Here is a 230,686-nt window from a genome sequence, read left to right as displayed (position 1 = left end):
CGGGAAGCTCAACCTTTAAACCAAAAATTTTTGCAAAGAACCTCGCGGATGCTTCTTTGTCATGTGCAGGCACTATGGTGTGATTTAGAGTAATTGTCATGTCACACCTTCCCTCCTAATTTTGGTAATAATCCATATCAACTCTGGATTTCAGAGTCGATAACAACAATGTTCCTTTCTATTTTATCTTTTGGGCGTTAACACCAGAGTAAATATATCTAAATTCTGCGTTCGCTGTATTTGGAACACCCACAAACACTAGAAACGAGCTTAAATAAGCAAACCTGATATGAGTTATCAGGTTTCCTGAAGTAATAAAACTTGATTAATTTTTGTAAAGCAGTGTAAAGTAGTTTCACAGGCAAAGACAAAGTTGCCTGATTCATAAATAACTAACCGCACTTATAAAACAATGACAACAACCTTACAACAGCGCTCAAGCGCCAATGTATGGGATCGATTCTGCGAATGGATCACCAGCACCAACAATCGGATCTACATCGGTTGGTTCGGCGTATTGATGATACCGACCTTGCTAGCCGCCACCGCGTGCTTCATCATCGCCTTCATCGCCGCTCCTCCAGTAGACATCGATGGAATCCGCGAACCAGTAGCAGGTTCCTTGATTTACGGAAACAACATCATCTCTGGTGCAGTAGTACCTTCCTCCAACGCCATCGGTTTGCACTTCTACCCAATTTGGGAAGCAGCATCCCTTGATGAGTGGTTGTACAACGGCGGTCCCTACCAGTTGGTAATCTTCCACTTCCTGATTGGCGTATTCTGCTACATGGGTCGTGAATGGGAACTATCCTACCGCTTAGGAATGCGTCCTTGGATTGCGATCGCCTACTCAGCACCAGTAGCAGCAGCAAGTGCAGTATTCTTGGTATACCCGATCGGACAAGGTTCATTCAGTGATGGTATGCCCTTGGGTATAAGTGGAACCTTCAACTTCATGATCGTCTTCCAAGCAGAACACAACATCTTGATGCACCCCTTCCACCAGTTAGGTGTAGCAGGTGTATTCGGCGGCAGCTTGTTCTCTGCGATGCACGGTTCTCTTGTAACTTCCTCCTTGGTTCGTGAAACAACCGAAACCGAATCTCAAAACTACGGTTACAAGTTCGGTCAAGAAGAAGAAACTTACAACATCGTTGCGGCTCACGGCTACTTCGGTCGGTTAATCTTCCAATACGCTTCCTTCAACAACAGCCGTTCACTGCACTTCTTCTTAGCAGCATGGCCTGTAATCGGCATCTGGTTCACCGCCTTGGGTGTAAGCACAATGGCGTTCAACTTGAACGGTTTCAACTTCAACCAGTCAATCATTGATTCTGAAGGTCGTGTTATTTCAACTTGGGCTGATGTAATCAACCGCGCTAACCTGGGTATGGAAGTTATGCACGAGCGTAATGCTCACAACTTCCCTCTGGATTTGGCTGCTGGCGATTCCGCTCCTGTTGCTCTGACTGCTCCTGCGATCAACGGTTAATTATAATCTGAGATACGCTCTTCACGATTCTCTATAAATAAAAGACGCTCTCCCGAAAGGGGGGGCGTTTTTGCATTGGGTTCATTGCTGCGTTACAGCTATTTTCAGGTAAATAGACGTGAGTTCGACGGCTCTAAAAACCCCTCTCCAAACCTCTCCCCCACAGGGAGAGAGGCTTTGAAACCCTAATTTTTTCGTTGTCAACTAAGAATTTCTGCCCCTCTCCGCGTCGGAGAGGGGTTGGGGAGAGGTTCATCGAACTCACGTTAAATAGACAACGCGATAAGGGCGCAAGGCGTTGCGCCCCTACAACATATATGGTTCAAATACATGAAAACTTTTTTGAAGTGCAAAAATGACTTTTATCGGTGAGAACTTTGGAAATAATTATCAAAAAGTAAATTTTACAGTCAATAACGGTTCAGAACGGGTAATAATTGCTAGCAGCGCAAATAATTGCCTTAAAGCTCAAATATCAAGGAGAAGCCAAGAATGATTTTACACCGTGGGCGTAGGGTAGTAGCCGCTTTGTTGCTGTCGGTGGTACTACTGACAACAGCCTGTAGCCCAAAAACACCTGGACGTTTTGACCAGGCACAAAAAGAAAGCACTCAACAAAAAAGCGGTCAATCGGTAGCTAAAACCGCAACTCAGGGTAGCGAATTTAATAAACTTTTCCCAAAAGCTGGTGATGGCTACCAACGCGTCTATACCCAAGAGAAAAAAGGCTTTGCGGAAGCTAAGTTGAAAAAAGGCGGTAAAGATATAGCGTTGCTGTCTATTTCTGATACCACCAGCACACCCAGTGCAGCAGCAAAGTTCTCGAAAAGCACTAAAAAAATTGGCGGTTATCCCGCAATAGAAGTTGGTAAAACGCAAACTGCAATTTTGGTAGGCAAATACCAAGTAAAAGCACTTTCTCGCGATCCGTCATTTACAGCTAGCGATCGCGAAGATTGGCTAGAAAAGTTTAATCTTAATGGTCTAGCTAGACTGAAATGATTTGCACTACTAACATTCAGATCGTAAAACCTAAAAAAGGAGATTTTTGTGAGCAAATCGATTGTTGAGTTAGTCGATCAATTGCCAACTGGCGGCTTGACTGTTTCTATGTTGAAGTCCCTCGATTTTGTTGCTCCTGGAGAGTGGCAAAATACCGTTGGCTTTGTCAACACTATTAAGAAAGTCACTGGCGAAGACGACGAAGATTTAATTCAGCAAATTGGCGAAAGAGCGATTTATCTATTTAATGATAAATCCCAAGGATACCAAACAGCCTTGTGGTTATATCAAACTGTTGATAATACAGATAAAGCCCTTGGTGCAGCAGCTTTAGCTAACAAAGTCGGCGAAAAAATTCCTTTGTTGGGTTTTTTAAACTCTGTCACTCCCAAACCTGATAAAGCCCAAACCATTGATTTGACGTTAAAATTAGTGGCTGAGTTAGTAGCCTTCTGTCAAATTAACGGCATTCCCGGAGACAGTATTGGGGATTTTGTCGCCTCTTTAGGAGAGTACAGTGGTGAGTCGCTGATCCGCATGGTGGCATTAGTTTGCGTTGATGGTTTGATACCTTTAGGCCCAGATTTTATCAGCAAAGCGATATCTGGGCTGAATCAAACAAATCCACAGGAGTTAGAACAAAACTCGACTTTCCAAAATATCAAAGATGTGATTCCAGGGAACAATGCCGGCAGTAAACTCAACTTTATCGGCGAAAGCTTTGACTCAGTTAAAGGTTGGATGAGTGGGTTAGTTAGCGCCAATAATTTAACGCCGCAAAAGGTTGTCCACAACTTGCAAAGTTTTACCGATATTGCTGATGACAAGTTGGACTACCTTGCAGCATTCCTGGATGTAGCAACAAATTATTATGAGCATACTGGCACGCAAACTTTAGCACATCGCTTGATTGAACGCGCGGTGGCTGAGATTTAGGTTGATGGGAAGTGGGGACTGGGAAGATTTCCCAATCTCCAATTCCTATTGGGGTAAATGCAAATCTGCGGCGATCGCATACAAGTAAGGTTGAAAAATAGCCAAGTTTTCTAGTTTATCAAACTTACCTGTTTGCGTACCTGTGTCAAATGCAGTAGTAATTACGTAAAGTTTAGTGCCATCAAAGGCAACATGACCGATATGTTGCTCTTGTACTTCACCTTGCTGCTTAAGTCCGACGAACCCATAGCGAATTCCCTGAAGCTTACCAATGGTTACTGGTTGCGGTGGGTAGGCTGAGAAAGTAATCTGTTTTCCATACTTACCCTGTCGATCTTTGGCAAACGCAGCATAATGCTCTACAACCCAAGTCTTAAGTACTGGTAATAACTGGGTTTGGTACTTGGGACTTTGGTAGTCTACTAGAGAAGCAGTTGGAATACCAGCTGCTAAGAGTTTCTTTCGGAAATCCTCATTGTTTGCTAGTGGGTAAATGTTAATCTCAACTGTACCCAAACGTTTTCCTTTGGAGGAGACACACAACAAAGGTGCATTTCCTTCACAGGGAGCAACTTGCCAGTTAGTTGGAGCAGCAGCACTTCCCAGAATTTTCTGCCAAATATTTCCTTGATTAGAGTTGGGAAGTTTGGCAACGGTAGGAGGTTTTACTACTTTGGGTGAAGAAAATTGCGGTAAAAAAAATTTGGCTCCCACCGGTATTGACACCAGCAAAATAGAACCTAGTAATAAATGATAAAGTCGTAACATTTTTTTAAAATCCAGAGCCAGGGATTGCAGACTAACGATATCTACAATACTTTATGGATCGATACGGTTTACCTGTTGGCTTAGGTGATGTTAGACAGTCTATGACTGCAATTGCTGTTTGAAGCTAGAATCCCCCGAATTCAATTCGGGGGAGTATGTCAATTAAGGCTAACAAGCTGATGAGCGATATAAAATTTTGGAACTATACACCAATGGCACTAAGAAAAGATGAAGCCTTTGCCAAGACAGGGTGTTGGGTGTAGTAGAAAATTAATAAAAGTAGAAATAAGTACTGACTGAACCCCGTTGGGGTGGGTTGTAGGGTGTGGGGTGTAGTACAAGTCTCTACCAATGCCGTCTTCCCTACCCCTACCCCCTACACCCTGTTTTTGACAATGATGTATCTCTAAGAACATCAATCAAGTTGTTCTTAAATTACATCTTATGGTTTATTGCCTAAATTGACATATTAAGCAATGCTGTTACTCCTAGAAATAATTTGTATTGCTTTCAATGATTCAGGCGTTTAATCTTCGTCAAGGGCTGGGAAAGCTTCTTCAAGCTGCCACAACCGATCTTTATTTTCAACGAACCAAATACGAGTTTCTGGAGTTAATTTACTCCAAATGTCTTCAATCGGGATGTGAGGAGATGCATACTGATAATGCTGACCAAGTGATTTGAGATTGTCCGCTACATCACGGGGAATTCCAAATTGTTCCCAGTCAACTATTATATGTTTTCCCGAAACTCCGGCTGTGGGGTCAAAAACCAATTGTGCCGATCTGATTAAATCAGCAAAGTGTTTCGGTTTGAGTTTGGTGATCTCCTGAATTTGGAGTGATTCGTTATGCTCTTGAGACATGATCGCCGCAGTAGTAAAGATTAGTGATTCAGTTGAATTTACTGCCAGAGATTTTTATCCCAATATTTTTACTTTAGCGCAGAGCCACTAACTCGATCGCGACTTAACCACACAAAGGGTTTAAGCAAATCGTTTCGGGTGAGCAAATTTACCACACATCTATCAGTACAATATCTCAGCTAGTAATGAAAAGTTTGTAGTAAGCACTTTAGGGACTTCCAAAGAAAAAAACATTCAATTTTTCTTGTGGGGTGGGCGTCTCGCCATTGGTGTCAACTTAACGTGAAACCGAACGTCCGCCAGCCAGGGATTAAAATCCCTGTCTCATAGCAAAAGTCCTCACTCAGAGGACTGAAGATTACAGTCCATTTTAATGGACTTGGGTTATTAGACCGCCGTTTTAACGGTGGGCGGACGCATAACACCCAATGAGTACGCTAGGGCTTGCTGAAGTTGACACCACTGGCGTCTCGCCCGCCCAATGGTTAGGGCGGACAAGATGTCCACCCCACAAGATTGAATAATTTATTTCTTGGTAATCCTTTAGTGCTTAGAAAATAAGGACTAAAGTCCTTACTACGAACTGTTCCTAGTACCTATTTTAGTGACGAGTGTAGGAATGCTCAAAGTCAGTTTTGAGTGTATGAGCCATAAGAGCAATTTCTGCTTGTTGTCTTGCAATCAGAGGCAAATCCTGCTCCAATATTTTATTCGTATTCGAGTGAGCGAGCCAGCGCGGCCTCAACTTGACTCCCCAAGTCATGAAACAAACAGGGGTTTGAGTAAGTCAAAGGTGATTTTGCTTGCGGAAAACACCCAAATGAGAAAGCATTCAAGCATTTTGAGTAAGTCAAAGGTGATTTTGCTTGCTGAAAATACCGAAATGAGAAAGCATTTAAGCATTTTGAGTAAGTCAAAGGTGATTTTGCTTGCTGAAAATACCGAAATGAGAAAGCATTTAAGCATTTTGAGTAAGTCAAAGGTGATTTTGCTTGCTGAAAATACCGAAATGAGAAAGCATTCAAGCATTTTGAGTAAGTCAAATGCCATTTTGAGAAAGCATTTAAGTATTTTGAGCAAGTAAACAGGTCTTTTTATAAAGAAATAAGGCTTTTTGAGCGAGTAATCAGCAAATATACTTAACGATTAAAAATCGCGTTTGCACAAATCAAGTCGGCAATCAAATAACTTAATAACTTTTCTATAAATTTATCTTTCTAGAAGGATTGCCTCAGCTACTCATCTTCGATTAGAACTGTAACAGCAGCGATCGCAATCAACATTTCGTCATTTTTATCGTTGAGTTCGGGAATCGCCCGCCCTTGAACGATCATCCCTCCAGATTCTACGGTGAGGGTTTTTCGCCCAAATGGTAATACAGCGAGTACTTCTTCTTCTCTAACTTGTTCGGGGTATGGCACTGCCACCTGAACCTCTATAATCATTTGATTGGGGTGACTTAAACCTGCGACTTCCCAAACACCAGGTAAGGCATTGTGAGCGATCGCATTCCGTACTGCCCTAGATGCTGCTACTGTTGGTTCTTGTCCGTGTTGATCGATTCCCATCCCCATTTCGATAATCAAGCGTTTACGCGCCATTGCTAACTCCGATAAATCTTGCATCTTGACAATAAAAAAGGCAGAAGTTAGAGAAGCTACTTGGCAAAAGACCTTGCTACTTACTGCATCCTCCTGCCTCTGCCTCACACCATACGTTGTAAGCGACTCAGACGCTCTGAGTAACTTTTCATTACCTGTAGAGCAAACACAGGTGTTTCTTGAACGGCAAAGAGAAACCCTTGCTCATCAAGGAAACCCAGCTTGGTATCCACCTTGGCAATAGCTGCGTAAGTTCTACTTTTTACTCCTACAAGTACCCCTGCACCAAAAACTTCGCCTGTTTCAATGGTTTCTACAATTTTGCCATTGACTAATATATCTACCTCTCCTTCGATAATTCCATACATTTCATCACCAGATTGTCCTTCTTCAAAGATGACTTGACCTGCTGAAAATACTTTAGGGTCGGGTTGTTTTTGAAATATACTGACTGTAACTACAGGATTTAGCATTAGAGCAACCCCAAAATTCTTAGTTTTTAGACGAAATCTTTAGATAGCTTTGGGCGAACCCAGAAAAGTATACTACTTTCTGTTGGTTAACTCTTAATCTCCCCAAAATTCCTGATTAGTTGCCTGGTTGACTTTTATTAGAGCTGATTCGTAAAGAAAATCTAAAGAAAGCTGAATCCGGCTTTGTTAAGGTTATAGGCTAAATCGAGTGTAATTTATGTTGTTGTCGATGAGCCGTATACCTACGATTGAGAATCCACACCGCAAACCCTACCCAAGTGATTTAAGCGATGCTGAATGGTTGATTCTCAAGCCTCTTCTCCCTACGCCAAAGGGATTTGGGCATCCTGTAGAAGTAGATTTACGAGAAATATTGAATGCAATTTTCTACGTGCAACGTACTGGGTGTCAATGGGAAATGCTACCTCATGACCTTCCTCCATATACAACAGTGTATGGCTACTTTCAAAAATGGCAGCGTAAAGGCATCTGGCAGCAGATTCACGACCAAGTGCGCTATCAACTGCGACAAGATTTAGGGCGAGATGAAAATTCTACCGTGGCGATCGCAGATTCTCAGTCAGTGAAGACCACGGAAAAAAAGGGGAGGTCTACGGTTTCGATGGTGGTAAGAAGGTTAAAGGGCGTAAGCGACATATAGTTGTAGATTCTCAAGGGTTGTTGATTGGTGTTTTAGTAACTGAAGCCAATGCGTCAGAACGTTTAGGTGCTGTGGTTGTACTGCATGAGGCGGTTAAAGAATTGTCCAAATTGGAAGTTGTTTGGGTAGATCAAGGCTATTCAGGAGAAAACTTTGCTCAAGCAGTCAAGAAAGTTTGCGGAGAAAAGGTTCGTGTTGAGGTGATTGAAAGGATATCGAAAACATTTGAGCGATTGCCGAAACGATGGATTGTGGAACGGACATTTGGCTGGCTTAATAGATTTCGGCGTTTGAGTAAGGATTATGAGTTGTACACAGAGTTAAGTGAAGCTATGATTTATGGCTCATTGATTCGTCTGATGATCAAGCGGATGGCTTCTTAAGCTTTTGTTTACGAATCAGCTCTTAGGATCGGACAAGGGAACATGAAAACCAACCTTGGTAGAGAATGGCGTAAATCAACATACCATTTCAAATACTGCTTCCTAACTCCTGCCTTTTTGGTAAATAAAATAGCGAATTTTGGATTTCAGGCTATCTTCTATAATTAGTAAAACCTGCACACCTAATTTTAGGCATGAGACTGTGACCGAATCAGGAAGTTACAAAGATACTGTAAACCTACCCAAGACTAATTTTGATATGCGGGCAAACGCCATCAAGCGTGAGCCTGAAATCCAAAAATTTTGGGAAGAAAATAAGATTTACGATCGCCTCTTTGAAAATAACCCCGGCGAATTATTTATACTGCACGATGGGCCTCCCTACGCTAATGGCTCACTCCATATTGGTCATGCCTTAAATAAAATTCTCAAAGATATTATTAACCGCTACCAAATGTTACGAGGGCGTAAAGTTCGCTACGTTCCTGGTTGGGATTGTCACGGATTGCCGATTGAGTTAAAAGTTTTGCAGAATATGAAGTCAGCAGAACGGCAAAACTTAACATCTTTACAACTGCGGCAAAAAGCGAAAGAATTTGCTCTAACTACGGTAAACGACCAGCGCCAAAATTTTCAACGCTACGGTATTTGGGGTGATTGGAACCACCCTTATCTAACTCTCAAGCCGGCTTATGAAGCGGCTCAAATTGGCGTGTTTGGTCAGATGTTCTTAAAAGGCTATATCTATCGCGGTTTAAAGCCGGTTCACTGGAGTCCCAGTTCTCATACTGCTTTGGCTGAAGCTGAGTTGGAATATCCTGAAGGTCACGTTTCTCGTAGTATCTATGCAGCTTTTCCAGTTATAAGTTTGGCGGAAACTGTAAAACCACTGTTGGCGCAATATCAGTCAGATTTAGGTGTGGCTATCTGGACGACTACACCTTGGACAATTCCGGGGAATTTGGCTGTGGCGGTGAATGCAGATTTAAATTATGCAGTGGTGGAAGTTTCCCACCCAGAGAAAGAAGCGCAGAGTAATTTCAAATACCTCATCGTTGCTGCTGATTTAGTCGAACGTTTATCTTCAACCTTGGGAGTTGAGTTAACTGTAAAAGCCACCTTCAAGGGGAATGATTTAGAACATACTACTTATCGTCATCCTCTATATGACCGCGAAAGTCCGATTATCGTCGGCGGTGATTACATCACTACTGAATCGGGTACTGGGTTGGTACATACTGCTCCCGGTCATGGTCAAGAAGACTACATTGTTGGTCAACGCTACGGTTTGCCCATCCTTGCACCAGTAGATGACAATGGCAATTTTACCGAAGAAGCGGGAGAATTTGCGGGATTGAATGTGCTGGGTGATGGGAATCAAGCGGTAATTGATGCAATGGCTGCGGCTGGTTCTTTGTTGAAAGAAGAACCATATCCCCACAAATATCCTTATGATTGGCGGACGAAGAAGCCGACAATTTTCCGCGCCACTGAACAATGGTTTGCTTCTGTGGAAGGATTTCGAGAAGAAGCGCTAGAGGCGATCGCCACGGTAGAATGGATTCCAGCCCAAGGTAAAAATCGCATCACACCAATGGTAGCGGAACGTTCTGATTGGTGTATCTCTCGTCAACGCGTTTGGGGTGTACCCATTCCCGTTTTCTACGATGAAGCCACGGGAGAACCACTGCTGAATGAGGAAATTATCAACCACGTCCAAGGAATCATCGCAGAAAAAGGTTCCGATGCTTGGTGGGAACTTTCAGTTGAGGAGTTATTACCCGAATCCTATCGCCAAAATGGCAAGTCTTACCGCCGGGGTACAGACACAATGGATGTATGGTTTGATTCTGGCTCATCTTGGGCGGCTGTCGTCCAACAGCGTCCAGAGTTACACTATCCTGCTGATATATATTTAGAAGGTTCTGACCAACATCGCGGTTGGTTTCAATCCAGCTTGCTTACCAGCGTAGCGGTAAATGACATTGCGCCTTACAAAACTGTACTAACTCACGGCTTCACTTTGGACGAACAAGGCCGAAAGATGAGTAAGTCAGAAGGAAATACGATCGATCCAAATACAATCATTGAAGGCGGGAAAAATCAAAAAGTAGAACCGCCTTACGGTGCAGATGTATTGCGATTGTGGGTATCGTCGGTTGACTACTCCGGCGATGTTCGCATTGGCAAAAACATCATTAAGCAGATGAATGATGTCAGGGGGAAAATTCGCAATACGGCGCGGTTTTTGTTGGGTAGTTTGGATGATTTTGACCCAGAAAAACATGCAGTTCCCTTCGAGGAATTGCCAGAACTTGACCGTTATATGCTGCACCGCATCACCGAAGTATTTGAGGAAGTCACTCAAGCCTTTGAGAGTTTCCAATTCTTCCGCTTTTTCCAAACAGTGCAGAATTTCTGCGTGGTGGATTTATCCAACTTTTATTTAGATGTGGCCAAAGATAGATTGTACATCAGTGCAAAAGATGCTTTCCGCCGTCGCAGTTGTCAAACGGTGCTGAAAATAGCTTTAGATAATTTAGCACGAGCGATCGCACCAGTGTTATCTCACACTGCCGAAGATATCTGGCAATATCTCCCATACAAAACACCTTACAAATCGGTGTTTGAAGCCGGTTGGGTACAGATAGAGGAAAAATGGCGTAATCCAGAGTTAGCACAATTTTGGGAAACACTGCGACAACTCCGCACCGATGTAAATAAAGTGTTGGAACAAGCCAGGATAGAAAAACTCATTGGTTCTTCTCTGGAGGCGAAAGCTTTGATTCACATACCTGACAAACAATTAGGTGATGCTATCAAAGCCTTTAACCCAGTTAAGGGTAACGGGATTGACGAACTGCGATATTTATTACTGACTTCCCAAGTGGAATTATTAGATTCTGCTCAAGGGTTGCAAGGATTGAAATATACAGCGCAGACGGAAGATTGGGGAATTGGGGTAACGAATGCAGACGGGCAAAAATGCGATCGCTGTTGGAACTACTCTATTCATGTGGGAGAATCAGCAGAACACCCTTTAATTTGCGAACGGTGTGTTGCAGCCTTAGCTGGAGAGTTTTAAAAGCAAAAATTCTACGGCACTAGCAAACTACAAATGGCTAAATGCACTGACAGCAATTTTCTTTAAGATGAAGTACAAAACTACAAGATTTGAGGCAAAAGACAGAAACAAGGAAGTAGAAACTCTTGATGTTTGATGCATTAGTCCTGCATTTTGTACCTCATTTACTGGAAGCTGCAAGAATATAGAGACGAGCAGTGCTAAGTCTCTATTAGGGTTGTGTATAACCTATATTTAATTTCTGGAAAGCTCTTTTTAGCATGATAAAGTCCGCATAAGCGGACTTTGTTGTATAGCCTAGTCATTCCCAGAAATTACGCAATTGGCACTAAGTTAAATATGTGATTAAATCAGGTTGCAGTCAGCGACTAAAAAAATATTTTATGTAATACGCATTCTGGTTATTTCGTATTATGCAGAAGTCTAAGTATAATGTACTTTGGCAAAAACCAATTGAGTATTATTACTGAATATTTATACGTATTTTCACTGTATTATCTTCTATTAAAGAGCTAAATGGAGTCATTCTTAAAAAAACATAAAGGTATGGATTAATACGTGTAATTTCGTTTAAAACATCCAATAACTCAATCAAAATTTAAGAGATAGAGAGATATGTCAAATAAAGTTGCTAAGGAATTGGCTGATTTTCTGGTGCAAATAGAACAGCGATCGCAGCTTCATGCAGGCTATCCATATAATTTAAGTTGTGATTACAGTGCGATCGGCAAATTTTTCAATTTTCTATTAAATAATGCTGGAGATCCATATATTGAACCAGATTTTGGTCTCCATTCTCGTAAGTTTGAGCAAGAAGTATTATCTTTTTTTGCCCAACTTTATAAAATTCCAGAAAATCAGTTTTGGGGTTATGTTACTGCTGGCGGAACTGAAGGTAATTTCTATGGAATGTTCTTAGCAAGAGAAATCTATCCTAATGGCATTCTTTACTCATCACAAGACTCTCATTACTCCATACCAAAAGCGGCAAAATTATTCCGCATTCAACACAATGTTGTTAACTCACAAATTAATGGAGAGATGAATTATGAGCATTTTGAACAACTTATTAAAGAAAATCGCAATTATCCAGCGCTCATAAATTTGAATATTGGGACTACTGTCAAAGGCGCAATTGATAACTTAGACAAAGTTCTCGAAATTTTAGAGCGCAATCAAATTAAAGATTACTACATTCATTGTGATGCTGCCCTTTCAGGATTAATATTACCCTTTTTAGATGGCGCTCCCCAAGTTAACTTTCAAAAACCCATAGATAGTATAGCTATTTCTGCTAAATTCATTGGTTCGCCCTTGCCTTGCGGTGTAGTTTTAACCAAGAAAAAATGGGTAGAAAAAGTTGAAACAGCAATTGAATATATTGGTTCATCAGATACAACAATTCTGGGTTCTAGGAACGGTCATACACCTCTGATTCTCTGGTATGCAACGAAAACAAGAGGTTATGATGGATTAGCCAAAGAAGCAAAAACTTGTATAGATAATGCTCAATATCTTTTCCAACAACTTAAAATCAGAGAATATCCATGTATGCTCAATAAATTTTCCAACACCGTAGTGTTTCAAAAACCTTCTCAAAAATTAATTAAAAAGTGGCAGCTAGCGATTTATGAAAATTGGGTACACATTATAGTCATGCAAAATATCGATCGGCACAAAATAGATACTTTTGTTAACGAACTTTTGTTAGAAGAAGGATTGCTTGATAACGTAGATAATTTTCAGCTACAGTCAGCACTACACTAAGAATAGATTCCCAAGTGAAATTAATCACCCAGTTTAACAAAGTGTTTCTTTAAACATAATTTGCTCCCAAGATTTTATCTTTTTAAAAAGTTTTTTCCGCACAAGTTAGCAGCAAGGAGTATTTCTACTTCTGCCCGTTCCATAGGTGGTAAGAAAAAATACCCTTGCCCATAATCACATTCTAAAGCCTTCAATTGTGCTAATTGGTCTACAGTTTCTATGCCTTCTGCTGTTACAGACATATTTAAATTATGGGCTAATGTCACAATCGCTCGAATAATTTCTAAATTTTCTCCTCGACTACCTATACTGCTGACAAAAGAACGGTCAATCTTAATGGTTTTGATTGGTAGGCGATGTAAATAACTCAAGGATGAATAGCCAGTCCCAAAATCATCCATGTGCATTTCAACATTCAGTGCTGTTAATTGGGAAAGCACAGTGGTAGCTAATTCAAAATTATCCATCAACAAGCTTTCGGTAATTTCTAATTTCAAATAGCATGGCTCCAGTCCAGTTTGCTGCAAAATATGTTTAACTTGTTTAAACACATCAGGTTGTGTGATTTGTTTACCAGAAAAATTTACGCTCATCGTCAAAGGTTGTGAAGTAGGAAATTGTTTATGCCATTTGTGCATTTGGTGACAGGCTTCATAAAGTACCCATTGCCCGATACTCACAATCATTCCAGTTTCCTCAGCCAAGGGAATAAAATCTTGAGGGGAAATAAGTCCTCGTTCTGGATGATACCAACGTATCAGTGCCTCAAATCCAATAATTTTGCCAGTTGTCAGTGAAACAATTGGCTGGTAATTAAGGCGAAATTCTTCTTGCTTGAGCAGCGCATTTCGCAGAGCAGTTTCTAACTCTAAAAGCAAAGCTGCACCCTCGTGCATCTTTGGATCGAAAACCTCATAACGTGCCTTACCAAGCGATTTGGCACAATACATTGCCACATCGGCATCGCGTAAAATCTGCGCTGCTTGCTCATAATCTGCTCTACTCAAAGCGATGCCAATACTAACATTAGTAAACACGCGATGCTCATTTAATTGAAATGGCAAAGCTAGCACCTTTTTAATTCGCTCGGCCACCTGTATCGCTGTGTTGATATCCTCAATTTCCTCAATTAAGATTGTGAACTCATCTCCGCCAAAACGAGCTACTATGTCTTCGCCTCGCAGCACTGACTTAAGCCGATGAGAAATTGCAATCAAAAGTTGATTGCCTAGTAGATGTCCAAGGCTGTCATTAACAACTTTAAAGCGATCTAGGTCTAAGAAGAGTACGGCAAATAAATAATTATTTTGCTGTTTAGACTGTTCTATTGCTTGCTGCACCCGCTCCATAAATAACCGTTGATTAGGTAATCCAGTTAGCCCATCATGAAGACTATTATGCAGTAATTGTTCTTGTGCTTCTTGACGCTTGATAATGTCTTGTTGAAGTTGTTGATTAACCCTAATAAGTTCAATGGTGCGTTCTAGCACCAACTGCTCAAGTTGATAACGATACTGGACTAATTCTTCTTCTGCTAGCTTCCGCTTAGTGATGTCACGGACAATAACAATATACTCACGTAGCAGAGAATTAAATGGCTGGGAAATCGTTGATTCAACAATTCGCAAACCTTGGTTAATTTTCAAGCTTTGCTCACTTCTAGTAGACCATTGCTCCGGTTTGCCGCGATAGCATATTAGAAGTTGATTCAAGTTTTGCCCAAGCAACTGCTGAATACTTGTTTGAAATAATTCTTCAGCAGCGGCATTTGTCTGAGAAATTGTCCCGTCTTCATCTAATACTAAAACAGTATCTGGAACGGTATCGAGAGTAGTGATAAATAGGTTTCTTGCTTGTTTGCGTGCTTCATCAATAGCAATGATTTGTGGTAAGGTTGTCCAACAAGCGATCGCAACCCCTGTAAAAGAAAGCGTCACTAATAAAATCGCTAGAAATGAATTTTGAGGATGATTAGAAAATCTATCTAAAAAATCGCGAATAATCCAACTGATTGTGGCAGTAATACAAATCAATGATACTAAAACAATCACTTGTAATACTACAAAATCTGGATTATTTCTACTAGGCTTAGTATCGTAACGCTGTGTCCACCAATTTGGGTGTAATGGCGCAAATCTTAACCGCCTTAGAACTAAATCTCCAATTGTCAAAATAATGGGTAATAATAATCCCACTAAGAAATCTCTCCAGTTCCAAGCTAAACCTCCCACTATTAGAACTATCGCTTCGACCAAGAAAAAACCAAGTGACCACCAAGGCCATAACACGTGTGGTTTGCCACGACACATCCATAACCCCAGATGTAGACCCATAATAGACATGAGATAACAAGTGCCTGCTACTGTGACAAGTTGAGATATATTTCCCAAATTTAGACACAGCAAACTGAGTAGAAAGGTAACTAAAATAGCAGGAACAAGGACACCTTGACGGGAAACTAATGCAAATATAGGAGAAAGCTGTCTGTCTAAGGCAAGCTGGTATAATATCCGAGGAGAGTTAGAAACTGCTGTAGCAGAACTTAGAAGGCAAGATATAGTAATTAGAAGTGTTACTAGAAAGGGCGCAGATTCACCCCAAAAAGGCTTAGAAGCCGCTACCAGATTTAAGAATGCATCCTCACCTATTGTTGAATTTGGAGCAGTACACATTAATACCCAAGAACCACCTAGAAACACCGGAGGAATTAACCAAGCAGCTACAGTTAAAAACTTTAAAGTTTTATATGGGTGGCGGCTATCAGCAACAAAAGAAGAAGTGGTTTCACAAGCATAAATTGAATAGCTAGCTAGAAAAAACCATTTTGCCCATTCTTGAAAGCTCAGGCTATGCGTGCTAGTTGAGAGAAAATTAAAATTAGCAGATGAGAAGGCTAACCATAATACGCCTTGAACACAAAACAATAACAGTAATAAAATCGCTGGGAATACAAAAAATAAATGTAGAAGCGCCAAAGCACGGGTGCCACTGAACGCTAAAATAAATGGAATCGCTGTAAATAAAACTTTTAACAAAGTTTCTGGACAAGAAATACCTAATGTTTCAAAATTGACTTTAATTAGGTTGGTGAGAATAATTGCATACAGTGCAGGTGCTGCTGCCCAGCTAAAAAAGTATCCTAATGCTACGTAACGGCCTAAGCCAGGAAACTTCTTTAATAGTCTTGTGGTATAGTTTGGTGTTCCTCCGGCAATATCTGACCAATGCCTACCTAGACTTTGTACCTGCAAGTTAAGCAAAAAGGAGATAATCGTGCCAAAAAACCAAACTAAGATAGCTTTCGGCCCTAACGCTGCATGAATAATAGGGGCAGTACCAATCCATCCAACATGACCAGTTAACCCAAAGCCCCAGGTTTCGAGATAACTTAGAGTCCGTGGTAGGCGCATTAGCAAGTGCTGATTGTTCCCCGCCTGTGCAGAATCGTTACTAACCATTGTTTCTTAGTGAGATTTACTGACCTTTTCACTCAATAGCTGAATCTCACCAATTATAGCTTCCGTATAACTGCTGAACTTTCAGAAAGGATAACTTATTTGTTACTCAATTGGGGATTTTGGATTTTAGATTAACCTCATGCCTAAAGAGTTTTCTTGAATAGAGAATTTTAAATTGGTTATTTGAGATTTATTCCATATAGCTTGTTTCTCACTGAGTAAGTATAAATTCTCTTTCTTTAGATTGTTATAAAAATTGAAAGGTTCAGATTTGTGACCTACTTAATAGACATAGACATCTCCAAAAATAAATTATTCATTGCCTGAAACCCTTGTAAAGACGTAGTAATGCTACGTCTTTACATTGATATCTCTAATTTAATCAATCGGAAATCGTGTTGTTCATCAATAATTAACTAGAGCTATAGCTTTTGCAACAACTCCTGGGTTAATTGCAAGAAAGCTTTTGAACCTGCTGATTGGGGAGCAATTAAAACAGCTGGCATAAAACTATCAACAGCCTTGGCAACATTGACATCAACAGGTATTTGTACCTTACAAATTTTTTCGACACCAAAATCTTCGACAACGCGATGCATTACTTGTTTATAGTATCTGCCAGTGAGCAGGTTAGCACTGGACATACTAAATACAATTCCCAACATTTTTATATCTATCTTGGTTTCATGTCCGTGACTATCTTTTAATTGGGCAATCCGTCTTTCTAAGAGTTGAATACCCACTACAGATAATGGTTCTGGTTTTGCAGGAAGTATGTAGAAATCACTGGCAGCTAAAGCACTACGAGTCAAGAGATTATAGCCAGGGGCACAATCGAGAAGAATAAAATCATATTCTTGATGTACTGGTTTTAAGATATTATTAATTAAGACCCTTTCAAAGCGATTCCAAATCGTTTCAAAGTCCTGTTCGCCCAAAGCAGTTGCTTGCTGATGCAGCATTTCTGAAACAACAAATTCATCATATAAATCAATGTCTCCCGGCAATAAATCTAGTCCGGGAAGATTACAAACCTGGGATTGAATTATATCCTGAATTTTAAATTTTGCTTGGGGGTCTGGATTGATAACTTCGTCTATCAGATACCTAAATGTCTTACTTTGTTTACGAAGCTTGGCAAAATCTAAAGGCGACATCAAACTGAGTGTGGCACTAATTTGGCTGTCTAAATCAAGAACCAGCACCCGCTTGCCATGATTTTTAGCTAAACAGGTAGCTAAGTTGACGGTGAGGGTGGTTTTACCAACACCACCTTTCATATTGGCAGTAGCAATTACATATCCCATTGATTGAATCCTCTATTGACGCATTCCCACAGTGGTCTGTCCCATTAAATATTATGGGTTTGTAGTAAGCACAAAGCGTGCTTAAAAATCTAGGACTAAAGTCCTTACTACGAACTTATTCACCCCTCGTAACTAATGGGACAGACTACTAGGTAGCGTACACCTCTGCTGATATTTTAAATCCTCCATTAAACTTAATATTTTCGGAAATTCAAAAGAGTGATTTCAGCGATTTTTACTCATTAAGGCAGTAACATATAGTTGGCTCTTTACCTGGAATCGAGCTACCAGCCTACTTTACTCCATAATGACAATAGTTTGGCTTAATCCCGTAACAGCTTGCTTTCACAAAGCAATTATAGAGGTATTGACAAATACAGTAGCCCTAAATCAATTGTGAGAAAATAATAGTGTTGTGAATATCACTAAGTATTGGGTGCAAAATGTGGATGCATTTGCTAATTGAATTGAACGAAGCCAATCGATAATTTCGTGAAATCAAAGGCGCATTTACACACAAACTTATAAGGTAATTAAAATGACTTACGATTCCAAAGATGTAGAACAAATCCTGCAAAAAGCACTCACTCGTAAACAGGAAGGTGAATTTTCACGAGAACAGCTTTTAGAAATGGCATCTGAGTTAGGTATTTCTTCTAATATTTTGGCAGCAACAGAACAAAAGTGGTTGGCTCAACAAGAAGAGGAACGTTCGCGACACACATTTAATACTTTCCGACGCAGAGCCTTTTGGACACACTTTGTTTCTTTCCTAGCGGTGAATTTATTCCTCATTCTTTTAAATTTAATCACTAGTCCTAGTTATTTTTGGGCTATTTTCCCAGTATTAGGATGGGGGTTAGGATTATTTTTTCATTGGTGGAGTGTTTATCAGAGTAAATCAGAGGATGACGAGATCGCTTTTCAGAAATGGCGTACACAAGTTTAACTTTCAATCTCAGATATTCAGCATTGTCTAAATAAAATTTTCCCATGAAATACTCACACTCACTCTTTGTGATGAGTGTGAGTATTGTAATGTATAGGTAAATCTCCTCTAATATCGCAAAAATAGGTAAATTTGAGCAATCTTAAACTTGAGGAGTTATATAATCACCTCCTTTGATCTTTGTGCTTGCCAATTTGCCAAAATAGAGCTGTAGGCTAGAATAACTACGCTTTAAGAAGCTTGATTGCCTACACTCAGCAGCAAAGGTCGGTTGGTTAATAAGTAAGAGGAAGGGAGTATGGACAACAACAACTGGTTGCAACAGCTAATGATGGGTCGGTCTTGGCACAACGTCTATAGTCGCAGAAAAATTGCGGCAAGTCAGCGATGATTTAGTCAAAGACGGTAAGCTCAATCCCGAACAAGCCAAGGCGGTAATAGATGATATTGCCCAGCAGTTAAAGTCGGAGCAGGGAAACTTCGATGTCCAAATGCAACGGCAAATGCGAAATATGATGCAGGATTTGGGGGTGGCTCGCCAGTCAGAAGTGGACGAGCTGAGGGGTAGAATTGACCGTTTAGAGCGTCAATTACGCGATTTAGAAAATAAGCTTTGGCGTTAGAATGTCCTTTGTGATTTAAACTAATTGTGTCCTATTGGTAATCTTTTAGCCAGGATACCTAAGTAAGGAGAACTGATTTTGAAACCAATTTTCCTCAGCGTGGCGTTCATGCTGGTGTGTGTTGTGCTTTTGGTTGTGGGGCAAATAAGCAGTAAACAAAATACTGCCATTGCTGCCGAGTTAACCCAAACGCCGCCAGCTGCCACAACTGTAACTGAAAACAATATCTTAATTGCGAGTAATACTATGTCTGATGCTAATGCCGTAACCACTCCCTCTGGATTAAAGTATGTGGAGTTAAAAGAGGGGACTGGGGCGACTCCTAAACCTGGACAAACGGTTGAAGTTCACTATGTCGGCACTCTAGAAGATGGTACTCAGTTTGATAGTTCGCGCGATCGCGGCCAACCCTTCAGCTTTAAAATTGGTGCTGGACAGGTAATCAAAGGTTGGGATGAAGGACTTAGCACTATGAAAGTAGGTGGTAAGCGTAAGTTAATCATTCCATCTGAATTAGGCTATGGCGCTCGTGGTGCTGGTGGCGTGATTCCACCCAACGCCACTCTCATTTTTGAAGTGGAATTGCTGGGAGTTAAATAGGGATTGGGTACTGGGGACAAGGGAGAATTATTAAAAGAAGTTTTTATTCTCTCTGTTCTCAATGCCCAGTGCCCTATCAAATAAATTAAGTATTTTAGATTACGGATAGGGCAGAAGTACAGCTAGAAAACATGAGAAAAGTATCTGTAACTTTGAGCGGATTGCCGCGACTATACCAACAATCTAAAGGTCAAACTGATACGTCCGAATGTTTCTGGTTGCTTGAGAATTCCATGCTTCCAGTATTGCTGCGTCTTTTGAGGCATAAAAAGTAGAGAACCACTTTTGAGTAAGTAATTATGTTCAATGGTTTTGTCTTGTTTATTCTGAAATGTAATTATTCTTTCAGCCCCTAACGAAATAATAGAGATACCAGTATCCTCCATGAGTTCATCAATTGAATCGGAGTGAAATCCCATTGTTGAGTTACCATTTGTGTAATAATTGACTAAACAGTTGTTTGGTCGAAACCCAAAGTGTTTTTCAAGCCTATCAATAATAGGAATTAACTCATTCAGCATCGGGCATGAGTCGTAAGAAATGTTTGAGTAGTTATATGGTGAACCAAAGCTAGCTGTTTTTCGTGCCCGTATACGCTCATCCCAGTTAATTATGGATATAAGACTATCAAATAGAGAATGACTATTTGGCAAAAATACATCATTAATGAGTAAATCAGGCTCATTCATTGCTCAAATAATTATTTGGTCTGGCTAAATTTTTAAATTTTGAAACTTTGTAAACTGTGGATTGAATAAAAGTTTCGCTGTACCCGTAGGCCCGTTGCGGTGTTTAGCTATAATAACTTCTGCAATGCCGCGATCGGGAGTATCAGGAGAGTAATATTCGTCGCGATACAACATTATTACTAAATCCGCGTCTTGTTCAATGGAATTGTGAACAATAATATTATTTGCAACAAAATTATGCAAACCAGGAACAGTGAGGTCAAACACTTCTTCCTCGCCACTATATTCAATTGAAACTATTTCATCCCAATAAACATTACTTTTGGCAAGAGTAACCAGTTTAGATGATTGAACAACGTTGCCGACTTTTAAAGCTCTTTCTCGACTTAAATTTACTTTATAAAGGGTAGAGCCACAATAGGATGTTCCAATGGAGGAATGTAATAGCCGTGTGGTCAAGCCAACAGATTGCATTGCAGGTACAACCTGTGTTTTCCAAACATCTTTGGGAATTATATCTCTATTAGTGTTATGAATACACTTTTCAAGGTGTTCAGCAATTTTTTTTAATGAACTTAGCTTATATTCTCCTACTGCTCCAACGTTTTGAATGAATAACTCAAGGTCAGGCTTGCCAGTGATTGTTACATGATACTGGTTTCTACCTTTGCCAACTTGAGGAACTGTCCTTAGTGTTGCATTAATACCAAGCCTTAATAAAAGTGTCTGTACATCAAAAGCTAGTCTCTGGCTACTGCTTGCATAAAATGCAATAGGTCTTGGTTTTTTTCCTGCAATTAAGTTGATACAACCATCTGTACTCCAAAGGTGTCTTAGAAAGCACGCTATTAACTCTTGGGGTTGTGAGAACAATTCTTGAGGTACAAATTTTTCATAAGACCTTAAACCAAAAACACCGAAAGAGTCTAGCCATTTGGCTATTGGATTTCTCACACGATGAGTTAGATTTTGTGCTGCGGATAAGTAAACTTGATACCATCCACGTTCAGGTGAAATTCTAGGAACAATTGAATCTCCAAAAACTTCTCTTGCCAAGAAAGCAACATTCTGAGCTAAATCTATCTCTCTGGTAGTGTACTGTATGGCATGACGTGGCAATGTACAACCGTCACCAATTAAATGCCCTAATAATGCAACTTCCGCATAAGTCATGGTCTTTTTACCAGAACTAGGGAGATGTCTTGGTAAACATAGATGTTGTTTAGGAGTTAATTCATCAAGTCTTTTCCAGCCATTAATTGTTAAAAACTTGTGATTACCTGTAGCACGGATTTTTCGCCCCAATCGAGTTGTTAAAGTAAACAGAGGCTTTACACCAGTGGAAAAAGCATTGCTAACAATTGCTTTTTCTAGCTGCATTGTAGCTTCGTTCAACGCCCAAACTGCAAAACCAGATTTACCTGCTAATTCCTTAATTGGTACTTGCAGTCCGTCTGGAGCTAATGTTACCAAAGTATCACCTGCCAAACAACCGGATTCTCTCAAATCTGACAACATCGGACGTTTGTTAGTACGCGCTTCTACCCCGCGGCTCAACTGAGATAAAGCAATTACTGGTACAGATAATTCCCGCGCTAAACCTTTGAGTTGTCGCGTAATTTTTGATAATTCTTGTACGCGATTATCACCTGCTCCTTCCATCAATTGCAGGTAATCTATTACAATTAATCCTAATTCAGTTCCAATTTCAGCTTGCAGTCTTCTTGATTGACTACGCATTTGTGTAACTGTAATATTCGGCGTGTCATCAATATAAATTGGCATCTCGGAGAGGATACCAATAGCGCGGCTTAAAGGTTCCCACTGCGTTTGACTCAGACGCCCAGTTCGCAAATAACTACTTTCAATTTGCGCTTCACTAGCTAATAGACGTTGCGTCAGTTGCTCTTTTGACATTTCTAAGCTGAAAAAAGCAACTGGTAATTTATAAGAAGCAGCGATATTATGAGCAAGGTTTAAGCAAAAGGCCGTTTTTCCCATTGATGGACGGCCCGCGATAATGATTAAATCAGAACGCTGAAAGCCGCTAGTCATGGCATCTAAATCGTAAAATCCGCAGGGAATTCCAGGTAAAGCGATGCCTTGATTTCGATCTTCAATATCCTGGAAATTATTAATTAGAGTATCAGAAATGTGAACTAAACCCGATTGGGGACGCTCTTGAGTAACGCCAAATACTTTCTGTTCTGCCCGATCTAAAACTTGTGGTAACTCGGTTTCTGTTTCGTAACCAAGATGTACAATTTCATTGCCAGCTTTAATTAATTGTCGCCGCAGGTATTTGTCCATGACTAACCCTGCTAAGGCGTCGATATTCACAGCTGACACTGTACGGTCTACCAGAGTTGCTAATTTATTTCTACCACCTATCCGGGCTAGCATTTCATGGTCAGTCAGCCAACTTGTTACAGAGAGTAAGTCTGTGGGTTTACCTTGGGCGTGGAGCCTCACAGCTGCTTGATAAATATCTTTATGAGCGCTAATGTAAAAAGCTTCGGGAAGAAGGCGATCGCTAACTCGACTAATCGCTTCTGGATCTAGCAAAATACCCCCTAAAATCGCTTCTTCCGCCTCAATATTTTGTGGTGGGATGCGATCGCTACCTAGCCCTTGAAAACTTAATTCTTCAGCCATAAACGATTTTAGTTTTGAGATAAAAGCTAGTCGAGAGTATGGGAGTTGGGAGTTAGGAGTTGGGAGTTAGGAGTTAGGAGTTATTATTCACTTTTACTTCCCTTGCTCCCTCATCTTCATCCTCCTCATCTTTGCGTCCCTTTATCCCTCTCCTGAGTTAGCTAGCGACTACTTGAATATCGACTTGCGCCGCTACTTCCGAATGCAGCTTGATTTCGGCTTGATAAGTACCAAGGTGGTTAATATCGGGAATAGTAATGCCACGCCGATCGATTTCTTGACCGGTGGCTGCCTTAATTGCATCTACAACATCTTGGGTGGTGATAGTACCGAAAATTGCTTCGTTTTCACCAACTTGTTTAGCAATTGTCAAGCTGCCAATTTTTTCTAAAGATTCTTTTTGTTCAAGAGCTTGTTGTCTGAGTTCTAATTGCCGTTGACGCTCTTGCTCGCGACGGCGTTCTACTTGCTTGAGAATACCAGGAGTGGCATTGGTTGCCAATTTCTGGGGAATCAGATAGTTACGAGCGTAGCCAGGAGCTACTTCCACTAAGTCGCCAGATTTTCCCAGCTTGCTGATATCCTGATTTAAAACTAACTGCACGCGTTTCGCCATCGTTTTTCGTTTTTCCGGTAAAATATGATTAATTTGGGTGGGTTTGAGCAGCATAGCTCACTAAAACAGTGCTGTTAGCTGTAGCAGGGCCTTGAGCCAGTGCTGAGTAAACAGTCCTAAATAACGAGTGTTTTTTCAGAACTTAGAACTCCTGAAATGAGTATATTGTCCCAAGTAGCTTTGCCCATACCCTAAAGCTTACAGATCCTAGCGAAAGGAAGGGTGCGATCGCAACTATTAGCGCTAGAAAGTTGGAGGAATGGGGGTTGGGGAGCAGGGGAGCAGAAGGCAGGGAGCAGGGGGCAGGGAGCAGGGGGCAGGGGAAGAAAAACTATTGATTATTAGCCCATTCCCAATGCCCAATGCCCAATGCCCAATGCCCAATGCCCAATGCCCAATGCCCAATATCTAAAAGTTATTTTTCATTTCCCTTATCCGCGCAAAGGTTTGCACTCCATCACTACCTTTAACGGTTGATTGTAATGATGGTTGATCCCAACGTAAAAAGGGATTGGTTCGCTTCTCCATTCCCAGCAGCGAGGGTATGGTAGCTTCTCCTCGACTACGGTAAGTTTTCACTTCATTGAAGCGTTTTTGCAAGTCGGCATTGTCGCCATCCACAGTTAGGGCAAATTGCAAATTTCCTAAAGTGTATTCGTGGGCACACCAGATACGCGTATCATCTGGTAAAGAGCGCAGTTTGCTTAAAGAGTCTACCATTTGGGTTGGTGTTCCTTCAAACAAGCGACCGCAACCGCCAGAAAATAAGGTATCGCCGCAAAATAAATCGCCTGTCTCACCAGCTTTTTCGGGGGGAAAGTAGTAAGCGATGTGAGCGCGGGTATGTCCGGGAACAAAAATAACTTCAGCTGTGCGATCTGCAAACTGAACGCGATCGCCTTGTTGCAAAAATACCTGCTGTCCCGGAATTCGCCCGCGATCTTCGACGCCACCGTAGACTGTTACTTGCGGGAAGTGTTGTATTAATTGCTGATTGCCACCTACATGGTCATTGTGGTGGTGTGTGTTGAAAATCGCTACCAACTCAGCTTTTAACTGTGCAAGTTGCTTTAGCACTGGTTCAGCCTCTGCTGGATCGACAACCGCAGCAATTTGTTTCTGGCGATCCACCAGCAAAAATATGTAGTTATCCGAGAGTGCCTCAAGCCTGATTACTTGCATTACTTAATATCTCCCTTTGAAGTAAATACTTTGGAATTTATCAGCAATCTTAAATATCTCAGTGAGAAAAGGTTGAGAAAGCTCATGAATACTATGATAGTATACACCCGTAATAATACTTAAAATACACTAAGTAACTATAAATTACGATCTGACCATATCAGTAAAATTTCTCTGGGAGGAAGTGTAAAAGCTAAGTTAGATTTATTCTGTTCTTTTTGTCCTAAATTGTCTTTTTTACTCAAAAACACAAAATCAGCTATCAATTTTTTTTATTTGTACATACTAATTATTAATACGGAATCTTATAGATTCACTTTGGATTCTTTATAAAAGATAGATGTTAATAACGACAAATATAGCAATCAATCATGGTAAAAAAAGATGAGCTTTCCAATTTTTTCTTTGCAGGTTCATAAATGAAGCTAATCCATACAACTAGCTGGTATTTTCCTGATACATCAGCCGGTGCTGAAGTATACTTAGATTCACTACTGCATGGCTTACAAGTACATGGACTAGAAAGTATTGTTGCTGCTCCTAAACAAGGTACAGAAGAAGATACCTACGAATACAATGGCATCTTAGTTTATCGTTATCCTGTTTTTCCCAACCCCAGCAAGATAGAGGTACACAAGCAGCTACCCCACGGCGGCTTTAAAAATTTTGCTAATTGGTTAGAAAACAATCGAGCCGATGTCTACCATCAACATTCATGGCGATTTGACTGTGGTTTACATCATCTTGCTCTCGCCCGCCAGTTAGGGATGGCTACTGTAGTTACTGTCCACATACCTGAGCCTATATGTCTGCGTGGTACGATGATGCGCTGGGGTGAAGAACCTTGCAATGGGGTGATTGACTCTGTTAATTGTAGTCAATGTTTGGGAGTAGCAAAGCAAGCACCACCTTGGATGCTTAAGGCTTTTAGTCAAGTTCCCTTGGATGTTGGCATAGCGGCAGAAACAAAATTACTTACCTCTAAAAATTTCAAGCTACGCCTGCTTGGTAAAACTCTTGGTATTCCTACTCTTGTGTCTCAACATAGACGCAATTTGATGCAACTAGCAAAACTAGCCGATCGCATTGTTGTAACGAGTAATTGGCAATACAATGCTTTTGTTGCAAACAACGTTCCTCCCGAAAAACTTACTGTCTCTCGGCAAGGTGTTGCTAGCACTTTTAAACGTGAAGTAACACCAAACAAACCACAAAACTCCACATTAAAAATCGGCTTTTTGGGTCGCTGGCAAGAAACTAAAGGGGTACAAGTTTTAGTAGAAGCAGTACATAGTCTACCGAATGATGTACCTGTAGAGTTAATTCTTCATGCTACTCATCCGGGAAAATACGGTGCTGCCAATCGTGAAAAAGTTATGGCGATCGCGAGATGCGATCGCCGAATTCGGATTGCGGAACCACTTTCACGCGAAGCAGTACCAGAGGCATTAGCAGGTTTCGATATACTAGCAATACCGTCGCAATGGTTAGAAACTGGCCCCATAGTTGCTTTAGAAGCCCAAGCTATGGGCGTTCCCGTACTAGGCTCAAATTTAGGAGGGATTGCTGAGTTAGTCCGTCACGGCATCGATGGTTGGTTAGTTCCAGCCAAAGATGTCCAAGCATGGGCAGAAGCGATCGCAACTTTAGCCAAAGACGGCGATTTACTAGCTAAATTACGTCAAGGTATTCAGCCAGTACGTACAATGGATACTGTTGCCTTAGAGATGTTAGAACTTTACCATGAAATATTAAAAATTCCTCAGAAAAATTTTGTATCTTGATGGATTGACAACTAATTTCTTTAGTTGCTCCGATTCCTACAAAACAAATTAAATTAATATTTGCAGATTTAGCAACATCTGACAAATACTGGAAAAATTAAATAAAAAAAGTATAAAAATAGTGAGAAAATTTTCTAAAATATCCTTGTTGGTTTCAGATTTATCAAGTGCAGCGATTCTGCGTGCATACTTGATAGGAAAAGCTCTCAATCAGTTAGGATACGAAGTTGAAATTATGGGGTTTTTATTTGGAAATAACTTCTATTTAAAATTACCATCAGAATTCAACGTTTATAACTTACCAGGCAAAGACTTTCCAGAGTTTTTTGGAGAAATCCAAAAATTTTTACCAAAAATCAATGGCGATATAATTTATGCTATCAAACCCCAAATAGCAAGTTTTGGAGTTGGACTATTAAGGAAAATATTCACTAGAAAGCCATTAATTTTAGACATAGATGATTGGGAACTCAGTTGGCATGGCGGTGATAACTGGCATTATCATCCTACACCCAAAGAATTAGCTAGGGACTTATTGAAACCACAAGGCGCACTCAAAAATCCTCATCATACTTTATATGTGAAATGGATGGAAGGTTTGGTAAGTCACGCTGACGCTGTGACAGTGCATACTAAATTTTTGCAGCAGCGTTTTGGTGGTACATTTGTTCCGAATGGTAAAGATATTTCCTTATTCGATCCCACTCAATACGATCCTGAATCCAGTAGGGATCGTTATGGTTTATCTGAATATCGGATTTTAATGTTTCCGGGTGCGCCAAGACCTTATAAAGGTTTAGAAGATGTTCTCATCGCGCTCGATAAACTTAATCAACCAGACTTGAGACTAGTAATTGTAGGTGGTAGTCCTTATGATGATTATGATAAACAACTTCAACAAAAGTGGGGACGTTGGATTATCAAATTACCCAAGTATCCAGCCGACGTTATGCCTGACTTGGTAGCAGCTGCTCACATTGTAGTTGTTCCCCAGCGAGATACTCCAGAAACTCGCGCTCAATTTCCCTTGAAGTTGACAGATGGGATGGCAATGGCTAAACCTGTATTATCAACGCGTGTTGGAGATATTCCCCAACTTTTAGGTGATACTGGTTATTTAGTCGAGCCTGGTTGTCCCTGAGCAAATTGCTGAACAAATTCAATTGATTTTTCAGGATTTAGAGTCAGCAAACCAGAAAGGGATCGAGGCAAGAAAAAGATGTGTGGAACACTATAGCATAGAGGCTATGGCTTCTACGCTCAAGTCAGTAATTGCTCAGTTGTGAATAATATTAATAATTAAGTTAAATTGGCATAAAAATACCCAATGTCTACCAGAAAACTAATACTAAGATTCGCCAAACCCTATCCAGGTTTAATTATCCTAACAATGCTGTTGGGATTTTCTGGTGCTTTATTTAATGGTGTCGGTGTAACTTTGATTGTGCCAGTAATTTTGAGAATTGTCGGACAACCAGTAGATTTAACTGGTTTTCCTCCGATTCTGAAAGCTGTGATGTTTCCATTTGATAATCTTCCCGAAAATTATCGGAATTTGGGAATGGCTGGAACAATTATATTTATAATTTTATTAAAAAACTTATCTAGTTATTTTAGTATTTTAACATCGAGTGTTTTCACTCGGAGATTAAATGCCGATATTCGTGAAGCTAGCTTAGAGTTATTGCTAGATATTGATATAGACTATTATTCAAAAACGAAAGTAGGCGATATTATTAATCGCCTTGGTTCGGAAACTGCCCGTACTTCTAGCGCTATCGGGAGTATTATCAATTTAATTATTTTAATAATTACGATTTTAGTTTTTGTTGGTTTATTATTAGCAATTTCTTGGCAGCTAACAATTGCAGCCACAGTTTTGTTGGGTTTTATAACATTAATCAATCAATACACAATTAGTAGAGCGAAAAAATTTGGTCAACAACTATCAGAAATGTCTACATCTTATTCCATCAGTGTTTTAGAAACATTGAATGGAATTCGTTTGGTAAAGTCAACCGCTAATGAAGACAGAGAATATCAAAAGATTACCAAATTAATCCGCGATCGCGAAAAAGCAGATTTTCAATCTCAGGTAAACTCACAAGCGATCGGGCCGATAAGTGAGGTAATGGGAGTAGTAGCTTTACTTCTAATTGTATTCTTAAGTAAAACTTTTTTTGCCAACCAGGTTTCTTTCATTTCAACGGTACTACTGACATATTTATTAGTATTACTGCGACTGCTACCTTTAGTCTCTCAGTTAAATAGTCTTCGTAGTAGCTTTGCCAATAGTGCTAGTAGCGTAGAAATAGTGAGTGAGTTTTTAAGTCGCGATCGCAAGCCGTTTATGAAAAACGGTAATGTAATCTACACAGAATTAAAAAAAGGAATAGGTTTTAATTCACTTTCCTTTGCCTACCCTAGTCATGAAAAGTTAGTACTCAAAGATGTAAATTTATTTTTACCCCGTGCGACAACTCTCGCTTTGGTAGGTGGTTCTGGTGCAGGTAAGTCAACCTTGGCTGACCTCTTACCCAGATTTTACGATCCGACATCTGGCAGTATCTCTATCGATGGCACAGACCCTGCGTGATTTTGATATCAAATCTCTCAGAACACACATGGGAATTGTCAGTCAAGATACATTTCTCTTTAATGACTCGGTGCGAAATAACATTGCTTATGGAAGACCGGAAGCTACAGAAGATGAAATTATCTCAGCAGCCAAACGAGCAAATGCTTATGAATTTATTAATAAATTACCTCAAGGATTCGACAGTCAAATTGGCGATCGCGGTGTGATGTTGTCTGGTGGACAAAGGCAAAGATTAGCGATCGCTCGCGCTCTCCTCCAAAATCCAGAAATTTTGATTTTAGATGAAGCCACCAGCGCTTTAGATACCGTTTCCGAACGTTTAGTACAAGCTGCACTCGACGACTTAAGTCGCGATCGGACAACCCTGGTAATTGCTCACCGCCTTTCCACAGTCCAAAAAGCCGATCAAATTGCCGTATTAGATCGAGGACAGGTGGTAGAAGTGGGAACCCATGAAGCACTTTTACAAAAAGGGGGTTACTACTCACGCTTATATTCAATGCAATTTGCCGATCGGGCTGAAATTTCCACCAAAACTAATCCCAGCTTTAATCGCATTTCTCACGAACTGCGTACAAGGCTTAACTCAATGATTGGTTTCCTCGGACTATTAGTTGACGATCTAGTAGACAATTCTCAAGAACGCCAGGAATTAATTGACCATTCATACAACTCAGCCTTAAGAGTTCTCAACGCCATCGATCTCTTCAGCGATGTAGTTAACCTGAAAATTAACTGGCAGTCATCGTCAGATATAGACCAAAATCAAGATGAACATAACCAGTATCAAAATTTTAGTCATATCTCGGATGAGTTTCGCAAGTGTCTCTATCCTATCATTAGCTCTCTGCGCTTGCTAGCCGATAAATTAGAATCCGAACCCCAAAAACAAAATCTATTAATTACAGAATCTTATCAATCTGCTATTTACCTATTAGATGTATTAAAAGTTTTTGAAAATCAAATTTAATTTTAGTTAATGTCAGGAACAAAACTACTTATACCCCAATCTTAAAAAACCTATAATACCCAAAAATATGATAAATTCTTCCAAGAAAAATCAATATATTTTTTACACAGGAGAGCTATCCTTAAAGCCGGACACAGCACATGAAATTCATGATGTTCTTTGTGCCAACGCCGCAGCTAACTTAGGCTACTCTTCAGTTTTAATTTATCCAGATAAAAAATCTTCTGTTAATCTACTATCGTTAATTTATCCTTATCAACCCAAAAGTCCCGACAGAGAATTTATCGAATTTTACGATGTGCAAGAAAAGCTAAAAATTGCAGCATTGCCAATGCCTTGGCCTATCGATAAAATAGGTGGTAAATTTACTAACTCTAGTACAGTAGTAACTAAATATTATTTACCAGTTCATATTCTACCTTATACAAAAGTTGTCCATACGCGAGATTGGAATTTTGTTAAAGCCGCAGTCAAAAATCAAGTTCCTACAATCTATGAACGTCACTACTTTCAAGATCGAAAATTTGAGCAAGAAATTGTCCATAGTCCCTATTTTAAAATAGCCATAACTCAGTCAGAACCCATCCGGCAAAGTCTAATAGAAAATGGAATGCCACCCGAAAAAGTAGTTTGGCTACATAACGGATTCAATCAATCATTTTCAATCAGACAGCCCGAATCAGCCGAAAGGTGGCGGCAAGAATTGCTTAGAAATGGACGGAAGCATTTAGTTGTCTATTCAGGTGCTTTGTATCCTTTCAAAGGAGTCGATCTCTTAATTGATTCTGCTAAAGAGTTGCCAGAAATTCAGTTTATCATCACAGGAGGAACAGAAGCACAAGTACAAGCATATCAACAAATAGCTAGAGATAAAAATGTCGAAAATGTTAAATTCTTAGGCTGGATACTTCCACGAGAACGATTAGTCAGCTTGTTTCAAGCAGCTGATATTTTGGTTCATCCTCACTGTGCTGGAAAATCAGCAGATTTCACGAATCCAGTTAAGTTTTTTCAGTACATGGCTGCTGGCACTCCTATCGTTGCAACTGAGATTCCACCTTTAATGGAATTCAAAACATCACCTTTAATTGCCAGTTGGTGTACACCAGATAACCCGCATAAACTTGCCCAATCTATTCAACATACTTTAGAAACTTATCCCAGAAAATTAGAGGGTTATGCAGCTAGTATAGATTTTGCCCAGCAATTTTCTTGGGAGAATAGAATTACCAAAATATTAAGCTACGTAGAAGAAGATCAACGTCCATCAATTTTAAGGTAACGGTACAAAAATTAACTGAAAAATAACCGAATAAATACGATTTATGACTATAAAAACTGTTGGCATGATTAGCAGCTATTCAGGCCTTGCTAAAAATAAAGATTGGTTATGGCAACAAACTCCGCACTACTTTGGTGTTTGGAAGAATATCCAAATGTTGAAAATGGCAGAAAAGCCAGACTTTATGTTGCTATATCAATTTGATTTTCCCCAAGCACCGCCACAAAAATCTTGGTTAGATAGTTTTCGTAAACAGCAGCAAAAACCAGTAGTAAATATTGAATCTCTACTGCGTGGCGTTAACAAAGAGCGAATTATTTATTTGCTCAGAGAACCGCCTTTAGATGAGGTTCTAAAAATAACTAATTATAATTATCAAGAAGCCCAGAAGTATTGTGGCTACGTTTCTGGGCCCGATGATTTTGCTCCCATTCCTGACTATATGCCTGCTATTTGGTATCACTCAAATTCATTTCAAGATTTAAATGAAATGCCACCGCCCCCAAAAGTTGCCCCATGTAGTTGGATTACTTCGGGAATTAGCCGCACAGCCAATCATCGCCAGCGTTTAGATTTTTTACAATCTTTGCAATCTAGTGGCATGAAATTTGATTTGTATGGGCGTAACTTACCAGAATGGGCGAATAGTTCGGGAGAACTAGGTAACAAATGGTATGGCATGGCACCATACTATTACAATCTGGCAATTGAAAATTATGCTGATAATAATTGGTATGTGAGTGAGAAACTTTGGGATAGTTTACTTGCTTGGTGTTTACCAATTTACTATGGTGGCCCGGCTGCTGATAAGTTATTGCCGCCGGGTAGTTTTTTGCGGTTGCCCAGTTTAGATGAAAAAGGCATTGCCTACATCCAAGAAGTGACAGCTACACCTGATGCTTGGTATGCTGCCAAAGATGCGATCGCAGAAGCACGTCAAATCATTTTACACAAATTAAACCTGCTTAACTGGTTATCAAACTTTGTCGATCAACACTCATAAATTATGAATGGTATTTGTACCCTTGGCAATGATTATGTTTTCGATCAACTGGTGGCTTTGCTCAACAGTATTGATGTTATCTTAGGCCCAGAAACTCCTGTTTGTATCTATCCTTTTGACGACCGGACACAACGAATTGCTGATGAAATAGCGAAACGCCCAAATGTATTTCTTTACGATGACCAAGAATCGATCGAGCGCTGGGATCAATTTATGCTCGCAGCAGCCCCAGAACGATTGAATCGGAGTAAATCCCGTCTTTATGGCGCTCATCGTCGTTTCTGCGCTTTTGATGGCCCATTTGAGAAGTTTATCTATTTAGATGCAGACACCTTGGTAATGAAGTCACTTGCAGCAGTGTTTGAAAAGCTAGATAGTTATGATTTTGTAGTCTACGATTTTCAATTTACAGATGTTAGTAAAATATATAATGTTAATTCTCCCAAATTACTAAAAGTTTTTGAGCAAAAACGCATTGATTCCGAAATATTTTGCTCAGGCTTTTATGGCGCAAAACAAGGGCTATTTGACTCAGAAAAAAGAGATTGGCTAATATCACATTTACAAAATGGCGAGTCAGAAATTTTGTATGGTGGTGCTGGCGAACAACCATTAATCAACTACATGGTAATGAGGTCTAATTTTTCTATTTATAACTTTGCTCGCCAATTACCAGATAATGAAAAAACAGGATGCTCTGCTAGCTCCAAACACTTCGAGGAACGAGAACATATTCTTTACGATCGCGGTAATCAACTAACTTATCTCCATTACATTGGGATTCCTCCTAATATCAATCAAGCAGTCTGTGCGGGAGAAAATATTGAGTTTCCCTATCGAGAGTTATTTCTCTATTATCGTTACTTACACGAACCAGAAAAGCGTCCAGTATTTACCAGTCCTCCTAAAAATTATAATGACACTCAAGCACCAAATTTACTTACCAGAGCTTTGCAAAAATTTAAGTTAATTAAACAAGGATAATTTATGAGTAGGGGTATTTATATAGTTGCCAATGACCGCGTTATCGATAATGCTATTGCTCTACTCAATAGCATTCGTTACTATGACCCAGAAGTTACCATTTATCTCATACCTTTTAATGAAAATTATCACAAGGTAGCAGAACAGCTTGCTACCTTACACAACGTCCAAATTTTCCCAGATTTAGAACTTATTGATAGCTTTACCAAACGCATCGGCGAAATTTTTGACCGAGATTTCCTTGCCTTACCCAACAAAATGCGTAAATTGGTGGCGTGGTTTGGGCCTTTAGATGAATTTATTTATATTGATACGGATATTGTCGTTTTTGAAAAAATTGCCGACAATTTAGACAAACTTTCAGAAGTCGATTTCTTCTGCTGTGATTACCATCATGCTAATGAAAAGCTGCGAAATATTTTTTCCCCATTTGTGAAAGAACAGCAAATTTTTTCCGATGCCCAACTTCAAGATGTTTTCAACAGCGGTTTTTGGGCTTCGAGAAAAGGAGCTATTACCGAACAACAAATGGATGAAGCTTTGCGCGAGTGTGCAGCGCATCGTGAATATTTCGATTTTTCTCAAGGAGTTACAGACCAACCAATTCTAAATTATCTTGTTCTCAAACTAATTTCTAAACGTGGAAATCTCGTTAAAATTCCTGGGGGAGGACCCTGGTAGTTGGGCCGGTTCGCGAAATTTCCAACAGCAAGATTACGCCTTGTATGACCGAGGACAACGACTCAAATATCTCCACTGGGCTGGTACGCGGATGAAAACTGGTAGTCCCTATTGGCAATTGTGGGAACACTATCGTTATCTGCATGAGGGTAAATTTGCCTTTATTCCCAAACTGACTCGCCGTTTATTTCCCTTTGTTTCTGCGCGTACTTAATATTAGGAGTATCCAATGATTGATGGTATTTATATCCTAGCCAATGATGTTGTCTATGATCAATTAGTGGCGTTGCTCAACAGTATAGAAGCTAATGCTGGTAGGAAAATTCCTATTTGTATAATTCCATATAATGAGCAGTTAGACAAAGTAAAGGCAGAGATTGCATCTAGAGATAATGTTACTTTATTTGATAATTCTGATTCTATAGCCTACTGGGATAACTTTGCAACCCAGGTCTGGCAAAATCACTCAAGGGCACAAAAAACTTGGCGAAAATGGGGGCTTCCAGAACTTTATCGTCTACCGATGCATCGTAAGCTTTGTGGTTTAGATGGTTCCTTTGATAAATTTATTTATTTTGATGCAGATACGCTCCTTATGGGGCCTATAGACTATATATATGAAAAATTAGATAAATATGATTGGGTAACCAATGATTTTCAATATAAATCTGAATTGAAATATATTTTTGATGGTCCACCAGAACTTATACAGCAAGTTTTTGATCGAGAAAAATTGCATTCTCATATATTTTGTGCCGGTTGGTTTGCAACTAAAAAAGATATTTTTTCTAAAGCTACGTTAGCAAACCTACTCGACAAATTACAGATTAGTGAAGCTGATGTCATGGCTCTTGGAGGTCCCGATCAATCTTTATTTAACTACATGGTATTGAAAAGTGGAATTTCCTATTATAACTTTGCTTTTCATGACTGCGAACAGGCAACTGGCAACCATTGGCGTTCTCAATTTGATGTAGTAGATAACATCCTTTACGACCAAGGACGGCGGCTGACATATCTACACTATATGAGTATAACTTCACCACACTTTACTCAACTTTGCGCTGGTGAAGATGTCGATATTCCATATCGAGATATATTTTTGCATTATAGATATTTAAACTCACCAGAACAAAGACCCAAAAGCTTTAGGCGTCAGAGTCCGCTAATGCGTTTGCAAAAGACTACTACAAGTTTTTTCAATCGAAAAGTCAACAATATTAAGCTTAACTATCGTAATTTCAAGGATAAAATGACTAAGTAATTAAGTAAAAGTGGACTAAAATGTTGTTTAATTTCTAGCTTATCTATTGCCCGTTTATCAGTAATAAAGGTAATTTGAACGCGATTAAATATTGGAATGATTAAATTTCAGCAAAAAATAATTATTCACCACTAAATAACGATCTCATTTTTAATAGAGCATCATTGTTGGCGGTGAGTATTTACGGTAATTTAGATATTTGTGAGGCTTCCTACTATTTAACCCTCTTCTAAGAAAAAGAATCTAAATCTAAAGATTGCATACCTTCACGTTGTATGAAGGTCATCATACTTCCCAACTGCAACCAAACTAGCAAACAAGTAAATAGACTAATTGGTAGACCGACTCCTAAAGCCAAGGATGAGGGAAAGCCAAATATCTCTAAGCCTGAGGACATAAATAAACAAGTACCGCCTGTTATGCCAATAAATGGTACAAGTAATTGTTTCAATGAGGAACGTGGCTGAGTATTTTCTGCTCGTTCGCTTGACCAGTTCTGCACAATTACTTTCAAAGTGCCAGATAATGCCAAACCAGATGTTAATGCTATCAAAAAGCCAACAAGTAAGAGAAAGTAAGGCGGTTGCTCAGGAAAATAATACATGAAAACTCCTAATTTCTATTAAAAATTTTTTACTTTTTATTATTTGTTGACTGGTTCTCAGCAAAAGACCCAAGTAATGTCGCTTTTGGCAGAATAGCGGCTGCCCCTTCTCTGGATAATTCTGTTAAAATCCCGATCGCTACATTTAATAAACGATCCGGTTTTAAGTCATCTTTAACCAGATTCCACAGGCGTTGGACATCTTCGGTGTGCAAGCGGTCATCTTCGGTGAGAGCAAGCACCAACTGTCGCCTTAGAAACTTGCCTTCTGCCGACATTAAGTATTGGAACCCCATTTGCGCTGTGGGCAATACATCAAAGTTGTTATCGGTACGAGCGATCGCAATCAAATTCTCTAACCGCTGCCACTGAAATTTACCATCTTTGAATAACACATTCAATAATCGTCGTCTTAATTCCGGCGATTCCCCTGTCAGCAACCGCCGCGCTATATAGGGATAACCCACTTCCACAATTTTGAAATTGGGGTTAAGGCTAAGGGCAATACCTTCTTGAGTAACTAGAGAACGAATAATCAAGGCAAACTTTGCCGGAACTCGGAAAGGATATTCATACATCAGTTCCGAAAATTCATCGGTAATAGTTTTGAAGTTAAAATCCTTGACATTTTTACCAATAGCGTTTCCTAGCACCGCTTCTAATGCTGGCACTATCGGGCAAATATTCGTGTCTGGAGTCAGAAACCCTAATTTTACAAAGTCTTCGGCTAAGTCGGTATAGTCTTTATTCACCAAATGCACTAGTGCATCGACCAGCGTTTCTTTGGTGCTTTCTTCCAACTGATCCATCATGCCGAAGTCAATATAAGCCATACGACCATCGGGTACAGCAAATAAATTGCCAGGATGAGGGTCAGCATGGAAGAAGCCATATTCTAAAAGCTGTTGCAATCCTGATGTCACGCCAATTTGGATGATCGCTTCTGGGTCTAAACCTGCTTCGCGGATGTGTTGAGTATCCGTTAGCTTGAAGCCGTTAATCCATTCCAAGGTTAAAACGTGGGTATTGGTATAACGCCAATAAATTCCTGGAACTTTTACTTGTGGGTCATTGTGGAAGTTGCTAGCAAATTTTTCGGCGTTGCGGCCTTCATTAATATAGTCAATTTCCTCAAATAATTTCGTGCCAAACTCATCCACAATTAAAGTTAGGTCATGACCGAGATTTAAAGGCAACCAAGGAGCTAGCCAACCTGCTGCCCAACGCATTAGATATAAGTCGCGTGTAATTACCGGGTGTAAGTTGGGGCGTTGCACCTTCACGGCGACTTCTTCGCCGCTAACCAGACGACCTCGGTATACTTGACCCAAGCTAGCAGCAGCTATTGGGTTAGGTGACAGTTCGCTAAAACTTTCGTGAATTGGACGACCTAGTTCTGTTTCGATAATCTGGTAAGCGATCGCATTATCGAAAGGTGGTAACTGGTCTTGTAACTTGATCAGTTCTTCTAAGAAATCTTTGCGTATCAGGTCAGGTCTAGTGGAGAGGGCTTGACCAACTTTAATAAAAGTCGGACCGAGGCGGGTGAGCAGTTGTCGCAACTGGATAGCTCGTTTACCCTTGTTCTGCTCAACTTTATCTTGCCACTCGTCCCACTTCAGACCGAATATAAATCCTGCAAAAGAGGAGATAATTCTCAGCAGTCGCCCCCAAGCTAACCAGGGACGGTAACTATAGTAGCGAGCGATCGCATCTGGATTATAGAGTTTTAGTTGAGCAGGTTGATACTGACCCACGCCTTTTTTTGCCTCTTCAACTGAAAAATTTACAATTATTGTTTTTCTCCTGACTTACAAGTTAGTTGTAAGTTGCAGGATAGCGGTAGTCTTCTGTCTAAAATAACTAGAACTCTACCCTTTGGGGTAGCGATCGAGGCGATTTTAGCGTCTGTTACTGCCTAGATTTGTTTATCTTTTTCTTAATTATACTTTATATAACTACAACTACTTATCCAACTTTTAGATGATTTTATCTTTTCTTAACTTTAATTTATATAAATATAAATATAAATATAAATATGTATCTATATATGCAAATTGAAACTCAGTAACCGTTTACAACATAAAGATCCCCGACTTCTAACATAAGTCGGGGATCTTGGTAGTATGTTTATTTATCCCTGTGATTGAAGTGGAAAATAAAATTACAGCATCAAATAAAACCTTGGTAATTGGTAATAGTTTTGCCACGATTACCAATTACCGACTTTTAATTATTATGTAATGCTATTTAGATTTGGCCTCCAAGTTTTCTAAACGGCTTCTCAATTCCTGATTTTGTTGTTTGAGTTGGTCGAAATCTTCACGCAGTTGACGCAGGGTTTTTTCTGAACCAATGTTCTTTTGCACCTTGGAAATTTCTTCCTCAGCAGAGCGACGTACACGCCCGTCAGCTGTTTGTTCGGCTAGCGATCGCAAAATCCCCACGGCTTTAGGTGTTTCCATTTGTCCTAATGCTGCTGCTACCGACACTTGTGTTAAAAAGAAGCTTTCTTTAGCGAGTTCTGTTAATTTGTCTAAAATCCGTTCCAAATTAGCCGGACTTTGACCTACAGAAATCTTTCCTAAAGCGCGAATTGTAGCTAAACGTAAGGGTTGTGGCACACCGAGTTTGGTGTATTCTAGCAGCAGATTTAAAGCTGCTTCCGAAGTTTTGAATTCAGCTAAACCGGCGATCGCACCACTTCGCACGACTTCATTCCAACCTGCCTTTTCTTCTAAAACGGATTTCAGCAGCTTTAATACCTTGTCTTCCTTGGGTTTTTCTTCCAAGTTTGATGAGCCGATCGCCCCGATTACGCGAGAAGCTGCTGCTTCCACGTAGTAGCTGGGATCGCCTTTTTGCAACAGCCCTCTGACAACTTTATAGCTTTCAGCAGTTTTGAATTGAGTAAGTGCTTCCACTACAGCCCGTCGCACATAAGCATTTTTATCTTTTAACCCAGGAATTAAGCCATCAAAGGCTTGATCTAAATTGATTTGGGCTAGTTGTTTTGCCACTTCCACACGCACACCCCACAATGGGTCATTTTTTAGCGATGCAGACAGTGCAACGATCGCTTCTAACCCACCTTTTTTCGCCAAAGCTGCTGCTGCATAACTACGCGAAATCGGGTCGGGATCGAATTCTAACTGTGCTTTTAACTCTGTGATTGGATATTCTAAAGCTACTGTTTTTAGGTAATTATTTCCAACATCAAAGCTAATAAATTGAGGCTTATTTTCTAGGGGAAAGTAGAAGCTTTGTTCGCGTTCATTCACCCGGACAGTAAAAATTTTGAGTTGTGAGTTAGGAGTTATGAGTTTGGAATTATTTTTAACTCCTAACTCTTTACTCATCACTTCTTCTTGTTGCGTATAGCCAAAACCAATAGGTATTTTTAAATCAAACAAATCCTTACTACCATTTTTACCTTCATCAGCTTGGGTTTGAGTGACTGTAATTTTTGCTAAATGAGCATCTCCATCCCAAGAGTAAGCTACTTTAAAATCGGGATGACCACCACGATAAACGTATTGGTCAAACAGAAACAAAAGATTACGTCCGGTTGCCTTTTCAATCGCCCTGAGTAAGTCTACTGTTTCTACGGTTTTGTGGGCATTATCTTGGACAAATGTTTGAATTGCCTGCCAAAACAACTCATCTCCCAATTGGGCCCGAATCATGTGATAGACACAAGATCCTTTTTCGTAGATGTGGCGATCGTAAAGTTCAATAGCTTCTCGGTAAACGTGCGTTACCATTGGACGGCGATAACGACTGCTATCTTCGCTTAGGTAACGACGAGCTTCCAATAAACGATAGTAAGCTGCTTCTTCTAAACTATATTCTTGTTCTGTCCACATCACCTCAGAGTAAGAAGCCATCCCTTCTTTAATCCAAGCATGAGACCAATGCTTAATCACTACCAAATCACCAAACCACTGGTGTGCGAGTTCGTGGACGACTAAACTTTCAGTGTTGCGGTTATCTAAGGCGGCGCGTTCATCCAGCAAACATCTGTCTGTTAACAGTGTTGTGGAAGTGTTTTCCATGCCGCCAAAGATAAAATCATCAACGCAAACTTGGGCGTATTTTGGAAAAGGATATGGATAACCATACTTTTGGCTCAAAAATTCGATCATTCGGGGAGTTTTTTCCATGCTGCGTTTAGCATCTTCCTCCCGTCCCTTTTCTACATAGTAGGTGACAGCTTTACCGTTCCACTCATCTCGAATTTCAGCAAAATCACCTACTGCTAAAGTCATCAAGTAGGTAGGATGAACTTGTTGCTGTAACCAATGATAGACTTTGTAATCACCATCTTCTATGGTGTCAATTAATTCGCCATTGGAAATCGCCACGAGAGGGTTGGGAACGCGAACGCGAATTTCCGAAGTAGACAGTTGTCCTGGATAGTCAAAGCAGGGGAACCAAAAGCGAGAGTCTTCGTCTTCACCTTGAGTCCAGACTTGAGTAGGCTTGTTTGGGTAGTGCTTATCTGGTTGAATAAAATAAATACCGCGTTGCGGTTTTGCCACTGAGTAAGCGATCGCAATCAGCAAGCGTTTACCAATCTGGGTTACCTGAGAAAGTTGAATAGAAAGCTGTTCCCCGTCATAGTCAAAATTTTGTGGCACTTCGTCCACCTGCACAGACTCGATATTTAGATTGACAGCATCCAAAGTCAAACGATCGATCCCATTACGGATTGGCAAGAGGCGAATGCTACAACTGCCCTGATAGCAAAGCTTTGGAATATCCAAGCTGAGATCGAGAAAAATATGCTCTACCTGTCCGGGGCGATCGGGGTTGTAGTGTGGTCTTGCTCCCGGTAACTCAAAAGGTTTGTGTCCGTTATTATCTGTATCAAAATAAGACTGCGACATTGATGCTTACTGACCTTGTAATCCTGAAAAGTCTGGCTTGGTTGGATGTAGTTAAGTAAAATAGCGGTATCTGATGTATTTCCCTCAACAGAGCATTATGAAGGTGACTTCTCACCTTGGGATTGGGAGATTGAAATTAATCTCACCCGAACTTCCAAAGATCGGCTACCGATCCTGGGATTTTTTCTATATCCCTGCTGTATTTACTTTTGCTGATGTTCTGCACTTTTTGGGTATTGAGTCAAGAGTCTTTTGTGCCTCTATAGATTTTCATTAAGTACAAATACTCCTAATTATTTTTATAACTTAGGATAGCTTGCTGCTGAACACGCTACTTTGTTTAAAATGAACAGCATATCATTTGCAAATTCGCTCCTCATCTGATTGAAGTATTTTTGAGAGTAATTTTAGACCGCTAATTTATAGGATTACTAATTTTATCAGTAAATACCAACTGGAGTTGAAACTAAATGCAGGGTACTAGTTGTGTAAGAGTAAAATAATCGATTTCTGTCTCCGTAAAAACTCCCATACTGGCGAGTACCTGTAAAAGTCGCTCAGAGGGAACGCTTGTAGATTGATTTTGCGCTTCCCAAATCTTCTTAACCTCTTTAGCAAATCGGCGTAGGCGTAGCCCATCGTAAACATCGCTAGCTTGTTTGCTGCATAGAAGATGGACTATGAGATCCAAGTGCTATCGCAATCTGAAATCATTCGTAAACAATTGAGATTCTCAACTTCATAAGAGTTGTCGGGAATCTAACCCTGGCAATTTTTACAAATCAGATAGGATTGCTATGTATTTAATTTGCAAAAACCCATTTGTAGTGAAAAATCACTTTGAAGTTGGATGTTTGCTGATTGAGACGTCACGTTTAACTGAGAATCTTTATAATTAATATCCGATTAATAATGGATGTCAAAAGCAATAATTGTCTGCAAGTAGAAGGTAGATGTGCAGCTTGTCAATCAGCGTGCTGCTGAATCCTTTTGTCATGGGTTAGTCTAGCGATGGATTAGCGGAAATTATTATAAATCCGAAAACTCTACAGTGACACTTGTATAAATCTCGGTGACAATCTGAGCAAAAGAGGATAACAAAATGCCTGAAAGTAAATCAAAATTTCTCATTCCTGCTGTTGGTGCTGCCGTCGTTGTCGTAGGAAGTATAGCGGCTTACACGTACTTTAAAGGCTCACCAGTAGGTACATCAGACGCTCTAGGCAGTGCAAAAGTAGTACCTTCAACAGCACTGATGGCAACTTATATTACTACTGACTCTGGAGCCTGGGCAAAATTACAGCAGTTTGGCACTCCAGAAGCACAAAAGTTAGTGGCAAAAAGTCTGGAAGATTTCAATCAGCAAATATTCCGTGACAGTAACGTTTCTTATGAACAAGACATAAAGCCTTGGGCTGGTGGTGTGATGATTGCTGTATTGCCACCAAATCCCGTCAAACCAGCACAGTTAAAGGTACCCTCTGGGGCACCTAATGTACCAACAAATTTACAGCAGGAATCAAATATCCTGATAGTGGTGGGAATCAAGGACAAACTCAGCGCCTTGAATTTTGCTAACAAATTGAAGTCACAAAAAGGAGTGAAATTACAGGAATCTGACTATCAAGGTCAAAAAATTGTCGAAACTACACAAAATGGCAAACCGACGTATAGCGTAGTTTTAAATGATAGTCAGTTGGTATTAGCCCCTGAAAAGCAAGCTGTAGAAAAAGCAATTGATACGTTTAAGGGGCAGTCTTCTTTTGCCAGTAAAGAAGGTGCTAGCAGCATTCTTAAAGGAGTGGATGTTAAAAACAGCCTCGCCCAAATTTATGTCCCAGACTATGCCGAGATGATACAGCAATTAACTGCTGGAAATCCGCAGACAAAGCAGTTACCGCCACAAACCCTGACGCAATTGAAGCAGATAAAATCTGTGGTAGCGGGTGTTGGTGTTGATGATGCGGGAGTGCGGTTAAAAGCGATTGCTAATTTAGATCCGCAATTAAATAAATTTCAGTATCAATCAAGTCCTGGGAATATAGTCGGGCAATTTCCTGCCGATACCTTTGCTTTGATTAGCGGAAATGGTATCAGCCGTGGTTGGGAAGCGCTAGTAGAGCAATCAAAAGATTATCCAGAAATGAAGCAAGCTTTAGAACAAGCACGAGGACAACTGAAAATTGCCAATCTAGACCTAGATAAGGATATTTTTGGCTGGATGAATGGAGAATTTGCCTTTGGTGCGATTCCATCAAATCAAGGAGTATTGGCGAGTGTTGGTTTTGGAGGTGCTTTAGTATTTGATACTAGCGATCGCAAAACTGCCGAAGCCACCTTAACAAAATTGGATACCCTTGCCAAAACTCAACAAATCAACGTCGCCAACAGAAACATCGGTGGTAAAGACGTAACTGAATGGCAAATTCCCCGACAAGGAGCTTTATTGGCACATGGTTGGCTAGACCAAGATACTGTATTTGTAGCTCTTGGTGGCCCAATTGCTGACGCAGTTAGCGATCGCAAAAATCCATCTCTCGACACTAGCGACGCTTTCAAAGCCGTGACTGGTTCTTTGCAAAAGCCCAACGGTGGCTATTTCTACCTAGATATGGATAAAACGAAAACTGTGCCGCTGATCAATAGTTTTGTATCATCTAACGCCGATACCCTCACCATTTTGAATTCCATTCGTGGTGTTGGTTTTACCGCTATTAGCCCTGATAAATCGACCAGTGAATTAGAGATGTTGTTAGCTCTCAAGCCTACTGCAAAGTAGGGTATTGGGCATTGGGAAAGAGGAGGCAGGAGGCTCAGTTGGCAGAAGGCAGAAGTTCTAAAATGTTTGAATTTTGAATACTTCGGCTCCCTTCGACTTCGCTCAGGGCAAGACGCTCAGTACAAGTTTTGAATTTTGAATTGATTTCTCCTCTGCTCCCCTGCTCCTTCATCCCCTTACTCTCCATTTACAAAACTTGATTATTCCGAGTTTCCAAGGTTTGGTTGAGTCTATCCAACGCGCTAGTCAATCTTTCTTGGACTACAAGGTTAGGATCTGGCAAGGGTTCATCGGTTACTTCTTCTTGTCTCTTAAATTTTTGTAAGGCTCGAATTGCCACAAATAAAACTAAGGCAATGATTACAAAGTCAACTATTGCGCCAAGAAAGTGACCAATCTTGATTCCCGGGCCAATGGCGATTGTTCTCCAGTCTTTGCCAGCAAAACTAACCAAGGGATTAATCAATGGCATGATCGCATCTTCAACAAGAGAAGTGACAATCTTACCAAAAGCACCACCAATGATGACAGCGATCGCCAAGTCAACTACATTGCCTTTAAGGGCAAACTCTTGAAAATCTTTTAAAAAGCCACTTGCTCTTCTTCTTGCTCTGGCCATACTTGACTCTCAATAAGCTTAACTTACTGTAATTTTCTTTAGAAAAGGCACTCAGCTTTTTGCCATCCCTGTTGAGATAGATATTGCTAAGTATCAAAATTTTACCAGTCTTGAATAAAATTCTCTGATAAAGAAATATAAATTGGAAACCAGCATAATTCACATTTTCTCAGAACTTTGCTGTTCTCCAAATATCAACCTTCTATAATATTTGTTGCTTAGAGCAAGCCAAAGGAGGCAGACTGCCGTTATACAATTCGATTCATTTCATTTCTATAGCAGTCCTAAATGAGTTGCTTTCCACATCTATTCCCTATTCCTTGTCTCCACGAGTAGTTTGTAAATCAAATAGGATTGCTATAGACTGCCGTCCAGCAAGTATGTCATAAGTAGAAAAGGCTGTTAAATGCAAACTGATTTATGACCGCTGCTGTAAACAATAATCCTGGTTTAGCTTCCCGTTTGGTAAATGGCATACTGGCAATCCAGCCTTTAGCTAACCTAGCCAAGCATCAAGCTAGACAAATGATGATTAAACGTGCCCAGAGAATTGGTGTGCCTTGGACGCAAGAAGTCGAAACACTACAGGCGCGTGATTGGAAGGCTGATCTAGCTCAAGTAGAAAATCCTCAGCTTTCCTACCCAGAATACTATTTGCGGCCATTCCATGCCTACGAAGGTGGAGACCTCAGTTGGAAAGCGGCTTGGGAGCTAGAAGTTGCTGCTCATACTGTCCATGCCGGAATTTGGCCAGATGCTGGAGCAGAAGGAGATGCTAAACTGCGCCAAAGTTACCACGATATCCTCAAAGTGCAAATCCCCAATCAACCCCAAGACATCCTAGATTTGGCCTGTGGTGTCGGTTTGAGTACATTTACCATACAAGAAATTTATCCCTATGCCAAAATTACAGGCTTGGACTTATCTCCCTACTTCTTAGCCGTAGCTAATTACCGTGCCCAACAACGCCAAGCTAAAATTAACTGGCTTCATGCCCAAGCTGAATCTACCGGGCTACCTGATGCCTCTTTTGATTTAGTTTCTATTTTCCTGATGTGCCACGAATTACCCCAATCAGCAACCCGACAAATTTTAGCTGAAATGCGGCGAGTGTTGCGTCCGGGTGGCTACTTGGCAATCATGGATATGAATCCCAAATCTGAAGTTTACAAGAAAATGCCAGCCTACATTTTGACTTTGCTCAAAAGTACTGAACCATATTTAGATGAATATTTTGCTTTAGACATTGAGCAAGCTATTGTTGAGGCGGGTTTCCAAACTCCCACTATTACCAACAATACCCACCGTCACCGTACAGTAATTGCTCAGGTGAGTGGTTGATTTATCTCTACTGTTGTGGGCAGTAATACCACCCTTGCTGCTGCTTGGCTACTACTACTGTCGAGTGCCATTTGCCCCACCTTTGTTAAAGTTACTGATGTTCTTTATCATTGGGGCAATATCTGGTATCCTAGCCCTTAGCCTGGAATGGGTTTTTGAAACTGTAGCGAACTATTTTGTAGACTGGCAACAGCTCAAACGTTGGCTTCCTGGTATAGCCTTGCGGCAGCTTGTGGAAGTAGGCACAATTGAAGAAGGCTGCAAGTTAGCTGCGGTTTTTATCCCAACCTACTATCTGCAACGCAAATATCGATTACTTCACTCGACGGTTTTCCTCTTCACCATCGCCGTTGCCCTTGGATTTACTGCCGAAGAAAACTGGATTTACCTTTTCCACGATACCGCATCAATTCTTGACCGGACTATTGGCACACCAGTCCACGCTATGTTTTCTGCTCCTTGGGGATATGCTTTAGGAATTTATATTTCCTCCAATACTCGGTTAAATCGAGACAAGAAGTTTATTTTTAGGGCTTGGCTAAATTCTGTAATCTGCCATGCTCTAATTAATGTCCTATCTAGTGCTTGGCGTTACTCACTACCCCTACGTTTCCTGAGTTATGGTTTATTTCCGTTTCTGTTGTGGATGTTTTGGCGACTAGAACAATTACTGCGAAAAGTGCAAGGTAAACCTGTAATTACCCTAATTTCAGACCGTATACGCCAGCGTCGTTACTGGCAGAGGAGTTTAGTGCTGTTTGCCCTCGTACTGGGTGGAAATGCTATTTTTGGGCTGTTTCTCTTAGTCAGGAAAATTAGTCCTTTGAGTCCGTCGAAGCTTTTTGACATTTATATTTTGTGGTTTATATTTAGTCGCTTTTTACTAAATCTCTTTTTTGGAGTTTTAGCGTGGGGCATTTATCGCTATTTGCGACATTCTGCCCGCCGTCGGTATTTTTAAAATATGATTTAGGAAAAGGCTAGGGGGTTTCTCATGCAAACAACTCCAGTGCGTTGGACGACTGCTGACCCTAGAGCTATTTGCTAGCGATCGCAGAAATCGCTATGAGATTATTGATGGAGAACTATTTGTGACTAAAGCGCCTAATTGGGATCATCAGACAAGCTGCGTCAATATTGCTACAGCTCTTAAGATTTGGTCAGATGAAACTGGTCTGGGTAAAGCTGCGATCGCACCTGGAATTATTTTCTCAGATTCTGACAATGTGATCCCTGATGTGGTATGGGCAAGTCATGAACGTTTAAAAAATTTACTAGATGAAGCTGGACATCTCACGGGCGCACCGGAGTTAGTTGTAGAGGTTTTATCACCCGGCGAAAAAAACGAGAAACGCGACAAAGAAACAAAGCTAAAACTGTACTCGGTGCAAGGAGTTCAAGAATATTGGATTTGCGATTCTATACAGAAGAAAGTTGAGGTTTATCGACGCGAACAGGCTGTATTAAAGTTAGCAGCTACTTTATTTAGTCAAGATGAATTGACAAGTCCTTTGCTACCTGGTTTTAACTGCTTAGTAAGTAAACTTTTTTAGCTGGGCATGGGCATGGGGACGATCTAAATTCCCTATGTCCTATGCCTAATTTGCAATTAGCTAAACTTGTGCTAATACTGGTTGATTCACGGATGCGTTGACTGAATTTGATTCAGACTCAGTGCAGTAGATTTCACAGGAGTTATTCGGACTTTCAATCAGTTTTACTTTGTAAAGTTTAGCTCCCAATTCTTGAATAGGCGATCGCAGTAAATTACTAATGTAAAGCGCGATATTTTCAGCAGTCGGCACAACTTCGGCAAAGTAGGGAATATCTTTGTTTAAAAAGGTGTGATCGAATGGCTCCACCACATAATCTTCTACCACTTTATTCAGGGCACCTAAATCAACAATCATGCCAGTGCGTGGGTCAATTTCCCCTTTCACGGTAACTTCTAGATGATAATTGTGTCCGTGGCCGTTCGGACGAGCGCATTTCCCATAAATTTCAGTGTTTTCTTCATTACTGAGTTTAGGATGAGCTAGCCGATGGGCGGCGCTAAAGTGAGTACTGATGGTGAGGTAGGCTTCCATTGCGTTTCCCATATAATCTGCCCAAAGTTCAGGATGTTCAAATAACTGCACGCGGACTAGAGGTAAGTGCGGTGCTAGCCGTTGCCAGATAATCCGTGCAATATTCTCAGTGGTAGGCAGAGTTTGTTGAAATTCTGCCCACACATCATTGAGATAAGAGAAGTCCAATTGACTGGTAACTTCCCGTTTAATTACGTGTTTTACATCAGACAAGTTCAGCACCATACCATATTCATCCAATTCTCCCGCTAGAGAGATGAATAAGACATAGTTATGTCCGTGTCCCGGAAATCTAGTACCAACACCAAATTTCTCAATATTCTCGGCTTCACTCAGTTCTGGCAACCAATAACGATGACTTGCAGAAAACTGGGCGCGGCGATTAACAATGCATTGCATGAGTACACTATAAGCAGAATTTAAAATTTCTTAATCTTTTTCTGCTTCCAGCATAAACTAATTCCTAAGTTATGTGTCATTTGTCATTTGTCACTTGTACTGAGCGAAGTCGTTGGCGTGGTCACTGAGCGTAGTCGAAGTGCAGCCTCTCTAAGAGTTGTATTTGTCATTTGTCCAAGAGAAGCCACGCCCACTCTTTAAAGTGGTTTGAATTAATTCGATGAAAGATAAAGTTTTTCCGCCCACCATAAAAGTAAGCTTAGGTTATCACAAGAGACGGGGTATGTACCAATGACCAATGACCAATGATTATGTAACAGAAGCTTGTGCTTCACAGTGCAATCTCGAAGCTATGCGGAATAGTTCATGACCTGTGTGTAAATAACGCTCATCGTAGTTCAAAGGAAAATAACCTAATTCATCGAGTCCATCTGCTACTTGATCGAGGCTGTAGTAAAGGTGAGCCGCCGTTCTTGCGAGACTAGGGGGATTTGGCAGGGAGCGAAAAGTAGTTTGTGCCTGCTTGAGGTCATCTCGACAGGTTTTTAAGTATTCCTGAAATTCATCTAACAACTCATCATCAAAGGGATCGGCAGCTAATTGATCCATTTGTTCTTCTAAGGAATAAAGAATGGTACAAAGCAAGCGATTTACTGGTTGGTAAACTTGGCGTAGCCATTCTTCAACTTGCTCGTCAACATCACGTCCGGTTTTTCGTGTGGTCTGGTAATGCTGTTGGGCTGATGCTGTACGCTGTTGGCGATCGCTATTTAATTTTTGGGAGTCATCTTGCAGTTCTTGGTCATAATTGCGGCGATTTTGGTTGTCGCCTAAGACCTCATAAGCTGCATTGATGCGGATAATTTGCTCGCGATCGGCTGTTTCCTGATTACTGTCAGGATGAAACAACTTAACCAAGCGGCGATAAGCTTGCTTAATCTCCGCAAGGCTAGCACTTGGACTAACTTTGAGAGTTTCGTAATGGTTAGAAACGTGCTTAGAATTGACCATTAATTCAATGTATCGTTAACTGACGCTAGTGGCTAACCTTGCCTCCAGGTCTTGGAACAACGGTGTACTCAAATACCTCTCACCAAAGCTAGGCTGAATCATCACAATTAAACGTCCCTGATTTTCTTGACGTTGGGCAACGCGAATTGCTGCACATAAAGCTGCCCCACTGGAAATACCAGATAGTAGCCCTTCTTCTTTTGCCAAACGCCGACTATAAGCGATCGCATCTTCATCGGTGACGGTAATAACTTCATCAATTAATTTTATCTTGAGTACTTGGGGAATAAACCCAGCACCTATTCCCTGAATTTTGTGAGGGCCTGGTCGTCCTCCAGATAAAACTGGGCTATTGGCTGGTTCAACTGCGATCGCCTTGGAATTAGGCTTGCGTGCTTTAATCACTTCTGCTACACCAGTGATCGTACCACCTGTACCCACTCCCGCCACAATGATATCAACTTGTCCATCGGTATCTTCCCAGATTTCAAGCGCCGTAGTTTCCCGATGCACTTTTGCATTGGCTGGATTGCGGAACTGCTGCAACATATAGGTATTTGGTGTAGTATTAACTATTTGCTGCGCTCGTTGAATTGCCCCACTCATGCCTTCCATTCCTGGTGTTAGTTCGAGTTCTGCTCCATAAGCTCGCAACATTGCCCGACGCTCTCCACTCATCGTCTCTGGCATTGTCAAAATTAATCGATAACCCTTTGCTGCTGCTGCCATTGCTAGGGCAATACCAGTGTTTCCAGAAGTAGGTTCTACCAATACTGTCTTCCCAGGAGTAATTAGCCCCTCCTCTTGGGCAGCGTTAATCATGCTTACCCCAATCCGGTCTTTAACTGATGCCGATGGGTTCATACTTTCCAGTTTCACCACAATTTCTGCAACACATCCTTCTGTTTGAGGAATGTGGTTCAACTGGACTAGGGGTGTACGACCGACAAGTTCTGTAATGTTACGAGCTATTCGCATAAATTAATCCTTAATTATTAATTATTTGTTATTGGTCATTAATCATCAACAAATGACAAATACTTCTCTACGAGAGGCTGCACTTCGACTACGCTCAGTGACCACGCCAACGACTTCGCTCAGTACAAGTGACTAATGACAAATGACTCTTGACTAAATGTAGTACATGATATCTAATTGCCGCCGCGAATCTCGTTTTTCACAAAGATCCTGGAGCGTGTATTTTTGGAAGACGGAATTTGCCGCGCGACTTGCTTCTTGCCAAATTTCTTCTATAACTGAACTGTCTATGCTTTTGGAATTAACGTTTTCTTCACCAGCCCGCGCCTCTAAGCCTTCTAAACATTCCAAAATTTCAAAAAGGATGATTTTTCGGGGTTCTCGCGTTAACAGATAGCCTCCTTTTGACCCACGTTGACTTTTAACTATACCGCCACGCCTCAAGGTTGCTAGTAGCTGTTCCAAATAGCGATCGGGTATGTTTTGTTGTGCTGCAATTTGTCGAATTTGCAGCGGTTCGCCGCTTTCGTAATGAGCGGCCATCTCTAATAAGGCGAGAATTGCGTATTCTGATTTACAGGATAGTTCCACAAGCAGCAATAAGTTAGGGGTAAAAATTAGAAGTTAGAAGTTAGGAGTTAGGAGTCATTCAATTTGGACTTTAGATTTTTCCTTAAATCTAAAATCCAAAATTCAAAATCTAAAATTGCCAGTGTTGAGATATTATGCATTCTCAATTGTATGGAATACAGACTACTCGTAAGGGCACAGCATGTATTACATCTAAACGATAACTGTCAAATTCATATAAAACCCGCCATAACTTTTAACTCACAACTCCTAACTTTTCTAGTATACTCCGGTTAACTACTGGGGTTTATCCATTATTATTACCGAAAACAAAAAACCCCGCCTAATGGCGGGGATAAATAGAGTTCAAATTTGTCAGCAGATAATCAACACTCTAGAAGGTGAAAGTAGTTCTGAGCGTACCGATAATAGCATCATCGTTAGCGCTGTTTTGACCAGGAGAGGTCAACCAGATTACACCAGGGGTTACAGAGATGTTATCCGATACACGATACTTGTAGAAGCCTTCAAAGTGGTAGGGTACATCATTGTTGCCACCAAAACCTGGGCGGTTAAAGGAATAGGGTTCTGCACCAGCAAAAATACCTAAAACGTTACCTTTTTTACCGAAATCAGGTAAGGCTACCCCTAAACCGTAGCTCCAAGCTTGATAATCATCACCTGCACCTGCACCTGTAACATCATGGTAAGAGACGAATCCACTAACGGACAGTTTGTCGCTAGGTCTAAACGCAGCCGACACACCGTAGGAGTTGCTGCTAGATCGGGTTATACCCGCTGCATTACCTAAAAAGTTAGCTTGTCCAGTACCTACATCAAAAGCTCCAGTTACTCCGTCTGTACCAGAGTCGAATAAAGCACCACTGGCACTATATCCGTGGACGTAGGTAGCAGCTAAAGCCAAGCGATCGCCAACACTAAAGTTCAACTGTCCAAGAGCTGCATAATCACCGTTGGTCAGACCTGTACTAAGACCAGGATTATTAGCTTGGGATGCCAAGTAACCCGCAGTGATTGAGCTATTTCCTAGGATACCGCCACCTTTACCAAGGGGTACATTGAGTGCTATACCAGCACCGCCACCAATTCGATAGATGGGACTTTCAGAAGCAAAGGTAGATAAAGCGCCGTTACCACCATCGTCAGTGTTGTCAAAAAAGTAAGGATTGTTGACAGCAGCATACTGGCTATGCCGTCCGCCACTAGCTGCGAGGTAAACTTGGGCTGGGCCTATGGGAGCTTCATAAGTCAAGCGGTCTATTCTAACACTGTTGTTACCATTGCCTATACCAACTTGATATGTTTGTGTACCTTCAGCAGTATTGATAACACCACCAGCGTTATCCACTATTGAAAAGGGATTTGAATTACCCGCTGCTAGGCGTGTGTGTAAAACGTCTCTACCAGTGAAGCTAGTTTGTAAGTCTAAACGTACTCTATCTTGAAAGACGGTATTGTTAGCGTCACCAGTGTTACCACCAAATGCATCACTGACGGCAAAAACAGCTTCACCAACCAGTTTTGTGGTTGTGGAGAACTGATTAGCTTCTAATTCAGCAGTCCGCGCTTCTAAGGAATCTACGCGACCGCGTAGGGTTGCCAATTCTGCGGAAAATTCTTCTTGTAACCGTTGTAAGGTAGCTAAATCTTGTTTAGTTACCAAGTCCGCTGTTGCTGTGGCAATCAATTCGTTAACCCGATCCAAACAGGCATTCAAACCAGCGGCAAATTCATAACGGGTCAAAGCACGATTACCGCGATATGTCGAATTCGGATAACCTGCAATACAACCATAGCGCTCAACCAAGGACTGCAATGCTTGGAATGCCCAGTCAGTAGGTTGTACATCGGAAAATTGAGAAACCGATGTTACTTGAGACTGAGAATTACCTTGGTTGCCTTCGTTGCTGTAGCGATTAACTTGATCTATGGTTGTTTGAGCCAGTATTTCTGGCTGTTGGGCAACTTGAGTTACACCTAGTTGTTTGGCTGGTGATACTTCAGTGGTTGTGCTTGGGGCCGCCATTGCTGTTGCCGAAACTAACAATGTTGCTCCCAAAACTGCTGGGCTAACCACTAAGGATTTCCATAAGAGATTAGACATTTTTCCTTTACTCCTCACACCTTGTTTAGATATTGGTTTCCTTACACCTAAGTCTCGAAAATGCGACATCTCATTGAAACCTATGGATGAGGCATAGTTGTCTCTACTACAATTCTAGTTTTTGCAAAGCTAATAAACGATTAACTTTGGGTTAAAAACTGATGTGATTAACTTATGCAAAAACATATCTTTATATCATAACATTATAAAACATCCGATCTAGATGGCAATATTGGAGCGATCGCCTTAATAACTGTCACACATACTTATCTATATATCTAAGCTGGGAGTAGAGTTTGGGTCATTCGCTCTCTACACAGGCTAAATTACTGAGGCTTTAGACACTTAGGTTTGCCATCAAAAATCGCTTCTTTCACTTAACCCTAGTATAAATCTCACGCCAGTTAGAAGACATTGGCTCGGGGATATAAACCCTATATCGTAGTGAGTTCCTATAATTTGGTGCAAGAGATTTTCAAAGAAATCACTTACTCAATCTGGGAAATCACCCGTGCTACATCAAAATCTGGCTGCGTCAATCCGCCTGCATCATATGTTGTAAGTGTAATCTTCACTTTATTATAGGAAATCTCTATATCTGGATGATGTCCGGCTGACTCAGCCGGTTCAACCAGCTTATTGACAAACTCAATTGCTTCAATAAAATCTTTGAATGTGCGGGTAATTTGCAACTTGGAATCTTGAATAGTCCAATCTGACAGAACCTTTGCCTGTTCTTGAATTTCCGCTTCGGTGAGTAGTTGTGCCATATCAAGAAACTGCTACTTCTATAGTTAATATATTTATTTATTACATTTTGCATCTGACAAAGGCAAACCCCTTTTATTCTCCACACAGAAAGCATGGGAGGATAAATTCAGCCACAATGTATATGTCTAGATTTAAATCAGACTTGGCAGATAGACGCTATTTCTCATATTTGGTCAAACTCCAAGGTTTAACGCAAGATAATTATGCTTTTTAAGATAACTTAGATAGGTTGGCTTTGTTCGTGGCAGCCATCGCTATCTCTCTTTTAAAAGTAAGCATTGATAAAACAAAAATCATTTATAAAAAACTATCCGCCCTGATTTAGATCGGATGATCTAAGTCAGAGCGGTCTAGCGGGGTCTTCAGGTTGCAACCAGACTGCCGGAAGGAACTCCGAGCTTGCCTAGCTAATTGAGCTAACTTAGTATCTCAAAGATAACTAAGGCTAACTTTTAGAGAACAGCCCCGGCGCGCAGCCGGCTAACTGCAACCTGATGACCCATGCATTTACTACTTTCTATCATGGGCATCACCTCCTTGTTGCCTAAGCGGTCTTAGTTTCAAAAGGGCAGAGGATTTACTCTGGGTTCTTAACCTTCATCTAACATAACACATAAATTTAGAGATATTAACCAATATATAAAAAATCTCCCACCTTTTAGATGGGAGATTACTTCAGATAGTGAAAAATGACACTTTATTGGCTGATTACAGGGAGATTATTTTATGTGGGTGTGTCAATTTTCGCCAACCACAACCCTAATTCAAGTCATGGTCAAATTTGAATTCTTAGAGAGCGTTACCGCGAGGTAGAACTTCTTCAGGGAATACAAATTGTTCGTGGGGTTGATCTTGAGGAGCCATCCAAGCGCGGATACCCTCGTTGAGCAAAATGTTTTTGGTATAGAAGGTTTCAAACTCCGGGTCTTCCGCCGCCCGCAATTCTTGGGAGACGAAATCATAAGCCCGCAGGTTGAGTGCTAAACCGACAATGCCGACGGCACTCATCCACAAGCCTGTGACTGGCACGAACAACATAAAGAAGTGCAACCAGCGTTTGTTGGAGAAAGCAATCCCGAAAATCTGTGACCAGAAACGGTTTGCCGTCACCATTGAGTAGGTTTCTTCCGACTGGGTGGGATTGAAGGCGCGGAAGGTGTTAGCACCATCACCATCTTCAAACAAGGTATTTTCGACTGTGGCACCGTGAATCGCGCACAGTAGCGCACCACCCAATACACCCGCAACACCCATCATGTGGAAGGGGTTGAGTGTCCAGTTGTGGAACCCTTGCAGGAATAACAGGAACCGGAAGATAGCCGCGACGCCAAAGCTGGGTGCAAAGAACCAGCTTGATTGTCCCAAGGGGTACATCAGGAATACGCTGACGAATACCGCAATCGGAGCAGAGAATGCCAGAGCGTTGTAAGGGCGGATACCTACTAGACGAGCAATTTCAAATTGCCGTAACATGAAGCCAATCAAACCGAAGGCTCCGTGTAGGGCAACGAACGGCCACAACCCACCCAATTGGAACCAACGGGTGAGGTCGCCTTGAGCTTCTGGTCCCCACAACAGCAATAGGGAATGTCCCATGCTGTCGGCGGGGGTGGATACTGCCACTGTTAGGAAGTTACAGCCTTCTAAGTAGGAGGAGGCTAATCCGTGGGTGTACCAAGAGGTGACGAAGGTGGTGCCGGTCAGCCAACCGCCTAGTGCTAGGAAGGCGCAGGGGAATAATAGTATCCCTGACCAACCTACGAATACGAAGCGATCGCGCTTGAGCCAGTCGTCGAGAACGTCAAACCACCCTCTACTGGGGGCGCGTCCAACTGCGATGGTCATTAGAGCAAATCTCCAAATTTTATAAGTACAGGTTGTATCTGTATTATAGACGGCTATAAATAAAGCCTTCTACAAGCAGAAAATTTACCGGGTTGTTAACCTAGTTTACAATTTTTTACACACCTTTAATTATATTAGGTGTAAATTGCTAATTTTTCTAGGGGTTTTCTCATAAAATTTATTTTTTGATTTAGATGAGGTGATAAATAAGGAGTAGGGAATAGGGAATCAGGAGCAGAGGAGCAGGGGAGCAGGGGAGCAGGGGAGGCAGGGGAGCAGAAGAACTGAGAGATGAGGGAGATAAGGGGACAAGGGGACAAGGGGTTAAACAAAACTCCTAACTCCTAACTCAGCACTCAGCACTCTTAACGCCCAATGCCCCATGCCCAATCCTCATTTCCCTAGAATCACTCAGCTGACGCTAAAATGAGTCCACAGTTAAATTTGATTATTGCTAAATGTTTACCATCGATTTAAGCATCAGAAATACTGCTTTCCCAATCTCAGTACAACGTAAGTCAGCAGAGGATGCTGAGGCTGTCTATCAGCTAATTTTGGCAGCAATCCGTTCTGGGAACCCTGACATTGTAGAACTCAAGTGCGAGGGCAAGACAGAGAAAAAAATTGCTGTCCGCGCTAGTGAAATTTCTGGGGTGCAGATTGTTCAGAAAGATGGTACAACCCCTGGTGGCGGCAGACCACCTGGCTTTTTCGCTGTAGCTGCTGAGTAACCAAGGTTGACAAATGGCTCAAGTGGGCATTGAGGTCAAAGATTTAAATTTCAGTTGGCCAAATGGAGAGAAAGTTATCAAATCTTGCTCTTTAGAAGTACCCAAGGGTGAGTTTTGGATGCTCTTGGGTACAAATGGCAGCGGAAAATCTACTTTACTGAGACTGCTAGCGGGGTTGTTAGCTCCTGAATCTGGCGAAATTCGGGTTTTGCAACCCGTTGGCTTTGTCTTCCAAAATCCAGATCATCAACTGGTGATGCCAACTGTTGGTGCTGATGTGGCTTTTGGATTGGTGGAAGAAAAGTTGCCACCTGCTGCTACCAGAGCAAGAGTTGAGGAGGCGCTTGGGGCAGTGAATTTGCTTACGTTGCAACGACGCCCTATTTATGCACTTTCTGGGGGACAAAAACAGCGAGTCGCGATCGCAGGTGCGATCGCCCGTCGCTGTGAAGTCTTATTATTAGATGAACCCACTGCTTTACTAGATCCAGATAGCCAATTGGATTTAGTTGCTGGTGTCCGCCGCCTTGTCAAAAGTCGAGGTATTACAGCCCTTTGGGTGACACATCGATTAGATGAGCTAAATTACTGTGATGGCGCTTTCTTGTTAGAAAAAGGTTCTCTGGTTGATAGTGGTGAAGCCCAACGCCTCAAACAACGTCTGATGGAGGTACACAGCGAAGCCTCTTAATTAAGTACTGAGTACTGAGTACTGAGTGCTGAGTACTGAGTGCTGAGTGCTGAGTGCTGAGTGCTGAGTGCTGAGTGCTGAGTGCTGAGTGCTGAGTCAAATTCATTGCATTCAGTACTCCTAAATACTACTAACAAGAACTGTAACGCGCCTTTTAAATAAAGGCGCGTTTTAAGTTGGTGCGTCTATCTGAAGTTTGAGTTTTGTGAGGCTGCCGTATTTTTTATTCTGTGTAACATAGTGTTACAGACTATGCATCAATTATTATAAAACTTATGAATGAATTTTGTTAACTCTAGAAAATTGTGATTAAAAACCATGCCCCGTTCCTTACTCCAAGCCGTTTTGTTAGTGGACGGCTACAATATAATAGGCGCTTGGCCTTGCCTTAAAAAAACGCGTGATAGCGTTGGATTAGAGGCAGCACGGGGCGAACTTGTGGAAGCAATGACTGGTTATAGTGCGTTTCAAGGTTACACAACTCAGATAGTTTTTGATGCCCAATATCAAAACACCTCTAGTAATAAAGAAATTATTACTGAGCTTTTATCTGTTTATTACACTGATTTTGGGCAAACCGCAGATACTTATATTGAGAAATCCTGCGCTTCTTTTCGCCACCAAATAGCGCAATCTTTGATTTCTCGCGTGATTGTTGCTACATCAGATCGGGCACAGCAGTTGATGATACAAGGATATGGGGCTGAATGGTTGTCAGCACAACAACTCTGTGGGGAAGTGGAAGCCACTGTCTGCCGGATGCGACAAAAGTATCATACGCGCAAACAATCTAAGAGTCGGTTTTTAGCTAATGCCATTGATGCTAAAGCGCGGCAGCGTCTGGCTGAATTACGAATGGGATTGTAATAGATATTTAGTATCTAAGAGTCTCTGCTTAAGTTCCTGAATAGATTTTGGCTGCAAAGTTTCTATAAATTAACTATCTAAAAAAAATATTGGCGAAAGTACTTGCCAAATCTTATTTTTAGCCCTAATATTATAAATCGTGAGCGATCCTCAGTAGCTCAGTGGTAGAGCGATCGACTGTTAATCGATTGGTCGCTGGTTCGAATCCAGCCTGGGGAGTTTATCAATTTTAGATTTTAAATTTTGGATTCTAGATTATCCATCAGAGACTTGTGGTCGCTTGACTAGGCTGTGACGTTTCTGAATCATGGGTCTTTTGGTGCTTGTCCTAAACAAGTGCTGGAGTTTCAACAAAGACTGCGATCGCATCAAGGGTTTGTTCTGCACTTGTAGCAGTAAACATTGGCCCATTTGCCAAAATATTTTTCTCAAATACCATGTTTAAGGCAGGAGACGCGATGAATCGCCGTCTCTACAAATCGGTCTTTGGTAGAGATGGTGATTTATCGCGTCTTTGCGATTTGCAAAGAGATTATGGGGCTAGTGTTATTCTTTTAAGTGATTGCACTTAAATTGCTGAAACTAGGATAACGCTTTACATGACTTCTGGAGCGCTGCCTTCTAATCCTTTTGTGGCTGCGGGGATAATTGAAGATCCCAGAGTGTTTGTCGGTCGTAAAGATGAATTACACGCGATCGCATCTCGGATGAAGGGCGATCAGCCTACAAGTATAAATATAGTTGGTGAGAAGCACATTGGTAAATCTTCGTTGCTGTATTATTTCGTTCGGACTTGGGAGCAGCGAGTATTACACAAGACCAATCGTTATGTGGTTATTTACTTACCGTTACGGGGTGTAGATTGCCAAACTGAAACGGGTTTTTATGAGGCTGTAGCTGAAGGTTTACTGAGTCACGTTCAGAGATGGCAACAACGCAGTCTGCAAAATTGTTGGAAGACTAAACCGCTTAATCGTCAAGCATTTTCAGATGCGGTTAAGCAATGAAAACAGCAAGGAAAGCTACCCGTCCTCTGTCTGGATGATTTTGAAAGCCTTTTGAAACATCCCGATAAATTCGATAATGGATTTTATGACAATTTGCGATCGCTCATGGATAGCAATGCCTTGATGCTAGTGGTAACTTCCCGTAAACTACTGGATGTTTATGCTAACGAGCATCGGCTTGTCTCTAGGTTTTTCAATATTGGTCACACGATTTCTTTGAATGAACTAACTACAGATGAGGCTATTGAACTGTCGCGCTTACCAACTCGCTCTACAAATGGTGCTGCTTTGAGTGTAGATGAACAGAATCATGCCCAGCAATGGGGCGATCATCATCCTTACAAGTTGCAATTGGCTGGTTACTATTTGTGGGAAGCACGTCAACAAGGCAAGGCAATCAAGTGGGCGAAACAGCAGTTTGACCAACAGCTTGCAGATCCTAAATCTAAAGCAAAGGGACAGGGATGGCAATTATGGCTGCATTGGTTAGTTTGGGATTTACCAGTGCGCCTGGGTAGAATAGCCAAGTTCATTGGTGGGGCTGTTGATGATGTGAGCAACTGGATTATCGGGATGGTAATCTTGCTTTTGCTCGTTTTGGTTTTGGTGGGTGTGCTGCACTGGAATGAAGTTTGGGATTTTGTGCGTGACAAGCTGGGGATAAAGTAGCAATGAGTAATAAGTCCCCAACATCAGGCTTTTGGACTTATGTGGCTGAATGTGTGCGCCTCTTGTATTGGATTTACTTCAAACCTTTTACTTTTGAACGCTGGCTGCGCGATATTCATCCACAACTGAAGCCGACAGATAACCCCTTTGATAAACGAGATGAGTTTGGCACTAACCCCCGCCTGCGTCACTATGCTGGGCAAGTTTCGTGGCTAACTGCCATAGCTCCAATAATCTTTGCCGTGTTACTGTTGGCACTATTTTTCACTTTAGTTAGTGGTAAGTCATTTGAGTTTTTAAGCTGTATTTTTTTGATGGGCTGGTTTATAGGAAGGTTTATAGACTTTGGTGGTAATAAAAATGGGCTAGTTATTTTTCTTGTTGCTATCGTTACTATTTTTCTTACCATTCTTGCAGCTCTATTTTTATCAGACCAGGCATCCGGGGTGGGAATCAGCGTGGTGTTCGGTGTGGGGGTAGGCGTGGGAATCAGCGTGGTGTTCGGTATGGCGGGAGGCGTGGCGGTAGGCATGGCGTTTGGTGTGGTATTTAGTGTGGGGGTAGGCGTGGTAGGCGTGTTCGGCGTGGCGATAGGTGTGGTATTCAGTGTGGTATTCGTCGTGGTAAGCGTGTTCGGCATGGCGGTAGGTGTGGTGGTAGGCGTGGAAGCAGGCGTAGTGGGAGGCCTAGCGTTTGGCATGTCGCTAGGCGCAGCGTTGGGCATGACGTTCGGCCTGGCGTTCAGCGCAGCATTGGGCATATTCGGCGGAGCGTGGATTTTGGGGGTGTTGCGGGTTTACTTCTGGTTGCCAGAATTACTATGGATACTCACCCTGTTCTTGTTGTCTCCCAATGGAAAGCAGGTAAATTGTTTGCGATATCTGCCCCCTCGCTTTGATGAATTGATTATTTTGCCTCTACCTTTCATGGATGTGATGATTGTAGAGGCTTATAGAAATAACTCCGTTGCTGCCCGTGAGACTATTAATTATCTAATTACATCCACCAATCAGCAAAAAGTTGCAGCACAGGCAATTTCTGGTATTGCTGGAGATATTCTCAATCGTTGTCAGACGTTGAGCGATATTGAGGAGATTGCCAACCAACTAGCGTGGATTCCTTCACCACCACCAAAGGAACTTGGCATTGTACTGCCCCAATTTTTGGAAATCAGCCAGGATGTACGAGCATCAAAGGAAGCAACTTCACTTTATCGTAAATATGAGTTACTAAATATTCCCATCAACGCATTACGCCAACTGGGGCAAAGTCTAGCTTTGACAAAAGATGCTCGCGTTGCTATCTCTTTTGGAAATACTGCACAAAGCTGGCTAACTATACTAGAAACGGCGCAGCGCACTTTAGAGGAACAGGCACAGCGATCGCAAGAAATTCGACAAGTTTATATTGCTGGTAACTCCCTAGACCCGGAAACAGCAAAGAATCGTTTCAAAGGGCGAATTGATATATTTCGAGAAATTGAAACTTTGGCACTTTCTGAGCAACCGCCAGTGTTGTTACTTTATGGTGGGCGGAGGACAGGGAAAACTTCAGCGCTGAAATATCTACCTTATAGAATTGGCTCAGATATTGTACCTTTGCTGGTAGATTTACAGGGTGCAGCATCAGCCATAACGTTAAAAGGATTGGCTGAAAATTTAGCTCAACAAATTATCGAAGCTGCACGGCGATTACCCCGCAAAGTATTCTTGCCTAATCCAGATGCCAATAAACTAGCTGAAGATCCATTTCCCGCGCTGCAAACTTGGTTAGCAGAAATAGAACGAAACAACCGTGGTCAGCGATTTCTCCTCTGTTTGGATGAATATGAACGCCTGGATGAAGTAGTGAAAGCAACAAGCAGCCGTGCGCCACTCAACTTTATTCGTAACCTGCTGCAACACCACCAGAACTGGATTTTACTTTTTAGTGGTTCACACGAGTTATCTGAACTTGACGATTACTGGAGTGACTATTTAATTAACACCCGTGCTTTGCGAATGACCTACCTGCAAGAGTCAGAAGCCCGCGATTTGATTTTACATCCAGTGGAGAACTTCACCAATATATATGAACCAACTGCTGTAGATGCAATTATTTAACTGACTCGCTGTCAGCCTTTTCTTGTTCAGTTGGTATGTTACGAGTTGGTGGAGTCGCTAAACGGCAATATTAGAAAAAACCAGGGAAATGCAGATACAGTAAAAGCCACTGCCCAAAATGTCGAACAGATTATTCCTCAAGTGCTTGCCAGAGGCGTTCAGTATTTTCGGGAATTATGGAAGAGTTTAGCAGAGAGCGATCGCTCTCTCCTGCGCCGGATAATCTACGGGGAAACTCCCACGCAGCAAGATAAAGGCGTTATCCGCAAACTAACGCGAAAAGAGATTTTGACTCCAGAAGGCAATGCCTTTCAAGTGCCTTTGGTGCAAAAGTATATAGAACAGTTGCTAGAAGAAGAGTAATATAACAACCCTATAGTGGTTCTCGCTTGGGTGCAGTAAAGTTTTGACCTCACTTCCATTCCTCTCTCCTTTTAGGAGAGAGGCTTTGAATCTTACTCCCCTTCCCTTGAAGGGAAGGGGCTGGGGGTTAGGTCTGTATTCCATGCAATTGGGAACCGCTATATTCAAAATTTTCATCGTGATGTGGCAACCGACATCGCTACAGACATGACGTAAGTTGCTACAGCCTGCACAAAACACGGGAACGTTAAAGCGGAAGTTGCTACAGCTTGCACAAAACACGGGAACGTTAAAGCGGAAGTTGCTACAGCTTGCGCAAAACACGGAAACGTCAAAGCGGAAGTTGCTACAGCTTGAGCAAAACACGGAAACGTCAAAGCAGAATTTGCTACAGCTTGAGCAAAACACGGAAACGTCAAAGCGGAAGTTGCTACAGACACGACAGATGTCGCTACCGTTGCAGCTTTAGGCTGTAGTAGCTTTTTATAGCAGTTGAAATCTAGTTTAGAACATAAACTGATCGTCAAACGCCGATATCAAGAGACTTGCAAGCCTGTTGCCTGTTCCCTGCTATAAATTCAACTTAACTATGAAATATCACAGAAAGTAGAGGTAAAAACGCCAACAAAAAGCCATGCCAGGATTGCAATTGAGCTTCTGGGGTTGGTTCTGGTGGTGCTAATAGAGCTTCTACTCTTTGTTCTAAGCGATCTGCACCAGAAGAACCTAATGCAGCACAGCAAATTTCCGATAAGACGGGACTGCTACTAACTACCAATAAAAGTGATTCTGCTAACACTAGAGGGTCTACCTGCAATGCTGCATAACCGTCAGCACGGAGTTCGCGCAAAGCTAACAATTCTTCCCACAAAGGCTCTGTATTTGGCAGCCATGCTGTGCAGGAACGCACCCAACCCAGCCAGAAAAACCAGAACGTATCCCTGTAATAGTGATGCCCTTGCTCATGGGCTAAGACGCTTTCTAAATGAGCCGGTGAGAGAGTTTGCACTAATCCTTGGCTAACCACTAGTTCTGGTTGCCAAAAACCAATTTGACCTGCAAACAACGCGCCTGTTTGCAACAGTCTGGCTTGTCTATCGCCAACATTCACTAAGGGGCAGTTACGGGCAGATTCTACAGACTGCCAACCTTGGAAAGCAAGTTTAATGCATGAAATGGCAAAAAATGCCAAATAAATTAATGCTAGTAAATAACTAATTGAGCCTGTATACATTCCGCCCATTTGTCCTTGAGGCCCCATGAACAGCACAGCGATCGCAGTCATGAAAATTAGCAAAGGCGGGAAGAGAAACAAAAATAGCGATCGCTGCCACCGCAGACTCCAATTACCTTGGCGTTGATTCCAAGCGGATCTTAACCACCAGGCAACTGCCAAAGCATTCAAAATCATTATCAGATGCATCATTGTTCCTCCCTGGCTTGGCGTGCAGATTGAATACGTTTAGCGATCGCTGCTATTTGTTCGCTAGCTGCTTCATCTAAGCTATCAGCAAAGGCAGCAACAACATCGGGATTCCCCACTGCTAGAAATCGCTGTAACTGCTCGTGAGCTTTGATGACTTCTGATTGTTGCTTACTCAGCATTGGCCGCCAATAGAATGCTCGCTCCTTTTTATCGCAGGCTAGCCAACCTTTATCAGTGAGGCGGCGTAAAACTGTGGTGACAGAAGTATACGCTAATTCGCGGTTGGGATCGGCGAGGATGCGATCGTGTACATCTTTGACTGTGGCTGAACCAAGCTCCCAGATAATATTTAAAATTTCCGCTTCCAACGGGCCTAAAGATAGTTGTTTAGGGCGGTAGTCGGGTAAAGGTGCCATAGCGATTTTTGATTTGGGATGAGCAAAGTGGAGGGAAAAATTTTAGTTTCTATTTGGCAAGTTTAGTCAGGATGCGTAGTGGTGCTAACTTGGAATGCCAAATACAGCTTTAGAAATCTGTTCTTGTTTTAGATTACAGGATAGTGCCGCAAATATGAAAGTCTAAAAGCATAAAAATAGACTTTTTGAGTATTTTTGTATTGAATAGGTTACATCGTGCATATTTGATGCTAAAAAATTATTTGCGAATAATTGTGACTATAGTTAGTGACACCAACTAGGTAGAATGTTATTTTCGGCAGTAGTATTAAAACAGGTGTATCCAGCCCGTGAAGTTATTCGTATACCACACTCCTGAATTGACTCCAACGGATAAAGCGCCAGAATGTGCGATCGCAGTCGATGTCTTGCGAGCTACTAGCACAATAGCGACTGTCTTGGCATCTGGAGGCGAAGCTGTACAAGTATTCAGCGATTTAGATCGGTTAATTGAAGTTAGCGAAAAATGGCCCTCTGAAAAACGTCTGCGGGCTGGAGAACGCGGCGGTGCGAAAGTAGCTGGTTTTGAGTTGGGTAACTCTCCCCTCGACTGCACACCAGAATTAGTACAAGGGCGGCGTTTGTTTATCAGCACTACAAATGGCACTCGTGCTTTACAACGGGTACAAGACTCCCCAAATGTATTAGCAGCAGCCTTGATTAACCGGGCGGCGGTGGTGCAATTTCTTTTAGATAAACAACCAGAGACAGTGTGGATTGTCGGTTCCGGTTGGGAAGGTAGTTTTTCCTTAGAGGATACAGTTTGTGCGGGTGCGATCGCTCATAGTATTTTGCAACAAACCCAGTTGTCACCAGAAGAACTAGCTGGTAACGATGAAGTAATTAGTGCGATCGCTCTTTACTCTCAATGGCAAGATAACTTATTAGGATTACTTCACCAAGCTAGTCACGGCCAACGATTGTTGCGTCTTGACTGTCACGAAGATTTAAAATATTGTTCCCAAACTGATATTTTAGATGTCTTGCCCATACAAAATGAAACGGGAGTATTAAAAAGTCAAAAAGGATAGGCAATAGGCAATAGGCAATAGGCAATAGGCAATAGGCAATAGGGAAGAAATTTACTTAACAATGCTTTATTCCCTATTGCCCAATTTTCAAACTCTGAAGCATTTGTCGGAGTCTTTGTCGCCAATGGGGAGGATAAGTTTCTAGAATTGCGGAAATTTTTCCACAAGCAAGGACGGAATAAGCAGGGCGACGGGCTGGTGTGGGATATTCGGCGGTTGTAATGGGGACAACACGTTCAACTTTCAAAGGGAAGCCTAGTTGTTGTGCTTCTTCAAAAATAGCAACGGCAAAATCATACCAGCTAGCAACGCCGCTATTAGTGTAGTGATAAATGCCACTAATTTCTGGGGTTAATTGAGGAATTGTCTGGGCTATAACAGTGGCTATATCTTGCGCCCAAGTTGGGCTACCAATTTGATCGGCGACAACACGGAGTTCTTGGCGTTCTGCACCTAGTCGCAGCATGGTTTTAACAAAGTTACTTTTGCCAAAGGTTCCATAAACCCAAGCTGTGCGGAGAATGAGGTGATGGGCGCAAGTTTCTTGAATAGCTTCTTCTCCGGCGAGTTTGGTTTTACCATAGACACTCAAGGGATTAGTCGCATCAGTTTCCTGGTAAGGGCTACAGCCATTGCCATCAAAAACGTAATCAGTTGAAATATGAATTAGAAAAGCTCCTAATTTTTGGCTTTCTTGGGCAAGAATTAGGGGTGCAATCGCATTAATAGCAATAGCAAGTTCGGGTTCACTTTCAGCTTTGTCTACAGCAGTATAAGCAGCAGCGTTAATGATAATTTGCGGCTGCTTAGATGTGATAACGTTGCGGAGGGTATCAGGTTGGGTAAAGTCTACTGTTGGGCGTGCTACTGAGATAACATTGCTGTTAGATGAGAGTATTTGTTGTAGTTCCTTACCCACTTGACCATTGCTACCAATCAGCAAAATTGATTTTGTCATTTGTCATTTGTCCAAGAGAAGCCACGCCACTTTTTAACGTGAGTTCGATAAACCTCTCCCCAACCCCTCTCCGAGGCGGAGAGGGGCAGAAATATTCTTAGTTGACAACGAAAAAATTAGGGTTTCAAAGCCTCTCGAAGAGTGGGGGAGAGGAATGGAAATGGGGTTTTTAGAGCCGTCGAACTCACGTCTTTTTAACTTGGTTTGAATTAGTTCGATGAAAGACAAAGTTTTTCCGCACACTATAAAAGTAAGCTTAGGGTATAGCAAGAGGCTGGGTATCTGACAAAATCCAATGACCAATGACCAATGACCAATGATCAATGACTACGTTAATCAAATACTTCAGCAGTTCTGAAAGATTTACCAGCTTGGTCTTTAGCTGATAAAATCGGTGGCCCACTCAAGGGCCAATCTATGCCTAAATCTGGATCGTTCCATAGAATTGTGCGATCGCTTTGGGGCAAGTAATAATCTGTAGTTTTGTAGAGAACTTCGGCTAGTTCTGAAAGTGCAAGAAAGCCGTGAGCAAAACCTGGTGGTATCCACAGTAAGCGTTTGTTTTTGGCACTGAGTTCATAACCTACCCACTTACCGAAGGTAAGCGAACTTTTTCTAATGTCTACGGCTACATCAAAAATAGTGCCAGAAACAACCCGAATGAGTTTACCTTGGGGTTGTTGGATTTGATAGTGCAATCCCCGGAGAACGTTTTGTTTTGAGCAAGAGTGGTTATCTTGGACGAAGTTCGTAACAATCCCTATCTGTTGAGCAAATCTTTGGTGGTTGTAAGCTTCAAAAAAGAAACCGCGATCGTCTCCAAATACTTGGGGTTCGAGTTGGATAACTTCGGGAATTTTGGTATGTACAATGCTCATTAATATTACAAGTAATGTGCCACAGTCTTAATTTTTAGAGTAATTTAATACTTGTATTTTACAGGTATTAGAATTAAGATTTTGACTGTGGTTTTTTGTTTTGAATAAGTAAATCACGTTAGTTCAATTTGACAATCATCGCCAATCATAAATCGCAAGGCTTTAGGGCGACGGGGTGCAAGATTCAATTGTGCCCTTTGTCCAATCACACTATCAATAATGCGCTGATGAATTCCGGCAATTTTAGCACCTTCTAAAATAACGCTGTGTTCTAAATCAGTATCAATAAGTGTGACATTGTTAGCGATGCTACTATAAGGGCCAATAAAGCAGTTTTCTAAATGACAATTGCTACCAATGACTACTGGCCCCCGAATTGTGCAGTTAATTACTTTAGATTTTACCCCGATTTTGACTCGTCCAATAATCTGACTTTGGGCATCGATTTCGCCCACAACTGATGCTGTCAGATAAGTATCGAGAATTAATCTATTAGCTTCTAATAAATCATCTTTTTTACCAGTATCTAACCACCAGCCTTGGAGATTGTGGGCTACAACCTGCTTTTGCTGATTAATCAGGTATTGAATAGCATCAGTGATTTCCAACTCGCCTCTGGTGGAAGGTTGGATATTGGCGATCGCATCATAAATTAGGTGAGAAAAGAAATAAACTCCTACTAATGCCAGATTTGAAGGAGGAACTTTGGGTTTTTCAATTAATTGTAATACCCGTCCGGTTTCATCTACCTGAGCCACACCAAAGGCGCTAGGGTTAGCAACTGAACGTAAGAGAATCAAAGCATCGGGCTGTTGTTGGCTAAATTGTTGCAGAAAGTAACGTAACTCACCTAGTTGAATCAAGTTATCGCCTAAGTACATGACAAAGGGAGAATCTTCTAAAAAGGGACGAGCGACTTGGACGGCGTGAGCAAGTCCCAGTGGTTGGTTTTGTATGATGTAGGTGATGTTTGCTCCAAAGCATTCTCCATTTCCGGTTTTCCCTTGGACTTCTGCCCCGGTTTCTGGACTGATAATGATGCCAATATCAGTAATACCAGCCGCGACCATTTCTTCAATGCCGTACCATAAAACAGGTTTGTTAGCAACTGGTACAAGTTGTTTTGCCCCGCTGTAGGTGAGGGGACGTAACCGTGTGCCTTTACCGCCAGAAAGAATTAGTGCTTTCATACTGCTTTCATCAGGATTTAGGATTAATTACAAGTCATTAGTCAAGATAATCTGAAAACTTGACAAAATCCCAAATCATTGCATTTAAATTCTGACGTTAGTTTATCTTTTATATGTAACGGGATAACACTTCGACAGTTGCTTTTGCTGTTTTTTCCCAACTGAATTGTTGAGAGTGAGTAATACCTTGTCTAGAAAGGCGCGATCGCAATTCTGAATTAGTAGCGATCGCCTGCATCGCCTCTGTAATTTCTCCGGTGTTGTAGGGATTGACTAGAATCGCCGCATCGCCAGCCACTTCTGGTAAAGAGGAGAGATTGGAGGTAATGACGGGAGTACCACAAGCCATTGCTTCGAGAACAGGTAAACCAAAACCCTCCCAAAGACTAGGAAAAACCAAAGCGATCGCTTGATTAATTATTTTTGGCAATTCGCTGTAAGGAACATAGTCAAGGAACTTTACCTGATTAGTTACACCCAATTCTGCAACTTGCACTTTTAAAGTCGGGGTGTAACGCGAATCAATTGGCCCTACTAACCATAGTTCATAGTCTTTGCAGTTAGGTAACGCCGCAAAAGCACTGATGAGTCGCTGGATGTTTTTGTAAGGGGTCTTGGCGGCCAATATAGAGAAAGTAGTTGCGAGTAGGTAGATTGAGAGGAAGGAAGTGAGTGCGATCGTGCGCTAAAGGAATCACAGTAATTTTGCTGGCGGGAATTTCGTAAAAATCGGTGATGTCTTTAGCCGTAGTCTGAGAGATAGAAATAATGTGTTGCGCTTGCTTAAGAACTTGAGGAGTGTAGTAGCGGTGGTAGGGTGTGAGTGGTGAGAATGGTTTGGCAAAACGCAACGGTATCATGTCAAAAGATGTGACAACAAAACGACAATTGCTATAAAGGGGTGCTTCTGGGAGCGGAGAGAATAAAAGACTCGATTTAAGGTTTTTATATATTTGTGGTAGTTGAAATTGCGTCCAGATAAGGCGGTTTAAATGACCTTTTGTACCGTGGTCTGGGGTTAAATTTGACGGGATTGGATAGCAGTCAAAATCGGGATATTTTTGCGCTACTAATAGAGTGGGTTGCAAAGATTTTAAATAAGGAAAAAGGTTTTGAGCATAGTTGCCTATACCTGTTGGTTGAGATAAGAGAATAGATAAGTTAATAATTAATTGTTTGGCAGAGGTATTATCTACTATTTTCATTAAATAATGGTTCTATAAGCGTTTAATGTTTCTTTTGCCGTTCTTTCCCAGGAAAATAATTTTGCTCTGGCTTTCCCTTTATTAATTAATTCTTGGCGGAACTGAGAATCACTAATTACTTTCAGTATTGCTTCCCCTAGTTCGATAGGGTTATTAGGGTCAACTAATATAGCAGCATCTCCTGTAACTTCTGGAATTGAAGAAGTATTAGAACTAATCACAGGAACACCTAAAGTCATTGCTTCCAATACGGGCAAACCAAACCCTTCGTAATGAGATGGATAAACGAAGACATCAGCTTTAGAGTAAAATAATGCAACTAATTCATTAGATAGGTAATTAAGATGATGAATTTGGTTTGCCCAAGGCGAATTTTCAATAGCTGCAAATATCGGTTCGTAATTCCATCCTTTCCTACCAATCAATATTAATTGATGTTCAAGTTTGTATTTTTCTTTTAAAAAGTTAAAGGCTGTAATTATATTATTAATATTTTTTCTTGGCTCTATTGTGCTGACAAAAAGTAGATATGGCTTGCAAAAATCATAATTAGTTTGTTTTTCTAGAATTTGGGCAACTTCCTCAGATAAGTAATTAGGATAGTAGCGACTAGCTAAAGGTGTAACATAGACTTTTTCTGGGTCTACTTGCAAATATTCAATAATATCTTTTTTAGAGCTTTCTGAAATAGTTAAAACTAAATCTGTCCACTGTAAACATCGCTTTACTCTTTTTGTATATGTTTTTACGACTGAATCTGTATAGTTAGGATATTTAATAAAAGTCAGATCGTATATATTCATTACCTTTAAACTATTTTGACAGGGATAAACTGAGTAATTTGTCCCATGTAATATATCTGGAAAACCAAAATATTTTTCCAAGTAAGATAAACTAGGTTTAAAAGCTAAAGCTAATAATAAATTTGAGATTCTTACAGGTAAAGGCAAGAGATACTGTTGAGAAGAATTTTTAAAGCATTCAGGAAAAATTAAGTTACCCCGAAGCCAATTTTTTAATCCTGGTTGATAGACTACTCCTAACTGAAAATTTTCCTCTTTTTGTAATACATCAAGAGCGCATATTAAATTAGCAATATAAAAACCAACACCACTGGGTTTTGAATCCACTGGAGTGGCATCAACTACAACTTTTAGCATCAGAATATTTAAGCTCCGCCGTTGCTCAATTTTTTTAGATCGTAATCAACCATTAACTCAACCAATTGCTCAAAAGAATGCTGAGGCTGCCAATCTAACTTTGTCTTAATTTTATTAATCGAACCAACTAACTGCACAGGTTCATCAGAGCGATAAAAAGCAGGGTCAACTGAGACATAATCTTGCCAGTTTAGACCAACGCTGTTAAAAGCACACTCAACGAGTTCTCTGACAGAGTGAGTTTCACCATTAGCGATGATATAGTCATCAGGTTGTGCTTGTTGCAACATCAACCACATAGCATAAACAGCATCTTTGGCGTAGCACCAATCACGACGGGCATCTAGGTTGCCTAATTTTAGTTCATTTGCTAAACCTAATTTAATTTGAGCAGCTGCGTGCGTAATTTTGCGAAATACAAATTCTGTCCCACGTCGAGGTGATTCGTGAGTATAAGTAATACCACAACAGTTATAAAGGTTGTATTTCTGCCGATAGTTGACAGTCATCCAGTGAGCGTATGCTTTAGCAACACCATAAGGGTTGCGCGGACGAAAGGCGGTGCGTTCAGTTTGAGGCGATTCATCAGGTTGACCAAAAACTTCACTACTAGATGCTTGATAGAATCTAGCATCTGGTTTGCAGCGACGAATAGATTCTAAAAGGCGGGAGACACCTAGAGCTGTATATTCAGCAGTAAGAGCAGGTTGTGTCCAAGAGAGAGGAACGTAGCTTTGAGAGGCGAGATTATAAATTTCGTCAGGTTGAGCTTCCGTAATCACATCCATTAATGATGACTGATCTAAAAGATCGCCAGAAAGAATTTGGATATCGCCAGAAAGATGATTGACGCGCTCAAGATTACTGGAACTTGAGCGGCGGACTAAGCCGAAGACTTGATAGCCTTTGCTTAGTAATAGTTCAGCAAGATAAGAGCCATCTTGTCCAGTTAAGCCGGTAATGAGAGCTTTTCTAGTCACAGTTATAATCCTATTGTTAAAAAAAATAAAATTTAAAAGGTTATTCAGTATATGTGATGGCAAACTATTTAGTTCAAATCACAAACTTTATTTTACAATTAAGCAGTAAATACTCTATTTATGATATTTTTGTAATTTCAAGTAAGACCACAACAGTTGTCAAAGTTGTATTACTGCCGATAGTGAAAAATCATCTAATGAGAATGAGCTTTTATAAACAATAAATTTAGTTTAAGCGTTTTTACGCTAGAGTCAAATTCCTATTTTTAGCTCATAAAAAATTGTTTTTTAATCTCCTTTTCAGAAGTTTTTTTAGGAAGTTCTAAAACATCTATATATGCTTGAGTTACTTGCTTTGCTGCTTTCGACCAGGAAAAATTATTAGCTTGTCTTGGACTATTAAACCTCAACACCTGACGCAATTTGTCCTCTTGAAGTTTTGCAAATCCTGCCACGATATCAGCTTCATTTGTAGGATCTACATATAAAACTGCATCTTTGCCAACTTCAGGTAAACTCGTAGTATTAGAAGTTATAACAGCTGCGCCAAGATTCATTGCCTCTAAAACTGGCAATCCAAATCCTTCATAAATTGATGGATAAACAAATGCCCAACAATTTTTATATAGCCAGTTTAGTGTATCATCATCCACATACCCTAGTCTACGAATATGCTTAGTCAAGCCTATACTAACAATGAAACTTTCAAGATCGTCTTCTAACCATCCTTGCCCTCCTGCTAAAACCAAAGGTTTAGGATCGTTATAAATATCGATATATTTCTTATACGCCAACAAAGTACGGCGTAAATTTTTCCTTGGTTCTAAAGTACCTACAGAAAGCCAAAAATGATCGGGTTCGAGGTCAGTAACCGATTTTTCTTCATCACCATCCTGAAAACGACTTCCTAAATAGACTACACGAGTTCTTTCTATTGGAAAGTGAGGAAATATTTCCAGAAATCGTTGTCTAGAATATTCAGAAATAGCAATAATTAAGTCGGCTTGCATTGATGCACTAAAAACACCATTAAAACAATTCCATCGGTTTTGTTCAGAAGTATATTCTGGATGATCGAGGAAACTCAGATCGTATAGAGTATAAACAAACCGAGCAGAATTAAAACGAGGACATGAAAAGTTATTCCCGTGAACAATATCTGGATTCCCTAATTTCTCTTCATCAATTGCTGCTGAACTACTCCAAAAAGCTAGAGACTCATGATGTGAAAAATTATCTAGTAAATGAGTACAATTACTTTTATTAAAGCGGCACGTGCTAATTCTATGCTCTGGGTCCCAAAAAGTATTTCCAAATGCTGAGTAAAGCAAATACTCATTATTGTTGTTGCAATTTACTAGATGTTTTATAAGACTATCAGCAAAATATCCACATCCTGCCTTGGATTTTCCAGTTTGACTAATATCAAAACCGATTTTCATAACCTTTTCAATAGTACAACTAAATTTTTAATCAAAAATATATTGGCAGCAATTAACCACCAAATCATTTTGACTGATGCATTGATTGAAATCGATTTTTTCCAATGATAAAATGACCACAGGCTATTAAAAATTACTGCATTCACAAAAATCATGTTTTGAATAGGTTTTGTTCTGTCTAACTTCCAAGTCTCTTCTATCTTTACGTGTGCGTAAGCAAAAATCCATTTATCTGGTACATTTCCAAATTTGGAATGCATCATATTATTTATTTCATAATGCACAGCTATCCGTTGACCCAGTGTTTTATTAGTCTTGTATAAGCGAGAACCAGAAAGCTTGCGTGGTATATAATAAAATGGTGTATTCTTCGCATAACGAAGCCACAACTCATAGTCCATACAGTACTTGAGAGAATCATTCAAGTTGCCATATTTTTTAACTAAATTACGGCGGAAAAATACGGATGGTTGGCAGAGAAAACAAGTTTCGATTAAACGTTGATAATTCCAATCCTCAGTCGGATAAGCTTCAATAACTCGGTCTTGTTCATCAATGTGATCGGCATCACCATATATAGCTTGTACATTGGGATAAGATTCAAAAATTTCTTTAATTGCTTTAAAAGTTCCTGGATAGTAAATATCATCAGAATTAATCCAAGCAATTATGTCACCTGTGGTCATAGCGATACCTTTATTAACGGCATCTGCTTGTCCTTTATCAGGTTCTGAAACCCACTTTATGTACTTATCATAATTTTTTAAGATTTCTACAGTCCCATCGGTACTAGCACCATCACAGATTACATACTCCATTTCTGCATCTGCCAATTGTTGAGATAGCACACTCTGTATAGTTCTTTCTATAAAACAACCCTGACCAAAAGAAGGTGTAATAACGCTAAATTTTAAGTTCACACCACACTCTCTAATGCTAAAATTGAACTAGATTACCCATCAACTAAGTTTACTTGACAATGGCGCACCATTAACCCAAGCCAACGTTGATCCGAGTTCAGATTTAGTTGACTAGGTTGAAAGCTAGGCGATATTTGCACTGTTACCACTTCACCTGTAGGCAAAAGTGGCCAAATAACTTTCTGTGATTCGCCCCGAAGGCAATTGTAAGAAGCTTTTCTCTTTTTAGTGCGTAATTTTATCGTGGCTTTAGAGGTTGGATAAAATTCAGGAGTTTCAAACAAAATCTCTAGAGTTCGCCCTGACAAACCTGGCTCTATGGAAATATGAAACTCAGGTGCTGACCAACCATCATCATAAATGCCAGAAATCATGGTTTGAACTAATGTCTTTTGATTTAAAGCCTCTTTTTCAAATATACTTAAGTATTGGCAAGCCATTTCCTTACCATCAAATAGCTCTAATCTTTGAAACCCTTTTTTGACCAGTTGTTCAACTAATAATTGATTACCGCTAATCTTTGCCAAACATGATGCTATCTCATCTGGTTTTCGAGGATCGAAATAGATAACAGCATCTCCTCCAACTTCTGGTAAGCTAGCAGCATTACTAGATAATACTGGCTTACCAAATTTCATTGCCTCTAAAGTTGGAATCCCAAATCCTTCATATAATGAAGGGAAAATTAAACATTGACAACCTTGCCAAACAGCTGTTAATGTCTCTTGATTTATAAATCCTAAAAATATGATATTTTCGCTCAAACCCATAAGGTCTACTGCTTCCTTTAAGTTATTTTCTTCATGTTCTAATGCACCTGTAAAAACTAAATCTAAAAATGAATTTGGAAACTGTTTTTTATATATTCCATAGGCTGTTAACAGTATACGATGGTTTTTGTGTGGCCAATAGTTAGCAGGATAAAATGCATATTGTCGTCCTGCTAAACCTATACTGCTGAGATGCTCTATAACAGTGCTTTCATTTAATTCAACTAGGCGTTCATGAATAGAAATCGGTACAACAGCAAGTTGATCGGGGGGCGTTTTAAAATGCTTGATAAATGATTGGCGTGTAAAATCTGAAATGCAAATGATTTTTTGAGACTTATTAAGAAGCTCAACTATAAATTTTGTTCGATGTTGCTGTTCTTGAGCAGTAAAAAAAAATTGATAGTCTAAATGCTGTAAATCATAAGCAATAGCTACTAGCGGAATATCTTTTTCGGCATATGTTGGTGCAGAAAAAGGGCAAAATAATAAATCAATATTATTTTTTTTCAGTAGAGAGCTAGAGCCTATAAACTTATTGAATTTCAAGTTAATTTTATTAAATACTTTTTCTCCCAGTCTAGATAAAATCCCCCATTTCTGTTTTTTAGGTGCATTAATTAAATTAGGAACTAATAGTCGCTCCATCCTTTTAGTCTCGTATTGGGCTAGTTCTAAATGATTCCAAGGAGCTGTAAGGAGCAAGAAATAGTGATGAGGAGCTAACTTTTGAAATTGTGTGAGTAGTGTCAATACTAAAACTTTAGCACCTCCATTTTCACCACCAGGTCGTAGAGGAGTTAAATCTATAGCAATTTTTAGAGATGATTGTAATTCGCTCATATGGTCATTAATATATTCAACTTTTGAGCCTATAATTTGTATCCTACAACTGCATAATCTTGTGCTCCATAGAAGTAGTCATTAAATCGTTCAGCTACCTCAGAACCACTGACTTTATAACTTTCTGGATAAGGATGAAGATCCATGACTTTTACTTGGTGTAGACCTTGGGTTTCAAGAATAAATTTAATCATAGAGCTTGGCAAGGGATTATGATGAGTTGGATCAAAATAAAAATTACAGCTACCAACTAAGACATTTTGAGGGTTAGGTGTTTCAAAAATGGCTAATCCACCAGGCTTAAGTACCCTGACTACTTCACTGAAAAATTTCATTAACTTTGTAAAAGTTAGATGCTCAATAATATGAAAACCAGTGATCATTCCTAAGCTACTATCTGGTAAAGATTGCACATAAACCATTAAATCTGCTTCTATCACCTCAAATCCCCTTGAGCGGGATTGTTCTACCATTACTTTGTTGATATCCAGACCTTTGGCTGTATATCCAGACTTTTGTAGTAACTCCAGCCATTCACCACGTCCACAACCTACATCTAAAATTGGAGATTCAGGTGTGCCTATATTTGCTTGCTCAATCAATGGCAAATAAATTTTTAATCTGTCTAAAATTTCTTCTCTACTACCTCGAAATTGCTCTTCAAATGCAACATAAAAAGCATCTAAAAAGTGCATATCTTCATGGAGAAGTGTTTGCAATTGCTTTTGACTAAAAGGTTCTGGTAAACGCTTTCTTGCCTCTTCCAAAAATACCGTTATTAAACGTTTTTGCTGCATTAAGTCATTTTTGAGGTAACTATCGTTTTTGATATAACGCTCATTTATTTCTTGAAGATGAGTATTTGCTGTAATTAAACGGTTATCTGTTGTAATTAAATGCTCACCCATTTTTTCAATACGAGTATCTACAATATTTTTATGTTCATCTATTTCTTGTAGTAGACTATTCAAATTATCCAAACGTTCTTGAATGCCAGTTAGCCAGTTGGTAATTAAAGTATGAATAGCATTTATGCTGTCATCTATTCTTTGGATACTGTTATCCAGAGTAACTAAGCGCTCGTCCACCCCTTGAAAGCGATTCTCTACAGCAATCAAGCGCCTATTTAGTTGTTGGATGCTGTTATCCAGAGTAACTAAACGCTCATCCAATCCTGGAAAACGATTATCCATAGCAATCAGGCGCTCATCTAGCCCTTGGATGCTGTTATCCATAGCAATCAGGCGCTCATCTAGCCCTTGGATGTTTTTATTCATAGCAACTAGGCGTTCATCTAGCCCTTGGATGCTGTTATCCATAGCAATCAGGCGCTCATCTAGCCCTTGGATGTTGTTATCCACTTGGGTTTTTAAAGTCGCAATGTGTTCCACTAGCTGGTGATTAAGTGCTACAGATTCTTTTAGAGAATTAATTATACTAAAATTGATTTCTCGTTGATCTTTAAAGAGAAAGTTCATGATTTTTAGAATAATTTTTTGCAACTTACCACTTAAATTGAAAGGAAAAAGATTAAGTTTATCTGGCCACTTTGTACGGGCAATTGAGCGAGATTCTGCATTTTCAATAAAACTTTCAATATAACTAATACTTAACTTCAGTTTCGATATGTCTAGATTAGATTGTAAACTCGCTAAGTGAGAGTTAACTTGGCTTTTTCCCACCTGCTCAACAATTTTTTGTATTAATTCATCAATCTTGATTTCCGGATCGTTAGATTCAATCATTTTTTATATTTTTAAGTAATATCTAAATTTCCCTTTTACGGGATTATCTGTTTGACGATTTTTGCTGGAATCCCTGCTACAACATGATAACTAGGAACATCGCATTTAACAACAGCACCTGCCGCTACAACAGAATTCTTGCCAATTTTGCAGGGGCCAATTATAGTGGCATTACTTGCGATCCAAGCCCCTTCTTCAACTACAATATCATTTCCTTCTGTTGGAAAATTGTTCATCCTCTCTAGTCCAAACTTTTTATAGTCGTGAGTTCCAGTTATTACACTAACATTGTGCCCAAAAAAAACATATTCTCCGATTACTATATTTCCCGAAGATAAGTTAAATAATGCATTATTTACAACGCATGTATTTGACAATTTTAGTCTTTGAGGTTCGCCAAAAACCAAGTATTCTTTTAAGCTTACATCTTTGATGCGCCGATCAAAATAGCCTTGGGTTAAAGATTGCTTGAGGTAAATATCAAAATATAATTTAATCCAGCTTTCGAGCTTAGATTTAAAATAATTTTTAACTATTGTGTACATAGCGATTCCTCATAGAGTCCGATCTTTCTGCCAGATACTTGAAAGACTCCTTCTACCAAATCATTTACTGCTGCTTGTATAACTATGGCATTCTGAATCCAGTCCAGCATTTCTAAATTTTCGTGTGTTCCATCTCCAAATGCTATATCTAAGGCATAATTACCACCAGCTAAGTGAGGCCAAATAAACTCAAAATCAACTGTTGCTCTTCCTATTTCTGATTTAGATAGCCAGTAGTTAGCAAAATTTTTATCTAAGAGTTCTGTACTCCATCCTGATAAAACAGTTCTCAATCTATCCAGTAGCGCTATGCCAACATTTGGCTTTCTAACTTTATCGTGTCTGAATGTAGTGATTCTAATTTTTAATACATCTCCTGGATAAACCAACTCAATAGGTTTACCCTGACTATCTAACACAGAAATATGCTCAATTTCTGCACGTCCTGTACCAAATCGTTCAAATCCATAAAAAGCCATATATGGCTTTTTAGTAAAAGGATTTGATTCTTTTATAGTGATTTTAGTCAAATCAATTTCTTCTTCATTAGCACGAATATTCTCATTCTTATTTGAATCCAAATTTATGCTAGTTCTTTTATTGACTTCTTCATGCACCCATGCTTGATAGTGTTTACATACTTCAGCAGGTTGTCCAGTATCTACAATAATTCCTTGATTAATCCAGATAGCTTTAGAGCAAAGACGTGATACAGATCCTACATCATGGGAGACAAATAAGATTGTTCCTCCGGAATCTTGAAAATCTATAATTTTTGCCATACAACGATGGACAAAAATACCATCACCTACTGCTAAAGATTCATCTACAATTAAAATTTCTGGGTTAACGTTAATTGCTACTGAAAATGCTAAACGAACAAACATACCGCTAGAGTATGTTTTGACTGGTTGTTCCATGAAATCGCCAATTTCAGCAAAGGAAGCAATTTTGTCAAACTTTGCTTCTATTTCTGCTCGATTTAATCCTAAAATCTGTCCATTAAAAAATACATTTTGTCTGCCTGTAAATTCAGGATTAAATCCGCTACCTAGTTCTAGTAAAGCTGAAACTCTGCCGTGAACGGATACCTCTCCTATGGTTGGTGTCAAGGTTCCAGCAATAATTTGTAGCAATGTACTTTTACCAGAACCATTTTGACCAATAATTCCTAGTGTCTCTCCTTTATTAATTTCCAAGTTAATATTATTTAATGCCCAAAACTCTTGAGCGTGGCTCTTACCAGGTAGTAAAATTTCTTTGAGTCTATCTACCGGACGAGCATAGCGCTTATAGCTCTTTGAGATATTCTTCAGGGAAATTGCAATCTCCTCACCCATAATACCGCATACTTAAACTACTAAAGAATTTTACACGCTACAACTTTATCAATTAAAAAATATTTACGTAATTAAAATTTTGGCTTTTTATTGAATCAGGTTGCTATCTATTCACTATATAGGTAACATTAGCATTTGCGTGTTTTAAAAGCGCTTTAATAATGAAAGCTGCCTATAAAACATCTGCAAAGGCTGGACGCAAATGCTTGTACACTGTAAAACCACAACAAAATATAATTGTTGCGATCGCACCAGCAACTCCCCATTCACCCCAATGCTTCACCTCTCCAATTAAAACAATGTCGCGATAAACTTCTGCGATCGCTGCCATTGGATTTAACCAGAATATCAAACTCCGCCATTCCTCTGGAATTGCTGATACTGGATAGACAAGCGGTGTTATATAAAACCAAATATTTAAAATTACTCCTAAAGTCTGCGGGATATCTCGCAAAAATACAGTTAGTCCCCGGCTGTTAAATAGCCAAACCCTGCTGTTAGCAATAGCTGTGTTAACCAGATCAAGGGTAATAGCGCCAAGCTAGTATGTAAAGTATGAGCATTGATCGCCACAAAAAAAATCAATGCCATTAAACCAAAGGAACTCTCAATGAATGTTGACAAAATTGGCACTAGGGGTAATAAAGCTAAAGGAAATACCACCTTCTTGACCAAATTCGGTTGTCCTAGTACCGAATTTGCGGACTGCATTAAACCACCAGTAAAAGCAATCCAAGGAAGTAACCCTGCAAATAACCACAAACCAAAGGTGAAATCATTTGCTGGTAAACCTTTGAGTGTAGTCAGCTTCACCTTCAGTACGGTAGAAAACACATAAGTATAAATCAGTAATTGTGATAACTGATTTAGTAAAGGCCACAAGTTACCCAAAACAGAACCTTTGTAACGCGCCTCTAAATCCCGGCGTACTAGAGTTCTTAGTAAGTCGAACTTTACCCACAACTGTTCATCTATGGGTAAGATGCGCCTCCATCTCCCTACCTTACGTACAACTCCCCGCATTGTCGGCAACAATTTCTGCTTCCTCGCTTACTATTCACTATCCGCTCACCTAATTACTCTCACTGAAGCCTATTATATTTATGAAAGTTCCTTTTACAGGGACACATAAAAAATATCCAACAACTTCTTGTGAGATGCGTGTCTCACCCACCTTTAGCTAGCCGTGGGCAGGATGCCCACCTCATATTGGATAATTTATTTGTTGGAAATCTCTTCAGTGCTTTTAAAATATATCATCACAAGAAAATTGTATCCAAATTATCTTGGCGATTATACAATAAATAAAATATAGTCAATTGTATTTTTACCACAAATATAACGTCTGTTTGTCAGGCTCATTCTTTGTTAAAGATGCGAGTTTTTGCTTAACTCAAGGTATCTGGATCGATTCCTTGCGATCGCAAATACTCTGCTAATCGCTCAGCCCGTTGATGTTCCTGTTCAGCCCGTTGATGTTCCTGTTCAGCCCGTTGGCGTTCCTGTTCAGCCCGTTGATGTTCCTGTTCAGCCCGTTGGCGTTCCTGTTCAGCCCGTTGATGTTCCTGTTCAGCCCGTTGGCGTTCCTGTTCAGCCCGTTGGCGTTCCTTTTCAGCCCGTTGGCGTTCCTGTTCAGCTTGTTCTTTTCGAGTCGGCATCCAACCCGCAGAATTATACCAACGCAGCCACAAACCTGTTGTCTGCTGATAACTACCTTGCCAAAGACCTAATCCTAGCTCTAACTCTTCTAACCATAAGCGGTTCTCTGGTAAAGATATTGCTTCGTAACGAGTGCCATTGAGCTTAAAGGCACGTAAATTATTTTCATAGCGATCGTAGATAACGTAGTAGGGAACCCGTAAAATCTGTTCATATACTTCCCACTTCGTTGGGGGGGTCGGTTTACTTCCCGAAGTGTTTTTCCTAAGTCTTCTTGTTCTGTACCAGGTGAAAGTAATTCAACTACTAAAAATGGATCGATTCCTTCTTGCCAAATAACGTAACTTAAACGCAGGTCTTGCTGTTGGCTAGCACTAGGTAATCCTAAAACCATGTACCAATCAGGACGCTTGTACCACAAAGGATGGCGAGGATCGTAGTAAAGATTTAAGTCGCTGACAAGTAAAATTTCCTCAGATGGATAAGCAAGAGGCTGACAAGTTTCACTGAGCAAATCTGCCTGAATCCGGTGAAATTCATCTGGCAAACCTGATTCCCCTACTAATTCACTGGGTAAATCATACATCGTAGGCATTGTTTCTTGTGGCGGACGAGGTGGATCTGTTTGATACATAACTACTACCTTGGTTGCTGAACTCAAGTTATCTGGATGAACCTCTAACGATCGCAAATGTTCCACTACCACTAATCCTTGCGATCGCATCTGTTGTTAATTTTAAATTCTTAGGTCAGAAGTTAGGAGTTACGATTCTCTCCCTCACTCCCTCATCTCCCCTGAATTTGTGAGAGCAGAGTCACGGATTCCGCTACACTGAGACTTGGTTTATCTGAATTGTAATCAGGCATGGAAATCGGACAAAAGGTTAAAGTCTTTCGTTTACGCGATCGCGTTTCTGCCCCAGTTGTAAAAAAACTCGGACAAGTGGGTATCATCCAAGGCTACAAAGTCACTGATGGTCGTGGAATCGGTGTAGTGGTGCTGTTTGAAGACAATACTTCCACTTGGTTTTTTGAAGATGAAATCAAACCTGTGTAGTAGTAAAAAACTCAGATCCGGGTTTTTCTTTGACTCTGAAGTTGAAAGCACAGGTTGAGAGTCTATGTTGAGTGCTAAGTTGGAGTTGAAAAGATCGGCGGTGAAAATAGGAATCAACTAATGGCTCTAATATTGACATTTTTGGGCAAAGGCGGCACCGCTCGTACCAAAATTGCGATCGCCGCCGCCAAATTATTGGCAAGTCAAGGCAAGCGCGTACTTCTAGCAGGACAAGCAGAACCAACATTGTCAATCCTGTTGGGTACTCCCATTGCTGCCGAACCTCAAGAAATTTCTCCCAAATTACAGGCGGTACAGTTTCAAGCATCTGTACTGCTTGAGCGTAACTGGGACGAAGTGAAGAAACTTGAGGCGCAATATCTCCGCACGCCCATCTTCAAAGACGTTTTTGGTCAAGAACTGGTAGTCTTGCCGGGGATGGACAACGCCCTAGCACTGAACGCTATTCGCGAATATGATGCTAGTGGCAAATATGATGCGATTGTCTACGATGGCACGGGCGACTCTTTAACGCTGCGAACGTTGGGTTTGCCAGAATCTCTGAGTTGGTATGTCCGGCGATTTCGGCAATTATTTGTCAACTCCGATTTGGGGAAGACGATTACTGAATCGCCCTTAATTCAACCGCTGATTAGCAGTTTTTTCAATATTAACTGGACAGCCGATAACTTTGCAGGGCCCACTAACCAAGTCAATAATTTCTTAGAAAAGGGGAGAGCCGCTCTGGCCGATCCCAAGCGTCTAGCTGCTTTCTTAGTGACTACAGGAGATCCGATTGAGGTAGCAAATGCTCGTTATTTATGGGGTAGCGCTCAACAAATTGGTTTAACTGTCGGTGGTGTTCTGCTTGTGTCTCCTAAGACAAACGTCAATCTGTCAGAGGAATTTATACCCTTACCTGTGAGCGTTGTTCCCGACTCGCCCACGGGTGACTGGCAACCACTGATAGAGGCTCTACCCAACTTTGAAGCACAAGCTTTACAGGCTCCCAAACCTATTGAAATAGACATCCACAATCGTCAAGTACGCTTATTCTTGCCAGGATTTGACAAAAAGCAAGTCAAGCTCACCCAATATGGGCCAGAAGTGACTGTAGAAGCAGGAGATCAACGACGCAATATTCCCTTACCCCCAGCCCTGAGTGGCAGACCGGTTGCTGGAGCAAAGTTTCAGAATCATTATTTGATAATTTCGTTTTAAGTTAGGAACAAAGTTAGGAGTTAAGAATGAGGAGTTAGAAATAAGAGCTGATTCGTAAAGAAAATCTGAAGGATACTCAACTCGTTACTAGGTCTGAGTTTCAGCGAATAAGTATTTTTTTGACTCAAATTCCTGAAATCCTTGCAAGACAAGTACTTTACTTGAGTTTACAAATTAGCTCTAAGAATAATAATTTATAACTTCTAACTCCTAACTAGCAATTCATAACTTCTAACTTCTAACTCATTAATAAACCTTATGTCAGAATCAACTCCCATTCCCCCAGACCCCTAACCCATCTGAAGCAATAGACTCAGTGGCAAATAATTTCAATGAGCAAGCGCTCACATCTGCCGATCGCAGTGCGAAAACTAGGCAGATGTTGGGGATGAAAGGTGCAGCGTCTGGGGAAACTTCGATTTGGAAAATTCGTTTACAGCTCATGAAGCCCATCACCTGGATTCCCCTAATTTGGGGTGTAGTCTGTGGTGCGGCTTCTTCTGGTAACTATACTTGGACGCTGGAAAATGTGTTAAAGGTAGCAGCCTGTATGTTATTGGCTGGGCCATTGATGACAGGTTACACCCAAATCCTTAATGATTACTACGATCGCGAAATCGATGCCATCAATGAACCTTATCGCCCGATTCCCTCTGGAGCAATTCCCTTACCCCAGGTAATTATTCAGATTTGGGTATTACTGATTGCTGGCTATGGTTTGGCATTTGCGCTCGATGTGTGGTCTGGTCATGAATTCCCGACAATTACAGCGATCGCGATTATCGGTTCTTTCATCGCTTATATTTATTCTGCGCCTCCCCTGAAACTCAAGCAAAACGGCTGGTTAGGTAGCTACGCCTTGGGTGCAAGCTACATTACTCTACCTTGGTCTACAGGACACGCTTTATTTGGCGAACTCAATTCCACAATTGTGATCTTGACAATGTTCTACAGCTTGGCTGGATTGGGTATTGCCATTGTCAATGACTTCAAGAGTGTAGAAGGCGATCGCCAGCTAGGATTAAATTCACTACCCGTAATGTTTGGCATCACCACTGCGGCATGGATTTGTGTAGCGACAATTGATATATTTCAAGGATTGATTGCAGCTTATCTCGTTAGCATCCACGAAAATTTGTATGCAGCAATACTAGTACTGTTAATCATTCCGCAAATCACCTTGCAGGATATGTATTTCCTGCGCGACCCTGTAAAGAACGATGTTAAGTACCAAGCCAGCGCTCAACCGTTTCTTGTTTTGGGAATGCTGGTAACAGGTTTAGCGCTGGGTCATGCTGGTATTTAATATACTTCACAGTAGAGTTATGAATTAGGAGTTAGGAGTTAATATACTTCTAGCTGCTAATTTATATCAGGAAATGCTGTGTTAGAACTGATATCTTTTCTCATTCATGGGATTCAACCTTTGTTAGTCCCGATTTGTTTTGTCGTTGCTTGGACTGTAACTGTTCTCGTTGTTTTGAGTCTGTGGACGGCGGCGCGAGATAGCGTGGCTACAGCCAAGCAAATGCATCAAATCCCCTGTACTGGTTGCCAATTCTTTACCGACAATTACCGTCTTAAATGTACTGTACGCCCATCTATTGCCAATACAGAAGAAGCAATCAATTGTTTGGACTATCAACCGAAAACAAATCCTTATCTCTATTAAGGCGATGAGAGAGAATAACTCCTAACTCCTAACCCCTAACTTCTAACTCCTAACTATTGCCCAATTTCTAACAATATCTTTAAAACACCCCGACTCTGAGCGCGTTCAAAAGCTGCAAGCCCTTCAATAAGAGGATAGGTGGCGTGAATCAGGGGTTGTACGTCAACTTGTCCTGTGGCTAGCAGCTGGAGGGCTGGTGTAAAGGGGCCACAACGGGAGCCGATGAGGGTAATTTCATCTACTACTAAGGAAGAAACATCTAGGCTAAGGTTGCCAGCATAAGTACTTTTGAGTACAAGCGTACCACGGGGACGGAGGGCGCGGCGGGCGATCGCAAATCCTTCTGGATTGCCTGTGCATTCTACTGAGATATCGAAATATCCATCTGTAATATCATCAGCTAGACTCGTTTTTATTCCCCGTGCTTCTAAGTTAGCCAGTTTTTCTCGATGACGCCCCACAGCTACGAGTTCACAGCCAGTTAGAGCTAGTGTCTGAGCTACTAATTGCCCTAGTTTGCCATCTCCAACTACTAGCACCCGATGGTTTGGATGCAATGGCACTTGCTGCTGAATTTCCAAAGCTGCTGCTACAGGTTCAGTAAAAGTTGCTACTTCTGTTGGCACATTATCGGGTACTAAATGCAGGTTTTCCACCGGCAAACAAAGATATTCACTAAAGGCACCGTTGCGGTTGACAATACCCAAAACTGTACGATTTTCGCAATGAGTTGGTTGTCCGCTACGACAAAACCGACAATGCCCACATACAGCATTGATTTCTCCAACTACGCGTTGGTTAACTAAGTGTTCTGGCCCTTGTTCGACAATGCCGACAAATTCATGCCCTAAAATCCCAGTGTAGGGATAGTAGCCTCTAAGTAGTTCCAGATCGGTGTTACAAATACCTGCACGCAAGACGCGTACTAAGGCTTCTCCCTGTGGCGGCTCAGGAACCGGAATATCTGTGCGTAATTGCAACTGCTTATTTTCGAGCCAAAGTCCTTTCATTTCTCTTCACGTCCTTTGCCTAATTATGTTGTCAATATCACTTTGAAAAATGTTTGCCAATATAGGGGCATACATCCGTAACCCCATACCCACACCTATGTCTCTGTAGAAGGTATTTCTTTAATTTTGGTTACATCAACTTTGCTTAACCAAGTAACTAAATCGTCTGAGCCAAGTGCAATCTCACTTCCCAAGGTTTTGATATAGAGATGTCCGTCACTGATAATTAAATCTCTAATTGGGTACCATGAATCTCGCGTTCTAATCAGAAGTTCTAACGAAATCCCTAGTCTTGAACTATGCTTGCAATATTTCCACCAGGCTCGCCATAGAATTACACATTTAGTACAATTCATCTGATAGCCTTTGGGAACTTCGCAGTATTGATACTGATAGAAACCCCGACTATCTACTTCTCCTTTCAGGATATAACTATATTCTGCTAATGCCTGATTTATCAATTCCCACTGGGTTGATTTTGGAGAAATCGAGAATTCAGATCGGGTGTTAGATAGTTGAGCAGTGGCAATTACGCCTTCAGATTTTGCTGTCAGTTGGTTGATTTTATATACTGTTTGCGCTGTCAAAACAGGATTTGCCAACAAAACGTCTTTTTTCTGAATAGAGTTTTCTACAAACTCTCGAATTAAATCTAGATTAGACAACATAAAATTTTTATACTAAATTAACCAGTGTGATGAAAGCCACAACACTACTTGAATTAATAACTACACTGGTCTGGCGCTGAAATCGGGATTATTACCAGCTTTATTTATACTCAATTCTTTGTTTAACTAGGGTTTTGTGAAGTTTAATATCGGTTATGCTATTTTCCACTAGGCTGGTTAACAAGATCGCTGTTTCCAGTTTAACGAGCTGCAAATTAATGCAAATTAAATTTTTACGGCTTCGAGAAAAGGTTGAAATACCGGAATTAATTCGGGACGACTAACCACAAGGGTGGGAAAAGAGCGATCGCTATAATCTTCTCCCGGTAACAATGGAAACGGCTCTGACTTCAGCGAAGCCCAAACTCCACCAGCAGCTTGGACAATTACCCAAGCCCCCGCTAAGTCCCAAACTTTTGGTGTCGCCTCAATCCCACCGAGAGTAGCCCCAGTAGCAACTGTCAAAAAGTTATAGCTAGCTACACCCAACATCCGAATTTTGCAGGGAAAGCCGTTTTTGATAACTGCGGTGCTGCGGGAACAAAGGTTAAAAAAGTGATTGTTGCTAGGACTATCTATACTAATGTGGATGGGATGGTGGTTGAGAAATGCTCCTGTTGGAGTTGCTAAACCAGATGAACCTGACCAGAAACCATGAAAAGCTTGATTCAAGGTTGGTGCGTAAATATAACCAAAAATGGGTGTACCTCGATACAGTAAACCCAGAGATATTGTCCAGATAGGAATACCGCGTGTAAAGTTGGTTGTACCGTCTAGAGGGTCAATTACCCAGCACCACTCAGTATCGGGAAATGAGCGATCGCTCTCTTCGCTCAAAATGCCGTAGCCAAAGAAACTAGAAGCGATCGCATCCCGAATTTCCCGATCTGCCCATTTATCGGCTTGCGTCACCAGGCTACCATCAGCTTTTTGGTCAGCCTGTACTTGCCCAAAATCTTGCATTAGCTGTTTGCCCACTCTGGTAGTGGTGGTTTGGGCAAAATCAAGAATTGTTGTCCAAAAATCATTCATTGGTTAATTGTCATTTGTCATTTGTCATTTGTCATTTGTCACTTGTACTGAGCGTATCGCTCTCATGGAAAGCTCCGCTAACGCATAGCGTCTCGTAGAGAAGCCGAAATATTGGTCATTTGTCCCATGCCCAATGCCCCATGCCCCATGCCCCATGCCCCATGCCCCATGCCCCATGCCCTATACAGTTTAGTCTAAATCGCTTTCTAAAACTGAAGCGATCGCTTGCTTGGTACTTGTTTGAAATTCTGTGATGTTCACCCGATTCAGAAACCAAATCGACAGCACCATTCCCACGGCTTCTAGAACGAATACCAGTCCATAAGCTAACTCTGCACTAGGTAACAGCTTGCGTCCAATATCCAAAACTGTACCTCCTATTACCACGGCGATTCCTCTAGAGATGGACTGCGCTAATCCCCATGCCCCAATAAACGTACCTGCGGCTTCTGCTGCTGTCAGATCCAACATCAAGCTAATTGCGGCTGTAGTTAAGAAACCTGTGGCTAAACCGAACAAGATCAAACTTAGTTTAAGAACTGCTGCATTAGCTGTGAATCCTGAGATACCTAGCAATATTGCACAGAATGCTACTAACATACAGCCAAAACGTGCAGTTCTGCGTTTACCCAAACGCGGGATAATATAAAAGCCCGTAACGCCGTAAGCAATCAATAGACCCTGTTCCATAAAAAATATTTAATTTGGTACTTTCCGCTAGGGGCATTTTAAACACTTGACCCGCATAAGGTTCCAAAATCGGGTCTTGCATAAACAAACTGATAGTCATCACCAATAAAAAGGTGAAGAATATACCTGTTTGTGGGCTAGCTGTCAAGATTTTCCAAGCGTTGCCTAGAGTAATGCTATCTTCTCGGTTCACCAGTGTGGAACGGGTTGAGTATTGAGAGTATTTTTTTTCTACGCCGAATGTGGCGGCGATCGCTAAACCAAATACAATTGCTGGGACAATCAAAAACAATCTGTTGATTACTGGCTGCAAGGTTTCTACAGTTGCTTCTGGCGTTAACTGCTTGAGCAAACTAGCACTAATAATTGCGCCAACAATAATCCCCACCATTAGCATCGACCAAACCACACCGACTACTTTAGAACGGTTATCTTCTTCAGATATATCCACCAACAAAGCAGCAAAGGCAGTACCGCTAGCACAAATTCCTAGACCGTATACAGCGAAAACTAAAGCCAAAAGAGCTGTCCAGCCGATTGTTTGGGTTGTCCATACCCAAGCACCTGCACTATTTCCAGCAAGATTCATCTGCCACATTACTTGTACAGCTAAAAATGCTGCGATCGCAAATATTGCCGCGCCCACCCAAACATAAGCTGTGCGGTGGTTTCCCCATAACGGCTTGGCATCGGAAATCTGGCCAAACCACACACGGGAAGGAGCAACAAATAAAGGCAGTGCTAGAACCACTGAGACTAGCGTAGCCGGAATTGCTATTTCTTGAATCATGACTCTGTTGAGTACCCCCAGAGTCAAAATGGACATCATGCTCAACCCCATTTGAAATAAACCCAGCCGGAACATAGTCAGCAGGTTTACCCTTGGCACAGATAGGGATTTTGTTTTGGTATCAAATACTTCACCGCTTGCCATAGCTACTTTTTCGTATACTTTATAGGATTTAATCTCTCTCTTTAAATAAAGATAAACCCTACCCACTCCAAATCAGCGAACGAAAAGTTGAAGTTGCGATTTGGCAAGCGATTATACACCTCGATTAGCGTAGGCTTCAGCCAAGTTAGGATTGATTTTTAGTGCTTGGTCGTAATGTGCGATGTCTAAGACGGGCTACGCCTACGGATAATAAGAGAATTTTAGGATGAAATAGTGAAACGAGACTCCATTTACTATCAAATTTTTAAGCGCTTTCCTGGGTTACTCTTTGAACTGATTGATGTCCCTCCTCCTCAAGCACAAAACTATCGATTTGAATCACTTGAAGTCAAAGAAACGGCTTTCCGCATCGATGGTGTTTTTTTACCTCCAGAGGATGCAACATCCAGAGTTATCTTTTTTGCTGAGGTTCAATTCCAAAGAGATGAAGCTCTTTACCATCGGTTCTTTACCGAGTCGCTGATGTACCTGAACCGGAATCGTTTTCAGTACGATGACTGGTTCTGTGTGGTAATTTTTTCATCACGCTCTTTGGAACCAAGCGATCAAAGAACTCATCGAATATTTCTCAACAGCGACCAAGTGCAGCGAATCTATTTAGATGAGTTAGGCGCGACTAATCAGCAGCCAATAGGTATCAACTTGATGCAGTTGACTCTAGCATCGGATGAAGTGATGGCAGAGCAAGCAAAGCAATTAATTGAGCGGGTAAAATTAGAGGAAACGGACACACTGCCGCAAAACGAAATACTAGACATCATCACTACAATCGCCGTTTATAAGTTTTCGACCTTGAGTAGAGAGGAAGTTGAAGCTATGCTGGGATTGACTTTGGAGCAAACAAGGGTTTATCAGGAAGCGAAAGCCGAGGGTCGAGAAGAGGGTCGAGAAGAAGGTCGAGAAGAAGGTCGAGAAGAACGGGAAGCTGAAATGTTGAAACTTACCGTCCCTCTGTTACTAAAAACAGGGATGAGTGTGGAACAGATTGCTCAACATCTCAATGTTGATATAGAAGCTGTCCAGATCGCTGCACAGTAAACCACATAGAATGAGTAAGTTAAAGCTATGCTGGGATTGACTTTGGAGCAAACAAGAGTTTATCAAGAAGCGAAAGCCGAGGGTCGAGAAGAAGGTCGAAAAGAAGGTCGAGAAGAACGGAAAACTGAAATGTTGAAACTTACCGTCCCTCTGTTACTAAAAACAGGGATGAGTATGGAGCAGATTGCTCAACACCTCAATGTTGATATAGAAGATGTTCAGCTTGCCGCACAGCAAAATACATAGAATGGGCATTCTATGTCTGTTGTCATATTTTGGCAAAATGAGGAGAGTTTAATAAGAATCCTCAATTGTCCTTTTATGGTTTTCAGAGCGATCGCACCAAAATGTGACAGATTAAGATGCTCATGACTTCATCGGAGTTGGGACTTGGTAGCAAGGGACTCTAGCTCCTCTATACTTTCCCTAAAAACGCCCTAAAACCTGAAGCATAATTATAGATAGTACTTTTGGGTTTCGAGTTACAGCAAAGATGACAAAATCGCAATACCCTTATCATCACCAGTTGTTCTTTGCCAAATCTCTTTATTACTCAAAAATTGATTGAGATCAGTTTGGGTAAACTCCCTAGTACGGATACCCTGAAAAAATTTACTCAAAGCTCCTGATATTTTTAACCCATCGTTACTAACAAGCTTTTCCCCAGCACCATCTGTAAAAGCAGCTATCCCTGTAACATTCTGAACATCAATAAAGCCATAGTGAATATCCTTATCGGTCAGATGTTCAGTCAAAAAAGTAGTTTGATTTGCAAAATCACCTTTACCTAAAGACCCAAGCAATTCCAGATTTTCTCCTTTTTCAACGACTATAAAACCATCACCAACTTTCAGCCAGAATAATTTATTTATACCAATTATTGTTATTAACAATGTACATCTAAACAAATCAAATGATTCTTGTCTCTCCTCTGACAACTCCTTAAGGATTTCAATGGCATATTTTATAACACGATAAGCATATTTTTTTTCAATCTCTCTGTCTTCTTGTCGATCTTTATCTAATATTTCTTGGTTAATATCTTCTATAGATGCTGTAAAACGATTTAAGTATCTAACTACAGCACTGGAGCCAAAATGAGACAATCTTGCGCTTCCAGCACCATCTGCGACAAAAATAGCAGGTCTTGGAATCAATACAGATAATGCTGAATCTTGGCAGGGGATAGGAGGATCGACCCGTAAATGCGAACTTCCAACAACAGCATCAAAGACCCTTCGCCATTTCTTCCAAGTTGTCAAATTCTCTTGAATATCTATAAACTCTTCTGAACTAGCTAATGCTTGCGTAATGCTTGCAGGTTCAGATGTTTCTGAAGTAGCTTTTTCAAGCTTAACGTATTCCTGTGTAATAGTTTTCTCTGTTTGCTCACTGACTCCTTGAGGATCTGAATGTTCAGTGCTTAAATCAGGAGAATTTATAAGTTCAGTATCTTCTTGCTCAGGCAAGATAGATGCTTCAGCCGATAAAGATTTAGTTGGAGATGACGTTTTTTTGGTAGATTTTTTTCTACCAGTGCCAGAACCTGTATTTTTTATATCTTTAGCATATTTTATACACTCATCTGGTATGACCTCCTTACCCTCTTTTTTTTGAATTTCCTTCAAACGCTTCATACTTTCTAAGTAGTAGGTAGTAACACCATCTACTGTCGTATTTGTTATTATGTGCTGACGAACTCCGGGAAATCTATTTATAAAGTCATTATATTCTGTTTCTCTAAATAGTATCTTTTGCTCTACTGCCATTAACTCATCTCCATTAACTAAATTCTCCTCATCAACATTCTGAAAACTCTGAGAAAATAACCTAGTCAAGCAAGTCTTTAGATTCTGAAACAATCTGTTGATAAATTCAAATAGCATACTTAAAAGCTTTCCCAGTCATCAGTTGATTGCGTTGCGTGAAAACTCACTCCTGGAGTAGATTTGGTAATTACTTCCCCCACACTTTGAGAAAGCCATTTAAAAAATTCTTCAAACTTTAGACCTGTAAGTTGTTTGGGTGGGTTGTCAGATGAACAAAATTCAGCAAGTTTACTAAGATTGCAACGCTCACCAATACCAACTGCAATTACAAGCATTTTATTCGTCTCAGCTAGCTTACGCAGCTTCGTTGCTGCAACCTGATAGTTATCAGTTGGTTCACCATCAGTCATTAGTACTAACCAAGGCTGATAGTAAGAAACTCCAGACTTTTTATATTCTTGTTTGCGTTTTTCTAGAACCTGAATTGCTTTATTTATAGCTTCACCCATAGGCGTATTTCCAGTAGGAGTTAGGGTAGGCACTTCTACTTTCTGGATAGATTGAATTGGGACAATTTCTTGTGCTGTTCCGCCAAAAGTAATTATACCTACATCAACGGCATAACATGCAAAATCATCTTCAAGAACAGCTTGAATAAACTGATTAACTCCCTGATTTAACTCGTTGATTGGTTCTCCACGCATACTCACACTAATGTCTAGAACTAACATACATGGGCAGCGTGAAGTTGGATTGTCAATTAGATCGTCATAATAATTAGTAGGCATTGAATTATCTCCAATTTTTAATAGTAAAATTTAGGAACTTTGACTCTGTTTTGGCTCTTTAGGCTTCATTTCTTTGGCATTATATCCTCTTTGCATTGCATGAAAGTATTTTTCTAAAGCATCTTTCCAGTCTGCAATAGATGCACGTTCAGATGGCTGATTAACACCATTCTTTAGTGTTTGAATAAATAGACTCTTGACGTTATATGTCAAATGACTCCAAATGTTGTACCAGTTCCCTTTTGGAATCGCTCCTTCATATCCGGGTCTTGCCCCTCCCTCTCCATAGGGAAAACTAGCATTCTTTAAATTTTCTACGGGATTTCCACCACCAATATTGTCATAAGGATGTCGGCCAAGCATCAAACACTGAAACATAAGAATTGCCAGGGAAAAAAGATCGCTTTCAATTGTTCTCGTTATATATTGAAAATCCTTGCCATGATGTTCTACCGGAGTCATTTCAGGTCTTCCAACAGGACAGCGATAAATCTTATTATCTTTTCTAACTTGATAGCTATCAGCATCGATTAAATAAGGCTGAAATGTCTGCGGATCGCAAATAATATTTCCTAAATTTATATCACCAATATAAACCTGATGTTTATGTAATTCCTCTACAATATCTAATAATATCAAAAGCATTTTTACTATATTGATTCGGTCTAAATTCGGAAAGGATTTTTCATATAACATTGGATGTGCTAATTTTGTCAAAGGTATGCCTTCAACCCTCTTCATTGCATATCCAATATAGTGAGCATTTTGATCAAAAACTAAAATTCTAGGCCAAGCAATATTGGAGTGTTCGGCTAATTCTGTCATACTTTTTTGTAATTCTATTTTTTCTCGAAATTCTGTGCCTCTTTCTTTTAACTTGTCTGGATGAAATATCTTGACAACTTTATTTGGTTCAGAACCAACTAAATAAACATTTCCCTGACCTCCTCCACCAACTTTTTCTCCTAACTTACGGCTGTTACCTTTTCCATCATAGACATCCATAAATTAGCTCCCATCTCTAAAAAAGCAAGTGTTCCCCAACCATAAAAAATAACAGCTATTAACAAACGGGTATCCTGACATCAGAATAGTTTCATGAACTGCTGCAACACTCTTATTACATAGCTTTCCCAATTTTTGAGGTTTTATAACATTGAATCATAAATTACGTGCCAAATCCTTGATTATAACCTGTGCCAGTCCTGATAAGCTATATGTTTTATGTTTAATTTCTAGCTAGTTCCGGGAAGTGGTGACGATCGCGCTACGAAGATACTGCATCAACTATTCAGGGTTATTCTACAGGACAGGCTTCAACAACTGGCAATTAATGAAGTTCTGAGACTATGGTATTGCGCTGTAACTTTATCGGACCCAAGCAAGCCACATAAAAATATCAATATTAAAATGTGGTTTTAACTACGCTATTCAATTGAATTAGTAAGATAAACTTGCCGTGTATATGTCCTCAAAATACTTAGCTTCATCTAGTAACCAAAAAGGCATAAGCAATGAGCAAAGAAGTAGTCAAAGTAATATTATGGGAAGAAAATCAAAAAGATTTTCTCAAAAAGTTTTATGATCTCCAATTTACTCCCAGAGTAGGAGAGGAAGTTTACCTAAAAAAGGAAAGATGGAAAGTAACCAGGGTTGAGCATGATGTAGAAATTAGTGAGATTAATGTCTACATGGAATTAATCAAAAAAGCCAAGCAGGATAAATCATCTAATTCATAAATACAAGTAAATACACTCAACTATTATTAAAGGGAGGTTATGAGCCTCCCTTAATTATGAGAATAAATATATTGTCAGGTGTAATTTGTAAATCTTTATGCAAACTGCGATGTCTACGACGGGCTACGTCTACACACCACAAGATTTGCAACCAAGCAGTAGCGATCGCACCTAATCTTGTCTATGACGATACACTATAAAAGTAAAGAAATGTAAATAAACTAAATTTTGCAACCGTGGAAAACATCACATTGGGGCAAAATGGCCCAGTTGTTACACCCTTGTGCATCGGCACTTGGGCTTGGGGTGATAAACTATTTTGGAATTATGGCAGTGCCTACGGCCCAGAACAGTTACAAGAAGCCTTTACCGCAGCCTTAAAAGCTGGTATTACCTTCTTTGATACTGCTGAAGTCTACGGAATGGGACTATCAGAGAAATTTTTGGGACAATTTCTCCAACAGACACAACAACCTGTGCAAATCGCTACAAAATTTGGCCCCTTACCGTGGCGATTTACAGCCCAATCCGTCTCGGATGCTTTAACAGCTAGCCTCAAACGGTTACAACTTGAGCGAATCGCCCTGTATCAAGTGCATTGGCCTTTTGCCTTCTTTTTAAGTCAAGAAACCTTGATGAATGCCTTAGCGGATGAAGTGAAGCGAGGCAGAATTGCTACAGTTGGCGTGAGTAATTACTCAGCAGAGCAAATGCGAGACGCGCATCAAATATTGGCGGCTCGTGGAGTGCCTTTGGCTGTGAACCAAGTACGCTATTCTTTACTCAGTCGCCAAGTTGAAAGCAAAGGTATTATCGCAACTGCGCGTGAGTTGGGTGTAACTATTTTGGCTTATAGTCCTTTAGCTCAGGGATTACTTACAGGCAAGTACAGTATTGATAGTACTGAAACCCCCACTGGTGCAAGAAAAATAGACCCGCGATTTAAGAAAGAAGGTCTGCAAAAAATTGCGCCAGTTATATCTTTGCTACGCAATTTCGGAGAAAAATACGATCGCACTCCTGCCCAAGTTGCTCTCAACTGGTTAATTGCTCAGGGGAATGTTATTCCCATTGCTGGGGTGAAAACAGCCGAACAGGTACGTCAGAATGCTGGTGCTTTAGGCTGGAAATTGAACGACGATGAAATTGGAGAATTAGAACAAGTTAGTCGTCCTTGGCTGTAGAGACGTTGCATTGCAACGTCTCTACTCAAACACAGGAGGCCAAATTTCTGACACTACTAGCTCCCAACCTGGTAATAAGTCTGGTAGTGTTAGTTTGTCGTTGTCTTGCAAAATTATTGGTTCTTGGTTGAGTCGATAAACTGTGAGTGTCAATTTGTCAGGATCGATCAGGATACCAACTGTACATCCAAGTTGTAGGAATAACTGAATTTTTTCTACCAATGGTTTGATTCGGTCTGACTTAGATTTTATCTCTACCATCAAGTCAGGCACTAGTTCCACAAAATCGCGCTTGCTTTTTTTCAGTCTATCAGCACGAACAAAAGATACATCAGGAGCGCGGAGATTTCGTTTTTCGTTATCAGCTTCTTTGCCGTTTTCAGTTTCTAATGTAGGCAAAATAAAACCAGCGCTTGAACCAGTTACCCGTCCTAGCTTCTGTGGGCGTACCCAATTACCCAGTAATCTAACTAACTCAGCACCTATTTCCTCTGACTCATAATCTGATGGCCCCATAAGAAGTATATTTCCGTCTACCAACTCCATCTGCCATTCTGGATGCTCTGCTTGTAGTTGCTCTAAGTCTGGAATAGTGAACATAAGACCGCGAAGAATGCATCTTTAATTTATCTTCCTACAAACTGGTAAAAAAAATTACCCAAAAAGCCAAAAAGTCAAGAGCCAAAGTCAAAATCGTGACTCCTAACTCTCAACTCTCCAATTTTATATTTGGATTTTGGATTGAAGAAAAAACCTCAAATCTAAAATCCAAAATTGATTAACTTTGAACTGTTGACTAAGAAGCTGATTCTCTAGCTGTGGGTGAACTTATCTTTTTACTAGGAGATGCAGAAGAATCCTGTCCACTTGTCCGTAGTTTGGGCTTGGGAGAAGAATGTCTTTCTTCACCATTGCTGCTATCTGATTTCCACGCAGCACGGGGACGATCGCTAGAAGATTCACGACGCTTACTGAGTCTTGGTTTGGGAGTTGAGCTTTCCTCTTGGGGAATTTCCACGTCTGAACTCAACCAAGCGGGACGAGTTTGATCGTAAGCAATTTGCAGTGCAGCTGCGGCGATCGCTTGAGCATCGTATTCTTCAATTAGTTCGCTAACAATTGGCAAGAATGAAGCCAAACGCTCACCCATCAAAGCTTCTCGTACCTGTTCTTGCAATTTCAGAATGTGCCGCGCTTCAATTTGGGCGCGTGTAGGAATCGACAGCAATTGCCAACTTTGGCGATTATGACGTTCAAATGTTTGCTGTTTACGCCGCTCAAATGGTTGTACTAAAGAAATTGCTGTTCCTTCTTTACCAGCACGACCAGTACGACCAATGCGGTGAACGTAAGTTTCTACGCTATCGGGTAAGTCGTAGTTGATCACATGGGATAGTTGATCGACATCTAATCCTCGTGCTGCAATGTCAGTTGCTACCACCCAGCGAACTTGACGGTTACGGAATCTGCTTAATAACCGTTCCCGCGCTTGTTGGGACAAGTCACCGTGGTATTCATCAACACTGTGACCAGCTGCTTGTAACTGACTGGTGAGTTCTGCGGCTGTGCGTCTGGTGCGGACAAAGATTAAAGCTGTTTCTGGATCTTCCATTTCCAGAATCGGCTGTAAAGCTTTGGCTTTTGTCCAGTGGCGAGGAATCAAGTAAGCTACCTGATTAATTTTGTTGGGAGCGGCTTTTGGTTGCTCAACGGTGACAGTCGCCGGCGATCGCAAGAACTTGTTCACCAACATCCGAATCGATGGTGGCATTGTTGCCGAGAATAAAGCTGTTTGGCGTTCTACGGGCGCTTGCGAGAGGATTTTGATTACATCGTCGATAAAGCCCATGCTCAACATTTCATCAGCTTCATCCAATACAAACCACTTCACTTGATCGAGCTTTAAACAGCCGCGATCGAGCAAATCGATCACCCGTCCGGGAGTACCCACGACCATGTGAACGCCACGTTTGAGTTGCAGCATTTGACGGTCAATTGATTGACCACCGTAGATTGCTAACACCCGCAATCCTTCATTGCCGATGAATTGGGCGATCGCATCGTGAACTTGCATCGCTAATTCACGAGTTGGTGTTAAAACTATGGCTTGCACGGCTCTTTGATTGATATCTAGCCGCTCTAAAATTGGCAGTGAAAATGCTGCCGTTTTACCTGTTCCAGTTTGAGATTGACCTACCACATCACGACCGGCTAGCAATTGGGGAATTGCTTGCACTTGAATGTTAGTTGGTTCGGTAAAACCGATTTTTTCTAGTTGTTCGACACGTTCTTGGGAAATGCCTAATTCTTGAAATGAAAGAGTCATTAATTCGTCCTAAATTTTATGTAAGGATTTTTGGATTAGTCATTTAGTCAGTAGAGACGCGATTAATCGCGTCTGTACAATAGTCATTAGTCATTAGTCATTAGTCATTTCATTAAGTTATTGGCTAGTTAGTCAGCCTTGGGCGATAGCAAAGGCTCAACTTTTGGAGAAGCTATGCCCACGAGTGAGTCCCCGAATTTCAGGTAAACCCTCATGAAAACTGCGATTAATGCAGTGTCGATCTTGGGATAAGGGTGAATCTGTAAGGGTCATTTAACAAAAGACAAAGGACAAAAGACAAAAGACAATTTAGTTATTGACTACTTGACCATAGAGGTCGTATGTATCAGCGTGGTGAATCGCTATTGGCACGATGGTTCCTAACTTTGCCTGGCCTTTGACATACACCAGACCATCAACCTCTGGGGAAAATCTACCTGAACGACCGATTAATTCACCACTTTCAGGATTTTCTTGCTCAATCAGGACATCGACTATTTTGCCTACTTCCTGTTGATTTTTCTTTTGAGAAATCGGTTGCTGGAGTTCCATCAGTTGGTATCGGCGATCGTCCATCACCTCTTGGGACAACTGATTTGGCAACTTATAAGCTGGAGTTCCTTCCTCAGAGGAAAAGGTGAAGACACCAACATGATCGAATTCATGCCGCTCGACGAACTCTAGTAGATGCTCAAAATGCTTTTCAGTTTCTCCTGGGAAACCAACAATAAATGTTGTCCGCAGTACGGCTGTTGGTAGCGCCGTTTTGATGCGATCTATAATCCCATCATTTACGCGCCCTTGCCAAGGGCGGTTCATGGCGCGGAGAATCTCTGGATGAGAATGCTGCAAGGGCAAATCCAGATAAGGCAGGACGTTGGGTGTTTCTTGGATGGCCGCTATCACATCTGGGGGGTCAGTCCCGTGGGATAAGCGTAGTGCATTCTGATCCACGGTATATCTACTTTCCCCAAAGCGCGAAGTAATTCGGCTAATTTTGGCTGACCGTAAATATCCAAACCGTAATTAGTAGTGATTTGGGAAATTAAAATAATTTCCTTTACCCCTTGACTAACTAATTGCTCCGCTTCGGCGACGATAGATTCAATAGTACGCGATCGCTGGTTTCCTCGAAGATGAGGAATTATACAAAATGCACAACGATAATCACAACCTTCGGCAACCCGGAGGTAAGCAACGCCCTCCGTTGTCGTGCGATAGCGCGGTGTAGTTTCGTCGGCAATGTAGGTTGGCTCTATACTAACCTGTTTGACCCGCTCGCCAAGTTCAACACGCTCAATTACATTTACAATTTTGTGATAATCGCCTGTACCCACAACGGCTACTGCTTCAGGCAACTCTTCCAAAAGTTGTTCTTGGAAGTGTTGAGCCATACAGCCAGTAATTACGATCTTTTTATTTGCCTCTGCCAGTTCTACTAAAGTTCTGACAGATTCTTGCCGGGCCGCTTCAATAAAACTACAAGTATTAACAATAACGTAATCTGCTAACTCTTCATTTGTATCTACACCGTAGCCTGCTTCTACAAGCATTCCCAGCATGTGTTCTGTATCAATTCGATTTTTCTCGCAGCCCAGGTGAGAAATGGCAATTGTTGGCTTGTCAACCCATATTTGGAAAATATCTTCATTTTTTCTTGTAATCAACATTCTGATGCTCATTTCGCTTTTTTTCGATCGCTATCCTTCTAATAACAGTACAGTGGCAAATTCCCACTGTCAGCAACTATCCGTGGACTTATGACCCTATCAATAATAAAAATAGAGGTCATGTTATGATATTTTTATCAATCTGTTCCCCAGGGTAAATTGAAGTGTCTTTGGGTACATTTGACACTTGTAATCTTTTTTAACAATTCGCCTATTGGTATTTTACATTACCACAGCGTGTGCCTTGTTAACCTACCCATCGGGAAGCCGCCCAAAGGGCTTGTTGTGAGAAGTCGCTACCCTCAGGGAAATCGACGAAAGCGACTACGCCTATAAAGCAGTAATGCTACCCTGGCGATTGGCAAGTCCTACGACTGGGCGCGGACAAGACGCCTAAACCACGGAAAGCTGCCTTGCGTCTAGTGAGTGGCAAACTCCTCTTGTAGCCAGGTTTTATCTTAACATATCTTATGGGAGGTTACACGCCAATTTCCATCTGAGGAAAGAGGCAATAAACCGACTATCATAAAACACATTTGACTAGTTAATGAAAAGTCAAGAGTCAAGGGTCAAGAGGAGCCAGTCAGGTGCGGGGTTTTCCCCGTTGAAAAGCCACCCTTATATAAAGGTTCCCGACCTGAAGGGGAGTGGTGTTGAACAGGCGTTCAATAATCAAAAAAATCTGGACTCTGGACTGTGCGAGGCGGATTAAAGACGTGGACTTATATCAGATATTTAAAACTCGCTCACCAATTATTGGCGTGGTTCACCTGCTACCACTGCCTACCTCACCCCGTTGGGGAGGTAGTTTAAAAGCGGTGATTGACCGTGCCGAACAAGAAGCCGCAGCTTTAGCAAGTGGAGGAGTTGACGGTCTGATTGTCGAGAATTTTTTCGACGCGCCGTTTACCAAAAACCAAGTCGATCCGGTGGTTGTGAGTGCCATGACCATTGTGGTGCAGCGGATACAGAATTTGGTAACTTTGCCTATAGGCTTAAATGTTTTGCGAAATGACGCCAAAAGTGCAATAGCGATCGCTAGTTGTGTACAGGCGCAATTTATTCGCGTCAACGTCCTCACAGGGGTGATGGCAACCGACCAGGGATTAATTGAGGGAGAAGCCCATCAACTACTCCGCTATCGACGGGAGTTGGGCTGTGATGTTAAAATCCTGGCCGATGTGTTGGTGAAACACGCCCGTCCTTTGAGTTCTCCAAATCTCACAGTCGCTGTGAAAGACACCATTGAAAGGGGTTTAGCAGACGGAGTGATTTTATCTGGTTGGGCTACAGGTAGTCCTCCTAATTTAGAAGATTTGGAACTAGCTTGTGGTGCAGCAAATGGCACACCAGTGTTCATCGGCAGTGGGGCCAACTGGGAAAATATTGATACATTAATGCAAGCAGCAGATGGTGTAATAGTTTCCAGTTCCCTAAAACGTCATGGACGCATAGAGCAACCAATTGACCCAATTCGCGTCAGCCAATTTGTGGAAGCTGCCCGTCGCAATTGGAACTCCAAAGGTGAAGGCAAATCAGCAGAACAAGTGAAATTACATTCTTAGGGAGTGGGGAAAGAGAGTTAGGAGTAGAGACGCGATTAATCGCGTCTGTACAAGAGTTATGAGTTTTAAATTAATTGTTCCTAACTCTTCATTATTAACTCCTCACTCCTCGCTCCTAACTTCTAACTTTTAGTAATCCCCATTTCACAATATTTATGATTCGCCGCCGTTCTACTCCTTGGATTCATAAATGGTCACGTCCATTGATTGCCGCGATCGCTGGATGTGGTGCTCTGACAACAGGTTATCTCACCATAGAAAAGTTAAGCGGAGGCAGTGCCGCTTGTGTGGCACAGGCTGGTGCTAAAGGCTGTAATGATGTGCTTTCCAGTCCTTGGGCAACGGTTTTTGGACAGCCATTAGCTTTATTTGGGTTTTTGGCATACACCAGTATGGTGATATTGGCTTTGGCTCCCTTGGTATTCAACTCCGGGGAAAACAATAACCGCAAACAATTGGAAAATTGGACGTGGTGGCTGCTGCTGGTAGGTGCGATCGCTATGTCTGTCTTTAGCGGCTACTTAATGTATGTGCTGACATCTCAAATCAAAGCTATTTGTCCTTACTGTATCGGTTCAGCTTTGTTCTCTGTGAGTCTTTTGATACTAACGATTATCGGTCGGACTTGGGAGGATATTGGACAAATTTTCTTTACTGCCTTGATTGTCGGGATGGTAACGTTGATTGCTACTTTAGGCGTTTATGCTGGCGTGAATCAATCAGATGTTACACCTGGAACTCCTGGACAACCCACAAAAATTACCTTTACTCCCAAGGAAAACCCTAACCCAGCGTTCGGTTGGGAAGTTACCACTACTTCTGGTGAGGCAGAAATAGCCTTAGCACGCCATCTGGCGAAGGTAGGCGCGAAGGAATACACTGCTTACTGGTGTCCTCACTGCCACGAACAAAAGCTGCTTTTTGGTAAAGAAGCTGAGGAAATAATCAATAATGATATTAAAGTAGAGTGCGCTCCCGATGGAGTCAAAGCTCAACCAGAAGTATGTAAAGCTGCAAAAATTGAAGGTTTCCCCACTTGGATCGTTAATGGTAAAAGCTATAGCGGAGTCCAAAACTTAGAGGAACTAGCGAAAGTTTCTGGTTACACAGGGCCTCAAAACTTCAAGTATTTTAAGTAAAGTACCTACACTGATATTCAGTAGTTCACACCCCATAGTCAGCTGGATGAATACAGTAAAATCTGTTTCCAGTTGGCTTTTTTGTTTTTGGTAACAGATAATAGGTCTTATCCAATAGACCCCTCTTGCAAAAGTTACTTTTGCACTCTTGGGGGAAAGGGACTCATCTTTATTGGGAAAAGGGTTTTTATGAGCCGCTTTCCCCCTTTTCCCCAAACCCAATTCCCACTTCTGCATGAAGTCTAATGCCCAATTACTAATTTTATTGCGGCTTTGCTCTGCAAATACTTAAGCTCAAGGAAATTGGCTAAGTACATTTACTTTAAAAAATGTATATTTTAATTGATTTTTATAGTTGAAAAAATTTTTATAAATTCTATTTAGCTCTTACTTGAGCTATCTTAGTCCGATAGTTAATAGCTATAAGAAATAGAGAATATTTCTGCCTACTAGGTAATGGCAATGAATCAGCAGCTAGGCAAGCGTTTTGTGAAGTTAACCTTTGGACTGAAACAATCGCTTAGTCGAGGACACAGAGAATTGATTACTGCGGCCAGCGTTGCAGTCTGCGTCCTGTTTTTGCACTCCATTGGATTATTGCAATCTTTGGAGTTGGCGGCTTTGGATCAATTTTTTCGCTTACGTCCAAATGAACCGCCAGAAAACCGGATTACGATCGTAGTGATTGATGAAGCTTATTTAAACGAAGTAGGCTCATGGCCAATTCCAGATGCGAAGATTGCCCAGTTGTTGCAGAAATTAAATGTCCACAAACCCCGTGCGATTGGCTTAGATATCTACAGAAATTTACCAGTAGAGCCTGGTAATCAAGAACTACGTAATGTTTATCAGTCAACACCCAACTTGATTGGTATTGAACTGCTAGCAAATGACAACAACAAAAACTTTAGTGTTTCGCCTCCACTGGGACTGAATCGGGATCAAGTGGGCTTCAATAACGTGCTGTACGATCTTGATGGTAAAGTACGTCGCAGTTTGTTGTATTGGCACGTTAAAAGCGAAGTACACGAAAGTTTTGCCCTGAAGTTGGCTTTATTGTATTTAAAGTCAAAGGGAATTACTCCCACTAAAGCAAAAAGTAACCCTGAGTATTTGCAATTGGGTAAGGCAGCATTTACTCGTTTTGAGGCTAATGATGGTGCTTATGTGGGAGCTGATGATAGAGGCTACCAAATTTTGAGCAATTTTCCCAAACCTAAATGTCAAAGTTCGTCTGGAGAATTTTGTAGTTTTCGCCAGGTATCGATGAGAGATGTACTGGCAGATAAAGTAAAAGCAAACTTAATCAAAGATCGGATTATACTTATTGGTTCGACTGCGCCCAGTCTCCCAGATTTTGTATTTATTCCCTACTCTAGCAGTGTTATGGGTACGGCAAAGCCTGTACCTGGTATTCAATTGCAGGCTTATTTTATTAGTGAGTTAATTTCTGCTGCTGTTGATGGAAGACCATTACTGAAAGTTTGGCCTGACTTGGTGGAATACTTGTGGGTTTTTGTTTGGTCTTATCTGGGAGCCGTGACGATATGGCGGATACGACACGCAACTAGGAGTCTCTTCTCGATCGTAGTTTGTTGCTTTGTATTGACCGTGAGTGCATACCTTGCTTTCTTGTCCGGTTGGTGGATACCACTCATTCCCTCACTGGTTTGCTTTGGCACTTCAGCTATTTGGATGACTAGCCATATTGCTCACATGCAGGAAGAGTGGAAACGTTCCAAAGAATTTTTGCATCACGTGATCAACACGATCCCCGATCCAATTTTTGTAAAAAATGAACAACATCAGTGGATTGTTTTAAATGAGGCGTATTGTCGATTTATCGGTTATCCAAATAAGTTTTTTAATTGAAAAGTCAGACTATGACTTTTTCCCAAAACATGAAGCTGATGTGTTTCGACAACAAGACGATCTTGTTTTTCGGACTCAACAACCCCACGAACATGAAGAAGAATTTACAAATGCCGATGGCCAGACTCATCAAATTGCCACTAAGCGATCGCTTCACAAAGACTCAGCCGGCAATTTCTTTTTAGTTGGTGTCATCCGAGATATTACTCAGCGCAAGTTGATGGAAGAACAGCTCAAGCGTACTGCTGCTGAACTATCCCGCTCTAACAATGAATTAAAACTCAAAGAAGACCACTTACGTTATTTAGCGTATCACGACCCCCTCACTGGTTTATCTAATCGCAAATTTTTTGCCGAACAACTTTACGAGTCCTTACATTGGGCACAACACAACAACTTGTTGCTGGGACTGCTGTTTATCGATCTAGATGGATTTAAACAAGTCAATGATACTTTGGGACACGAGAGGGGCGATCGCTTGCTAATGACTATTGCTGGAAGACTCAGCAACTCTTTACGCGCTAGTGATACGGTTTCTCGTTTGGGTGGCGATGAATTTACTGTGATTTTACGAGCAATACCTGACGTCCAAATAGCTGCTAAAGTCGCTGAAAAAATTTTAAGCAGTATTACCAAGCCAATTGTTTTGGATGGCTATACAATCCGAGTCTCTGCGAGTATTGGCATTAGTGTTTATCCATACAACAGTCAAGATAGCGAAACTTTGATGAAACAAGCTGATACAGCAATGTACCGTGCCAAGCGACTGGGTAAAAATCGCTACGAGTTTGCTTAATTAGTTAAGAGTCAAGCCTCCAGCTTTTTTGACTATAGTTACAATTTTTACATTCAAATTATGACTTTAGACCAGAGACACGTCTAAGGCACTGTCTCGAAAAAATATAGCGTATATCTTGCGAGGTAAATTTTTCGTCAAATTTAGACCTGGTAAGGCTTTTTGGCTTGAGCGCTAAACCTGATAATTTATGTCCAAAAATAATTAGCGATCAAAAAGAATTTTCAAAATAAATTCTATGTAATTTATTTTACAAAAATTTTTATACTAGTGCTTATTCGCTTATTACGCAAAGTAAAATTTTAAAATCCTTTTATTTCTATAAAATATGTTGTTTTATCTTTACATATCTTTACTCATTAAATCTATAAACTATACAATAAGATAAGTGTTATTTCATGTTTTTTTGAACTCATGATTTATGGAACATAGTGTTTATACTTAAAAATATTAAGATATTATTAATAAATAATGAATTACTCAAAAAGCTTGCAGTAAATCATTGACATATCTAACTTGAGACTGATGTAAAAATCGCCTATTTGAAATACCACTTAAGTATGAAAACTATTTAATATCGGCAGATTAAGGTTAATCGACAAGGGAATACCACAATGATTTGTACAGTACTAGCAATAATTTCATAAAGTTAAAATACTTTTTCTGAAAAATACAGTAAATATACGGTAGTAACCAAAAAATACGTTTTGAAATAAAAAAGCTAGTAAATTTACCGAAATATATGAAGAGTAACTTCCAAATCGCAAAGTTTATGATATTCTGCATAGGTGCTTATCTACTGATCCCAAAAATTGCCGATTGCACAGGTATATTCAGTACTGCAAGTGCTAATTCTTTTGGTCCTACTAGCAGTAACGCCCTAATCGCTCGCAAGGTCAATTCTCAAAATTTACAAGACATATATATTCCACCAAATTATGGTGGTCCCGACAGTCACAATGGTAGCGGCACCCGCTGATGGCAATTTTGAATTTTAGATTTTAGATTGTGGTAAAAGAGCGCAATTCAGTTAACCACCATCTTGTACGCCACATCTTTTACTTGGCGGCTGATTGCAAGATGTTGTACTTAGGGTTGCGAAAACCGTCAGGCTGTTTAAGGTAGTTGATTCAAGACAATAATGGAGATTTCCACCAATGATTTGTTTGTATAAGTGTGTGGACTTGCCAATTTGAGTCTGGTTGAGGATAATCTAAACGGAAGTGTCCGCCTCGGCTTTCGGTTCTAAAAGCAGCACTTTTGAGAATTAAATCAGCTACATCTATTAAATTGCGGGTTTCTGCCCAAAGTGCTAATTGCCGTTCAACATCTGGTAGGTTCAAAACTAGCGGGTTCTGCTGGACGTAAAGCAAGCAAGAATTGAGTTAAAGACAATGCAGCGAAATCTTGCTGCCAAGATTTTATAGTCGCGATCGCACTTTCCAGCCTTGATTGCTCCCGACAAATACCAGCACTTTCCCACACTAGACGCGGTAATTTCTCCCTGAGTGCTTCTAGCTGTACTTGTTGGATGTGCCACTCACTAGCATCAGGACTAAATTTCCGTAACGGTAGCACTGGTATTTCTGAAAGCAGCCCAATATTTTCTAACTTAATATTAGCCATCTGGGCCCCAAACACAATACATTCTAACAGGGAATTACTGGCAAGGCGATTTGCCCCATGTACACCAGTACTAGCGGTTTCACCCACCGCATACAAACCAGGGATATTTGTGCGATTCATCAGATCCGCAACAATTCCACCCATCCAGTAATGGGCAGCTGGCGCTACAGGAATTGGTTCGTGGAAAACATCAACTCCCCAATGCTGACAAACTTTGATGATATTGGGAAAGCGCTGACGAATTTTGTCAGCGGGGATGGGGCGCATATCCAACCACACATGAGCAGTAGCCAAATCAAGGGCGGTACGTTGTAAATGGCTGAAAATTGCTCTACTGACCACATCTCTAGGCGCAAGTTCACCCGCAGGATGGTAGTCAAAGGCAAAACGTCGCCCTTCATTATCGATGAGATGTGCCCCTTCACCGCGTACAGCTTCACTGATCAAGAAACGATCGGCACCAGGTTTAGTGAGAGCAGTCGGGTGAAATTGGACAAATTCTAAATCGCGGAGGATAGCTCCAGCCCTAGCTGCGATCGCTACCCCATCACCGGTACTCACTGCCGGGTTAGTGGTTTGGGCAAATACCTGACCGCCGCCACCGGTTGCTAGTACCACAGCACCAGCTCTTATCCAGGTGATTTTACCTTGATAAAACAGGCTAATTCCCTGACAGCAACCAGTTTCGGTTTCAATCCACAAACTCAAAGCCAAAGCTTGCTGAATAACTTGAATATTTTGGCGACGTAATACTTGAGCGGTGAGGGTAGTAGTAACTTCCCTGCCTGTAGTGTCAGCAGCGTGGAGAACACGGCGGCGAGAATGGGCGGCTTCCAAAGTTAAAGCTAAGGCTTGACCATGACGGTCAAAAGCTACCCCCAAGTTAACTAAGGATTGAATACAGCTAGGGGCATGTTCGGCGAGAAATTCGACAGCGGTGCGATCGCATAAACCTGCACCCGCCTGGATCGTATCTTCAATGTGCAGCGTGGGAGAATCTTCTGGGGCGATCGCTGCGGCAATGCCACCTTGTGCCCAATCGCTGGCGGATAATGCAACGGTTTCTTTGGTAATCAAACCGACTCGCAAGGATTCTGGCAGACATAGCGCTGTGTATAGTCCAGCGGCACCAGCGCCGACTACTAAGACATCAAATTGGCTGGGAATATCTATCTGAGACAAGGTATATGGAGAAGTTAGGAGTTAGAAGTTAAGAGTGAGGAGTTAGAAGTGAGGAGTTAGAAGTGAGGAGTTTTGAATTTTTAACTCATAACTCATAACTCATAACTCATAACTCATAACTCCTAACTCATAACTCATATCATCTGCCACTCCCTAGAATCAGGAGTGGGCTGCTATTTGCTACATTAACTGCAATTCAGTTATCTGTAGATGCCGTTGTTAAACCGATCGTCTCCCTCGATGAAGGCAGATTCTGGTTCTGTCACGGTGAAGTGATCGAAGTTAGCTTGCAGGGTTTGTTTTTGGCGATCGCTCAATCCTCCAATATTCAATACATCATCTACGCTCTGATAGGGAGCATTTTTGATGATCAGCTTCGCAAGGGTGGGATAAAGGCCTGGATATTGTTGAAAAGCTCGGACGTTGGTATTATTCAAATCAATTTTTTTACCAAATTCCGTTGCTAGCTTCCTGTCTGCGCTATTTTGCCGCTCAATTGCCAGAACTGGGACTTGGGGAAAAGCAAAACTGTTGAAACTAGCAGCTTGGGCTATCTGAGTTGTTCCCAACCATCCCCAGCAACTAAGTAACAAGCTAAACACTGTTAATAAACGCGCCAATCCTTTCACGATTTTTCTACCTCTTTCCATCAAACAGAAATAAAAGTTTTAAGCTAACAACAGTTATTAGTCATTAGTCATTGGTCATTGGTCATTGGTCAGGGACAAAGGACAACTGACAAAGGACAAAGGACAAAAGCTGATAGCTTAGTCAACACAGCAGTCATCAGAAACTAATATACAGCGTATTAATATCCACAATATTTACCGTTACTGGGTTTGACTATACTTTCGCCACAAATTTTCATCGTGGAAAGAGTGCCTGGATGGCTGCAATAGCCTTACATCCACGATTCCAGCAGTATTCTCTGCTGGACGAAATCTTTTCGGAGTGGCTGATTCTACCTTTAAAGCAGACACAAAACTGCACGATTTTTAAGAGCGAAAACTTTGCCAAAAAAGACTTGATGCCGAGCGATTTTTATGTAATATTTCTTAACTAATTAATCATCTACAGCATCATTTTTGATGTGCCGTAGATTGGGCTGGGAAAAGTTTCAGTCAGAGAAGCCCACACGCTTATTGGAAGATCGGTGTCACTTGCCTTGTTCACGCTGCGATCGCAGCTAACAAAAATAAGCTGTCTACCAAAATTGTGCTTAAAACTGCTCCACCAAAGGCATACCAGTGTCTTTGATTTCGACCTAAAGCTAAAATTCCTACCGTTAATAGCACTACGGCGAGAATTATCGCCCAAGTTTGTCCCCAAGGTGCTTGTACTTGTATGAGAGCATTTTGTAAGATTTGCGGTACTACATCTGCATCTACTCTCATGATTTGCCGCCAATAGGGCATCAAATCTACTATATAAAAATATACGTCGGTTAAAACTGTACCGAGTAAAGAACCTAAATAAAACCAGTTACCTACCTTGCCCCAATTCTTCGCCAGACACCAGCAAGCAAACGGTAAACCGATAAATTCCACCGGCAGATGCCATAAAGGTTCCCAACGTAACCAACCCCAGTAAATCGCTCCTGCTAACCAACTCCAGCTAAACCCCAAGAGCAAATCGCCCCAGACGTAAGTTGCAGGGACGTGACATTAAGGCAAAACTGAGCCACACCCAAAATCCTGTCAGCGCTAAACTCAGACTTGGTAGCGATCGCACAATCGGCGCTTCTATAAATACTGGCACTGTTACCAAAAACACCGCTGCTGCAAACACTAACCAAGTTTGTCGGGTAGAAGTAGATAAGGGTAAAGAGGGAGAAAGGGAAAGTGTAGATTCCAATTGTCTGATACCATTTTGCGCGGTCTCAGCTAAATCCAACTCAGTATCAATAGAAGGAGTAGAAACGCTGTAGGAAGACAATGTATTATTAATCAAAGTTTTTAATATTTGTTACTAAACTTTATTTTACTTAAGATATCACATTTTCAAATCCCCCCCTGGGGCATTGTAATTATACTGGAATTTCCACAAACGCTGGTGCAAACCAAACAAAACATTCTGCGCCAAGGGAATCCATTCAAGTTCCACTATGTACAGAACTCTTCTGTAGTCCCTTATTTACAAGGAACTACAGAGAGGTGAAAAGTCAGCTGCTATGAGTCTGTTAAATATTAAAATTTGATGAATTTTTCAAATTGCGTTGACTTATTGAGGTGGGTGTAAGAACATAGTCAGCGTCTTCGATGATGTTTTCGATCGGTAAAATTGAGTTTTCTACAAGATTAGGTGCAATAGAGAGTATATAAAGCAACATCATCAGCTAAAAAATGTTCATCACGATCTCTATCACACGAAAAAGGTATTAATTGTATATGGAGTTTATTCAAGCTTTTATTTTAGGTATTGTTCAAGGGATTACAGAGTTCTTACCAATCAGCAGCACTGCACATCTGATAATTTTTACCAAGATATTTGGTTGGAAAGAACTAGGTTCTAAAGATTTTGTTGACGCAATTCAATTTGGCAGCGTTATCGCAATTGTGGGGTATTTTTGGTCGCTGATTTCTAATATTCTCAAAGGTGGAATCGAAGCATTAAAAGCCAAAGACTGGCAACGTGAAGAGTGGAAAATCCTTGTCGGTATTGTAATAGGAACAATGCCTGCTTTAATTTTCGGCTTTTTTTTGAAAGACGTTATACCAGAAAGTGCATTAATTATTGCCATAATGTCAATTATCATGGCACTTTTACTAGCTTTGGCAGAAAAAATTGGCACTCGTAAGCGCGGTTTTGAGTCATTGCAGATTCAAGATGGTATTTTGGTTGGATTGGGACAAACACTTGCCTTGATTCCGGGCGTTTCTCGTTCTGGTTCGACGTTGACAACTGCCTTATTTTTAGGATTAGAACGCGCTACAGCAGCAAAATTCTCATTTTTGTTAGGGTTTCCAACTCTTACAATTGCGACGCTGTATAAAAGCTTGAAAATATTCAAGTTGTTTCAAGCTCACCAGTTGCCAGATAACATAGTTGCACTGTTAATTGTAGGAATTATTTCAACCTTGATTTTTTCCTACCTATCAATTGCATTTTTGATCAAATACTTAGCAACCAAAAACACTCTGATCTTCGTATGGTATAGATTAGCATTCGGTAGTGCAATCTTACTAGCGATCGCAGCAGGTTGGAAAGGATAATATTCATTAGTCATTAGTCATTAGTCATTTGTCCTTTGTTCAAAGCAAATGACTATAGCGACTGCTTGTTTGTATGTAATACAATCTAACCTCACTTCCATTCCTCTCTCCTACAAGGAGAGAGGCTTTGAATTTTACTCCCTAACGCTAGTAGGGAAAGGGCTGTTCTTGTTAGGTCTGTATTAGACTCAACTCAGAAACGCTATAATGCCCAATGCCCAATGCCCTATGCACCATGACTACCATTCATCCTGCTCGAATTACCAAGGTTCTTCCAGACTCAATAGCCGCAGAGATTGGTTTTGAAGTTGGGGATGCGATTGTTGCAATCAATGGTACACGTCCCCGCGATTTAATTGATTATCAGTTTTTGTGTGCTGATGAAGTCTTAGAATTAGAAGTTTTAGACGCTACTGGTAAAACTCACAGCCTGGAAATCGAAAAAGATTATGACCAAGACTTGGGGCTAGAATTTGAAACTGCCCTATTTGATGGCTTAATTCAGTGTAATAACCGCTGTCCTTTTTGCTTTATCGACCAACAACCACCAGGTAAGCGCACCAGCTTGTACTTTAAAGACGACGATTACCGCTTAAGCTTTTTGTACGGCTCTTATCTTACCCTGACCAATTTGCCAGAAAGAGAATGGCAGCGAATTGAACAAATGCGCTTATCTCCATTGTATGTTTCTGTTCATGCCACGGAGCCGGAAGTTAGAATTAGACTCTTGAAAAATCCTCGTGCGGGACAAATCTTACAACAACTCAAGTGGTTTCAAAAAAGACGGCTACAAGTTCATGCTCAAGTAGTTGTTTGTCCCTGGTATAAATGATGGCGAACATTTGGAGCAAACCCTAAAAGACTTAGCATCCTTTCATACTGGTGAAGTGCCTACGGTGGCGTCGGTGGCAGTTGTGCCAGTTGGATTGACAAGGTTTCGGCCTCCAGAAGACGAACTTACACCCGTAACCAGAGAAAAAGCGAAAGAAGTGATTTCTCAAGTGCAAATACTTTCGCAACAATTTCGCCAAAAGTTTTCCTCTAACGTTGCTTGGTTAGCTGATGAGTGGTTTTTGATTGCAGGTAAGGAATTACCGACCGAATCTGAATATGAAGAGTATCCCCAAATCGATAATGGTGTTGGTTCAATTCAGTTGTTTATCAAGCAATTTGCAGCCGCGGCAACAGAATTACTACCGTCAAAAGTTTATCCTCAGAGAAAATTAACTTGGGTAGTAGGCAACGCAGTAGAAAACGCTTTTAAACCTATCTTGAAACGGTTAAATTCTGTTGAAGGATTAAAAGTAAATATGCGTGCTTTATGTAGTGATTATTGGGGACAGAGTATTACTGTCACAGGATTACTAACGGGTCATGATTTGCTGTTGAACTTACAAGGGCAAGATTTGGGAGACGGAATTTTACTACCAAATGTAATGCTCAAACATGGTGAATTGGTATTTTTAGATGATATGAGTATTGAAGAATTAGCCTGCAAACTTGAGACAAAAATTTTACCAGTAGGAGGAGTAGAAGATTTAATTAAGACCTGTATTATTTAAGCTGTTTTTGTTAGCTCTTTAGTCTATAGCAGTTCCCAGGTGGATGAAGTACATATCAAAATTTCACCCCCGATCCCTATTCTTTTCAAAAAAATAGTTTGGGGTTATCTATGGTAAATATTTTTGGAATAGGGTTTTTTATTTCCCTTTTCCTCTATCCCCTAAACTCCGACAAGTATTGAAAGTGATATTTATTATTTGAGGTTGAAATGAAAAATCTCTGCAATTACACAAAAGCGCGTGGAAATTGGAAAATGCAAAATTTTCTAAACAACTAGTTACTAATGAAATTAAATTCACAATGTAATAACTAACAATTTCTATATATCGTCTTGGCAAGTTGAGTATCCATCTTGGCATTTTTAACTACTTTTGATAGGCTAGATTGATGAAGGTAATTCACTAAGTACTCTTTGAAAAGCTTATAGGAATTTTATTTTATTTTTGCAAAGTAAAAGATTAGCTCACTTAATCCAAGTGAGAATCTCAGTAAACTTACTAGGATCGAGTTCAAATCCTATATTGTGTACTAATGAATTATGACTAATAACTAAATTAAAAATGAAGTGAGGAGTCACTGGTGAATTATCAGGAAAACCAAAAAGATATAAGTTTAAAAATAAAAGAAGCTAGAAAATTATTTATTTTAAGTTGTGAAATTGTAGTTTTAAATTTTTTGAGTATTTTGCCAGTAACGGCGGCGACTGAAGAACCCGTATTAAGCGTAGTTTATGGACAAGAAAATGCAAATCAATGGAGAGGGATAAGCGATCGCTTAGAGACAATAGGGGTGAAATATTGTGTAATTTCCCTAAATGATGTTAGGAGTGGGGCAGATTGGGGCGAGCGCCGCGTATTATTTTTGCCAAACGTCGAAACATTAACACCAACTCAAGCGATCGCTCTAGAAGACTGGATGAGTAAGGGAGGGCGTTTGATTGCTAGTGGGCCTGTAGGTAGTTTGTCATCGCCAGGAGTGCGGCAATTATTGCGATCGCTCTTGGGAGGTTATTGGGGATTCAGCCTTAGTGACACAGAACAGATTCAAGCTGCAAAAACCAAGATACCAGAATGGGCAAATCAAACTGGACTATTTGGTAAAGTGCGCGGCGGCGTTGTGATTCCTAATGATATGGGCGCTGAATCTCCTGCTGTTTGGAATTCCAAAGATAGTCCGGCCGCAGTCGTAACAACTGAGCGTTCCACCTTTTTGGGCTGGCGCTGGGGAACAGATACAGCCTCCGCAGCCGAGTTGGATAATGCCTGGTTAAAAACTACTATCAATCACTATTTGACAGCACTAGCGCCATCAAATCGCACCAAAAAAATACCAGGAGGTTCCCAAAGCTGCTCTACGACTGTGGCGGCTGCGCCCTTAGTGCAGGAGAGCAGAGGGGCAGGGGGGCAGGGGGGCAGCACTTCTCTGCGAGACGCTCCGCGAACGACTACGCTCAGTGACCGGGGGGCAGGGGGGCAAGGGGGTAGTTCATCTCCCTCATCTCCCTCATTCATTCCTCCTAAAACTGCCACTGCTCCTATACCTAGACCGCTGCCTATGGTCAAACCCCCAAGTTCTCAGGAGGCTATTGACCAATTAGAACAAGCGGTGCGTTTGGATGTTGCACCCAACTCCAATGAGCCGATCGATCGCAAGCAAGCGATCGCTCTCCAGCAAGAACTAGAAAATCTGATTGGTCGGGTGGAAAGCGCTCATTTAGCGGTGTTAGCTGATGCGGCTAATGTTGGCGAAACAATATCTGAAAGTGAGGGGAAACAGTTTTCTAGGCATTTGAACACCCCCCAGTCTGTCAAAGAACAGCCAATACAATTAGCCTCAACCAAACTGGGGGCGCTAGCCATAAGTAAAGACCAAGCCTTAGCACAAGCAAGGTTAATTGCCAAAAATTTACCCCAATTGATTGCTCAAAAAAACTACGCTTTGGCTCGTCAGCAATGGCTGGCCGCTAAAACAACTTTGTGGCAACAGTTTCCTGTCGATCGGAAACTAGCTCAACCAGAAATTCGCGCAGTTTGGTTAGATCGGGGGACGATTGTTCGCGCTGGTAGTAAGGCGGGACTGGCACAGATTTTTGATCGCCTCGCTCAAGCCGGGATTAATACCGTCTTTTTTGAAACTGTTAATGCTGGCTATCCAATTTATCCCAGCCAAATCGCAAAAGAGCAAAACCCATTAATTCGTGGGTGGAACCCACTAGAAGAAGCAGTGAAACTAGCCCATGAGCGAGATATGGAATTACACGCTTGGGTGTGGACTTTTGCTGCTGGCAATCAACGCCATAATGAAATTCTCAACCTTAATCCTAATTATCCAGGGCCAGTTCTGGCGGCTCATCCCGATTGGGCAAACTACGATAATCTAGGCAACATGATTCCCGTTGGGCAGACTAAGCCATTCTTCGATCCAGCCAACCCCGAAGTGCGGCAATACTTGCTCAAGCTGTATGAGGAAATTGTCACTAAATATAAGGTGGATGGTTTACAGCTAGACTACATTCGCTACCCTTTCCAAGATCCATCAGCAGGTCGAACTTATGGCTATGGGAAAGCTGCAAGAGCGCAATTTCAGAAACTTACTGGTGTAGATCCAGTGAATATTTCTCCTAGCCAAACAGATTTGTGGCAAAAATGGACAAAATTTCGCACCGATCAAGTTGATAGCTTTGTCGCTCAACTATCACAGCAGTTGCGACAAAAGCAACCGAATTTGATTTTGTCGGTTGCAGTATTTCCTTTGCCAGAACTAGAACGGATTCAGAAAATTCAACAAAATTGGGAAACTTGGGCAAAACAGGGGGATGTAGATTTAATTGTTCCCATGACTTATGCTCTTGATACTTCTCGGTTTCAACGACTGGCGCAACCCTGGATTGCCTCTAAACAATTGGGAGCTACCTTGTTGGTGCCGGGAATTCGCTTACTTTCTTTGCCAACCATCGGGGCATTCGATCAACTCCAGTTGGTAAGAGACTTGCCAGTTAGTGGTTATGCACTATTTGCAGTAGAAAATTTTAGCAACGATCTCCAAAAACTCTTTAGTAACACCCAAGGTAGAATTCAATCTACAACAAGTGAACCGATTCCTCTCCATCAGCCTTTTCAAACTGCCGCCATCCGTTACACCGCGCTACAACGGGAATGGAAAGTTGTTTTCCAAAATGACCAACGACCAAGACCATCTCAGAAACTTTCAGATTTTAACAACCAGGCAGAAGTTTTACGCAGTGCTTTAAATCAGCTTGCCGCTTCCCCTTCTGCTAGTAAGTTACTCGTGGCGAAAGCCTCTCTAACTCGGTTCCAGTCTCAATTTCGGGTATTGATGAGCCAAGAAATTAAGTCCAATTCCTATCAAGTCAAAGTTTGGGAAAATCGGCTCGTAACTATAGAAAGGCTATTACGTTATGGCGAACGGCGGGTGCAATTACGTCCTTTGTGAAGAGGTAGAGGGGCTTTCTAGCAGGGGAGTAGCACTTCTCTACGAGACGCTGCGCGTAGCTTGCTTCCACGAAGTGGTACGACTCATTTCGGCTACGCGGTAGTTGAGCGTAGTCGAAACTCAATGACCAACGCTCAGTGACCGGGGAGCAGAGGAGCAGAGGAGGATAATTAATGACAAATGACAAATGCCCAACTAGCTGGATACAAGCTAGTTTGTAATTCTTAACACACTTTTTGTAGTGTTTGTATCCCAAAAATTACTAGTTGATTAGCGTCAAAATATTGGAAAATACTTAGATAAGTGGTTTTAGATAACTATTATTTGATGATAGCTATCGTGAAAATCTATGCAAGCCTGACCTCAGCTCATCAGCCTACAAAGCTTAGAGTTAAAAATTGACTGTTTGCTCCTGATGCTTGTGTTAAAAACATCACTATTAAAGTAGATGCTATTTCTACAACGAGCTACGCTTACGCACTGATGTAGCACGGGGTAAAAGTATCTTGTTTTTTCATTTTCGCAAGTAGTAGGGTACTTCACCAAGCATGATATGGTACTGTTTGTAGCTTCTGAAACTAGCTTGAAAACAACCAATACTCTTGAGGTTATGCATACCTTAGTCATGACATTGAACGTGTCATATTTTGTGAAGATAGTCTCAGTGTTATCACGTGTACATCAGCAACAGTTGGAACTACTGCTAGTTGTGGATAACCAAGATAATATTACTCGTGAAAGTATCTATTAAACACTGGCACAAAAAACAGAGAAAACTAGAGGTAATGTTTAGTATTGGTTCTTTTGAGGTAGAACATCAGATTTTCATTAAGAGACAATTGCTCAAGTCCCAATGGTTACCAGCACGCGTTATAGTACGTAAAGCTACGACAGGCAAATACACTCACTTCATTGAAGTTTATGAAGAAGATTTGGACTTTTACCGTAAGTCTAATAGGGTCATCCAGACGAATATGCCCAAATATCACATAATCATGACTGAAATGTCGAATGATGTCTTGATTATCGGTCAGTTAGAAGTGGGAAAATTAGAGTATAGAACAACATCGTTCAATTTGTTTGAATATAGCCGACAATTGCCAGAACAAATGCAGATGAATCTGGGCTATCGGCGCTTGATTTTTTTCATCAGTCAATATAATTTTGTAACCTGCTGCATCAATGAAAAACTCTTGGCACATATCTTGACTAACTTTTTTTCAAGTTATATTAGATTTTTTTCTGATGATAGCACTTTCAAGTTGAATTTACTTAGCCAAGATAGACAAATCGTGTTTGACATTCAAGATTGGCAAATTTGTATTTTCCCAGAAGACATAGTAAATATTTTTAAATCATTTTATCAGGCTAGCAATGGTGTTAATATACTAAATGCTAGATTAAAAATGGCAATTTTAAAAAAATGTAGAGATATCTACCCATTTAAAATACTTAATTATAAAGTTCATTTTTTGTAACAAGTATTGCTGGATAATGTCGGGAAATAATAAAATAGAAAGATGAGGTAATTTATGCCCAAAATCTTAATAATAGAAGATGAAGAAGCAGTCCGTGAAAACATTTTAGATTTGCTAGAAGCTGAGGATTTTGAAACTATTGCTGCGGCTAATGGCAGAATCGGGGTAAGTTTGGCTATCTCCGAAGTTCCCGATTTAATTCTTTGTGATATGATGATGCCAGAAATTGACGGTTATGGCGTGCTAACAGCATTACGTCAAGAACCATCTACGGCAACCATTCCCTTCATTTTTCTCACTGCCAAATCTGCTAAATCTGACTTCCGTCAAGGTATGGATATGGGTGCAGATGACTATATAACTAAGCCATTCACTCGAGCTGAGTTATTAAGTGCCATTATGAACAGGTTGGAAAAATACGCTACTTTAAAAAGGTATTTATCTTCTCAGACTGTCATTAATAACTTGTCTCCAAAAATGCAGTTGTTAGAAATTAGCTTACACCGAGCTATAAAACAACATAATTTTCAAGAATTTGAAATTTATTATCAACCAATAGTCGATATTACATCTGGAAAAATAGTAGGAGCTGAAAGTTTATTGCGCTGGCAAAGTCCAGAGTTAGGAATGATTTACCCAACAGAATTTATTCCTTTAGCAGAGTCTACAGGTTTAATTGTTCCGATTGGGAAATGGGTATTAAAAAGGGTATGCCAACAAATTAAAAGCTGGCGTGATGCTGGAATTGATTCATTGATTGTTGCTGTAAATCTGTCAGCAATTGAATTTAATCAGCCAGATTTTATTCATAATGTAGTTAATTTTATATCCGTGAATAATCTAGAACCACATGACCTAGAACTAGAACTCACTGAAAGTATGATTATGCAAGATGTCAATAGTGCGATCGCTACTATGAGTAAATTGCAATCCTTGGGTATAAAAATTGCGATCGATGATTTTGGTACGGGTTACTCTTCTTTGATTTATCTGAAAAACTTACCAATTAATACATTAAAAATAGATCGTTATTTTATCCATAATGTTGCTAATGATTCGCAAAAGTCAGCCATCGCTAAGGCATTAATTCAGATGGCTCATAATCTCAATCTAGGTGTAGTAGCTGAAGGTGTAGAAACAGAAGCAGAACTAGGTTTTTTACGCCAACACAAATGTAACTCTATGCAAGGTTTTCTATTTAGTCGTCCCTTACCAGCAGCAGAATTTGAAAATTTTTTGTTCACTAACAAATGTTTGTATGTGTAAATATTGAACATTGGGCGAAACAGTTCCGAGTTCCAAGTTATGAGTTCCGAGTAAATAAGTGAGATTCACAACTCAGCACAGGCTAAACCTTAGCTATCCGCTAACAGCACGGGCTAAATGCCGAGCTATCGCTAACAGCACTCCTGAAGGGCATTGAGCATTGGGAATAGAATTTAGTCACTAGTACGCCACAACTTAAATAGAGCAATCATTTAAAATCTCTAAAAAGACTATTCCATAATACTTTTGACTTTTGACTTTTGCCTTGCGGTACTAGTACTTTATTTTTGAATTGTTAATAGGTTGATTAACTAAAAAAAATCAAACTTTTGACTGGCGACAATTATTAAGCCTCAAGTCTAGAGTAAGAACATTGTGTATAGTGTCTACCACCATGAAAGTTCCTGCGCGTTTTTTGCTGCCTGTTTTTTTAATGATTTTGGCAGCAGCCTGTAACCAGACTCGCGCTAACTCAGATAATCCTACACCTCAAAAATCTATACCTTCTGCCCAACTGACACAGAGTCATACACAGCCAAAAAATATTGTCCGTACTGAAGCACTTTCACCTACACCCATCCGAATCAATCTGAAGAATTTACCAGCACCCTTCGCAACCGAAAGCGCCTCGAAGCGGCCTGAGGTTGTGCCCATTCCCCAAAATCCGGTGCTGCGCGTACCACCAGACTTCACAGTAAACGTCTTTGCCGAAGGTTTAGATGCCCCACGCTGGCTAGCTTTAACCCCCAATGGTGATGTTTTAGTGACTGAAACCGGGCAAAATCGCATTCGTTTGTTGCGTGACAGCAACGGCGATGGCGTAGCTGACGTTCGAGAAACCTTTGCTAGTCGGGACAACGGACTCAATAGACCCCTTTGGGATGGCTTTTGCAGGTAATTCCTTTTTTCTGGGTAATACAGATGCTGTGGTGCGTTTTCCCTACACTCAAGATCAAAACAAAATTACAGGTAAAGGGGAAAAAATTGCCGATTTGCCCGCTCAAGGTTATAACAACCATTGGACGCGCAATGTCGTTGTCTCGCCCGATCGCAATAAATTATATATTTCAGTTGGATCGGGAACCAATGTAGATGAGGAACCCCTACCACGGGCTTCGATACAAGTGATGAATTTAGATGGTTCCCAGCAGCAAACTTTCGCTTCCGGCTTGCGTAACCCTGTTGGTTTAGACTTTCATCCTGTAACTAAGGAACTTTATACCACTGTTAACGAACGGGATGGAATTGGTGATGATTTGGTGCCAGACTATCTGACACGCGTTAAACAGGGAGCATTTTACGGCTGGCCCTATGCTTATCTAACACCAAACAACCTCGATCCGCGGCAAAAGACGGGTGACAAAAGTAAACGTCCTGATTTAGTAGCCCGGACTCAAACGCCAGATGTACTGTTCCAAGCGCACTCCGCAGCATTGGGTTTGCAGTTTTATGATGGTAAAACGTTTCCCAAAAAATACCAGAACGGTGCTTTTGCTGCTTTTCGTGGTTCTTGGAATCGCGATCGCGGCACTGGTTATAAAATTGTATTTGTTCCCTTCGATGCTAAAGGGCGATCGCTTGGCTACTACGAAGACTTTCTCACAGGATTTTTGCTAAATCCTTCTGTACCAACCACTTGGGGACGACCTGTAGGTTTACTCGTATTGCCAGATGGCAGTTTACTACTAACAGAAGAAGCCAATAATCGGATTTATCGGATTCAGTATACGGGGAAGTGAACAATTCACGCCTTCAAACATTTAAAAATTCACGGATAGAATCTGTTGCCTCAAGTAAAGTTAGAGCAGTTGTTATCAATAGAGACGTTGTGAAGAGATGTTGTGACTGCATCTCCCTACCCAGGTTTATCTCGTTTACGGTAAATTACTGATAAATACTAATACTTATCTGGTTGAGAAATTAATTATGACTCCCAATGAAAATAATACTCAGTCAAATATCAACGAATTGTCTCCACATTCAGGTACACGATATTGGGGTGAGGTAGAGGTAATCGAGGAGGGAGAAACCTATAGAATTAGCCGTGTGGAAATCAAGCCCAGGCATGGCATTAAACCACAAATTCATTATCACCGCAACGAACATTGGGTTGTAGTTTCCGGCGTGGCGAAGGTGACTTGTGGCGATGCGGAAATATTACTGAATCGAAACGAATCAACTTATGTCCCGGCTGCAACACTACATAAGGTAGATAATCCTGGGCATATTCCGCTAGTTATTCTGGAAATTCAAAATGGTGAATATTTGGGTGAGGATGATACTGAGCGCCCTTATGACTTAAATTTGGTCAAACCTGTAGCTGAAGGTTAGAGAGTGCTGAGTGCTGAGTGCTGAGTGCTGAGTTGGGAGTTAGGAGTTAGGAGTTAGGAGTTAGGATTTAAGTGATTAATGCCCAATGCCCAATGCTCCATGCCCTATGCCTAATACCCAATCAAAACCACCCTTCTTGTTCCAGAGTTTCAATCAGCTGCAAGCCACGGGGATCGCCCACTCCTAACAGTGAGGCTTTGGCGTCTTCTCGGACTCCCAAATCTTGGTCTTCGGCAAAGGCTTGAATTAAGGCATCGATCGCTGTGGCATAAACTACATTAGAAGGCAATTCGCGGCACAGTTGACCAATTGCCCAAGCACTGTTACTTCGCACTGCTGCTACGGGATCTTGGACTAAGGCTTCGATTAATGGTGGTATTGCGCCTATCACTGCTTCATAACCCACTTCTGCCATTTGTGCTAAGGCGCTAGCAGCCCACAAACGCACTGCGGAAATGTCGGTTCTGAGGGCGTTTGCTAAAGGTGGTAAAGAACGGCGATCGCGACAGTTTCCTAAAGCCCAAACAACACCTTTACGTACATAGCCATTCCAATCATTGTTTAGTTGAGCAATTAACGGACTTACTGCTTCTAAACTGGGATTGCGTCCGAGGCCATAAGCTGCACTTACTCGGACTAAGGGACAGGTATCAGTTAATAGGCGAATCAGATGGGGGGTAGCACGCGCATCTTCTATATCACAAAAAGCACGTGCCGCTAACATTCTTTGCTGGGGCTGGGGATTTTCCAGCAAGGCTAGCATCACTTCTGGATCGGGCTTTGCCACAACTGATTCGGCAGTTAGCGGCTCTATTTTATCTAAGGGGCTTTCTAGCTCCTCCTCAATATCGAGTAGGCTTAGATCGTCTTCGTCATACATAATTTAATTTCAATCCCGAAAAGGGATTAACACATAATCCCCCGTGCTAATAAGTTAAAGCTTTATATATATTAGTTGGGTTCTTATACATTTTCCTTTCTTCCTCGTTGAGTTTTATCCAAACGAGAACCTCTATAACTTAGACGCTACAGTATATTATCGCTATCCTTGAGTTTATTTTTCTGCACTCAGGAATTTTACCATCCATAGGGATTGGGTTTGATAACCTAACTGATTGTAAAGATTCAATGCCGGTTTGTTTGATTGAAATACTTGCAAGCCAATTTGGCGATCGCCTCTTTGAATAGCCCAATTTTCCACATATTGCATTAAAGCTGTACCAATACCCCGCCGCCGATGTTCTGGTACAACGTAGAGGATAAAGATATGAGCATGACGGTTCCCATGTACTTGGTCTATGGCATTACCCACCCAAAGGCAAGCAATGGGGAATTGGGAACTTGTACTGAGCGTACCCCTGCGGGGAAGCAAGCTACGCGCAGCGTCTCGTAGAGAAGCCGAAGTATTGGGAATTGGAAATTGAGTATAGTTATTCTCCTTGTCCCCTTGTCCCCTTGTCCCCTTGTCCCCCTGCTCCCCCTCCTCTTCTACCCACCACAAGGGCGTATCGCTAGAAAAGTATTGCTTAACTGTTTGCTCTAGGTGTGAAAAATCCTCGTTGGGAAAGAGATCCTGGTAAGTTCGCTGCATGAATTTGAGCAGCAGCGATCGCTCCAAAAGGGAGCCACGGCGAATAATATATCCAGGTAATAGTTGCTCAGACACTACTGATTTTTACTGATATTTATTGACTTAGCTAGCTCGCGTTAGGTGCTGCTGGAGGTAAATCAGTTGGAGTAGGTTGAGAAGTTACCTCTACCTCTTCAATTGGTGCGGGTGCTGCCATATCGGACGGTAAAAATATCCGGGCGCTGACTGCCACTAGAGCAAAAACAAATACCAGTACTACAAGCAGTGGAGCGATGTATTGACGAAAAATAGCCATATTTTAATTGCAAGAAGCTAGGAACTTTTATGAGAACCTAGCTAAAGATTTGTGAAGTATTCTTGATTTATTTTAGCAATTTTCTGTGCATGGGAATTGGGCATTGGGAAAGAGCAGGCAGAAGTTCTAAAATGTTTGAATGCGTGAATTTTGAATTGATTTCTCCCCTGCTCCCCTGCTCCTCTGCTCCCCGGTCACTGAGCGTAGTCGAAGTGCTGCTCCCCTACTCCCTCTGGCGATCGCTTTCCAAGTCATCAAGTACTCTTTCGCAATACCAATTCTCCGGCATCCCAGGATAAGTCTCTTTTGCCTGTGCAATTAACCGTTCGGCTGCTGCAGTGTCACCAGATAATTTAGCAATTAGCCTGTTTTTGAGATAGCTATCAGATCCACCATCGTCTACCTGGGTTGGTATCCCTTGATTGATGGTTGATGGAGTTGACGGCCGGGATTGTTCTCTTCGCAATTGCCAAAATAAAACGTAATAAAGCGTACCAAAAATTAAAATTAGGCTGAGTGTTCCAAAAAAAGTTAACAGGTTAAATGCTAAAAATCCTAGAACTAACTGCGAGAGAACATAGCCAAGTAATAAACCAGTCAGTAAGAGAATAAATGTGCCGACAGCAATAACTACTTGATTCCCCATATATCCTCTTCTTCGTCGTCAAGTCCTGGTCTGGATAATACTACCACTGGCTTTGAATTCCAAGGGGCAAAGAATGGCAATAATAATAATCCCGGCAAAGCAGCTATTGCTGTCAGTAGAAAGAATGTAGACCAGCCGGTGGTTTGTGCCCATGTACCTGCTGGAGCCGTAAGAATATCTCTACTAAAAGCCTGCAAACTCGAAAGTAAGGCGTACTGTGTAGCTGAAAAGCTTTGGTTACAAAGACTCATCAAAAATGCTACAAAAGCAGCAGTTTCTAAACCAGCACAAAATTGTTCTATATTAACGGCAGCTAACATTAGATAGAAGTTTTTACCTACTACTGCTAACGCAAAGAAAGCCAAGTTCCCGACAGCTTGCAATATGGCGAATATCCACAGCGAACGATTAACACCAATTTTGGTCATTATTGCTCCTGCTGCCAAGGTGCCAACAATGGTGGCGAAAATTCCCAACGCACCAGGAAATGCAATGTCGGTTTGAGTAAAATGTAAACCTTTATCTAACAAAAATGGGGTAGATACATTCTTTAGCAAAGAATCCCCCAACTTGTAAATCACAATGAATACCAAGATTAAAAGTGCTTGTAGCCAGCCATGACGCTGGAAAAATTCAATGAAAGGTAATTTGACGGCGGCGGATAAAGTCTGAGGTGGGCGATCGCGTAGGACTGGTTCTGGTGCAAAAATAGAACTTACTAAGCCCACGAGCATCAACAGCGACATCAACAAGTAAACAGCTTGCCAAGGCATCCTATCTGCCAAAAATAGAGTGACATAACCGGTTACGAGAATGGCAATGCGATAACCTAATAAGTAAATAGATGCTCCAGCACCTCTTTCTTCTACTTCCACTACATCAGTGCGGTAAGCATCAACTAAAATGTCTTGGCTGGCGCTAAAAAAGGCAACGGCCACAGCAGCAATTATTAAAGGTTGTAGCCCTTGGGATGGGTGTTGTAGTCCCATTACAGCTATACCTAGCAGTAATGCTACTTGTGTAATTACCAACCAACCTTTACGTCGCCCCAAAAAAGGCGGTACAAATCTATCTAGTAAAGGCGACCAGAGAAATTTTAAAGAATAGGGCAGCTTTACTAAACTAAAAGCGGCGATCGCTGCCAAGCTAATCCCTTCTTTGGTCAACCAGGCTTGTAATGTCTGACTGGTTAAATATAACGGCAACCCTGATGAGAAGCCAAGAAATAACAAAGCTCCCATCTTCTGGCTGCCAAAAATTCGTAGCAGCGATTTATTTACTTGCACAATCTTGAAGATTCCTTTTTATTTAATTGAATTGCAGTTATCTTGCCATAGCTGCTGTCTAATTTCGTGTAAGCACACAAACCTGCTAAGATTTTCTTTATTTAAGATACATATCAGCAATGCTCTAACATAGTAATTATTCCTTAATTTTCCTTAATCGAATAAACCTGATGCCCTCTGATTTCGACTCTGTGGGCAGCTAGGCATTTTTTCCAACCTTCACGAGTGCCGATGTCGCTTTTGTCCTTGAGCAATCCTAATTCCTGTTCTTGTTGGGTGAGTTTAGCAAATTCTTCGTAACGTGGGTAGTTGCCGATCACAAATGTTTCCTTTCGATGCAAAATCGGCGGATTTGCCCTAGTTTCATAGTCTCGATGAGTTATGGAGAGGGTTTTTAAATCAATACCAATGCTGGCTTTTAATGCCGGATGCGGATCGGTGTCGAATTGGGGGTAAGACAGATAGGATATTTGCGGCTTATCAGTGTGATATTTAATTAATGTGGCTTCATCGACACGCCCAATGGTACGGCTAGCGCAACCTTCACAAATTCGTAGTACTGGGTCAAGTGCTGCAAGTGCCGAAATATGGACGTAAAGCGCACCGCGCGTATGTTTACCAATTTTGCTTTTTTCGCAAGCAGTTTGAATCACCCCAGGTTTACCCAAGCTGAAAAGCTTTTGATCGGCTACAAGGCACGCTTCCTCATAGCTACTAAAAAAGGCTTTGATATCGTGACGCATTTCTGGGGCTAGCTTTTGCCATGCAGGGCGTCGATCGAAGTGGGTCAGCGCGAGATAAACTTGGATATCGAGAGAACGACGATAAGCGATCGCATCCCATTCAGCCTCATCGGTAGCTTGTAAAATTACACCAAAGGCGCGGCGAAAGTTACCAAATTCGCTCAGTAATTCTTGTTCATTTTCCAATTCACCTTTCACAGGTAGTCTACCGCGCTTGGTAAAGAAAGCCATTAAGGGTTGCAGCTGTTCTTGATAGTCTTCAAACCGCTTGGTGGGAATGCGGACTCGCGGTGTAGAGGTAGTAGAAAAAAAGCGGATAGCTTTGTAACTTTCTTTTTCAGCTTCGTCTCGAAAAACAAAGTAAACGCCTAGTGCTATGGGTACTGCATCTACATTTAAAACTTCATCAATATAAGTTTTTAGTTCTTCTTGTTCGTAATATTTCTGAAAAGTATTGCGGCGCGTCACAATGCCATCATTGTAAGCAAGTTGGGTTTTGCTGGGAGCATTGATCAGGATTTGAGCCGCGACAATTAAAACTTTCCCGGTGAGTTCCCAGGCTTGGATCAAGCTTTGACGGCGTTCTTCTGAGTCTTCAATGACGTTGAGGACATAACCCAAGTTGACCACATCAGCGGGGGTGCGTGTTACATCGGGATAGTAGTAAGGGTCCCAGCCTGCGCTGGTGTAACCTAAGTTTTTTACTCGCTGAACATCACCACCGTAGCCGCAACCGTAGTCAAAAAAAGTGGTGTCTTGAGTTAGGATTGCCCATTCTATTGCCAATCGCACGGGGCGAGATATGTCAGTGCGAGCGATCGCAGCTCTATGACGCTCAATTTCTAGCGCTTCAGGCATAATATTATTTGTCAGTTAACAGTGAATAGTTAACAGTCAACTAATATCCTTTCAATTTTTAACCGCCAGTTCAATTAAATCTTCAATTTTCTTGATATTTGGATCGCCTGCTAAGTAGCCAATACCGCGATGCAAATGTAAGCGGAATTGGGTGGCGAGGGTTTCTTTATCGGTGGGATAACCATCGTTGTGACAGCGTTGCTTGAGTGCGAGGAGGAGAATATCGGACATTTCGCCGCCAAAGACGCGCCAAGTCATTTCGACGTTGCTATCTTGGGGAATTGGAACGGGGGAGGGTGCGGTTGCTTCTGCGAGGGAACGACAAAATGCCCAACGGCATAGAATATTCCACTGGTCGATTTTGGTGCTGCGTTTAAGTTTGGTAAGTTGGTCTTTAGCTGTTTGGGAAAGTTTAATTCTTTCGATTGGGGATTCCATAATCTTCCTAAAAATTGAGATAATTTTCGCTCATAAACCCAAACAGTAGCGAACCGCAGTTTCAACTTCAAGCATCTTGGAATCAGAAAGTTTGCCAGATGGATCGGCAGGAAAGCGATTTGGATCTAAAGAACGAATTTGAAAACATAAGAACACTGTTTCTATAAGCAATCCACTGTCACTTGGAGAGACTCGTATATTAGTTGGATAATCACGCTTAATATTTGTTCCTTTCGTACCGACAACTACAGTTACAACCAAAGGTAATTGATTGATAGCATTTATAGATAAAACTAAAACTGGTCTTGTTCCTGCCTGTTCTCGACCCAGCACTGGATTAAGATTGACAAAATAAATTTGTCCCCTCTCGATGCTCACAGATTTTCTAAACCATCCATTTCTGTAATACTAAATTCATTATTTATAGAGGAAATTTCTGCCTGTATATCTAAATCACTAGCCATTGCAGCTAGTTGTTCATTCATATATTTCACATCAGTAAATCTATCTGATATTTGCTTCTTTTCTTCCAATTGTCTTGTGATAAGTTCTAAAACCCATTCTAGTTCTTCTAATGACAAAACACGTAGGTCACGCTCTATTTTTAGTAAATGTGGTGAGTTCATAATTGCTAATCTACTTTTCAAAGGTCGTTATATATATTGTAAATATCTAGAGTTAGAAAAATCGCGCTCCGCCAATTTTTTAGACGATATCTACTACCAAAAATATCCTGATTGTATGGTTGTTTGGCGGGTAGAGGAGTCATATTTGAGGAGATATTCGCGGGCGATCGCTTCGTTTTCTCGCAGTGTTTCTACTTCTTTCTTGCCAATCTCAGTATCGGTAGATAGTAAAATTACTTGATGGCTGGCGGCGGGGAAGTATTTATCCACTAAGTTTTGGCGATGGGAGGAGTCGAGCCTACCTAAGGGTGTATCTATAGCTACTGGTAAGCGGAGTCCAGAGACTTTGGCTAAACCCCAGAGGAAGGCAATCGCAAGTAGTTGTTTTTCGCCAGCAGAGAGGCGATGTTTAGGGACGGGTTGACCATTGAATTCATAAAGGGAAAGGCTGAATGTACTTATGTCAATAGTGACACGATGCACTAAATCAGATTTATGCAGAAGGAAACGGAAGTGTTTAGTTATTTCGTCTTCAAGTTGACCTAGCTTTTTGATAGCTAATTGCTCACGAAAAAGCTTGAGTGTATCTTGAACTTTTGCAGAAGCGTATATGATGTGTTCGTAATTTTTGCTATCTATGTTTTGTTTACTATATTCTTGTAAATCTTTTTTCTTATTTTCAATTGCAGCCGCTAACTCTTCTATTTGGCGTTGGCCTACGTCGTATGCAGTTTCACTTTCAATCAGCAAAGCTTGCGATTTTCTTACTGCATTAGCTAACTTTTCATACTCTTCTGGGGACGCTGCTGTGGCTAGTTGTTTTTCTATAGCTAGAATTTCTTCTTCTTGATTGCTGATATTAACTAATTGTTCTTGAGCTTGTTTTATTTGACTAGGCAGATCCTGCTGAAGGAGATTATCTAGCTGTTTGAGTATTTCAGGATCGTCTGTCAACCATAATTCTTTATCAGAGCAAATTTCTTGTTGAAGATACTGATTTTCCGATGCCAAAAAAGATTTGATTTTGTCAATTTGTTCAGTTAGCAAGTTTAACTGATTTATGCAATTCAAAAGACGTTTATCTCGCTCTATTAATACATTCAACGCACTTTTTGCTTGTGAAGCACGATATTCTTTTTCTACTTGTGATTGAGCTTGTATTAATAGGGGTAAAATTAAAGTCAGAGGTAAAATATCAGATGCCAATTCTATAATTTTTTGGCGTGCTTTTTCTAATGCAGCACTAGAATCATCACTTTGTTGTTTTAACTGACTACTTTCTGCTGCAATTTTACCTCCTTCTGAGAGAAATTTTTCCTGAGCTAAGTAGTGCTGTTTACGGCTGTAATCTAAACTATTCTGTAAAGCGGCTAGTTCTTGTTTAGCTAATGTATAATCTTTTCTCAGGTAATCAAGCTGTTTTTCAATTTGTTCTAACGTAACTAACTCTTTAGCGCCAGCTATATCTTTGCGTTGGCGATGAACTAGAATTTCTAAATCTATGGATAATCTTTCTGCTAATTCTAAACCCAAGAGTGATTGAATTGCATTTATTACAACAGGTGGAGTTATTTCATTTTGTGCTAGTTCTTTTACCTGTTCACCATCAAACAAAAATAAGTTAGAAATTCCTAAAGGAATAAGATTTTCTATATACTCATCCCAGATTTTAACTAGGGAAACATCTGGCCAATCATCTACCAAAACACCTAAATTGTCTTTACCATTACGCTGATTCTTTGTCCATGTGCGTATAACTCTGCACACTTGAGTTTCATTATCAATTATATGCTCAAAAGCAAGTTCTATTGTTGTAATTTCTTGTGGCTTAGTGTGATGATTAATAGACTGATTGAGAAATTCACTATAGCTTAAATTACCACGGGTAGAACATTGCGCTCTGTGTCCATAAAGAGCAAGACGAATGGCATCTAGAAGGGTAGTTTTACCACCTCCATTCATACCACCCAATAGAATAATAGGGCAATCATTAAGATCATTTTTAGGGACTAAGTTAATGACTTGCCTCCCAAGATATGGCCCAAAATTTTGTAGAACTAGTTCGATAAATATCACAGTGCTGAACCAAACAATTGAACTAATTATAAATAGGAACTATTTTTAATAGCTCCTATTCATCAGAGTCTATATTATTATCAACTGACAACTTTAAGCTAGCCCAAGTAAGTTGTTTAGAATTAGAAACTTCATTTTTTGCCACAGTTTTTTTTGAATTATTTTTGTAGTTGGAATTGCTAATTACTTCTTTAACAGTAGCAACGTCACCTTCTTGGGCTGCCTTTTTTAAGTCCCGTTTGTAGTGGGCATTATCCATAGCCTCTTGTTGCGAACGGGAACTACTTTCAAAGCATTTCTTTAAAGCATCATAAATGCCCTTGCGACGGGCCATTGTGTAAAACTGACGTTCTGTACCTAATAACTTCGCCATCAGTTCTAAGTGCATTGGATCGCCATTACATACTTTTTCAAGTACCTCCCATTCATCGCTTCCTAGCAAACTATTGACAGTGCCATAATAAGTATCGTCATAGTCAAAGTTTTCTCCTGTAACTTCCTTATAAATTCGGGGTAGGCTGTCATCAAATTCGTGCTTTTCTTCTAACCAAATCCTACGAATTTCGTTAAGTTCTAGAGAGTTTATAAGGGTAATCTCGTCTACTTGTTTTGGACTTTTTTTACGGATTTCAGTTTGTGCTGAAAGAACACGCTTAAGCCAATGTTCTCGCCATTCTTTAGTATATGGCCCAGGAATATTGTCAACTTCAATTTTACCATCTACGTTACGTTCAAAAAGTTGAACCTCACCCCAGATCCGACGGAAATCTCTTCTATCACGATCATCTTCAACATCTAATTCATTGCGAATATCTAACAGAGGCTGCATCCATTCTTTTTCCTCGTCATTTTGGATCATTGCCTCCATTGACTTATCTTTACTAACCATTGTACAAACCCAACATCCGAAGCGCGAATCTCCACAGCTAGGTGTAGATGTATCAACAACTAGAGGGCATTCATTATCTGCTGTCGCACCTCGGTACATATTGAATAATTCTTTATTGCTTTGTCCCCAAGGATTTTCCCATTGATTTAGATATATCCATACATCATTGTTGCTCCAGTCTTCTATGGGTGTGTAAATTAGAGAGTTGGGTAAACTGGCATTGGGGCTAAGACGATCGCGTACTCTACCTACTTGATGCTTTTCCATAGTGGTGGCACGTTTTGTACTCTCCGCTTTGCGAGTACCTAAAACAAGAATTGTTTCACCATTGGCTCGCACCATCTTACGAATGAATTCGTTAGCAGGGTTAATTTTTAAGCGCGAGGTACACCAACGAAATTGATTTCGTGGGGCTGGATAGCCTTTACCTATAAGGTTTACCCAGAAAGTGTCTTTAACTTCTGGTTTTAGCAGATTAGGTTCTATTGGTATATCTTTTTCTTTCGCAGCAACCTTCAGCTGTTTTAAAGACTTGCGAACCCAAGCAGAGACTATTGGATTTTCTACCTGAGTATCTGTTGTAATTACATGGATTATTTTGGTTCGTTTTTCTGCTGGAAGCCCAGCAATAGCATTCCAAATTATTTGTAATACTGTACTTGAATCTTTTCCCCAAGATACCCCTATAATCCAAGGTATTGCATCAAGACAGTATAAATATTGTATTTCTTTAGTTATTTTTTCTATATCTTCTACTAAGTCTTGAACTGTCCGTGGTGGGAAGATAGACAACTGCTTTTCTGTCATATTTAAAACTCCTGTAATATTTCTTAAATTAATCTTTAGTTATTCTATTTGCTAATATATCTTTTTTTTGCTGATAATTGCTGGCTTTTATAATCCATTCCAGGTATTGAAAAAGACCTAATGATTTCTCTAATTTTGTGACTGGCATTACCTGACAAGATAAGAAAAGGCTGTTTATTTTTATTATTAAGTATACTATTAAATAGTCCAAATCTAGAGTGAAGCAACTCAGATAAAAATCTGACTTCTTCTGGTAAAAATGCCATAGTATATAGGTATGAGCGAGGAAAGCGTGGACTGGAATGCCCGTCATCACAAAACCAAACTGCAAGTGCAAATTCCGTGAGATATTTGTCTATTAAGCTTTGTGGTACAATCTTCCTGTTTTCTGTGTACCATTGGCCATGCCACTCAGTTAGTAAAGGATGTACAGTTGTTCTCATCCACCATCCATAATACCTTTTGCCAGTTTTAGTGTGTGGAGATGACATTTTTTCTTTCCACGAACAAGGAAAGTATTGCTCAAGTAAATCATGCTTCCACTTAAGATACAGTTCATTGTTACCTCCTTCTGCATATCGAGCATTGATTTTGTGTGGTTGCTTTTCAATACTCCCATCGCCTAAGAGCGTTCCTGTCAAAAATTCAAATAGATAATTATCAGCTTGCTTGCCTGCATAATTTAAATAACGAGATTGAACTATTGAACCTCTACCTCGCAATTTTTTCATTTTGTCAGTCATCAAAGGCGCAAAAGGATACTCCTGTTTATATTGGGCTAAAGTTAGTCCATGCTTTCTTAAATGTGTGTGTTGAATAATTTCAAAATGTTCTCCGCAGACACTACAAGGAATCATTTCTAGATCATTTTGTTCATTGCCCGCTCTTTGTGCTGCTCTTCTACTAATGTCAAGTTCAGAAGCATGTTGCTTCCTATATGCTTTCATGCAGCCAGAACGGCGGCAAGTTTTGTGTTCTTTTCTGTAATGAGGATGAAGTATAATCACCTCACCACAAATTACACATTTAGGTTTATTATTTATCTTTAGATTTCTCGTCATCTGTTTTATCTTGGCGTATACGAGCAGTTTCTAAACGCTCTTCTTCAACTGTGAGAGGTAATTCAAGACGTTTTTTAATGTATGCAGTCATAAAACTAACGCAAGTTCGAGCTTTGGAAATACGTCCACTGTGCATAATGCGCCCTTCCCAATCAGGGTTGGAGCGTAGCCAGTCAATAGTTTGTAGTCTTTGAAGATGCTCTTGCCAATTGTCTGGATAAATTGAAATCAGTGTGGCTCCTGCTCCGCCTAATCCTGCTAATGCGATCGCATGGCTGTGGACGTAATCTTGGCGCATTTCGCCTGCACTAACTTTACGCCCTAAAACCTGCTCCCAATCGGGAATATAGGTACTAACAGCCTCCCAGTAACGTATTGCTAGTTCAATTTGTTGCTCTAATTCAGCATTTTTATAGTTAGCCAGAAGAGCAAGTGTAGCATTATAAATGCTGCTGAGAGTGAATAACTTACCAGAACGGGTAGGTAAAGTACTGCGCTCAGTATGTGTAAGTGTGCGAAAAATTTTTACTTGCTTGACTACAGATCGAGCTAGTATAGCTTTTTTATCACGGTGATCGTAAAGGATATTTAAGGATGGATCGGGATGTGCTGCATAGCGATTTAAGTCAGTAAACATCTGCTGAGAGCGCTCTAAGCCGATATCCAGGAAGAAGACAACTGCTATTGTCTCATACCCCAGTTCAGGATTCTCTTTGAGAGCTAGTTCAAAAGCAGCCCTTCGATGCTGTCCATCATTAATGATAAACGGAGCATCCATTGGAACTCTTAATCGCCCAATTTTTTGCGATTCCGCCTCTAAACCAATAGATTCAAAAGTTATCTTGGCGTTGATTGATGCCGTGATAGCTGAAAAAATATAGCCCGTGGGATTGTGCAAAATGTATTTGGCAATTTCCGGTACACGGGATTTGTTCAGTGTTCGTTGCGCTCTCATTTCTGGCGGAATCTCTTCATCATCAAAAGAGAAGAGCTTGGGGATGAGCCGCAAGGGACACATTGATACGTAATATTCCCGTCCTGCTTGTATTCCTCTAATTGCAGGGAATACGTACTCAAATGGAATGTCCATAATTATACTTTTTAGCTTTGCCGTGAAGTTGAGATATTGGGATGTTTCCTAATCAGAAGTTTTATGTAAGTTAATTTTGACAACCTAGCTGATTAAAAGTGCTAATTTTGTTTGTTAAATATAACATACCAAAAAATACCTAATTTATCCACAAAACTTTCTTGTATAGATACAAAACTTATGAGTATGGATTACAATGTTTCTTTAGTTGCTATATAGAATGAGCTTATTTACGGAAAGAAAATCATGAATATTAATCTGACTGAAGAGGATCTATCGCAAATGCCTTCTGCGCTCCGCACACAGCTACTGCACTGGCAAATGAATAAAATGTCTAGCATCAGGCAAACATCTTTTCAAGGGTATTCCAGCAAACCTAAAGAATCCGCAAAACAGTTATCACTAGTACTGAAACCTGAGTATCAAGCTCATGAATTGGAAGGAAATAACACTCGCATTACTCTGACTCAGTTATACGATGCTGGGATTACCAAGCAGGGTATGCCTATCCGAGTCAGACTCAAACGCGATCGCGCTAAAGAGTTGTGTCGAAGCTATATAAATAGCATGGAAATTTCCGGTAGAGGCACGATTATTTTTCAGGGGCAAGAATTCGATCTACCTAGCCCATTAGCGACAGAGGTTAATGGTAGTTCCGTTGGGGGATGGGAATACATAGAAATAAAAAAAGACGCTCAATGGGTGCGCTTAGAGGAGTTGCGTCAAATATTCAAGCAAACCAGTACTAGCTGACTACAAGAATCAGGGCGCATTCTGACTACTCGTCCCTAAACTTCTTGATCTATGGGAAATTTTTCTGCTGCAAATATTTCTGTCTCTTTTTTCGCAAGGAACTTCTATATGACAAACTTTGATATCAACACCATCAATACCACTACACCTCAACCTGTTCCAGAGGAGGAACTATTTAAACATATTGTCAAGCCTTACATGTATGAACACTACGATGACTCTAAGTGGTATCCTGCACTGGAGTTCAAGCAGGGAGGGCGAACTATGTTGCAAATCAATGTTCCTGCTAGTCTTTTGCCCACACTCCTGAAAGCTAAACCTTCGGATGCAGCAAATAACGATCCACACTCAGGTAAGAATCGCCCAGTTATTAAAGGACATGCTGAAGAAATCAAACAGTACGTCATTGATCGTGCTACGGCTGGTAAAAAATGGATTTTGGGGACATTAACTGCAAATTTGGCAGACGATCCTCAAAACCCTACCATTATTGAGATCAAACGCTTGGGCTTGGGTGTGTGCTATGTCAGGATTCCACTATCAGTTTTTCTAGACATCACGGATGGACAACATCGCACTCGCGCCATCCAAGAATTAATAATGAGTATAGGCAATGACCGAGACTTAATTAGTAAAGACTCTTTTCCAATTACCCTAGTTTTAGAAGGTGATTTTCGTCAGTGCCAAACAGATTTTCGTGATATGGCTCAAAGCGCTCCTTTACCTAAATCTCTGCTAGTCTCATTTGGTGCTTTGGGGCGTGATGGAATTACTCAAAAATTAGTTGATCAAGTGCCTATGTTTAAAGGTAAAACGCAGTTGGTTAAGCCATCTCCTGGTTCTGGTACTAAATTCATTTATACTAGCAACTACATAGCTAAGACTGTAAGCTGTGCTTTTGCAAACAATCCAAATGATGAGCTTTTAAATCGTGATTCTGATGCGTTAGCCGAGGTATTAATTGAGTGTTTGAATCAGTTTTTCTCAAAATGCTCTGATACTAAGTATATTTTTGATCGTCCTGTTGAAAAATTGACAGTTGAGGAAATTACTGCATTTAAGGAAGACTGCTTACTAGGTGTGAGTGTTGGGCTGGAAATTTTAGGTAGATTACTCTACTTTACTTATGACGATGAGAACAATTGTTTTGATGAGGTAATGCTTTTAAAATTGGCTAAACTAGATTGGTCAAGAGAAAATCAGCTATGGGAGAATAATGTAGTTAGGAAAGATCCAAATCCCAAAGATCCAGCAAAACCTTACAAAATCACTGCTAGTGGAAGTGCCGTAAAAACGGCTGTTCAGGTAGCAAAGATTCAACTAGGTTGGTAAAAACTATAAAATTTGAGATGAAGGGAGTGCAACTTTTACTATTGGATAGTTCATCTAGTTTTAACCGTTTACTCTCTTTATGTACTCATATTTAGGCATGCCTTGAAATGGAAAAAATCAAAAAATATTTTAGGCGTGATAATTTAAGCTAAAAACTTGCTTAAATCAAATTCTTCTTCATGTTGTTCCTCCTTAAATCTTTCCGAGCTAAGAACCAATAGAAGTCTCTCTGAATAGTCTACCGCTCCATGCAGTTTATTTTGTAAGATTTCTAGTCCACCGTTAGCATACTCTTCAAAAATATGGATGCGCTGCTCGTCAGCTAGATCATCATCACCTATAATTTTGATGTCTTTAGTTTCAGTGATTGACAACAAATTAATTAACAGAATAAAGCTACTGGCAAAATAATCTTGTCGTAATGGAGATAAATCTTTAGCAATTCCTTCTAAAGGAACTCGTTTTTTTTGCTTTGCTCCCAAGGCTGCTGCAAACACCATAACTTCTACATAAGTTTGAAAAGGCCCAGTTGTGTCTTTTGAGGATACTAGCGATTTCACCAACTCAGCTTTATCTTTAGCAATCTTGATTCTGTTTGCAGGCATTGTTTTAATATTTACCGTGTTGCCATCTTAACCGAAAGTCAAAAGCGATCGCACCTTTTGCTGCATTATTTTATACTAGTATGCAGGCGATCGCTAAACAAACAAATTATCCACGAACATACTCCATCCTGGCACTGCGGGTTCAGCTTCGGCTACCTCACCACGGCGATAAATTTGGGGTTCTTCAGGATTACTAGCGCGATATACTTTGATAACTTCCTCTTTAAGTACATCCACATCCCAAACTACCAAAGTACCAGCTGCAAAATAATCACGGCGTTTACTTTCCATATCTTTCTCAGCCTTATCACCATAATCATTTTCACTTCTCACCTCAGCAGCAAACACAGGCGCACCATTAAGGAACTTGCCACCTGTAGGTTTGCCAGTATAAAATGCAGCATCAGGACTTAAAGAACGACGATTAGGGAGATTGACAATAAAACCGACATTATCTGGCAAAGCGTAACCACTTTTTGTTAAACGTTCATAATCCCGTAAACTTGCATAAATTTCACCACCTGCACGTCCCTGGTAAAAATCCAGTTGGAGACATCAGCACCAATTTTCCATTAACAATTTCTGCTTTACAATTGTCAGGTGAGTGGTACAAATCTTCAATATTTGCTTCAGTTTTAATACTCATAAAACCCCTAATCATGAATCGAGGTTAATCCTAATTTAACTAGGAAACTGAACATTTTCATACACCAAAGAAATAGGAAAGTGAAAATCAACACTGGTTAAATGAACCTCATCCCCTGCTTCATAAGGATGTAACTCCCAGAGTCCTCTATCATTTAACCGGAAGCAATCTAAACCAATTTTTTCAGCATCGATGAGGACGTATTCTTGCAAAGTGTGAATGCGACGATACCGCGTAAATTTTGTACCTCTATCGTAAGCTTCCGTACTTGGGGAAAGAACTTCAACAATTAAACAAGGATATTGGAGAAATTGAATAGCTTGTTTATCCCGTTCATCGCAACTCACCACAACATCGGGATAATGAAAAGGCCCGTTTTCAGAGACACCTACTTTCCCATCCGCCATATTCACACGACACCCACTTCCTCGCAGGTGACTTTTTAACGCTGAAGCTAAGTTTAAAGCAATATCATTATGAGGAAGAGTACCCCCAGTCATGGCGAAAACTTCACCATCAATATATTCATATTTAATTTCTTGGCGTTCTTCCCATTCCAGGTATTCTTGGGGAGACATATAATTTCTGTCTGGACTCGCAACCATAACTTTATCCTTTAAAGATTACGTTCAACCGCGATAATTTCAGTATACTCAAACTCATTCGGACTTTGTTTCACCAAAGGATATCTTTCCCTACCCAATTCAATATAATCTTGTTCGCAATCCGGCTTAGAAGAATAATACGTAAGCACATATTCTCTACCAATTCTGTTTGTCATTTCTGCTTCAACTTCACCCCGCCATTGAGTTTTAGTTACTAAAACTATCAACTGATTCGCTAATTGGGGAATTGTCTTCGCAATGTGTCGCCGCGAATTTTCATCCAAACTACCGAAGGGTGAATCCATCACAATTGGGAAAGTGCTACTATCGGGAATCATCATCATTTTTCGCTTCTCACTCCATTCCCTTACTTTGTCAATAATGCTGGCAATAAAAGATAAACTGAGAATTTGATTTTCCCCAGTAGAAGCTGCAACTGGTGCTTCTACACCTGTGGTATTTTCTACTAATGTCAGTTCATATTTTTCACTAATTTTAGGAATGTAAGGAGTCACAGAAATCTCCGTAAATATTTCTTGCACTCGCTTTTCTAGTTGCAGGCGAAATTGTTGTTCTTGACGATTTCTAACTTCCGTTAACCGTTCAATTGCATCTTGAGCGGCGTTAATTCGTCGCTGTGCTAAAGTTTGCTTGTCTTCATTCAGCTTTTGCTTGGCAATTTGCTTGTTTAAACCTTCAATCTCAGTTGTGAGTTGAGCAATTTGCTGCTGATTTGCACCTTGCTCTCGATTTAATTCATCAATTTTACTTTCAATTTCATCTAGCCGTTTTTGCAAACTGCTAATTTCTTCATTAGCATCTTTTCGCAACCGTTCTTGAATATTATCTAAGTCGCCTTCAATTTGAGATATGCTTTGCCTTAACTGATTAATCCTAGTTTGTTCTCTGTCAACTTCTTCCCAAAAACCTATTGCTTGCTTATCAATTTCATCTACTTGAGCGCTCATCCGAATTGCAGTTTCTTCCACCGCCGAGGAACCTGCTTTATTTAACCAAGTACTCACATGAGTATGAAAATGATTACCCGCATGTAACTCTGCGCCACATATACAGCGTTGAGAATTGAGTAAATCACTGACAAATTCCCGCGAAATTCCTGATGTTAACTCGCCGCGCTGCTTCAAATCATTGATAATTCCTCGAAACTGTGCTGTAGTTTCTGACAGTAAAACTGTATAACCCCGCGCAGAGATAACTTTTTTCAGTGCTTCTTTAGTTTTTTTATATTCTTCTTGATTTGTCGCTTTCTGCGATTCTAAATTCTGCCATCTTTCTTGCAATTCCTTAGCAGCGCTCAGTTCTCGCAAACGGTTACTTGTCTCTTTTTTAAAGGTTTGTTGATATTCTAACTCTTCTTTAATTTCAGTTTGTCGTTTGGTAATACGTTCGCGTTCGCGTTCTATCTTTTCTTGCTGTCGTAATAGTTGTTTAATTTCAGAATCACCAATAGCTTTTAACTCATTTTCTAGAACTTTTTTAGCATCTCCCAAATGTCTGATAGAACGGTTGATTACTTCTACACCCAAGAAGATTTTTGTAGCTTCAGCAATTTCAGCTTTTTTGTCAGAACGGACTATTTCTTCAATTCGTTCGCCGTCAAAGAAAAAATATTGATGTAAAGTAGCGGGTAAAATTTGATTAATTATATCGTCTGGTTGCTGAGTTGGTATATTCCATTTGCCATCATCCGCACCAACCCACATGGTTAATTTAGTTTTGCCAGCGTCAAAATCACCTTCGTTTTTATAACCCCGACAGGCGCGTTTAACTCGATAGCGTTTACCTTCATGTTCCCAGCCAATCTCTACCCAACATTCTACAGCTTGACCTTTTTGAGCTTCTGCGATCGCACGCTTATTTACTAACTGTTCTATTGATGCAAACGCTGCACTAAATTTTTCATATAATACCCAAGTAAAGGCATTTAGTAAACTGGTTTTTCCAGAGCCATTATTCCCATGAATAATTGTTGTGTTTTGAACATCTCCGCCAGCCAGAAGCATCTCTGGTGTCGTACCATAAAAGGAGCGAAAGTTGCAGAGCTTGATTGAAGTCAGCTTCATCGCACCTCTTCCTTAATAATGTCCAAAATATTATCATTTATATGGCTGTTAATCTTTTTATCTAGCCTGCCTTTTTCCAGCTTCCATACCCGCTCAATAATTCGCCGTACCTCCGGTGGAGCGCTGTTTATTGGCTCTTGCACATCATCGATATTCGCATCTTGTGACATCTTCGGTTTGAAAATATAGTTTTTCTATATTTTAACTTTCTCTAGTACTGTCTTTACCTCCGTAAAGCCACTGTTAGCCTTATCTCTAATTTGGTCAAAACTATTTTTCCAAATTTATAATTTTATTTTATAAAAGACTTTATTATTGAATAATCTAGATCATAATGGGATGTAAGTAAAATTTTTAAAGCAACTTACATCCCATTATTATCTAATTCATTATTTTATTATTTCATACTTAATGCTTGTTTTTTCAAAAATCGAAAATTTTTACAAAAAAATACAACTATATAATTCATCATCAAATATCTAATAAACCATATCGCTTTTGTAAATCAAGTAACTTCATTCTTGCTTCCCCTGCGTTATCAGCTAAATCAGCAAACTCCACAAAGCGCCGTAATTCCTTTTTCAAAAGATTACGCTCAACTTCTATAGTTTCTCTATCTAAATCTGGTGGTAAAACAATCATGTCAAATATAGTGGCGCGTTCTTTACCTGGATGAGGACGTAAAACTCGCCCCCGTCGCTGAATAAATTGGCGGGGATTACCAGAACTTGATAAAATCACCGCAGTTTGAATTGCGGGAATATCGACGCCTTCATCTAAACAACGAATTGCCACCAAACCTTGCAACTCTCCGCTTTCAAATTGATGACGTAATATTTCCCTTTCTTGTAAAGTTGTTTGAGCCGTATAGGTGCTTACTTTGTACCCTAAATCCACTCCCAGAATTTTAGCAACAGCTTTGAGTTGGCGTAGAGATGAACGTTGTCCCGCCTCTTGGGAACCATCACTACAATAAAAAAGTGTGTGGCTAGTTTCGCGGCGAGTAATCATTAAATCGCGCAAAGCATTTAATTTGTTTTCCGCCGCACCAATTAATCTTGCTCTTTGCATCAACAACGGCTTTAAATCTTCATTGTCTTCAAATCCCGCTTCGCCATTTTCTTTATCTCGATAAAGAAGCGATCGCCCAATTCTTTTAGTTAGCTTTAAATAAGCAATACTTTCTGCTTCAGTTAACTCTACCAGCACCGGATAATACAAATAATGTACCAAAGCACCTTGAGCGATCGCATCCCTCAAAGTAAACTCTGGCTGGAGAACTGGGCCAAAATAATCAAATAAAGATTGCGTGCCAAAATCATCAAAATACCTTTCCGGTGTGGCAGATAAAGCCAGTCTCAACCCCACACTACGCGGCAAACTTTCTTCTAATTTGGGTGCGCCTAAATTATGCGCCTCATCCCCAATAATTAAAGTTTTGGGAGGAAAATACTTGAGTTGAGACTGAAAACCATCTCCAATTAAAGTAGAGTTCGTAGTAATCACGGTGACAAACCGTTGAGAACCAGAACGCAGATTATAAATTTGCCCAGAAAGTTGACTTTGCCAAGTGCGTAAATTCTCAAAAGCTAAAATGGGTTGCAAATTAAATTTTTCACACTCTCGCGCCCATTGGGTGACGAGATGGCGATAGGGACACACCACCAATAAAACTTGTAAATTAATCTGCTGATATAATTCACAAGCGATCGCTAGTGCAGTAATCGTTTTACCACTACCAGTAGCCATTTTCAGCGTCCCTCTGCCATTGTTAGTAAACCAGCTAGCGATCGCTTCTCGCTGATATTGGCGCAATTGCAGAGACACAGGCATTCTTGGGCATCCTGGTAATGGTTGCTGAGTGTAATAACTGCCCAAAATTTCCCTTGCAAACGGTAATTTCAACCGGAAAGTGGGCAGTTGCTGCACTGAATTTTTCGTCAGGTACATATTCATTTAGTCATTGGTCATTGGTCATTGGTCATTGGTCATTGGTACTTATCTTTCCCATTCCCTATTCCCTATTCCCCATTCCCTATTACTCAGTTGTAACCTCGCCAAACACCGATGAGAGAACCTTGTACCTGCACTTGTTGAGCCATGACTTCAATAGGATTGTACTTAGAATTTGCTGGTTTTAGGGTAACGCGATCGCCTTGGCGATAAAAACGCTTTAAAGTTGTACCGAAGCCATCAACTCTGGCGGCGACGATGGTGCCATTTTTTAAATGATTTGGTTCTGCTACTGGACGCAGAAATACCACATCGCCATCAGCAATTAAATCTTCAATCATGCTATCGCCAGCTACCCGCAAAGCATAGGTTTGGGGAGGTAATGAGATATTAGAAAAGTCTAGATGATCTACAGCATCAGTAAACGGTTCTATTAAACCACCAGCAGCGATCGTGCCCAAAATTGGTACACCTTGCTTCACAGGATGCAAAATCCGAATCGTTCGCGCTTGTCCTTCAGTCCATTCAATATATCCTTTAGTGCGTAAATGTTCTAAACGACTTTGAATTGGTGCTGGTGACTTCAAGTTCATCGCTTGCATCATTTGCCTAATTGAAGGCGAATGCTGGTGCGTTTTGATGTATTCTGCTAACCATTCGTAAAGTTCTTGTTGAGCTTCCGTTAGACGTTCCATAAATTTGCGGGAAGTAATTATAAATGTCTCTAGAACATTAGTACTACAAAAAACTCCCCATAACAAGAGAAAAGTAAAAATATCAAAGGCAAAAGCAATATTATTTTTTTCTCTTTTGCCTTTTGACAAATAATAATATTACAGGTTACAGGTTAGAGGGTACAGGTTATAAACAAGAAAACTATACCCTATACCCTGTGCCCTATTCTTTACTCTGCTCCTAAAATACTAGCAAGCAAAGCTTTTTGGGCGTGCAGGCGATTTTCTGCTTGTTCCCAAACTCGTGATTGAGAACCTTCAATAACAGATCCGGTAATTTCTTCACCACGATGGGCTGGTAAGCAGTGTAAAACAATTGCCTCTGGAGCAGCAAGGCTTAATAGCTGCTCTGAAATTTGGTAAGGCTGAAAAATTGGCATCCGGTTATCGGCTTCAGATTCTTGCCCCATACTCGCCCAAACATCAGTGTAAAGTACAGCAGAACCCTTAGCTGCTAATTCTGGATCGTGAGTGACCAGGACTTCCGTTTTGTTATTAGCGATCGCTCTTGCTTGTTCTACAATCTGAGAATCTGGCTCGTATCCGCTAGGAGTAGCAATTCTAACATTCATCCCCACCAAAGCACAGCCTAACATCAGAGAATTAGCCATATTATTCCCATCGCCCACGTAGGTCAAAGTTAACCCAGCAAGGGTGTTAAAGGTTTCCTGAATCGTCAATAAATCCGCTAATACCTGACAAGGATGTTCTGTATCAGTAAGCGCATTAATCACTGGAATCTTGGCATAGTGAGCAAAAGTTTCTAAATCTTGCTGGGCAAAAGTACGAATTGCCAAAATATCCAAATATCGATCTAACACCCGCGCCGTATCCTGCAAAGGTTCCCCGCGACTAACTTGAGTGACGTTAGGATTGAGATCGATTACTTGTCCACCCAGTTGGTACATCGCCACAGTAAAACTTACGCGCGTGCGAGTTGAAGCTTTGGAGAACAACAACCCCAAAACTTTATTACACTGCAACTTCAACTGTTGTGATTTAAGTTGAGTTGCCAATTGCAGGAGTTCTTGAAGTTCCGCCGGACTGATGTCCGCTAGACTTAATAAATCTCGTCCGAGCAATGCTGCCATGCTTGTAATCTGTAAAAAATAATTATATATTTCTGTTCCTTTATTCAGCCGTGCCAAGAAAATACAGTTTTAGAACCGATCGGGTATTTTTGGGTTCAGCCCAGGATTTGAGTTAGCTTTTGCTATAAATTTGCTATAAATATTAATTTATCAACTCGATCGGTGATTCAGAATGGCAACGCCAGAACAACCATTTCAACCGACAAAAGCATCGATATTGCTAAAATTTCTGGTCTTTTAGCCTAATTTAGGATGAAGCAGATATTTTTTAGAATTTACAGCTAGACAAATAAATGGATTATGGTACAATAATAAATCGTGGTTGCTAATGTAAGAGCGATACCTACGGTGGGCTACGCCTACGTCAGACTTGCCAGCATAGCACAGTGGTAGTGCATCCGACTTGTAATCGGAAGGTCGCGAGTTCAAATCCCGCTGCTGGCTTTTGTAAATTCGCAAATTAATGTTTTGGGGCTGTTTTTTGGCTCAATTGAATTCTGCGAAAATTTCGCAGAAAATTAGTGTGGCCGAATTGTTTGGAATATAAGTATTAACATAATAACCCAAGTGGCGGCTTATAAAATTATGGAGGCTGCGTAATCGGTGATTTGGATAAATGCACATAAAAAATTTACGGTTGCATTCTAACGCAACCGTAATTGGGAGTGAACTATAAAAGTAGAAAAATTAACTGATGAGATAAATGCTTGTTGGAGAGTAAATGCAAAAATCAATGCTTGCGTTTGAGTAAAAACCCTTCTTAGGTACAAGCATGAATTGATTGCGATCGCTCGATACTGATATTAATTAAGTGGACGCAGAAGTGTAATTTTACCCATGCCCGTCTCTTGACTGAGTTGCGCCACGTAGAGATTTCCATTCGTGGGATTCTCAATCAAATCCAATGGACTTGGATTAAAACCAGTGAAACCAGTAATACCCATTTGGGAACCTACAATATCCAAGTTTGCGCCACCTGGGGTTAGCACAATGATGTCTTTCCCTGAACTGAAGCGTGTCACCAGCAGTTTGCCTTGCAGCTGACCACCTAAAACATGACTACGATATTCAATAATACCATTAGGTGAAATATGCTCTCCGAAATCGAAGGCAATACCCTTCCAATTCCGGTCAGGTACAGTACCAACGGGATATTCATTGATCTGAACTGGATCTGTACCAGCTGTGGGATTTCCTCCATTCAACACCCACTCACAACGCTTCGGATTGGGATGACCGTAATAACCATTTTTAACAACCCGAAACAAAAAGTCTCGCTGTGTGCCTAGACTGTTAAGAGCAGGCACAGATGGACTAGTATATGCCCCATTAGTAGCCTTATCAATCCGGTTGTGGCAGGCAAGAGGTAGGGGGATAGGTGTATTTGGCGTATTGCCACCAGCCGCCGAACCATTCGTTGGCACATACAACTGACCATTGCTATGCCAAACCAGATCGTAGGCATTACGTATACCACTAGCAAAGATAGTTACAGGCGCTCCCGGTTTAAAAGGGTTATAAGTACCTCCATCCTCCGTCTTAACGCTTAAAGGAGGTGAGGTAATTTTGGACAGGTCTACTCGTAATACAGCAGCACTTAACAACTGCTCAGGACGATTACTCCAGGCAGTGTTTGGTGCGCCCGTACTACTATTACTACCCTGCAACACATAGAGCGCGTTTGGCTGATTGGGCTTAAATTCAATGCTATTGGTGAGATGATCCCGGCTCGATCGCGGTAAATCAACTACATAGTCTTTTACTGTCTCTAGATTGGTGCCGCTTAAACGAGTAATTTTACCACTCCACTCTGGCGCATCAACAGTTGCATTCCAGTAGTAGTTATTTGTTACCCAGAGAATTAGGTTGTTAGCATTTGTTGATGAGGGATCGAAGTGCATACCAACGATCGTTCGATTACCACCATTTGCAGTCTGCAATGAGGTAATCGTTTGTGGCGTACCCAGAGTGCCATCAGCATCGATCGGGAAACGCAAAATCTCACCTAATAAGGTAGCAGCATAGAGTTTATTGTCAGGCCCAATCAATACTGTGGTGTAAGGCTTGATAGGTACATTCCCTAGTGAGATTTGCTCGAAAGTAATCTTGCTTACTGGGTTCACAAAGGAGCCTGTTGTAAAACTGATGCTATAGGGTAAGAATGCAGCACCATTGCTATCTTTAACCCCGTCACTGATTTGTAACAAATATTTGGTATTGTTCTTGAGACGATTTATCGGAGACACCACAATCACATCTCCACCACCGGAAGTGTTGTAATTGGCATTGACTTGTGTATTAGTAGTGCTATCGATCAGCTTGATGGTTGAGGCGGAAATAGTATTAACCGCAATCCCACTGTTAGGGAGATTTAGGTCTGCTGTAATCGAGATATCTGGCGACACGTTTGTTTGACCATCATTGGGATTGGTCGTTCTGATCGAGGGACGATTACCTGGTGCGATCGCAATATAATTGAGCTTGGTATTCCTACCACCTTTAGCATCAATTGTCAGCTTACCATCGGCAACATTAACTATCCGGGTAATTGCGGCAAACTTTTTGGTTGCCGTTGGTACAAAGCCAGAAATAGCAGCTGTCCCTTCTATATTGATTTGGTGCTTACTATCTACACTATTAATAGCATCACCAACGCTAACAGTCACATTGTACGAACCATTAGATAGGGCATATTCCCAAGCAGCAGGTATTGTGACTCCTGGCCCCGAACTGCTAGGAGGATATTGCAGATGAATCAGTCTATTTAGCCGCCGATCGATGCTACTTTGGTTGCGATCGCGTGTATTGAGTTGGATATCAAGGGGAGTGGGTGTACTATTGCCTAAGCTATCTTCACGCACCCAACCAAAACCTCTAGTATCATTGTAGGCTTGACCGATATCTTTAATATACCCAGATGGTACAGGAGCATTATTTGGTTGAAAAGCAATCCCTTGAACAATTGCTAATACCAATATTTTGGGTTTGATCTTGTAAATCATAGTATGCCTTGCCGTTGTGTTCGTAGTTGATAGGTGAGTAGTCCATTAATATTGGCCAAGTATCTGCAATGATTATTCTTGGCAATCCTTCACTAGCTATAAACGAACGTAATGACCGCAAGTCTTAGGGAACTCATTTCTCCCGAATGTATAAAAAGTATTTATTAAATACTTTTTATACATCAATACTGAACTTGTTTTTCAGAGAATTATAAGGGAACTTTCTAATGCCTCAACTTGGCAAAGTATGATTACGTAAAAAGCAATAAATCTTCAAAATTATTACCGTAAACCAACCTTGATATCATGTCCGCCTAATTAGTTACAATTCCCGCATTTATGCAAAAATCAGGAAACCCTTTTTCCCCCTACCCCTGCCGTCTTAATGATAAGTCTTTAACCAGATACGATATGAATTGCTGCTGGCAGAGTTCATTTCTATCTGTGCTGTTAATACAAAACTAATATCAGGCTAGTTGATGTTTTTAATATCTATAGTTTGGGGAGCCAGCAAGGGCGATAGTGCAGCGTCAAGCCTTCTCTTCTCCCAAAAGGAGGCGCTAGGCGTAGCTTGCTTCTCTGTAAGGGTACGCCAGCACAGCAACTCTTAAAGATGCTACCGCGAAATCTGGGGTTTTCCGACAATCAAGCAAGTGGCCTTTGAAAAACAAAACCCAAGATTTTATCCATATTTATGTTGTGTTTAACAATAGTGAAACCCAATACGAACATGGAGATATTTGATTATTAAGTAATCAGTCGAACATGATATAAGTTTGACAGTAAATCAGGAAAAATTTTTCAATATCTATACTTACCTTTGTAATAAGATGATATTCTAATTCACTCATCTATCTGAAGGTGGATTATGCAGAGATTAACTCAATTACTAAGCAAATCAGCTTTATTTATCAGTGCGCAACTGGGTGGGGTAGTAATTTACGATGTCTACGACGGGCTACGCCTACGCATAACGATCACATAATATTTAACGGGTCTACATCAATAGTTAAACTTACAGATGAAGGACAAAGAGATCGCACTTCTTCCCAATCTGGTAATCGCGGTAAGGCATCGGGGGCAAATTTAATCAATATCTGCCAGCGATAACGATTAGCTACTCGTAAAATACTCGCTGGTGCTGGACCCAATATCTCGAATTCTTCTTCTGTACTCAAGGCTGTAGCAATAACTTGCGCCGTATTTTGTACTTGAATCGGGTCGAGACTACTTAAACGCAACAAAATTAACCGCCCATAAGGGGGATAATTGAGTGCTTGGCGTTGTTCCAATTCAGCTTGAGAGAAAGATTGATAATCGTGCGATCGCACTGCTGCAATTACCTGATGCTCTGTAGTATAAGTCTGCACAATCACTCTACCGGGATCTTCACCTCTACCAGCACGTCCAGCGACTTGAGTCAAGGTTTGAAACGCTCGTTCGCTGGCGCGATAATCTGATAAATTTAGTAATCCATCGGCGGCGACAACACCCACAAGTGTCACCTGTGGTAAATCCAAACCTTTGGTAAGCATTTGCGTACCGACTAATAAATCTGCTTCGCCGTTGGCAAACTGCGTGAGTAGGGTACGATGGGAGCCTTTATTGCGAGTAGTATCGCTATCAAAACGAATCAAGCGCAACTCTGGGAACTGCCTTGCTAGTTCCTGCGTGACTCGTTGAGTACCGCTACCGAAAAATTTCAGATAAGGGGAACTACAATCAGGGCAAAATTTGGGGTGCGATCGCGCATAGTTACAATAATGACACCGCAATAATTCCGGCGCTTTTTCTTCGGTGTGGTGATACGCCAGCGACACATCACAGTGCGGACATTCCAACACATATCCACAACTGCGGCAAGATACAAAAGTACTGTGTCCCCGGCGATGGATAAATAAAATTCCCTGTTGTTTTCTTTCTTGCAACTCTTCTAAAGCTGCTTGCAGCGATCTACTAAATATAGAACGATTTCCCTGCTGCAACTCTAGCCGCATATCGACAATTTCCACCGGCGGTAAAGGGCGGGAGTTGATGCGCTCAGGCAAACTTAAGTAATGAGTGCTGAAATGAGTGCTGAGTGCTGAGTGCTGAGTGCTGAGTGAGGAGTTAGGAGTTGGGAGTGAGGAGTCAGGAGTCAGGAGTGAGGAGTGAGGAGTTAGGAATTCTTCCCCTGCTCCCCTGCTCCTCTGCTCCCCTGCTCCTCTGCTCCCCTGTCTGCTCACGCTTACCCAAGTTTCCAACGAAGGCGTAGCGGAACCCAACACCAAGGGGCAATTTTCTAATTCGGCTCGCCACTGGGCAACGGTGCGGGCGTGGTAGGTGGGTATGGGGGAATCTTGTTTAAAGCTGCTATCGTGTTCTTCATCTAAAATAATTAAACCCAAGTTGGGCAAAGGGGCGAAAACAGCGCTACGAGTACCAATGATAACTTGGGGTTCTCCTGCGAGCATTTGTCGCCAAGTGTCGTAACGCTCACCATCTGAAAGGGCGCTGTGATAAACGCTGACTTTATTACCAAAACGAGCGCGAAAACGATCGGTTAGCTGGGGTGTAAGTCCAATTTCTGGGACTAAAACCAGGGCAGATTTACCTTGATTGAGGAGAGGTGCGATCGCTTGCAAATATACTTCGGTTTTTCCCGAACCTGTCACCCCATGCAATAAAACTTGAGCAAATCCATTTAATGTCTGGATTGTCGCTAAGGCGCTAGCTTGAGCAGTAGTTAAAGATTTAGCACCATCGCCTACTAAAGTTGGGCCTTGTTCGGTTCGCAATACTTCCCGTTCTTCGATGACGATGTAACCTTTTTCTTCTAGCCCTTTCAGGGTAGGAGTAGTTGTTTTACAAATCTGTAAGAACTCATTTAACCATAACTCACCACCACGCCGTCGCAGCACTTCTAAAATCTCTCGTTGGCGAGTAGTTAACTCTTGGTCAATTGTACCTGTAAGCGTAACTGCTTTTTGCAACTTGGGTCGAGTTAGTCGTGGTGGTTCTAAGTAGCTTTCTACTAAACCAAATCGCAATAATTCCCGAATTCCCCGATAAGCAGATTTGACTTTTTGTTGCAGGTAAATAAAACTGTAGTCCCCCGTCGGCTGCCCTTGCAAAAGTTCCCAAACTTGCCGCGCAGTTGGAGTCAAAAAAGCCAAAGCATCGGCAGATGCCAGTAAATAACTACTCCCCCCTACCCCCTGCCCCCTGCTCCCTGCTCCCTGCTCCCTGACCCCCTGCCCCCTGCCCCCCTGCCCCTCTGCCTCTTACAAGGCGGATACGACGCTGCGATCGCCCCAGTAATCCTGGCGGCAGAGCAACCCGGATTACTTGAATCAGGGGCGTATAGTAATATGCAGCAACTCGGTTGAGTAATTCCCAGTAAGCACTTGGGAAAAATCCAACGCTGACTATATCTTCTACTTCCCGGATTTTTTCTAGTGGTAAATCGATATTGGGTTGTGCCAGTAATCGAATCGCGATCGCTCCTAATTGTTGCGCCCCAAATGGCACGCTCAAAATATCCCCTGGTTTTATTTCTAACTGGGCTGGCAATCGATAAGTAAATAGTCCTGTACTTCCTGGACAGTTTACCAATACTTCAACCCACCGATTAACAGTTTCACCTGACTTATATGATTCACTTGGTTCACTCACCACTAAAGGAGATAAATTTATGTCATTAATATACATAGTTGCTGATTTTATAATTAAATATTTTCTTCACATAGCTGGTCAAAATCAACCTAGCTAACTAAACTTTAGTTTTTCGCTTTCTTAAATTTAAATGGTATTTCTCAATACTGTTATCCTTCATAATACTTGATAATTTGCCTCTTATGTAATCTACTAGACAAATTCGTATCAACTATATATGCAATAAATATTTGGTGCCCACTATACAAATAAAAGCATGTCGGCTATTGCTGCAACAGTTACTCTATCTACTAAATATGGAGTAGCCTTTTTCCGCCTATCGGTAGATATTCAACCCTTTCTGTATATGAGATGCTTTTATACAAAGTAATATCGGATCAAAATTAAGCTCTTAATCTTGTAATTTCGATCGTGTAGGTAACTGCAAATTAAATCAAGAATGCGCAAAGCCATTAATAGGTCTTCCTTTTATACAGCAGTGGACTCCAGCGCCGAAAATATTATAAATATTTAGAAAAATATATGAAAGTTTAAGGAATTTGGATGATTAGCTGGAATTTTTATATTTGTTAAGGTTGAGAAAGTTTGAGGGGGTTTGACATATTTGATAATTCAGAAAAAAATGAAGAATATATCTGTTGGGAATCTAAAAAAAAGCTTTATTGAGTGCTAAGGTCAGTTTCGTTATAGGTTATATCTAACTGTAACCTATAAGATACTAGGTAGATGCCGATTTTTATTTCTGTAGACAAATTCGCATCAGCCTATATTTCGCTATTTTTTACGGGTGCATCGTCCATTAGGGAAAACTACCAAGCCTCAAACGAGTAGGTGTAAATGAATTATGTACCAAACAAAGCAACAATCCCTAAAGGAAAATATGAATATTGTTGAATTGGGAAAAATGGAAATACTGGAGAATGCTGCTGATATCGAAGAACCATCACTCGATAGTTTAAATGCAGTGGCAGAAGAATCTCCAATTGTAGTAGAAAATCTGGAATCGGACGAACGCGATGGAGATGACATGGCGGCGGCTCGTCCTTCAGGATACAACAAAACCGAACATGATGATGCTGTTGGCGCATTTTTTAAAGAAATGGCGCGTTATCCACTCTTAAAAGCTGATGAAGAAGTCGAGTTAGCACGGCGAGTCAGGTTTATAGAGGAATTTAGAGAAATACAAGCGGCTTTAGAGTTAAAACTGGAACATGAAGCTAGCAAATTAGAAGTGGCTTCCGAGTTAGGGATGACAGAAAAGCAACTAGAAAATCGCTTGTATCAAGGGAGAGTCGCCAAACGCAAAATGATTCGCTCGAACTTGAGATTGGTAGTGTCTATCGCCAAGCGATATTTAAATCGGGGAGTGCCTTTTCTAGATTTAATTCAAGAAGGAGCAATGGGTTTAAATCGCGCTACAGAAAAATTCGATCCCGATAAAGGATATAAGTTTTCTACTTACGCCTATTGGTGGATTAGACAAGCAATTACCAGAGCAATAGCTAACGATGCGCGGACAATTCGGCTACCGATTCATATTGTTGAAAAGCTTAACAAGCTAAAAAAAGCTCAACGAGAACTCAAACAAAAACTCTGTCGTAATCCTACCGAAGGTGAAATGGCAGAATATTTGGAGATTAGCGTGCAACAACTACGTCAGCTACAACAGCTACGACGACAAGCACTTTCTCTCAACCACCGCGTTGGTAAAGAAGAAGACACGGAATTGATGGATTTGTTAGAAGATGAAGATAACTTGTCTCCTGAAGCAAAAATGAATGAAAACATGATGCGTCAGGAGATTTGGGATGTTTTGGGTGATGTGTTAACTCCACGAGAGAAAGATGTGATTTCTCTGCGTTATGGTTTGACAACCAGCGAACCATGTACTTTAGAAGAAGTTGGCAATATGTTCAATCTTTCTCGCGAGCGAGTGCGTCAAATTCAAAGCAAAGCCATGCGGAAATTGCGCCGTCCTCACATAGCTAAACGCTTAAAAGGTTGGTTGATTTAATTTCATTGCTCAAGATAGAGATGCAATCTGGAACTTAATTAGCTTTGCAATTCGCAAAAATCGGGCGTTTTATAGCGTTTTTCGGCTCTTATTTAGTTAATACTCAAAAAAAATTCCCCAGTTGCCTATAGACTATAGACTATAAACTATGGACTATAGACGAATGACTTCGGATAGCAATTTGATTGTGCGTTTTGCCCAAGCAGCCGATTGCAGCGTATTGTTTAAATTAATTGAGGGACTTGCAAAATATGAAAAATTATCTCACGCTGTTACTGGCAATGCTCTAGCACTTCAAGAGCATCTATTTGGTTCGCAAAGGTATATAGAGGCAATATTAGCGGAATCTGCGGGTCAAGCTGTTGGTTTTGCGCTGTTTTTTCATAATTATTCAACATTTCTGACTAAGCCGGGAATTTATCTGGAAGATTTATTTGTTTTACCAGAATATCGTAGGCAAGGTATTGGTAAGGCTCTGTTGACTAAAGTGGCTCAGATAGCCGTAGAACGTGATTGTGGGCGATTAGAGTGGAGTGTCTTAGATTGGAACGAGTCAGCCCAAGCATTTTACCGTAGTATGGGAGCCTCTATATTAGATGATTGGCGAATTTGTCGTGTTACAGAAGATGCGCTTACTCAGTTAGGGTCTGTTAAATTTTTATCAGGGAAAACGCACCTTATTTCCTAATAAAAACTAATAATATATAACGTGAGTTCGATGAACCTCTCCCGGACAACCTCCCTCTCCCACCGGTCAAGGGAGGAGCAACAAGAAATTAGGTTTTTGGCTCCCCTCTCCGTGTCAAAGCTACCGTGTATACACAACTCCTAAAAACCTAGCTTGATAAGACTTTCCTCGTTCCCAGTCTTCGACTGGGAATGCATTCATTGAGTCTCTGACTCAATATTATGACTGGAGGCAGAGCCTCAACGAGGAGCATTCCCATGCAGAGCATGAGAACGAGACAAACGAAATTAGAGTTTTGGCTCTGCTTTTTGTGTCAAAGAGGGGTTGGGGGAGAGGTCAAAAAAGGGCTTGTCGAACTCACGTTAATCATAGAACTTTTCACTTTATTGAATTTAACGGTATATAGACGGAAAACTCTGCTCCTTTTCCTAGCTCCGAGATTACACTTAGTCTTCCTCCATGTTTTTCTACAATAGAGTAGCTAATCGATAATCCTAAGCCTGTTCCTGTGCCAATAGGCTTTGTTGTGAAAAATGGGTCAAATAAATGCTGTTTCACCTTTTCAGACATACCAGACCCATTATCTGCAATTTGAATGGTTATTGTATCAGCCTCAGTCATTTTGGTACGAATTTCGATGGTGGGAATTTTTGTTTGTGTATGTTCAGTTGTGAATAATGAATCTAATGCATCAATAGCATTGCTAAGAATATTCATAAATACTTGATTGATCTGACTAGCGTAGCAATTTACTTCAGGCAGTTGGGCATATTCCTTAATCACATTAATTGCAGGGCGGTATGTTTTCTCTTCTAGACGGTGCTGTAAAATTAACAAGGTGCTATCAATACCTTCATGAAGATTGACAGTTTTCATTTCAGCCTCATCCAGGCGCGAGAAATTGCGGAGAGAAAGAACAATCTGGCGGATGCGATCTGCTCCTATTTTCATTGATTGCAGTAATTTTTGAAGGTCAGATTTGAGGAAGCTTAAATCTACGGCCTCTAGTTCTTCTTGAATCTCAGCAAATGGTTGAGGATAGTAGTGTTGATACAGATCGACCAAGTGCAGCAAATTTTGACAATATTCATTGGTATAGGTGACGTTGCCATAGATAAAGTTAATCGGGTTGTTAATTTCGTGAGCGATACCTGCCACCATTTGCCCCAATGAAGACATTTTTTCAGTTTGAATTAGTTGGCTTTGGGTGTGTTGCAGTTGTTCTAAAGTTTCCGAGAGATGCTGATTTTTATCATTCAACTCAAAAGTTCTCTGCTCTACCTTTTGCTCCAAGGTATGGCTGTAATCCTCTAGTTGGGCTTTTGCTACAGCGAGATTGTTATACAACATGGCATTTTGCAGCGAGATGGCAGCTTGTGCTGTAAGCAGCCGCAAAACTTCAAGACGGTTTTGGGTAAAGGCTCCAGTCGTCAAACTGTTTTCTAGGTATAGGATGCCAACGATCTGGCCACGATTGTGAATAGGCGTACATAGCAAGCTTTTAGGTTGCCATTGAATAATGTAGGGATCTTTGGCAAAAGTGGTTTCTTTGCGGGCATCATCTAGCACTAAGGTTTCGGAAGTACGCGATACATAGTTCACCACCGTTTTAGGAATATCCTGACTGGCTGAAAGAGGCAATGAGTGCAGATTTCCCCCAAGGCTTTCATACAAAGGCATACGCTCCTCTTCGACGATCGCTTTGCTGTTTCTCTGAGCTGCAACCACCCAATTATCCTCTTGAAGCAGCAAGAGTACTGATTTTTCAGCTCCGGCGTTTTCGCTTACAACCTGCATCAAGGTTGTCAACAGCTTTTCTAACTCAATTTCTCCAGCCAGTGCATGAGAGGCTTTGATCGCCGTTACTAAATCTAAGGCTTCAGTCCCCCCACTAGTACTAGTGTGTGTGAATCCGATTGTAGTGGTGAGGCTAAAGTCTGTAGAAGCATTTTCCTCCTCCTGAAAACTCGTCGAAGCCAAGAATTGAGGATATTGGCTCTCCAACTGTTTAACTTTGGCTACAGCTCCCCATTTTAGGTAACTGTAATAGGCATTCATCAAGTAAATTTGAGCGATACCTTCCGTGGACTTTCCTGGGGAACGGTACGCGTAGCTTGCTTCTACAAAGTGGTACGCCAATGCTTCTTTGTGCCATTCCAAGTAAAATCGGGCAGCCAATTCATTGGCGAGGGCAACTTCTTGAATGTATCCATTGACTTTTGCCCCTGCGATCGCGCGATCGTAAAGATCCACAGCCTGCGCCATCAGTCCCAACACTCGGCATTCTTCGGCTTTTACTAGTTCAAATTTGTGCAAATAATTCATGGGTGCGTGGTGCGCCCATGTCTTCATTTTTTCCTGGTTTTCTCTCACCCGCTCCAGTAATATTTCTCGGCGATCGGCCGTAGCTGTAGAATATTCTGCTAGAGCCGTTAGTGAATCATAAAAATAAAATATCGGCACAGTAGCATAGCCCGTGCCTGCAACTAGATAAACTCTAGCTTGAGTGGCTGTCTCCACTGCTTGCGAGATGTTTTCAAACAAATAGCAGAGAATTAACTTGTGTAGCCAGAAGTAGTGAGGCCCCATCAAGTCATTCGCATTATGCATTTGAGTCAAAAATTTTGCTTCATCAAGTACCTCACCTGTTAAAATACAGGGATTTTCAGCCTTGCCGAGCAAATTCAAAACTGTTTGCCAAAAGACACGGCAGTAATTGAGAACCATGTCTTGCCTAAAATTTTCCAAAACATGACAGTAAGCCCGGATATCTTCTTCTAACGATTTCAGTTCTCGCCCCAAAAAATAAGAATACTGACAGATGTCTTTCGTATTGAAGGCAACGTAGTATACATTTCTAGTTTCCAGAGCAATTTTGTAGCCCTCCAGTATCAGCTGTAAGGATTTTTGTAGTGGAGACTTCAAATAAGTGATAAAAGCACCCGTAACATAAAACACATTAGGTTTAATGTCGCTAATATTAAATTTGTCAGTTAGTGCCAAAGCCAGGTTGCCAAAGAGATAGGCTTTTTCAATATCTTGAAGAATTCCATTTAACAGAATGCCATAGGCGGCATAACATAAGGCAGAAAATGGAGCATTGCCATACTGAATTGATGCTTTGACTTGTGACAGGATGATTAGGGGAAACAGATTTGGCTCGGCGGTATAAACGGCTGGAGCAACATTTGCCACAATTCGGTTAACAGCCAGCTTGTCTTTTGCCGTCATCAGGGGTAAGTCAACTAAGGAAGCAATATCACGCCCGTTAATTAAGGCAGCAGTTTCCTGAAGGGCTTGCTGAATATCTTCGGGGGTAGATATTTCAGGAAAAACCACGCCGAACAGACTCATTCCCTGGCGAGCGATCGCGATCGCGCCCAGTACATTATTTTGAGTTGTATACGCCTGGATTTTGGTTTCGTAAATGCTGATTCGATCTAGTGGAGTTTTGGCTTGCTGCATTACTGTTTGAGCCAATTGCTCCATTTGTTCGTGGGCACCACAAAGGTAAGCAGCCTCGGCGGCTGATTCGTGCAATGCTAAAGCCAATTCATACTGAGTTTGCCAACAGTCGGATCTCAATAAACCAATCCCGCTAGTTAAATACTCAATTGCTACCTGGTAAGATGTAGTAGATTTAGCTTTTTTTCCTGCCAGTAGGTTAAGTTGTGCCAGTCGATCGCGATCGGGCACAGATCCAATCAGTTCTCTGCCAAGATTCAATTGGTTGACAATTTCAAAAATCAGCAATTCTTGATCAGTTTCCGGGGTATTACTTAACAGCAATTGACCAATCTTCAGGTGAGTTGCTGGTTTTTGATTCGCTGGAATTAGTGAATAAGCGGCTTGTTGAATGCGATCGTGGAGAAATTTGTAGGTAATATTTATCGATCCGCGATCGTTTGTCAAATCATCTATAACAACAGACTCATCCTGAAAGAATGTATACCCTTCACCACTGGGCAAAATTAATCCATCCTTGAGAGCTGGCCATAAATCTACTGCGGTTTGGGCTGGAGATTTTTCATAGACAATCGATAGGGTTTCTAAATCAAACTGATTGCCAACACAGGCGGCCAGTTTGAGAACATCCTGAGTCTGCGATCGCAATTTTTGGAGTTGCAGCACCACAAACTCCACAATATCTTCTGTAAAAGAAAGCGCCCGGATTTGAGCAAGATTGCACTGCCAATCGCCTGTTTTGCTGGCAAAGGCGATCAGTCCATCTTCATGCAGCGATTTGAGAAACTGGTTAGTGAAAAATGGATTACCTTTAGTCTTTTGATACACCAAATTGGCGATCGCAATTGCTTGTTCTGCTGAATATTTCAGCGTATCTGCAATCAGTTGATTTAGGTCGGCTTCGGTAAGGGCAGAAAGGACAATGCTGCTAATTGTAATCGCCTCTTGACGCATCTCCTCAATGGTCAACATCAAGGGATGTGCAGAAGAAACCTCATTATCTCGATATGCTCCAATCACTAGTAAATAAGAGTTATTGGCTTCACTCATCAACAGATGCATCAGTTTTAAAGAAGCCAAATCTGCCCACTGTAAATCATCGAGGAAAATGACCAGGGGATGTTCTTGAGTTGTGAATACTTGAATGAATTTTTGAAATAGCAAATTGAAGCGGCTTTGGACAGCAGTACCCGATAATTCTGGGACAGAGGGCTGTTTGCCAATGATTCGTTCGAGTTCTGGAATCACCTCAATAATCACTTGACCACTTTCACCCAATGTAGATAAAATTTGGGTCTTCCACTGGTTAATTTGAGCATCACTCTCTGTCAGCAGTTGTGCCATTAAGTCCCGGAATGCTTGCACCAAAGCAAAAAAGGGAATATTACGATTAAATTGATCGAATTTGCCTTTGATAAAATATCCACGCTGACGGGCGATTGGTTTGTGAACTTCGTTGACAATTGCCGTTTTCCCAATACCAGAGGAACCTGCCACCAGGATGATTTCAGAAGTTCCTTGGCGCACCCGTTCAAAGGTTGCTAGTAGCATTGCCACTTCTGCTTCCCGGCCATAGAGTTTTTCGGGAATCGTAAAGCGATCGCAAACGTCCCTATGCCCTAGCTGAAATGGGATAATATTTCCACTCTCCTGCAATTGTTCCAAACAAATTTGCAGATCGTGCTTTAGCCCTAATGCATTCTGATAGCGGTCTTCAGCATTCTTCGCCATCAGTTTCATGACGATATCACAGAGAATTTGGGGAATCTCTTCTCTATCTCCTAAAAGTGGTGGTTGTTTCGCTATGTGACAATGCACCAATTCCATCAAATCATCGGATTGAAATGGTAATTGCCCAGTTAAGAGTTCATAGAAAGTGACTCCGAGAGAATAGAAGTCAGTGCGATAATCAATTCCCCGATTCATTCGTCCGGTTTGTTCGGGGGAGATATAGGCGAGGGTTCCTTCTAAAACAGTCGGGCTGGTTGAAAGTTGGTTAACTCTTGGTAGCAGTGAAGCAATGCTAAAGTCAATGAGTTTAACCTCCTTTGTAGTCGGATTTATCAGGATATTGGCGGGTTTGATATCCTTGTGGATAACTTGGTGATGGTAGAGATCGGCCAGGATATCGGCAAGTGCGATCGCAATCTGTAAAAACTCGCTCAAAAACTCAGGACAAAAGTGTGAGATATTTTCCTCACTTGTTATATTTCTGAATCCCTGTCTCCAAGCGTCAGCATACTCCTTCAAAGAAATTCCGCCAAAGTCTTCTAAGATCAGGGCGGGTCGATTATGAAAATTTTCCAGGTTATAGATCCGAACAACCCCAGGAACATTTAAGATTTTCGTAATTGTGTACTGATTCTTGAATTGAGCCAACTCAATCAGACTTGGATAAGAACTTTTAAGAAGTTTGATCACAACAGCAGTTTGATCAGTCTCTCGCAAAGCTCGGTAAACCAGAGTGCGACTGCTGGTGTAAATTCTCTCACCAATTCGATAGCCGGGAACATCGACTCGATTCTCTAGCATAAAAGTTGCTATTGGATAACCTAAGTTTATTTTTCCCTGATTAACTCGAATTATCGCAATTCATTAGTAAAAATTGAGAAACCCGATCGAGCTAAATCAACCGACTATAGTTGAATCTATCCCCTTAATCTTAGAGGATATTTGAAAAGTATTGGTAACTTCTAAGCCTCGGAAACTTAACCTTTCTACCCCATTCCCTACAAGTAAATGTGGGTTAAATGAGGGTTTAAAAGCCTCTGTTTGCTTGTCTGATGATAGGCTGACACCAATGGAGAAAGGAATGGAAGCGGGATTTCTGGCATACTTTACGATTTTTTAAACATCCTCTAAGGGATTTGCACAAAAAATAAATTTGGGTTCTTGCAGTAGTTTTATGGTTATCAATAGAGTTTACTAAATTTTCATAATTATAATTTAGCGATCTAGGACTCCTATTTGATAAAGTCAGTACGATCTATGCCTTCTTTACTATTCCCTGTTCGCTGCCCATGCAAGTAAATTCAGTAATCAAACTGGATTACTATATCAATACGTAAAATATAAGTTGTTAAAAATTTAATGATTATAAAATATACTTAAATAACCCCAGGTTTATAATCTTTAGTATCGCATGGTGAAATTTTAAAAACACTTCCTGCAAACTATTGTAAGTGGCGGTTGGTTACGGATATCTTAATCATGGAGTGGGGAATCAACGCAGAATTCTTCATGATGCAATTACAGAGGTAATTGAAAATTTTTATTAAGCAAAATTTAAAAAATTTTTGGGCTAAGTTTGACAGCTTGTCATTTGACTATGGCAGCGGCTCAACTGACAATTATGGAGGATATTGCACCGAATAAGCCGTTATTGCAGAGAGAACACGAAATGAAAAAAATGATTACAGTCATACTGTTAGGCATAGCAATCTTCACATTTGCCTTCAGTAGTCCAGCATTGGCAGCAGATGCTGCTAGTGGAGCTAAAGTATTTAGTGCCAATTGTGCCTCTTGTCACGCAGGAGGAAAGAATCTGGTTCAAGCTGACAAAAACCTGAAAAAGGAGGCTTTGCAAAAGAATGGTTTGTACTCAGCAGAGGCGATTATCTCCCAGGTTACAAAAGGTAAAAATGCCATGCCCGCTTTCGGCAAACGTTTGAAGTCTAACCAAATTGAAGATGTAGCGGCTTATGTGCTTTCACAAGCAGATAATGGTTGGAAGTAGACTAAAATCTAACTTCAAAAATTAGCAATTAGCGGGGCTTTCTGTCCCGCTAATCTTAGAGTTGCCGCAATTATCAAACAGGATGGATATACCAATTTAGGATTTTGGATTAATAGTCTTTATAAAAAGACTGTTCCAAAAATATCAAATAATACTACCTATCCTCATTTGGTATTATGAGTAATTTCTGGCGATTATTTTTCAGTATAATTATTGCTTTTCCTCTCACTTTTTTGACTTTACCTGCACATTCTTCACCCATTTTAATTACCCAAATTACAGCGGGTGATTTCTTAGAGTTGGGTGTAGATAAGATGCGGCGCGGTGATTATCAGGAAGCAATAGAGAATTTTAATCAGGCGATTGGACTTGAGAAAGATTTGGCTGTAGCTTATAGCGATCGCTGTCTTGCTTATCTCCAATTACAAGATTACCATCAAGCTGTTACAGATTGTACGCAAGCGATAAATTTTGCACCGGATAACTTTGAGGCTTATCTGAACCGGGGAGTAGCACACTACAGACAAGGAGATTATGCTGCTGCCATTGTCGATCATAACCGAGCGATCGCACTTAAACCATCCGATTTTCGAGCCTATTACAACCGAGGTTTAGCCCGTGCTGGCGATGGGAAAGACTCAAAGGCAATTCTTGACTTTAATTTAGCCCTAACTCAAATTCCTCGAATCAGTAGCTTATTGCTTGCAGATATCTATAATGACCGAGGTTTAGCACATTTTGTCTTGCAAGATATCCAAGCTGCGATGCTCGACTTTAATCTAGCAATTCGCCTCAATGCTAATGATTATAGAGCTTACTTTAACCGAGGTTGTGCTTACGGACGAAACGGAGATAACTTTGGTGCAGTGCGTGATTTTTCCCAAGTCATCAGACTTAACCCCAGTAATGCCCAGGCTTACGTTAATCGGGGAGTAGCTCAGTATCGCTTAGGATATCACTTAGGAGCTATATCTGATTTACAAAAAGCATCTGAGTACTTTGAAAACCAAGGAAAAAAAGTTGCTTACGAAAAAACTCTAGATTTACTGAAGAGTTTGCGAGAACAAATTTCCTTTGCAACGGAAATCGCTCTTTTCTAACACTATTAGGGCTATACAGGGTATCCACCAGCTTGAAAAATCTGTTCGGCGGTTAAGTTTAATTCGGGGAAAAGAGGTGAGATAATGCGTTGTTTACCGCCGCAGGCATCGCTACCTTGAAACTGACTGACTTGGTATTCTCCCTCAATTAAAGTGTAGAGAGATACAGTTGGTTGTTTAGGATTGCCAATAAATCGCCTACCGCCTAAAGCAGCATAGTCTACAATCCAGTATTCGGGTATACCTACAGCCTCATAATCAGCAGCTTTTTTTAAATAATCATCACGCCAATTGCTACTCACTACCTCAACTACTAAAGGTATTGATTCCGCTTGACTTACAGTAGATTCTTTTTTCCACAGGGGTTCGTTTACTAAATTGGGGCGATTTAATATCAGCACATCTGGTGAGTAAGCAGATTCATTTTCAGGCGGTTTGACTAATACTGTTTTGGGTATGAAGTAGGGTAGATTTAAACGAATACACTCTCTAGTAATTTCAAAGGCTAAAAATCCAACTACCTCTTCATGGTTGCCTGTAGGTTGCGGCATCTCAACTATTACTCGATCATGCAATTCATAACGTTTTCCTGTGTTGTCAGGATATTTAGCAACGAATTCATCGAATGTAACTACTTTGCGTAAGGCTTGAATCATAAATTATTGCCATTCGTCTCAATGCTAACGATTATAGAACGTACTTTAACCGGGGTTGTGCTTGCAAAAAAAACAGAGATAACTTTGGTACGAAGGTTTGAGGTTTATTCCCCTTCATCTTTTGGAGCCTAGCTTACTTATGAAGCGCAATCTCTCTAGCTCTTGAAAATCGCACGTCTGGAAATTTAAACGCCTAAGACAGAATAAAACATATCTCAATCTAGAGTCAGATCATATTACTAGTAGAACCCAGATCACACTTCAATAAGTTCATCTCGACTAAACTAAATATTTATACTTCAGTATAACAAATACTAGTCCTATAGAAACTTAAATTATACCAATGAAAAGAGGCGATCGCAGAGATTCTAATTATGACAACGCTGTTAATAATCCTCGCTCACGGCAGAAAGAACCAGCTTCTCCTCGTGAGCTTCAACAGCTATTAATGACTGTTCGTGCCCAACGCGATGAAGCACAACAACGTGCGAAAGAAAATCAGGAAGCTGCATCCCAACTGGTTCATGTTCGGCAAAAGATTGAAACTTACCAAATTGAAGCTAATGAGCTAAAAGAGCAAGTTACTCAAAACTATCGCTTTTATATTGATGAGCAGGAAAATCATCAAAAGACGCTCTACCTTTACAACGAAGAAAAAGCAAAAATATCCCAGCTAGTTCATGTTCATCAGCGAGAGATTCTAACTTATCAACTCGAAGCTAATGAACTAAAAGAGCAAGTCACTCAAAATTATCGCTTCTATATTGATGAGCAACAAAGTCATCAACAGACGCTCTGTATCTACAATGAAGAAAAAGCAAAAGCAACTGAATTGCTTACCAAATATGAGTCAGTAAACTCAGAACGACAAATGTATTTGACCTTATACAATGAGGCTAAAGCAGAACTCAAGCATGAGCGTCGTTCCAAAGCTAGCATTAAGGGATGGGAAACTCGCCGGAAAGCCGAGAATGAAAAATTAAAACGAGAAATTGCCCAGATGGTTGTGCTAGTGCGTGACTCTTTAGCAAGTAAGGATGAAGCAGTAAATAGTCTTTACGTTGTTGCAGAGCGTATGGATAGAATTCAATCTTTAGTTGATTCGGTGGAAGAAGAAACAACTAATAATCCTATAGGTGTAGTACAAAAATTTAAACGTATCTGGCTGGCAATTAAAGACATACTTGCTGAATAAACAAGCATACTCATGAACAAAAAATTACTACCTACCACGCAAAAACAAAGTAAAGCGAGGCTGGGAGATCAAATTCGCAATATTGCCGATCGCCTTAAACAAGAGACTGATGTACAGATAACAGCAACTTCTCGAATTTTAAGCGCTGCTGCTCAAATTGCCGAAAATCATGACCAACTTATTAATGAAGTAGTTGATATGGTTGAGTCAGACCTTAATATAGACAAACAGGTATCTCAGAAGCATATTTACACTATTGATATTCTGAAGCAACAATTTAAAACATTACGGGATGCAAAGGCTCATTTTAATATCAAAGTTAGTAGTTGGGAATCACTAGTTAATAAATTAAATGCTACATCTTGCCAAACAACCATAATACAGAATAACTCTCAATCAAATCAGGATTTTGTAGAAACCAATATAATAAATGGTGAATATAATTTTCATAAGATTGAAAAATTGACAGTTTTTTTAGAACCTGATGTCGCCCAAATGTTTCCCAATTCGGAAGCAGTAAATGAAGCTTTGCGTTTCCTAATTAGAGTTACAAGTAAAAATGGTTAAAGTCTTTTATCAACTGTATAGAAAAAAGATATTTTCTATACAGTTGACCATTTTTTCTCTTCATACTGCTAACTAATAAGGCGTAACACCATTAGAGAGCGATCTGTAACTGGTACAGTTTGAGAATCTGAAACTAATTTTCCTCGGTCTAAAAAGCGAGGTTCATTAGTGTCAATTACTATCTCCCATACCTTTTCTTTAAATTCATTAGGCAAAGCAAAGTCAATTAACTCGTAGTGAGCGTTAAAAAATACTAGAAAACTTTCATCAATAATCCGCTCACCACGATCGCCTGGAGTAGCAATTCCCTGCCCATTCAAAAAAATCTCCATTACTTTGGCATAACTAACTAGCCACTGCTGCTCAGTCATTTCACTGCCATCAGAATTAAACCAAGCAATATCATTAATACCTAAACCGTGAATGGGGCGGCCTTGAAACCACTTACGCCGCCGGAATACTGGATGCTGATGGCGAAAATTAATTAGTTCGCGTGTAAAGTCTAGTAAATCCGAGTTCGCTTTATGCAAATCCCAATGTCGCCAAGAAATTTCATTGTCTTGGCAGTAAACATTATTATTTCCCTTTTGACTACAGCCAATTTCATCCCCCTCTAATAGCATTGGGACACCTTGAGATAGCATTAGGGTTGCTAAAAAGTTTCGTCGTTGCCGTTCGCGCAAACGCAGTACTTCTGGATCGTCGGTTTCGCCTTCTACACCACAATTCCAGGATCTATTATGGCTTTCACCATCTCTATTATCTTCCCCGTTTGCCTCATTATGCTTTTCGTTATAGCTGACTAAATCATTTAACGTGAAACCATCATGAGCAGTGATGAAATTAATACTTGCATTTGGGTTGCGCCCGTTGGTTTGATAGAGGTCAGGGCTACCGGTAAAACAGTAAGCAAATTGTCCTAAACTATCATCTACACCACGCCAAAAATCTCTAACTGTATCCCGATATCTACCATTCCACTCAGACCCAACGCAGTGGAAAGTTCCCGACTTGATAGCCTCCTTCTCCTAAGTCCCAAGGTTCAGCAATCAGCTTCACATCTGCCAAGATTGGGTCTTGATGAATAATATCAAAGAAAGCTGATAGGTTATCTACTTCATATAATTCCCGCGCCAGCGCTGAGGCTAAATCAAAGCGGAAGCCATCTACATGCATTTCTGTTACCCAATAGCGCAGGCTATCCATGATTAACTTCAGAACTTGAGCATGACGCACATTCAGAGAGTTACCGCAGCCTGTAAAGTCCATGTAGTAACGAGGATCGTCCTTTACCAAACGGTAATATACAGAATTATCAATACCTCGCAAAGATAGCGTTGGCCCGAAATGATTTCCTTCGCCAGTGTGGTTGTAGACTACATCTAAGATCACTTCAATTCCGGCAAAATGTAGTGCCTTGACCATTTGCTTGAATTCAGTGACTTGTTCTCCTCTAGTACCACTAGCACTGTAACTAGAATAAGGGGCAAAATAATTGATGGAATCGTAGCCCCAGTAATTGCTTAATCCTTTATCTTCTAAATGTCCCGGATGAGATAGAAAATGATGTACTGGCATCAACTCAACCGCTGTAATGCCTAATTGCAGTAAGTGTTGAATTGCAGCCGGATGGGCCAAACCTGCATAAGTACCGCGTAATTCTTCTGGAATATCTGGATGTAGTTTAGTAAAACCTTTGACGTGAGTTTCATAAATAACAGTTCTATACCAAGGTGTAGTAAGCAGTTTATCGCCTTCCCAATCAAAAGATTGATCGACCACTACACATTTGGGCATTAATTTGGCATCATCTAGTTCAGAAAAAACTAAGTCTTTTTCCTCAGCGTCTAGAGAGTAGCCAAAGACAGCTGGATCGTTACTAAATTCACCGTCAATTGCCTTGGCGTAGGGGTCAATTAATAGTTTGTTGGGATTAAATCGATGACCTACTTCCGGTGCCCACATCCCATGTACTCTAAACCCATACTTTTGACCTGGGGCAACTCCAGGTAAGTAACCATGCCAAACAAAATTGTTTTTTTCTGTCAAAGGCAAGCGGATTTCTTCGTCATCGTTATCAAATAAACAAAGCTCTACCCCTGTTGCATTTTCCGAAAATAAAGCAAAGTTTGTTCCTTTACCATCCCAAGTTGCACCTAAAGGATATACATTCCCCGGCCATAAAGCTACATACATAAGTAAATCTTGAATATTAGTTTTTCGACAAATATTATTGATTTCAACTTTTTTGAATCATTAGTTAAAATCTAAGAGTTACTAAGAATTCTTTAGAATCAATAACATTTAAATTTAACTTAAAAATAATATTATTTACTCTATCATTAGTAATAAAATCTCTATTCCTTAAGTTGGAAAAATTAAGGTAGAGGGTAACAGACTGAAGGAAAACTGCGCTGTTTGCGACACGCTGCGCAATCTGCTTCAGTAAAGCGATGCTTGCGTTAGGATGCGCTAACGCTAAAAAATAAGGGTTTTAAACCCTCACTGTTGCCACAGCTTCCTGCAAGGTGGCTGTTTACATGGCTCCAAATCATCTAGGTCAAATCCCCTTCTACCTTATTTAAATGCGATCGCTCTAGAGTTTAACACATAGTAAATTGACAAATAGTCTCATCCACTCTGTAGAAATATGACAGCGTGTCTTTTGACACGATTTTACTATTACAGCAACAATGCTACGTAGTGACTGTTTTTACTTGGTGTGAAAGAGAACGTGAAAAAGGATTTTTTGTTGCTAACAGTTGCTTTACCGAGTTTACTGATAGCGTCTCCTAGTTATGCGGTTGAGAGTGAAATTGAGCAGAGAAATACTAATAAATCAACCGAAGTTATTTCAGATATTCCGAGTTTGAGTGAAATTGAGCTACCCGCCACTAATGCCGAATTATTATCTCAACAATCTGTACCGATTGAAGTTAATCCAGAAGAAACTCAACCAGAAACAGAGCAAACTCCGAGCGATGATGCAGACATTTCTATAGAAGCGATCGCAGAACCAGACAACCTACCCCAATCTACTCCAACTTACGTAATCGATCGAGAAGAAATTAAAAAGCAGGGTGCTGCAAGTTTAGCAGATATTTTGAAAAGAATGCCTGGTTTTGCAATTAATGATGTCGGTCATGGTGCAGATATTCACACAGGTACATACTACCGGGGAGCCTCAATTAATCAATCTGTATTTTTGATTAATGGTAGACAAATTAACACTAATATCAACACTTATCATGGTGGAACTGATTTAAATAGTATTCCTGTAGAGGCGATTGAACGAGTGGAATTATATAGCGGCACAGCCTCCGCTTTATTTGGTTCCTCAGCCTTTGGAGGAGTTGTGAATATTATCACCAAGGAAGGTTATGGCAAACCGAAATTCAATGCTAGTGCAGAATTTGGCTCATTGAGTTTAAATAATCAACAAGTGACTTATGGTGGTTCATCCAATAATGTCAAGTACAACTTTAGCTTTGAAAGATTCTTTACAGATAACCGTTACCGCGTCCCTGTAGGTGCAGCAAATCGTGACGAACAGGGATTTTTATTTAATGCAGACACAGCTACAAGTACCTATTTTGGTAGCATTGGAGTAGATTTAGATCGTAAAAATTCTTTGAATTTAGATGTTACTGCACTCAGCAGTCGTCGCGGTTTAATTTATTTCGGTTTCCCTCTCCAAAGAGATAGATTAGACCACGATGGTTTAAATGTTGGCTTATCTTGGAAAACTCGACTAGGTAATGGCGAAAGCTCTAACCTAACAACCTCAATTGGTTATAACCAAGATTATTTTAGCACTTACGGCCCTACAGGATCGTTTTACCGTACAGGAGCTTTAGATACTCAACAACTTACAGCCAGGGTAGATCATGAGTGGAAAATTACTGCCAATAATAAATTGCGTTGGGGATTAGATTTAAAAAACACCGACTTAACCGGTGATGTTTTGAGTACGAATCCTATTGCTATTGCCAATAACGAAACTGAAAATAGGAGTTTGTTCAATACAGCTTTGTTCGCTGTCAATACTTGGAATATTAGCGATAATTTTCTGATAGATTTAGGGCTAAGACAAAGCTTTGATAGCCAATTTGGAAATTATCTCAATCCTAGTGTTGGGTTACGTTATGCCGTCACGCCAATAGTAGCAGTGCGTGGAAGTTGGGCAGGAGGACAACGCAATCCTGGGTTGGATCAGTTGTATGTTTATGATACAGTTCATGGTTGGGCACCTAATCCTGATTTAAGACCAGAAATTGGCTCAACTTGGACTGCGGGAGTCGATGTTAATTTTTCTCAAAATCTGATTGGACAGTTTACTTACTTTGGTAGTAGTATAGGCGATCGCTTGGGAGTCATCGCTGGAAAATGGGCAAACATTGGATTAGTAGATACCAATGGTTTAGAAGCAGCATTGCAATTAAAAATTGCCACTGGCTGGTCAACTTTCCTCAACTATACTTACACAGATGCTCAAATAAAAACAGGGGCAGAGAGAGGTTTACAATTAGGTTTGATTCCCTACTCTGTACTGCAAACTGGTGTGGGTTATCAAAATTCCGGTTGGCAAGCTAACTTATATGTTACCTACAATAGTGGCGCTCGCAGATCCATCTTCGTTAACCCTACTGACAAGCCTACAGATTTTGCACCGTCTTTCGTGAATTTAGATTTGAGCGGGCGTATACCTCTAACTAGCAATTTAGGACTAACAGTTTACTTAGAAAATCTACTGGATGAGCAATATGAGCGAGTTAATCGCATATATAGCCCTGGATTTACTTTTCGTCTGGGTTTAAACGCCAATTTTTAGGTATTCAATGTAGAAGGTTGCAGTTACAACTTTTCTACATTGAATTGCATTACTATTTGCTGGCAGAGAAATTATATTCTCCAAGACTACCACCAATACCATTGCTCAAGAAAGCTGAAAAAGATCCTCCGATTCGCAGGGTAGAACCGGTTTGTGAGAGATTACCTTGATAGTACTGATAAGGAAAGTTACTAGAAGACTTACGCACAAAAGCAATACGTCCCGAACTAGGGCAATAAAAGCCTTCAATCGCATTCCCAAAGATGCTTCCAGAGATGGGTTTGCAGTTGAGAGCGCTTGCAGGTTGGATGATAACAAGAGAGCCAGAACTTTGATTTCCTACTACAGACCAAGTGCCAGCCACGCTTGTCGGCCAGCCATCAGCATCAGCTGAACTTACCCATGAAAATGTTCCACAACAGACAGCAATAGCTGTATATGTTTTTAAATTATTCTTCATAATTTATTATCGAAAAATTATACAATGGGTTTTATATGTAGCAAAAAAAATATCATCAAGAACGTAAGAATTACTATTAATTTTACAAAAAATTACGAAAATTTACCCAGGTTATAATTATTCGGAAGAAGAATTTTTTATTGTCCTTCAATACAAATAGCTGACATGAGAGCCAAAATTGAAAACAAAATACTTTTTATCCACCACGAAGATTTGCCAGAGTTTAAAAAGGGTGGTTCGGTAGTAAGAAACTCTTATTTTTGGGCATTACGTTCAATAGCTGGTCAAGCTTCACGTTATCGTGATTGGGAATACGAACCGGAGGTTTGGCTAGCGCTTTCACGAATGCTTTTATCGTTTGCTGAATCGGGATATTTGGGTATTAGAGAAACTTTACTAGAGTTTCCCTTATCTCAAGGAGAAATTCCTAATTTGCTGCGAGATGTTTCCACTTGGGAGTAGGGATGTATATGTCATTTTTGTTAATAAATCTTCGCCAGCTTTTGGTTAAAAATGATTAAGATTAGAGATATCAAGCGATCGCCAGAAATATTTGTATCTTTTAATTTGTAATCATCCCTATTGAAATATCTCTTCTACATAAATGCGTAGCTTCTGATTGCAGAGTACGAGCGATCGCTTTTTTGCATTCAAAAATTTTGTCATCATATTGAACTAGCAGTCTCCCTAGCAGTTTCTCGCAGTCGCTCCACATCGCGCATCGGTGGCGCACCAAAGAGCCGCTTGTACTCTCGGTTGAAGTGGGAAGCATCGTCATAACCCACGCGGTAGGCAGCACTGCTAGCATCAAGGTTTTCCCCCAGCATCAGACGGCGAGCTTCCTGGAGCCGCAGTTGCTTCTGGAACTGCAAGGGACTCATGGCAGTGACAGACTTGAAGTGATGGTGGAAGCCCGACACACTCATTCCCATCTCTCGGGCGATGCTTTCAATCTTGATCGGTTCGTTAAAGTCTTTACGAAGTCGCTCGACGGCTCTGGCGATGTGGTAGGTGTAGCCACCGAGAACTGCAATATGGCGGAGCCGATTACCTTGCTCTCCCATCAGGAGTCGGTAAATGATTTCCCGCTTAATCAGTGGTGCGAGAACATGAGCTTCAGCTGGGGAATCTAAAAGCCTGACGAGCCGCACCACAGCGTCCAACAGATTTGCATTCAATGGACTTACATCAATTGCTTTCACATCAACACGGCTGCGTGATGAGGGATACCCTGCCTCGACCATCACTGAGCTAACGAGGGTGGGGTCGAGATCGAGGCGAAGACTAAGGTACGGTTGCGCCTTGGACGCTTCCAGAATTTGGCTGATAATTGGCAGTTCGACCGTAGCAAGCAGATAATGCATCGGGTCGTACTGATAGCGATCGCTACCCAAAAGAACTTCTTTGCTGCCCTGAGCGATCGCACAAAAGGCAGGGATAGAAACACTATGAACGCATTCCGAAGGTGAGGAGGAGCGGTTGAAGTGCAAACCTTTGAGCGGCTCAATTGTCCCATCATGACGAATAGCCTGGGCAATCCGTTCAGTCAGTTCGTCTCTGTTGGCTTGCGCTCTGTTTGCCTCGCGCTTTGCCTGCGGGTCGTTCATTAAATCGCGATCGGACTTTTCACTCGTTTTGGCAGCGTTCATTTCTAAATTTGCAGGATTGTACAACGATCTTAGACGATCGTTTTATTGCTTGTCCTCCAAAATGCCTAAGATAAAGCTAAAGCAATCAAAAACGATTCCGGCTTCTTGCAAGCGTCTGGATTTTTATTCAATAAAAAACTCAGTTTTAATTGGGTAAGGGACTCACCTACTGACAACCAAAACGGCATCAAGGCTAACCTTGCTTCTTAAAAAATCCATCCCTATTGATAGAGAAGCGATAAATGCTCAATTTCTACGATTGGGACAGCCACCGAAATGGCATCAAATGAAGGAATTAAGAAATGGACATCAAAAAAAGTGGCTCACAGCCATCCGCTAAAGGATCGGCTGAGTATTTTACCGGCACTGTCCGCATTGACCCCCTGTTCCAAGCAAACGATCCAGCACGCACGTCTGGAGCCAGTGTCACGTTTGAGCCAGGTGCTAGGACAGCATGGCACACTCACCCGTTAGGACAAACCCTGATCGTCACGGCTGGCTGCGGTTTCGTACAACGCTGGGGTGGAGCGATCGAGCAAATTCGACCGGGGGATGTGGTCTGGTTTGAGCCAGGTGAAAAGCATTGGCATGGCGCTACGGCAACCACAGTGATGACGCACATTGCCATTCAGGAGGCGCTCGACGGCAAGCCTGTGGATTGGCTGGAGCAGGTCAGTAACGAGCAGTACGAAGGAAAGTCTTAATGCTTTTGAAATGGCTTTTTACCAGAAGAGAGTGCTGATTTTAGTCCTCGCCCTGATAATGTCCCTAAGCTACTCAGCCTGCCGTGCCGATAACAGTATACCTGGCAGTGCCTCATCGAAGATGCTGACTGAAATATCAACCCAGCAGGCAAACAGTGTGATGTGGTTCAAATTCCGCCCTTCGTGAAACACTGGCACGGAGCTACATCCACGACAGCGATGACACACATTGCCCTTCAAGAACAGCTTGACGGCAAGAATGTGGACTGGATGGAACAGGTCAGCAACGCAAGGAGTAAAAAATGACAACAAATGAGAATAGAAACTTCACAGGAAAGGTTGCGTTTGTGACCGGAGCAGCGAGCGGCATCGGCCGAACTACGGCGCTGGCGTTTGTCCGTGAGGGTGCCAGCGTGGTGGTTGCTGATGTTTCCGAACAAGGCAATCAAGAAACGGCACGCACGATCGAAGAATTGGGGGGACAAGCGATCGCCGTCAAGTGCGACGTGACGCGGGCTGAGGACGTGAAGGCGGCTCTGGACAAGACCGTTAAGGCTTTCGGGCGGCTGGACTTCGCCTTCAACAACGCGGGCATCGAACCGAGGAAGGCAGCTCCGACTGCAGAGTACGAAGAGGAGGAGTGGAACCGGATTATCGACATCAACCTCCGCGGCGTTTTCCTGTGCATGAAGCATGAGATCCCACCGATCCTCAAGCAGGGAGGCGGCGCGATCGTCAACACATCTTCGGGCGCGGGAATCATCGGCATCAAGGGCAGCCCCGCATACACCGCCGCGAAACATGGCGTAATCGGACTGACCAAGGCGGCGGCCCTCGACTACGCCGCGCAGAATATCCGCATTAACGCCGTCTGTCCTGGCTACATCGACACCCCGATGATGGGTCGCTTCACTGGCGGCACGGACGAAGGGCGCGCGAAGGTGATTGCCCAAGAGCCGATCGGGCGGATGGGCAAACCTGAGGAGATCGCTGCGGCCGTCCTCTGGCTGTGCTCGGACGCAGCTGCCTTCATCGTTGGGCACGCTATGGTCATCGACGGCGGCCAAACGGTGCAGTGATGTTCGTCGCCAACCCGCTCAAACCCTAAACGCACGACAACAAAGTATTGTCGCCACCTTCACCGCCAACGACGATGACTCATATCACCACTCAGGAGGTACTCGACGGCAAGCCTATGGACTGGATGGAAAAGGTCAGCGACGAACAATACTAAAACAGATTCAAGACCGAGTAGATATCTTCTAAATTGGAGCATCAATTTATGTACAACGCCAAAGCTTACTCCGCAGTCAGTGCGACTGCACCGCTCGCTTCCGACACAATCGAGCGACGCGATCCAAGCGATCGCGACGTACAAATCGAAATTCTCTTCTGTGGCATCTGTCACTCCGATCTCCATTCAGTGCGTAACGAGTGGAGCGAATTCATGCCCACGAACTACCCGATTGTCCCCGGTCATGAGATTGTCGGACGTGTCACCCAGGTAGGCTCAGCAGTTACCAAGTATAAGCCCGGCGACCTCGCGGCAGTCGGTTGCTTGGTCGATTCGGATGGTACTTGTCCTAATTGCAAAGCTGGACTTGAGAATTTCTGCCCGAATCTGATCCTCACCTTTAACTCAAAAGACAAGCACCTTGGAGGTGTTACCTACGGCGGCTACTCCGATAGCATTGTCGTTGATGAACGCTTCGTGCTGCGCGTTCCCTCCAACCTCGATCTCGCCGGGGCTGCACCGCTTCTTTGCGCTGGAATCACAACCTATTCACCCATGCGTCACTGGGGCGTCACTGAGGGCAAGAAAGTTGGCGTGGTCGGTCTTGGGGGGCTGGGACACATGGGCGTGAAGTTTGCCCGTGCGTTTGGTGCCCACGTTGTCGTCTTCACTACCTCACCCGACAAGACGGAAGACGCGCTCCGCCTGGGTGCCGATGAAGTGGTCGTCTCCCGCAATGCCGAAGAGATGCAGAAACACGCTGGTAGCTTCGATTTCATCCTCGACACCGTTTCCGCCAAGCATGACATCAACGCTTATCTCAACCTGCTCCACCTCGATGGCAATCTCACCCTAGTCGGCGCTTCCCCGATTCCCCTGGATGTTTCAGCATTTAGCCTGATTATGGCCCGCCGCAATCTCTCTGGCTCAAACATCGGTGGCATTCCCGAAACCCAAGAGATGCTCGACTTTTGCGGCGAACATAACATCACCGCAGATGTCGAAGTTATCCCTATCCAAAAGGTCAACCAAGCCTACGATCGCCTGCTCAAGTCTGATGTGAAATATCGCTTTGTGATTGATATGGCATCCCTGAAATCTGAATAACCAAGCCATTAGCGCAAATTTCAGCAGAAGGCGATTGACTCGTGAAGAATATGTTCTTTAATTCCTTTAATTCAAAGACAGGAGTGCAAAAAATGCAAAAGCGCCAACTTGGAAATAGTAATCTGGAAGTCTCGGCGATCGGGCTGGGCTGTATGGGAATGAGTTTTTCTTATGGTCCGCCCAAAGACATACAGGAGATGACCGCCCTTCTGGGGGCTGCCGTCGATCGCGGCATTACATTCTTTGACACCGCCGAAGTCTACGGCCCATTCCTAAACGAAGAACTGGTGGGTGAAGCCCTAGCTCCCTTCCGCGACCAAGTGGTTATCGCCACCAAATTTGGATTTGACATCAGTCCGAATTCCGATCCCCGTGGGATGAAGGGTTCACCCGGACTGAATAGCCGACCGGAGCATATTAAGGAAGTCGTGGAGGGTTCGCTCAAGCGACTCAAGGTGGAAGCAATCGACTTGCTCTATCAGCACCGAGTTGACCCGAACGTGCCGATCGAAGACGTGGCAGGAGCAGTGAAAGAACTGATTCAGGAGGGTAAAGTGAAGCACTTTGGACTCTCGGAAGCTGGAGTGCAAACAATTCGTCGCGCCCACGCCGTTCAGCCCGTCACGGCTCTCCAGAGCGAGTACTCACTGTGGTGGAGAAAGCCTGAAGCGGAAGTGATACCGACCCTGGAAGAACTTGGCATCGGCTTTGTCCCCTACAGCCCTTTGGGCAAGGGCTTTCTCACGGGCAAGATCGACGAAAGCACCACCTTCGACAGTTCCGACTTCCGCAGCACCCTACCTCGCTTCACTAAGGAGGCTCTGAAGGTGAATCAGGCCCTGATCGATCTGCTCGGCAGCATCGCCGAACAAAAGCAAGCGACACCTGCTCAAATTGCGATCGCCTGGCTCCTTGCCCAGAAACCGTGGATTGTTCCGATTCCAGGCACCACAAAGCTGCATCGCTTGGACGAAAACATCGGTGCAGTCTCAGTCGAACTCACACCCGACGATCTGCGTGACATCAATAATGCCGCCTCCAAGATCGAGGTGCAAGGCGCTCGGTATCCCGAAAAGCTGGAGCAAATGACCGGTCGTTAAACTGGCACTAACAACAGATACAGCCCTCGATCTGACTGGTTCCCAGCCTCTAGGCTGGGAACTCATTCTTGGAGGCTCTGCCTCCAGTAGCTTGCCAAGAGGCAGAAGCCCACTTTAAATACATTCCCAGCCTCCAGGCTGGGAACAAGACAGCACAAACTTTTCTTTTGGGCTTTACAAGTGTGCGATTCGATACTGACACCTGTGCAACTAGCGCTTGTGATGATTTCGCATAGATTTATGAATCTTCTTCCATCGTTCTTTCTCAGCTAATTGCGCCCTTTGGTCTTGTTTGCGGTTAAGGTAGTCGAGTTCTTTTTGTAACTTTTGGTAGCTAAGAAACCTAGAATAATCAAGTTCTCCCTCAGCCAAAGCCTGCTGCACAACACAACCCGGTTCGTTATGATGCTGACAATTGCGGAAATGGCATTCTTGCGCCAAAGTTTCGATGTCTGCAAAAGTTTCTTGCAAACCTTCATCACCTGCCCAAATTTGGATTTCCCGCATTCCTGGAGTATCAATAATTAATCCGCCAGTAGAAAGCAAAATCAACTCACGATTAGTTGTTGTGTGTCTACCTCGGTCATCACCTTGCCGTACTGGTTGCACAACTTGGACTGATGCGCCTTGCAGTTGGTTGGTGATGGTGGATTTACCAACACCAGAAGACCCCAACAAAGCAACTGTCTGTCCTGGTTGCAAGTAAGGTTTTAAGGCATCCAATCCTTGATGATTGGTGGCACTTAAAACTGCAATTGGTACACCCAAAGCAACTGCTTCTATTTGGGTTAAATACTCTTCTAGAGAATTGCACAAATCTGCTTTATTTAACACAATTACCGGATTTGCACCACTTTCCCAAGCCAGAATCAGATAACGCTCAACTCTTCTTGGGTTAAAATCGCCATCCAGCCCTGAGACTAAGAAGACTGTATCAATATTTGCTGCAACAATTTGTTCTTCTGTTTTACTACCCACCGTCTTGCGAGAAAATTTGCTTTTCCTGGGTAAAATCTCGTTGATAGTGGCTCGTCCTTCAGATTCTCTGATACTAATCGCAACCCAATCTCCAACGGCGGGAAAATCTTGTGGTTGAGAAGCACGATGCCGCAATTTACCTGAAACTTCTGCTGAAAGTTCCCCTTGCTCGCTATAGAGGGTGTAAGTATTTCTGTATTCAATAGCAACCCTACCAACGCTAAATCCTTGTAAGCGATAGGGTTCAAAGCTGCGAGCAAAAAAGTCACTCCAGCCTAAATAATCCAAATTCATTGATGTTTCCTCGATGTGTGCTACTTGTTTTGCACAAGGTTCCACAGAGGAAGACACTTCTATGCAGGAAAACTCCCCACACCAGAATGTCTGTGAATTCTAGTTTTCATTCCTGTAGAAAAGAGGACTGAACAGAATCTCTGCGCCTTGCGTTCTTTGAGTTGGGATGGTCAAAGTAACCCGGACTGCTAGCAACTGTGTCATAGTTCGTCCTCCTTATGTACTACAGTAAATAATCTACATTATTACATTAGCTTATTCCAGAAAATTCGTTTAAATTATGCAATTTTAACTTTGATATTTATCGCGTCTTGAAAGACCAATGCACAATTTTGGACACTATAAAAACAATTTTGGTAAAAAATATCTGCTCATCTTTCACCAACTTCTAGCGAAAGAAAGAGTTTGAGGGTGAGTATCTCTGTAATCATGAATGCGGACAAGTGTTTACCTGCTAAATAACTGATATGCCGCAATATTTCGGAAAATTACCCACCACAAACCAAGCTTGGACAACTGTTAGCAATGTAAAAGCTGTAACCTGGGAAAATAATATTGTTAATTTTGACTGTGGCGACTCACGCCTGACTATCAGCGTACTTACTCCAAATTTAATCCGCGTGCGTTTCGCACCAAATGGGGAATTTATGCCTCGCCGCTCTTGGGCAGTGACGCCAGATGATGCAGAATGGGCAATAACACCTTTTGCAGTCCGGGAAACCGAAGCAACAATCGAAATTGAAACAGCACAGATTCGTATGTGCGTTCAGCGAGAAAAATGTCGCATCACCTGTTTTGACAAAGCTAATCGTCCCTTCGCCCAAGATGCGGATATGGGGATGGGTTGGCGGATGGGTGCAGTTGCAGGATGGAAGGAAATTGCAGCCGATGAACATTTCTATGGCTTTGGCGAACGTACAGGCTTTCTGGATAAACTCAGCGAAGTGAAAACTAACTGGACAACGGATGCCTTAGATTATGATTCACTCACTGATGAAATGTACCAGGCAATTCCATTTTTTATGGCTTTGCGTCCGCAGGTAAGCTATGGCATCTTTTTCAACACCACTTTTTGGAGTCAGTTCGATATCGGTGCTGAACAACCAGGTATTTGGAAGATGGAAACTCGTGGCGGTGAATTGGATTATTACATTATCTACGGCCCTGAACCAGCCCAAATCCTGGAGACTTACACTCAGCTAACTGGGAGAATGCCATTACCGCCGAAATGGGCGCTAGGTTATCATCAATGCCGTTGGAGTTACGAATCAGAAAACGTTGTGCGAGAACTAGCGCGAGAATTTCGTCAACGCCGCATTCCCTGCGATGTTATTCACTTGGATATTGACTATATGCGGGGCTATCGAGTATTTACTTGGAGTCCTCAACGCTTTGCCAACGCGGCAAAACTGATTAGTGATTTAGCAAAGGATGGTTTCAAAACAGTCACAATCATTGACCCTGGTGTGAAGTATGAACCAGAAGGTAATTATCATGTTTTTGACCAAGGCATAGAAAACGACTATTTTGTGCGTAAAGCTGATGGTACGTTGTTTCACGGCTATGTCTGGCCTGAAAAAGCTGTTTTTCCTGATTTTTTACGTCCTGATGTGAGTAACTGGTGGGCTGATTTACACAAAAGCCTAACTGATATTGGTGTGGCAGGAATTTGGAATGATATGAATGAACCTGCCATAAACGATCGCCCTTTCGGCGATGATGGGGAAAAGATTTGGTTTCCTCTAGATGCGCCGCAGGGGGGAGAAGGGGACAAGGGGACAAGGGGACAAGGGGACAAGGGGGATATCCTTGCATCTTCTTCGACTCATACAGAAGTACATAATTTGTATGGGTTGATGATGGCTAAAGCTTCTTATGAAGGGTTGCAACGGCATCGAGGTTCACAGCGATCTTTTGTGTTAACGCGATCGGGTTATGCTGGTGTGCAACGTTGGTCTTCTGTGTGGATGGGAGATAACCAATCGTTGTGGGAGCATTTAGAAATGTCTCTGCCGATGCTTTGTAATATGGGACTTTCGGGTGTGGGGTTTGTGGGTTGCGATATTGGCGGGTTTGCTGGTAATGCCACTGCTGAATTATTCGCTCGGTGGATGCAGGTAGGAATGCTTTACCCATTGATGCGCGGTCACTCGGCAATGTCTACTGCTCGTCATGAACCTTGGGTATTTGGCGATCGCGTTGAAAATATCTGTCGAGAATACATTAATCTACGTTACCAACTACTTCCCTATATTTACAGTCTTTTCTGGGAAGCGGCAATGACGGGCGCACCGATTTTAAGACCGTTATTGTATCATTTCCCCAACGATCCGAAAACCTATAGCCTCTACGATCAAGTATTGCTAGGTGCATCGCTGATGGCTGCACCAATTTACCGCCCTGGAGTTGAGCATCGAGCTGTCTACTTACCCGCTGGCACTTGGTATGATTGGTGGAGTGGCGATCGCTATGAAGGCCCGATTCACATTCTTGCTCATGCACCATTAGAAACAATGCCACTGTATGTCCGTAGCGGTGCGATCGTCCCTATGCAACCTGTCAGCCAATACGTTGATGAATCGCCACTCGACCAGATTCGGTTACGAGTTTGGCCTGGTAACAACGAATATCAGTTATTTGAAGATGATGGACAAACAAGCAAGTATCAAGATAATAACCACTCAATAACTAACATCCGTGTATTTACCCAAGCAAGCCAAACAGTAGTGGAAATTGCAGCAAGAGTTGGAAAGTGGGCACCTCCAACACGCGAAGCGATCGTAGAGCTTGTTGGTGTTGGAGAGCAACGCTTTCAAGATGACGGTAAGCCACATAGCCTGCAATTCTGAAATACTTGTAAAGGTGGTTTTTGAGCCACCATTATTTCCTACTCTAGCGAAAATATGCATAGAGGTAGATGAAAAATCAGCTAAAGTGTAATCTACAATACAAAGAACCTCAATGATTAGCTCGTGAGAAATACGTAAATTTACCACGCTAGATAGATGCGGTTAGAGAACACTCAATGTTAAATATTAACCGCTTGCGACTGCAAGATAGATTTAAAATTTCTACAAATGCACTTGTGGCAAGAGTCGCAAGTGCGATCGCTGTTTTTGTTGGTAGCTTGGTACTAGTTGGCTGGTGTCTTGGTATTGAAGTTCTAAAGCGCGGCTTCTTTGGTAGTCCTGCCACGATGAAAGTCAACACGGCGCTTTGTTTTGTGTTGTGTGGTGTGTCGCTGTGGCTATTTTTAAAAGAGGAGCAGGTGGTCACTGAGCGTAGCCGAAGTGGGAGCAGGGGGGACTCGGGGCCCCCTCTGGGGATAGGGGGGAGAGGGGAGCAGGTGGTCACTGAGCGTAGCCGAAGTGGGAGCAGGGGGGAAAGAAGAATTCAAAATTACCCGCATAGTTCCACAGCCTTCTTGCCCGTACTTACTCTTCTCATCTCTCAGGGTCTGTGCAATAGCTGTCACCACAATTGCGGTGCTCACCCTCTGTGAATATCTGTTTGGCTGGAATCTGGGCATTGATGAGCTGGTGTTCCGTGATTCGCAAACTAGTATAGCCACATTGCATCCGGGGCGAATGGGGGCGAACACAGGACTGAACTTTATCCTGGTCAGTGTCGCCCTACAGATTCTGATTCATCTAAAAACCCACCGCAGTTATTGGTATGCCCAAATTATTGCTCTGATTGCTACTTTAATTTCCTTTCAGGCGCTGATGGGCTATGCCTACCAAGTGAAAGTTCTTTATGGACTCGCCCCTTATACAACATCAATGGCGTTACACACAGCGGTGTTGTTCCTCTTACTAAGTATGGGTATTCTGTGGGTGCGGGCAGAACATGGCTTAATGAGGGTAGTTACAAGTGATAGTTACGGCGGCTTACTTGCACGTCGTTTACTAGTTGCCGCGATCGCAGTACCTTTTATATTGGGATGGGTAATTGTTGAAGGTCAACGGGCAGGACAATACGATCCAGCATTTGCAGTATCGGTGTTTGCGATCGTTTTGATTGTAATTTTTACTATTTTGATTTGGCAAAGTGCCAGGGTTATTGAACGCCTCAGCAATCAACGCGACCTTGCCCAAGAAGCACTGAGAACCTACGAAGCTAAACTGGGGAGTTTTGTAGATGCTAATGTCATCGGTATTCTGTTTAGCGATGTGTATGGCGGTATCCAGCAGGCAAACGACGAATTCTTGAGGATGATTGGTTACGCGCGCGAGGATTTGTTAACTGGTAAGTTAAGTTGGCGCAATCTCACACCACCAGAGTATTTATATTTAGACGAGCGAGGTATCGCTGAAGCCCAAGGAAACACCAACGCTGCTTGTACGCCCTACGAGAAAGAATTTATTCGCAAGGATGGTAGCCGTATCCCGATTTTAGTTGGTTACGTGCTGCTAGGAAAAAACCGCGAAGAGTCAGTAGCCTTTATCCTTGATTTGAGCGAACGCAAACAAGCAGAAGCAGAACAACAAAAATTAGCATTGCTAGTAGAAAATAGCTCTGACTTTATCGGCATTGCCACCCTTGAGGGTCAATTACTCTACATAAATGATGCAGGTCAAAAGTTGGTAGGGTTTGCCCTTAATGAAGTGAGGCAAAAAGCAGTATTAGATTACTTCATGCCCAAAGACAAAGCCTATTTTCAAGAATATATACTGCCGACTGTACTATCAGAAGGGCGCTGGCAGGGAGAATTCTGCTTTCGGCATCTCCAAACAGGTCAACCGATACCAGTTGATTACAACGTCTTCACTGTTATAGATAACAAAACAGGTCAGCCAATTGCTTTAGCAACTGTGACTCGTGACATCAGCAACCAAAAGCAGACCGAGGAACAAATATTACAGCTAAACAAGAATCTACAGCGCCGCATTACTGAATTACAAACTTTGTTGGAGGTAATTCCTATTGGAATAGGCATTGCCGAAGATCCAAAATGCCAAAATATTAAGGTCAACCCTGCTTTTGCCAAGCAGTTGGGGATATCGTCAAATACAAATGCTTCCCTTACCGCTCCCTTGGATGAAAAACCGACAAGCTTTAAAGTGTACCGCGAGGGAAGGGAACTGTCAACAGAAGAACTCCCAATGCAGTACTCTGCTGCTCATGGTGTCGAAGTTCTGGATTATGAACTTGATGTGGTTCATGAAAATGGCAAAATCGTCAAGCTGTTAGAGTACGTTGCACCCCTGTTTGACGAAGAGGGTAAAACCAGAGGAAGCGTTGGTGCATTTTTAGATATTACGGAGCGCAAACAGGCAGAAGAAGTACTTTTAAATCAGCAAAAATGGCTAGAGGATGTGTTAAATATGATGCCAAGACCGTTGCTGTTTATCGAACCAGGAACGGCGCGGGTAACTTTTGCCAATCGCTCTGCTGACGAATTAGCTGGGGGCGAATTTCCCAAAGGTATACCCGCCGAAGATTATCACAGAGTTTACTACTATACAGATGCCGCTGGCGATCGCATTCCCAATGAACTGATGCCAGGAGTAAGGGTTGCCCGTGGCGAACGCTTGAATGGATTGGAGGTGGACTGGCACACTCCCACTGGTGTGCGCTCTCTACTAGTATTTGCTGATACCTTGCCAGCAATGCACGGTCATCCAGCTACCTGTATCTTGGTGTTCCAAGAAATCAGCAACCTCAAGGATGCACAAAAAGCACTCTCATTAGGTTACAAAAGGTTAAAGCTACTATTTGACACAGCCAACGATTTACTATCGAGTCAGCAACCAGTAGTACTAATCGATACCGTCTACCAAAAACTAAGAGACCAAATTGGTTTAGATGTTTACTTTAACTATTTGGTTGAGGATAACTCTCAGCTAATGCGGCTACAGTCTTACAGTGGCATTTCTCCAGAACTGGCAAACCAAATCGAGTCTTTAGGATTTGGTGAAGCGGTTTGTGGGACTTTCGCTCAAGAGCGTTGTGCAATTGCTCTAGAGAATGTGCAGGAATCAATTGACCCGAAAACAGAATTGATTCGTTCTTTAGGAATTACAGCTTATTATTCATACCCATTAATAGCCCAAGGACGGCTATTGGGTACTCTTTCTTTTGGTAGCCGCACTCGGTTAAGCTTCACCGACAATCAAAAAGGGATGATGCAAGCAGTATGCGACCAAATAGCGATCGCAATGGAACGGGCTAGTTTAATTGCTTCTTTACAACAACAAACTGAGCAGTTACAACAAGCCAACCGGATGAAGGATGAGTTTTTAGGGATATTATCCCACGAATTGCGATCGCCCCTCAATGCCATCCTTGGCTGGGCGCAATTACTGCAACGAAGCAAGCTCAGTGATACCCAAATGGCTAGAGCAACAGAGACAATTGAGCGCAACGCCAAAGCGCAAACCCAGTTAATTGAAGACCTGCTGGATATATCGCGGATGAGTAGAGGCCAGTTACGCCTCAATGTCCGTACTTGTAATTTAGTTCCCATAATTGAGTCGAGCCTAAAGACTGTTAGTTTAGCCGCCCAATCCAAGGAAATCGATTTGAGATTTTCCCTCGTTCCTTCAAAAGAAACGCCAAATTCAGATTGGGAATTAGGAGTTAATCGCGAAAATCTCGAATTTCTAGCAGCACAATCCCAAACTAATCAACATTCAAATAACAGCAAGCCGAGTGAAAATTCTCAATATTTAGTTTCCGGGGATTTCGAGCGCTTGCAACAAATTATCTGGAATCTGCTATCCAATGCCATCAAATTTACACCCGTTGGCGGAAGGGTAGAGTTGCAATTGTCAGTGGTTAGTGGACAAGAGCAACAGACAACGGATAAATATGCCCAAATTCAGGTGATTGATACAGGCATTGGTATCAGTCCTGATTTTCTTCCTTACGTTTTCGATCGCTTTCGTCAAGCTGATAGTTCTAGTACTAGAATCTATGGTGGATTAGGACTAGGATTAGCGATCGTCCGTCATTTAGTAGAATTACATGGCGGTACTGTCCGCGCAGATAGCCCAGGCAAAGAACAAGGAGCGACGTTTACCGTCAAACTACCACTTCTGAAGAATGCCCACCTCGGCTCTTAAGCCATGTTCTGCCCCCACCTCCTGGAGTTTAGTCAGCGACATCAGTATGCCCCACGAGGATGTGAGAACAACAGGGAATTCCAGCCGCAACGTTGACAGATGCCACTACGAAAGATCAATTATTGTAGAGACGGCGATTCATCGCGTCTCTTGCCTTAACCGAACAGTATTAGGACGAACTTAGAAATGGGGCATTGGGGAATATGAATTAAATTCACCCCTATGTCTCCTAGAGAAAGAGGTTCGTTGCCTTATCTATATTTTCATGAATCAAATCGGACTGCGATAATGTCCGAATAATTGAGTCCTGATTTCCATAGTAATTAGCCACTTTTTTACTAAGTGCTTTAATTGAAGTAGCCCCTTCTACTTACCGAGACTCAGCAGGTTGTTGCAGGCGTAATAGGGTATTGTAAACCTGTCTTTTTAAGATAGTATTATTTTGTAGTTCTATAGTAATTTTGTTGAACTGTTCAAATTTTAAACCATTATCTTCGACAATTTTTTGAGCGTGGTTACAGTAGTTGACTGCGATATCTTGAGCCTTCTTTGGAAGACCATTTATGCTATTAGAATCATTGCAAACAATCTGGGGAATTTCTCCATTGCCAATAAGTTTTTTAATTTCTTCAAAAGCATTTTGACGGGCTGGCTCCATTGCTAGCACGGCTTGAGCGTAACTGTCGATTTCAGTATTGTTAACTATTGGTGCTGGAGTTTGAGCGTCAGCTTTAGAACTCAATAAAAAACCGTTAGAAATCAAACTCACAGTCGCGATCGCACCGAAAAATAACGATCGCGAAAGGGTTCGCTTTCGGCTAGTTCGAGAACATGAATCAGAAATTTTCTTCATATAGTGTATGACACGAAACTACATCAGGGATATTATAAGAACTTTGAATTATTTTCAGAGTTGGAAGTTCCAGGAACTGCTCAATACATCAAGCTTTTATATTTGATTGTCAATTTCCTCGGCATACTTGACAAAGTTCGATTACTTTTGTCTGGAGTGTTGACATTTCTGATGCTCCTTGCTTAAGGCTAACCTCTAATTCCAGCAGTAGGGGTAAGCAAGAGATTAACTGTTGCACAGAAAGCAGCTTAATTTCTTGCTGTAAGAAGTAAATTCGTTTGGGATTACCGATGTCAGCGGCAACAGCGATCGCTTGTTGATTCCGTTCCCCACTTTCTATCATAATCTTCACCCACAGCCAGGTGCGAAATTGTCCAATCAGTGTCGCAACTATCCGTAATCCCGGCTCGGAAGCATTGCTCAAATCTGCTAGTGTTGTCAAAGCTTTAGCTGTATCTCCTGTTCTAATTGCTGCTGCTAATTGTAAGCTATTTTGGGTAGTATTTCTTACTAACTTTGTAACAGTATCTGTGTCTAAAGGCTGATTGCTATCTTGGACATATAGCCGTAATTTCTCTAGCTCATTGTAAAGAAGCCGTGTATCATTCCCTACGGCTTCTGCTAACAGATGGGAAGTATTGGCAGTCAGTTTCACCCCTACAGTCTGGGCTGCTTGATTAACAGATTGCACCAGTAATTCTGTTTTCCAAGGTGGGATGAGAGGAAATTCTCGGAATTCGGTAGCAAACTGTTTTAATAATTTCGTGGATTTGAGGCGTTCATCTGGCTTATTGCGGCTGGTGAGCAATAAAAATGAGTTTTCGGGAATGACTCTTAGCGATCGCCCCAATTCTGCCAATACATTCTCTGGACAGTGCTGACACAAAGTAGTGTTTATCAGCCATACCAAACGCCCACCAGCGCCAAAAGTAGGCGTCATCACCTGATTTAACCCCTCGATAGCAGCATCAGCCCGATCTGGGGAGAATGCAGTGTAATTAAAACTTGTCCATTGGGGATCGAGGACGCGATCGCGCAAAAGTGCGATCGCCTTTTCCATCGCAAAATCATCTTCACCCCAGTAAACATAGATTGGCATAGATAAACCTCGTAGTAGATGGGCATTGGGCATTGAGAAGAGACAAGGTAGACAAGGAAGAGGGGGAGAAAAGGGAGAAACTTGTTCAATAATTCACCCTTGTCCCCTTGTCCCCTTGTCCTCCTTGTCCCCCCTCTCAAAAATTAAATACTTTTGAAATCATTCTGTTAATTAAGATAATTTTCCCTAAAATCTATCAAGTGAGAGCGTGAGGCTATGAAGATTGGACGACAACTATCAAACTTACTTAAATCGGTTAGCAAGACTAACGCTGCCAGAAGCCTACAGATCCCAAGCCCAGCATATTCAGGAATCTTCTAAATTTCAGCTAAATTCTGGGTTGAGACAAGCGGCATCCTTTCCTGGCTATACGCTAATTACCCCGCCGGCAGAAGAAGAATCACACAATTCTGCTTTTTATGCCAAATTACAGACTTATCAACAGGAACTTTTGCAGTTGCCTGTAAACCGTAATTTGATTGTACCTGTACCTCCTGCTAGCTTCCATCTGACTTTAGCGGATTTAATTTGGGACAATGCTTACCTTGATGCCTACGAAAAAAATCCTAAATTTGACGAGGAGTTACACTCTTGTTTAGCTGAAATATTTCAAAAATATCAACAATTGATGACAAACAGAAGTCATCCAATTAAATGGCAAATGCTGGGATTAATACTGATGCCAAGAGCTATAGCCATTTGTTTAGTCCCCCAAGATGAACGCTGTTACGAGGAAATTATTCAATTTCGCCGAACAATTTATCAAAATCCCAAGTTAATTGCCTTGGGTATTGAGCAGCATTATCACTTCACAGCCCATGTGACATTAGCCTATTTTGGGGAGGTTCCATCCGATCTAGACCGAATAAACTTCAGCACTATGCTTTCTCAATTGAATGAACAATGGCTGTTGAATTTGCCAGAATTCTCGATCGATCGTGTTGAATTACGAAAGTTTGACAACATGACACGCTATTATCGTGAACCAGACTGGCCAATTTTGGATTTTTAAGTAATTAGTTAGTAGTCAGTAGTTTTCACTCACTGACTACTGACTACTCATTAGTAATTAGCTTAAAATTTAGGTTGTTGATAACCGAGGTAAATTGCTTCTAAAAATACATCAGGCGTAACAGCTTCTGGCAATTTTTCTAAATTAATAATAGCTTTAACTTGCTCGGCTAGCTTTAGAGATAATGAGGTTCTTGCCTTTAACGACATTGCACCGCGTCGCTGTAAATACTCACGAATCACAGCAAAATCATCTGGCATCAATTGCGATAAATCAGCAATTTCGATTAACTGTTCATGAAGTCCTTTTGCCTGTTCCGAAATTGTCAATCTTGCAGATGCAGTTGGTGCTTGGGTTTGAATTACAATTGTGCCAGCAGCCAAATCACCTAAGCGCTTTTCACGGCTACCCAACATAATTAAAAAAGCACCAATAAACAAAGTTTCATCAAAGGGTCGCAGTAAAGCACGTAGCGTTGCTTGTTGTAACCCGATCAATCTACCATCATCTCGAACTACACGAATTTTAGCAAAGCGTTTACCAGGAGTTTCCCCAAACCATAAGGTTTCAAAAAATACAAAATAGCCGATGTAAATTGCAAAGGCGATAATGAAGAAAATTGCTAACAACCAAATATCTAAACTTGTTAAATTTTTAAAATAATATTCAACAAAATTTAACAACTGTGTCGAGAAGACACTCCAAGTAAGGACAAACAGAAGCAAAGTTACACCCAACACTGTATAGTCAATCAGGAGTGCCAAAACTCGATTACCGATTCCCGCTAGAGTGAATTCCAACTCTACACTTTCTGGAGTCTGGAATGTGATGCGATTAAAAAAGCGCATATTTTAACTAATTCAAAATTAATAGAGTTGGATTAAAATGTTGAGTTAACGAAAATCTTGCGAGGGAGGTTCTCGTAATTGCAAACCTAGACCTTCACGCCGACTACGCAAGTCCAAGTATAAAACAGCTTTTAGTGCTTGCCAGAATGGCATGACTAAAACTCCACCGATCAAGCTGCCAATCACAGAAATAATATACACAATCGAGTAAATAGCAGTACCAGGCTCAAGTTTAATTAGGAATAAGCTAGGTATATAGTTTAATACAAACACCAACGGCATTGTAACGATAAAACCAACTAAAACAATGCCTTGAATGCGAAAGACTGAGGCTTTAGTTAGCTCCCAACTTCTGGCAACACTTTCGCCACCATTGATATTTTCCTCAACTGCTAAGGGCACTTCAGCTACTATCCAACGAGAGTAGAACCAGGTTAGTCCTAACAATATAATGCCTGCCGTTACAATTATTACCAATGTGGTTATGACTATAACGCCTGAAGTACCTAATATTCCTCCTAATGCTATTCCGATCAAGCTAGCTACTACACCGCCTACGATCGCTAATCCAATATAAATTATCAGTAAAGATATACCTACTTGGAAAGCAACTCTTAAAAATGACCAAAGACGTGGATTAATATGGCTTCTGGCAGTTTGAACACCTTCAGGCTGGTAAATCAATTCTCCAAAAGCCAAGCGTGAAATTAGTCCAGAGATGGCTGCATATTTTGCCCAACCATACACAGGAACCAGAACCCACAAGTGCGCGATCGCAGCTAGGTTAAGATAAGTCTTCAAATGAGAACGATACAACCGTACCGCAGCACTGACAACGTTACCGATACTCAGTGGTTGTATCTGGCCGGAAGATCCAAAGTTTTCAGACATAATGCTAAATTTCCCTTGAAATTACGGAGATCAATTTGAGGCTATCTTAAGCTAAGTTAAACTCAGTGTTCCCAAAATTCATGAATATTCAACGTTGGATTGCGCGACGAGAACCTAATTGGCAGCGTTTGGATGCTTTATTAAGGCAGATAGAAAAAAAAGGGTTAAAATCCTTACGGGCAGCAGAAATTAGAGAGTTAGCGAGTTTGTATCGTTCCGTAGCAGCAGATTTGGCACGTGCCCGCACTCAGCAAATCGGCAATACCTCGATCCAAAGTTTACAATCTTTAACAACTCGTGCTTACACGCAGATTTACCAAGGTTCGCGGCGGCAGGAATGGCAGGCAATCCTAGAATTTTATCGCTGGGGATTACCATCTGTAGTCCAGAAAACATTTGTATATATTGCTGCGGCAACGATGCTGTTTTTACTAGGCGCACTTGTGGCTTGGTGGTATTCCTGGCAAAACCCCAGCTTTATGCCTTTGATTGTACCTGAAAGTTTGATTACCAAAGTGCGAGATGAGCATAAATTATGGATGGGTTCAATTGTCGGTGTTGAACCTCTGGCATCCAGCGGCATCGCAATCAATAATTTGTCGGTGTCTTTTGGGGCTGTCGCTGGTGGTATGACAGGTGGAGCATACACAGCCTATTTGATGATATTTAATGGTTTATTAATTGGTGCTGTTAGTACTTTAGTCGGTCAAAATAATCTAGCTTATCCTTTTTGGGCCTTTGTATTTCCGCATGGTTCTTTGGAATTACCTGCAATCTTTTTTGCTGGGGGTGCGGGATTTTTATTAGCAAGAGCAATTTTATTTCCTGGTAAATATCGCCGTGGAGATGCACTGAAATTTTATGGATATCAAGCGGTGCAGTTAGTATTTGGGATTGTACCAATGTTGCTTATTGCTGGTGCGATCGAAGGCTTTTTCTCTCCTAATCCTAATGTACCTGATGCAATTAAATATCTGGCAGGAATAGGATTATTTATACTTTTAGTGCTGTATTGTAACCGCAAGCAAACAGAAAATAATTTAGATGGCGGCTGATTGGTAAATTTAAAAAGTATTTTAGAATAAGGTAAATACTAAATATGTAAATAAATCATCATAAATTGTAGTTAGGAGAATCATGGTACAAACATCAAATAAAATATTGACTCTAGAAGAGTTTCTCAAACTACCAGAAACTAAACCGTATTGCGAATACATCGACGGTAAAATCATTCCAAAACCTATGCCTCAAGGAAAACATAGCACTATTCAAGGAGAACTCTGTCCCACAATCAATTCTGTTATCAAAGTCCAAAAAATGGGTTGGGCTTTTCCAGAATTACGTTGCACTTTTGCAGGACGTTCTATAGTTCCCGATGTCGCTGTATTCTCTTGGGCAAGGCTTCCTGTAGACGAAAATGGTGATATTTCCAATACATTTTCCGCAGCACCCGACTGGATAATCGAAATTCTTTCCCCCGAACAAAGCCATACAAAAATTACAAAAAAAATCTTACACGCTCTCAATCACGGGACTCAAATGGGTTGGTTAATTGACCCTGATGAGCGATTCATTGCTGCTTATCCTGCAAGACAACAACCTTTACCTTTTGAGGAAATTGAGTCTGTTTTACCAGTGCCAAAATTTTGTCAGGGGTTACAGTTGACTGTGGGTGAAATTTTTGGGTGGTTAAAGGTGACTGCGTAACAAATATTTTGTTCAAGCAAACCTAATATTCTTGCACTTAAATATGCCAAGACGCACAAATGATATGCCAAAACGCATTATCGCCGAACTATCTGATGAACAAGAAGCAATGCTTCCTATCTATAGAGATAAGTGGCGATCGATACAAATATCAACTGAATCAATAGAGCAAGAAAAAGTCGCAGCAATAATCAAAGCTGCTTATGCGGTGAGTGATTATCCTGAGCCTGAGATATTATTCTATAGCAGTCCTATGACCGCAATTGAAAATATTTTTACTATTGAGAACTTTAAGGCATATCTAGGGCGCGATATCCACATCAAATTCCTTAAAAGAGTAGTAGATCACCTTTTACATGGAATAAGGCAACAACTTGACGAGCATCTCTTTATTAGGTTACGGAATCAAGTCCAACATCCTGAATTTCCGTACTACTCAACTGAGAGTCATCCACTAGTTTCATACTTTCCTTACACAGCAAGATGTCTTGAACATCAACTAATTGCCGATCTCGACAAGCTTGAATTTGAATTTACTGATATTTTGTACTTTACAAACAACCTGACTAGACCAGCAGAATGGGCAATTTGGGGTTGTATGCTAGATTTTTGTATCTCAGTTCTTAATCTTCAACACGATAAGAAAAAATGGAATGTACTTCAAGAATTGATGCAACATTGTGGTTTAATATTCCAATTTGAAAAGGTTTGTATAGTCTGCGATCGCCCTTGCAAGTTGTCTTTTGACAAAGAAAATATGCTTCATGCTGAAGGGGAAGCTGCTCTTCAATTTGCTGACGGCTATAGTGTTTATGCTTGCCACGGAAAACATCCTTCTCAAGAAGAACGATATTATCAGGGGCAAGATCCTGAGTCTGTTTAGATGTGCAATTCCAGGCACTCACCGATAAATACTGAAGTGATAATTTTTAGATTGCAATAATTTACTCAATTTTAATTATTTAAATTAAATTTTAAAATTTTATTAATTTTTCACTAAATAATTTAGTCAAGCAAAATCAACAAGAAAAAAAATTTCAACTTAATATTTAAATATATCTTAATTTCTTGCTTATCAATTGTTAAAGAAGCTTTAACCATACAAAATGTAGCCTGTTTAAGACTGGAATAACACCAAGAAAATATTCCTTTAATCAGAGGTAATATGATTTTTTCGACCGCCATATTGAATCGTGTCGTTGCTACTTCAATGGTGACAACTTCTGTTGCACTTAGTCCATTTTTTGGTGCGATCGCACAAGCTGAAACTCTCAATGGTGCAGGAGCAACTTTCCCGGCTCCGCTTTACGAACGCTATGCTCGTGAAGTGAAGAAGAAATATCCAGACTTGAAAATTAACTACCAAGCAATTGGTAGTGGTGGTGGTATTCGTCAAGTTATCGCTGGAACCGTTGACTTTGGTGGTAGTGATGCTGCAATGAAAGATGATGAAATCGCTAAAGTCAAGAATGGTGCAATCTTAGTACCTACAGCAGGCGGTGCTGTTTCTGTTGTTTACAATCTTCCAGGCGTTAACAATCTCAAATTATCCCGCGCTACACTACCAGCAATTTATTCAGGTCAAATTACCAAATGGAATGACGCGAAAATTAAAGCTGATAATCCAGGCGCTAATCTACCAAATCAAACAATTAAATTTGCTGTTCGTGCCGATGGTAGCGGTACAACTTTCATTTTTACAAATCACTTGAGTGCCATCAGCGGTTATTTTAAAGGCAGAGTTGGAACTAACACTGCTCCAAAATGGAATCTGCCAAATGTCCTCAAAGGCAAAGGGAATCCGGGCGTAGCTGCTATAGTAGCTCGGACTCCTGGTTCTATTGGTTATGTTGAATATAGCTACGCTGTCAAAAACAATCTGAAATCAGCATTGGTACAAAATAAGAACGGAGAATTTGTTGCTCCTTCTTTAGAATCTGCAAATGCAGCTTTATCAACTGTCACTTTCCCAGACAATTACCGCGTTTTTGTAGGAGATCCAGGACAAGGTTATCCCATTGTCGGTCTTACTTGGATGATGGTTTACAAACAGTATGCTAATGCTGCTAAAGCTGATGCAATTAAGAAATGGATTAATTGGGTATTGAAAGACGGTCAACAATATAACGATGACCTTAACTACACCAAAATTCCATCTGATGTAGCAAATCGAGTGCTTCAGACAGTGAATAGCTCTGTCAAGCCTTAATTTGTAATCTTTAGGACTTATTCACAAGAGTTCCGCCCCTTAAAAAAGGAAGGGTGCTTTGAATATAGCAATCCTAAATTAGATTGTGAGAATTTTTGTTATGTTCGTCCTTGGTGATTTGTCCTTTGTAATTACAAATAACAAAGGACAAATGACTAATGACTAATGACAAACTGAGTTAATAACTCGCTCTACCAGTAATAAAAAATCTATTTTATTGATTTGTAATGGCAAATTTATCAGATGATTCAAATCTCAGCGATGAAAATTTCAATCTAACTACTAGCAGCGGTATAAATTTTTGGTTTGACCAAGGTTTTACACGGGTAGTATACTTTTTTGCTGTGATTACCGTTGCAGTACTATTGTTGATGACTTGGGTAATTTTACACGAAGCTCTACCAGCCATTAAGCAGTTTGGAATGGGGTTTTTGTGGGGACAAGATTGGGATACAGGTAATCAGATTTTTGGTGCATTACCCTATATTTATGGAACTTTGGTAAGTAGTGCGATCGCTATTTTATTCGCTGTTCCTGTGGGAATAGCAGTAGCCTTAGTTACAAGTGAAAATTTCTTACCTTCATCGCTGCGAATCACCCTAGCATTTGTTGTTGAATTAATTGCTGCAATTCCCAGTGTAATTATTGGTTTGTGGGCGATTTTTGTCTTTATTCCAGTTCTAGAACCTCTACAAAAGTGGTTAGCCAGTACTTTGAAATGGATACCACTGTTTAATACAGAAGATCCTTCTGGAACTAATATGTTGACTGCTGGAATTATTCTCGCCATCATGATTTTGCCCACAATGGCAGCAATTAGTCGTGATGTCTTAATGGCTATCCCTAAAGAATTACGTTCTGCATCTATGGCTTTAGGTGGCACTCGTTGGGAAACAATTTTTCGAGTTTTGCTACCATCTGGATTTTCTGGAATAGTAAGTGCAGCAATGCTGGCTTTAGGACGGGCTTTGGGTGAAACAATGGCCGTTACTATGGTGATTGGTAACTCTGCTCAAATCAGCGCTTCTTTACTCGATCCAGCTTATACAATTCCCTCTGTATTAGCTAATGAATTTGCTGAAGCTGAACCGGGTTTGCATATAGGTGCTTTAAGCTATTTGGCATTGATTTTATTTGGGTTGACTTTAGCTGTAAATATTGGCGCTGTCATCTTGGTTAAGTGGGTTGGTAGGAAAAACAAATGACACTATCTCATTTTTCAATTCCTACAAATAATTCAGTGTAGCAAGTTGATCGATCAACCTTTGTCAAAATTATGAGTGGTTATATTCAGTCAGAAAAAAATGAATCTTTGGCGGCAGAATTGTGCAGGCCTCTGCCAAGGAAGCGGGTAATATTTACCTATGCAATGAATGCGATCGCCTTTGGTCTTACAGGTCTAGCACTCATTCCTTTATTATCAATTTTGTGGGAAATTTTTATCCGGGGAATATCTGGACTTAAATCAGAAATGTTTGTCAAAGCAGTTATTGATAATGGCTTTGGCAATGCCATCTTGGGAACCATAATCATGGTGATAATTGGTGCTATTTTCAGCATTCCCACAGGGATAATAACAGGAATTTTCTTAGCAGAATTTAATCAAACTAACCCAATTACTAGTATTGTTCGCTTTGTCACCAGCATTCTTACAGGCGTACCTTCAATTGTTGTCGGCGTGTTTGCTTATGGTGTGATAGTTTTGGTAACTAAAGGATTTAGTGCGATCGCAGGTGGTTTTGCTTTAGCCGTGATTATGCTACCTGTAATTATACTGACAACAGAAGAATCCTTAAAACTGATTCCTACATCTCAACGCCTCGCCTCTGCTGCTTTAGGTGGAACTCGCTTCCAAACTACTTTTCGCATTGTTGTAACTACTGCAATCCCCGGAATCATTACAGGCATTTTATTAGCTATAGCTCGTGCGGCTGGTGAAACAGCACCCTTAATTTTTACCGCTTTATTTAGTTTAGATTGGTCAGAAGGATTGTTAAGTCCTACAGCTTCTTTACCAGTATTAATTTTTAATCTTTATAACGACCCCGACCCACAAAAAAGTCAATTGATCTGGACTACTTCTATAGTTCTACTCAGCTTAATTTTATCTGTCAGTATTCTCTCTCGCTTAATTATTAGGCAAAGAAGACTAAAGTAAAATAAATAAGTTTTTGTATTGTTTGGCATCCTGGCAAAGTATGATATTAAAATGACAAACTGGCAGAGTAAAGCCTTGTTTGATATATCTTAATTACGAGTTACGAACTTGTACTGAGCGTAGCCGTTGGCGCAGCCTCTCGTAGAGAAGTATTACGAATTACGAATTAGCATGAGTAACCTAATTCCAGCTATCAAAGTTAAAAACATCAGCTTTTACTACGGGACAACAAAAGCTATTGAAAAGGTGTCAATAGATATTTACCAAAACCAAGTAACCGCAATTATTGGTCCTAGTGGTTGTGGTAAATCTACCTTCATCAAAATTCTTAATCGCATTAGCGAATTAGAAGGGCCTGTAAAAGTTGAAGGAGATGTAGAATTTTTTGGTCAGAATATTTACGATCGTCGTGTCAACATCAATCGATTACGCCGCCAAATTGGTATGGTGTTTCAAAAACCAAATCCTTTTGGGATAAGCATTTACGAAAATGTTGCCTACGGGATGAGAATAGCAGGTAGGCATTCAAAATTAGAATTAGATGAAATTGTCGAATCTGCACTTCACAGCGCAGCGCTTTGGGATGAAGTGAAAGATAAGCTCGATAAATCAGCTTTAGGGCTTTCTGGTGGTCAGCAACAAAGATTATGTATTGCCCGTGCTTTAGCAGTCAAGCCGAAAGTTCTGCTGATGGATGAGCCTTGCTCGGCTCTTGACCCCATCGCCACCATGAAAGTTGAGGAACTACTCCACAGTTTACAGTCTGAATTGACAATTGCGATCGTTACTCATAATATGCAACAAGCCGCTCGCGTTTCTGATTTTACGGCTTTCTTTAGCACCGATGAAAGTCGGATTGGTCAAATGGTTGAATTTGGTGCTACAGAGCAAATCTTTAACAACCCACTAGATCCTCGCACCCGCGACTACATTTCAGGGCGTTTCGGTTAAGGTATGCTTGATTCGTGACTTATTGATTTTTGTCGAGCTATCTTGCACTAGAGAATATTCATAAAGTGTCGTTTAAAAAAGTTACTAATTTATCTTTATAAATAAATTAATTCCTCACTAGCCATGAAAAGTATATGATATTCATATTTTGATTTCTACATAGCTATTTTAAATTGAACCAGACCTAATCCTTTTTCAATAGTTAAGGTATGAAAGGTGGGTATAAAAAGTCTGTAAAAGATAAATTTTGGAGCATTACTTTAATACAAGTATTTTCTAACAGTTGATTTGCTGTATAGCTACTGCATGGCTACGTAATTTCCATGAATGTCTCCTTTTGGGAGTAACATAGTGAAACAGCGGCGCTAATTTGTACTACTTTACCTAGTCAGGTTTTGTTTCACACGTTTTAGGAATATGAGTAAACTAATTCCAGCCATCAGAGTCAAAAACTTCAGCTTCTATTACGACACTCAAAAGATAGTTGAAGGCGTGTCAATGGATATTTACCAAAACCAAGTCACGGCAATTATTGGTTCTAGTGGTTGTGGGAAATCTACTTTTCTTAAATCGTTAAATCGCATGAGTGAATTAGAAGCAGAAGTAAAGGTTGAAGGAAAAGTAGAATTTTTTGGGCAGAGTATTTATGAGCGTCGTGTTAACATCAATCGCTTACGTCGCCAAGTTAGTATGGTTTTTCCCAAACCAAATCTTTTTCCCATGAGCGTTTACGATAATGTTGCTTATGGGGTGAAGTTAGTTGGATGGCATCCGAAAGTAGAATTAGATGGAATTGTTGAATCTGCCATCAAAGCTGCCGAACTTTGGGATGAAGTGAAAAATAAGCTGCACAAATCTGCTTTAGAGCTTTCTGGTGGTCAACAGCAAAGATTATGTATTGCCCGTGCTTTAGCGGTAAAACCTAAAGTTTTGTTGATGGATGAGCCTTGTTCAGGTCTCGATCCTATGGGTAGTATGAAAATCGAGAATTTGATCCATAACTTGCGTTCTGAGTTGACAATTGTGATTGTTACTCACAATATGCAGCAAGTTACTCGCCTATCTGATTTTACGGCTTTCTTTTATAGTAATGACAATCGGATTACTCAAATGGTTGAATTTGGTACTACCAATAAAATCTTTACTAACCCGGTGGATTCTCGTACCCGCGACTATGTTTTCGCTCGCATCGGTTGAAGTGTTTTTTAAATTCTAGCTATTGAGAGGGTTCATACATAGTGCAAGCAAAAATGAGGGGTTAAATTGAATTTCCGCTTGTTTTAAGTTTTTCTGGTGTTAGGCAATGCAATCTCATATTGACAGTATTTTTTTATACTATATATTTAAAGACAAGTATTTGCTCTAGACCACCTAAATCATAAAATGAAATGTCCCCGGTGCGAATCTACTTCATATCGTAAAAATGGTCGTCGGAATGACAAGCAGAATTACCTCTGCAAAAATTGTGGTAAACAATTCCTAGAACCTGCATTCTCTCGTTCCTTAGAAACTGACTTGCTTGCTAACAGCAACGGACATACTAAAGTATATACGGCTGAAACGACGGAACTTTCTTTATTAAAAAACCTGCCCGAAGAAAAAATCACAGAGAAAAGCCTTAGCTCTTTTAGTTTGACATTAGCTGAACAACTGCTGCAAACGATATTATCGCCTGATTGGTTAGAATCTGTTGCTTTCAGCCAATTTATTCAAAAAATTCAACAAATAGCTCAAATAAAACATCAATTAGAAACAGGAATATCACTTCTACTTTTGGATGCAGAGAACTTAAAATTAGATGTTAATTCAGAATTATTTTTAGCTAGTGTCTGCAACTATCCTCTTCAATTTAAAATGGCATTTGCTAACTGGAGAAATCCAAGTATTGGAAAACAAGATATTGAACTATATAACCGTGGCTATCAACTTGTCCATGTGCCAGAAGGTAAGGATAGTGCTGATGCAAAAATGATCGCTTTCGGGGCTTGTATTGTACGCTCTTATCCAACAGTTAAAGAAATATTAGTCTGTTCTAACGATGGAATTTTAATTCACCTTTGCAACGAACTCCAAAACCAAGGATTAATTGTCTATTGGGTACGTAGACAAGGGCAAACTTTATATATAGAAAACCGCAATACTGGCAAAGTAACTCATTATTCTTTAGCAATGGCAACAGAAGTTCCATCTTTGGAAAAAGTGGTTGAGCAAATTCAAGATTTAATTAAAAATGAACAAGAATCAATCAATACTCGATTACACAGTTTAACAACTATTGCAAGTTTATTTCAAGAAAGATCCAATATCAATAATAAATCTAATCATAAGCAACCAGAAATTGAAGAAATTACCCCTATTATTATAGATAATTCATCCGTACAATCTATTCAAGAAAATTCTGCGGAAATTCCTAATGAAAAAACATTAGATAAATTACTCTTAAAAATTATTCAAGATATACAAACAAAGTCTCCCAAAACTAAATTGTCTGTGTCCAAGCTTGGCTCAGAGTTACGTAAAATAACCGGAGAATCTCCTAATGCAATTATTAAAAAATTAAAGTTAGGTTCCAATTTTACCAAGTATTTAGAATCATCTTCCACATTTACATTAAAAATGAATGATAAGGAATATGAAGTAGTGCCGCTACTCTCCGAATAGATACTTTTTGAATGTTTACGCACAACCTGAGCCTGTAATTCTGTATTATGTAAAAACATGTAAATAAATGTAAATAATACAATGCAGGATAAAGTTGTTGTTATTGTCGGTGCTACTGGTGGTATTGGTTCAGCTTTAACACAAAAACTTGCGCCTACCGGAGTCCGGTTGGTACTGGCTGCCAGAGATGCGGTACGTTTAACCACACTGGCTGCTGATTTACCAGGACAAGTTTTAACTATTCCCACCGATATTACTGACCCCCAACAGGTAGATACTTTGATAGAAAAGACCATCGCTGAGTTTGGTCAAATTGATATTTTAGTGAATGCAGCTGGTGCTGGTATACTCAAGCCCTACAACAGCCTGGAACCCGCTGATTTAGACAAGATGTTAGATGTCAACTTAAAAGGTAGCTTTTACACCACTCAGGCGGCTGCTGAAGAGATGCAAAAGCGCAAGTCTGGTCACATCTGTAATGTAGTAGGAATTCTGGGTAAGCATTCGATGGGGATGGCAGCGGCTTATTCGGCTTCTAAGTTTGGTGTTGTCGGTTTTAGCAAGTGCATAGCAGAGGAACTCAAGCGTTTTGGTGTCAAGTTCACGTTATTCTACTTTGGTGGGGTAGATTCTCCTTTTTGGGATAATGTCAACCTAAAAGTAGACCGAAAAAAAATGCTTAGTCCTGAAACTGCTGCCAATGCGATTTTCTTTGCCCTTTCTGCCGAACCGCAAGCTGTGCCAATGGAAATTAACATTCAACCTGATAGTCATTTGTTCTTTTAGAGTGGGAGTACGCTTACATAATTCTTGCTTAGGAAAGACGTGAAAATCTAGCAGAAAAGGCAAAATTTACAGATATATAAACTGTTATGCTGGATTTTCAATATCTATGAAAATTGATCGCGTTCATTTCTATGTAGAAGACGCCAAAATGTGGCGGGATTGGTTTGTACGCCATCTTGGTTTTCAAGCAGTAACCGATCGCATCAGTTCATTTCACACTTGTACACAAGTGGTGAAAAGTGGTGATGTCTGCTTTTTTCTATCTTCACCCCTGTTGCCTACAAGTCCAGTAGCTGAATTTCTGCGTCAATATCCACCTGGTGTGGCAGATGTCGCTTTTGCTGTCGAAGATGTTGAAGGCGCGATCGCCCTAGCTCAAAAACACGGTGCGACAATCCTACAACCCATTCAGGAACGCCAGATAGGTACGGCATCCCTCAAGTGTGGCAAAATTGCCGCCTGGGGTGGACTGACTCATACATTGATAGAAAGGTCATCGGTTTTTGAGAAAGGACAAATGACTAATGACAACACTTTTACCGCCATAGATCACATAGTGTTAAACGTGGCAGTTGGTGAATTGGATCGTGCTGTGGCTTGGTACGAAAAAATTCTAGATTTTCAACCCCAGCAGGCATTTAAAATTAAAACCAATCGCTCTGCTTTACACAGCCAGGTGATGGTTTCGCGCAACGGTAGCGTCCAATTGCCAATTAATGAGCCAGCTACCAGCAATTCTCAAATTCAGGAATTTCTAGATGTCAATCGGGGGCCAGGAATTCAACATATTGCCTTGCGGACGACTAATCTTGTGAGTGCGATCGCTAAATTTCGTGCCAGTGGTTTATCTTTACTCTCGGTTCCCCAAACTTATTACTCGCAGCTAAAACAGCGACCAGGAATCACGCTATCACCTCTAGAACTAGAAGCGATCGCCCAACAAGAAATTCTAGTAGACTGGCAAGAATATACTCCTTTAGAGGGAGGAAATACCGCGCCTTTATTACTACAAATTTTTACCCAGCCAATATTTGAACAGCCGACATTTTTCTTTGAGTTTATTGAACGTCGTTACCAAGCTCAAGGTTTTGGCGAAGGTAACTTTCGCGCCTTATTTGAAGCCATTGAAAGCGAACAAATCAAACGCGGTACGCTGCAATGAGGTCATTGTTGATACTTTCTTAAAAAAGTTTACAAAAAAACCTTTAGCTAGACTTAATACCCTCAAAAAATAGCCATACATCTGAGATAAACTTAATAAAAATTAACTTTTACCGCCGATGCTAAGACTTATTACTGACTTCGACGGCCCAATTATTGATGTTTCCGAACGGTACTACCGTGTTTATCAATTCTGCTTAGATAAAACCCGTCGCCCAGATCAAGTAGTGCAAGAACTTCCGAAAGCGGAATTTTGGCAGTTAAAGCGATCGCGTGTTCCTGAAAAACAAATCGCCTTAAATTCTGGGTTAGACGAAGCTCAAGCTCAAGAATTCGCCCAGTTGCGACGGCAAACTGTGCATACAGAACCTTACTTTCACTATGACACTCTCGCGCCTGGTGCTGTAGATGCACTGTTAAAAATTCAACAAGCTGGAATTGATTTGGCAGTTATGACCATGCGCCGAGTTAGAGAACTAGATTATGCTTTCAAAAAACATGATTTAGGCAAATTTTTCCCGGAAAATCGTTGTTATTGTCTGAGTAACGACTACGTAAAGACTCGTGATATTGAAGATAAGCCCTTGTTAATGGCTAGGGCATTAAAAGAACTGCCCCCGGCTGCTGATACTTGGATGGTAGGCGATACGGAAGCCGACATCACCGCTGCGAAAAATTATGGAGTTAAGATGATGGCTGTGGAATCTGGAATTCGCGATCGCACCCAATTAGAACTTTACCACCCCGACTTAATTGTTCAGGATTTTAGCGCTGCTGTAGATTTAGTTTTAAAAGCTAAACACCTTGTCTAAAAGGCTCTGTACCTGCAATATAATTCAATTAATCAGCATTCGGGTTGCAAATTAAAATAGGAGTCAGAATACCTATTCTGACTCCTGACTTTTTATTTTAGAAGAACATACATAAACCATGTCTTCTTTATAGAAACCTGCTTAGGCAGTGGTTTAACGTAGAAAACTACTAACTAACCACAACAATATAAACGTCACTACAGTAGAGAACTGATTCGTTTCCAGATTGATAAATGATATTTGTGGTAAGAGCCAGCTAGCAATTAGTCCGCCAACGATTAGGCCAATTATTAAACTGACCAGGGTGAACAAAACTGCTCGGCCAAATTTACCTTCCTTGCGATTAAGAAAGTAAATACTAGCGCCCACACCAACCACCAATGCTAACTGCAAAACCCGATCGCCTCCCTCTGGATAGAACAGGCTAATAGAACTCAAACCGAGAAACCAAGCTCCTGGTAAGAGTATATCCGCAGGCGTTGGCTGATCCAGCATCCGTTGCAGCCATGCGGGTGACTGTTCGCGAGGGGTTGGACTTTCTTTAGGAGGCAATTGCACTCGCAACTCTGGAAACCGTATCCGCTCAGGGACTTTGATTTTACCTTCCTGGCGCATCCGTAAGCGATCCATTAAAATCGCATCGTAAGCCGCCTCAATCACTTCTAAATGCTTGGCATCGCCATTATGTTGCTCGAATAGGCGATTACGAGCATCCTGAATTTCATCGAAGCTAGCCTCTTCTGATACCCCAAGTTTTTCGTAGGGATTTTGATCGCTCATGGGAGTTTGTTACTTCAGCCTCAATCAGCGGCAGTCTTTTATCGAATAAAAAACAATTTTAGGTTTTATTTCGATCGAAACTAAAGTCTCGATCTATTTATATGCCCTACCAGGATAGTAGCACGGGTTAGTTTGATCGACTTTGTAATTTCAACTATAGTCACTTTAACATATCGCTATAACTCCGTGTATACCCTCATGTCGTTGTCTAATTCTGGCTCTAATCTAGAATTTGAACGGAGAGTACCTAAAACTCATGGTTTTTATGAAAAAATCAACTTTAATGTTTCAAATCTGGCAACTTACTGTGCCCTAAAAGAGTTTTTTTTAATTATACTGAATAATCGCTTGTGGTATATATCCACATATCGATTTAAAATTGAAACGTTTTAAGTTACCAGTTAACTGGGATCGAGAAGGTGTCTTGCTATCAAGAACGGTTGCAGTTCAAGTCAGAGCGCTTATATACTGTTGGCTAACAGAAGTTTCGCCTTCTCCTTGCCCACAATCCCGATTAGAGTATTTATTTTCAAATAATCGGGATTGTTATACCGTAGCCATGTAGATTCTTAGTTAGTCCTAAAATGGCAACTGCGTTTTTACGCAACTCTCTTGTTAATCTTACGAATTTTTGTGCAAAGTAATGGTCATGGCTCCTGCCAAGATTCTTGTAGTTGACGACGACCCTGCGGTTCGGAATTTAATCCAACGCTTTTTGATTAAACAGAACTATCAGGTGGAGGCTGCCGAAGATGGAAAGACAGCCTTAACTCTATTTGAGCAATTTAACCCTGATTTGGTGATTCTAGATGTGAATTTACCAGATGTCACAGGGTTTAACCTCTGCCAAGAGATGCAAAGTCGTAATGGTGTTTTTGTTTTGATGTTGACTAGCCGTGCTGACGAAGCTGATAAAATTCGCGGCTTTGCTAAAGGTGCTGACGACTATCTCACCAAGCCTTTTGGACTAGGAGAGCTAGAAGTCAGAGTCGGAGCTATTTTGAGGCGTCAGCGAGTGATAACTACAGCCGAGCAGAAACGCTTGGTATTTGAAAAACTTATGATCGATCCAGTGCGACGGGAGGTAGCACTTAATAACCAACCAGTACCTTTAACTGCTCTGGAATTTGACTTGTTGCATTTTTTAGCTAGTCATCCAGGCCGAGTTTGGCGGCGGGCAGAACTAATCCAAGAGGTGTGGGATTATGAATATGTCGGCGACCCAGCGGGTTGTAGATGTTCATATCGGCCAAATTCGCAAGAAGATTGAAATTGATGCTAGTCAGCCAGCATTAATTCAAACTGTACGTGGCGTAGGCTATAAGTTTGAATCCGCTGTTCACCCCCAGCAGTTGGAAGGCAAGTCCTGAGTTTATAGTCTAGAGTTTTTTAACTCTTGACTGTTGACTCTTGGGAGAGCCATTAGGGAATTTTCTTAGTTTTAGTAAAAGACAAATTTAGACAATCAAAATAAGTAGATATTCCTCAAATACACGCCAAACAGTTATTTGAGATATTTATTTATCTATTTCAAATAGTAGACAGGGGAGAGAGTCCACTGGAAAATATTTTTTGGTATGCAACCGTTTTGATATATATAACGGTGCTGAGATTGGAGTTCATCGGGTACATAGCTGTGCATTGGTAGTCAAATGAAGCTAAAGTCCCCTTAAAAGCCCGTTTCTAGCCTCTATCTGGAACTGCTGCCGTAAGTCAGGGAAGCGGCAGCCTCAAAATAGACATTTCCAGCTGGAGACTGAGAACAAAGGTAAATTCCACTCTATTACCAACTACTTTTGGCAATAAAAGAAACTATTAGAACTTTTTTATGGATCGGAATCTACCGATCTTTTTTATTGTAATATTGCCGATCGCTATCAGCTGAAAATCCCATGAATGGGGCACGGTATGCCGTGCCTCATTAATAAATAGGGGAATAACGCCCTTTATACCAGTAGCTATGGGGTGTCTAGTAAATTAGCTGTTGCTGGTGAGTCAGTACAGGGCATTTCTACTGTGGAGTGATGGAACAAAGTTTCCAGATAAACTCGAGCAGCACGGCGATCGCTATCTCCATTTTGGAGTAAAAACAATGATAGTGCCGCCGTCAGTACTCTGTTTTCATCCCAATCGGGATGGGTTTCTAAGTAATTTTTTAAGGATTCGTGGAGTGTTTCAGGAATTTCTGTAAAGATGCTAACCGTTGATTTCATGAGATTTTCCTCCTATGAGGATAATCAAGAGGGACAAGTTGCTTGCGGTAAAGCGGTTTAAGGCTTTACACGCTCTTTCGTTATCCCGACAATCTGCACTTACATCTAGTAGTAATATATTTTACACGTTTGATGCCAGCGGTTGAACAGAATTATAAAAGCAAGCCGCATCATTGTGCGCCAAAAGGGGGTGGGTTTGTCAATGCTGCGAAATGTTAAAAACGATGGTATAAAAAATAAATGCGAACGACAGAATAGGCATTTAAGGCAATTTTTTGTTACTTTACTTCATAAAAACTCAGTCCTTAAACTTCTTTGCTACTTATAATCAACAATCCCCAGTAAGACAGCAAGAAGCCTATTAGCTCGTATAGCACCTGTGGAAAACTGCTAAAATCCCTGTGGAAACCCTGTGGAATGAATGAGGAAAATAGTAACCAATGATAAGAATTACAAAAATGTCATCAAATTATGACATTTAAAATTATGAAATTAGCTTCTCAATCTCAGTTATCATCGTGGTTGCCTTCGATACATCCCCAGGTTTGGATTTTCGCAATTGGGAGATTTCTCTCGGAAGTTGGTACCGGCTTTACCCTGTTTTACGCCCCCATCTTTTTTGTCAATCAACTTGGTTTATCTGCAACCAGTGTTGGGGTAGCCTTGGGTAGCGCCTCGATTTCCGGCATCGTAGGGCGGATTGCGGGTGGTTCTTTGGCTGATTCTGAATATTGGGGACGCCGCCGCACTTTGTTGCTAGCGACGGCGATTTCAGCAATTGCTTCTTTAGTTTTAGCTGCAACCAATAATTTCACTTCTTTGGTAATCGGTAGCTTGATTAGCGGTTTAGGGATAGGTTTCTATTGGCCATCGGCTGAAGCTGTGGTTGCTGACGCTAGCCAAATTGACAATCGACGGGAAACTTTTGCGATCGCCAGACTAGCTGATAATCTGGGGTTAGCGATCGGAATTGTGCTGGCTGGGTTTTTAATCGCGATAATTGGGAATTATCGCTGGCTATTTGTGATTGATGCCATCTCTTTTATGGCATTTTTTGGAGTTGTCTATGTAGGAATTAATCAAACGGAACAACAGCAAATAGAGGAACCTGAAAAGACAGAACTTTTTGCTGCTTGGATGGCAGTATTAAGAGATTGGCGTTTCCTGGTCTACATAGTAGTTAATATATTTTTTACAATCTATATTTCTCAAATCCACAGCACCCTACCGCTTTACTTCAAAAATTTTGTTTTTGTAGAAAGTACTACCGAAGGATTTGCTCAAACTACGATTAGCGGATTATTTGCTTGGCATCTGTTGTTCGCAATTATTTGTCAGTTGCCTGTCACCAGCATCTTAAAACGCTGCTCTCACACACTCGCGCTGACTGTTTCCGCCATTCTCTGGGCAATTGGTTTCGGACTGATTTGGGTAAGCGGTACAGCCCCATCTCATCATCTGGTTTGGGTAATATTGGCATTGGGAGTATTTGCTATGGCGATTGTCTCTTACACGCCATCTGCTGCCTCTTTAGTAACTGAGTTAGCCCCAGAAAATCAACGCGGTGTTTATTTTTCCATCAACGCTTTGTGCTGGGCTGTTGGCTCTTTTATTGGTCATCCCTTGGGTGGATGGGCATTAGATCGACCACAAATTATTACAAATAGTTACTGGCTAGGCTTCATTTTGAGTGTAGCGATCGCTGTGGCAATTTTACAGTATCTCAATAGAATTTTGGCTGAGTAACATAACTCCCCACGGTAAGATGACTTGTTTTTTGACTCTATTGCCGACGTTCTTGGAGCTTGCGATATACCGATTTTAAATCCACTTGATGGTGAGCTAAGGCAACCAAAGTATGATATAGCAAATCAGCCACTTCACCTGCGATCGCATCTGCTTCATCATCCTTAAAAGCCATTACCACCTCGGCGGTTTCTTCACCAATCTTTTTCAAAATTTTGTTATCGCCACCTGCGAATAGTTTACAAGTGTAAGAACTTTCAGTAGGATTATCGCGGCGATCGCATATTATTTGAAACAATTGCGACAATGTATCTCCTGGAGGGGAGGCAATTTTCCCTTCTATTTGGTGGAAACAACTGCGCTCTCCAGTATGACAAGCAACATCTCCTAATTGCTCTACGCCGATAAGCAGCGCATCACTATCGCAGTCATAACGGATACTTTGCACTTTTTGAATATGCCCAGAAGTCGCCCCCTTGTGCCACAATTCTTGCCGAGAACGGCTCCAAAACCAAGTTTCTTCAGTTTCTAAAGTCTTTTGTAACGACTCCTGATTCATCCATGCCATCATCAGGACAGTACCATCTAGATAGTCTTGAACAATTGCAGGCACTAGACCCCGTTCATCGTAGCGAATTTTCTCAACCGGGATAGTGTAATGCAGCGATCGCGAATCGTTAGAAGACATACCAGCTAGTTTGCTCTCATGAGAATAATTTATGGATTCACGATACCATTCAAAATAGGACAGCCGATATGTTTTTTTTGAATTAAATATCTAAAGTCAAGTCTTCATTGGACTTGCATAACATAATGTTATTTTTTTGGTTCCGCTAATTTTATAGGATAGAAATTCTAAGCAGTGTTTAACCCTATCCTAAGATAGAGCGTTTTATTGCCCACTGTTAGGAGAGAACTTTGGTAAATACCACAATTAAAACAACAAAATCACAAGAAGTCTTCGCCGCTGCTCAAAATCTCATGCCCGGAGGAGTCAGTTCTCCAGTTCGTGCTTTTAAATCTGTGGGCGGACAACCCATCGTTTTCGATCGTGTCAAAGGCGCGTATATTTGGGATGTAGATGGCAATAAATACATAGACTATGTAGGCACTTGGGGCCCAGCTATTTGCGGTCATGCTCATCCAGAAGTCATTGCAGCGTTGCATGAAGCTTTAGAAAAAGGCACCAGTTTCGGCGCTCCCTCAGTCCTAGAAAATGTTTTGGCAGAAATGGTCATCGATGCCGTTCCTAGCATCGAAATGGTCAGATTTGTTAATTCTGGAACTGAAGCCTGTATGGGAGTTTTGCGGCTGATGCGGGCTTTCACCAACCGAGACAAAATCATCAAATTTGAAGGTTGCTACCACGGACACGCCGATACGTTTCTAGTGAAAGCGGGTTCTGGTGTCGCCACACTTGGCTTGCCAGACTCACCGGGAGTACCTAAAGCAGCAACTAGCAGCACTCTAACTGCACCTTTCAATGACCTAGAAGCAGTCAAAGCTTTATTTGAAGAAAACCGCGACGAGGTTGCCGGTGTCATTCTTGAGCCAGTCGTCGGCAATGCTGGATTTATCGCACCTGACGCTGGCTTCCTAGAAGGTTTACGGGAACTAACTCATGAGTATGGAGCGTTGTTGGTATTTGACGAAGTGATGACAGGCTTCCGCATTGCTTACGGTGGCGCTCAAGAAAAATTTGGCGTCACTCCTGATTTAACAACCTTGGGTAAGGTAATTGGTGGTGGTTTGCCAGTAGGGGCTTATGGTGGTCGCCGAGATATTATGTCAATGGTTGCGCCTGCCGGCCCCGTATATCAAGCTGGGACTCTATCTGGTAATCCCTTGGCGATGACTGCTGGTATTAAAACTTTAGAATTGCTGCAAAAGCCAGGTACTTACGAGTCTCTTGAGCGAATTACTAAAAAACTAGCAGATGGTTTGCTGCAAATTGCTAAAGAAACTGGTCATGCAGCTTGCGGCGGTCAAATCAGCGCCATGTTCGGCTTATTCTTTACCGCTGGCCCAGTTCATAACTATGAAGATGCGAAAAAGTCTGATACAACCAAATTCGGACGCTTCCATCGTGGAATGTTAGAGCGTGGTGTTTACTTAGCACCCTCTCAATTTGAAGCTGGGTTTACATCTTTTGCTCACACAGAAGAAGACATCGAGCAGACTTTAACTGTTGCACGGGATGTAATGTCTAGTCTGTAACCTTTTAAGGATAAGGGATTTCCAAAAAAAAGTATTCTGTTAACTCTTGTGGGGTAGGCATCTTGCCCCACAAATGGATGATTTATCGGAAGTCCCTTTTTTTTGAGACAGAAACAAGCGTGCGGAGTTTTCGGACTCACTTTAAAAGCATTATTTGCAGAATTTTCAGCAATTAATAGTGTTCAATCCTCTGACGCTGCTGGGGAGCGAAGAAATTTTTTAACAGATTTGCTCTCTACCGTCATTACTTAAGAAAGGTCACATCTTCGTCATCATTTCGCAATGGCTTCGTCAATGGAATATGCAATATTTAGCCTACATTAAGATTCATAGTTAATGAGGCAGGATTAATAAATTATAGGGGGTTAAGTCCCTTGCAACTAAGAAATGTCAAGTTTTGTGGCTCTTGTCTGAATCTCCGTTGCAAAACTTAACTTAATTACAAATTATTTTACTTGCCTTTTACAGTTCTCGAAATTCCCTCATACCCCATAGATTACAAAAATTAATACGTAAGAAAGTTCTCACCTTTATGGTGAGAGTTTTGCTTATAGATATTAGATTATCCATCGGGTAAGCTATTTTTTCAGAGTCAGGGTTGGAGCTAACTTTAAAAAATAGACCAGTCATAACTGTAGCTCGTATGGCAGGGCTTACAGAGTAGAAAAAGCTGCCATAAGTATCGTGAAAAAAAGATGGTTCGACCTTGAAGGAGCTATGAAGTGGACGACAATAAGTCATTTTTTAGTCTGCAAAAAATATTAGTTACGTTGCTTGTCTTGAGTGGGAGTGTGAGTGTCAGCACGATGATGCTTATTAAGTCAAGCTCCTCTAATGCTCAAAGTACAGAGAATATAAATGTAAACAATCAACCAAGCAAAGTTGGAATTCAGCAGCAGATTGAAGAACTCAAAGCAACGATGCTTAGAAGTTGGCAGCAGCAAGTACAAACAAAAGGTTTTTCATATACTGTGCCACAGCGTTTTCAAGGAGCAATAGTTGATGCGGCAAAATTGACTCCCGAACAGAAAGTAATTGCGCTCACCTTTGATGATGGGCCATGGCCTCAAAGTACCGGGCAAGTACTAGATATTCTCAAAAAAAATCAGATTAAAGGGACATTTTTTCTGATTGGGCAAAACGTGAAGAATTATCCAGGCTTAGTAAAGCGGGAAATTGCTGAGGGGTCACGTAATTGGTAATCACACTTGGCATCATTGGTATCAATTCTTAAATCCACAAGCAGCTGCCTATGAAATTGACCACACAGCAGACTTGATTTATCAAGTGACAGGGATTAAAACAAATTTATTTCGACCACCAGGGGGAATCATGCACAATGGGGTGGCTAGTTACGCTAGAAATAGCAAATATGCCATCATTCGCTGGTCGTCTGACTCTGTAGACTACTCACGTCCTGCTGTACCAAAATTAATTAATAATGTGTTTAGGAGGGCCAAGCCAGGTGGAATTGTGCTAATGCATGATGGTGGTGGTAATCGCTCTAAAACTGTGCAAGCTTTACCAGAAATTATTGCCAACTTTCGGAAACAGGGCTATAGGTTTGTTACTATTCCTGAACTTTTAGAAATGCAAGATCGAGATCAAAAGCTGACAGCAAACAAAAAAACCGTCCAAAACTAACATCTGAACGGAATTTTAACGTATTAATATTTTATGCCAATCTAGTAATGTTACCAGTTGTGCTGATACCTTACAACTACAAGTCAGGAGGTAAAATCACCTGATCGATCGCGTGGATTACGCCGTTACTACCTGTGATATCTGCCTGTGTTACTTTAGCATCATTAACAGTTACACCGGTAGCAGGATCGACTTTAACGTTGATTGCGCCACCTTCGAGGCTTTTAACTTCGCCAGACTTTAAATCAGTAGACAATACCTTACCAGCAACCACATGGTAAGTTAAAATCTTGAGCAATACTTCTTTGTTATCTGGCTTTAATAATTCTTGCAAAGCATCTGCTGGTAACTTAGCAAAAGCTGCATCTGTGGGTGCAAAAATAGTTAAGTTATCTTTGCCTTGCAGAGTTGCGCTTAATCCTGCTGCTTTTAAAGCCTTGGTCAACGTGGTAAAGGAAGCGTTTGACTCTGCCAAGGCTAACAAGTTTTTGCCTTGATTGCTACTTGCCCCTGGTTTTGGTGGAGTTGTGGTCGGTGTCTCAGTGGGTGGAGTACCTGGAGTGACGGGTGTAGGTTCACTAGGTGTAACACTAGGTGTAACACTAGGTGTAACACTACCACCACCACGGTTATAGGGAGGCTCGTTGAAAATACTTGGTCTGGGATTTACCGTTCCACCACTTTTCTGTGCTACTGGTTTGCGTTTGGTATTGCCCTTTTCGATTTGGGAAACGGCTTCAGTCGGTGCGTATTGAGTGTTCGCTTGAAGCCGTTGACCTTGGTTATAAGGAGCTTCGTTGAAAATACTGGGGTTAGGATTTAGTACCTCTTTCGCATCAGATGGTAAAGTAATGAGGACGCTGAAACTAGTAAATCCTGCTATGCCTGCCAACGCGGTCAGAAATTTGCTGTAATTTGTCTTCATAAATTTTGTTTTTCTTTTTGTCCACACATTACATAAAGATTTATAACATTTTGCTATGCACAAAATCTAACTCAAGAGGGAAGTAAGGTTTTTCTCTAGAAGAGTTTGTGCTAGTAAGGTTAAATATTTAACCCCGATTCACGCCGATCGGGATGAAATATATCTACCATATATTTCATGTAAATTGAGCAAATTTTCTCCATCACACCAAAATTTAAAAATCCCACTCGGTGTAAAGTAAATTCTCAGAAAGTGTGAAAATCTCACCTCTACAAGTTATGAGTTACGATGAGCTTCGAGAAAGATTATACTTAAAAGACAATTTATATACATACCTGTACGTAAATCAATAGTTGATTCATAAATCCTGAATTACATAGAGAAGAAAACTATATTTCAGAATCAACCATTGATTATTCAGCAAAAGCACAGAAATTACTTTCCGAAATCTTTTAACGTAGGCTAACGCTGACGAAGATTGCAGTAACTGTTGAAGACCGACGAATGAGGGGTTATGTCTATTTATATATAGGAATCCGCTTTGATTTGGAGAAATTAGTTGCGTTGGGAGGGGATAAAGAACAGGGGAGAAGGAATAAAAGTGTACTAAGTTTTTTTCACGCAATCAAATACGAGTCATATATATGCTGAATTAAATTACTTAGTTATTTGATATTTTAATCAATCAGAAAACAATATTTTTTTGAATCGATAATTTTATTTTGCCAAAAATCAGGCATCGGTTAAACCTTAATGTCAATTAAATAGACAGTTAACCAACTAATACCAATAAAAATTACTAAAACTAAAGATACAATTGTAAAGTTAATAAGTTGACCAGTTACAAGAGATAGAACACATGCTGGAATTATACCAATGGGAACTCTCTCAATACTCAGAGAAAGTGCGCCTAATTCTAGATTTTAAAGGACTAGATTACCGCAAAATAGAGGTTACGCCTGGGATTGGACAAGTGGAACTGTTCCGGCTGACTGGTCAAAGACAAGTGCCTGTATTAAAGGATCGTCATAAATATATTGCGGATTCTACGGAAATAGCTAAGTATTTAGACTTAGAGTATCCCGATCGCCCCATAATACCGCAAGATCCTAAACAACGGGGTTTAACTTTATTAATAGAAGAATGGGCGGATGAGTCCATAGGCATCAAAGGTCGCAAAGCACTATTTGCAGCCGTAAGTCAAGATCAAAATTTCCGTAAGTCTTTATTACCCACGTCAACACCAGATATATTTAAAAGTCTGGTTCAAGGAGTACCTAGTGACTTACTGACAGTGTTGGGTTTTGGCGTAGGTTACAGCCCAGATGTGATACAGTCAGCGATCGCATCTTTAAAACAAGACTTAGAAGCCTTAACGTTATTATTGGCAGATAGTCCTTATTTAACAGGAGATGAGCCGACTTTAGCTGACTTAGCCGTGGCTGGCTTATCGATATTGCTCAAGTTCCCCTCTGGTCCCCTATCTGGATTTACCAGCTTCTATCAGAGGTAAAGGATTGCCAATCTTTGCCGAGAATATAGATTATGAACCATTCTTTACCTGGCGCGATCGCCTTTATGCCCAATTCCGCAAACCGTTAATTAGTACCACTCCATCAACAGGAAGTGCGCCAACCTCGATTCAGATTGATTAGATAATAGGGCATAGGGAATTGGGCATGGGGCATAGGGGATGGAAAAGAAAAACAAATGACCAATACTTCGACTACGCGGTAGTTGAGCGCAGTCGAAACTCAGTACAAGTGACCAATGACCAATGACAAATGACAAATACTTCGACTACGCTCAGTACAAGTGACAAATGACTAATCAGATGAATTCGGCACAACCATTAGGTTCGGTCATTCAAGGTTCTCTAACTGAAGGTTTAGAAGTCCGATTGCATCCTGACATTTCTGTAGAAGATATGCGGGTGGGTAAATTTCTTGTTGTGCAAGGGATGCGATCGCGTTTTTTTTGTATGCTGACAGATGTAGCATTGGGAGCTGCTAATGCCCGAATTATTGCTAATCCCCCCAATTGGGAAGACACTTTTTTACGAGATGTTTTAGCTGGAAGTGGTACTTACGGTACTATCAACCTCGCGCCGATGTTGATGTTCACTCCCGAAACTGAAGAATCTTTCTCCCCAACAAATGGCAAATCGGCCAATCCTTTCCTCCCATCGGTGACTGGTTTAGCTTCATTTGTGCCACAAACCAGCACGACGATAGAATTGTTGCCGGTGAAAACTATTCCTAGCCACTTTAGCCAAGTTTACGATGCAAGTGTTGACGATTTTCGCCGAGTCTTTGGTTGGGAAGATGACCCCCAAAGGCGCAACTTTTCCATCGGTAAACCTTTGGATATGGATGTGCCCGTTTGTATCGATTTGAATCGCTTCGTGGAACGGAGTAATGGGGTTTTTGGGAAATCTGGTACTGGTAAATCTTTTCTAACTCGGCTACTTTTAGCTGGCGTTATCCGAAAAAATGCGGCAGTTAACTTGATTTTTGATATGCACTCTGAGTATGGCTGGGAAGCCGTTGCAGAAGGTAAAAATGTCAATACTGTTAAAGGCTTAAAGCAACTTTTTCCTAGTAAGGTAGAAGTTTATACCCTCGACCCGGAATCGACAAAGCGTCGGGGTGTGCGTGATGCCCAAGAACTTTATTTGAGTTACGAGCAAATTGAAGTTGAAGATATTAAATTATGTGGTCGAGATTTAGGACTTTCTGACGCAGCCTTGGATAATGCCAATATTTTGTTTAATGAGTTTGGCAAGTCTTGGATTGTCCAGCTGTTAAATATGACTGGTGAAGACATTAAGATGTTCTGTGAGGAAAAGCCGGGACACCCAGGTTCAATTAACTCTTTACAGCGCAAACTCTTACGGTTAGACAGCTTGAAGTATATGCGAGCAGTTTGCCCGCAGAATTACATTAGTAAAATTGTGCAATGCCTGGAATCTGGGAAGAATGTTGTGATAGAATTTGGTTCCCAGTCTAATATGCTCTCTTATATGTTGGTGACGAATATGATCACCCGCCGTATTCACGAGCATTACGTCAAGAAAGCAGATAAATTCCTGCAAAGCAAAAATCCTAGCGATCGCCCAACGCCACTGATGATTACCATTGAAGAGGCGCACCGCTTCCTTGACCCAGCTATCGTCCAAAGTACTATCTTTGGGACTATTGCCCGCGAGTTGCGGAAGTATTTTGTCACACTTTTGGTAGTCGATCAACGTCCATCAGGCATAGATAATGAAGTTATGTCCCAAATTGGGACTCGCATTACCGCTTTGCTGAATGATGAAAAAGACATTGAGGCAATTTTTACAGGTGTATCTGGTGGTAGCGGACTGCGATCGGTATTGGCAAAGCTAGACTCGAAACAACAAGCTTTAATATTGGGGTCACGCCGTTCCTATGCCCGTAGTAGTCCGTACCCGTCCTTATGACGCAACTTTTTATGCCGAAATTGGTGAGCCAGCTTGGGAAGAAAAACCTGACGCAGAAGTATTCGCCGCTGCGGAACTAGCCAAAGCTGACCTGGGATTTTAGATTGTCATTTGTCCTTTGTCCTTTGTCACTTGTACTGAGCGAAGTCGTTGGCGCAGCCTCTCGTAGAGAAGTATTTGTCCTTTGTAAATGACCAATACTTCTCTACGAACGCTAACAGCGTGTCAAAGACAGAGATTACGCCAACGACTTACCTCGGCTTTGCTACCTCGACTTCGCTCGGCACAAGTCGGCACGAGCCGCTCAGTACAAGTGACAAATGACCAATACTTCGACTACGCTCAGTACAAGTGACCAATGACTAATGACAAATGACTAATTCGTAACATCCCTCCATTGTCACAGCAAATTAAGTTCGGTTATCCGGCTAGTTTTTGGCAACAGAAGAGGGGTTTTTGGCGTCACTATAGATATAGTCAATAATTTCAAGGAAATTTAAAATTTTTTTCTATAACGACTGCTTTTGAATTATAATAATAGGTTTTATCTAAAGATAGTTTACTATTTGCCTGATTTGTCGTATTATAAGTTAAGTAGAACTCATACCGACTTCGGATTTACCGCCCGGTGTTAGTAACTGTCCAAGAGAATAATTCTCAAAAATAACCAGCGTGCTTATAAAAGATTGAAAATTTAGGGAAGGTAGGGGAACCTATCATTGGGGGCTTACCGTCTTAACAACGGCTGTATCTAATTAACTGATTGCTTTTGATAGCTCCCGATATTTCGTGATAGATGTACTACTTCTCCCCATCCATTTTAGTAATAAAACATACATTATCTTTACGAAGTAGAGGACATCGCACCAATGCCTACTGTCAATACCCAAACGGAAAACCTCAACACCAAATTCACGGCTGATATGGTGCGAACCTATCTGCGAGAAATTGGTCGTGTACCACTGCTAACCCGCGAACAAGAAATTGTCTTTGGGAAGCAAGTGCAACAAATGATGGCGCTGATCGACGCTAAGGAAGCTTTGGCGAAGAAGTTGCAACGCGAACCGGATATGTCAGAGTGGGCTGACTACGTTCAACAATCGGAAACCGAGGTGCAGCAAACAGTGGCACAAGGTAAGCGGGCAAAGCAAAAAATGATCGAAGCGAATTTGCGCTTGGTCGTAGCTATTGCTAAAAAGTATCAAAAGCGAAATATGGAGTTTCTGGATTTAATCCAAGAAGGAACACTAGGGTTAGAGCGGGGTGTGGAGAAATTTGATCCGATGAGGGGTTATAAGTTCTCAACTTACGCTTACTGGTGGATTCGCCAAGCAATTACTCGGGCGATCGCTCAACAAGGTCGGACTATTCGCTTACCGATCCACATTACCGAGAAACTGAACAAAATCAAAAAAGTGCAGCGCGAGTTGGCTCAAAGCTTGGGGCGATCGCCAACTCCAGCCGAAATTGCCAAAGCACTAGAACTAGAACCTGCTCAGATTCGCGAGTATCTGAATATGGCTCGTCAACCAGTGTCTTTGGATGTGCGAGTTGGTGAGAATCAAGATACTGAGTTGCAAGAAATGCTCGAAGATGATGGCCCATCGCCAGAGTATTACACCAATCAGGAATTCTTACGCCAAGACTTGAACAATCTGCTAGCAGAACTAACCCCGCAACAGCGAGAAGTTGTAGCCCTGCGCTTTGGTTTAGAAGATGGTAATGAAATGTCATTGGCGAAAGTGGGTGAAAGATTGAATCTCAGCCGCGAACGCGTTCGTCAGTTAGAGCATCAAGCTTTGGCTCATCTGCGTCGCCGTCGCGCCAATGTCAAAGAGTACGTTGCTAGCTAGAACAAGAGACGCGGAATCTCGCGTCTCTACACCACCTTGGTGATGCGCCTCCTGAATTCAGGGGGCGATTTTTTTATGCTGAAAACAGAGAGTTAACGCCCTGTGCAACTTAATTTAGTTAAACCTTGATTCCATTGTGGGGTAGGCATCTTGCCTGCCCAGAAAGGATGGACAAGATGTCATTGGTGTCAAGTTAAGAAAAATGGATGGTTGTCAAGAGTGGGCAAATCAATGGTAAAAGTCAACATAGGGGTGTTGAAAAAGCCATGAGTAAACCACGCAAAAAACAAGGGAATCCAGATTTTCGCCATCGAGTCAGCGTACCAGCCCCAGCAAGTGTTGAGATAGAATCACGTCTGTTTGAACTAATCAGTCCAGGTACATTTACAAACCTCAAAGGGGTCAAAGACAAAGAACGGAGCCTGCGTTCACGAATACTGAAGAAAGCCAGTAATGGCAGCAATCGTGTTGAGTCTAGTGTATCGACAAGTGCAACATCTCACGGATGTATTGCGATCGCTAGAAATAGAAGGATTAATGTGGGTAGAAGCAACGAAAGTCAGTAAACAAGCGTTGTCTCAAAGACTCAATAGTTTACCTGCTCATTTATTTGCACTAGTTTTTGAGCAAGTGATAGAGCGTTTATCAGCGAAAAGAAGCGCAAGAGAATTAGCCCCAGCCTGGGTCATTAGTAGTACAGAGATTTCCTGCCATCTGGATTGGGGATGCCTCAACACTCGAAGCGATGAAAAAACATTTTGGACAACTGCAAGAAAAAACAGGCACGGTATTAGCCGGAAAGATGCTGATTGATGGTTGTAGAAGCTTTCACTCACACTCCTGTAGCAATTTGGTATGATGCTGATGCCAAAATCAATGAGACTCGTTGGTGGCTTTCACTGTTAGAACGTTTACCTGATGGTGGCTTACTGATAGTAGACATGGGATTTTATGGTTTTGAGTGGTTTGATTCTCTGACTGTTGCTGGCAAGTACGTACTCACACGCCAAAAGGAAAAGGTGAGATATCGGGTTACACGTGTACTTTCTCAAGGTTCTCACTACAAAGACGAAATTATTCACATGGGATTAAATCATACTCACCCTTGCCACCATCCCATGCGCCTAGTTTCCGTATTGTGGGGTCAGACTTGGTATCATTATTTGACTAACGTTCTTGACCCACAACAACTTTCAGCACAAGAAGTTTGTGAACTATACCGCCGACGTTGGCGAATTGAAGACGCATTTTTATTGACTAAGCGTTTGTTAGGTTTATCCTATCTCTGGGTCGGTGGCACTAATGGTGTAGAGATGCAAATATACGCTACTTGGATTTTCTACGCCCTCCTCAACGACTTGTGTGCTGATGTAGCAATCGCTTTACAACAACCTTTGGAACGCATTTCTGTGGAAATGGTGTTTCGCAGTTTATATTTTTTTCACCGCGCACTTTTGCTTAACCCTGAGTTAAAACTTATTCCTTGGCTTGTCGAACATTATCGTTCGATGGGCTTGGTTAAAGCCATCCGTCAACGCCACCGACGAACGGCTGCTCGCTCTCTTGACATCTGGGCTGATGCCTTAACTTGACACCAATGACAAGATGTCCATCCTACAAGAATAAAAAAAGTCGCACATCGCGTGAGTTATTTCCCAACTGTAGTAGGACTAGACAAAGCTAAAATAATAGCTGGTTAACTGTATACCAGTCGTATCTTGAACTACTGCTAATAAGTCACCATCATTCTGATATATGAGTGTATCAAGGTCACTAGTTCCCTCATAATCAGCAGTACCAAGATAAAAAGAACTTGCACTTCCTTTGAGTTGGATATAGTCATTCGCAGGATTGTAGTCTTGTATCGTAGCGTAGCCACTTCCCTGATAATAGTTTCCACTGTAGGATGTACCTAAAACAAACCTATCGTAGCCATCGCCACCATTTAAGACATCATATTCATAACTGTTGTAGACAGTTGAGCTAGAACCGTATAAGGTGTCACTACCAGACCCACCGTATAATGTGTCACTGCCAGAATCTCCGTATAAGACATCGTTACCTGTGTAACCATATAGGTAGTCATTGCCACCATATCCATAGATGTAATCGTCGTTAGTATTGCCATAGATGGTATCATTTCCATCATACCCATAAGCAAAAAGACTTTCTGAACCAGTGTAGTTATAATAATCATTTCCACTTGTGCCGAAATAATAAGCCATGTCTTTGCCCTCAATAATTTGGTTACATTCTCGATCGCTCTAATCTTACATAGATACTAAAGGGCTAGTATCAAGTTTGTCGGTCGGAAAAGGTCGGGAAAAGGTCGGGAAAAGGTCGGGTTATTTTCTTTTTCGTAGATTTACGTAAACTTTTGACCAAAAATCAAGTTTCTGGTGTGAATATTGTAGTGAGCCTGTATTACTACGGAGAGAAATGACGGTTGAAGAAGCGATCGCAATAGTTGAGCAATTATTGCAACGAGGATGCTTAACGAGAGCGCAAGAGATTGTATTTCGCTACGCTTGGGAAGGGAAAACTTATCTAGAAATGGCGCGAGCAGTCACTTATGACCCTGGTCACATCAAAGACGTTGGCTCGGAATTATGGCGATCGCTCTCTCAAGCTTTGGGCGAAAAAGTTACCAAAAATAACCTGCAAGGAGTCCTGAAGCGAACTGTACAGCGACAACAGGACATAAACACCTCCTCAACCTTGAATTTTCAACCCTTTACGAACTATACAAATTGGGGGGAAGCAATCGACGTTTCCCAGTTCTATGGACGTACTACAGAATTAGAAACCCTCAGCCAATGGATTGTAAGAGATCGCGCTCGTGTAGTCACACTATTAGGTATGGGTGGTATGGGCAAAACCGCGCTCTCTGTAAAGTTAGCAGAACAATTGCAGGGAGAATTTGAATATGTGATTTGGCGATCGCTCCGACACGCACCTTTTTTTCACGACAAGGTGATGGAATGCATCAAAATTCTTTCCGATCGACAAGTTACCACATTGCCTGCTTCCCCCTATGAGCAAATTACTTGTTTAATCGATTATCTCCGCAAATATCGATGCTTGCTGATTCTGGATAATTTCGACACATTATTGGAGCAAGGTAAAGGGACAGGCTGTTACCGTGAGGGCTATGAACCCTACGGCGAACTTCTGTGGCGATCAGGAGAAACTGGGCATCAAAGCTCTGTCCTGCTCACCAGCCGGGAAAAACCTCCTGAAGTCGCTGCCTTGGAAGGTGATGGTTTGCCAGTCCGTACCCTTGTTTTATCAGGATTAGAAGTCACAACCGGGCAAACAATTCTGAAACTCAAAGGGCTATCAGGCTCCGAGGACGAAACCCGCCAACTGGTTGAGTGTTACGGTGGTAATCCCCTAGCTTTGAAAATTGCCGCCACTTCCATTCGGGACTTGCATGAAGGTAACATCGCCTGCTTCTTTTCTGAAGGCACAACTGTATTTCAAGGCATTGGCAATCTTCTAGAACAACAATTCAAAAGACTCTCCACATCTGAGCAGCTAGTAATGTACTGGCTGGCAATTAATCGGGGCAAGCTTTCCTCGACAGAATTGCAAACAGCTCTTACACCAATATTGCCTAAGCCTAAGTTAATGTCAGTCCTCGAATCTTTACGCTGGCGTAGCTTGATAGAAAGCAATGCTGGAGGATTCACACAGCAACCTGTGGTGATGGAATATGTGACAAAGTGCTTGATTGAGCAAGTCTGCAAGGAAATCGTCACAGAATCACCGCAATATCTGCTGACTTATGCTTCGATGCAAGCCCAAGCAAAAGACTACATCCACGATAGTCAAATTCATCTGATTGTAAGACCTATCCTAAATCAACTACGAATAACCCTTGGCTCTGCCGATCGGCTTGAGGATAAACTTGACAGACTAGTTAGAAAGCTCCAAAATGAAAAACCCCATCCACAAGAGGACGAAGTTTTTAGGCATAGGGAATGGGGTAAGCAGATAAGAGAGCGCAGGAACAAGGCAGGCTCAAACAGTCAGAAGCAATCCCATACCATTCTGGCTTCGCCTAGATAAGAGAGCGCGGGAACAAGGTAGACTCAAACAGTGTTTGGGCAGTTGCGGTGAGTCCAGATTTTCAACAAACGTTGAGACAGGTAGTAACTTTAAAAACTTTAGGAGCGCTAGAAGTGAATTGATACAGCAAAATTCAGAATTCATAATTCAGGAGTATGTAACCTGAGTTCGGGATAAGGAAAAGGACAGGTAGTAAGCTGAAAATAACAACAAATCCAGCAACCTGTCCTATGTTTAGTTTAGATGCTTTGTTCTGTCATGTAGATGATTTCTGTAAAGCGTTTGAAGCTCAATGGCACAGAAAACTGTTAAATCATGGAGGAATAAAACGTGTAAGAGCGAAAAGCTTGTGTTTAAGTGAAATAATGACAATTATCATCGCTTTTCATCAAAATCACTACCGGAATTTCAAACATTTTTATTTGAATCAGGTGAAACAGCAGTGGAGTTCTGCGTTTCCAGGTCTTCCTTCTTATCAACGATTTATTGAATGGATACCATCAACTTTAATACCTTTATGCGTCTATCTGAAGCATTGTTTCAGACAATGTACGGGTATCGGCTTTATCGATTCAACCTGCTTGAAGGTATGTCATAATCGTCGGATTTCTCGGCATAAGGTATTTAAAGGTTTAGCCGCTCGTGGCAAGACTTCCGTGGATTGGTTTTTTGGTTTTAAGCTTCATATTGTTGTCAATGAGCTTGGTCAACTCTTAAATGTGACTCTTACTCCTGGTAATATTGATGACCGTAAACCCGTACCAGATTTACTGTGTAAGTTTTTTGGCAAAATATTTGGCGTTAGCGAAGCTTACCGAAGGTATCGCGGCTATGTTTCTGAAAAACTTGCTTCTCAGCTTTTGGAAGAGTTCGGAATCCAATTTTTCGCTAAACCCCGTCGCAATATGAAGAATAGGCTGATGCGTCTTCATGACAAACTTTTGTCCCGTAAACGCTCAATTATTGAAACGATTAATGATCAACTCAAAAACATTTCTCAGATTGAACATTCTCGACACCGAAGCCCCGTTAATTTTTGCGTTAACGTTCTTTGCGGATTAATCGCTTATTGTCATCAACCTAAGAAACCTAGCCTTCAACTGGAGTGGCTTTTACCTCCTTATCTTTAACCCGAACTCAGGTTATGTATCTCATTTTCGTTGAAATCTGCTGTATATATCCCAGTCCCTAATCCCCAACCAGTTCACTTAGTTGAAAAACGTTTTAAATCTTGTAAAACTGCGGTGGCTGATTGATAGCGATCGCTAAAATGATAGCAAACCATTTTATCTAAAATTGCCGCTAATTCTTCACTTACTTGCACGGTTTGTCGCCACATCACATTCCCCGTTTCTGGATCTGGGTGGAGTTCTTGCGGTGGTATCCCAGTTATAGCTTGAATAGCAATCATTCCTAAAGCATAAATGTCACTACATAAGCGGGGATGACCGGCAAATTGTTCTGGAGGTGCATAACCCCGCGTCCCAATGGCTACTGTGGCTAATTCTGTTTGCTCGCTACTCGGCGGTTGCATCAATTTCACAGCCCCAAAGTCAATCAATACCAGGCGATTATTTTGAGCGCATCTAATAATATTAGTCGGTTTGAGATCCCGATGAATCACTCGATGTTGATGAACAAATTCTAGAACTTCTAAAACTTGTTTGAGCATTTCCATCACAAATGATTCGTTTTGCACATTTTGTACGGGTGGTAATTCTTCACTTAGGGTATGTCCCTCAATATATTGTTGAATTAAATAAAATTCTTGATTATCTTCAAAATAAGCAAGTAGTTCGGGAATCTGATGATGTTTACCCAAAATTTCTAAAATTTCAGCTTCACTATGAAACAATCTGCGGGCGACTTGCAAAAATCGTGTATCTTGACGGGCTGGCATTAACTTTTTAACTACACAAGTAGGATTACCGGGGGTCGTTGAGTATCCTGTGCTAAATAAGTCCGACCAAATCCACCTGCACCAAGAGTTTGAGAGATTTTGTAGCGTCCACTCAAAAGCAAATCACCTGATTTTATTTCGGATGAATCAACTGGAGGAAGAAAGTCAACAGACGAGTCGGGAATTGCTGTTTTATCTTCTAAGAGTATATTTAATTGGGCGATCGCTTCTTGTTGTTTTTCAACTTGCAGAACAATCACCTGAGTTTGCTGTTGATTTTCGTAGCTAGTATAAGCGATCGCACAGATACTACTAATCGCCAAAGCAAGAGCAGGAGGGATTAATGGCACCCATCCAGCTTGTAAAAACAAAGCAACGCAGATTACTACTAAGCCAAATAGAGTTATCCCTACCACCACTAGCAAAAGCAGCGGATTTTGCCACCGCAATACTAAAACACCACCTAATAGCGACCAGCCCCACACCCAAATAAGTTCTACCCAGTCGGGCCAATACCAAATCAAGGGTCGCCCATCCAACACTGTACTGATGAGTTGACTTGCTATCTGTGCATGAATAAACAGAGCAGGCATTCTAGCTGGTTGATCTGGTAAAGCGCTGTAGGGCGTATAAAAGCCACTTGGAGGGATATTAGCTGCTGTAGTGCCAATAATTACCAGACGGTCTTTGAATAAACTGGGGTTGACTCGATCGCTAAGAACATCTGTGAGGCTTACTTGGTCGGCGAGGCTATTGGGGTGACGGTAATTTAATAATATTTGATAGCCCTGTGTATCCAAATGTTGGTAGCCACCAGAATTAGGTTGTAAACGCACAAACAAGGTTTTACCTAAGATAAAATCTCCTTTTTTAGTGAAATCGTATGCAATACCTTGTTTTTCTAGATAATTAATTGCAATTAATGCACCAAATGCAAATTGTGTTGTACATTTCTTGTCTGTAGGGTTGGCAAATAATAAAATGCGGCGGAGACTTTGGTCGTTTTCATTGTCAGCGACCACATCGCTAAACCCAACATTATCAATAGGGACATTCGGCGGCGGGGGAATTTCATCTCTACCCAAACTGCTGAACAAACAGGTAGTGACAATGTTATCTTGATTTTGGAAATTAGCCGCCAAATTATTGTCTTCTGGTCGGAAAAGATATAAACCAACAATTCGCGGTTGATAAGACTCTATTTTCTTTAATAACTGATTGATTGTCCGATCTGATAGAGGCCATTTCTCGCGTTTGAGATCCTTATCAGTAATTTTGACTAGCACAATTCGCCGATCGGGTGCTTCTGATGGACGCGATCGCAACATCTGGTCATAAACTCTTAACTCCCAAGGCTGTAACCATTTGAGTTCCCGAACTCCCCAGATCAAGGCGGTAACTCCTATACTGGTAACAAAAATAATTTGCAGCCAACTTTTGCTCTTAGAAGTTTCACGGGAATCCTGAACTTTGACAAAAGGTACGCGGAGTTTTTCTAATAGTCCACTAATCACGGCGTTGAGGCGGTAGCCTGAATTGGGTAGATGTTGTAAGTGCAGAAGTCAATTTTGGGAATCTAGGTTAAAAGCTAATTAACCTAAAGCTCCTATTAATGTAACAATTTACTTGTTAGTTAGAGACTTTGACGTATTCCTACTTTTAAAGCAAGCTTACGCCCAGCGTCAACCATAGAATCAGACAAGCCCTAATCATCTGTTTGAGATGTTTGAACATCTTCAACAGGATTGCTAATTGGGAAAGAAATCGGATTAGTAGATGGAGTTAGTGAATCTAACTGAGGTTGTTCAAGTGATGCTTCAATGCTGGAATCTGCAAAATAGGAGCCAACAATTTTATCATAATTAGAAGCAACAGCTAAAAAAGCGCCACCCAAAATATAGATAGGTAATGGCAGATTAAATTCTTGCAACCAGTCAAACAGTTCTGCTAAGGCAAACAGCACCAAAAAGCAAGCAAGCCAAACCTTCATATTCTTATCCCCTGAATTGAAACAATTCTATTACTAGCTTAAATAGCTTGCATAATAATTGATGTAATACATAATCAGCAACTTACAAGGTCTATAGCTGTAGACAGATGGAGTCAAAGTTATAGCATCTGCTATATCTAATCGAACAGCCAAGGATTGACAGTTGGTTTGGTAGACTCGGCAGTGCCTCAAACTATCACAAGTAAAACTGGTAACAAGGCACAAGCTCAAATGTCAAAGGTATGTTCGTCGAATTCGGGCAGTCGTTTATTGAATTCGGGCAGTCGTTTATTGAATTCGGGCAGTCGTTTATTGAATTCGGGCAGTCGTTTATTGAATTCGGGCAGTCGTTTATTGAATTCGGGCAGTCGTTTGTAGCAGCGAAGCTCGTCACTACTGCGAGAAAGGGAGGAAAAATATCGTCAGATTTTTGAAATTCCAGGTGTCTCGATTGGAGAGGAAAATTCTACCATTGTTAAGTAGGTGGGTGGAAAAATTTATCGTTGAGATCGGGCAGGAGGAAAGAGAGTTTTAGCCTAGTTAATTTTTCTTCATATAGTATGGTTTTATTGTGCCGACTTACTCAAAGATTTAATTGATAACCTGAAAGCTCGAGAGGTTACAGATTTGCGACAAGATTTGGATGAACAGCAGCAAGTAGAAGAAAATCTGCGTCATAGTGAAGCACGCTACCGCTCACTGGCAGAAGCAAGCGCATCCATCGTTTGGAGCGCCGGGCCTTGGGGCAACGTTGTTGACGAGATTCCGACTTGGGAGGCGTTCACTGGGCAAAGTCCCGAACAATACAAAGGATGGGGTTGGTTTGACGCTCTGCACCCAGATGACCGGACATCTGTAGCTGCTATTTGGAGACAAGCCTTTTTTGGGCGCAGCGTTGCAGTTGCCGAGTATCGCGTTTTGCGGCATGACGGCGAATACCGTGACATGGCTATACGCGGTGTGCCTATACTTGACGAATCAGGCGAAATCCAGGAATGGGTGGGAATGTGTGTGGATATCAGCGAACGCAAGCAAGCTGAGGCAGAACGCGAGCAGCTGCTGGCGCTACTGAAAACAGAACAAACTCGTTTGGTTGAAGCTAACGTTCTGCTTGATACCCTCTTTAATAACGCCCCTGTAGGTATTGGTCTATGGGATGAGAAATTGAGATACGTTCGCTTGAATGACGCTTTAGCTGAGATTAACGGTTTTCCTCAAGAAGCGCATATCGGTAAGACCGTCGCTCAAGTGCTACCTGGGGTAGATCCTGGAGTGATGGAAGCTTTACACCATGCGATCGAGACGGGAGAATCTATTACCCAAGAGGCCAGTGGAGAGACACCCGCCGCACCTGGAAAGCAGCGGTACTGGTCGGTAAATTATTATCCGATTAAACTACCAAGTGATATTACTTGGGTGGGTGCAATCTGTCAAGAAATCACGGAGCGCAAGCAAGCAGAAGCCGAGCGGGAACAGCTGTTTGAGCGAGAGCAAGCGGCTCGTGTTGAGGCTGAAACTGCTAAGGAGCAAGTTACCAAGATTTTGGAGAGCATCACTGACGGCTTTCTTGCCTTTGACAATGAATGGCGCTTCACCTATCTCAATCATGAGGGAAGCAGAACTCTGGGGCGTTCCTGCGAGGATCTGCTCGGAAAAAATTTGTGGTCAGAGTTTCCAGAACTGGCTAATACTAGCTTTGGTCAACTTTATCAAAGCGCAGTTGCTCTAGGAATGCCGCTTGAGCTTGAAGATTATTACCCACCCTTTGATGCCTGGTTTGCAGTTCGCGCCTATCCTTCAGCCACAGGGTTATCACTTCATTTCCGTAACGTTAATCTACGCAAGCAGGCAGAGGCAAAACTGCGCGAGAGTGAGGCGTGTTTTCGGCTGCTGGCTGAGAATTCAACTGATATTATTTCCCGCCACACAGTAGATGGAATTCTTCTGTATGTTTCACCAGCTTGCCATACAGTATTGGGGTATCAACCAGAGGAACTAGTCGGTCATCCCAGCCAGGAGTTAGTTCACCCAGAAGATTTGGCAGAGATTGTCAAGAATTACCCAGTCAATGCCGATTTACCAGATATTTATACCGTTACTCACCGCGCTCGTCACAAAGACGGGCATTATATCTGGTTGGAAGCAACTATTCGAGCTATTCGCGATCGCCAAACTCAAGAAATTTTAGAGATGCAAGGGTCTTCGCGAGATATCACTAAGCGCAAACAAGTGGAAGAGGAGCAGCGTTTCTTGGCTGAAGCTAGTGGGATTTTGGCTGCATCATTGGACTATGAAACAACCCTAGCAGGTTTGGCGCGTCTAGCAGTGCCGGAAATCGCTGATTGGTGCTTAGTTGATATTATTGGTGACAATCAATTAGTTCGCCGGCTTGCAACAGCCCATGCCAATCCAGAGAAACAAAAATTGGTAGAACAGTTACAAAATTATCCGCCTGATTTGACACAAACAGCAGGTATTGCGAAGGTAATACGGACAGGCAAATCACAAATTACTCATTTTATTTCTGAGGAACAGCTCCAAGGGTTAACCCACAACGCTAGTCACTTCAAAGTCCTGCAAGAACTAAATCCAACATCTGGGATGAGTGTACCGCTAATCCTTCGAGGACGAGTGCTGGGTGCTATAACTTTGGTATCTTCTTCAGGTCGTTTCTACGATCGCAAAAGCCTGATGTTAGCTGAAGAGTTAGCTGGTCGAGCGGCGATCGCCGTTGATAATGCCCGACTCTACAGAGAAGCCCAGCAATCTCAACAGGCGGCTTTACGCGCAGCATCTCGCACTACCCGTCTGCAAGCAATTACCGCTGCCCTTTCTGAATCTTTAACTGCGACACAAGTTGTTGAAGTAATTGTGGAGCAAGGTATGGCAGCTTTGGGAGCTAGTTCTGTTTTTGTGGCACTACTGACTGAAAGCGGCACTGAATTAGAACTTATCCGAACTGTTGGCGAGCAACAAATAATAGATTCATGGCGTCGATTCTCGATTAATGCATCCGCGCCACTGGCAGAAGCAGTAAGAACTAAGCAGCCTATTTGGGAAGAACCAAGCGAAGCGAGGATTGCTCGTTACTCAAATCTTGCCAAAGAATATGCTCAGTCCAACTACAACGCTTGGATTTCGATTCCATTGCTGATCGAAGGACAAGCTATTGGGGGAATGTCTTTAGCTTTTACCGAAATTCAGAAGTTTAATCAAGACGATCGAGCCTTTATGCTGGCACTAGCACAGCAGTGCGCTCAAGCGATGGAACGTGCCCGTCTATACGAGGCAGAACAAACCGCCCGGAAAGTAGCAGAAAACGCCAACCGGATAAAAGATGAGTTTCTGGCAGTACTTTCTCATGAATTGCGATCGCCACTCAACCCAATTTTAGGTTGGTCAAAGCTACTCCAAACCAAAAAGCTTGATGAAAAGACAATTCCTCAAGCGCTGAAGACTATTGAGCGAAATGCGAAATTACAGGCTCAACTGATTGAAGATTTACTGGATATCTCCCGGATTTTACAAGGTAAAATCAGCTTGAATATCTACCCAGTCGATTTGACATCTGTGATTTTGGCAGCAATGGAGACAGTGCGGCTATCAGCAGAAGCTAAATCAATTGAGATGCACATTAGCCTAGAACCAAATTTGGGACAAGTTTTGGGAGACTCCAGCCGATTGCAGCAAATCGTTTGGAACTTGCTCTCAAATGCGGTTAAATTTACATCAGAAGGTGGACGGGTTGATATTCGACTATTATCATATTCTAAGTCAAATTCCAACTCAGCACTGATTCAAGTCAGCGACACAGGGAAAGGCATCGACCCCAATTTTCTACCTTACGTGTTTGAATATTTTCGTCAAGAGAATAGCAGCACCACCAGAAAATTTGGTGGATTGGGATTAGGATTAGCGATCGTCCGTCATTTAGTCGAATTGCATGGCGGCACAGTCCAAGTAGAAAGTGAGGGTGAAGATCGGGGGGCAACTTTTACTGTAAAACTACCGTTAATCCAAAATAAATTAGAGATTAAACAAGATAGTAGCAATTCTGAGCCATCCTCAAATTTGAATAATGTGAAAATTTTAGTAGTGGATGATGATACAGATACGCGAGAATTTATTGTCTTCTTACTAGAGCAGTATGGGGCAAATGTCACAGCAGTAACATCAGCAAATGAAGCCCTAGCTACTTTAGCCCAATCTTTGCCAGATATACTTTTAAGCGATATTGGGATGCCAGAAGTAGATGGATGTATGTTTATGCAACAGTTGAGAACACTGCCACCAGAACAGGGAGGAAAAATTCGCGCGATCGCACTTACCGCCTATGCTGGAGAAATCAACGCTCAACAGGTACTAGAAGCCGGATTTAACAAGCATATTGCCAAACCAGTAGAGCCAAGCGAGTTAGTAGATGCGATCGCTAACTTAATCGCTGAATAAACCTGCCTCTATCTGTTCGCCATTACTTGATACAGTTAAAACTAATTGTCAGTTTGAAATCATATCTGTAAAAATATTTGCGATTGCTTGTTCCTTTCTTGGTTTTTACTTAACCAAACAATAGGCTTAACAAGTTCGTCGATCAACTTGTTAAGCCCCTTGTTCAAGTTAGGCAAACTTCCGCTACAGTGTAATAGCTAGCCAAGTTAATAGCTGAATAAACCTGCCTCTACCTATTTACCGTTACTTGATATTATCAGGTATGCTGGCTTTATATTGTAGATCAGAAAGAATCCCTTGTTTGATATCAATCTTACGCGAGATGACTTTTTGATCAAAATAGAAATCAGCAACGCCCTGCTGTAGGCCAATGAGCGCAGGTGTAATTTTTTTCAATTTATAAGTACGACGGCTTGCCACCTTTAGTGCAACTGCTGGATCTAATTTCTGTTCATCAACTAAAATTTTGGCATAATCGCTTGGGTTTTTTTCAAGCGCTTCTCCTACCTTCTCTACTTCCTCTAAAACCACTCGCACAAATTGCAGATTTTGGGTAACAAATGCACGCCTGCCAATATAAAACCCGTTGATAATGTTAATTCCTTTTCCATTTCTCAGATTCCGAATTGGGGTAGTATTTTCCACAGCAGCTAAAAGGGGATCGCCACCCACCCAGGCGTCAGCCTTGCCTTGAAGAAAGGCATCGCGGGCTTCAGTTGGAGTCGAAGGAACGATTTGAATATCGCTAATTTTTAACCCTACCTCTTGCAACGCTTTTGCTAGTAAATACTGTGCATTCGACCCTACCTGAAAAGCAATTTTCTTCCCTTTAAGATCCGCTACTTTCTTAATGGGAGAATTAGCTTTCACCACAATACCTTGGTTTGTACCATCGCTGGGTGTGCGTCCAGTAAGATAGACAACTTCAGGGATGAGGCCTGGGCGTGCGGCTTGGTCAAATATTGGAGGTGTCTCTCCGACACTACCGATATCTACCTTACCTTCATTCAACGCTTTGATCAATTGCGGTCCTGCTGCAAATGGCCCAACCCAATTCACCTTTACGTTTGGATACAATGCTTTGAAACGTAGCTCGACAACTTTTTTAGACTTGACAGGATCGCCAGAACTTTGATATCCCAGGTTAATTACTGTGGCTGTCTGCGCTTGGGTGGTTTGCATAAGGCTACCCACCAAGGAAGATGATAAAGTAAACAGTCCGAGTAGTGAATATTGGACAACACGCTTTAAGACTGTACGGCGTTGTGGTTGAAATGACTTGTTCATCAGTTATAATTTTCCTCGCAAGTTTTAGCTTTTACGTTGTCAGTCTTACTTTCTTTCAGGAAGTAAGATTATAGGAAGTTATTATTTAAACCTCCTAGAATACCAATCCACGAGCAAAAATTGAGATTCTGCTAATTCAACAAATCTCTTTTGGATTTAGTAAATTGGTATTCTAGTTTGTTAAAAAAACAAACTTCATATTTGATTATTCTCTACTTTTCACTTATCAGTGTTGGTGGAGTAATAGCTGCATATTCTTGAGGTGTGAGCAATGCTTCTTTAACATCAATTTTTTTGGGTAAGATTTTTTCGTTATAGAACAAATCAGCAACATTTTGTTGAGCTTGCATTAGTTCTGGAGTAATTCCTTTTAAGCGATAATTAGCACGGCTAGAAATTACTTCTTGAATAGGTAAATCAATTTTGAGTACAGGTGCTATAAGTTTCGCTACTTCTTTACGATTCGCTTCTGCCCATTCACCATTTTTCTCAATTTCTTCTAAAATGATCCGAACTAATTCGGGATTTTCCTTAGCAAATTCTCGTGTTCCTACATAATATCCGCCTGGAGTCCCGATATTGGTTGCATCTCTCAGCACGCGCGCACCGTGGAGTTTTTCTACCAAAGCTAAATGAGGATCGCCAGTTACCCAAACTGGAATAGTGCCTTGAATAAATGCGCCACGGGCTTCGACATTGGGCATACTTAAGACTTGAATATCACTATATTTTAAACCTACTTCTTTTAAGGCTTGGATGATAAAATAGTGAGAAGCAGAGCCTTTTTGAAAGACTACTTTTTGACCTTTAATATCAGCTAATTTTTTAATTGGAGAGTTTTTCGGAACTGCGATCGCACTACCTTTACCGGAATTAGGCCCAAGTCTTCTTCCAGCCAAATAGATAATTCTTGCACCCGCAGCTTGGGCAAAGATTGGAGGCGTTTCTCCAACAGAGCCAATGTCAATTTTGCCCACATTCATTGCTTCCATAAGTTGTGGTCCTTGAGCAAATTGTGACCACTCGACTTTCAAGCCTAAAGGCTCCAAACGTTTTTCTAAAACTCCTCTAACTCTAACCAAATCACCAGAGCTTTGATACCCTATTCGCAGTAACTTTGTTTTAAAAGTTATAGTCTTAGCTCCTGCTGGCTCTGCTTTCGGAGCGCTTCCTATATTTGTGTTAGATACAGTTGACGTACAACTTATTAAAGTAGTAGATACCACAAAACCAGATATTATAAATAATGCGAATTTATTGATTACTGTTGTCTTAGTTTTCACGAAATTATTAAACATTTTTGCACCTCAATTTTTGATTAACTACCGATTTAAAAGCATTAGCTAGTAATGTAATTTTTTTAGTTTCTTAAACTTGATTACAGTTATTTACTTATTAGATTTAATTGAATCAGGTGTGAATGCTGCATATTCTTCTGGAGAAAGTACTCCATCTTTGACATTAACTTTTTTTGGTAAAAGTCCTTGTGCGTACCATAAATCAGCTATTTGTTGTTGTTTATTAACAACTTCATCGGTTATTGGTAGTAGACCATATACTGCTTTACTATGAATTGTTTTGAGAGTAGGTACATCAATACCAACGTCGCCCGTTTCAAGTTCTGCTAACTTATCAATATTTTTCTGCGACCAATCTTCAGCTTTGATAAACTCCTCTAAAAAAACTTTGAGAATATCAGGATGCTCTTTAGCAAATTTCCGTGAGGTAGTATAAAAGCTACCAATATCCTGAAGTCCTTGTCCATCTATTAATATACGGCCAAGATTTTTTTGGACATTTCTAGTAATGTAAGGTTCCCAAATTACCCAAACATCGATTCCTCCCTGACTAAAAGCCACATTTGCATCTGGAGGTGGGAGAAAAAGAGATTTTACATCACTCAGTTTTAGTCCCTCTTTTTGTAACGCTTTTAGTAAGACATAGTGAGCGATAGAGGCTTTTTGAAAAGAAACTTTTTTGCCTTTAAAGTCAGCAACACTTTTAATCGGAGAGTTTTTTGGTACTAAAAAAGAAACTCCTCTACCATTAAATCGGGTCGTTGCAATATACACAAGAGGTGTACCTGCGGCTTGAGCAAATATAGGCGGTGATTCAGCTGTGGCTGCGATGTCAAGGGAACCAGCATTTAACGCTTCTAAAGCTTGTGGCCCAGCAGCAAACTCTAGCCACTTGACAGTAAAATTCTTTGCTGCCAAACTTTTTTCTAGAGTTCCTTGCTTTCTCATCACTGCAAGAGAACCAAGCTTAGAATAAACAACTCGTAGCTCTTGTTTTTGTGGAGTATTATAAA

172 protein-coding genes, 2 tRNA genes and 23 pseudogenes (2 of these 197 running past the window's edge) are annotated in these 230,686 nt (G+C 41.2%); 96 read left to right on the top strand and 101 right to left on the bottom strand.

What is annotated here, in order from left to right; genetic code table 11:
- Positions 1–100, bottom strand: the start of a protein-coding gene (locus tag NSTCB13_RS09775; RefSeq protein WP_445629386.1) for a VOC family protein. It extends 266 nt beyond the left edge of the window; 100 of the gene's 366 nt are visible here — the first part of the coding sequence; the start codon lies at positions 98–100; its stop codon lies off the left edge, out of view.
- Positions 101–412: 312 nt separating this feature from the next.
- Here NSTCB13_RS09775 and psbA point away from each other — a divergent pair, with 312 nt between their 5' ends.
- From psbA to NSTCB13_RS09760, 3 genes are all read left to right on the top strand, one after another.
- On the top strand, positions 413–1,495 hold the full coding sequence (psbA, locus tag NSTCB13_RS09770) for a photosystem II q(b) protein (RefSeq protein ID WP_448272141.1): 1,083 nt from the start codon (positions 413–415) through the stop codon (positions 1,493–1,495).
- A gap of 492 nt (positions 1,496–1,987) precedes the next feature.
- On the top strand, positions 1,988–2,497 hold the full coding sequence (locus NSTCB13_RS09765; RefSeq protein ID WP_445629384.1) for a hypothetical protein: 510 nt from the start codon (positions 1,988–1,990) through the stop codon (positions 2,495–2,497).
- A 48-nt stretch (positions 2,498–2,545) separates the two neighbouring features.
- Positions 2,546–3,433, top strand: coding sequence for a hypothetical protein (locus tag NSTCB13_RS09760; protein WP_322685843.1), 888 nt, complete (start codon positions 2,546–2,548; stop codon positions 3,431–3,433).
- Positions 3,434–3,478: 45 nt separating this feature from the next.
- On the opposite strand, the gene NSTCB13_RS09755 is transcribed toward NSTCB13_RS09760, so the two are convergent.
- From NSTCB13_RS09755 to NSTCB13_RS09745, 3 genes are all read right to left on the bottom strand, one after another.
- Positions 3,479–4,201 (bottom strand): hypothetical protein, encoded by a 723-nt coding sequence (locus tag NSTCB13_RS09755; RefSeq protein WP_445629383.1) that lies wholly within the window; start codon positions 4,199–4,201, stop codon positions 3,479–3,481.
- A 526-nt stretch (positions 4,202–4,727) separates the two neighbouring features.
- Positions 4,728–5,066, bottom strand: coding sequence for a hypothetical protein (locus NSTCB13_RS09750; RefSeq protein WP_445629382.1), 339 nt, complete (start codon positions 5,064–5,066; stop codon positions 4,728–4,730).
- A 601-nt stretch (positions 5,067–5,667) separates the two neighbouring features.
- Complete coding sequence (locus tag NSTCB13_RS09745; RefSeq protein WP_445629381.1) at positions 5,668–5,829, bottom strand: hypothetical protein; 162 nt, start codon at positions 5,827–5,829, stop codon at positions 5,668–5,670.
- On the opposite strand from NSTCB13_RS09745, the gene NSTCB13_RS09740 reads away from it, so the two are divergent.
- On the top strand, positions 5,788–6,150 hold the full coding sequence (locus tag NSTCB13_RS09740) for a hypothetical protein (protein ID WP_448273242.1): 363 nt from the start codon (positions 5,788–5,790) through the stop codon (positions 6,148–6,150). The two genes, NSTCB13_RS09745 and NSTCB13_RS09740, sit on opposite strands and share 42 nt — an antisense overlap.
- Before the next feature lie 151 nt (positions 6,151–6,301).
- Here the strand turns inward: NSTCB13_RS09740 and NSTCB13_RS09735 are convergent, their stop codons facing one another.
- Both NSTCB13_RS09735 and NSTCB13_RS09730 read right to left on the bottom strand, forming a co-directional pair.
- Positions 6,302–6,667 (bottom strand): Lin0512 family protein, encoded by a 366-nt coding sequence (locus NSTCB13_RS09735; protein ID WP_099101269.1) that lies wholly within the window; start codon positions 6,665–6,667, stop codon positions 6,302–6,304.
- 104 nt (positions 6,668–6,771) lie between these two features.
- The gene (locus NSTCB13_RS09730) at positions 6,772–7,140 is read right to left on the bottom strand and encodes a Crp/Fnr family transcriptional regulator (RefSeq protein WP_445629380.1); all 369 of its coding nucleotides are present in this window, start codon (positions 7,138–7,140) and stop codon (positions 6,772–6,774) included.
- A 229-nt stretch (positions 7,141–7,369) separates the two neighbouring features.
- Here NSTCB13_RS09730 and NSTCB13_RS09725 point away from each other — a divergent pair.
- From NSTCB13_RS09725 to NSTCB13_RS09715, 3 genes are all read left to right on the top strand, one after another.
- Positions 7,370–8,184, top strand: a protein-coding gene (locus NSTCB13_RS09725) for an IS5 family transposase (RefSeq protein ID WP_448273099.1) whose coding sequence is annotated in 2 segments (ribosomal slippage) — positions 7,370–7,736 and positions 7,736–8,184 — 816 coding nt in all. Because the reading frame shifts where the segments join, the coding sequence is not laid out codon by codon here.
- 202 nt (positions 8,185–8,386) lie between these two features.
- Positions 8,387–11,269, top strand: coding sequence for an isoleucine--tRNA ligase (gene ileS, locus NSTCB13_RS09720; RefSeq protein ID WP_448272140.1), 2,883 nt, complete (start codon positions 8,387–8,389; stop codon positions 11,267–11,269).
- 615 nt (positions 11,270–11,884) lie between these two features.
- Positions 11,885–13,036: a histidine decarboxylase gene (locus NSTCB13_RS09715; RefSeq protein WP_448272139.1), complete on the top strand. Its 1,152-nt coding sequence runs from the start codon at positions 11,885–11,887 to the stop codon at positions 13,034–13,036.
- Between the two features lie 74 nt (positions 13,037–13,110).
- Here NSTCB13_RS09715 and NSTCB13_RS09710 read toward each other — a convergent pair whose 3' ends face one another.
- A complete protein-coding gene (locus NSTCB13_RS09710) occupies positions 13,111–16,494 on the bottom strand; it encodes an amino acid permease (protein ID WP_448272138.1) in 3,384 nt (1,127 codons plus the stop codon).
- Positions 16,495–16,916: 422 nt separating this feature from the next.
- The gene (locus NSTCB13_RS09705) at positions 16,917–17,801 is read right to left on the bottom strand and encodes a ParA family protein (RefSeq protein WP_448269513.1); all 885 of its coding nucleotides are present in this window, start codon (positions 17,799–17,801) and stop codon (positions 16,917–16,919) included.
- 538 nt (positions 17,802–18,339) lie between these two features.
- Here NSTCB13_RS09705 and NSTCB13_RS09700 point away from each other — a divergent pair.
- The 3 genes and pseudogenes from NSTCB13_RS09700 (at position 18,340) to NSTCB13_RS09690 (ending at position 19,973) form a co-directional block, all read left to right on the top strand.
- A complete protein-coding gene (locus NSTCB13_RS09700; RefSeq protein ID WP_445629375.1) occupies positions 18,340–18,750 on the top strand; it encodes a 2TM domain-containing protein in 411 nt (136 codons plus the stop codon).
- 298 nt (positions 18,751–19,048) lie between these two features.
- Positions 19,049–19,373: pseudogene (locus NSTCB13_RS09695) on the top strand (phasin family protein).
- A gap of 78 nt (positions 19,374–19,451) precedes the next feature.
- The gene (locus tag NSTCB13_RS09690; protein WP_448272137.1) at positions 19,452–19,973 is read left to right on the top strand and encodes an FKBP-type peptidyl-prolyl cis-trans isomerase; all 522 of its coding nucleotides are present in this window, start codon (positions 19,452–19,454) and stop codon (positions 19,971–19,973) included.
- A 170-nt stretch (positions 19,974–20,143) separates the two neighbouring features.
- Here NSTCB13_RS09690 and NSTCB13_RS09685 read toward each other — a convergent pair whose 3' ends face one another.
- From NSTCB13_RS09685 to gloB, 4 genes are all read right to left on the bottom strand, one after another.
- Positions 20,144–20,662: an alpha-ketoglutarate-dependent dioxygenase AlkB gene (locus NSTCB13_RS09685; protein ID WP_448272136.1), complete on the bottom strand. Its 519-nt coding sequence runs from the start codon at positions 20,660–20,662 to the stop codon at positions 20,144–20,146.
- Positions 20,663–20,686: 24 nt separating this feature from the next.
- Positions 20,687–23,317: a replicative DNA helicase gene (locus tag NSTCB13_RS09680; RefSeq protein WP_448272135.1), complete on the bottom strand. Its 2,631-nt coding sequence runs from the start codon at positions 23,315–23,317 to the stop codon at positions 20,687–20,689.
- Between the two features lie 157 nt (positions 23,318–23,474).
- Entirely contained in the window at positions 23,475–23,933 is a 459-nt protein-coding gene (gene rplI / locus NSTCB13_RS09675; protein WP_322694429.1) for a 50S ribosomal protein L9, read from the bottom strand.
- A 408-nt stretch (positions 23,934–24,341) separates the two neighbouring features.
- Positions 24,342–25,115, bottom strand: coding sequence for a hydroxyacylglutathione hydrolase (gene gloB / locus NSTCB13_RS09670; protein ID WP_445629372.1), 774 nt, complete (start codon positions 25,113–25,115; stop codon positions 24,342–24,344).
- Positions 25,116–25,534: 419 nt separating this feature from the next.
- On the opposite strand from gloB, the gene NSTCB13_RS09665 reads away from it, so the two are divergent.
- From NSTCB13_RS09665 to NSTCB13_RS09625, 9 genes and pseudogenes are all read left to right on the top strand, one after another.
- The gene (locus tag NSTCB13_RS09665) at positions 25,535–26,899 is read left to right on the top strand and encodes a glycosyltransferase (protein WP_448272133.1); all 1,365 of its coding nucleotides are present in this window, start codon (positions 25,535–25,537) and stop codon (positions 26,897–26,899) included.
- 121 nt (positions 26,900–27,020) lie between these two features.
- Positions 27,021–28,185, top strand: a pseudogene (locus tag NSTCB13_RS09660) (glycosyltransferase family 4 protein).
- A gap of 41 nt (positions 28,186–28,226) precedes the next feature.
- Positions 28,227–30,468: pseudogene (locus NSTCB13_RS09655) on the top strand (ATP-binding cassette domain-containing protein).
- Positions 30,469–30,535: 67 nt separating this feature from the next.
- A complete protein-coding gene (locus tag NSTCB13_RS09650; protein ID WP_448272132.1) occupies positions 30,536–31,750 on the top strand; it encodes a glycosyltransferase family 4 protein in 1,215 nt (404 codons plus the stop codon).
- Positions 31,751–31,793: 43 nt separating this feature from the next.
- Positions 31,794–32,753, top strand: a complete 960-nt coding sequence (locus NSTCB13_RS09645; protein WP_448272131.1) for a glycosyltransferase family 10 domain-containing protein — start codon at positions 31,794–31,796, stop codon at positions 32,751–32,753.
- A 3-nt stretch (positions 32,754–32,756) separates the two neighbouring features.
- Positions 32,757–33,737, top strand: coding sequence for an Npun_R2821/Npun_R2822 family protein (locus NSTCB13_RS09640; RefSeq protein WP_448272130.1), 981 nt, complete (start codon positions 32,757–32,759; stop codon positions 33,735–33,737).
- A 3-nt stretch (positions 33,738–33,740) separates the two neighbouring features.
- Entirely contained in the window at positions 33,741–34,418 is a 678-nt protein-coding gene (locus NSTCB13_RS09635) for an Npun_R2821/Npun_R2822 family protein (RefSeq protein WP_448272129.1), read from the top strand.
- Complete coding sequence (locus tag NSTCB13_RS09630) at positions 34,378–34,632, top strand: hypothetical protein (RefSeq protein ID WP_448272128.1); 255 nt, start codon at positions 34,378–34,380, stop codon at positions 34,630–34,632. Before NSTCB13_RS09635 ends, NSTCB13_RS09630 begins: the two co-directional genes overlap by 41 nt.
- A gap of 15 nt (positions 34,633–34,647) precedes the next feature.
- Entirely contained in the window at positions 34,648–35,682 is a 1,035-nt protein-coding gene (locus NSTCB13_RS09625; RefSeq protein ID WP_448272127.1) for an Npun_R2821/Npun_R2822 family protein, read from the top strand.
- Between the two features lie 229 nt (positions 35,683–35,911).
- Here the strand turns inward: NSTCB13_RS09625 and NSTCB13_RS09620 are convergent, their stop codons facing one another.
- The 4 genes from NSTCB13_RS09620 to NSTCB13_RS09605 all read right to left on the bottom strand — a co-directional run bounded on the left by NSTCB13_RS09620 (position 35,912) and on the right by NSTCB13_RS09605 (position 41,866).
- Positions 35,912–36,286 carry a hypothetical protein gene (locus NSTCB13_RS09620; RefSeq protein WP_335180112.1) on the bottom strand — a complete coding sequence of 125 codons (375 nt, stop codon included), beginning with the start codon at positions 36,284–36,286 and terminating at the stop codon, positions 35,912–35,914.
- Positions 36,287–36,315: 29 nt separating this feature from the next.
- Positions 36,316–38,043: an ABC1 kinase family protein gene (locus NSTCB13_RS09615; protein WP_448272126.1), complete on the bottom strand. Its 1,728-nt coding sequence runs from the start codon at positions 38,041–38,043 to the stop codon at positions 36,316–36,318.
- A gap of 489 nt (positions 38,044–38,532) precedes the next feature.
- Positions 38,533–41,175: a M1 family aminopeptidase gene (locus NSTCB13_RS09610; protein ID WP_448272125.1), complete on the bottom strand. Its 2,643-nt coding sequence runs from the start codon at positions 41,173–41,175 to the stop codon at positions 38,533–38,535.
- Positions 41,176–41,641: 466 nt separating this feature from the next.
- Positions 41,642–41,866: a hypothetical protein gene (locus NSTCB13_RS09605; protein WP_448269492.1), complete on the bottom strand. Its 225-nt coding sequence runs from the start codon at positions 41,864–41,866 to the stop codon at positions 41,642–41,644.
- Between the two features lie 411 nt (positions 41,867–42,277).
- Here NSTCB13_RS09605 and NSTCB13_RS09600 point away from each other — a divergent pair, with 411 nt between their 5' ends.
- Complete coding sequence (locus tag NSTCB13_RS09600) at positions 42,278–43,954, top strand: DUF3352 domain-containing protein (protein WP_448272124.1); 1,677 nt, start codon at positions 42,278–42,280, stop codon at positions 43,952–43,954.
- Between the two features lie 187 nt (positions 43,955–44,141).
- Here NSTCB13_RS09600 and mscL read toward each other — a convergent pair whose 3' ends face one another.
- Entirely contained in the window at positions 44,142–44,573 is a 432-nt protein-coding gene (gene mscL / locus NSTCB13_RS09595) for a large conductance mechanosensitive channel protein MscL (protein ID WP_448272123.1), read from the bottom strand.
- Positions 44,574–44,993: 420 nt separating this feature from the next.
- Between mscL and NSTCB13_RS09590 the strand changes: the two genes are divergently transcribed.
- The 3 genes and pseudogenes from NSTCB13_RS09590 (at position 44,994) to NSTCB13_RS09580 (ending at position 47,467) form a co-directional block, all read left to right on the top strand.
- Positions 44,994–45,914, top strand: coding sequence for a class I SAM-dependent methyltransferase (locus NSTCB13_RS09590; RefSeq protein WP_448269486.1), 921 nt, complete (start codon positions 44,994–44,996; stop codon positions 45,912–45,914).
- Positions 45,907–46,875 (top strand): PrsW family intramembrane metalloprotease, encoded by a 969-nt coding sequence (locus NSTCB13_RS09585; RefSeq protein ID WP_448272121.1) that lies wholly within the window; start codon positions 45,907–45,909, stop codon positions 46,873–46,875. Before NSTCB13_RS09590 ends, NSTCB13_RS09585 begins: the two co-directional genes overlap by 8 nt.
- 33 nt (positions 46,876–46,908) lie before the next feature.
- Positions 46,909–47,467: pseudogene (locus NSTCB13_RS09580) on the top strand (Uma2 family endonuclease).
- A gap of 60 nt (positions 47,468–47,527) precedes the next feature.
- On the opposite strand, the gene NSTCB13_RS09575 reads toward NSTCB13_RS09580, so the two are convergent.
- The 7 genes from NSTCB13_RS09575 to psbD form a co-directional block, all read right to left on the bottom strand.
- Complete coding sequence (locus NSTCB13_RS09575; protein WP_448269480.1) at positions 47,528–48,400, bottom strand: 6-carboxytetrahydropterin synthase; 873 nt, start codon at positions 48,398–48,400, stop codon at positions 47,528–47,530.
- 309 nt (positions 48,401–48,709) lie between these two features.
- The gene (locus NSTCB13_RS09570) at positions 48,710–49,411 is read right to left on the bottom strand and encodes a J domain-containing protein (protein ID WP_448269479.1); all 702 of its coding nucleotides are present in this window, start codon (positions 49,409–49,411) and stop codon (positions 48,710–48,712) included.
- A gap of 15 nt (positions 49,412–49,426) precedes the next feature.
- A complete protein-coding gene (gene cysK, locus NSTCB13_RS09565) occupies positions 49,427–50,389 on the bottom strand; it encodes a cysteine synthase A (protein ID WP_445629353.1) in 963 nt (320 codons plus the stop codon).
- Positions 50,390–50,542: 153 nt separating this feature from the next.
- The gene (locus NSTCB13_RS09560; RefSeq protein WP_448272120.1) at positions 50,543–50,980 is read right to left on the bottom strand and encodes an RrF2 family transcriptional regulator; all 438 of its coding nucleotides are present in this window, start codon (positions 50,978–50,980) and stop codon (positions 50,543–50,545) included.
- A gap of 373 nt (positions 50,981–51,353) precedes the next feature.
- Positions 51,354–53,084: an iron uptake porin gene (locus NSTCB13_RS09555; RefSeq protein ID WP_445629351.1), complete on the bottom strand. Its 1,731-nt coding sequence runs from the start codon at positions 53,082–53,084 to the stop codon at positions 51,354–51,356.
- Positions 53,085–53,572: 488 nt separating this feature from the next.
- On the bottom strand, positions 53,573–53,854 hold the full coding sequence (locus NSTCB13_RS09550) for a 4a-hydroxytetrahydrobiopterin dehydratase (RefSeq protein WP_445629350.1): 282 nt from the start codon (positions 53,852–53,854) through the stop codon (positions 53,573–53,575).
- Between the two features lie 790 nt (positions 53,855–54,644).
- On the bottom strand, positions 54,645–55,700 hold the full coding sequence (gene psbD / locus NSTCB13_RS09545) for a photosystem II D2 protein (photosystem q(a) protein) (RefSeq protein ID WP_322694081.1): 1,056 nt from the start codon (positions 55,698–55,700) through the stop codon (positions 54,645–54,647).
- A gap of 458 nt (positions 55,701–56,158) precedes the next feature.
- On the opposite strand from psbD, the gene NSTCB13_RS09540 reads away from it, so the two are divergent.
- From NSTCB13_RS09540 to NSTCB13_RS09505, 8 genes are all read left to right on the top strand, one after another.
- Positions 56,159–56,431 carry a hypothetical protein gene (locus NSTCB13_RS09540; protein WP_012410874.1) on the top strand — a complete coding sequence of 91 codons (273 nt, stop codon included), beginning with the start codon at positions 56,159–56,161 and terminating at the stop codon, positions 56,429–56,431.
- Between the two features lie 13 nt (positions 56,432–56,444).
- The gene (locus NSTCB13_RS09535; protein ID WP_289798692.1) at positions 56,445–57,122 is read left to right on the top strand and encodes an ABC transporter ATP-binding protein; all 678 of its coding nucleotides are present in this window, start codon (positions 56,445–56,447) and stop codon (positions 57,120–57,122) included.
- 318 nt (positions 57,123–57,440) lie between these two features.
- Complete coding sequence (locus NSTCB13_RS09530; RefSeq protein ID WP_445629349.1) at positions 57,441–57,989, top strand: NYN domain-containing protein; 549 nt, start codon at positions 57,441–57,443, stop codon at positions 57,987–57,989.
- A gap of 147 nt (positions 57,990–58,136) precedes the next feature.
- Positions 58,137–58,208: transfer RNA gene (locus NSTCB13_RS09525), tRNA-Asn, on the top strand.
- 380 nt (positions 58,209–58,588) lie between these two features.
- Positions 58,589–58,996 (top strand): hypothetical protein, encoded by a 408-nt coding sequence (locus NSTCB13_RS09520; RefSeq protein WP_448272119.1) that lies wholly within the window; start codon positions 58,589–58,591, stop codon positions 58,994–58,996.
- Between the two features lie 51 nt (positions 58,997–59,047).
- Positions 59,048–59,665 (top strand): hypothetical protein, encoded by a 618-nt coding sequence (locus NSTCB13_RS09515; RefSeq protein WP_448272118.1) that lies wholly within the window; start codon positions 59,048–59,050, stop codon positions 59,663–59,665.
- A gap of 2 nt (positions 59,666–59,667) precedes the next feature.
- A complete protein-coding gene (locus NSTCB13_RS09510; RefSeq protein ID WP_448272117.1) occupies positions 59,668–61,767 on the top strand; it encodes an AAA family ATPase in 2,100 nt (699 codons plus the stop codon).
- Between the two features lie 45 nt (positions 61,768–61,812).
- A complete protein-coding gene (locus tag NSTCB13_RS09505; protein ID WP_448272116.1) occupies positions 61,813–62,130 on the top strand; it encodes a hypothetical protein in 318 nt (105 codons plus the stop codon).
- Positions 62,131–62,303: 173 nt separating this feature from the next.
- On the opposite strand, the gene NSTCB13_RS09500 is transcribed toward NSTCB13_RS09505, so the two are convergent.
- From NSTCB13_RS09500 to NSTCB13_RS09490, 3 genes are read right to left on the bottom strand one after another with little or no spacing between them, the layout of a single operon-like run.
- Positions 62,304–62,657 carry a hypothetical protein gene (locus tag NSTCB13_RS09500; protein WP_448272114.1) on the bottom strand — a complete coding sequence of 118 codons (354 nt, stop codon included), beginning with the start codon at positions 62,655–62,657 and terminating at the stop codon, positions 62,304–62,306.
- A gap of 56 nt (positions 62,658–62,713) precedes the next feature.
- Entirely contained in the window at positions 62,714–63,553 is an 840-nt protein-coding gene (locus NSTCB13_RS09495) for a M56 family metallopeptidase (RefSeq protein ID WP_448273164.1), read from the bottom strand.
- Positions 63,553–63,972 carry a BlaI/MecI/CopY family transcriptional regulator gene (locus tag NSTCB13_RS09490; RefSeq protein ID WP_292721488.1) on the bottom strand — a complete coding sequence of 140 codons (420 nt, stop codon included), beginning with the start codon at positions 63,970–63,972 and terminating at the stop codon, positions 63,553–63,555. The genes NSTCB13_RS09495 and NSTCB13_RS09490 overlap by 1 nt, the downstream gene beginning before the upstream one ends.
- Before the next feature lie 329 nt (positions 63,973–64,301).
- Here NSTCB13_RS09490 and NSTCB13_RS09485 point away from each other — a divergent pair, with 329 nt between their 5' ends.
- Positions 64,302–65,042 carry a 2-phosphosulfolactate phosphatase family protein gene (locus NSTCB13_RS09485; protein WP_448272113.1) on the top strand — a complete coding sequence of 247 codons (741 nt, stop codon included), beginning with the start codon at positions 64,302–64,304 and terminating at the stop codon, positions 65,040–65,042.
- A 73-nt stretch (positions 65,043–65,115) separates the two neighbouring features.
- Here NSTCB13_RS09485 and rfbD read toward each other — a convergent pair whose 3' ends face one another.
- From rfbD to NSTCB13_RS09415, 14 genes and pseudogenes are all read right to left on the bottom strand, one after another.
- Complete coding sequence (gene rfbD, locus NSTCB13_RS09480) at positions 65,116–66,000, bottom strand: dTDP-4-dehydrorhamnose reductase (protein WP_445629345.1); 885 nt, start codon at positions 65,998–66,000, stop codon at positions 65,116–65,118.
- A 332-nt stretch (positions 66,001–66,332) separates the two neighbouring features.
- A complete protein-coding gene (gene rfbC, locus NSTCB13_RS09475; protein ID WP_448272112.1) occupies positions 66,333–66,878 on the bottom strand; it encodes a dTDP-4-dehydrorhamnose 3,5-epimerase in 546 nt (181 codons plus the stop codon).
- 113 nt (positions 66,879–66,991) lie between these two features.
- Positions 66,992–68,068: a glucose-1-phosphate thymidylyltransferase gene (locus tag NSTCB13_RS09470; RefSeq protein ID WP_445629343.1), complete on the bottom strand. Its 1,077-nt coding sequence runs from the start codon at positions 68,066–68,068 to the stop codon at positions 66,992–66,994.
- Positions 68,069–68,177: 109 nt separating this feature from the next.
- A pseudogene (locus tag NSTCB13_RS09465) lies at positions 68,178–69,273 on the bottom strand (glycosyltransferase family 4 protein).
- Entirely contained in the window at positions 69,273–70,433 is a 1,161-nt protein-coding gene (locus NSTCB13_RS09460; RefSeq protein WP_448272111.1) for a glycosyltransferase family 4 protein, read from the bottom strand. The pseudogene NSTCB13_RS09465 and the gene NSTCB13_RS09460 overlap by 1 nt, the downstream one beginning before the upstream one ends.
- A gap of 8 nt (positions 70,434–70,441) precedes the next feature.
- The gene (locus NSTCB13_RS09455; RefSeq protein WP_448272110.1) at positions 70,442–71,413 is read right to left on the bottom strand and encodes a GDP-mannose 4,6-dehydratase; all 972 of its coding nucleotides are present in this window, start codon (positions 71,411–71,413) and stop codon (positions 70,442–70,444) included.
- Between the two features lie 266 nt (positions 71,414–71,679).
- Positions 71,680–72,855, bottom strand: coding sequence for a glycosyltransferase family 4 protein (locus NSTCB13_RS09450; protein ID WP_448269459.1), 1,176 nt, complete (start codon positions 72,853–72,855; stop codon positions 71,680–71,682).
- A complete protein-coding gene (locus NSTCB13_RS09445) occupies positions 72,852–73,775 on the bottom strand; it encodes a glycosyltransferase family 2 protein (RefSeq protein ID WP_448269458.1) in 924 nt (307 codons plus the stop codon). The genes NSTCB13_RS09450 and NSTCB13_RS09445 overlap by 4 nt, the downstream gene beginning before the upstream one ends.
- Positions 73,776–73,807: 32 nt before the next feature.
- Positions 73,808–75,388: a glycosyltransferase family 4 protein gene (locus tag NSTCB13_RS09440; RefSeq protein ID WP_448272109.1), complete on the bottom strand. Its 1,581-nt coding sequence runs from the start codon at positions 75,386–75,388 to the stop codon at positions 73,808–73,810.
- Positions 75,389–75,417: 29 nt separating this feature from the next.
- On the bottom strand, positions 75,418–77,133 hold the full coding sequence (locus NSTCB13_RS09435; protein WP_448272107.1) for a methyltransferase domain-containing protein: 1,716 nt from the start codon (positions 77,131–77,133) through the stop codon (positions 75,418–75,420).
- 35 nt (positions 77,134–77,168) lie between these two features.
- Positions 77,169–77,678, bottom strand: a complete 510-nt coding sequence (locus tag NSTCB13_RS09430; protein ID WP_448272106.1) for an acyltransferase — start codon at positions 77,676–77,678, stop codon at positions 77,169–77,171.
- Positions 77,666–79,018 (bottom strand): ABC transporter ATP-binding protein, encoded by a 1,353-nt coding sequence (locus NSTCB13_RS09425; protein ID WP_445629334.1) that lies wholly within the window; start codon positions 79,016–79,018, stop codon positions 77,666–77,668. Before NSTCB13_RS09425 ends, NSTCB13_RS09430 begins: the two co-directional genes overlap by 13 nt.
- 172 nt (positions 79,019–79,190) lie before the next feature.
- Positions 79,191–80,041, bottom strand: a pseudogene (locus NSTCB13_RS09420) (ABC transporter permease).
- Positions 80,042–80,406: 365 nt separating this feature from the next.
- Positions 80,407–81,311, bottom strand: a pseudogene (locus tag NSTCB13_RS09415) (Uma2 family endonuclease).
- A gap of 231 nt (positions 81,312–81,542) precedes the next feature.
- Between NSTCB13_RS09415 and petP the strand changes: the two are divergent.
- The 4 genes and pseudogenes from petP to NSTCB13_RS09395 all read left to right on the top strand — a co-directional run bounded on the left by petP (position 81,543) and on the right by NSTCB13_RS09395 (position 84,627).
- The gene (gene petP, locus NSTCB13_RS09410; RefSeq protein ID WP_448269453.1) at positions 81,543–81,734 is read left to right on the top strand and encodes a cytochrome b6f subunit PetP; all 192 of its coding nucleotides are present in this window, start codon (positions 81,543–81,545) and stop codon (positions 81,732–81,734) included.
- A gap of 120 nt (positions 81,735–81,854) precedes the next feature.
- Positions 81,855–82,955 carry a Get3/ArsA fold putative tail anchor-mediating ATPase NosAFP gene (locus NSTCB13_RS09405; protein ID WP_448272104.1) on the top strand — a complete coding sequence of 367 codons (1,101 nt, stop codon included), beginning with the start codon at positions 81,855–81,857 and terminating at the stop codon, positions 82,953–82,955.
- Between the two features lie 258 nt (positions 82,956–83,213).
- Positions 83,214–84,261 (top strand): annotated as a pseudogene (gene chlG, locus NSTCB13_RS09400) (chlorophyll synthase ChlG).
- Positions 84,262–84,339: 78 nt separating this feature from the next.
- Entirely contained in the window at positions 84,340–84,627 is a 288-nt protein-coding gene (locus tag NSTCB13_RS09395; RefSeq protein ID WP_445629330.1) for a hypothetical protein, read from the top strand.
- A gap of 53 nt (positions 84,628–84,680) precedes the next feature.
- Here the strand turns inward: NSTCB13_RS09395 and NSTCB13_RS09390 are convergent, their stop codons facing one another.
- The 5 genes and pseudogenes from NSTCB13_RS09390 to NSTCB13_RS09370 all read right to left on the bottom strand — a co-directional run bounded on the left by NSTCB13_RS09390 (position 84,681) and on the right by NSTCB13_RS09370 (position 89,144).
- Positions 84,681–85,637 (bottom strand): MDR/zinc-dependent alcohol dehydrogenase-like family protein, encoded by a 957-nt coding sequence (locus NSTCB13_RS09390; protein ID WP_448272103.1) that lies wholly within the window; start codon positions 85,635–85,637, stop codon positions 84,681–84,683.
- 95 nt (positions 85,638–85,732) lie between these two features.
- Positions 85,733–86,305, bottom strand: coding sequence for a hypothetical protein (locus NSTCB13_RS09385; RefSeq protein WP_448272102.1), 573 nt, complete (start codon positions 86,303–86,305; stop codon positions 85,733–85,735).
- A gap of 225 nt (positions 86,306–86,530) precedes the next feature.
- The gene (locus NSTCB13_RS09380; RefSeq protein WP_448272101.1) at positions 86,531–87,337 is read right to left on the bottom strand and encodes an inositol monophosphatase family protein; all 807 of its coding nucleotides are present in this window, start codon (positions 87,335–87,337) and stop codon (positions 86,531–86,533) included.
- 189 nt (positions 87,338–87,526) lie between these two features.
- Positions 87,527–88,961: pseudogene (locus tag NSTCB13_RS09375) on the bottom strand (BCD family MFS transporter).
- A 111-nt stretch (positions 88,962–89,072) separates the two neighbouring features.
- Positions 89,073–89,144, bottom strand: a complete 72-nt coding sequence (locus NSTCB13_RS09370) for a tetratricopeptide repeat protein (protein WP_448270406.1) — start codon at positions 89,142–89,144, stop codon at positions 89,073–89,075.
- Positions 89,145–89,195: 51 nt separating this feature from the next.
- Here NSTCB13_RS09370 and NSTCB13_RS09365 point away from each other — a divergent pair, with 51 nt between their 5' ends.
- Complete coding sequence (locus NSTCB13_RS09365; protein ID WP_448269441.1) at positions 89,196–90,020, top strand: Rpn family recombination-promoting nuclease/putative transposase; 825 nt, start codon at positions 89,196–89,198, stop codon at positions 90,018–90,020.
- Positions 90,021–90,047: 27 nt separating this feature from the next.
- Positions 90,048–90,266 carry a hypothetical protein gene (locus tag NSTCB13_RS09360; RefSeq protein ID WP_448269439.1) on the top strand — a complete coding sequence of 73 codons (219 nt, stop codon included), beginning with the start codon at positions 90,048–90,050 and terminating at the stop codon, positions 90,264–90,266.
- Positions 90,267–90,502: 236 nt separating this feature from the next.
- Here the strand turns inward: NSTCB13_RS09360 and NSTCB13_RS09355 are convergent, their stop codons facing one another.
- The 3 genes from NSTCB13_RS09355 to NSTCB13_RS09345 all read right to left on the bottom strand — a co-directional run bounded on the left by NSTCB13_RS09355 (position 90,503) and on the right by NSTCB13_RS09345 (position 93,582).
- Positions 90,503–91,789 (bottom strand): PP2C family serine/threonine-protein phosphatase, encoded by a 1,287-nt coding sequence (locus tag NSTCB13_RS09355; protein WP_448272100.1) that lies wholly within the window; start codon positions 91,787–91,789, stop codon positions 90,503–90,505.
- Between the two features lie 119 nt (positions 91,790–91,908).
- Positions 91,909–92,577 (bottom strand): vWA domain-containing protein, encoded by a 669-nt coding sequence (locus NSTCB13_RS09350; protein WP_448272099.1) that lies wholly within the window; start codon positions 92,575–92,577, stop codon positions 91,909–91,911.
- A gap of 30 nt (positions 92,578–92,607) precedes the next feature.
- Positions 92,608–93,582 carry a protein kinase domain-containing protein gene (locus NSTCB13_RS09345; protein ID WP_448272098.1) on the bottom strand — a complete coding sequence of 325 codons (975 nt, stop codon included), beginning with the start codon at positions 93,580–93,582 and terminating at the stop codon, positions 92,608–92,610.
- A 509-nt stretch (positions 93,583–94,091) separates the two neighbouring features.
- Here NSTCB13_RS09345 and NSTCB13_RS09340 point away from each other — a divergent pair.
- Both NSTCB13_RS09340 and NSTCB13_RS09335 read left to right on the top strand, forming a co-directional pair.
- A complete protein-coding gene (locus NSTCB13_RS09340) occupies positions 94,092–94,316 on the top strand; it encodes a hypothetical protein (RefSeq protein WP_322710191.1) in 225 nt (74 codons plus the stop codon).
- A gap of 236 nt (positions 94,317–94,552) precedes the next feature.
- Positions 94,553–95,500 (top strand): aldo/keto reductase, encoded by a 948-nt coding sequence (locus NSTCB13_RS09335; RefSeq protein ID WP_448269426.1) that lies wholly within the window; start codon positions 94,553–94,555, stop codon positions 95,498–95,500.
- A 21-nt stretch (positions 95,501–95,521) separates the two neighbouring features.
- Here NSTCB13_RS09335 and NSTCB13_RS09330 read toward each other — a convergent pair whose 3' ends face one another.
- The 3 genes and pseudogenes from NSTCB13_RS09330 to rimO all read right to left on the bottom strand — a co-directional run bounded on the left by NSTCB13_RS09330 (position 95,522) and on the right by rimO (position 99,496).
- Positions 95,522–96,100, bottom strand: coding sequence for a Uma2 family endonuclease (locus NSTCB13_RS09330; RefSeq protein WP_322694481.1), 579 nt, complete (start codon positions 96,098–96,100; stop codon positions 95,522–95,524).
- Between the two features lie 196 nt (positions 96,101–96,296).
- Complete coding sequence (locus tag NSTCB13_RS09325; RefSeq protein WP_448269423.1) at positions 96,297–97,826, bottom strand: DEAD/DEAH box helicase; 1,530 nt, start codon at positions 97,824–97,826, stop codon at positions 96,297–96,299.
- Between the two features lie 309 nt (positions 97,827–98,135).
- Positions 98,136–99,496: pseudogene (rimO, locus tag NSTCB13_RS09320) on the bottom strand (30S ribosomal protein S12 methylthiotransferase RimO).
- Between the two features lie 716 nt (positions 99,497–100,212).
- Between rimO and btpA the strand changes: the two are divergent.
- The 4 genes and pseudogenes from btpA to NSTCB13_RS09300 all read left to right on the top strand — a co-directional run bounded on the left by btpA (position 100,213) and on the right by NSTCB13_RS09300 (position 105,847).
- A complete protein-coding gene (btpA, locus tag NSTCB13_RS09315; protein WP_448269419.1) occupies positions 100,213–101,061 on the top strand; it encodes a photosystem I biogenesis protein BtpA in 849 nt (282 codons plus the stop codon).
- A 155-nt stretch (positions 101,062–101,216) separates the two neighbouring features.
- Entirely contained in the window at positions 101,217–102,200 is a 984-nt protein-coding gene (locus tag NSTCB13_RS09310) for a vitamin K epoxide reductase family protein (RefSeq protein ID WP_445629316.1), read from the top strand.
- A gap of 462 nt (positions 102,201–102,662) precedes the next feature.
- Positions 102,663–104,868, top strand: a pseudogene (locus NSTCB13_RS09305) (CHASE2 domain-containing protein).
- A 772-nt stretch (positions 104,869–105,640) separates the two neighbouring features.
- Positions 105,641–105,847: a hypothetical protein gene (locus tag NSTCB13_RS09300; protein WP_448269415.1), complete on the top strand. Its 207-nt coding sequence runs from the start codon at positions 105,641–105,643 to the stop codon at positions 105,845–105,847.
- Positions 105,848–105,998: 151 nt separating this feature from the next.
- Here the strand turns inward: NSTCB13_RS09300 and nadB are convergent.
- Both nadB and psbU read right to left on the bottom strand, forming a co-directional pair.
- A pseudogene (gene nadB / locus NSTCB13_RS09295) lies at positions 105,999–107,676 on the bottom strand (L-aspartate oxidase).
- 200 nt (positions 107,677–107,876) lie between these two features.
- Positions 107,877–108,305: a photosystem II complex extrinsic protein PsbU gene (gene psbU, locus NSTCB13_RS09290; RefSeq protein ID WP_322710183.1), complete on the bottom strand. Its 429-nt coding sequence runs from the start codon at positions 108,303–108,305 to the stop codon at positions 107,877–107,879.
- A 257-nt stretch (positions 108,306–108,562) separates the two neighbouring features.
- On the opposite strand from psbU, the gene NSTCB13_RS09285 reads away from it, so the two are divergent.
- Positions 108,563–108,739 (top strand): hypothetical protein, encoded by a 177-nt coding sequence (locus NSTCB13_RS09285; protein ID WP_448272097.1) that lies wholly within the window; start codon positions 108,563–108,565, stop codon positions 108,737–108,739.
- 106 nt (positions 108,740–108,845) lie between these two features.
- On the opposite strand, the pseudogene NSTCB13_RS09280 reads toward NSTCB13_RS09285, so the two are convergent.
- A pseudogene (locus NSTCB13_RS09280) lies at positions 108,846–109,626 on the bottom strand (DUF3120 domain-containing protein).
- A gap of 437 nt (positions 109,627–110,063) precedes the next feature.
- Here NSTCB13_RS09280 and NSTCB13_RS09275 point away from each other — a divergent pair.
- The 8 genes and pseudogenes from NSTCB13_RS09275 (at position 110,064) to NSTCB13_RS09240 (ending at position 120,979) form a co-directional block, all read left to right on the top strand.
- Positions 110,064–110,888, top strand: coding sequence for an undecaprenyl-diphosphate phosphatase (locus NSTCB13_RS09275; RefSeq protein WP_448272096.1), 825 nt, complete (start codon positions 110,064–110,066; stop codon positions 110,886–110,888).
- 235 nt (positions 110,889–111,123) lie between these two features.
- Positions 111,124–112,450: pseudogene (locus NSTCB13_RS09270) on the top strand (TIGR03279 family radical SAM protein).
- A 577-nt stretch (positions 112,451–113,027) separates the two neighbouring features.
- Positions 113,028–115,904, top strand: a complete 2,877-nt coding sequence (locus NSTCB13_RS09265) for a family 10 glycosylhydrolase (RefSeq protein ID WP_448273162.1) — start codon at positions 113,028–113,030, stop codon at positions 115,902–115,904.
- Between the two features lie 553 nt (positions 115,905–116,457).
- Complete coding sequence (locus tag NSTCB13_RS09260) at positions 116,458–116,655, top strand: hypothetical protein (protein WP_448272095.1); 198 nt, start codon at positions 116,458–116,460, stop codon at positions 116,653–116,655.
- Positions 116,639–117,382 (top strand): hypothetical protein, encoded by a 744-nt coding sequence (locus NSTCB13_RS09255; RefSeq protein ID WP_448272094.1) that lies wholly within the window; start codon positions 116,639–116,641, stop codon positions 117,380–117,382. Before NSTCB13_RS09260 ends, NSTCB13_RS09255 begins: the two co-directional genes overlap by 17 nt.
- 54 nt (positions 117,383–117,436) lie before the next feature.
- Positions 117,437–118,648: an EAL domain-containing response regulator gene (locus NSTCB13_RS09250; RefSeq protein WP_445629308.1), complete on the top strand. Its 1,212-nt coding sequence runs from the start codon at positions 117,437–117,439 to the stop codon at positions 118,646–118,648.
- 394 nt (positions 118,649–119,042) lie between these two features.
- Positions 119,043–120,387, top strand: a pseudogene (locus NSTCB13_RS09245) (PQQ-dependent sugar dehydrogenase).
- Positions 120,388–120,574: 187 nt separating this feature from the next.
- Complete coding sequence (locus NSTCB13_RS09240) at positions 120,575–120,979, top strand: phosphomannose isomerase type II C-terminal cupin domain (protein WP_448272092.1); 405 nt, start codon at positions 120,575–120,577, stop codon at positions 120,977–120,979.
- Positions 120,980–121,100: 121 nt separating this feature from the next.
- Here NSTCB13_RS09240 and NSTCB13_RS09235 read toward each other — a convergent pair whose 3' ends face one another.
- The 13 genes from NSTCB13_RS09235 to dndB all read right to left on the bottom strand — a co-directional run bounded on the left by NSTCB13_RS09235 (position 121,101) and on the right by dndB (position 133,385).
- On the bottom strand, positions 121,101–121,859 hold the full coding sequence (locus NSTCB13_RS09235) for a HEAT repeat domain-containing protein (protein WP_448272091.1): 759 nt from the start codon (positions 121,857–121,859) through the stop codon (positions 121,101–121,103).
- 174 nt (positions 121,860–122,033) lie between these two features.
- Positions 122,034–122,645: a GNAT family N-acetyltransferase gene (locus NSTCB13_RS09230; RefSeq protein WP_448272090.1), complete on the bottom strand. Its 612-nt coding sequence runs from the start codon at positions 122,643–122,645 to the stop codon at positions 122,034–122,036.
- 31 nt (positions 122,646–122,676) lie between these two features.
- Positions 122,677–122,865, bottom strand: a complete 189-nt coding sequence (locus NSTCB13_RS09225; protein WP_448272088.1) for a hypothetical protein — start codon at positions 122,863–122,865, stop codon at positions 122,677–122,679.
- 223 nt (positions 122,866–123,088) lie between these two features.
- Positions 123,089–123,511 carry an ABC transporter permease gene (locus NSTCB13_RS09220; protein WP_445629305.1) on the bottom strand — a complete coding sequence of 141 codons (423 nt, stop codon included), beginning with the start codon at positions 123,509–123,511 and terminating at the stop codon, positions 123,089–123,091.
- A complete protein-coding gene (locus tag NSTCB13_RS09215) occupies positions 123,496–124,797 on the bottom strand; it encodes an AmpG family muropeptide MFS transporter (protein WP_445629304.1) in 1,302 nt (433 codons plus the stop codon). Before NSTCB13_RS09215 ends, NSTCB13_RS09220 begins: the two co-directional genes overlap by 16 nt.
- A 143-nt stretch (positions 124,798–124,940) precedes the next feature.
- Complete coding sequence (locus NSTCB13_RS09210) at positions 124,941–126,398, bottom strand: DNA phosphorothioation-associated putative methyltransferase (protein WP_448272086.1); 1,458 nt, start codon at positions 126,396–126,398, stop codon at positions 124,941–124,943.
- Positions 126,399–126,449: 51 nt separating this feature from the next.
- On the bottom strand, positions 126,450–126,836 hold the full coding sequence (gene dndE, locus NSTCB13_RS09205) for a DNA sulfur modification protein DndE (protein ID WP_392535149.1): 387 nt from the start codon (positions 126,834–126,836) through the stop codon (positions 126,450–126,452).
- A gap of 30 nt (positions 126,837–126,866) precedes the next feature.
- Positions 126,867–127,214: a type II toxin-antitoxin system PemK/MazF family toxin gene (locus NSTCB13_RS09200; protein ID WP_445629301.1), complete on the bottom strand. Its 348-nt coding sequence runs from the start codon at positions 127,212–127,214 to the stop codon at positions 126,867–126,869.
- On the bottom strand, positions 127,211–127,462 hold the full coding sequence (locus tag NSTCB13_RS09195) for a hypothetical protein (protein WP_445629300.1): 252 nt from the start codon (positions 127,460–127,462) through the stop codon (positions 127,211–127,213). Before NSTCB13_RS09195 ends, NSTCB13_RS09200 begins: the two co-directional genes overlap by 4 nt.
- Before the next feature lie 93 nt (positions 127,463–127,555).
- On the bottom strand, positions 127,556–129,538 hold the full coding sequence (gene dndD / locus NSTCB13_RS09190) for a DNA sulfur modification protein DndD (protein ID WP_448272084.1): 1,983 nt from the start codon (positions 129,536–129,538) through the stop codon (positions 127,556–127,558).
- Between the two features lie 55 nt (positions 129,539–129,593).
- Positions 129,594–131,234, bottom strand: coding sequence for a DNA phosphorothioation system sulfurtransferase DndC (gene dndC / locus NSTCB13_RS09185; protein WP_448272083.1), 1,641 nt, complete (start codon positions 131,232–131,234; stop codon positions 129,594–129,596).
- A gap of 44 nt (positions 131,235–131,278) precedes the next feature.
- On the bottom strand, positions 131,279–132,295 hold the full coding sequence (locus tag NSTCB13_RS09180; protein ID WP_448272081.1) for a hypothetical protein: 1,017 nt from the start codon (positions 132,293–132,295) through the stop codon (positions 131,279–131,281).
- A complete protein-coding gene (dndB, locus tag NSTCB13_RS09175; protein ID WP_448272080.1) occupies positions 132,270–133,385 on the bottom strand; it encodes a DNA sulfur modification protein DndB in 1,116 nt (371 codons plus the stop codon). Before dndB ends, NSTCB13_RS09180 begins: the two co-directional genes overlap by 26 nt.
- 246 nt (positions 133,386–133,631) lie before the next feature.
- Between dndB and NSTCB13_RS09170 the strand changes: the two genes are divergently transcribed.
- Both NSTCB13_RS09170 and NSTCB13_RS09165 read left to right on the top strand, forming a co-directional pair.
- Positions 133,632–134,138: a hypothetical protein gene (locus NSTCB13_RS09170; protein WP_448272078.1), complete on the top strand. Its 507-nt coding sequence runs from the start codon at positions 133,632–133,634 to the stop codon at positions 134,136–134,138.
- A 108-nt stretch (positions 134,139–134,246) separates the two neighbouring features.
- Positions 134,247–135,470 (top strand): DNA sulfur modification protein DndB, encoded by a 1,224-nt coding sequence (locus NSTCB13_RS09165; RefSeq protein WP_448272077.1) that lies wholly within the window; start codon positions 134,247–134,249, stop codon positions 135,468–135,470.
- A gap of 143 nt (positions 135,471–135,613) precedes the next feature.
- On the opposite strand, the gene NSTCB13_RS09160 is transcribed toward NSTCB13_RS09165, so the two are convergent.
- The 9 genes from NSTCB13_RS09160 to argF all read right to left on the bottom strand — a co-directional run bounded on the left by NSTCB13_RS09160 (position 135,614) and on the right by argF (position 143,188).
- On the bottom strand, positions 135,614–136,075 hold the full coding sequence (locus tag NSTCB13_RS09160) for a DNA phosphorothioation-associated protein 4 (RefSeq protein ID WP_448272076.1): 462 nt from the start codon (positions 136,073–136,075) through the stop codon (positions 135,614–135,616).
- Positions 136,076–136,168: 93 nt separating this feature from the next.
- Positions 136,169–136,588: a Uma2 family endonuclease gene (locus NSTCB13_RS09155; protein WP_448273160.1), complete on the bottom strand. Its 420-nt coding sequence runs from the start codon at positions 136,586–136,588 to the stop codon at positions 136,169–136,171.
- A gap of 1 nt (position 136,589) precedes the next feature.
- On the bottom strand, positions 136,590–136,721 hold the full coding sequence (locus NSTCB13_RS09150; RefSeq protein WP_448272075.1) for a hypothetical protein: 132 nt from the start codon (positions 136,719–136,721) through the stop codon (positions 136,590–136,592).
- Positions 136,722–136,756: 35 nt separating this feature from the next.
- Complete coding sequence (locus NSTCB13_RS09145; RefSeq protein WP_448272074.1) at positions 136,757–137,326, bottom strand: Uma2 family endonuclease; 570 nt, start codon at positions 137,324–137,326, stop codon at positions 136,757–136,759.
- An 11-nt stretch (positions 137,327–137,337) separates the two neighbouring features.
- Complete coding sequence (locus NSTCB13_RS09140) at positions 137,338–139,410, bottom strand: AAA family ATPase (RefSeq protein ID WP_448272073.1); 2,073 nt, start codon at positions 139,408–139,410, stop codon at positions 137,338–137,340.
- Positions 139,407–139,580: a hypothetical protein gene (locus tag NSTCB13_RS09135; RefSeq protein ID WP_167306198.1), complete on the bottom strand. Its 174-nt coding sequence runs from the start codon at positions 139,578–139,580 to the stop codon at positions 139,407–139,409. Before NSTCB13_RS09135 ends, NSTCB13_RS09140 begins: the two co-directional genes overlap by 4 nt.
- Positions 139,581–139,881: 301 nt before the next feature.
- A complete protein-coding gene (locus NSTCB13_RS09130) occupies positions 139,882–141,360 on the bottom strand; it encodes a DNA phosphorothioation system restriction enzyme (RefSeq protein WP_448272072.1) in 1,479 nt (492 codons plus the stop codon).
- 92 nt (positions 141,361–141,452) lie between these two features.
- On the bottom strand, positions 141,453–142,058 hold the full coding sequence (lexA, locus tag NSTCB13_RS09125; protein WP_445629262.1) for a transcriptional repressor LexA: 606 nt from the start codon (positions 142,056–142,058) through the stop codon (positions 141,453–141,455).
- A gap of 209 nt (positions 142,059–142,267) precedes the next feature.
- On the bottom strand, positions 142,268–143,188 hold the full coding sequence (gene argF, locus NSTCB13_RS09120) for an ornithine carbamoyltransferase (RefSeq protein WP_448272071.1): 921 nt from the start codon (positions 143,186–143,188) through the stop codon (positions 142,268–142,270).
- Between the two features lie 372 nt (positions 143,189–143,560).
- Here argF and NSTCB13_RS09115 point away from each other — a divergent pair.
- Positions 143,561–143,632: transfer RNA gene (locus NSTCB13_RS09115), tRNA-Thr, on the top strand.
- A 359-nt stretch (positions 143,633–143,991) separates the two neighbouring features.
- Here the strand turns inward: NSTCB13_RS09115 and NSTCB13_RS09110 are convergent.
- The 3 genes from NSTCB13_RS09110 to NSTCB13_RS09100 form a co-directional block, all read right to left on the bottom strand.
- Positions 143,992–146,190 (bottom strand): Ig-like domain-containing protein, encoded by a 2,199-nt coding sequence (locus NSTCB13_RS09110; RefSeq protein WP_448272069.1) that lies wholly within the window; start codon positions 146,188–146,190, stop codon positions 143,992–143,994.
- A 977-nt stretch (positions 146,191–147,167) separates the two neighbouring features.
- A complete protein-coding gene (priA, locus tag NSTCB13_RS09105) occupies positions 147,168–149,345 on the bottom strand; it encodes a primosomal protein N' (protein WP_448272068.1) in 2,178 nt (725 codons plus the stop codon).
- A gap of 25 nt (positions 149,346–149,370) precedes the next feature.
- The gene (locus tag NSTCB13_RS09100) at positions 149,371–149,880 is read right to left on the bottom strand and encodes a primosomal protein N' family DNA-binding protein (protein WP_448272067.1); all 510 of its coding nucleotides are present in this window, start codon (positions 149,878–149,880) and stop codon (positions 149,371–149,373) included.
- Positions 149,881–150,688: 808 nt separating this feature from the next.
- Here NSTCB13_RS09100 and NSTCB13_RS09095 point away from each other — a divergent pair.
- Positions 150,689–151,858, top strand: a complete 1,170-nt coding sequence (locus tag NSTCB13_RS09095) for an RpoD/SigA family RNA polymerase sigma factor (protein WP_445629257.1) — start codon at positions 150,689–150,691, stop codon at positions 151,856–151,858.
- Positions 151,859–152,021: 163 nt separating this feature from the next.
- The gene (locus tag NSTCB13_RS09090; RefSeq protein ID WP_445629256.1) at positions 152,022–152,546 is read left to right on the top strand and encodes a GNAT family N-acetyltransferase; all 525 of its coding nucleotides are present in this window, start codon (positions 152,022–152,024) and stop codon (positions 152,544–152,546) included.
- A 378-nt stretch (positions 152,547–152,924) separates the two neighbouring features.
- Here NSTCB13_RS09090 and NSTCB13_RS09085 read toward each other — a convergent pair whose 3' ends face one another.
- The gene (locus tag NSTCB13_RS09085; protein ID WP_448272066.1) at positions 152,925–158,543 is read right to left on the bottom strand and encodes an ATP-binding sensor histidine kinase; all 5,619 of its coding nucleotides are present in this window, start codon (positions 158,541–158,543) and stop codon (positions 152,925–152,927) included.
- 868 nt (positions 158,544–159,411) lie between these two features.
- On the opposite strand from NSTCB13_RS09085, the gene petJ reads away from it, so the two are divergent.
- Together petJ and NSTCB13_RS09075 are read left to right on the top strand one after the other, a co-directional pair.
- The gene (petJ, locus tag NSTCB13_RS09080) at positions 159,412–159,747 is read left to right on the top strand and encodes a cytochrome c6 PetJ (protein ID WP_322670045.1); all 336 of its coding nucleotides are present in this window, start codon (positions 159,412–159,414) and stop codon (positions 159,745–159,747) included.
- A gap of 176 nt (positions 159,748–159,923) precedes the next feature.
- Complete coding sequence (locus tag NSTCB13_RS09075; RefSeq protein ID WP_448272065.1) at positions 159,924–160,847, top strand: tetratricopeptide repeat protein; 924 nt, start codon at positions 159,924–159,926, stop codon at positions 160,845–160,847.
- Positions 160,848–160,858: 11 nt separating this feature from the next.
- On the opposite strand, the gene NSTCB13_RS09070 is transcribed toward NSTCB13_RS09075, so the two are convergent.
- The gene (locus NSTCB13_RS09070) at positions 160,859–161,503 is read right to left on the bottom strand and encodes a Uma2 family endonuclease (RefSeq protein WP_448272064.1); all 645 of its coding nucleotides are present in this window, start codon (positions 161,501–161,503) and stop codon (positions 160,859–160,861) included.
- A gap of 343 nt (positions 161,504–161,846) precedes the next feature.
- Between NSTCB13_RS09070 and NSTCB13_RS09065 the strand changes: the two genes are divergently transcribed.
- Together NSTCB13_RS09065 and NSTCB13_RS09060 are read left to right on the top strand one after the other, a co-directional pair.
- A complete protein-coding gene (locus NSTCB13_RS09065; protein WP_448272063.1) occupies positions 161,847–162,698 on the top strand; it encodes a hypothetical protein in 852 nt (283 codons plus the stop codon).
- A gap of 12 nt (positions 162,699–162,710) precedes the next feature.
- Positions 162,711–163,265 carry a hypothetical protein gene (locus NSTCB13_RS09060; protein ID WP_448272062.1) on the top strand — a complete coding sequence of 185 codons (555 nt, stop codon included), beginning with the start codon at positions 162,711–162,713 and terminating at the stop codon, positions 163,263–163,265.
- A 68-nt stretch (positions 163,266–163,333) separates the two neighbouring features.
- Here the strand turns inward: NSTCB13_RS09060 and glgX are convergent.
- Positions 163,334–165,461, bottom strand: a pseudogene (gene glgX / locus NSTCB13_RS09055) (glycogen debranching protein GlgX).
- Positions 165,462–165,999: 538 nt separating this feature from the next.
- On the opposite strand from glgX, the gene NSTCB13_RS09050 reads away from it, so the two are divergent.
- Positions 166,000–168,096: a TonB-dependent receptor plug domain-containing protein gene (locus NSTCB13_RS09050; RefSeq protein WP_448272061.1), complete on the top strand. Its 2,097-nt coding sequence runs from the start codon at positions 166,000–166,002 to the stop codon at positions 168,094–168,096.
- Between the two features lie 52 nt (positions 168,097–168,148).
- On the opposite strand, the gene NSTCB13_RS09045 is transcribed toward NSTCB13_RS09050, so the two are convergent.
- Entirely contained in the window at positions 168,149–168,556 is a 408-nt protein-coding gene (locus tag NSTCB13_RS09045; protein WP_445629248.1) for a hypothetical protein, read from the bottom strand.
- Positions 168,557–168,721: 165 nt separating this feature from the next.
- On the opposite strand from NSTCB13_RS09045, the gene NSTCB13_RS09040 reads away from it, so the two are divergent.
- Entirely contained in the window at positions 168,722–169,018 is a 297-nt protein-coding gene (locus tag NSTCB13_RS09040) for a hypothetical protein (RefSeq protein ID WP_322669940.1), read from the top strand.
- Positions 169,019–169,221: 203 nt separating this feature from the next.
- Here NSTCB13_RS09040 and NSTCB13_RS09035 read toward each other — a convergent pair whose 3' ends face one another.
- The gene (locus NSTCB13_RS09035; RefSeq protein ID WP_448269358.1) at positions 169,222–170,205 is read right to left on the bottom strand and encodes an AraC family transcriptional regulator; all 984 of its coding nucleotides are present in this window, start codon (positions 170,203–170,205) and stop codon (positions 169,222–169,224) included.
- Between the two features lie 302 nt (positions 170,206–170,507).
- Here NSTCB13_RS09035 and NSTCB13_RS09030 point away from each other — a divergent pair, with 302 nt between their 5' ends.
- The 5 genes from NSTCB13_RS09030 (at position 170,508) to NSTCB13_RS09010 (ending at position 174,350) form a co-directional block, all read left to right on the top strand.
- The gene (locus tag NSTCB13_RS09030) at positions 170,508–170,909 is read left to right on the top strand and encodes a (R)-mandelonitrile lyase (protein ID WP_448272060.1); all 402 of its coding nucleotides are present in this window, start codon (positions 170,508–170,510) and stop codon (positions 170,907–170,909) included.
- 302 nt (positions 170,910–171,211) lie between these two features.
- Positions 171,212–171,988: an SDR family oxidoreductase gene (locus NSTCB13_RS09025; RefSeq protein ID WP_448272059.1), complete on the top strand. Its 777-nt coding sequence runs from the start codon at positions 171,212–171,214 to the stop codon at positions 171,986–171,988.
- Entirely contained in the window at positions 171,945–172,175 is a 231-nt protein-coding gene (locus NSTCB13_RS09020) for a hypothetical protein (protein WP_448272058.1), read from the top strand. The genes NSTCB13_RS09025 and NSTCB13_RS09020 overlap by 44 nt, the downstream gene beginning before the upstream one ends.
- Positions 172,176–172,191: 16 nt before the next feature.
- Positions 172,192–173,250: an NAD(P)-dependent alcohol dehydrogenase gene (locus NSTCB13_RS09015; protein WP_448272057.1), complete on the top strand. Its 1,059-nt coding sequence runs from the start codon at positions 172,192–172,194 to the stop codon at positions 173,248–173,250.
- A gap of 92 nt (positions 173,251–173,342) precedes the next feature.
- The gene (locus tag NSTCB13_RS09010) at positions 173,343–174,350 is read left to right on the top strand and encodes an aldo/keto reductase (RefSeq protein ID WP_448272056.1); all 1,008 of its coding nucleotides are present in this window, start codon (positions 173,343–173,345) and stop codon (positions 174,348–174,350) included.
- 210 nt (positions 174,351–174,560) lie between these two features.
- On the opposite strand, the gene rsgA is transcribed toward NSTCB13_RS09010, so the two are convergent.
- The gene (gene rsgA, locus NSTCB13_RS09005) at positions 174,561–175,622 is read right to left on the bottom strand and encodes a ribosome small subunit-dependent GTPase A (RefSeq protein ID WP_448272055.1); all 1,062 of its coding nucleotides are present in this window, start codon (positions 175,620–175,622) and stop codon (positions 174,561–174,563) included.
- 467 nt (positions 175,623–176,089) lie between these two features.
- On the opposite strand from rsgA, the gene NSTCB13_RS09000 reads away from it, so the two are divergent.
- Positions 176,090–178,471 carry a glycoside hydrolase family 31 protein gene (locus tag NSTCB13_RS09000; protein ID WP_448272054.1) on the top strand — a complete coding sequence of 794 codons (2,382 nt, stop codon included), beginning with the start codon at positions 176,090–176,092 and terminating at the stop codon, positions 178,469–178,471.
- A gap of 148 nt (positions 178,472–178,619) precedes the next feature.
- Here NSTCB13_RS09000 and NSTCB13_RS08995 read toward each other — a convergent pair whose 3' ends face one another.
- The gene (locus NSTCB13_RS08995) at positions 178,620–178,832 is read right to left on the bottom strand and encodes a hypothetical protein (RefSeq protein WP_448272053.1); all 213 of its coding nucleotides are present in this window, start codon (positions 178,830–178,832) and stop codon (positions 178,620–178,622) included.
- A gap of 275 nt (positions 178,833–179,107) precedes the next feature.
- Here NSTCB13_RS08995 and NSTCB13_RS08990 point away from each other — a divergent pair, with 275 nt between their 5' ends.
- The gene (locus NSTCB13_RS08990; RefSeq protein WP_448272052.1) at positions 179,108–182,689 is read left to right on the top strand and encodes a PAS domain S-box protein; all 3,582 of its coding nucleotides are present in this window, start codon (positions 179,108–179,110) and stop codon (positions 182,687–182,689) included.
- Between the two features lie 370 nt (positions 182,690–183,059).
- Here NSTCB13_RS08990 and NSTCB13_RS08985 read toward each other — a convergent pair whose 3' ends face one another.
- Positions 183,060–183,542 carry a DUF4168 domain-containing protein gene (locus NSTCB13_RS08985; RefSeq protein ID WP_445629239.1) on the bottom strand — a complete coding sequence of 161 codons (483 nt, stop codon included), beginning with the start codon at positions 183,540–183,542 and terminating at the stop codon, positions 183,060–183,062.
- 109 nt (positions 183,543–183,651) lie between these two features.
- On the bottom strand, positions 183,652–184,641 hold the full coding sequence (holA, locus tag NSTCB13_RS08980) for a DNA polymerase III subunit delta (RefSeq protein WP_448269347.1): 990 nt from the start codon (positions 184,639–184,641) through the stop codon (positions 183,652–183,654).
- Between the two features lie 223 nt (positions 184,642–184,864).
- Between holA and NSTCB13_RS08975 the strand changes: the two genes are divergently transcribed.
- Positions 184,865–185,653 (top strand): DUF1868 domain-containing protein, encoded by a 789-nt coding sequence (locus NSTCB13_RS08975; RefSeq protein WP_448272051.1) that lies wholly within the window; start codon positions 184,865–184,867, stop codon positions 185,651–185,653.
- Between the two features lie 62 nt (positions 185,654–185,715).
- On the opposite strand, the gene NSTCB13_RS08970 is transcribed toward NSTCB13_RS08975, so the two are convergent.
- Together NSTCB13_RS08970 and NSTCB13_RS08965 are read right to left on the bottom strand one after the other, a co-directional pair.
- A complete protein-coding gene (locus tag NSTCB13_RS08970; RefSeq protein WP_448269344.1) occupies positions 185,716–186,501 on the bottom strand; it encodes an RDD family protein in 786 nt (261 codons plus the stop codon).
- A 45-nt stretch (positions 186,502–186,546) separates the two neighbouring features.
- Positions 186,547–187,392, bottom strand: a complete 846-nt coding sequence (locus NSTCB13_RS08965; protein WP_445629235.1) for a hypothetical protein — start codon at positions 187,390–187,392, stop codon at positions 186,547–186,549.
- Positions 187,393–187,472: 80 nt separating this feature from the next.
- Between NSTCB13_RS08965 and NSTCB13_RS08960 the strand changes: the two genes are divergently transcribed.
- The 12 genes from NSTCB13_RS08960 to NSTCB13_RS08905 all read left to right on the top strand — a co-directional run bounded on the left by NSTCB13_RS08960 (position 187,473) and on the right by NSTCB13_RS08905 (position 199,837).
- Positions 187,473–188,447, top strand: a complete 975-nt coding sequence (locus NSTCB13_RS08960; protein WP_448269342.1) for a stage II sporulation protein M — start codon at positions 187,473–187,475, stop codon at positions 188,445–188,447.
- Positions 188,448–188,529: 82 nt separating this feature from the next.
- Positions 188,530–189,099 carry a Uma2 family endonuclease gene (locus tag NSTCB13_RS08955; protein ID WP_448269341.1) on the top strand — a complete coding sequence of 190 codons (570 nt, stop codon included), beginning with the start codon at positions 188,530–188,532 and terminating at the stop codon, positions 189,097–189,099.
- A gap of 43 nt (positions 189,100–189,142) precedes the next feature.
- On the top strand, positions 189,143–189,982 hold the full coding sequence (locus NSTCB13_RS08950) for a DUF6745 domain-containing protein (protein WP_448269339.1): 840 nt from the start codon (positions 189,143–189,145) through the stop codon (positions 189,980–189,982).
- 282 nt (positions 189,983–190,264) lie between these two features.
- On the top strand, positions 190,265–191,308 hold the full coding sequence (gene pstS, locus NSTCB13_RS08945) for a phosphate ABC transporter substrate-binding protein PstS (RefSeq protein ID WP_448272049.1): 1,044 nt from the start codon (positions 190,265–190,267) through the stop codon (positions 191,306–191,308).
- 227 nt (positions 191,309–191,535) lie between these two features.
- Positions 191,536–192,513 carry a phosphate ABC transporter permease subunit PstC gene (gene pstC, locus NSTCB13_RS08940; protein ID WP_448272048.1) on the top strand — a complete coding sequence of 326 codons (978 nt, stop codon included), beginning with the start codon at positions 191,536–191,538 and terminating at the stop codon, positions 192,511–192,513.
- A gap of 71 nt (positions 192,514–192,584) precedes the next feature.
- Entirely contained in the window at positions 192,585–193,466 is an 882-nt protein-coding gene (pstA, locus tag NSTCB13_RS08935; protein ID WP_448272047.1) for a phosphate ABC transporter permease PstA, read from the top strand.
- Between the two features lie 171 nt (positions 193,467–193,637).
- The gene (gene pstB / locus NSTCB13_RS08930) at positions 193,638–194,417 is read left to right on the top strand and encodes a phosphate ABC transporter ATP-binding protein PstB (RefSeq protein ID WP_322669961.1); all 780 of its coding nucleotides are present in this window, start codon (positions 193,638–193,640) and stop codon (positions 194,415–194,417) included.
- A gap of 417 nt (positions 194,418–194,834) precedes the next feature.
- Positions 194,835–195,614: a phosphate ABC transporter ATP-binding protein PstB gene (pstB, locus tag NSTCB13_RS08925; protein WP_445629229.1), complete on the top strand. Its 780-nt coding sequence runs from the start codon at positions 194,835–194,837 to the stop codon at positions 195,612–195,614.
- A 186-nt stretch (positions 195,615–195,800) separates the two neighbouring features.
- Positions 195,801–197,078: an IS1/IS1595 family N-terminal zinc-binding domain-containing protein gene (locus NSTCB13_RS08920; RefSeq protein WP_448272046.1), complete on the top strand. Its 1,278-nt coding sequence runs from the start codon at positions 195,801–195,803 to the stop codon at positions 197,076–197,078.
- A gap of 81 nt (positions 197,079–197,159) precedes the next feature.
- On the top strand, positions 197,160–197,864 hold the full coding sequence (locus tag NSTCB13_RS08915) for an SDR family oxidoreductase (protein ID WP_448269331.1): 705 nt from the start codon (positions 197,160–197,162) through the stop codon (positions 197,862–197,864).
- Between the two features lie 106 nt (positions 197,865–197,970).
- Positions 197,971–199,026 (top strand): 4-hydroxyphenylpyruvate dioxygenase, encoded by a 1,056-nt coding sequence (gene hppD, locus NSTCB13_RS08910; RefSeq protein ID WP_445629226.1) that lies wholly within the window; start codon positions 197,971–197,973, stop codon positions 199,024–199,026.
- Positions 199,027–199,144: 118 nt separating this feature from the next.
- A complete protein-coding gene (locus NSTCB13_RS08905; protein WP_448272045.1) occupies positions 199,145–199,837 on the top strand; it encodes an HAD family hydrolase in 693 nt (230 codons plus the stop codon).
- Positions 199,838–199,990: 153 nt separating this feature from the next.
- Here the strand turns inward: NSTCB13_RS08905 and NSTCB13_RS08900 are convergent, their stop codons facing one another.
- Positions 199,991–200,617, bottom strand: coding sequence for a CPP1-like family protein (locus NSTCB13_RS08900; protein ID WP_445629224.1), 627 nt, complete (start codon positions 200,615–200,617; stop codon positions 199,991–199,993).
- Between the two features lie 649 nt (positions 200,618–201,266).
- Between NSTCB13_RS08900 and NSTCB13_RS08895 the strand changes: the two are divergent.
- Positions 201,267–201,987: pseudogene (locus NSTCB13_RS08895) on the top strand (response regulator transcription factor).
- A 651-nt stretch (positions 201,988–202,638) separates the two neighbouring features.
- Here NSTCB13_RS08895 and NSTCB13_RS08890 read toward each other — a convergent pair.
- Positions 202,639–202,830, bottom strand: a pseudogene (locus NSTCB13_RS08890) (DUF2811 domain-containing protein); the annotation flags it as partial.
- A 486-nt stretch (positions 202,831–203,316) separates the two neighbouring features.
- Here NSTCB13_RS08890 and NSTCB13_RS08885 point away from each other — a divergent pair.
- Positions 203,317–204,576 (top strand): MDR family MFS transporter, encoded by a 1,260-nt coding sequence (locus tag NSTCB13_RS08885; RefSeq protein WP_448272044.1) that lies wholly within the window; start codon positions 203,317–203,319, stop codon positions 204,574–204,576.
- Positions 204,577–204,613: 37 nt separating this feature from the next.
- Here the strand turns inward: NSTCB13_RS08885 and hisIE are convergent, their stop codons facing one another.
- Positions 204,614–205,264, bottom strand: a complete 651-nt coding sequence (gene hisIE, locus NSTCB13_RS08880; protein ID WP_335009633.1) for a bifunctional phosphoribosyl-AMP cyclohydrolase/phosphoribosyl-ATP diphosphatase HisIE — start codon at positions 205,262–205,264, stop codon at positions 204,614–204,616.
- Positions 205,265–205,494: 230 nt separating this feature from the next.
- Between hisIE and hemL the strand changes: the two genes are divergently transcribed.
- Positions 205,495–206,793, top strand: coding sequence for a glutamate-1-semialdehyde 2,1-aminomutase (gene hemL, locus NSTCB13_RS08875; protein ID WP_448272043.1), 1,299 nt, complete (start codon positions 205,495–205,497; stop codon positions 206,791–206,793).
- A 722-nt stretch (positions 206,794–207,515) separates the two neighbouring features.
- Positions 207,516–208,437 (top strand): annotated as a pseudogene (locus tag NSTCB13_RS08870) (polysaccharide deacetylase family protein).
- 76 nt (positions 208,438–208,513) lie between these two features.
- Here NSTCB13_RS08870 and NSTCB13_RS08865 read toward each other — a convergent pair.
- Entirely contained in the window at positions 208,514–209,362 is an 849-nt protein-coding gene (locus NSTCB13_RS08865) for a fasciclin domain-containing protein (protein ID WP_448272042.1), read from the bottom strand.
- An 859-nt stretch (positions 209,363–210,221) separates the two neighbouring features.
- On the opposite strand from NSTCB13_RS08865, the pseudogene NSTCB13_RS08860 reads away from it, so the two are divergent.
- The 5 genes and pseudogenes from NSTCB13_RS08860 (at position 210,222) to NSTCB13_RS08840 (ending at position 216,270) form a co-directional block, all read left to right on the top strand.
- A pseudogene (locus NSTCB13_RS08860) lies at positions 210,222–211,017 on the top strand (glutathione S-transferase family protein).
- Positions 211,018–211,196: 179 nt separating this feature from the next.
- A pseudogene (locus NSTCB13_RS08855) lies at positions 211,197–212,928 on the top strand (helicase HerA domain-containing protein).
- A gap of 87 nt (positions 212,929–213,015) precedes the next feature.
- Positions 213,016–213,180 carry a hypothetical protein gene (locus NSTCB13_RS08850; protein WP_448272041.1) on the top strand — a complete coding sequence of 55 codons (165 nt, stop codon included), beginning with the start codon at positions 213,016–213,018 and terminating at the stop codon, positions 213,178–213,180.
- A gap of 514 nt (positions 213,181–213,694) precedes the next feature.
- Positions 213,695–214,678, top strand: a complete 984-nt coding sequence (locus tag NSTCB13_RS08845) for an RNA polymerase sigma factor, RpoD/SigA family (protein WP_445629215.1) — start codon at positions 213,695–213,697, stop codon at positions 214,676–214,678.
- Between the two features lie 266 nt (positions 214,679–214,944).
- Positions 214,945–216,270: pseudogene (locus NSTCB13_RS08840) on the top strand (IS4 family transposase).
- A gap of 78 nt (positions 216,271–216,348) precedes the next feature.
- Here NSTCB13_RS08840 and NSTCB13_RS08835 read toward each other — a convergent pair.
- Positions 216,349–216,903 carry a calcium-binding protein gene (locus NSTCB13_RS08835; RefSeq protein ID WP_448272040.1) on the bottom strand — a complete coding sequence of 185 codons (555 nt, stop codon included), beginning with the start codon at positions 216,901–216,903 and terminating at the stop codon, positions 216,349–216,351.
- 214 nt (positions 216,904–217,117) lie between these two features.
- Here NSTCB13_RS08835 and NSTCB13_RS08830 point away from each other — a divergent pair, with 214 nt between their 5' ends.
- Positions 217,118–218,749 carry an NB-ARC domain-containing protein gene (locus NSTCB13_RS08830; RefSeq protein WP_445629213.1) on the top strand — a complete coding sequence of 544 codons (1,632 nt, stop codon included), beginning with the start codon at positions 217,118–217,120 and terminating at the stop codon, positions 218,747–218,749.
- A 230-nt stretch (positions 218,750–218,979) separates the two neighbouring features.
- A complete protein-coding gene (locus NSTCB13_RS08825; protein WP_448272039.1) occupies positions 218,980–219,879 on the top strand; it encodes an IS982 family transposase in 900 nt (299 codons plus the stop codon).
- 74 nt (positions 219,880–219,953) lie between these two features.
- Here the strand turns inward: NSTCB13_RS08825 and NSTCB13_RS08820 are convergent.
- Positions 219,954–222,163 (bottom strand): annotated as a pseudogene (locus tag NSTCB13_RS08820) (CHASE2 domain-containing protein).
- A 191-nt stretch (positions 222,164–222,354) separates the two neighbouring features.
- A complete protein-coding gene (locus tag NSTCB13_RS08815; protein WP_322693099.1) occupies positions 222,355–222,639 on the bottom strand; it encodes a hypothetical protein in 285 nt (94 codons plus the stop codon).
- Between the two features lie 627 nt (positions 222,640–223,266).
- Between NSTCB13_RS08815 and NSTCB13_RS08810 the strand changes: the two genes are divergently transcribed.
- On the top strand, positions 223,267–227,088 hold the full coding sequence (locus tag NSTCB13_RS08810) for a PAS domain S-box protein (protein WP_448272038.1): 3,822 nt from the start codon (positions 223,267–223,269) through the stop codon (positions 227,086–227,088).
- 243 nt (positions 227,089–227,331) lie between these two features.
- Here NSTCB13_RS08810 and NSTCB13_RS08805 read toward each other — a convergent pair whose 3' ends face one another.
- The 3 genes from NSTCB13_RS08805 to NSTCB13_RS08795 form a co-directional block, all read right to left on the bottom strand.
- Entirely contained in the window at positions 227,332–228,375 is a 1,044-nt protein-coding gene (locus NSTCB13_RS08805) for an aliphatic sulfonate ABC transporter substrate-binding protein (RefSeq protein ID WP_448272037.1), read from the bottom strand.
- 212 nt (positions 228,376–228,587) lie between these two features.
- The gene (locus tag NSTCB13_RS08800) at positions 228,588–229,673 is read right to left on the bottom strand and encodes a sulfonate ABC transporter substrate-binding protein (RefSeq protein WP_448272036.1); all 1,086 of its coding nucleotides are present in this window, start codon (positions 229,671–229,673) and stop codon (positions 228,588–228,590) included.
- Between the two features lie 90 nt (positions 229,674–229,763).
- Positions 229,764–230,686, bottom strand: partial view of an aliphatic sulfonate ABC transporter substrate-binding protein gene (locus tag NSTCB13_RS08795; RefSeq protein ID WP_448272035.1) — the 3' portion only. Its footprint extends 85 nt past the window's final position; the window shows 923 of its 1,008 coding nt (coding positions 86–1,008); its start codon lies off the right edge, out of view; its stop codon occupies positions 229,764–229,766.

The organism is Nostoc sp. DSM 114160, from assembly GCF_053470305.1.
This window is presented reverse-complemented; position numbering and strand designations above follow the sequence as displayed.

Bases quoted from the DNA above. Each gene is read 5' to 3' on its own strand.
- NSTCB13_RS09250 (WP_445629308.1), top strand. From the start codon at position 117,437: ATGCCCAAAATCTTAATAATAGAAGATGAAGAAGCAGTCCGTGAAAAC.
- NSTCB13_RS09610 (WP_448272125.1), bottom strand. From the start codon at position 41,175: ATGTCGCAGTCTTATTTTGATACAGATAATAACGGACACAAACCTTTT.
- NSTCB13_RS09440 (WP_448272109.1), bottom strand. From the start codon at position 75,388: ATGAGCGAATTACAATCATCTCTAAAAATTGCTATAGATTTAACTCCT.
- NSTCB13_RS09045 (WP_445629248.1), bottom strand. From the start codon at position 168,556: ATGAAGAATAATTTAAAAACATATACAGCTATTGCTGTCTGTTGTGGA.
- NSTCB13_RS09275 (WP_448272096.1), top strand. From the start codon at position 110,064: ATGGAGTTTATTCAAGCTTTTATTTTAGGTATTGTTCAAGGGATTACA.
- NSTCB13_RS09160 (WP_448272076.1), bottom strand. From the start codon at position 136,075: ATGCCTGCAAACAGAATCAAGATTGCTAAAGATAAAGCTGAGTTGGTG.
- psbD (WP_322694081.1), bottom strand. From the start codon at position 55,700: ATGACCATCGCAGTTGGACGCGCCCCCAGTAGAGGGTGGTTTGACGTT.
- NSTCB13_RS09350 (WP_448272099.1), bottom strand. From the start codon at position 92,577: ATGCCTACTAATTATTATGACGATCTAATTGACAATCCAACTTCACGC.
- NSTCB13_RS09530 (WP_445629349.1), top strand. From the start codon at position 57,441: ATGCCCCGTTCCTTACTCCAAGCCGTTTTGTTAGTGGACGGCTACAAT.
- NSTCB13_RS09735 (WP_099101269.1), bottom strand. From the start codon at position 6,667: ATGGCGCGTAAACGCTTGATTATCGAAATGGGGATGGGAATCGATCAA.
- pstB (WP_445629229.1), top strand. From the start codon at position 194,835: ATGAGTAAACTAATTCCAGCCATCAGAGTCAAAAACTTCAGCTTCTAT.
- mscL (WP_448272123.1), bottom strand. From the start codon at position 44,573: ATGGCCAGAGCAAGAAGAAGAGCAAGTGGCTTTTTAAAAGATTTTCAA.
- NSTCB13_RS09460 (WP_448272111.1), bottom strand. From the start codon at position 70,433: ATGCTAAAAGTTGTAGTTGATGCCACTCCAGTGGATTCAAAACCCAGT.
- NSTCB13_RS09165 (WP_448272077.1), top strand. From the start codon at position 134,247: ATGACAAACTTTGATATCAACACCATCAATACCACTACACCTCAACCT.
- NSTCB13_RS09590 (WP_448269486.1), top strand. From the start codon at position 44,994: ATGACCGCTGCTGTAAACAATAATCCTGGTTTAGCTTCCCGTTTGGTA.
- petP (WP_448269453.1), top strand. From the start codon at position 81,543: ATGGAAATCGGACAAAAGGTTAAAGTCTTTCGTTTACGCGATCGCGTT.
- NSTCB13_RS09170 (WP_448272078.1), top strand. From the start codon at position 133,632: ATGAATATTAATCTGACTGAAGAGGATCTATCGCAAATGCCTTCTGCG.
- NSTCB13_RS09685 (WP_448272136.1), bottom strand. From the start codon at position 20,662: ATGAATGAGCCTGATTTACTCATTAATGATGTATTTTTGCCAAATAGT.
- NSTCB13_RS09390 (WP_448272103.1), bottom strand. From the start codon at position 85,637: ATGAAAGGACTTTGGCTCGAAAATAAGCAGTTGCAATTACGCACAGAT.
- NSTCB13_RS09380 (WP_448272101.1), bottom strand. From the start codon at position 87,337: ATGAATGATTTTTGGACAACAATTCTTGATTTTGCCCAAACCACCACT.
- NSTCB13_RS09635 (WP_448272129.1), top strand. From the start codon at position 33,741: ATGAGTAGGGGTATTTATATAGTTGCCAATGACCGCGTTATCGATAAT.
- NSTCB13_RS08970 (WP_448269344.1), bottom strand. From the start codon at position 186,501: ATGCGCTTTTTTAATCGCATCACATTCCAGACTCCAGAAAGTGTAGAG.
- NSTCB13_RS09195 (WP_445629300.1), bottom strand. From the start codon at position 127,462: ATGAACTCACCACATTTACTAAAAATAGAGCGTGACCTACGTGTTTTG.
- NSTCB13_RS08920 (WP_448272046.1), top strand. From the start codon at position 195,801: ATGAAATGTCCCCGGTGCGAATCTACTTCATATCGTAAAAATGGTCGT.
- rsgA (WP_448272055.1), bottom strand. From the start codon at position 175,622: ATGAATTTGGATTATTTAGGCTGGAGTGACTTTTTTGCTCGCAGCTTT.
- dndE (WP_392535149.1), bottom strand. From the start codon at position 126,836: ATGGAATCCCCAATCGAAAGAATTAAACTTTCCCAAACAGCTAAAGAC.
- NSTCB13_RS09150 (WP_448272075.1), bottom strand. From the start codon at position 136,721: ATGAGTATTAAAACTGAAGCAAATATTGAAGATTTGTACCACTCACCT.
- NSTCB13_RS09470 (WP_445629343.1), bottom strand. From the start codon at position 68,068: ATGAAAGCACTAATTCTTTCTGGCGGTAAAGGCACACGGTTACGTCCC.
- NSTCB13_RS09145 (WP_448272074.1), bottom strand. From the start codon at position 137,326: ATGGTTGCGAGTCCAGACAGAAATTATATGTCTCCCCAAGAATACCTG.
- NSTCB13_RS09405 (WP_448272104.1), top strand. From the start codon at position 81,855: ATGGCTCTAATATTGACATTTTTGGGCAAAGGCGGCACCGCTCGTACC.
- NSTCB13_RS09570 (WP_448269479.1), bottom strand. From the start codon at position 49,411: ATGGTCAATTCTAAGCACGTTTCTAACCATTACGAAACTCTCAAAGTT.
- NSTCB13_RS08960 (WP_448269342.1), top strand. From the start codon at position 187,473: ATGAATATTCAACGTTGGATTGCGCGACGAGAACCTAATTGGCAGCGT.
- NSTCB13_RS09085 (WP_448272066.1), bottom strand. From the start codon at position 158,543: ATGCTAGAGAATCGAGTCGATGTTCCCGGCTATCGAATTGGTGAGAGA.
- NSTCB13_RS09235 (WP_448272091.1), bottom strand. From the start codon at position 121,859: ATGTATGACGAAGACGATCTAAGCCTACTCGATATTGAGGAGGAGCTA.
- NSTCB13_RS09135 (WP_167306198.1), bottom strand. From the start codon at position 139,580: ATGTCACAAGATGCGAATATCGATGATGTGCAAGAGCCAATAAACAGC.
- pstB (WP_322669961.1), top strand. From the start codon at position 193,638: ATGAGTAACCTAATTCCAGCTATCAAAGTTAAAAACATCAGCTTTTAC.
- NSTCB13_RS09425 (WP_445629334.1), bottom strand. From the start codon at position 79,018: ATGGGTGAGGAGATTGCAATTTCCCTGAAGAATATCTCAAAGAGCTAT.
- NSTCB13_RS09385 (WP_448272102.1), bottom strand. From the start codon at position 86,305: ATGTTGTCTAATCTAGATTTAATTCGAGAGTTTGTAGAAAACTCTATT.
- NSTCB13_RS09325 (WP_448269423.1), bottom strand. From the start codon at position 97,826: ATGACTCTTTCATTTCAAGAATTAGGCATTTCCCAAGAACGTGTCGAA.
- NSTCB13_RS09535 (WP_289798692.1), top strand. From the start codon at position 56,445: ATGGCTCAAGTGGGCATTGAGGTCAAAGATTTAAATTTCAGTTGGCCA.
- NSTCB13_RS08965 (WP_445629235.1), bottom strand. From the start codon at position 187,392: ATGTCTGAAAACTTTGGATCTTCCGGCCAGATACAACCACTGAGTATC.
- NSTCB13_RS09025 (WP_448272059.1), top strand. From the start codon at position 171,212: ATGACAACAAATGAGAATAGAAACTTCACAGGAAAGGTTGCGTTTGTG.
- NSTCB13_RS09510 (WP_448272117.1), top strand. From the start codon at position 59,668: ATGAGTAATAAGTCCCCAACATCAGGCTTTTGGACTTATGTGGCTGAA.
- NSTCB13_RS08825 (WP_448272039.1), top strand. From the start codon at position 218,980: ATGTTTAGTTTAGATGCTTTGTTCTGTCATGTAGATGATTTCTGTAAA.
- rfbC (WP_448272112.1), bottom strand. From the start codon at position 66,878: ATGAGCATTGTACATACCAAAATTCCCGAAGTTATCCAACTCGAACCC.
- NSTCB13_RS08915 (WP_448269331.1), top strand. From the start codon at position 197,160: ATGCAGGATAAAGTTGTTGTTATTGTCGGTGCTACTGGTGGTATTGGT.
- NSTCB13_RS09360 (WP_448269439.1), top strand. From the start codon at position 90,048: ATGCTGGGATTGACTTTGGAGCAAACAAGAGTTTATCAAGAAGCGAAA.
- NSTCB13_RS09355 (WP_448272100.1), bottom strand. From the start codon at position 91,789: ATGGCAGTAGAGCAAAAGATACTATTTAGAGAAACAGAATATAATGAC.
- NSTCB13_RS09700 (WP_445629375.1), top strand. From the start codon at position 18,340: ATGACTTACGATTCCAAAGATGTAGAACAAATCCTGCAAAAAGCACTC.
- NSTCB13_RS09620 (WP_335180112.1), bottom strand. From the start codon at position 36,286: ATGTATTATTTTCCTGAGCAACCGCCTTACTTTCTCTTACTTGTTGGC.
- argF (WP_448272071.1), bottom strand. From the start codon at position 143,188: ATGGCAGCATTGCTCGGACGAGATTTATTAAGTCTAGCGGACATCAGT.
- NSTCB13_RS09240 (WP_448272092.1), top strand. From the start codon at position 120,575: ATGACTCCCAATGAAAATAATACTCAGTCAAATATCAACGAATTGTCT.
- NSTCB13_RS08805 (WP_448272037.1), bottom strand. From the start codon at position 228,375: ATGAACAAGTCATTTCAACCACAACGCCGTACAGTCTTAAAGCGTGTT.
- NSTCB13_RS09065 (WP_448272063.1), top strand. From the start codon at position 161,847: ATGAAAAGAGGCGATCGCAGAGATTCTAATTATGACAACGCTGTTAAT.
- hppD (WP_445629226.1), top strand. From the start codon at position 197,971: ATGAAAATTGATCGCGTTCATTTCTATGTAGAAGACGCCAAAATGTGG.
- NSTCB13_RS08900 (WP_445629224.1), bottom strand. From the start codon at position 200,617: ATGAGCGATCAAAATCCCTACGAAAAACTTGGGGTATCAGAAGAGGCT.
- NSTCB13_RS09640 (WP_448272130.1), top strand. From the start codon at position 32,757: ATGAATGGTATTTGTACCCTTGGCAATGATTATGTTTTCGATCAACTG.
- NSTCB13_RS09450 (WP_448269459.1), bottom strand. From the start codon at position 72,855: ATGAAAATCGGTTTTGATATTAGTCAAACTGGAAAATCCAAGGCAGGA.
- NSTCB13_RS09090 (WP_445629256.1), top strand. From the start codon at position 152,022: ATGACTTCGGATAGCAATTTGATTGTGCGTTTTGCCCAAGCAGCCGAT.
- NSTCB13_RS09225 (WP_448272088.1), bottom strand. From the start codon at position 122,865: ATGGCTATTTTTCGTCAATACATCGCTCCACTGCTTGTAGTACTGGTA.
- pstC (WP_448272048.1), top strand. From the start codon at position 191,536: ATGGCAAATTTATCAGATGATTCAAATCTCAGCGATGAAAATTTCAAT.
- NSTCB13_RS09625 (WP_448272127.1), top strand. From the start codon at position 34,648: ATGATTGATGGTATTTATATCCTAGCCAATGATGTTGTCTATGATCAA.
- NSTCB13_RS09765 (WP_445629384.1), top strand. From the start codon at position 1,988: ATGATTTTACACCGTGGGCGTAGGGTAGTAGCCGCTTTGTTGCTGTCG.
- NSTCB13_RS09310 (WP_445629316.1), top strand. From the start codon at position 101,217: ATGATTCGCCGCCGTTCTACTCCTTGGATTCATAAATGGTCACGTCCA.
- NSTCB13_RS09260 (WP_448272095.1), top strand. From the start codon at position 116,458: ATGGTACTGTTTGTAGCTTCTGAAACTAGCTTGAAAACAACCAATACT.
- NSTCB13_RS09285 (WP_448272097.1), top strand. From the start codon at position 108,563: ATGGCTGCAATAGCCTTACATCCACGATTCCAGCAGTATTCTCTGCTG.
- NSTCB13_RS09490 (WP_292721488.1), bottom strand. From the start codon at position 63,972: ATGGCACCTTTACCCGACTACCGCCCTAAACAACTATCTTTAGGCCCG.
- NSTCB13_RS08845 (WP_445629215.1), top strand. From the start codon at position 213,695: ATGCCTACTGTCAATACCCAAACGGAAAACCTCAACACCAAATTCACG.
- NSTCB13_RS09060 (WP_448272062.1), top strand. From the start codon at position 162,711: ATGAACAAAAAATTACTACCTACCACGCAAAAACAAAGTAAAGCGAGG.
- NSTCB13_RS09010 (WP_448272056.1), top strand. From the start codon at position 173,343: ATGCAAAAGCGCCAACTTGGAAATAGTAATCTGGAAGTCTCGGCGATC.
- NSTCB13_RS08955 (WP_448269341.1), top strand. From the start codon at position 188,530: ATGGTACAAACATCAAATAAAATATTGACTCTAGAAGAGTTTCTCAAA.
- NSTCB13_RS08885 (WP_448272044.1), top strand. From the start codon at position 203,317: ATGAAATTAGCTTCTCAATCTCAGTTATCATCGTGGTTGCCTTCGATA.
- NSTCB13_RS09130 (WP_448272072.1), bottom strand. From the start codon at position 141,360: ATGTACCTGACGAAAAATTCAGTGCAGCAACTGCCCACTTTCCGGTTG.
- NSTCB13_RS09540 (WP_012410874.1), top strand. From the start codon at position 56,159: ATGTTTACCATCGATTTAAGCATCAGAAATACTGCTTTCCCAATCTCA.
- NSTCB13_RS08905 (WP_448272045.1), top strand. From the start codon at position 199,145: ATGCTAAGACTTATTACTGACTTCGACGGCCCAATTATTGATGTTTCC.
- NSTCB13_RS08835 (WP_448272040.1), bottom strand. From the start codon at position 216,903: ATGGCTTATTATTTCGGCACAAGTGGAAATGATTATTATAACTACACT.
- NSTCB13_RS09100 (WP_448272067.1), bottom strand. From the start codon at position 149,880: ATGTATATTAATGACATAAATTTATCTCCTTTAGTGGTGAGTGAACCA.
- NSTCB13_RS08950 (WP_448269339.1), top strand. From the start codon at position 189,143: ATGCCAAGACGCACAAATGATATGCCAAAACGCATTATCGCCGAACTA.
- rplI (WP_322694429.1), bottom strand. From the start codon at position 23,933: ATGGCGAAACGCGTGCAGTTAGTTTTAAATCAGGATATCAGCAAGCTG.
- dndC (WP_448272083.1), bottom strand. From the start codon at position 131,234: ATGACAGAAAAGCAGTTGTCTATCTTCCCACCACGGACAGTTCAAGAC.
- NSTCB13_RS09110 (WP_448272069.1), bottom strand. From the start codon at position 146,190: ATGATTTACAAGATCAAACCCAAAATATTGGTATTAGCAATTGTTCAA.
- NSTCB13_RS09520 (WP_448272119.1), top strand. From the start codon at position 58,589: ATGACTTCTGGAGCGCTGCCTTCTAATCCTTTTGTGGCTGCGGGGATA.
- NSTCB13_RS09600 (WP_448272124.1), top strand. From the start codon at position 42,278: ATGCCTGAAAGTAAATCAAAATTTCTCATTCCTGCTGTTGGTGCTGCC.
- NSTCB13_RS08800 (WP_448272036.1), bottom strand. From the start codon at position 229,673: ATGTTTAATAATTTCGTGAAAACTAAGACAACAGTAATCAATAAATTC.
- NSTCB13_RS09140 (WP_448272073.1), bottom strand. From the start codon at position 139,410: ATGAAGCTGACTTCAATCAAGCTCTGCAACTTTCGCTCCTTTTATGGT.
- NSTCB13_RS09435 (WP_448272107.1), bottom strand. From the start codon at position 77,133: ATGATTGAATCTAACGATCCGGAAATCAAGATTGATGAATTAATACAA.
- dndB (WP_448272080.1), bottom strand. From the start codon at position 133,385: ATGGACATTCCATTTGAGTACGTATTCCCTGCAATTAGAGGAATACAA.
- NSTCB13_RS09550 (WP_445629350.1), bottom strand. From the start codon at position 53,854: ATGGCACAACTACTCACCGAAGCGGAAATTCAAGAACAGGCAAAGGTT.
- NSTCB13_RS08815 (WP_322693099.1), bottom strand. From the start codon at position 222,639: ATGAAGGTTTGGCTTGCTTGCTTTTTGGTGCTGTTTGCCTTAGCAGAA.
- NSTCB13_RS09495 (WP_448273164.1), bottom strand. From the start codon at position 63,553: ATGCATCTGATAATGATTTTGAATGCTTTGGCAGTTGCCTGGTGGTTA.
- NSTCB13_RS09710 (WP_448272138.1), bottom strand. From the start codon at position 16,494: ATGGTTAGTAACGATTCTGCACAGGCGGGGAACAATCAGCACTTGCTA.
- NSTCB13_RS09220 (WP_445629305.1), bottom strand. From the start codon at position 123,511: ATGGGGAATCAAGTAGTTATTGCTGTCGGCACATTTATTCTCTTACTG.
- gloB (WP_445629372.1), bottom strand. From the start codon at position 25,115: ATGCAAGTAATCAGGCTTGAGGCACTCTCGGATAACTACATATTTTTG.
- NSTCB13_RS09730 (WP_445629380.1), bottom strand. From the start codon at position 7,140: ATGCTAAATCCTGTAGTTACAGTCAGTATATTTCAAAAACAACCCGAC.
- NSTCB13_RS09340 (WP_322710191.1), top strand. From the start codon at position 94,092: ATGAGCAAAGAAGTAGTCAAAGTAATATTATGGGAAGAAAATCAAAAA.
- NSTCB13_RS09030 (WP_448272060.1), top strand. From the start codon at position 170,508: ATGGACATCAAAAAAAGTGGCTCACAGCCATCCGCTAAAGGATCGGCT.
- lexA (WP_445629262.1), bottom strand. From the start codon at position 142,058: ATGGAACGTCTAACGGAAGCTCAACAAGAACTTTACGAATGGTTAGCA.
- NSTCB13_RS09330 (WP_322694481.1), bottom strand. From the start codon at position 96,100: ATGTTCACTATTCCAGACTTAGAGCAACTACAAGCAGAGCATCCAGAA.
- NSTCB13_RS08830 (WP_445629213.1), top strand. From the start codon at position 217,118: ATGACGGTTGAAGAAGCGATCGCAATAGTTGAGCAATTATTGCAACGA.
- NSTCB13_RS09645 (WP_448272131.1), top strand. From the start codon at position 31,794: ATGACTATAAAAACTGTTGGCATGATTAGCAGCTATTCAGGCCTTGCT.
- NSTCB13_RS09015 (WP_448272057.1), top strand. From the start codon at position 172,192: ATGTACAACGCCAAAGCTTACTCCGCAGTCAGTGCGACTGCACCGCTC.
- NSTCB13_RS08985 (WP_445629239.1), bottom strand. From the start codon at position 183,542: ATGAAGAAAATTTCTGATTCATGTTCTCGAACTAGCCGAAAGCGAACC.
- NSTCB13_RS09180 (WP_448272081.1), bottom strand. From the start codon at position 132,295: ATGACGAGAAATCTAAAGATAAATAATAAACCTAAATGTGTAATTTGT.
- NSTCB13_RS09745 (WP_445629381.1), bottom strand. From the start codon at position 5,829: ATGACTTGGGGAGTCAAGTTGAGGCCGCGCTGGCTCGCTCACTCGAAT.
- NSTCB13_RS09300 (WP_448269415.1), top strand. From the start codon at position 105,641: ATGATATTCTGCATAGGTGCTTATCTACTGATCCCAAAAATTGCCGAT.
- NSTCB13_RS09210 (WP_448272086.1), bottom strand. From the start codon at position 126,398: ATGCCTGAAGCGCTAGAAATTGAGCGTCATAGAGCTGCGATCGCTCGC.
- NSTCB13_RS09750 (WP_445629382.1), bottom strand. From the start codon at position 5,066: ATGTCTCAAGAGCATAACGAATCACTCCAAATTCAGGAGATCACCAAA.
- holA (WP_448269347.1), bottom strand. From the start codon at position 184,641: ATGCCAATCTATGTTTACTGGGGTGAAGATGATTTTGCGATGGAAAAG.
- NSTCB13_RS09755 (WP_445629383.1), bottom strand. From the start codon at position 4,201: ATGTTACGACTTTATCATTTATTACTAGGTTCTATTTTGCTGGTGTCA.
- NSTCB13_RS09575 (WP_448269480.1), bottom strand. From the start codon at position 48,400: ATGCAATGCATTGTTAATCGCCGCGCCCAGTTTTCTGCAAGTCATCGT.
- NSTCB13_RS09345 (WP_448272098.1), bottom strand. From the start codon at position 93,582: ATGGATGTCTATGATGGAAAAGGTAACAGCCGTAAGTTAGGAGAAAAA.
- NSTCB13_RS08865 (WP_448272042.1), bottom strand. From the start codon at position 209,362: ATGAAGACAAATTACAGCAAATTTCTGACCGCGTTGGCAGGCATAGCA.
- psbA (WP_448272141.1), top strand. From the start codon at position 413: ATGACAACAACCTTACAACAGCGCTCAAGCGCCAATGTATGGGATCGA.
- NSTCB13_RS08850 (WP_448272041.1), top strand. From the start codon at position 213,016: ATGACCAATACTTCTCTACGAACGCTAACAGCGTGTCAAAGACAGAGA.
- NSTCB13_RS09665 (WP_448272133.1), top strand. From the start codon at position 25,535: ATGAAGCTAATCCATACAACTAGCTGGTATTTTCCTGATACATCAGCC.
- NSTCB13_RS09040 (WP_322669940.1), top strand. From the start codon at position 168,722: ATGAGAGCCAAAATTGAAAACAAAATACTTTTTATCCACCACGAAGAT.
- NSTCB13_RS09650 (WP_448272132.1), top strand. From the start codon at position 30,536: ATGATAAATTCTTCCAAGAAAAATCAATATATTTTTTACACAGGAGAG.
- NSTCB13_RS09715 (WP_448272139.1), top strand. From the start codon at position 11,885: ATGTCAAATAAAGTTGCTAAGGAATTGGCTGATTTTCTGGTGCAAATA.
- pstS (WP_448272049.1), top strand. From the start codon at position 190,265: ATGATTTTTTCGACCGCCATATTGAATCGTGTCGTTGCTACTTCAATG.
- NSTCB13_RS09075 (WP_448272065.1), top strand. From the start codon at position 159,924: ATGAGTAATTTCTGGCGATTATTTTTCAGTATAATTATTGCTTTTCCT.
- NSTCB13_RS09095 (WP_445629257.1), top strand. From the start codon at position 150,689: ATGTACCAAACAAAGCAACAATCCCTAAAGGAAAATATGAATATTGTT.
- hisIE (WP_335009633.1), bottom strand. From the start codon at position 205,264: ATGTCTTCTAACGATTCGCGATCGCTGCATTACACTATCCCGGTTGAG.
- NSTCB13_RS09705 (WP_448269513.1), bottom strand. From the start codon at position 17,801: ATGGGATATGTAATTGCTACTGCCAATATGAAAGGTGGTGTTGGTAAA.
- NSTCB13_RS09035 (WP_448269358.1), bottom strand. From the start codon at position 170,205: ATGAACGCTGCCAAAACGAGTGAAAAGTCCGATCGCGATTTAATGAAC.
- petJ (WP_322670045.1), top strand. From the start codon at position 159,412: ATGAAAAAAATGATTACAGTCATACTGTTAGGCATAGCAATCTTCACA.
- NSTCB13_RS09000 (WP_448272054.1), top strand. From the start codon at position 176,090: ATGCCGCAATATTTCGGAAAATTACCCACCACAAACCAAGCTTGGACA.
- NSTCB13_RS09680 (WP_448272135.1), bottom strand. From the start codon at position 23,317: ATGGCTGAAGAATTAAGTTTTCAAGGGCTAGGTAGCGATCGCATCCCA.
- pstA (WP_448272047.1), top strand. From the start codon at position 192,585: ATGAGTGGTTATATTCAGTCAGAAAAAAATGAATCTTTGGCGGCAGAA.
- NSTCB13_RS09555 (WP_445629351.1), bottom strand. From the start codon at position 53,084: ATGTCTAATCTCTTATGGAAATCCTTAGTGGTTAGCCCAGCAGTTTTG.
- NSTCB13_RS09430 (WP_448272106.1), bottom strand. From the start codon at position 77,678: ATGTACACAATAGTTAAAAATTATTTTAAATCTAAGCTCGAAAGCTGG.
- NSTCB13_RS09070 (WP_448272064.1), bottom strand. From the start codon at position 161,503: ATGATTCAAGCCTTACGCAAAGTAGTTACATTCGATGAATTCGTTGCT.
- rfbD (WP_445629345.1), bottom strand. From the start codon at position 66,000: ATGACAAAATCAATTTTGCTGATTGGTAGCAATGGTCAAGTGGGTAAG.
- cysK (WP_445629353.1), bottom strand. From the start codon at position 50,389: ATGCGAATAGCTCGTAACATTACAGAACTTGTCGGTCGTACACCCCTA.